235 protein-coding genes, 2 tRNA genes and 3 pseudogenes (1 of these 240 cut by a window edge) are annotated in these 230,686 nt (G+C 32.5%); 141 read left to right on the top strand and 99 right to left on the bottom strand.

Annotated features, from left to right (window positions below):
- Positions 1 to 571, bottom strand: the 5' portion of a protein-coding gene (locus WFZ85_RS03335; RefSeq protein WP_342694865.1) for a hypothetical protein. The gene continues 167 nt to the left of window position 1, outside the view; only the first 571 of its 738 coding nucleotides appear in the window; its start codon is at positions 569 to 571; its stop codon lies off the left edge, out of view.
- A 265-nt stretch (positions 572 to 836) separates the two neighbouring features.
- Between WFZ85_RS03335 and WFZ85_RS03330 the strand changes: the two genes are divergently transcribed.
- The 4 genes from WFZ85_RS03330 to WFZ85_RS03315 all read left to right on the top strand — a co-directional run bounded on the left by WFZ85_RS03330 (position 837) and on the right by WFZ85_RS03315 (position 5,034).
- Positions 837 to 1,715, top strand: a complete 879-nt coding sequence (locus WFZ85_RS03330; protein ID WP_342694864.1) for a LytR/AlgR family response regulator transcription factor — start codon at positions 837 to 839, stop codon at positions 1,713 to 1,715.
- A 248-nt stretch (positions 1,716 to 1,963) separates the two neighbouring features.
- Positions 1,964 to 2,236 carry a hypothetical protein gene (locus tag WFZ85_RS03325; RefSeq protein ID WP_342694863.1) on the top strand — a complete coding sequence of 91 codons (273 nt, stop codon included), beginning with the start codon at positions 1,964 to 1,966 and terminating at the stop codon, positions 2,234 to 2,236.
- An 87-nt stretch (positions 2,237 to 2,323) separates the two neighbouring features.
- Positions 2,324 to 4,372, top strand: a complete 2,049-nt coding sequence (locus WFZ85_RS03320) for a tetratricopeptide repeat-containing sensor histidine kinase (RefSeq protein ID WP_342694862.1) — start codon at positions 2,324 to 2,326, stop codon at positions 4,370 to 4,372.
- 8 nt (positions 4,373 to 4,380) lie between these two features.
- Positions 4,381 to 5,034 carry a response regulator gene (locus tag WFZ85_RS03315; protein WP_342694861.1) on the top strand — a complete coding sequence of 218 codons (654 nt, stop codon included), beginning with the start codon at positions 4,381 to 4,383 and terminating at the stop codon, positions 5,032 to 5,034.
- A gap of 283 nt (positions 5,035 to 5,317) precedes the next feature.
- On the opposite strand, the gene thiL is transcribed toward WFZ85_RS03315, so the two are convergent.
- Entirely contained in the window at positions 5,318 to 6,364 is a 1,047-nt protein-coding gene (thiL, locus tag WFZ85_RS03310) for a thiamine-phosphate kinase (protein WP_342694860.1), read from the bottom strand.
- A 225-nt stretch (positions 6,365 to 6,589) separates the two neighbouring features.
- On the opposite strand from thiL, the gene WFZ85_RS03305 reads away from it, so the two are divergent.
- From WFZ85_RS03305 to WFZ85_RS03295, 3 genes are read left to right on the top strand one after another with little or no spacing between them, the layout of a single operon-like run.
- Complete coding sequence (locus WFZ85_RS03305) at positions 6,590 to 7,465, top strand: ABC transporter ATP-binding protein (protein ID WP_342694859.1); 876 nt, start codon at positions 6,590 to 6,592, stop codon at positions 7,463 to 7,465.
- 1 nt (position 7,466) lies between these two features.
- Complete coding sequence (locus tag WFZ85_RS03300) at positions 7,467 to 11,114, top strand: ABC transporter permease/M1 family aminopeptidase (RefSeq protein ID WP_342694858.1); 3,648 nt, start codon at positions 7,467 to 7,469, stop codon at positions 11,112 to 11,114.
- Positions 11,115 to 11,168: 54 nt separating this feature from the next.
- Complete coding sequence (locus WFZ85_RS03295) at positions 11,169 to 12,098, top strand: 1-phosphofructokinase family hexose kinase (RefSeq protein ID WP_342694857.1); 930 nt, start codon at positions 11,169 to 11,171, stop codon at positions 12,096 to 12,098.
- A gap of 15 nt (positions 12,099 to 12,113) precedes the next feature.
- Here the strand turns inward: WFZ85_RS03295 and WFZ85_RS03290 are convergent, their stop codons facing one another.
- The 3 genes from WFZ85_RS03290 to lepA form a co-directional block, all read right to left on the bottom strand.
- Positions 12,114 to 12,419: a type II toxin-antitoxin system RelE/ParE family toxin gene (locus WFZ85_RS03290; RefSeq protein WP_342694856.1), complete on the bottom strand. Its 306-nt coding sequence runs from the start codon at positions 12,417 to 12,419 to the stop codon at positions 12,114 to 12,116.
- 2 nt (positions 12,420 to 12,421) lie between these two features.
- Positions 12,422 to 12,643 carry a hypothetical protein gene (locus tag WFZ85_RS03285; RefSeq protein ID WP_342694855.1) on the bottom strand — a complete coding sequence of 74 codons (222 nt, stop codon included), beginning with the start codon at positions 12,641 to 12,643 and terminating at the stop codon, positions 12,422 to 12,424.
- Positions 12,644 to 12,740: 97 nt separating this feature from the next.
- Positions 12,741 to 14,537 carry a translation elongation factor 4 gene (gene lepA, locus WFZ85_RS03280; RefSeq protein WP_342694854.1) on the bottom strand — a complete coding sequence of 599 codons (1,797 nt, stop codon included), beginning with the start codon at positions 14,535 to 14,537 and terminating at the stop codon, positions 12,741 to 12,743.
- A gap of 219 nt (positions 14,538 to 14,756) precedes the next feature.
- On the opposite strand from lepA, the gene WFZ85_RS03275 reads away from it, so the two are divergent.
- The gene (locus WFZ85_RS03275; RefSeq protein WP_342694853.1) at positions 14,757 to 15,395 is read left to right on the top strand and encodes a pyridoxamine 5'-phosphate oxidase family protein; all 639 of its coding nucleotides are present in this window, start codon (positions 14,757 to 14,759) and stop codon (positions 15,393 to 15,395) included.
- 96 nt (positions 15,396 to 15,491) lie between these two features.
- On the opposite strand, the gene WFZ85_RS03270 is transcribed toward WFZ85_RS03275, so the two are convergent.
- The 3 genes from WFZ85_RS03270 to WFZ85_RS03260 all read right to left on the bottom strand — a co-directional run bounded on the left by WFZ85_RS03270 (position 15,492) and on the right by WFZ85_RS03260 (position 17,898).
- A complete protein-coding gene (locus WFZ85_RS03270) occupies positions 15,492 to 16,157 on the bottom strand; it encodes a GIN domain-containing protein (RefSeq protein WP_342694852.1) in 666 nt (221 codons plus the stop codon).
- A 59-nt stretch (positions 16,158 to 16,216) separates the two neighbouring features.
- Positions 16,217 to 16,573, bottom strand: coding sequence for a hypothetical protein (locus WFZ85_RS03265; protein ID WP_342694851.1), 357 nt, complete (start codon positions 16,571 to 16,573; stop codon positions 16,217 to 16,219).
- Positions 16,574 to 16,692: 119 nt separating this feature from the next.
- The gene (locus tag WFZ85_RS03260) at positions 16,693 to 17,898 is read right to left on the bottom strand and encodes a helix-turn-helix domain-containing protein (RefSeq protein WP_342694850.1); all 1,206 of its coding nucleotides are present in this window, start codon (positions 17,896 to 17,898) and stop codon (positions 16,693 to 16,695) included.
- Positions 17,899 to 18,004: 106 nt separating this feature from the next.
- Here WFZ85_RS03260 and dusB point away from each other — a divergent pair, with 106 nt between their 5' ends.
- Positions 18,005 to 18,997, top strand: a complete 993-nt coding sequence (dusB, locus tag WFZ85_RS03255; protein WP_342694849.1) for a tRNA dihydrouridine synthase DusB — start codon at positions 18,005 to 18,007, stop codon at positions 18,995 to 18,997.
- On the opposite strand, the gene WFZ85_RS03250 is transcribed toward dusB, so the two are convergent.
- Complete coding sequence (locus WFZ85_RS03250; protein WP_342694848.1) at positions 18,994 to 20,196, bottom strand: ABC transporter permease; 1,203 nt, start codon at positions 20,194 to 20,196, stop codon at positions 18,994 to 18,996. The genes dusB and WFZ85_RS03250 overlap by 4 nt on opposite strands.
- A gap of 1 nt (position 20,197) precedes the next feature.
- Entirely contained in the window at positions 20,198 to 20,590 is a 393-nt protein-coding gene (gene rbfA, locus WFZ85_RS03245; protein ID WP_342694847.1) for a 30S ribosome-binding factor RbfA, read from the bottom strand.
- Positions 20,591 to 20,650: 60 nt separating this feature from the next.
- Here rbfA and mce point away from each other — a divergent pair, with 60 nt between their 5' ends.
- Both mce and WFZ85_RS03235 read left to right on the top strand, forming a co-directional pair.
- The gene (mce, locus tag WFZ85_RS03240; RefSeq protein WP_342694846.1) at positions 20,651 to 21,052 is read left to right on the top strand and encodes a methylmalonyl-CoA epimerase; all 402 of its coding nucleotides are present in this window, start codon (positions 20,651 to 20,653) and stop codon (positions 21,050 to 21,052) included.
- 50 nt (positions 21,053 to 21,102) lie between these two features.
- Positions 21,103 to 21,176 (top strand) — tRNA-Ile (locus WFZ85_RS03235).
- A gap of 100 nt (positions 21,177 to 21,276) precedes the next feature.
- Here the strand turns inward: WFZ85_RS03235 and WFZ85_RS03230 are convergent.
- The gene (locus tag WFZ85_RS03230) at positions 21,277 to 21,471 is read right to left on the bottom strand and encodes a hypothetical protein (RefSeq protein WP_342694845.1); all 195 of its coding nucleotides are present in this window, start codon (positions 21,469 to 21,471) and stop codon (positions 21,277 to 21,279) included.
- Positions 21,472 to 21,571: 100 nt separating this feature from the next.
- Positions 21,572 to 22,162 carry a riboflavin synthase gene (locus WFZ85_RS03225; protein ID WP_342694844.1) on the bottom strand — a complete coding sequence of 197 codons (591 nt, stop codon included), beginning with the start codon at positions 22,160 to 22,162 and terminating at the stop codon, positions 21,572 to 21,574.
- 60 nt (positions 22,163 to 22,222) lie between these two features.
- On the opposite strand from WFZ85_RS03225, the gene pdxA reads away from it, so the two are divergent.
- The 6 genes from pdxA (at position 22,223) to accC (ending at position 27,196) form a co-directional block, all read left to right on the top strand.
- A complete protein-coding gene (pdxA, locus tag WFZ85_RS03220) occupies positions 22,223 to 23,269 on the top strand; it encodes a 4-hydroxythreonine-4-phosphate dehydrogenase PdxA (RefSeq protein ID WP_342694843.1) in 1,047 nt (348 codons plus the stop codon).
- A gap of 84 nt (positions 23,270 to 23,353) precedes the next feature.
- Positions 23,354 to 23,890, top strand: a complete 537-nt coding sequence (locus WFZ85_RS03215) for a YceD family protein (RefSeq protein ID WP_342694842.1) — start codon at positions 23,354 to 23,356, stop codon at positions 23,888 to 23,890.
- Between the two features lie 9 nt (positions 23,891 to 23,899).
- Positions 23,900 to 24,094, top strand: coding sequence for a 50S ribosomal protein L32 (gene rpmF / locus WFZ85_RS03210; RefSeq protein ID WP_342694841.1), 195 nt, complete (start codon positions 23,900 to 23,902; stop codon positions 24,092 to 24,094).
- Positions 24,095 to 24,251: 157 nt separating this feature from the next.
- Complete coding sequence (locus tag WFZ85_RS03205; protein ID WP_342694840.1) at positions 24,252 to 25,250, top strand: beta-ketoacyl-ACP synthase III; 999 nt, start codon at positions 24,252 to 24,254, stop codon at positions 25,248 to 25,250.
- A gap of 23 nt (positions 25,251 to 25,273) precedes the next feature.
- On the top strand, positions 25,274 to 25,750 hold the full coding sequence (gene accB / locus WFZ85_RS03200; protein WP_342694839.1) for an acetyl-CoA carboxylase biotin carboxyl carrier protein: 477 nt from the start codon (positions 25,274 to 25,276) through the stop codon (positions 25,748 to 25,750).
- Between the two features lie 99 nt (positions 25,751 to 25,849).
- A complete protein-coding gene (accC, locus tag WFZ85_RS03195) occupies positions 25,850 to 27,196 on the top strand; it encodes an acetyl-CoA carboxylase biotin carboxylase subunit (RefSeq protein ID WP_342694838.1) in 1,347 nt (448 codons plus the stop codon).
- A gap of 172 nt (positions 27,197 to 27,368) precedes the next feature.
- On the opposite strand, the gene WFZ85_RS03190 is transcribed toward accC, so the two are convergent.
- Genes WFZ85_RS03190 through WFZ85_RS03180 form a run of 3 tightly spaced genes read right to left on the bottom strand, consistent with a single transcriptional unit; the run spans position 27,369 to position 32,072 of the window.
- Positions 27,369 to 27,815 (bottom strand): lipocalin family protein, encoded by a 447-nt coding sequence (locus tag WFZ85_RS03190; protein WP_342694837.1) that lies wholly within the window; start codon positions 27,813 to 27,815, stop codon positions 27,369 to 27,371.
- A 1-nt stretch (position 27,816) separates the two neighbouring features.
- Entirely contained in the window at positions 27,817 to 29,187 is a 1,371-nt protein-coding gene (locus WFZ85_RS03185) for a DUF5689 domain-containing protein (RefSeq protein ID WP_342694836.1), read from the bottom strand.
- Between the two features lie 17 nt (positions 29,188 to 29,204).
- Positions 29,205 to 32,072: a TonB-dependent receptor gene (locus tag WFZ85_RS03180; RefSeq protein ID WP_342694835.1), complete on the bottom strand. Its 2,868-nt coding sequence runs from the start codon at positions 32,070 to 32,072 to the stop codon at positions 29,205 to 29,207.
- 136 nt (positions 32,073 to 32,208) lie between these two features.
- On the opposite strand from WFZ85_RS03180, the gene WFZ85_RS03175 reads away from it, so the two are divergent.
- The 4 genes from WFZ85_RS03175 to amaB all read left to right on the top strand — a co-directional run bounded on the left by WFZ85_RS03175 (position 32,209) and on the right by amaB (position 36,571).
- On the top strand, positions 32,209 to 33,318 hold the full coding sequence (locus WFZ85_RS03175; protein WP_342694834.1) for an endonuclease/exonuclease/phosphatase family protein: 1,110 nt from the start codon (positions 32,209 to 32,211) through the stop codon (positions 33,316 to 33,318).
- 53 nt (positions 33,319 to 33,371) lie between these two features.
- Complete coding sequence (locus WFZ85_RS03170) at positions 33,372 to 33,908, top strand: 3-hydroxyanthranilate 3,4-dioxygenase (protein WP_342694833.1); 537 nt, start codon at positions 33,372 to 33,374, stop codon at positions 33,906 to 33,908.
- 187 nt (positions 33,909 to 34,095) lie between these two features.
- Positions 34,096 to 34,860, top strand: a complete 765-nt coding sequence (locus tag WFZ85_RS03165; RefSeq protein WP_342694832.1) for a prohibitin family protein — start codon at positions 34,096 to 34,098, stop codon at positions 34,858 to 34,860.
- Between the two features lie 157 nt (positions 34,861 to 35,017).
- The gene (gene amaB / locus WFZ85_RS03160; RefSeq protein ID WP_342694831.1) at positions 35,018 to 36,571 is read left to right on the top strand and encodes an L-piperidine-6-carboxylate dehydrogenase; all 1,554 of its coding nucleotides are present in this window, start codon (positions 35,018 to 35,020) and stop codon (positions 36,569 to 36,571) included.
- Positions 36,572 to 36,707: 136 nt separating this feature from the next.
- On the opposite strand, the pseudogene WFZ85_RS03155 reads toward amaB, so the two are convergent.
- Positions 36,708 to 36,824 (bottom strand): annotated as a pseudogene (locus tag WFZ85_RS03155) (PhnA domain-containing protein); the annotation flags it as partial.
- A gap of 237 nt (positions 36,825 to 37,061) precedes the next feature.
- Here WFZ85_RS03155 and WFZ85_RS03150 point away from each other — a divergent pair.
- Entirely contained in the window at positions 37,062 to 38,174 is a 1,113-nt protein-coding gene (locus WFZ85_RS03150; protein WP_342694830.1) for an ATP-binding protein, read from the top strand.
- Positions 38,175 to 38,208: 34 nt separating this feature from the next.
- On the opposite strand, the gene WFZ85_RS03145 is transcribed toward WFZ85_RS03150, so the two are convergent.
- The 3 genes from WFZ85_RS03145 to WFZ85_RS03135 are packed head-to-tail and all read right to left on the bottom strand — an operon-like array spanning position 38,209 to position 40,071.
- Entirely contained in the window at positions 38,209 to 38,790 is a 582-nt protein-coding gene (locus WFZ85_RS03145) for a PhnA domain-containing protein (protein WP_342694829.1), read from the bottom strand.
- Position 38,791: 1 nt separating this feature from the next.
- Positions 38,792 to 39,286: a DUF6646 family protein gene (locus WFZ85_RS03140; RefSeq protein ID WP_342694828.1), complete on the bottom strand. Its 495-nt coding sequence runs from the start codon at positions 39,284 to 39,286 to the stop codon at positions 38,792 to 38,794.
- Positions 39,287 to 39,333: 47 nt separating this feature from the next.
- Positions 39,334 to 40,071, bottom strand: coding sequence for a metallophosphoesterase family protein (locus WFZ85_RS03135; protein WP_342694827.1), 738 nt, complete (start codon positions 40,069 to 40,071; stop codon positions 39,334 to 39,336).
- Between the two features lie 208 nt (positions 40,072 to 40,279).
- Between WFZ85_RS03135 and WFZ85_RS03130 the strand changes: the two genes are divergently transcribed.
- The 10 genes from WFZ85_RS03130 (at position 40,280) to WFZ85_RS03085 (ending at position 49,205) form a co-directional block, all read left to right on the top strand.
- Positions 40,280 to 40,462, top strand: coding sequence for a hypothetical protein (locus WFZ85_RS03130; RefSeq protein WP_342694826.1), 183 nt, complete (start codon positions 40,280 to 40,282; stop codon positions 40,460 to 40,462).
- A gap of 85 nt (positions 40,463 to 40,547) precedes the next feature.
- A complete protein-coding gene (locus WFZ85_RS03125) occupies positions 40,548 to 42,524 on the top strand; it encodes a tetratricopeptide repeat-containing sensor histidine kinase (RefSeq protein ID WP_342694825.1) in 1,977 nt (658 codons plus the stop codon).
- Positions 42,525 to 42,558: 34 nt separating this feature from the next.
- Positions 42,559 to 43,221 carry a response regulator transcription factor gene (locus tag WFZ85_RS03120; protein WP_342694824.1) on the top strand — a complete coding sequence of 221 codons (663 nt, stop codon included), beginning with the start codon at positions 42,559 to 42,561 and terminating at the stop codon, positions 43,219 to 43,221.
- A 170-nt stretch (positions 43,222 to 43,391) separates the two neighbouring features.
- Entirely contained in the window at positions 43,392 to 43,976 is a 585-nt protein-coding gene (locus WFZ85_RS03115) for a hypothetical protein (protein WP_342694823.1), read from the top strand.
- 38 nt (positions 43,977 to 44,014) lie between these two features.
- Positions 44,015 to 44,758: a hypothetical protein gene (locus WFZ85_RS03110; protein WP_342694822.1), complete on the top strand. Its 744-nt coding sequence runs from the start codon at positions 44,015 to 44,017 to the stop codon at positions 44,756 to 44,758.
- A gap of 204 nt (positions 44,759 to 44,962) precedes the next feature.
- The gene (locus tag WFZ85_RS03105) at positions 44,963 to 46,141 is read left to right on the top strand and encodes a carboxypeptidase-like regulatory domain-containing protein (protein ID WP_342694821.1); all 1,179 of its coding nucleotides are present in this window, start codon (positions 44,963 to 44,965) and stop codon (positions 46,139 to 46,141) included.
- 330 nt (positions 46,142 to 46,471) lie between these two features.
- The gene (locus WFZ85_RS03100) at positions 46,472 to 47,077 is read left to right on the top strand and encodes a hypothetical protein (protein WP_342694820.1); all 606 of its coding nucleotides are present in this window, start codon (positions 46,472 to 46,474) and stop codon (positions 47,075 to 47,077) included.
- 275 nt (positions 47,078 to 47,352) lie between these two features.
- Positions 47,353 to 47,571: a hypothetical protein gene (locus WFZ85_RS03095; RefSeq protein ID WP_342694819.1), complete on the top strand. Its 219-nt coding sequence runs from the start codon at positions 47,353 to 47,355 to the stop codon at positions 47,569 to 47,571.
- 25 nt (positions 47,572 to 47,596) lie between these two features.
- Entirely contained in the window at positions 47,597 to 48,049 is a 453-nt protein-coding gene (locus WFZ85_RS03090; RefSeq protein ID WP_342694818.1) for a hypothetical protein, read from the top strand.
- Between the two features lie 22 nt (positions 48,050 to 48,071).
- The gene (locus WFZ85_RS03085; protein WP_342694817.1) at positions 48,072 to 49,205 is read left to right on the top strand and encodes a hypothetical protein; all 1,134 of its coding nucleotides are present in this window, start codon (positions 48,072 to 48,074) and stop codon (positions 49,203 to 49,205) included.
- 129 nt (positions 49,206 to 49,334) lie between these two features.
- On the opposite strand, the pseudogene WFZ85_RS03080 reads toward WFZ85_RS03085, so the two are convergent.
- From WFZ85_RS03080 to WFZ85_RS03070, 3 genes and pseudogenes are all read right to left on the bottom strand, one after another.
- Positions 49,335 to 49,457: pseudogene (locus WFZ85_RS03080) on the bottom strand (metallophosphoesterase); the annotation flags it as partial.
- Positions 49,450 to 50,601, bottom strand: a complete 1,152-nt coding sequence (locus WFZ85_RS03075) for an ATP-binding protein (RefSeq protein ID WP_342694816.1) — start codon at positions 50,599 to 50,601, stop codon at positions 49,450 to 49,452. The gene WFZ85_RS03075 and the pseudogene WFZ85_RS03080, both read right to left, overlap by 8 nt.
- Positions 50,602 to 50,676: 75 nt before the next feature.
- Complete coding sequence (locus WFZ85_RS03070; protein WP_342694815.1) at positions 50,677 to 51,543, bottom strand: aldo/keto reductase; 867 nt, start codon at positions 51,541 to 51,543, stop codon at positions 50,677 to 50,679.
- Between the two features lie 238 nt (positions 51,544 to 51,781).
- Here WFZ85_RS03070 and WFZ85_RS03065 point away from each other — a divergent pair, with 238 nt between their 5' ends.
- From WFZ85_RS03065 to WFZ85_RS03010, 12 genes and pseudogenes are all read left to right on the top strand, one after another.
- The gene (locus WFZ85_RS03065; protein ID WP_342694814.1) at positions 51,782 to 52,786 is read left to right on the top strand and encodes an AAA family ATPase; all 1,005 of its coding nucleotides are present in this window, start codon (positions 51,782 to 51,784) and stop codon (positions 52,784 to 52,786) included.
- A gap of 99 nt (positions 52,787 to 52,885) precedes the next feature.
- A complete protein-coding gene (locus tag WFZ85_RS03060) occupies positions 52,886 to 53,752 on the top strand; it encodes a DUF58 domain-containing protein (RefSeq protein WP_342694813.1) in 867 nt (288 codons plus the stop codon).
- A gap of 114 nt (positions 53,753 to 53,866) precedes the next feature.
- Positions 53,867 to 55,495, top strand: coding sequence for a hypothetical protein (locus tag WFZ85_RS03055; RefSeq protein ID WP_342694812.1), 1,629 nt, complete (start codon positions 53,867 to 53,869; stop codon positions 55,493 to 55,495).
- Positions 55,495 to 56,499: a vWA domain-containing protein gene (locus WFZ85_RS03050; RefSeq protein ID WP_342694811.1), complete on the top strand. Its 1,005-nt coding sequence runs from the start codon at positions 55,495 to 55,497 to the stop codon at positions 56,497 to 56,499. Before WFZ85_RS03055 ends, WFZ85_RS03050 begins: the two co-directional genes overlap by 1 nt.
- Before the next feature lie 93 nt (positions 56,500 to 56,592).
- Entirely contained in the window at positions 56,593 to 57,633 is a 1,041-nt protein-coding gene (locus WFZ85_RS03045) for a VWA domain-containing protein (RefSeq protein ID WP_342694810.1), read from the top strand.
- A 15-nt stretch (positions 57,634 to 57,648) separates the two neighbouring features.
- Complete coding sequence (locus WFZ85_RS03040; protein ID WP_342694809.1) at positions 57,649 to 58,413, top strand: tetratricopeptide repeat protein; 765 nt, start codon at positions 57,649 to 57,651, stop codon at positions 58,411 to 58,413.
- A 32-nt stretch (positions 58,414 to 58,445) separates the two neighbouring features.
- A complete protein-coding gene (locus tag WFZ85_RS03035) occupies positions 58,446 to 60,212 on the top strand; it encodes a BatD family protein (RefSeq protein WP_342694808.1) in 1,767 nt (588 codons plus the stop codon).
- 197 nt (positions 60,213 to 60,409) lie between these two features.
- Positions 60,410 to 60,791, top strand: a pseudogene (locus tag WFZ85_RS03030) (GxxExxY protein).
- 50 nt (positions 60,792 to 60,841) lie between these two features.
- A complete protein-coding gene (locus WFZ85_RS03025) occupies positions 60,842 to 61,588 on the top strand; it encodes a tetratricopeptide repeat protein (protein WP_342694807.1) in 747 nt (248 codons plus the stop codon).
- Between the two features lie 110 nt (positions 61,589 to 61,698).
- Entirely contained in the window at positions 61,699 to 62,055 is a 357-nt protein-coding gene (locus WFZ85_RS03020) for a hypothetical protein (RefSeq protein WP_342694806.1), read from the top strand.
- Between the two features lie 66 nt (positions 62,056 to 62,121).
- Positions 62,122 to 63,141, top strand: coding sequence for a phenylalanine--tRNA ligase subunit alpha (pheS, locus tag WFZ85_RS03015; protein WP_342694805.1), 1,020 nt, complete (start codon positions 62,122 to 62,124; stop codon positions 63,139 to 63,141).
- A gap of 88 nt (positions 63,142 to 63,229) precedes the next feature.
- Entirely contained in the window at positions 63,230 to 63,637 is a 408-nt protein-coding gene (locus WFZ85_RS03010; RefSeq protein WP_342694804.1) for a hypothetical protein, read from the top strand.
- Between the two features lie 15 nt (positions 63,638 to 63,652).
- Here the strand turns inward: WFZ85_RS03010 and WFZ85_RS03005 are convergent, their stop codons facing one another.
- Complete coding sequence (locus WFZ85_RS03005) at positions 63,653 to 63,877, bottom strand: hypothetical protein (protein WP_342694803.1); 225 nt, start codon at positions 63,875 to 63,877, stop codon at positions 63,653 to 63,655.
- 1 nt (position 63,878) lies between these two features.
- A complete protein-coding gene (locus WFZ85_RS03000) occupies positions 63,879 to 64,874 on the bottom strand; it encodes an NAD(P)H-dependent glycerol-3-phosphate dehydrogenase (protein ID WP_342694802.1) in 996 nt (331 codons plus the stop codon).
- Positions 64,875 to 64,889: 15 nt separating this feature from the next.
- Between WFZ85_RS03000 and WFZ85_RS02995 the strand changes: the two genes are divergently transcribed.
- A complete protein-coding gene (locus WFZ85_RS02995; RefSeq protein WP_342694801.1) occupies positions 64,890 to 65,012 on the top strand; it encodes a hypothetical protein in 123 nt (40 codons plus the stop codon).
- Between the two features lie 156 nt (positions 65,013 to 65,168).
- Here WFZ85_RS02995 and WFZ85_RS02990 read toward each other — a convergent pair whose 3' ends face one another.
- The 8 genes from WFZ85_RS02990 to WFZ85_RS02955 form a co-directional block, all read right to left on the bottom strand.
- A complete protein-coding gene (locus WFZ85_RS02990; protein WP_342694800.1) occupies positions 65,169 to 66,335 on the bottom strand; it encodes an iron-containing alcohol dehydrogenase in 1,167 nt (388 codons plus the stop codon).
- Positions 66,336 to 66,403: 68 nt separating this feature from the next.
- Positions 66,404 to 67,066 carry a hypothetical protein gene (locus tag WFZ85_RS02985; protein WP_342694799.1) on the bottom strand — a complete coding sequence of 221 codons (663 nt, stop codon included), beginning with the start codon at positions 67,064 to 67,066 and terminating at the stop codon, positions 66,404 to 66,406.
- Between the two features lie 5 nt (positions 67,067 to 67,071).
- Positions 67,072 to 67,653, bottom strand: coding sequence for a nicotinate (nicotinamide) nucleotide adenylyltransferase (gene nadD / locus WFZ85_RS02980; protein WP_342694798.1), 582 nt, complete (start codon positions 67,651 to 67,653; stop codon positions 67,072 to 67,074).
- A gap of 96 nt (positions 67,654 to 67,749) precedes the next feature.
- Complete coding sequence (gene gmk / locus WFZ85_RS02975) at positions 67,750 to 68,322, bottom strand: guanylate kinase (protein ID WP_342694797.1); 573 nt, start codon at positions 68,320 to 68,322, stop codon at positions 67,750 to 67,752.
- Between the two features lie 89 nt (positions 68,323 to 68,411).
- Positions 68,412 to 69,272 carry a YicC/YloC family endoribonuclease gene (locus tag WFZ85_RS02970; protein ID WP_133532406.1) on the bottom strand — a complete coding sequence of 287 codons (861 nt, stop codon included), beginning with the start codon at positions 69,270 to 69,272 and terminating at the stop codon, positions 68,412 to 68,414.
- Between the two features lie 104 nt (positions 69,273 to 69,376).
- The gene (locus tag WFZ85_RS02965) at positions 69,377 to 69,751 is read right to left on the bottom strand and encodes a four helix bundle protein (RefSeq protein WP_342694796.1); all 375 of its coding nucleotides are present in this window, start codon (positions 69,749 to 69,751) and stop codon (positions 69,377 to 69,379) included.
- A 59-nt stretch (positions 69,752 to 69,810) separates the two neighbouring features.
- The gene (locus WFZ85_RS02960; RefSeq protein WP_342694795.1) at positions 69,811 to 70,698 is read right to left on the bottom strand and encodes a DMT family transporter; all 888 of its coding nucleotides are present in this window, start codon (positions 70,696 to 70,698) and stop codon (positions 69,811 to 69,813) included.
- Entirely contained in the window at positions 70,698 to 71,051 is a 354-nt protein-coding gene (locus WFZ85_RS02955; protein WP_342694794.1) for an arsenate reductase family protein, read from the bottom strand. Before WFZ85_RS02955 ends, WFZ85_RS02960 begins: the two co-directional genes overlap by 1 nt.
- A gap of 160 nt (positions 71,052 to 71,211) precedes the next feature.
- Here WFZ85_RS02955 and WFZ85_RS02950 point away from each other — a divergent pair, with 160 nt between their 5' ends.
- Both WFZ85_RS02950 and WFZ85_RS02945 read left to right on the top strand, forming a co-directional pair.
- Positions 71,212 to 72,354, top strand: a complete 1,143-nt coding sequence (locus WFZ85_RS02950) for a cystathionine gamma-synthase (protein ID WP_342694793.1) — start codon at positions 71,212 to 71,214, stop codon at positions 72,352 to 72,354.
- Positions 72,355 to 72,511: 157 nt separating this feature from the next.
- Positions 72,512 to 72,751, top strand: a complete 240-nt coding sequence (locus WFZ85_RS02945; RefSeq protein ID WP_342694792.1) for a hypothetical protein — start codon at positions 72,512 to 72,514, stop codon at positions 72,749 to 72,751.
- Between the two features lie 110 nt (positions 72,752 to 72,861).
- On the opposite strand, the gene WFZ85_RS02940 is transcribed toward WFZ85_RS02945, so the two are convergent.
- The 6 genes from WFZ85_RS02940 to WFZ85_RS02915 form a co-directional block, all read right to left on the bottom strand.
- Positions 72,862 to 73,755 (bottom strand): DUF3078 domain-containing protein, encoded by an 894-nt coding sequence (locus WFZ85_RS02940; protein WP_342694791.1) that lies wholly within the window; start codon positions 73,753 to 73,755, stop codon positions 72,862 to 72,864.
- Between the two features lie 87 nt (positions 73,756 to 73,842).
- Positions 73,843 to 74,349: a DUF2480 family protein gene (locus WFZ85_RS02935; RefSeq protein ID WP_342694790.1), complete on the bottom strand. Its 507-nt coding sequence runs from the start codon at positions 74,347 to 74,349 to the stop codon at positions 73,843 to 73,845.
- 69 nt (positions 74,350 to 74,418) lie between these two features.
- On the bottom strand, positions 74,419 to 74,742 hold the full coding sequence (locus tag WFZ85_RS02930; RefSeq protein WP_342694789.1) for an SUF system Fe-S cluster assembly protein: 324 nt from the start codon (positions 74,740 to 74,742) through the stop codon (positions 74,419 to 74,421).
- A gap of 44 nt (positions 74,743 to 74,786) precedes the next feature.
- Positions 74,787 to 75,206: a SufE family protein gene (locus tag WFZ85_RS02925; protein ID WP_342694788.1), complete on the bottom strand. Its 420-nt coding sequence runs from the start codon at positions 75,204 to 75,206 to the stop codon at positions 74,787 to 74,789.
- A 54-nt stretch (positions 75,207 to 75,260) separates the two neighbouring features.
- Positions 75,261 to 75,695, bottom strand: a complete 435-nt coding sequence (locus tag WFZ85_RS02920; protein ID WP_342694787.1) for a hypothetical protein — start codon at positions 75,693 to 75,695, stop codon at positions 75,261 to 75,263.
- Between the two features lie 10 nt (positions 75,696 to 75,705).
- Positions 75,706 to 76,920, bottom strand: coding sequence for an aminotransferase class V-fold PLP-dependent enzyme (locus tag WFZ85_RS02915; RefSeq protein ID WP_342694786.1), 1,215 nt, complete (start codon positions 76,918 to 76,920; stop codon positions 75,706 to 75,708).
- Positions 76,921 to 77,196: 276 nt separating this feature from the next.
- Here WFZ85_RS02915 and WFZ85_RS02910 point away from each other — a divergent pair, with 276 nt between their 5' ends.
- A complete protein-coding gene (locus tag WFZ85_RS02910) occupies positions 77,197 to 78,543 on the top strand; it encodes a serine hydrolase domain-containing protein (protein ID WP_342694785.1) in 1,347 nt (448 codons plus the stop codon).
- Here the strand turns inward: WFZ85_RS02910 and WFZ85_RS02905 are convergent, their stop codons facing one another.
- The 8 genes from WFZ85_RS02905 to WFZ85_RS02870 form a co-directional block, all read right to left on the bottom strand.
- Positions 78,544 to 79,704: a hypothetical protein gene (locus WFZ85_RS02905; protein WP_342694784.1), complete on the bottom strand. Its 1,161-nt coding sequence runs from the start codon at positions 79,702 to 79,704 to the stop codon at positions 78,544 to 78,546.
- Complete coding sequence (locus WFZ85_RS02900; RefSeq protein ID WP_342694783.1) at positions 79,701 to 80,678, bottom strand: DUF2157 domain-containing protein; 978 nt, start codon at positions 80,676 to 80,678, stop codon at positions 79,701 to 79,703. The genes WFZ85_RS02905 and WFZ85_RS02900 overlap by 4 nt, the downstream gene beginning before the upstream one ends.
- Before the next feature lie 96 nt (positions 80,679 to 80,774).
- Positions 80,775 to 82,091, bottom strand: a complete 1,317-nt coding sequence (gene sufD, locus WFZ85_RS02895) for a Fe-S cluster assembly protein SufD (protein WP_342694782.1) — start codon at positions 82,089 to 82,091, stop codon at positions 80,775 to 80,777.
- Between the two features lie 68 nt (positions 82,092 to 82,159).
- Positions 82,160 to 82,909: a Fe-S cluster assembly ATPase SufC gene (gene sufC / locus WFZ85_RS02890; RefSeq protein WP_342694781.1), complete on the bottom strand. Its 750-nt coding sequence runs from the start codon at positions 82,907 to 82,909 to the stop codon at positions 82,160 to 82,162.
- A gap of 13 nt (positions 82,910 to 82,922) precedes the next feature.
- Positions 82,923 to 83,195, bottom strand: a complete 273-nt coding sequence (locus WFZ85_RS02885) for a Txe/YoeB family addiction module toxin (protein WP_342694780.1) — start codon at positions 83,193 to 83,195, stop codon at positions 82,923 to 82,925.
- Positions 83,186 to 83,392: a DUF2683 family protein gene (locus WFZ85_RS02880; RefSeq protein WP_342694779.1), complete on the bottom strand. Its 207-nt coding sequence runs from the start codon at positions 83,390 to 83,392 to the stop codon at positions 83,186 to 83,188. The genes WFZ85_RS02885 and WFZ85_RS02880 overlap by 10 nt, the downstream gene beginning before the upstream one ends.
- Before the next feature lie 14 nt (positions 83,393 to 83,406).
- Positions 83,407 to 84,855, bottom strand: coding sequence for a Fe-S cluster assembly protein SufB (sufB, locus tag WFZ85_RS02875; RefSeq protein WP_342694778.1), 1,449 nt, complete (start codon positions 84,853 to 84,855; stop codon positions 83,407 to 83,409).
- Positions 84,856 to 84,861: 6 nt separating this feature from the next.
- Complete coding sequence (locus tag WFZ85_RS02870) at positions 84,862 to 85,191, bottom strand: HesB/IscA family protein (RefSeq protein ID WP_342694777.1); 330 nt, start codon at positions 85,189 to 85,191, stop codon at positions 84,862 to 84,864.
- A 174-nt stretch (positions 85,192 to 85,365) separates the two neighbouring features.
- On the opposite strand from WFZ85_RS02870, the gene WFZ85_RS02865 reads away from it, so the two are divergent.
- Both WFZ85_RS02865 and WFZ85_RS02860 read left to right on the top strand, forming a co-directional pair.
- Positions 85,366 to 86,226, top strand: coding sequence for an MBL fold metallo-hydrolase (locus WFZ85_RS02865; RefSeq protein WP_342694776.1), 861 nt, complete (start codon positions 85,366 to 85,368; stop codon positions 86,224 to 86,226).
- Between the two features lie 62 nt (positions 86,227 to 86,288).
- A complete protein-coding gene (locus WFZ85_RS02860) occupies positions 86,289 to 87,872 on the top strand; it encodes a S8 family peptidase (protein ID WP_342694775.1) in 1,584 nt (527 codons plus the stop codon).
- A 175-nt stretch (positions 87,873 to 88,047) separates the two neighbouring features.
- Here the strand turns inward: WFZ85_RS02860 and WFZ85_RS02855 are convergent, their stop codons facing one another.
- The 3 genes from WFZ85_RS02855 to WFZ85_RS02845 form a co-directional block, all read right to left on the bottom strand.
- Positions 88,048 to 88,497: a hypothetical protein gene (locus tag WFZ85_RS02855; protein WP_187656045.1), complete on the bottom strand. Its 450-nt coding sequence runs from the start codon at positions 88,495 to 88,497 to the stop codon at positions 88,048 to 88,050.
- A complete protein-coding gene (locus WFZ85_RS02850; protein WP_342694774.1) occupies positions 88,497 to 89,492 on the bottom strand; it encodes a hypothetical protein in 996 nt (331 codons plus the stop codon). The genes WFZ85_RS02855 and WFZ85_RS02850 overlap by 1 nt, the downstream gene beginning before the upstream one ends.
- A gap of 102 nt (positions 89,493 to 89,594) precedes the next feature.
- Positions 89,595 to 89,825, bottom strand: a complete 231-nt coding sequence (locus tag WFZ85_RS02845; RefSeq protein WP_342694773.1) for a hypothetical protein — start codon at positions 89,823 to 89,825, stop codon at positions 89,595 to 89,597.
- A gap of 107 nt (positions 89,826 to 89,932) precedes the next feature.
- Between WFZ85_RS02845 and WFZ85_RS02840 the strand changes: the two genes are divergently transcribed.
- The 7 genes from WFZ85_RS02840 to WFZ85_RS02810 all read left to right on the top strand — a co-directional run bounded on the left by WFZ85_RS02840 (position 89,933) and on the right by WFZ85_RS02810 (position 96,594).
- Entirely contained in the window at positions 89,933 to 90,280 is a 348-nt protein-coding gene (locus tag WFZ85_RS02840; protein WP_342694772.1) for a helix-turn-helix domain-containing protein, read from the top strand.
- A gap of 4 nt (positions 90,281 to 90,284) precedes the next feature.
- Positions 90,285 to 92,147, top strand: a complete 1,863-nt coding sequence (locus WFZ85_RS02835) for a M1 family metallopeptidase (protein WP_342694771.1) — start codon at positions 90,285 to 90,287, stop codon at positions 92,145 to 92,147.
- Between the two features lie 69 nt (positions 92,148 to 92,216).
- Positions 92,217 to 92,627, top strand: coding sequence for a hypothetical protein (locus tag WFZ85_RS02830; RefSeq protein ID WP_342694770.1), 411 nt, complete (start codon positions 92,217 to 92,219; stop codon positions 92,625 to 92,627).
- Positions 92,628 to 92,629: 2 nt separating this feature from the next.
- Entirely contained in the window at positions 92,630 to 93,025 is a 396-nt protein-coding gene (gene rnpA, locus WFZ85_RS02825) for a ribonuclease P protein component (RefSeq protein WP_342694769.1), read from the top strand.
- A gap of 58 nt (positions 93,026 to 93,083) precedes the next feature.
- Entirely contained in the window at positions 93,084 to 94,721 is a 1,638-nt protein-coding gene (locus WFZ85_RS02820) for a S41 family peptidase (protein WP_342694768.1), read from the top strand.
- A 1-nt stretch (position 94,722) separates the two neighbouring features.
- Positions 94,723 to 95,535: an OmpA family protein gene (locus WFZ85_RS02815; RefSeq protein ID WP_342694767.1), complete on the top strand. Its 813-nt coding sequence runs from the start codon at positions 94,723 to 94,725 to the stop codon at positions 95,533 to 95,535.
- A 120-nt stretch (positions 95,536 to 95,655) separates the two neighbouring features.
- A complete protein-coding gene (locus WFZ85_RS02810; protein WP_342694766.1) occupies positions 95,656 to 96,594 on the top strand; it encodes an endo alpha-1,4 polygalactosaminidase in 939 nt (312 codons plus the stop codon).
- 123 nt (positions 96,595 to 96,717) lie between these two features.
- Here WFZ85_RS02810 and WFZ85_RS02805 read toward each other — a convergent pair whose 3' ends face one another.
- From WFZ85_RS02805 to WFZ85_RS02790, 4 genes are all read right to left on the bottom strand, one after another.
- Entirely contained in the window at positions 96,718 to 97,164 is a 447-nt protein-coding gene (locus tag WFZ85_RS02805) for a GNAT family N-acetyltransferase (RefSeq protein ID WP_342694765.1), read from the bottom strand.
- Between the two features lie 5 nt (positions 97,165 to 97,169).
- Positions 97,170 to 98,144, bottom strand: coding sequence for a DUF4837 family protein (locus WFZ85_RS02800; RefSeq protein ID WP_342694764.1), 975 nt, complete (start codon positions 98,142 to 98,144; stop codon positions 97,170 to 97,172).
- Positions 98,145 to 98,182: 38 nt separating this feature from the next.
- A complete protein-coding gene (locus WFZ85_RS02795; RefSeq protein WP_342694763.1) occupies positions 98,183 to 100,420 on the bottom strand; it encodes a LysM peptidoglycan-binding domain-containing protein in 2,238 nt (745 codons plus the stop codon).
- A 117-nt stretch (positions 100,421 to 100,537) separates the two neighbouring features.
- Entirely contained in the window at positions 100,538 to 101,725 is a 1,188-nt protein-coding gene (locus tag WFZ85_RS02790) for a phosphoglycerate kinase (protein ID WP_342694762.1), read from the bottom strand.
- A 216-nt stretch (positions 101,726 to 101,941) separates the two neighbouring features.
- Between WFZ85_RS02790 and WFZ85_RS02785 the strand changes: the two genes are divergently transcribed.
- Both WFZ85_RS02785 and WFZ85_RS02780 read left to right on the top strand, forming a co-directional pair.
- Entirely contained in the window at positions 101,942 to 103,090 is a 1,149-nt protein-coding gene (locus tag WFZ85_RS02785) for a DNA polymerase III subunit (protein ID WP_342694761.1), read from the top strand.
- Positions 103,091 to 103,094: 4 nt separating this feature from the next.
- Positions 103,095 to 103,481 carry a DoxX family protein gene (locus WFZ85_RS02780; protein WP_342694760.1) on the top strand — a complete coding sequence of 129 codons (387 nt, stop codon included), beginning with the start codon at positions 103,095 to 103,097 and terminating at the stop codon, positions 103,479 to 103,481.
- Here WFZ85_RS02780 and WFZ85_RS02775 read toward each other — a convergent pair whose 3' ends face one another.
- From WFZ85_RS02775 to WFZ85_RS02750, 6 genes are all read right to left on the bottom strand, one after another.
- Positions 103,482 to 105,749 (bottom strand): helix-turn-helix domain-containing protein, encoded by a 2,268-nt coding sequence (locus tag WFZ85_RS02775; protein ID WP_342694759.1) that lies wholly within the window; start codon positions 105,747 to 105,749, stop codon positions 103,482 to 103,484.
- A 115-nt stretch (positions 105,750 to 105,864) separates the two neighbouring features.
- A complete protein-coding gene (locus WFZ85_RS02770) occupies positions 105,865 to 106,443 on the bottom strand; it encodes an OmpH/Skp family outer membrane protein (RefSeq protein ID WP_342694875.1) in 579 nt (192 codons plus the stop codon).
- A 238-nt stretch (positions 106,444 to 106,681) separates the two neighbouring features.
- On the bottom strand, positions 106,682 to 107,527 hold the full coding sequence (locus WFZ85_RS02765; RefSeq protein WP_342694758.1) for a class I SAM-dependent methyltransferase: 846 nt from the start codon (positions 107,525 to 107,527) through the stop codon (positions 106,682 to 106,684).
- A 116-nt stretch (positions 107,528 to 107,643) separates the two neighbouring features.
- On the bottom strand, positions 107,644 to 109,515 hold the full coding sequence (gene mnmG, locus WFZ85_RS02760) for a tRNA uridine-5-carboxymethylaminomethyl(34) synthesis enzyme MnmG (RefSeq protein ID WP_342694757.1): 1,872 nt from the start codon (positions 109,513 to 109,515) through the stop codon (positions 107,644 to 107,646).
- Position 109,516: 1 nt separating this feature from the next.
- The gene (ybeY, locus tag WFZ85_RS02755) at positions 109,517 to 109,939 is read right to left on the bottom strand and encodes an rRNA maturation RNase YbeY (protein ID WP_342694756.1); all 423 of its coding nucleotides are present in this window, start codon (positions 109,937 to 109,939) and stop codon (positions 109,517 to 109,519) included.
- Positions 109,932 to 113,336 carry a hypothetical protein gene (locus WFZ85_RS02750; protein ID WP_342694755.1) on the bottom strand — a complete coding sequence of 1,135 codons (3,405 nt, stop codon included), beginning with the start codon at positions 113,334 to 113,336 and terminating at the stop codon, positions 109,932 to 109,934. Before WFZ85_RS02750 ends, ybeY begins: the two co-directional genes overlap by 8 nt.
- Before the next feature lie 132 nt (positions 113,337 to 113,468).
- Between WFZ85_RS02750 and WFZ85_RS02745 the strand changes: the two genes are divergently transcribed.
- Genes WFZ85_RS02745 through gltX form a run of 3 tightly spaced genes read left to right on the top strand, consistent with a single transcriptional unit; the run spans position 113,469 to position 116,883 of the window.
- On the top strand, positions 113,469 to 114,500 hold the full coding sequence (locus WFZ85_RS02745) for an alkane 1-monooxygenase (RefSeq protein WP_342694754.1): 1,032 nt from the start codon (positions 113,469 to 113,471) through the stop codon (positions 114,498 to 114,500).
- A gap of 49 nt (positions 114,501 to 114,549) precedes the next feature.
- Positions 114,550 to 115,305, top strand: coding sequence for a hypothetical protein (locus WFZ85_RS02740; RefSeq protein WP_342694753.1), 756 nt, complete (start codon positions 114,550 to 114,552; stop codon positions 115,303 to 115,305).
- Between the two features lie 48 nt (positions 115,306 to 115,353).
- Positions 115,354 to 116,883 carry a glutamate--tRNA ligase gene (gltX, locus tag WFZ85_RS02735; protein WP_342694752.1) on the top strand — a complete coding sequence of 510 codons (1,530 nt, stop codon included), beginning with the start codon at positions 115,354 to 115,356 and terminating at the stop codon, positions 116,881 to 116,883.
- Between the two features lie 26 nt (positions 116,884 to 116,909).
- Here gltX and WFZ85_RS02730 read toward each other — a convergent pair whose 3' ends face one another.
- A complete protein-coding gene (locus WFZ85_RS02730; RefSeq protein ID WP_342694751.1) occupies positions 116,910 to 117,554 on the bottom strand; it encodes a PorT family protein in 645 nt (214 codons plus the stop codon).
- Positions 117,555 to 117,632: 78 nt separating this feature from the next.
- Here WFZ85_RS02730 and WFZ85_RS02725 point away from each other — a divergent pair, with 78 nt between their 5' ends.
- Positions 117,633 to 118,619, top strand: coding sequence for an SPFH domain-containing protein (locus WFZ85_RS02725; protein WP_413789726.1), 987 nt, complete (start codon positions 117,633 to 117,635; stop codon positions 118,617 to 118,619).
- Positions 118,620 to 118,647: 28 nt separating this feature from the next.
- On the opposite strand, the gene WFZ85_RS02720 is transcribed toward WFZ85_RS02725, so the two are convergent.
- The 4 genes from WFZ85_RS02720 to WFZ85_RS02705 all read right to left on the bottom strand — a co-directional run bounded on the left by WFZ85_RS02720 (position 118,648) and on the right by WFZ85_RS02705 (position 121,537).
- The gene (locus tag WFZ85_RS02720) at positions 118,648 to 118,902 is read right to left on the bottom strand and encodes a DUF6327 family protein (RefSeq protein WP_342694749.1); all 255 of its coding nucleotides are present in this window, start codon (positions 118,900 to 118,902) and stop codon (positions 118,648 to 118,650) included.
- Positions 118,903 to 118,904: 2 nt separating this feature from the next.
- A complete protein-coding gene (locus WFZ85_RS02715) occupies positions 118,905 to 119,255 on the bottom strand; it encodes a competence protein (RefSeq protein ID WP_342694748.1) in 351 nt (116 codons plus the stop codon).
- Positions 119,255 to 119,584, bottom strand: a complete 330-nt coding sequence (locus WFZ85_RS02710) for a YtxH domain-containing protein (protein ID WP_342694747.1) — start codon at positions 119,582 to 119,584, stop codon at positions 119,255 to 119,257. The genes WFZ85_RS02715 and WFZ85_RS02710 overlap by 1 nt, the downstream gene beginning before the upstream one ends.
- A gap of 267 nt (positions 119,585 to 119,851) precedes the next feature.
- Positions 119,852 to 121,537, bottom strand: coding sequence for a glutamine--tRNA ligase/YqeY domain fusion protein (locus tag WFZ85_RS02705; RefSeq protein ID WP_342694746.1), 1,686 nt, complete (start codon positions 121,535 to 121,537; stop codon positions 119,852 to 119,854).
- A 126-nt stretch (positions 121,538 to 121,663) separates the two neighbouring features.
- Here WFZ85_RS02705 and folB point away from each other — a divergent pair, with 126 nt between their 5' ends.
- Positions 121,664 to 122,023 (top strand): dihydroneopterin aldolase, encoded by a 360-nt coding sequence (gene folB, locus WFZ85_RS02700; RefSeq protein ID WP_342694745.1) that lies wholly within the window; start codon positions 121,664 to 121,666, stop codon positions 122,021 to 122,023.
- Positions 122,024 to 122,119: 96 nt separating this feature from the next.
- Positions 122,120 to 122,190 (top strand) — tRNA-Cys (locus WFZ85_RS02695).
- A gap of 176 nt (positions 122,191 to 122,366) precedes the next feature.
- Here the strand turns inward: WFZ85_RS02695 and WFZ85_RS02690 are convergent.
- Genes WFZ85_RS02690 through rnr form a run of 3 tightly spaced genes read right to left on the bottom strand, consistent with a single transcriptional unit; the run spans position 122,367 to position 126,013 of the window.
- Positions 122,367 to 123,053, bottom strand: coding sequence for a LysE family translocator (locus WFZ85_RS02690; RefSeq protein ID WP_342694744.1), 687 nt, complete (start codon positions 123,051 to 123,053; stop codon positions 122,367 to 122,369).
- 59 nt (positions 123,054 to 123,112) lie between these two features.
- The gene (locus tag WFZ85_RS02685; protein ID WP_342694743.1) at positions 123,113 to 123,778 is read right to left on the bottom strand and encodes a head GIN domain-containing protein; all 666 of its coding nucleotides are present in this window, start codon (positions 123,776 to 123,778) and stop codon (positions 123,113 to 123,115) included.
- Between the two features lie 54 nt (positions 123,779 to 123,832).
- On the bottom strand, positions 123,833 to 126,013 hold the full coding sequence (rnr, locus tag WFZ85_RS02680; RefSeq protein ID WP_342694742.1) for a ribonuclease R: 2,181 nt from the start codon (positions 126,011 to 126,013) through the stop codon (positions 123,833 to 123,835).
- 733 nt (positions 126,014 to 126,746) lie between these two features.
- Here rnr and rpiB point away from each other — a divergent pair.
- The 6 genes from rpiB to WFZ85_RS02650 all read left to right on the top strand — a co-directional run bounded on the left by rpiB (position 126,747) and on the right by WFZ85_RS02650 (position 131,532).
- Positions 126,747 to 127,175 (top strand): ribose 5-phosphate isomerase B, encoded by a 429-nt coding sequence (gene rpiB / locus WFZ85_RS02675; RefSeq protein ID WP_342694741.1) that lies wholly within the window; start codon positions 126,747 to 126,749, stop codon positions 127,173 to 127,175.
- 13 nt (positions 127,176 to 127,188) lie between these two features.
- Positions 127,189 to 127,515, top strand: coding sequence for a hypothetical protein (locus WFZ85_RS02670; protein WP_342694740.1), 327 nt, complete (start codon positions 127,189 to 127,191; stop codon positions 127,513 to 127,515).
- A 2-nt stretch (positions 127,516 to 127,517) separates the two neighbouring features.
- Positions 127,518 to 128,420, top strand: a complete 903-nt coding sequence (locus WFZ85_RS02665) for a cation diffusion facilitator family transporter (protein WP_342694739.1) — start codon at positions 127,518 to 127,520, stop codon at positions 128,418 to 128,420.
- Positions 128,421 to 128,435: 15 nt separating this feature from the next.
- Complete coding sequence (locus WFZ85_RS02660) at positions 128,436 to 130,577, top strand: Tex family protein (RefSeq protein ID WP_342694738.1); 2,142 nt, start codon at positions 128,436 to 128,438, stop codon at positions 130,575 to 130,577.
- Between the two features lie 86 nt (positions 130,578 to 130,663).
- Positions 130,664 to 130,969 (top strand): DUF6922 domain-containing protein, encoded by a 306-nt coding sequence (locus WFZ85_RS02655; RefSeq protein ID WP_342694737.1) that lies wholly within the window; start codon positions 130,664 to 130,666, stop codon positions 130,967 to 130,969.
- A gap of 8 nt (positions 130,970 to 130,977) precedes the next feature.
- The gene (locus WFZ85_RS02650) at positions 130,978 to 131,532 is read left to right on the top strand and encodes a nucleotidyl transferase AbiEii/AbiGii toxin family protein (RefSeq protein ID WP_342694736.1); all 555 of its coding nucleotides are present in this window, start codon (positions 130,978 to 130,980) and stop codon (positions 131,530 to 131,532) included.
- Between the two features lie 71 nt (positions 131,533 to 131,603).
- Here WFZ85_RS02650 and tatA read toward each other — a convergent pair whose 3' ends face one another.
- A complete protein-coding gene (gene tatA, locus WFZ85_RS02645; RefSeq protein ID WP_342694735.1) occupies positions 131,604 to 131,801 on the bottom strand; it encodes a twin-arginine translocase TatA/TatE family subunit in 198 nt (65 codons plus the stop codon).
- 200 nt (positions 131,802 to 132,001) lie between these two features.
- Between tatA and WFZ85_RS02640 the strand changes: the two genes are divergently transcribed.
- From WFZ85_RS02640 to rffA, 12 genes are all read left to right on the top strand, one after another.
- On the top strand, positions 132,002 to 132,811 hold the full coding sequence (locus tag WFZ85_RS02640; RefSeq protein WP_342694734.1) for a M23 family metallopeptidase: 810 nt from the start codon (positions 132,002 to 132,004) through the stop codon (positions 132,809 to 132,811).
- Position 132,812: 1 nt separating this feature from the next.
- Positions 132,813 to 133,178 carry an SdpI family protein gene (locus tag WFZ85_RS02635; protein WP_342694733.1) on the top strand — a complete coding sequence of 122 codons (366 nt, stop codon included), beginning with the start codon at positions 132,813 to 132,815 and terminating at the stop codon, positions 133,176 to 133,178.
- 4 nt (positions 133,179 to 133,182) lie between these two features.
- A complete protein-coding gene (locus WFZ85_RS02630) occupies positions 133,183 to 134,682 on the top strand; it encodes a GH3 auxin-responsive promoter family protein (RefSeq protein ID WP_342694732.1) in 1,500 nt (499 codons plus the stop codon).
- A 7-nt stretch (positions 134,683 to 134,689) separates the two neighbouring features.
- Positions 134,690 to 135,547 (top strand): carboxypeptidase-like regulatory domain-containing protein, encoded by an 858-nt coding sequence (locus WFZ85_RS02625; protein ID WP_342694731.1) that lies wholly within the window; start codon positions 134,690 to 134,692, stop codon positions 135,545 to 135,547.
- A gap of 41 nt (positions 135,548 to 135,588) precedes the next feature.
- Entirely contained in the window at positions 135,589 to 137,280 is a 1,692-nt protein-coding gene (locus WFZ85_RS02620; RefSeq protein ID WP_342694730.1) for a DUF6909 family protein, read from the top strand.
- A gap of 6 nt (positions 137,281 to 137,286) precedes the next feature.
- Positions 137,287 to 138,276: a hypothetical protein gene (locus WFZ85_RS02615; RefSeq protein WP_342694729.1), complete on the top strand. Its 990-nt coding sequence runs from the start codon at positions 137,287 to 137,289 to the stop codon at positions 138,274 to 138,276.
- A 3-nt stretch (positions 138,277 to 138,279) separates the two neighbouring features.
- Complete coding sequence (gene rfbA / locus WFZ85_RS02610; RefSeq protein ID WP_342694728.1) at positions 138,280 to 139,137, top strand: glucose-1-phosphate thymidylyltransferase RfbA; 858 nt, start codon at positions 138,280 to 138,282, stop codon at positions 139,135 to 139,137.
- 175 nt (positions 139,138 to 139,312) lie between these two features.
- A complete protein-coding gene (rfbC, locus tag WFZ85_RS02605) occupies positions 139,313 to 139,864 on the top strand; it encodes a dTDP-4-dehydrorhamnose 3,5-epimerase (RefSeq protein ID WP_342694727.1) in 552 nt (183 codons plus the stop codon).
- Positions 139,858 to 140,715, top strand: coding sequence for a dTDP-4-dehydrorhamnose reductase (gene rfbD, locus WFZ85_RS02600; RefSeq protein ID WP_342694726.1), 858 nt, complete (start codon positions 139,858 to 139,860; stop codon positions 140,713 to 140,715). Before rfbC ends, rfbD begins: the two co-directional genes overlap by 7 nt.
- Positions 140,708 to 141,634: a glycosyltransferase family 2 protein gene (locus WFZ85_RS02595; RefSeq protein ID WP_342694725.1), complete on the top strand. Its 927-nt coding sequence runs from the start codon at positions 140,708 to 140,710 to the stop codon at positions 141,632 to 141,634. Before rfbD ends, WFZ85_RS02595 begins: the two co-directional genes overlap by 8 nt.
- Positions 141,631 to 142,320, top strand: a complete 690-nt coding sequence (locus tag WFZ85_RS02590; RefSeq protein WP_342694724.1) for a GNAT family N-acetyltransferase — start codon at positions 141,631 to 141,633, stop codon at positions 142,318 to 142,320. The genes WFZ85_RS02595 and WFZ85_RS02590 overlap by 4 nt, the downstream gene beginning before the upstream one ends.
- Positions 142,307 to 143,434, top strand: a complete 1,128-nt coding sequence (gene rffA, locus WFZ85_RS02585) for a dTDP-4-amino-4,6-dideoxygalactose transaminase (protein WP_342694723.1) — start codon at positions 142,307 to 142,309, stop codon at positions 143,432 to 143,434. The genes WFZ85_RS02590 and rffA overlap by 14 nt, the downstream gene beginning before the upstream one ends.
- Before the next feature lie 295 nt (positions 143,435 to 143,729).
- Here rffA and WFZ85_RS02580 read toward each other — a convergent pair whose 3' ends face one another.
- Positions 143,730 to 145,223, bottom strand: coding sequence for a glucosyltransferase domain-containing protein (locus tag WFZ85_RS02580; protein ID WP_342694722.1), 1,494 nt, complete (start codon positions 145,221 to 145,223; stop codon positions 143,730 to 143,732).
- 111 nt (positions 145,224 to 145,334) lie between these two features.
- Between WFZ85_RS02580 and WFZ85_RS02575 the strand changes: the two genes are divergently transcribed.
- The 5 genes from WFZ85_RS02575 (at position 145,335) to WFZ85_RS02555 (ending at position 150,603) form a co-directional block, all read left to right on the top strand.
- A complete protein-coding gene (locus WFZ85_RS02575; protein WP_342694721.1) occupies positions 145,335 to 145,886 on the top strand; it encodes a hypothetical protein in 552 nt (183 codons plus the stop codon).
- Positions 145,887 to 145,990: 104 nt separating this feature from the next.
- Positions 145,991 to 147,271, top strand: coding sequence for an oligosaccharide flippase family protein (locus WFZ85_RS02570; RefSeq protein WP_342694720.1), 1,281 nt, complete (start codon positions 145,991 to 145,993; stop codon positions 147,269 to 147,271).
- 20 nt (positions 147,272 to 147,291) lie between these two features.
- A complete protein-coding gene (locus WFZ85_RS02565; RefSeq protein WP_342694719.1) occupies positions 147,292 to 148,203 on the top strand; it encodes a hypothetical protein in 912 nt (303 codons plus the stop codon).
- Between the two features lie 680 nt (positions 148,204 to 148,883).
- Positions 148,884 to 149,495, top strand: a complete 612-nt coding sequence (locus WFZ85_RS02560) for a hypothetical protein (protein ID WP_342694718.1) — start codon at positions 148,884 to 148,886, stop codon at positions 149,493 to 149,495.
- On the top strand, positions 149,485 to 150,603 hold the full coding sequence (locus WFZ85_RS02555; protein WP_342694717.1) for a glycosyltransferase family 4 protein: 1,119 nt from the start codon (positions 149,485 to 149,487) through the stop codon (positions 150,601 to 150,603). Before WFZ85_RS02560 ends, WFZ85_RS02555 begins: the two co-directional genes overlap by 11 nt.
- Here WFZ85_RS02555 and WFZ85_RS02550 read toward each other — a convergent pair.
- A complete protein-coding gene (locus tag WFZ85_RS02550) occupies positions 150,590 to 151,366 on the bottom strand; it encodes a 2OG-Fe(II) oxygenase (RefSeq protein WP_342694716.1) in 777 nt (258 codons plus the stop codon). The two genes, WFZ85_RS02555 and WFZ85_RS02550, sit on opposite strands and share 14 nt — an antisense overlap.
- Before the next feature lie 190 nt (positions 151,367 to 151,556).
- Between WFZ85_RS02550 and WFZ85_RS02545 the strand changes: the two genes are divergently transcribed.
- From WFZ85_RS02545 to WFZ85_RS02530, 4 genes are read left to right on the top strand one after another with little or no spacing between them, the layout of a single operon-like run.
- Positions 151,557 to 152,672 carry a DUF1972 domain-containing protein gene (locus WFZ85_RS02545; protein WP_342694715.1) on the top strand — a complete coding sequence of 372 codons (1,116 nt, stop codon included), beginning with the start codon at positions 151,557 to 151,559 and terminating at the stop codon, positions 152,670 to 152,672.
- Positions 152,605 to 153,969 (top strand): O-antigen ligase family protein, encoded by a 1,365-nt coding sequence (locus WFZ85_RS02540; protein WP_342694714.1) that lies wholly within the window; start codon positions 152,605 to 152,607, stop codon positions 153,967 to 153,969. Before WFZ85_RS02545 ends, WFZ85_RS02540 begins: the two co-directional genes overlap by 68 nt.
- 8 nt (positions 153,970 to 153,977) lie before the next feature.
- Complete coding sequence (locus WFZ85_RS02535) at positions 153,978 to 154,961, top strand: UDP-glucuronic acid decarboxylase family protein (protein ID WP_342694713.1); 984 nt, start codon at positions 153,978 to 153,980, stop codon at positions 154,959 to 154,961.
- Between the two features lie 6 nt (positions 154,962 to 154,967).
- A complete protein-coding gene (locus tag WFZ85_RS02530) occupies positions 154,968 to 156,335 on the top strand; it encodes an undecaprenyl-phosphate glucose phosphotransferase (RefSeq protein ID WP_342694712.1) in 1,368 nt (455 codons plus the stop codon).
- On the opposite strand, the gene WFZ85_RS02525 is transcribed toward WFZ85_RS02530, so the two are convergent.
- From WFZ85_RS02525 to WFZ85_RS02515, 3 genes are all read right to left on the bottom strand, one after another.
- On the bottom strand, positions 156,332 to 157,516 hold the full coding sequence (locus tag WFZ85_RS02525) for a glycosyltransferase family 4 protein (RefSeq protein ID WP_342694711.1): 1,185 nt from the start codon (positions 157,514 to 157,516) through the stop codon (positions 156,332 to 156,334). The genes WFZ85_RS02530 and WFZ85_RS02525 overlap by 4 nt on opposite strands.
- A gap of 100 nt (positions 157,517 to 157,616) precedes the next feature.
- Positions 157,617 to 158,702, bottom strand: a complete 1,086-nt coding sequence (wecB, locus tag WFZ85_RS02520; RefSeq protein WP_342694710.1) for a non-hydrolyzing UDP-N-acetylglucosamine 2-epimerase — start codon at positions 158,700 to 158,702, stop codon at positions 157,617 to 157,619.
- A gap of 1 nt (position 158,703) precedes the next feature.
- Positions 158,704 to 160,020, bottom strand: coding sequence for a phenylacetate--CoA ligase family protein (locus WFZ85_RS02515; RefSeq protein WP_342694709.1), 1,317 nt, complete (start codon positions 160,018 to 160,020; stop codon positions 158,704 to 158,706).
- A 110-nt stretch (positions 160,021 to 160,130) separates the two neighbouring features.
- Between WFZ85_RS02515 and purD the strand changes: the two genes are divergently transcribed.
- Entirely contained in the window at positions 160,131 to 161,402 is a 1,272-nt protein-coding gene (purD, locus tag WFZ85_RS02510; protein WP_342694708.1) for a phosphoribosylamine--glycine ligase, read from the top strand.
- 32 nt (positions 161,403 to 161,434) lie between these two features.
- Here purD and WFZ85_RS02505 read toward each other — a convergent pair whose 3' ends face one another.
- On the bottom strand, positions 161,435 to 161,665 hold the full coding sequence (locus tag WFZ85_RS02505; RefSeq protein ID WP_342694707.1) for a DUF6341 family protein: 231 nt from the start codon (positions 161,663 to 161,665) through the stop codon (positions 161,435 to 161,437).
- Positions 161,666 to 161,710: 45 nt separating this feature from the next.
- On the opposite strand from WFZ85_RS02505, the gene WFZ85_RS02500 reads away from it, so the two are divergent.
- Entirely contained in the window at positions 161,711 to 162,640 is a 930-nt protein-coding gene (locus WFZ85_RS02500; protein ID WP_342694706.1) for a DUF6427 family protein, read from the top strand.
- On the opposite strand, the gene upp is transcribed toward WFZ85_RS02500, so the two are convergent.
- Positions 162,635 to 163,288 (bottom strand): uracil phosphoribosyltransferase, encoded by a 654-nt coding sequence (gene upp / locus WFZ85_RS02495; RefSeq protein WP_133532314.1) that lies wholly within the window; start codon positions 163,286 to 163,288, stop codon positions 162,635 to 162,637. The two genes, WFZ85_RS02500 and upp, sit on opposite strands and share 6 nt — an antisense overlap.
- A 67-nt stretch (positions 163,289 to 163,355) precedes the next feature.
- Between upp and WFZ85_RS02490 the strand changes: the two genes are divergently transcribed.
- From WFZ85_RS02490 to WFZ85_RS02480, 3 genes are all read left to right on the top strand, one after another.
- Entirely contained in the window at positions 163,356 to 163,961 is a 606-nt protein-coding gene (locus tag WFZ85_RS02490; RefSeq protein ID WP_342694705.1) for a DUF4254 domain-containing protein, read from the top strand.
- A 151-nt stretch (positions 163,962 to 164,112) separates the two neighbouring features.
- Positions 164,113 to 164,820, top strand: coding sequence for an NYN domain-containing protein (locus tag WFZ85_RS02485; RefSeq protein ID WP_204158783.1), 708 nt, complete (start codon positions 164,113 to 164,115; stop codon positions 164,818 to 164,820).
- 52 nt (positions 164,821 to 164,872) lie between these two features.
- The gene (locus WFZ85_RS02480) at positions 164,873 to 165,886 is read left to right on the top strand and encodes a glycosyltransferase family 9 protein (protein ID WP_342694874.1); all 1,014 of its coding nucleotides are present in this window, start codon (positions 164,873 to 164,875) and stop codon (positions 165,884 to 165,886) included.
- Positions 165,887 to 165,930: 44 nt separating this feature from the next.
- Here the strand turns inward: WFZ85_RS02480 and WFZ85_RS02475 are convergent, their stop codons facing one another.
- The 3 genes from WFZ85_RS02475 to WFZ85_RS02465 form a co-directional block, all read right to left on the bottom strand.
- Positions 165,931 to 166,416: a hypothetical protein gene (locus tag WFZ85_RS02475; RefSeq protein WP_342694704.1), complete on the bottom strand. Its 486-nt coding sequence runs from the start codon at positions 166,414 to 166,416 to the stop codon at positions 165,931 to 165,933.
- Positions 166,417 to 166,463: 47 nt separating this feature from the next.
- A complete protein-coding gene (locus WFZ85_RS02470; RefSeq protein WP_342694703.1) occupies positions 166,464 to 166,772 on the bottom strand; it encodes a hypothetical protein in 309 nt (102 codons plus the stop codon).
- Between the two features lie 68 nt (positions 166,773 to 166,840).
- On the bottom strand, positions 166,841 to 167,890 hold the full coding sequence (locus WFZ85_RS02465) for a ferredoxin--NADP reductase (protein ID WP_342694702.1): 1,050 nt from the start codon (positions 167,888 to 167,890) through the stop codon (positions 166,841 to 166,843).
- A 165-nt stretch (positions 167,891 to 168,055) separates the two neighbouring features.
- Between WFZ85_RS02465 and WFZ85_RS02460 the strand changes: the two genes are divergently transcribed.
- The 24 genes from WFZ85_RS02460 to WFZ85_RS02345 all read left to right on the top strand — a co-directional run bounded on the left by WFZ85_RS02460 (position 168,056) and on the right by WFZ85_RS02345 (position 190,083).
- A complete protein-coding gene (locus WFZ85_RS02460) occupies positions 168,056 to 168,391 on the top strand; it encodes a PadR family transcriptional regulator (protein WP_342694701.1) in 336 nt (111 codons plus the stop codon).
- Position 168,392: 1 nt separating this feature from the next.
- Positions 168,393 to 169,067: a hypothetical protein gene (locus tag WFZ85_RS02455; protein ID WP_342694700.1), complete on the top strand. Its 675-nt coding sequence runs from the start codon at positions 168,393 to 168,395 to the stop codon at positions 169,065 to 169,067.
- 52 nt (positions 169,068 to 169,119) lie between these two features.
- A complete protein-coding gene (locus tag WFZ85_RS02450; RefSeq protein WP_342694699.1) occupies positions 169,120 to 169,776 on the top strand; it encodes a hypothetical protein in 657 nt (218 codons plus the stop codon).
- Positions 169,773 to 170,393 carry a hypothetical protein gene (locus tag WFZ85_RS02445; RefSeq protein WP_342694698.1) on the top strand — a complete coding sequence of 207 codons (621 nt, stop codon included), beginning with the start codon at positions 169,773 to 169,775 and terminating at the stop codon, positions 170,391 to 170,393. Before WFZ85_RS02450 ends, WFZ85_RS02445 begins: the two co-directional genes overlap by 4 nt.
- A 3-nt stretch (positions 170,394 to 170,396) precedes the next feature.
- Positions 170,397 to 171,089, top strand: a complete 693-nt coding sequence (locus WFZ85_RS02440; protein WP_342694697.1) for a hypothetical protein — start codon at positions 170,397 to 170,399, stop codon at positions 171,087 to 171,089.
- A gap of 53 nt (positions 171,090 to 171,142) precedes the next feature.
- A complete protein-coding gene (locus WFZ85_RS02435; protein ID WP_342694696.1) occupies positions 171,143 to 172,609 on the top strand; it encodes a DUF5687 family protein in 1,467 nt (488 codons plus the stop codon).
- Positions 172,610 to 172,700: 91 nt separating this feature from the next.
- Positions 172,701 to 173,399 (top strand): ABC transporter ATP-binding protein, encoded by a 699-nt coding sequence (locus WFZ85_RS02430; protein WP_342694695.1) that lies wholly within the window; start codon positions 172,701 to 172,703, stop codon positions 173,397 to 173,399.
- A 144-nt stretch (positions 173,400 to 173,543) separates the two neighbouring features.
- Complete coding sequence (porW, locus tag WFZ85_RS02425; RefSeq protein WP_342694694.1) at positions 173,544 to 176,369, top strand: type IX secretion system periplasmic lipoprotein PorW/SprE; 2,826 nt, start codon at positions 173,544 to 173,546, stop codon at positions 176,367 to 176,369.
- Between the two features lie 3 nt (positions 176,370 to 176,372).
- Positions 176,373 to 176,777, top strand: coding sequence for a bactofilin family protein (locus tag WFZ85_RS02420; protein WP_342694693.1), 405 nt, complete (start codon positions 176,373 to 176,375; stop codon positions 176,775 to 176,777).
- Positions 176,746 to 176,979, top strand: a complete 234-nt coding sequence (locus tag WFZ85_RS02415) for an AtpZ/AtpI family protein (protein ID WP_342694873.1) — start codon at positions 176,746 to 176,748, stop codon at positions 176,977 to 176,979. Before WFZ85_RS02420 ends, WFZ85_RS02415 begins: the two co-directional genes overlap by 32 nt.
- A gap of 517 nt (positions 176,980 to 177,496) precedes the next feature.
- Complete coding sequence (gene atpB / locus WFZ85_RS02410; protein WP_342694692.1) at positions 177,497 to 178,648, top strand: F0F1 ATP synthase subunit A; 1,152 nt, start codon at positions 177,497 to 177,499, stop codon at positions 178,646 to 178,648.
- Positions 178,649 to 178,683: 35 nt separating this feature from the next.
- The gene (gene atpE / locus WFZ85_RS02405) at positions 178,684 to 178,875 is read left to right on the top strand and encodes an ATP synthase F0 subunit C (RefSeq protein WP_171221220.1); all 192 of its coding nucleotides are present in this window, start codon (positions 178,684 to 178,686) and stop codon (positions 178,873 to 178,875) included.
- 83 nt (positions 178,876 to 178,958) lie between these two features.
- The gene (locus WFZ85_RS02400; protein ID WP_342694691.1) at positions 178,959 to 179,459 is read left to right on the top strand and encodes a F0F1 ATP synthase subunit B; all 501 of its coding nucleotides are present in this window, start codon (positions 178,959 to 178,961) and stop codon (positions 179,457 to 179,459) included.
- Complete coding sequence (gene atpH / locus WFZ85_RS02395) at positions 179,459 to 179,992, top strand: ATP synthase F1 subunit delta (RefSeq protein WP_342694872.1); 534 nt, start codon at positions 179,459 to 179,461, stop codon at positions 179,990 to 179,992. Before WFZ85_RS02400 ends, atpH begins: the two co-directional genes overlap by 1 nt.
- Before the next feature lie 10 nt (positions 179,993 to 180,002).
- Positions 180,003 to 180,512: a hypothetical protein gene (locus WFZ85_RS02390; protein ID WP_342694690.1), complete on the top strand. Its 510-nt coding sequence runs from the start codon at positions 180,003 to 180,005 to the stop codon at positions 180,510 to 180,512.
- A gap of 14 nt (positions 180,513 to 180,526) precedes the next feature.
- On the top strand, positions 180,527 to 182,104 hold the full coding sequence (atpA, locus tag WFZ85_RS02385) for a F0F1 ATP synthase subunit alpha (protein WP_342694689.1): 1,578 nt from the start codon (positions 180,527 to 180,529) through the stop codon (positions 182,102 to 182,104).
- Between the two features lie 92 nt (positions 182,105 to 182,196).
- Complete coding sequence (gene atpG / locus WFZ85_RS02380) at positions 182,197 to 183,057, top strand: ATP synthase F1 subunit gamma (RefSeq protein ID WP_342694688.1); 861 nt, start codon at positions 182,197 to 182,199, stop codon at positions 183,055 to 183,057.
- 78 nt (positions 183,058 to 183,135) lie between these two features.
- Positions 183,136 to 183,573 carry a GNAT family N-acetyltransferase gene (locus tag WFZ85_RS02375; protein WP_342694687.1) on the top strand — a complete coding sequence of 146 codons (438 nt, stop codon included), beginning with the start codon at positions 183,136 to 183,138 and terminating at the stop codon, positions 183,571 to 183,573.
- Between the two features lie 41 nt (positions 183,574 to 183,614).
- Positions 183,615 to 185,078: a lipopolysaccharide biosynthesis protein gene (locus tag WFZ85_RS02370; RefSeq protein WP_342694686.1), complete on the top strand. Its 1,464-nt coding sequence runs from the start codon at positions 183,615 to 183,617 to the stop codon at positions 185,076 to 185,078.
- Between the two features lie 46 nt (positions 185,079 to 185,124).
- Positions 185,125 to 185,559 (top strand): dUTP diphosphatase, encoded by a 435-nt coding sequence (gene dut, locus WFZ85_RS02365; RefSeq protein ID WP_342694685.1) that lies wholly within the window; start codon positions 185,125 to 185,127, stop codon positions 185,557 to 185,559.
- 71 nt (positions 185,560 to 185,630) lie between these two features.
- Entirely contained in the window at positions 185,631 to 186,641 is a 1,011-nt protein-coding gene (locus tag WFZ85_RS02360; RefSeq protein ID WP_342694684.1) for a sugar phosphate nucleotidyltransferase, read from the top strand.
- 27 nt (positions 186,642 to 186,668) lie between these two features.
- The gene (locus WFZ85_RS02355; RefSeq protein ID WP_342694683.1) at positions 186,669 to 188,018 is read left to right on the top strand and encodes a tetratricopeptide repeat protein; all 1,350 of its coding nucleotides are present in this window, start codon (positions 186,669 to 186,671) and stop codon (positions 188,016 to 188,018) included.
- Positions 188,018 to 188,818: a lipoprotein insertase outer membrane protein LolB1 gene (locus WFZ85_RS02350; RefSeq protein ID WP_342694682.1), complete on the top strand. Its 801-nt coding sequence runs from the start codon at positions 188,018 to 188,020 to the stop codon at positions 188,816 to 188,818. The genes WFZ85_RS02355 and WFZ85_RS02350 overlap by 1 nt, the downstream gene beginning before the upstream one ends.
- Positions 188,819 to 188,826: 8 nt before the next feature.
- A complete protein-coding gene (locus WFZ85_RS02345) occupies positions 188,827 to 190,083 on the top strand; it encodes a murein hydrolase activator EnvC family protein (protein WP_342694681.1) in 1,257 nt (418 codons plus the stop codon).
- Positions 190,084 to 190,107: 24 nt separating this feature from the next.
- On the opposite strand, the gene WFZ85_RS02340 is transcribed toward WFZ85_RS02345, so the two are convergent.
- Complete coding sequence (locus WFZ85_RS02340) at positions 190,108 to 190,617, bottom strand: acyl-CoA thioesterase (protein ID WP_342694680.1); 510 nt, start codon at positions 190,615 to 190,617, stop codon at positions 190,108 to 190,110.
- Positions 190,618 to 190,678: 61 nt separating this feature from the next.
- Positions 190,679 to 191,620 (bottom strand): HU domain-containing protein, encoded by a 942-nt coding sequence (locus WFZ85_RS02335; protein WP_342694679.1) that lies wholly within the window; start codon positions 191,618 to 191,620, stop codon positions 190,679 to 190,681.
- A 102-nt stretch (positions 191,621 to 191,722) separates the two neighbouring features.
- On the opposite strand from WFZ85_RS02335, the gene dprA reads away from it, so the two are divergent.
- Positions 191,723 to 192,832 (top strand): DNA-processing protein DprA, encoded by a 1,110-nt coding sequence (gene dprA, locus WFZ85_RS02330; protein WP_342694678.1) that lies wholly within the window; start codon positions 191,723 to 191,725, stop codon positions 192,830 to 192,832.
- Between the two features lie 93 nt (positions 192,833 to 192,925).
- Here dprA and trpS read toward each other — a convergent pair whose 3' ends face one another.
- On the bottom strand, positions 192,926 to 193,903 hold the full coding sequence (gene trpS, locus WFZ85_RS02325) for a tryptophan--tRNA ligase (RefSeq protein ID WP_342694677.1): 978 nt from the start codon (positions 193,901 to 193,903) through the stop codon (positions 192,926 to 192,928).
- A gap of 58 nt (positions 193,904 to 193,961) precedes the next feature.
- Positions 193,962 to 194,339 (bottom strand): GxxExxY protein, encoded by a 378-nt coding sequence (locus tag WFZ85_RS02320; RefSeq protein ID WP_342694676.1) that lies wholly within the window; start codon positions 194,337 to 194,339, stop codon positions 193,962 to 193,964.
- A 103-nt stretch (positions 194,340 to 194,442) separates the two neighbouring features.
- On the opposite strand from WFZ85_RS02320, the gene WFZ85_RS02315 reads away from it, so the two are divergent.
- Positions 194,443 to 195,177, top strand: coding sequence for a lysophospholipid acyltransferase family protein (locus tag WFZ85_RS02315; protein WP_342694675.1), 735 nt, complete (start codon positions 194,443 to 194,445; stop codon positions 195,175 to 195,177).
- Positions 195,178 to 195,276: 99 nt separating this feature from the next.
- Here the strand turns inward: WFZ85_RS02315 and WFZ85_RS02310 are convergent, their stop codons facing one another.
- From WFZ85_RS02310 to recA, 4 genes are all read right to left on the bottom strand, one after another.
- The gene (locus WFZ85_RS02310) at positions 195,277 to 196,905 is read right to left on the bottom strand and encodes a hypothetical protein (RefSeq protein WP_342694674.1); all 1,629 of its coding nucleotides are present in this window, start codon (positions 196,903 to 196,905) and stop codon (positions 195,277 to 195,279) included.
- Positions 196,902 to 197,453: an RNA polymerase sigma factor gene (locus WFZ85_RS02305; protein WP_342694673.1), complete on the bottom strand. Its 552-nt coding sequence runs from the start codon at positions 197,451 to 197,453 to the stop codon at positions 196,902 to 196,904. The genes WFZ85_RS02310 and WFZ85_RS02305 overlap by 4 nt, the downstream gene beginning before the upstream one ends.
- Before the next feature lie 19 nt (positions 197,454 to 197,472).
- Positions 197,473 to 197,883 (bottom strand): hypothetical protein, encoded by a 411-nt coding sequence (locus tag WFZ85_RS02300; protein ID WP_342694672.1) that lies wholly within the window; start codon positions 197,881 to 197,883, stop codon positions 197,473 to 197,475.
- A gap of 104 nt (positions 197,884 to 197,987) precedes the next feature.
- Positions 197,988 to 198,992, bottom strand: coding sequence for a recombinase RecA (gene recA / locus WFZ85_RS02295; protein ID WP_342694671.1), 1,005 nt, complete (start codon positions 198,990 to 198,992; stop codon positions 197,988 to 197,990).
- 123 nt (positions 198,993 to 199,115) lie between these two features.
- Here recA and WFZ85_RS02290 point away from each other — a divergent pair, with 123 nt between their 5' ends.
- The 3 genes from WFZ85_RS02290 to WFZ85_RS02280 all read left to right on the top strand — a co-directional run bounded on the left by WFZ85_RS02290 (position 199,116) and on the right by WFZ85_RS02280 (position 201,612).
- Positions 199,116 to 199,853, top strand: a complete 738-nt coding sequence (locus tag WFZ85_RS02290) for a lysophospholipid acyltransferase family protein (RefSeq protein WP_342694670.1) — start codon at positions 199,116 to 199,118, stop codon at positions 199,851 to 199,853.
- 43 nt (positions 199,854 to 199,896) lie between these two features.
- A complete protein-coding gene (locus tag WFZ85_RS02285; RefSeq protein ID WP_342694669.1) occupies positions 199,897 to 200,886 on the top strand; it encodes an acyl-ACP desaturase in 990 nt (329 codons plus the stop codon).
- 69 nt (positions 200,887 to 200,955) lie between these two features.
- Positions 200,956 to 201,612: an HD domain-containing protein gene (locus WFZ85_RS02280; protein ID WP_342694668.1), complete on the top strand. Its 657-nt coding sequence runs from the start codon at positions 200,956 to 200,958 to the stop codon at positions 201,610 to 201,612.
- 115 nt (positions 201,613 to 201,727) lie between these two features.
- On the opposite strand, the gene WFZ85_RS02275 is transcribed toward WFZ85_RS02280, so the two are convergent.
- The 6 genes from WFZ85_RS02275 to WFZ85_RS02250 form a co-directional block, all read right to left on the bottom strand.
- Positions 201,728 to 202,846, bottom strand: a complete 1,119-nt coding sequence (locus tag WFZ85_RS02275; RefSeq protein WP_342694667.1) for an ATP-binding protein — start codon at positions 202,844 to 202,846, stop codon at positions 201,728 to 201,730.
- Between the two features lie 150 nt (positions 202,847 to 202,996).
- The gene (locus WFZ85_RS02270; protein WP_342694666.1) at positions 202,997 to 203,779 is read right to left on the bottom strand and encodes an enoyl-CoA hydratase/isomerase family protein; all 783 of its coding nucleotides are present in this window, start codon (positions 203,777 to 203,779) and stop codon (positions 202,997 to 202,999) included.
- 5 nt (positions 203,780 to 203,784) lie between these two features.
- Positions 203,785 to 205,251 (bottom strand): sensor histidine kinase, encoded by a 1,467-nt coding sequence (locus tag WFZ85_RS02265; RefSeq protein WP_342694665.1) that lies wholly within the window; start codon positions 205,249 to 205,251, stop codon positions 203,785 to 203,787.
- Positions 205,252 to 205,326: 75 nt separating this feature from the next.
- Positions 205,327 to 205,881, bottom strand: a complete 555-nt coding sequence (locus tag WFZ85_RS02260) for a CopD family protein (RefSeq protein WP_342694664.1) — start codon at positions 205,879 to 205,881, stop codon at positions 205,327 to 205,329.
- A 79-nt stretch (positions 205,882 to 205,960) separates the two neighbouring features.
- Positions 205,961 to 206,977: a ferrochelatase gene (gene hemH / locus WFZ85_RS02255; RefSeq protein WP_342694663.1), complete on the bottom strand. Its 1,017-nt coding sequence runs from the start codon at positions 206,975 to 206,977 to the stop codon at positions 205,961 to 205,963.
- A gap of 32 nt (positions 206,978 to 207,009) precedes the next feature.
- On the bottom strand, positions 207,010 to 207,882 hold the full coding sequence (locus WFZ85_RS02250; protein ID WP_342694662.1) for a helix-turn-helix transcriptional regulator: 873 nt from the start codon (positions 207,880 to 207,882) through the stop codon (positions 207,010 to 207,012).
- Positions 207,883 to 208,111: 229 nt separating this feature from the next.
- Here WFZ85_RS02250 and hemA point away from each other — a divergent pair, with 229 nt between their 5' ends.
- From hemA to WFZ85_RS02190, 12 genes are all read left to right on the top strand, one after another.
- A complete protein-coding gene (gene hemA / locus WFZ85_RS02245; RefSeq protein WP_342694661.1) occupies positions 208,112 to 209,368 on the top strand; it encodes a glutamyl-tRNA reductase in 1,257 nt (418 codons plus the stop codon).
- 1 nt (position 209,369) lies between these two features.
- A complete protein-coding gene (gene hemC / locus WFZ85_RS02240) occupies positions 209,370 to 210,293 on the top strand; it encodes a hydroxymethylbilane synthase (protein WP_342694660.1) in 924 nt (307 codons plus the stop codon).
- 34 nt (positions 210,294 to 210,327) lie between these two features.
- Entirely contained in the window at positions 210,328 to 210,993 is a 666-nt protein-coding gene (locus WFZ85_RS02235; RefSeq protein WP_342694659.1) for a uroporphyrinogen-III synthase, read from the top strand.
- An 11-nt stretch (positions 210,994 to 211,004) separates the two neighbouring features.
- Complete coding sequence (locus WFZ85_RS02230) at positions 211,005 to 212,363, top strand: alpha/beta hydrolase-fold protein (RefSeq protein ID WP_342694658.1); 1,359 nt, start codon at positions 211,005 to 211,007, stop codon at positions 212,361 to 212,363.
- Between the two features lie 2 nt (positions 212,364 to 212,365).
- Positions 212,366 to 213,391, top strand: coding sequence for a uroporphyrinogen decarboxylase (gene hemE, locus WFZ85_RS02225; protein WP_342694657.1), 1,026 nt, complete (start codon positions 212,366 to 212,368; stop codon positions 213,389 to 213,391).
- Between the two features lie 150 nt (positions 213,392 to 213,541).
- Entirely contained in the window at positions 213,542 to 214,093 is a 552-nt protein-coding gene (locus WFZ85_RS02220) for a hypothetical protein (protein WP_342694656.1), read from the top strand.
- A gap of 47 nt (positions 214,094 to 214,140) precedes the next feature.
- Positions 214,141 to 214,425, top strand: coding sequence for a hypothetical protein (locus WFZ85_RS02215; protein ID WP_342694655.1), 285 nt, complete (start codon positions 214,141 to 214,143; stop codon positions 214,423 to 214,425).
- 15 nt (positions 214,426 to 214,440) lie between these two features.
- Complete coding sequence (hemF, locus tag WFZ85_RS02210; RefSeq protein WP_342694654.1) at positions 214,441 to 215,355, top strand: oxygen-dependent coproporphyrinogen oxidase; 915 nt, start codon at positions 214,441 to 214,443, stop codon at positions 215,353 to 215,355.
- A 57-nt stretch (positions 215,356 to 215,412) separates the two neighbouring features.
- Positions 215,413 to 216,411 (top strand): porphobilinogen synthase, encoded by a 999-nt coding sequence (gene hemB / locus WFZ85_RS02205; protein WP_342694653.1) that lies wholly within the window; start codon positions 215,413 to 215,415, stop codon positions 216,409 to 216,411.
- 124 nt (positions 216,412 to 216,535) lie between these two features.
- Positions 216,536 to 216,910, top strand: a complete 375-nt coding sequence (locus tag WFZ85_RS02200) for a c-type cytochrome (RefSeq protein ID WP_342694652.1) — start codon at positions 216,536 to 216,538, stop codon at positions 216,908 to 216,910.
- Between the two features lie 56 nt (positions 216,911 to 216,966).
- Entirely contained in the window at positions 216,967 to 217,437 is a 471-nt protein-coding gene (locus WFZ85_RS02195; RefSeq protein WP_342694651.1) for a methylated-DNA--[protein]-cysteine S-methyltransferase, read from the top strand.
- A 65-nt stretch (positions 217,438 to 217,502) separates the two neighbouring features.
- Entirely contained in the window at positions 217,503 to 218,216 is a 714-nt protein-coding gene (locus WFZ85_RS02190; RefSeq protein WP_342694871.1) for a 3'-5' exonuclease, read from the top strand.
- A gap of 26 nt (positions 218,217 to 218,242) precedes the next feature.
- On the opposite strand, the gene WFZ85_RS02185 is transcribed toward WFZ85_RS02190, so the two are convergent.
- On the bottom strand, positions 218,243 to 221,185 hold the full coding sequence (locus tag WFZ85_RS02185) for a S8 family serine peptidase (RefSeq protein ID WP_342694650.1): 2,943 nt from the start codon (positions 221,183 to 221,185) through the stop codon (positions 218,243 to 218,245).
- A 229-nt stretch (positions 221,186 to 221,414) separates the two neighbouring features.
- On the opposite strand from WFZ85_RS02185, the gene WFZ85_RS02180 reads away from it, so the two are divergent.
- Genes WFZ85_RS02180 through WFZ85_RS02170 form a run of 3 tightly spaced genes read left to right on the top strand, consistent with a single transcriptional unit; the run spans position 221,415 to position 223,447 of the window.
- Positions 221,415 to 222,854: a nucleoside recognition domain-containing protein gene (locus WFZ85_RS02180; RefSeq protein ID WP_342694649.1), complete on the top strand. Its 1,440-nt coding sequence runs from the start codon at positions 221,415 to 221,417 to the stop codon at positions 222,852 to 222,854.
- 12 nt (positions 222,855 to 222,866) lie between these two features.
- Positions 222,867 to 223,037, top strand: a complete 171-nt coding sequence (locus WFZ85_RS02175; protein WP_342694648.1) for a hypothetical protein — start codon at positions 222,867 to 222,869, stop codon at positions 223,035 to 223,037.
- A 20-nt stretch (positions 223,038 to 223,057) separates the two neighbouring features.
- On the top strand, positions 223,058 to 223,447 hold the full coding sequence (locus tag WFZ85_RS02170; protein WP_342694647.1) for a hypothetical protein: 390 nt from the start codon (positions 223,058 to 223,060) through the stop codon (positions 223,445 to 223,447).
- Here the strand turns inward: WFZ85_RS02170 and WFZ85_RS02165 are convergent.
- The 6 genes from WFZ85_RS02165 to trhO all read right to left on the bottom strand — a co-directional run bounded on the left by WFZ85_RS02165 (position 223,437) and on the right by trhO (position 230,415).
- Positions 223,437 to 224,096 (bottom strand): CoA transferase subunit B, encoded by a 660-nt coding sequence (locus WFZ85_RS02165; protein WP_342694646.1) that lies wholly within the window; start codon positions 224,094 to 224,096, stop codon positions 223,437 to 223,439. The two genes, WFZ85_RS02170 and WFZ85_RS02165, sit on opposite strands and share 11 nt — an antisense overlap.
- Positions 224,097 to 224,098: 2 nt before the next feature.
- The gene (locus tag WFZ85_RS02160) at positions 224,099 to 224,800 is read right to left on the bottom strand and encodes a CoA transferase subunit A (protein ID WP_342694645.1); all 702 of its coding nucleotides are present in this window, start codon (positions 224,798 to 224,800) and stop codon (positions 224,099 to 224,101) included.
- A 92-nt stretch (positions 224,801 to 224,892) separates the two neighbouring features.
- On the bottom strand, positions 224,893 to 227,205 hold the full coding sequence (locus WFZ85_RS02155) for a penicillin-binding protein 1A (protein ID WP_342694644.1): 2,313 nt from the start codon (positions 227,203 to 227,205) through the stop codon (positions 224,893 to 224,895).
- Positions 227,206 to 227,210: 5 nt separating this feature from the next.
- Entirely contained in the window at positions 227,211 to 227,696 is a 486-nt protein-coding gene (locus WFZ85_RS02150; RefSeq protein WP_342694643.1) for a gliding motility lipoprotein GldH, read from the bottom strand.
- The gene (locus tag WFZ85_RS02145) at positions 227,680 to 228,909 is read right to left on the bottom strand and encodes a PSP1 domain-containing protein (protein WP_342694642.1); all 1,230 of its coding nucleotides are present in this window, start codon (positions 228,907 to 228,909) and stop codon (positions 227,680 to 227,682) included. Before WFZ85_RS02145 ends, WFZ85_RS02150 begins: the two co-directional genes overlap by 17 nt.
- Positions 228,910 to 229,044: 135 nt before the next feature.
- On the bottom strand, positions 229,045 to 230,415 hold the full coding sequence (gene trhO / locus WFZ85_RS02140; RefSeq protein ID WP_342694641.1) for an oxygen-dependent tRNA uridine(34) hydroxylase TrhO: 1,371 nt from the start codon (positions 230,413 to 230,415) through the stop codon (positions 229,045 to 229,047).
- Between the last annotated feature and the right edge of the window lie 271 nt (positions 230,416 to 230,686).

Genomic DNA, 230,686 nt, shown 5'->3' with positions numbered 1-230,686 from the left:
AGTTTTTTCTCTCATAGCCCGAGCTAAAATTGTCTTCATAAACATAATCGTCTACACTATTTAACATTCCAAAGGCTTCGCCAAAAAATCCGGCAGCAGGTTTCTCCCCAAAATAATAGCGGTAATAAGCAGTTGCCGTATAATTAATATCAAAAACATAATCATCAACAGGCACAGTAAGTGCAAATCCGACCGCCGACTCCTCATTTAAAATGCGTTCATAGGTAACTGCAATACTTCCTAAAATCAAAGCCAATACATTTCCTTTAATTTCATTTTTTTTAAAAGAAACTGTTCGTTCAACAACAGCTTGCGACTGTGTTACTGGTTTTTGTGGTTCGTTAAAAACATCTTTAGTTCCGTTCTCATAACGAATGAGTAAGACCTCTGATTTTAAAATGGTAAAAGTAGGTCCATTCGGATTATCAAATTTCTTATACTTAATTTCTGTTGTGGTAACTTCAAGAACTTTAGACGAAATATCTTCGCCATTCTTTTTAGTGAGAACGTCTTGAGCAAAACCTAAAACTGAACAAAGCAATAAGTAGAGAACAATAATAAATTTTTTCATAAAAGGTAATTTTTTCAAATATAAAATAAAATACAACACGTTTAAAAAATCAGATTTATTTAACATATCTATCGGTTGACAGAATTTTTTGTAAGTGTATACTTAGATTAAAAAGCACATATTAACAGTATCCTCATTTCTGTCAACATTTTTAAAAAAATACTACCATACCTTTTATTTTCGTGCGAACGAAAAACACATCAGTTTCCCCAAACTACCTGTGATTTAATCTTGTGATGCTTTCCCAAATTCAAGGAAAAGCTACATGAGCCAATCGTATATTATTATAGATGACAATCAAGACGATGTCGCGAAAACGCAAGCCATTGCAGAGCGATTTCGTAATTTGTCTTTTCTGTCTTATGCCAATAATTATGACGATGGTGTAAACCTTATTTTGGAGCACCAACCGCAACTTGTTTTTCTTGAAATTGATCCCGCTGACAAAAACAGTAATTTGTCGTTAAGTTTAATAAATGAGTTGTACCGTTACTTACCTGTAGTTCCAAAAATCATCATTACTACTAACACAAAAGAATTAGCATATGATGCACTGAAATATGAAGTAATCGATTATTTACTAAAACCAATTAATGTAAATGATTTTAGAAAAGCGATTTTAAAATTTGACAGAGCAATAAAATCCAATTTACCACATTCAGAAGTTAAAAATCCTGTGGCTACTTTTGAAGTGTTAGACGAAACAGTAGTGGAAGAGTTAGAAACAGAAAACGAAATAGAAATAAAAACTAACACAACTGCTGAAAAAGCAATTGTAGTTCAGAAAGAACAATCGCTCATCATTTGTGTGAAATCCTATGGTGATTATCGTTACATCGACTCAAACGATATTCTTTATTTTGAAGCCGATAATAACTCCACTGATATTCATTTGAACAATGGCGAAATGATTACTGCTTTTAAAACCCTGAAACATTTTGAAACGGTTTTACCGCAGCTACAATTTTTGCGCATTCATAACAGTTACATTATTAACGTAAATCAAGTTTCGAGAATTCATACTGGAAACACTGTTTGCTACATCAAAAATTCTACTACCAAACTTCCATTCTCAAAATCCTATAAAGAGAATGTAGATTTGATTATAAATCGCATTGCTGGAGGAAACTATTTGGAGATTTAAAACTTTAGTCATCCACAAAAATTGCCAATTATCAACAAAAACGGCAAAAACCCAAAAACCATCCACCACGATTTGGCTATCATTCACTATCAAACGACAGCATTCTACCATAAACCCCTGAAATCATGGGGATTTACAGAGACATCCTTTTTAGTTTTACATCGTGAAAATATCACAAGCCTTAAATCAAGTTTTGGGTATGCGCAATAAATTAAAAACAAAATCATACTAATAAAAAGTCTCAAATTATGAAAAAATTAGCAACAACATTCGGATTAGTAGCTTTAATGCTAGTGGTTACATCGTTTACAACTCCAACTGATACAGGTGGAAGAATACCAAAAGGTTTTGGTATAGCTTCTGAAACTGGTGGAAGAATTCCTAAAGGTTTTGGAATAGCATCTGAAACTGGCGGAAGAATTCCCAAAGGTTTTGGTGTAGCTTCTGAAACTGGTGGAAGAATTCCTAAGGGTTTTGGATTTAATCTTGAGAGAGGTTACATGATGCCAGCAGTAAATTAATTACTTACTCTTTCAATATATTTAAAGCTATCATACTTTGGTAGCTTTTTTTTATTGTTTATATTTACCTTTTTTAAAAATCATCCGTTGAAAAAAGGTTTAATTTTAATTTCTACTTTACTTTTCTTAAGTTGTAATGAGAAGAATGGCAATGACGAACAACCGATTAATAGTAATGATAGTTTAAACTATTACAGCAAAATATTATCTGATGACAAAAAAAGTTATCAAGAAAAAGTAATTGCCTCAAAAAAAGCGGTTGAACTATCTAAAACCAAAAAAAACAGTCAAGCAAAAAGAGAGGCTCTTGTTAATGTAATAACCTTTCAAGTAATAAACCAAGACTATTATAGATTTGACTTTACATATAAAACATTACTTCAAGATGCGATCACTGCAAATGACTCTATAAATATTGCGAATGCTTATCGCTACAGAGCAAGCTATTTAAAGAACAATACCGTTTATGATAGCGCTTTTTATTATTATGGTGAATCAGAGAAAATTTATGAAATTTTTTCTGATGAACTTAATTTAGGAAACACTCTATTAAATAAAAGTGTTGTTCAATTTTATTCAAATGACTTTTTAAGAGCTGATGTAACTGGAGTAAGAGCTTACAATATTCTTAAAAATCTTGATGACAACTACAAAATCTACTTAATTTTAACCGTTCTTGGAAATATAAATAATGAACTCAGTGAATATGACAAAGCACTAGAATATCATAAAGAAGCTTTAAAAATCATCGAAAAATATGATATTGATAATAGCCAACATCCAAAAGCTACAGTCATAAATAATATTGGTCATACCTATAAACTCCAAAAAAACTATAAACAAGCAGTCGTTTATTTTAACTTAGCATTGCAAAATAAAAAACTGCTAACAGACACTCCCGATTTATATGTTTTACTTTTAGATAATCTTGCCTATTGTAAATTTAAAATTAAAGATTACGCTGGTTTACCAGGAATGTTTCAAGAGTCGTTAAAAATAAGTGATAGTCTACAGTTATATTCTAATTCAGTTTATACTTTAAATCATCTTTCAGAATTTTATGCTGAGAAAAATGATTTAGAAAATGCTAGAAAGAGTTCAGAAAGAGCCATAAAACTAGCTCAAATCACAAAATTACCGGTTGATATTTTAAGTGCGCTGAAACAAAGTTCCTTAGTTTTTCCATCGGATGAAGCTAGAAAATATTCTCAAGATTACATCCGAATTAATGACAGTTTACAACAAAAAGAACGAAAATCGCAAGAAAAATTCGCTCGAATTCAGTTAGAAACTGACGAAATTATTCAAGAAAAAGAAGGTTTAGTAGAGAAAAACAGAACATTACTTTATGTTTTTGTAGTTTCCTTCATTCTTGTAGCCTTATTATTTATCGTTAGAGCACAAAGAGCTAGAACTCGAGAATTATTATACAAACAGGCACAACAGAAAGCCAACGAAGATATTTTTAATTTGATGATGTCACAACAATCTATTATTGACGAAAGCAGAAATAAAGAGAAAAAACGATTAGCACAAGATTTACACGACGGCGTATTGGGCAGAATGTTCGGTTTGCGTTTAAATTTGGACAGTTTAAACAATAATAACGACGAGGAAACCGTCAAACGCAGATTTGAATTATTAAACGAACTCAAAACCATAGAACAAGACATTCGCGAAATTTCACATGATTTAAACAGAGAAAAACAAGTTTTAATTAATAACTTTGTTTCCATCGTTCATAATTTATTAGAAGAACAACAATCTTCTTATCAGGCCAATTTGAAATATACTATTGACAACAGCGTCAATTGGGACAAAGTCAATAATACTGTAAAAATCAATATGTATCGCATATTGCAGGAAGGCTTACAAAATATTAATAAATATGCAAATGCAAAAAACATAAGCATAGAAATAAAAGGCGATAGTGAAAATTTGTATTTAAAAATTAAAGACGACGGAATTGGTTTTGATGTTAATAGAAAAAGTAAAGGAATTGGCATGCAAAATATGATTTCAAGAACACACGACTGTCAAGGTATTATCGATATCAGTTCAAAAAAAGACACTGGAACTTTAATTGCTATAACTATTCCATTAGTAAATAAACAAATAATTGTAGAAGAAGCATGAAAAACCCAATGAATATTTTAATTGTAGATGACCATCCTTTTATTATTGAAGCTTACAAAAACGCCATTAATAAATACAGTCAACAAGGACAACAGTTTACAGTAACCCAAGCTGGCAATTGTAAAGCGGGTTATGAGTACATAGTTGAGGCAACTGAACCTTTTGATATTGCATTTTTTGACATCAGTATGCCAGAATATGCCGAGAAAGGAATTTATTCTGGAGAAGATTTAGCGATGCTTATGAAAACCGAAATGCCAGATTGTAAAATTATCCTTTTAACAATGCACACGGAGTTATTGAAAATAAACAATATCATTAAAAACATCAATCCAAGTGGTTTAATTATCAAAAACGATTTGACTTTTGACGAATTGCTATTCGCTTTTGATAAAATAATTAAAAATGAAAGTTATTACAGTCAAACCGTCATAAAATTGGTTGGCCAAGCACAATACAATAACATCGAATTAGACGTTTTTGATAAACAAATCTTATTTCATTTGTCAAAAGGCGTAAAAACAAAAGATTTACCACAATATATTCCGCTATCGCTTAGTGCCATTGAAAAACGAAAGTTGAATATTAGAGAAATTCTTGAAGTAAAAGGCGGAAGTGATATCGATTTAATTCGTGAAGCGAAGCATAAAGGTGTCATTTAACGATTATACGGGAAACCGTAATGAAATATGCGGGAAACCGTAATTGAATACTGGAAATCAACAACTAATTTAGCTAAATGATTACAGGGTCAGTTTTGTAAATATATTTTAATAAAGTAACCAAATTATTTACAAGACAAAATTTAGGGGAAAAAGAAGCCGTCTCAAAATTTGAGACGGCTTCTGGTTTTTTTGTAAAACAAAATTCTCGAAAATTAGTTATCAAAAATGAAGTTTGCACGTTTGGAGATCGAAATAATTGACACAAAGCATGTTGAGTTTACTACTCTTCCAAAGCATTCCATCCTCGAGCTTTTAGTGGAATTTTAGTATTGGCTCTTGTGATTAAGTGAATACCTTCGCTTTCTTGTACCATGTGTCCAATAACGGTAAAATTGGGGTTTGCTTTTATTTTATCAAAATCTTCTAAAGCTATTGTAAAAAGTAATTCATAATCTTCGCCACCATTGATAGCTACTGTGGTAGAATCGATATTAAATTCTTCGCAAACGTTGATAAACTGCGGGTCAACCGGAATTTTTTCTTCATACAAATTGCAACCCACTTTTGATTGTTTACAAATATGAATAATTTCAGACGATAATCCATCCGAAATATCAATCATAGCGGTTGGTTTTACATCTAGTTTTGACAATAATTCTTTAATATCGTGTCGCGCTTCTGGACGTAATTGTCTTTCTATCAAATAAGTATACGCATCCAAATCGGGTTGATTGTTTGGATTTACTTGAAATACTTGCTTTTCGCGTTCTAAAACCTGCAAACCCATATAAGCCGAACCTAAATCGCCTGACACTACCAATAAATCACCTGTTTTGGCACCGTTTCTATAAATAATTTCTTTTTCATTTGCTTCCCCAATAGCGGCAATCGAAATAATTAATCCTTTTTGAGACGAAGTAGTATCACCACCAATAACATCTACATTATAGAATTTTGCAGCCAAAGCAATTCCGTCAAATAATTCTTCCAATGCTTCTAGCGGAAAACGATTAGAAACTGCCACTGAAACCGTAATTTGAGTTGCTCTAGCATTCATCGCGCAAATATCAGAGATATTAACGACAACAGCTTTGTAACCCAAATGACGCAACGGCATATATGCCAAATCAAAATGTACACCTTCAATCAACAAATCAGTAGAAACGACTGCTTTTTTGGTACCAAAATCTAAAACAGCAGCATCGTCACCAATACTTTTGAATGTTGAGGCGTTTTTTACATCGAAATTTTTCGTTAAATGTTCAATCAAACCAAATTCTCCCAATTGTGACAGTGACGTTCGTTGTGGTGTTTTATCTTCTAGCATACTATTTATTATTGAAAGTCGCAAAGTTACTATTTTAACAACTAAGTCAATTACTGAAATGCGATGTTCCTTGTTTTAATTTTTTTTAGAAAACAAATTGAAGAATGACCTAATTATAAATTTATCTAAAACGGTGGTATTATTTATTTTTAAATAAATATATTTGAAAATCATGTAACATTTTAGTGAAAAAGTAACCTATTGTAAAATAAAAAAATCCATTTTATGAAACTTCAAATAAGTAACCTTAGCAAAACCTATCCAAATGGCGTAAAAGCATTAGATAATTTAAATCTTGAAATTGGTACTGGAATGTTTGGACTTCTTGGTCCAAATGGTGCTGGAAAATCATCTTTAATGCGAACCATTGCTACACTTCAAAAACCAGATAATGGCAGCATAACTTTTGGTGATATCAACGTATTAGAAGACCAGATAGGATTGCGAAAAGTACTAGGTTATTTGCCTCAAGAATTTGGGGTATATCCAAGTATGTCAGCTGAACGATTGTTGGACTATTTTGCGCAGTTAAAAGGTATTTCTTCTTCAAACGATAGAAAAGCTATTGTAAAACAAGTGCTTGAAGTAACTAATCTTTGGGATGTTCGCAAAAAAAGTGTTAGCGGTTATTCTGGCGGAATGAAACAACGTTTCGGAATTGCACAATTGCTTTTAAACAATCCAAAACTGATTATTGTAGACGAACCAACAGCAGGTTTAGATCCAGCTGAAAGACACCGTTTTTTAAATGTCTTACGAGAAATTGGAACCAATCATACCGTAATTTTTTCAACACACATTGTAGATGATATTAAAGAATTGTGTAAAGAAGTAGCGATTCTTAACGGTGGAAAAATATTAATTCAAAACACGCCAAAAGCTGCTACCGAAACTTTAGAAGGACAAATTTGGACTAAAACTATTACAAGAGAAACACTAGAGCAGTGTGAAAAAGAATTCAATGTAATTTCCTCTAACTACAACCAAGACAATACCTTAAATATTAGAGTTCACAGTGTTGAAAAACCAGATGAAAGTTTTTCAAAAAGCACGCCTCAACTAGAAGACGTTTATTTTGTAGCACTTAAAAACGACCAATAATATGTTTGGAACTATATTTACTTTCGAAATAAAAAGATGGTTTAAAAACCCTGCTTTTTATATCTATTCTGGGATTTTCTTCTTGCTATCGCTATTTATAATGGCAAGTAGTTTGGGTGTTTTTGATAGTTTTAAAACTACAACGAGTTCTAATGCCATTTCAAATTCGCCAATCGCTTTAAACGGAATTCTAAATGGATTATCTGTGTTTATTTATTTTTTGCTTCCATCGGTAATTGGAGCATCAGTGTATCGAGATTTTAAATACAATATGCATTCGATACTATTTTCCTATCCTTTTTCTAAAAGAGATTATCTGTTAGGGAAATTTTTTAGTTCGTTTTTAGTGGTAGTTATAATTACGCTATTTGTTGGTTTAGGTGCATTCCTAGCCTGTTTTTTACCCTTTGTAAACGAAGATTTACTTGGTCCACACCGCTTTATGGCTTATGCGCAAAGCTATCTGCTGTTTATAATTCCAAATTTATTTTTCTATGGTGTAATTATTTTTTCTGTAGTTACTATTACACGTAACGTATCGGTAGGCTTTATTACTGTCATTGTTTTGTTATTTGTTCAAAGTATTGTGGATAATTTAACTCAAGAAGCAGATAACAAATATTTGGTTGCGCTTTTTGATCCATTTGGTGCCGATGCTTTGGGTTATTATACCAAATACTGGACAATGTATGAGAAAAATAATTATTTACTTCCTTTTGAAGGTGTTATCATTTACAATCGTTTGTTGTGGTTTGGCGTTTCGATTCTGATTTTAGGACTGATGTATCGCTCATTTTCCTTTTCACAAACGGCTTTAACGCTTGGGAAAAGTAAAAGTAACGAACGAGTTGTAAAAAATAATTTTGGTGGCATTGTTAAAATCAACTTACCCAAAGTAGCTTTTGATTTTTCATTTATACAAAACTTAAAAACAACCTGGAGTTTATCTAACTTAGATTTCAAATTCATTGTTAAAAACTGGATTTTCATCAGTATATTGATTGTTGGATTGCTGTTTATTTTAATTTCGGCTACAACTGTAGGAAGCATATTTGGTACTGAAACTTATCCCGTTACTTGGCAAATGTTATTAATTCCGGGAAGCACTTTTGGACTTTTTATCAATTTAGTAACCTTCCTTTTTGCTGGAATACTAATTCATCGTGGTACTACAACTAGAATGAATCATTTGATAGACGTAACACCTACTCCAAACTGGGTTTTATTGGGTTCTAAATTTATAGCTCTTATCAAAATGCAAATCGTTTTGTTATTTGTAATTATGATAGCTGGAATTTTATACCAAACCTATTCTGGTTTTTATGATTTTGAACTAGGTCATTATCTGAAAGAACTTTTTGGACTAAAACTTATCCATTATTTAGTTTGGGCACTTTTGGCAGTATTTATCCAAACACTTTTCAAAAATTATCTTTTGGGCTTTTTTGTGCTACTTCTACTTTCAATTGGGTTAGCATTCCTTCCTGCCATTGGTGTAGAACAAGACATTTTCATTTTTAATAGTGATCCAGGATTTGAATACTCTGATATGAATGGCTACGGACATGGATTAGCCAACTATTTTATGTACAAAATATATTGGTTTTCTCTCGGAATTGTGCTGTTTTGTTTGGCACTTTTATTCTACACACGTGGCATTGGGCAATCAGCAAAAGCACGTTTTAGCGAAGCCAAACGAAGATTAAATCCAAAAATTGGAATTCCTGCACTTCTAGGTTTAATTAGTTTTTTTGCTATTGGAAGTACTATTTATTATCAAGACAATATTGTAAACGACTCTAAATCGGGAAATGAAATTGAAAAAGAAATGGTAGAATGGGAAAAGAAGTATAAAAAATACGAAAATAAACCACAACCTCGAATAACGGCAATAAAAGTCGATGTGGATTTGTATCCAGAAGAACGAAATTTTGTTGCTAAAGGAACTTATACATTAAAAAACAAAACAAAAGCTACTATAAACGACATTTATATTAATCATAGTGGTGAAACGGAAGTTAGTTTTAATGTAACTACAAAAACCATTTCAAAAGATACGCTGTACAACTTTGATATTTATCGACTAGAAAAACCACTTCAAGCTGGCGATTCTATTCAAATGAAATTCATAAAAAAGAATAAACCCAATACCCTTTTTGCCGATAATTCGCCTGTGATTTATAACGGAACCTTTATTAATAATTCGATGTTTCCAAGTATTGGCTACTCAGACCAAGGCGAAATAATCGATAATGAAGTAAGAAAAAAATACGGTTTAAAACCCAAAGAAGGCATGGCAATGGCAACCGATTCTATTGCTAGAAGAAACACTTACATAAGTAATGATGCTGATTGGGTAACATTTGAAACCACAGTAAGTACAGCTGGCGATCAAACGGCAATTGCGCCAGGTTATTTAACCAAAAAATGGACAAAAGATGGGCGGAATTATTTCCATTACAAAATGGATAGACCAATGCTTAACTTCTATGCCTTTAATTCGGGTAAATATGAAGTTAAAAAAGAGAAATGGAACAATGTAAACATAGAAATTTATTACCACAAAGGACATGATTATAATGTAGACAGAATGATTTCGGCTATAAAAAAATCCTTAGATTATTATACCGAAAACTTTAGTCCATACCAACATAAACAAGTTCGTATAATCGAATTTCCAAGAACTGGTGGTGGATTTGCACAATCGTTTGCAAATACCATTCCGTTCTCTGAAGCTATTGGGTTTATAGCCGCTGTAGACGATGAAAATCAAGATGCGGTAGATTTTCCATTCTCGGTAACGTCGCATGAAGTAGCGCACCAATGGTGGGCACATCAAGTGATTGGTGCCAATGTACAAGGTGCAACATTGATGTCTGAAAGTTTATCGGAATATAGTTCCTTAAAAGTATTAGAACATACCTATGGGAAACAACAAATGCGTAAATTTCTGAAAGACGCTTTGGATAGTTATTTACAAGGAAGAACTTCTGAACAACGCAAAGAACAGCCTTTAATGTTTAACGAAAATCAACAATACATTCATTATAACAAAGGTTCGCTGGTATTATACGCTTTAAGCGATTTTATTGGCGAAAAAACGATGAATAATGCTTTAAAAAGTTACATCAACAAAGTAGCGTTTCAAGAAGCACCTTATACCAATTCTATTGAGTTTGTCAATGAATTGAAAGCTGCAACTCCTGATAGTTTGCAGTATGTAATCAACGATATGTTTGAAACCATCACACTTTATGATAATCGAGTGGAAAAAGCTACTTCAAAAAAATTACCAAATGGAAAATATGAAGTAAAAATCAATTTTGAAGTGGCAAAATATAAAGCCAACGACAAAGGAAAACGTATTTTTAAAGATGCGAAAGGCAAAACGTTAACCTACAAGAAAAAAGGCGACAAATATGCCGTTGAATCATATCCTTTGAATGATTATGTAGAAATAGGCGTTTTTGGGGAACAAACGATAAAAAACAAAAAAACGGATAAAGAATTGTATCTGAAAAAAGTAAAAATCAATAAAATAGATAATTCGATAACAGTTATTGTTAAAGAAAAACCAACCGAAGTAGGTGTTGATCCTTATAATAAATTGATTGACACACAATCAGATGATAACAGAATAAAAATTTAAACATAAATTAGGTGAGACGAAAGTTTCACCTTTTTTAATAAAAAACCATATAAAATGAAACCTAATTCCATTATTACTTTAACTATCAATCCTTCGCTAGATAAAAGCACGCATTTCAATTCATTAATTGCCGAGCAAAAAATACGCTGCGAAAAACCAAGATATGATGCTGGTGGTGGCGGAATTAATGTTTCAAAAGCCATTGCAAAATTGGGCGGAAGTTCAACTTGTGTTTTTACTTCGGGTGGTTCATCAGGAGAAATGCTGGAAGAATTAATTACTAAAGAAGGACTAGAAAGCACTGTTATTAAAACCAAAAATTGGACACGAGAAAACTTCATCGCTTTTGAAAACGCTACAAAATCGCAGTATCGATTTGGATTTCCTGGGAATGAAATTTCAGATGATGAAAAGGATAAAATAATCGAAGTAGTATCAAAAGTAAAAGCAGATTATTTAGTTATTAGTGGCAGTTTAAACGAAGGTTTGCCAACAGATTTCTATCAAAAAATTGCTGAAACTGCCAAAGCTTCTGGAATAAAAGTAGTTGTGGATACCTCTGGAGAGTCCTTACGAAAAGTGTTAGAAACCGGAGTATATTTGATTAAACCAAATATCGGCGAACTGGCAAAACTCATAGGTGTTGACCACTTAGAATTACCCGAAGTTGAAAAAGCCGCAAAACAACTCATTTCCAATAAAAGCGCCGAAATTGTAGTGGTTTCTCTTGGACCAGAAGGCGCAATTTTAGTAACTAAAGACGAAACACATTTAGTAAAAGCACCAAAAGTGGAAAAGAAAAGTACTGTTGGCGCTGGTGATAGTATGGTTGGCGGCATGGTTTGGGCTTTATCGCAAAATAAATCTTTAAAAGAAGTGATTCAAATCGGTGTTTGTTGCGGTACAGCTGCCACGATGAACGAAGGAACGCAACTTTTTAAAGTGGAAGATGTGAAGAGATTGTTTGAGGGAATGAAAGGATAAATTCCATCATGTCTTTTATTTATTATTTCTATTCCAAATCTCAGGATTTCTAGAAGTATGAAAAATTGCAAAAATATTTACCGTTTTTAATTCTTCATTAATTTTATAATGTATCAAAAAAGGAAATTTGTCAACTTTCTTGCAGCGAATTTCTTTGTATTTTATAGAGAAGATATAGGGATCTTTTTTCAGAGCATTAATTTGCTTCTTTACCTGATTGGTATAACGTTTTCCCAATCCTTTCTGTTGAAGCTCATACCAATCTTGTGCTTGTTGAATATCCGCAAAAGCATCAACGTCAATTTTTAATTTATAACTCAAGATTATAAATTTTTAGAAACTTTATTCCAATCCAAAAGTCTGTTAGTGTCTGCTTCTGCTTTAGCAACACGACTTAAAACTATCTTTTGATGCTCAATTGGAATTTCGATTTCATCATTCCATATTGCGTCGTTGATTTTCAATCTATCTTTTGGAGATAATTGTTTTACTGCTTCAACCAACTGATTTACATTCAAGTTGATATTTAGTTTTATTGCATCCATAGTAACAAATTTAGTGAAATTATTTCTAATCAAAAAACCCAACAACTTTCGTCATTGGGTTCAGTCTTACTACTTAATACTTTTGTCTTAATACTCCTTAATCATTCAACTTCAAAACAGCCATAAATGCTTCTTGAGGAATTTCTACATTTCCTACTTGACGCATGCGTTTTTTACCTTTTTTCTGTTTTTCAAGTAACTTACGTTTACGAGAAATATCGCCACCATAACATTTTGCAGTAACGTCTTTACGTAACGCTTTTATGGTTTCGCGAGCAATAATTTTGGCACCAATTGCCGCTTGAATAGGAATATCAAACTGCTGTCTTGGTATTAATTCACGTAGTTTTTCGGTCATTTTTTTACCAATATTATACGCATTATCTTCGTGAATTAAGGCTGAAAGTGCATCAACCGTTTGTCCATTTAATAAAACATCTAGTTTCACTAATTTTGAAGTTCGCATTCCAATAGGTGAATAATCAAATGAGGCATATCCTTTAGAGACGGTTTTCAATCTGTCATAAAAATCGAATACTATTTCAGCTAAAGGCATATCAAAATTCAATTCTACTCTTTCGGTTGTTAAATAAGTTTGGTTGGTAATTTGACCCCGTTTTTCGATACACAAACTCATTACGTTACCCACAAAATCGGCTTTGGTAATAATAGTCGCTTTTATAAATGGTTCTTCTACTCTGTCTAAACGGGAAGGTTCTGGCAAATCAGAAGGATTGTTTACAACAAAAGCTTTTTCAGGTTCTTTTTTGGTATAAGCCAGATACGAAACGTTCGGAACAGTTGTGATTACGGTCATATCAAACTCGCGTTCCAAGCGTTCTTGGATAATTTCCATGTGCAACATTCCTAAAAAACCACATCGAAAACCAAAACCTAAAGCAGCCGAACTTTCAGCCACAAAAACTAGAGAAGCATCATTCAATTGTAGTTTTTCCATCGAAGCACGCAAATCTTCATAATCTTCAGTATCAACAGGATAAATTCCGGCGAAAACCATTGGTTTTACATCTTCAAATCCTGTAATCATATTGGTTGTTGGTGTTTTAGCATCAGTAATAGTATCACCAACTTTTACTTCTTTCGCTTCTTTAATTCCAGAAATTAAATACCCAACATCGCCAGCAGAAATCACATTCTTCGGAACTTGATTTAGTTTTAACGTTCCTACTTCATCAGCAAAATATTCATTACCTGTTGCCATGAATTTAATTTTTTGCCCTTTACGGATTTCGCCATTTTTCACTCTAAAAATTACTTCAATGCCACGAAACGGATTGTAATGAGAATCAAATATTAAGGCTTGTAATGGTTCATCAATAACGCCTTTTGGAGCCGGAATTTTTTCTATAATGGCTGCTAAAATATTCTCTACACCAAAACCTGTTTTCCCCGAAGCATGAATAATATCTTCTAATTTGCAACCTAATAAATCGATAATATCATCACTAACTTCTTCGGGATTAGCACTTGGTAAATCTACTTTATTTAGAACGGGAATAATTTCTAGGTCGTTTTCTAAAGCTAAATATAAATTGGAAATCGTTTGTGCTTGGATACTTTGTGCAGCATCTACAATCAAAAGCGCACCTTCGCAAGCTGCAATTGAACGAGAAACTTCATAAGAGAAGTCAACGTGTCCAGGAGTATCAATCAAATTCAGAATATAATTTTCACCTTTGTATTTATATTCCATTTGAATGGCGTGACTTTTTATTGTAATCCCACGTTCACGTTCCAAGTCCATGTTGTCAAGCAATTGTGCTTTTTCTTCACGAGCGGTAACGGTTTGTGTTGCGCCAAGAAGTCTATCGGCAAGCGTACTTTTTCCGTGGTCAATATGTGCAATAATGCAAAAATTTCTAATGTGCTTCATCTTCTATATCTGTCAATTTTATTAATGCCATCGCATTTAATCTGCAAATATAAACCAAAACTTCCAATTGCAATTTGTTCTTAACTATTGTTCAGGTTCAAAGACTCAATTAATGTTCTAAATTTGGATATTATTCTAAAAGTTATTTAAAATCGTAATGACATCATACTTTGCGATTTTTTTCTATTTAAAAATGTCAATTGAAAAACTTGAACACACATGAGTGATACATTGGAACAATCAATTATAATAAATGAAGGGTACTATACTTTACTTCAGGTCGAACAATTGGCATGGAAAAAACTTGTGAATGGTTCTGTGAAGAAAAAAAACGGTTTTCGCACCATGTGTGTGGGAACAATTGGCGAAGATGGAAGTACTTCGCAACGCATTGTTGTTAACAGAAAAGTAGATGAAGAAAACAAAACCATCTTTTTTCACACGGATAATCGTTCGCGCAAAATGGACGATTTGCAAAAAGATAATCGAATTTCATTATTGTTTTATGATGCGCGACAAAGGATACAAATTGTTGTAAAAGCAAGAGCTATTTTACACACTGATGATGGGTTAGCTAGGGATAGATGGAAATCAACAAGTCCTCAAGCTAGATTGGGTTACATGACTATTGAAGCACCAAATACTAAGTCAACAATGCCAACTTTAGGATATGACAAAAAGTTTTCTGAAATAAAACCAACTGATGATGAAAGTAATGCTTTTCAAAAAAACTTCACCGTCATTGCCTGTAATGTCTATGAATTAGAATTTTTGTATTTAGATTATAGTGGCAACCGCAAAGCAAATTTCTATTACAAAGACAATGTTTTAACAGATTGTTTTTGGGCAGTACCATAAATTGACTTATTTTATGCAATTACTGGATTTAACTCATTGTATTATTAAAAGTCACTCTGCTTTTAAATTTATAACAGTTTAACGATGATTAAAACACTAGTCGACGATTAAATTTCCATTTCCTTTTTTGGTAGATTTTGCGCTAAATTGTGCTTTTCCAATGTTTTGGATGTCACCATTTCCAACCAGGTTTCCTTCTAAATTTTCAGAAACGTTCACCAGTACATTTCCATTTCCTATATTTTTTATTTTAGCATTTTTTGCGATTAATTTTTTGGCGTTTATATCACCATTTCCCACTTTTTCAATATCGAGTTGGTCTATTGTGCCTTGGCAAATGATACTTCCATTGCCACTAGTTTCTGCTCTAAAATACCTTCCAATAATTCCTTTTACATTAATATCACTATTGCCAAAATTTTTTAAAACAGAAATTTCAGGCATAGTAATTTTAATTTGATAAGTATCTCTTTCGTCATATAATTCTTTTCCGGTTTTTGCTTTTACTTTTAAAGACAATTCTGTCTCTTTTTCATCGTAAACAAATTGTATGTTTTTTTCGTTGGTTTCTTTCATAGTAATTTCTACTTTGAAAGAAGTTCCTATTTCAACTTGAATATCATCATTTAACCCTTCAAAAGATAGCTTATCGAAGGTTTTATAATCATAGGTTTTAGTTACCGTTTTTCCTGTGCCTTTAAGTTGTGCGTTTGCAAAAATTGAAGTTAATGTAAATACAATTGCGATAATTAATTTTGTCATAATTTTTGAATTTTGAAGTTGAATTTTGAAGTTGATTTTGATTGATGATTGAAACTCGTTTAATTTTTATATCCCATTGATAATCCGGTATCGCCAGTAACATACAAATCGACTGACACGCTTTCATTTGATTTGTTTTCAATAACTATAGCTGTATTTCTTTCTGCTTTTACCATTACAGTTTCATTTGGGCTAACAGTAATCGGCGAATGTGTTCCGCCAGCAATTGGAGCCATAATTATTTTTAAATCGTGATTGGAAACGTTTTTAAGTTTTACTTTAAAAGTTCCGTGTTCATTGTTTCCTAAAACAAAACTTTCGTTTGGTTTAATAGTTGTGTTTGAAGTTAGCGAACCAAAAACACCACAAGAAGTAACAAGTAATAAAATAGCAAATAATGTAATAGCTGTTTTCATAATTAGAATTTTAATGATTAATAACAGGGCAAAATTGCGCCATAAATCATCGGCAATCGCTTCAAATTATAATTTGAGACTAACTGATTAATAGTTGGGAAATACTATTAATATTGAAGTTATAATGTTTCTATAAATTCTTTAGGTGTTTTTCCAGTATTTTTTTTGAACGCACGGTTAAAAGTGGCTTTGGAATTAAATCCACAGTCATAAGCAATTCCTAATAAAGTAGATTTTTTATGTTCGCCAATAGCAAAACTATTTTTTACTGCGTCAATTCGGTAGTTATTGATAAAGTCGTTAAAGTTTAAACCAAATCCTTGATTAATGGTTTTGGAAATTACTGACGCATTGGTTTCAAGTTTTTTTGCTAAATCAGAAAGTGTTAATTCAGGATTTTGATAGAGTTTTTCTTCTTGAATTAAGGTTTCAATTTTAGATTTCCAGTGCTGAATTTCTGGCGCATTTACTTCTTCAAATGTTTCGTGCTCAATATCAATTACAGTTTCGACTTCTTCAGCATTATTTGAATTTAATAAAAGAATTGGATTCTTATCAAAAAGAGAAATTTTAAATGGTATAGAAGAATTAATTGGATTGGAATATCCTGTAATGGCAATGTAATACATAACAATTGAAAAGAGCATAAAAAACCACCAACTTCCTTGATAGGTTTTTATTTTTGGAAAAAAATAGCCAATAATATCAAATGCTATCGGCAAAAGCAGCATCACTAAAAAGGCAATCAAATAGTTTTTTATCCATTTAAACAAAACAGAATCAGCATAACTTACTACTTGAAACATTAGTTTTTTATAAACATTATAATAGCGAATACTCAGTATAAAATAGATTATCATTGAAATCAAACCCAATTTTTGATACCATTCGTCAAAATCTTTATCCATTCCGTTGGCATAGAAATAACAATCGCCTAAAATGAACTTATCATAAATCCATATTGCAATAATGTAGAGTAAATAAAAAAATCCAGGAAGTAAATGAAGCGTGTATTTTTTAGAAAATTTGAACGATGGATTTAATAAACTTTGAGTGTAAAAATAAATTATCGGACCTATAAAAAATAAATGCTGAAAAGGCATGTAAAACATAAAATCTCTGTAGGGTTGATTGTCATACCAACCTGCAAAACCTAGCATCCAAGGCGCAATAAACAAACTACATAAAAAGATGAAAAGGCTTAACCAATAGTTGGATTTATTCTCAGTTCGTATGGCTTTTAATACGAGTAAAGCACTGTAAATTATTCCTTGTGTAAAAGAAATAAGTAAAAGCGAACTGTACGCACCAAATTGAAAAAGCATGAAGAAGTTTTTTGTAAAAATAAGGATTAATTGTATTGTGTTTGTTACTTCGATATAATTTCAAAACTAAATTTTCTTACCTATCTTTGCCAAAATATAAATAGCAATGCCCAAAATAGGCAACATCATTTTACCCGATTTTCCGCTTTTACTTGCGCCAATGGAAGACGTGAGCGATCCGCCGTTTCGCAGATTGTGTAAATTGCATGGTGCCGATTTGATGTACTCCGAATTTATTTCTTCAGAAGGTTTGATTCGTGATGCAGTAAAAAGTAAAATGAAATTAGACATTTTTGACTACGAACGTCCAGTTGGTATCCAAATTTTTGGTGGCGATGAAGAAGCAATGGAAATGTCGTCACGAATTGTAGACGCTGTTCAACCCGATTTGGTAGACATCAACTTTGGTTGTCCTGTAAAAAAAGTAGTATGCAAAGGCGCAGGCGCAGGTGTTTTGAAAGATGTAGATTTGATGGTGCGTTTGACCAAAGCGGTAATTAAAGGAACCAATCTTCCGGTAACGGTAAAAACACGTTTGGGTTGGGATGAAAATTCTATTAATATTGATGAAGTTGCTGAGCGATTGCAAGATATAGGCGTTGCAGCATTAACTGTTCATGCTAGAACGCGAGCGCAAATGTATAAAGGTCATTCCGATTGGACACATATTGCGAGAGTGAAAAACAATCCTAGAATTACCATGCCAATTTTTGGAAACGGCGATATCGATTCTCCTGAAAAAGCATTGGAATATAAAAATAAATTTGGCCTTGACGGAATGATGATTGGCCGTGCTGCCATTGGATATCCGTGGATTTTTAACGAAATCAAACATTATTTTCAAACAGGAGAACATCTTGCTCAACCTACAATGCACGACAGAGTAGAAGCGGCAAGAAATCATCTCACTTGGTCAATGGATTGGAAAGGCGAACGTGTTGGGATTGTAGAAATGCGTCGTCATTATACCAATTATTTTAAAGGAATTTCAAACTTTAAAGAACATCGGCTAAAATTGGTAACACTTGAAACGGCTGAAACTTTGTTCCAAGCTTTAAATGAAATTGAGGAAGTATATTCTAACTACCAGTTTGCTTAGTCAATCAATTTTTTAGTCACTCTAGAACTGGCAATCCAACTTGCTAATACTCCCAAAATTACTATTGTTATAAAAACAATAAATACATTTCGAAAACTAAAAACTACAGGATAGGGTAAAGTATCAGTAATCATTATTAAGTTAAATTGTTGCTGTAGCAAAACAATAATAGTTCCAAAAACTAAACCAATAATTCCACCAATAATACTTAACAAACTTCCTTGCAGTAAAAATATATTTCTTAAATCTGTGATTTCTGAACCTAAATTAAAGAGTGTTTTTAAATTACTTTTTTTATCCAAAATCATCATTATCAAAGCGCCAATTAAATTAAAAAGTGCAATAATTATTACTAAAGTAAAAATTAAATATACGGCTATATTTTCGGTATTTAGCATTTTGTAAAGTGTAGCATTTAACTGTGCACGATTTTTTACTTCAACCTTATAGTTAAAAATCTTATTCAGATTTTGGGTTATTATTGTTTCATCAACATTGGGTTTTAACTTAATTTCAATAGCAGATACTTGATTTGGATTTAGTTCCAACAATTGTTGCGCCAAGCTTAGGTCACAAAAAACATATTTACTATCTAAATCCTCGCTAACAGCGTAAATTCCTACTGGAATTAAAATTGTTTTATTAAAAGCTTCCTCTTCGCTTTCAATAACACCTTTTCCTTTTCTGGGAACATATACTTCAAAGGGATTGTTGAAATCAAAAAGTCCTAAAGACAATTTTTGTGAAATTCCATAACCTATAACAACTTGATATGTATTGGGCGTTAACCACTTGCCATTGAAAATGTTTTTTTGGGAAATTAAATTTGTTTTAGTGTAATTAGCATCAACACCTTTTAAATAAGTTACCTGTTCTTTTCCGTCAAAAAAGAAAAGCACACGTTCTTCTACAACTTTGCTATACGATACAATTCCTTCTACTCGCTTTAACAAGTCTTCTTGTGCAAGTGTAACTTGAAATGATTTTCCTGTTTTTGGATTAATTTTTAAATCGGGATCAAAATCATTGGAAAAAGACAAACTAAAATCACGTAAACCACTAAAAACAGAAAGCACTACAAACAATGCCATAGCACCAACAATAACTCCCACGGAAGCAATGCCAGTTATTATATTAATAGCATTATTTTTACTTTTGCTAAAAAGGTAACGTTTGGCTATGTATAGAGAAAAGTTCAAATTAGAATTTCTTGCGTTTTTCTAGAAGTTCACGATTTTCGATTGGGTTTTCTTTTCCTGCCAATGCATTGTCAATCTTTTCTATATAATCCAATGAGTCATCAATATAAAAAGCGAGATTAGGCACTTTTCGCAATTGTAATCTTACACGTTGCGACAAATCATGTTTTATCAAAGGCGCATTGGTTTTTATCGCTTCCAATAAATCTTTGGCTTTGTCTTGTGGAAAAACACTAAGGTAAACTTTCGCAATAGACAAATCAGTAGTGACACTTACTTTTGAAACCGAAATAACTAAGTTGGTGATGCCATTTTTACGTATTTCACCTTGCAAAATATCTACCAAATCTTTTTGCAATACACTGCCGATTTTCTTTTGTCTATTTGTTTCCATAGTGCAAAAATACAATTTTATATTTTTCTTATCTTTGTTATTGTTAAAACAAAAAATAAAATGCGAAAAATTGAACATATTGGAATAGCGGTAAATAGTCTAGAAACATCCAATTTACTTTTTGAAAAGCTATTCGGAAATCCACCCTATAAACAAGAAGAAGTATCGAGCGAAGGAGTGAAAACCTCTTTTTTCATGAATGGTGCAAACAAAATTGAACTACTTGAAGCCACAAATCCTGAAAGTCCTATTGCTAAATTTATAGAAAAAAAAGGTGAAGGTATTCACCACATTGCATTTGATGTAGAAGATATTTTTTCAGAAATTGAAAGATTAAAAAATGAAGGGTTTTTAGTTTTAAACGAAATACCAAAAAAAGGAGCCGACAATAAGCTGGTCGCATTTTTACATCCCAAAGGCACAAACGGTGTTTTGATTGAACTTTGTCAAGAAATCCAATAAAAATAGTTGCAATGCAAAAAAAATAATAGTAATATTGCAACCTCAAAACTGGTCCTATAGCTCAGTTGGTTAGAGCACCTGACTCATAATCAGGTGGTCCTTGGTTCGAGCCCAAGTGGGACCACAAAAAAAGACCTCGAAAATGAGGTCTTTTTTTTGGTTGATTACGATTCAGATGTTTTTTAATTTAACATTTTGTTAAGTTTATCGATTATCTAAAATTTTTATTTTGGAGATTGGATTTTTTTTTTACTTTTACGCTCTATGAAATTTGTCCCAAATAGGATTTTAATTATTCTCGTTGCGTTACTTGTGCCTTTAACAACTGTTATTGCAGCACCTGAACCGCCACCGCCTTCGACGCCGCCACCGCCACCAGGTTTGCCTTTAGACGGTAGTCTATTAGTTTTGGCAGGCATTGCATTGCTTTATAGTTTTTACAAGATTTACATAACTAATGCGAAAAAGTCATCCTTTTAATCTGGATACTTTTTCGTAGTTCTTTATAAGTTTTAGATTTTATTGTCGGAGAGCATGTAGTTTTGCGATGTATTTTCCTATAACATCGAACTCCAAGTTTACTTTTGTCCCGATTTTAAAAGTTTTAAAGTTTGTATGCTCATATGTATACGGAATAATGGCCACGCTAAATTCTTTTTCTTTTGAATTTACAACAGTTAGACTAACACCATTTATCGTAATTGATCCTTTTTCAATTGTTACATTATCAAATTTATTATCATACTCAAAAGTAAAATACCAACTTCCATTTACTTCTTCAATAAATTTACAGATACCAACTTGATCCACATGTCCTTGCACAATGTGTCCATCAAGTCTATCTCCGAGCTTCATGGCGCGTTCTAAATTGATTAGGTCTCCTGTTGTCCAGTCGCCAATATTTGTTTTTTCAATTGTCTCTTTTATCGCAGTAACTGTGTATTCTTCATCACTTATTGCAACAACTGTCAGACAAACACCGTTGTGCGCCAAACTTTGATCAATTTTTAATTCTTTGGTAACATCAGATAAAATTGTGAGATGAACATTATCTTTTTCTTTTTCAATACCTTTTATAGTTCCTAGAGTTTCAATTATTCCTGTAAACATTGTGATTTTATTTTACTAAATTTGCACTTCAAAATTAGCAATAAATAACTTGTCATTCTAATGAAAAAAGCAGAAAATATAATCGTTGGAATATCCATTGGAGATTTAAACGGTATTGGAAGCGAAGTGGTGCTAAAGACATTTGAAGATTCGAGAATGCTTGAATTATGCACGCCTGTTATTTTTGCGAATGTAAAAGTAATATCATTCATAAAAAAAACACTAGAATTGTCTGCTGCTCTTCATGGTATTGATAATTTAGAGCAATTAGTTCTCGGTAAAATCAACGTTTTAAACGTTTGGCGTGAAAGTATTGATTTAAATTTTGGTACAAATGATGATATTGTTGGAAAATATGCCATTAAGTCATTTGTAGCAGCAACGAAAGCCTTAAAAGATAATCAAGTAGATGTTTTAGTTACAGCTCCCATAAACAAGTATAATATACAATCGGAGGAATTCAAATTTCCTGGGCATACTGATTATTTAAACAAGGAATTAGAAGGCAATGCTTTAATGCTAATGATTCATAATAATTTAAGGATAGGTTTATTAACAGATCATATACCTGTTAACGATGTAGCAAAAAATTTGAATGAAAAATTAATAGTTCAGAAAATAGAAACCATCAAGTCTACATTAACCAAGGATTTTGGCATCAATAAACCAAAGATTGCAGTACTTGCGCTAAATCCTCATGCTGGCGATAATGGTGTAATAGGTAAAGAAGATGATGAAATTCTAAAGCCAGTCATAAAAAAACTATTTGACAAAGGAAATTTGGTTTTTGGACCTTTTGCTGCTGACGGATTTTTTGGAAACAGTCAACATGAAAAATATGATGCTATATTAGCTACATACCACGACCAAGGGTTAATTCCATTCAAAACACTATCTTTTGGAAATGGTGTCAACTATACTGCTGGCCTAAATAAGATTAGAACTTCTCCTGACCATGGAACAGCATATGAAATTGCTGGAAAAGGAATTGCCGACTTTAATTCCTTCAAAGAAGCAGTTTATACAGCTATTGATATTTATAATTCTCGAAATCAGTTCGAAGAAATAAGCAAAAATCCATTAAAGACAAAAGAAAAACAGTTATAAAAAAAAAATGTTTATAAGGTTATTGAAATTGTAATATTTTTATATCTTTGCACTCCCGAAAAGGCGGCACAAATTGTTGTTTAGATGAAAATTACGAATGAATATTTAATTCCATTCATAGGATTAAAATTAGGAAAACATCAATTTGGTTTTAAAATAAGCAAGAAGTTCTTTGACGAATTTAATTTTGACGAATTTGAAAATTGTAATTTAGCAGTTGATGTTGTTTTAGACAAAAAAAGTAACATGCTAGAAATCAATTTCAAACATAAAGGAACCGTCAATGTACCCTGTGATTTAACAGGCGAATTATTTGACTTACCAATTAAAGGAAAAATAAAATTAGTGGTTCAATTTGGTGAGCAATATAATAGTGATAATGATGAATTACTAGTGTTACCTCATGGAGAACATCAAATTGATTTATCCCAATACATTTATGAAATGATTGTATTGTCTGTTCCTCATAAAAGAGTTCACCCAGGTGTTAAAGATGGCACCTTAAAAACAGAAGCGCTAAACAAACTAAAAGAGCTACAAGTTAAAGAAATTAACAAAGAAAATAAACAAGAAATTGACCCGCGTTGGGACAAATTAAAAAATCTATTAACGGATAAATAATATAACAAAATGGCACATCCTAAGAGAAAAATCTCCAAAACTAGAAGAGATAAGAGAAGAACACATTATAAAGCTACTGTTGCAACTATCGCAACTTGTCCAGTAACTGGAGAAGCACATTTATATCACAGAGCTTACTGGCACGAAGGTAAGATGTACTATAGAGGACAAGTTGTTATTGATAAATCAGTAGCTGTTGCTTAATTAAAGTTTTATTTAAAACAAACTCTCACTATGTGGGAGTTTTTTTGTTTTCTTAAATTTCAACAAATAAGTACTATTGTAGACTTTAGTTTGAAAATTTTTTGTAATTTCCACCACTTTTTAGTGGCGTATATTGAAGGAAAAAAATGCGATTTTTATGAATAAAATAACTGCTGCAGTTACTGCAGTTGGAGCTTATGTTCCAGAATTTGTGCTATCAAATCAAGTTCTTGAGTCAATGGTTGACACCAACGACGAATGGATTACCACTCGCACAGGGATAAAGGAAAGGAGAATCCTGAAAGAAAAATATAAAGGCACTTCTTTTATGGCAATAAAAGCTGCAAAAGATTTGATTTCTAAATCTAAAATTGATCCTAAAGAGATAGATTTAGTCATTATGACAACCACAACACCTGATATGCCAGTTGCCGCAACTGGAGTTTATGTGGCTACTCAAATTGGTGCTATCAACGCATTTGCTTACGATTTGCAAGCGGCATGTTCAAGTTTTCTTTATGGAATGTCAAATGCTGCTGCATATATAGAATCGGGTAGATACAAAAAAGTACTATTAATAGGTGCTGATAAAATGTCATCTATCATTGATTATACTGATAGAGCTACTTGTATCATTTTTGGAGATGGTGCTGGTGCCGTTTTATTTGAACCAAATCATGAAGGTCTTGGGCTACAGGATGAATATTTAAAAAGTGATGGTATTGGCAGAGAATATTTGAAAATAGATGCAGGAGGTTCTATACTTCCTTCATCTGCTGAAACAGTAGCAAACAGACAGCACTACGTTTTTCAAGATGGTAAAACAGTTTTCAAATATGCCGTTTCGGGAATGGCAGATGTAAGTGAAAAAATCATGGAGCGTAACAATTTAACCAAAGACAATGTTAACTGGTTAATTGCTCACCAAGCTAATAAAAGAATTATTGACGCAACTGCTAACAGAATGGGATTAGATGAAGAAAAAGTATTGGTCAATATTCAAAAATATGGTAATACTACTTCCGCGACCTTACCGCTGCTTCTCAATGATTTTGAAGACAAATTTAAAAAAGGAGATAACTTAATTTTTGCAGCATTTGGAGGAGGATTCACTTGGGGTTCTATCTATTTAAAATGGGCCTATAACAAACAATAAACTAACACTAAAACTAACTAATTATGGATTTAAAAGAAATTCAAAACCTAATCAAATTTGTATCCAATTCTGGAGTTGCTGAAGTAAAGTTAGAAACCGGAGATATAAAAATTACAATACGAACTACGTTAGAAGGTAATTCATCTGATATTACTTACGTTCAAGCACCAATGCAACAAGCTATTGCTGCGCCAGTTGCTGCAATTCCTGCTGCTCCGGTTGCCGCTGTACCAGTTGTTGCCACAGATGATAATTCAAAATACGTTACTATAAAATCTCCAATGATTGGCACCTTTTACCGTAAACCTTCGCCAGACAAGCCTGTTTTTGTAGAAGTTGGAAGTACAATTGCAAAAGGCGATGTGTTATGCGTTGTAGAAGCAATGAAGCTATTCAACGAAATTGAAGCTGAAATCACTGGTAAGATTGTAAAAATTCTTGTTGATGACATGTCACCTGTTGAATTTGACCAACCATTATTCTTAGTTGATCCATCTTAAAAAGTTAGAAGTTGGAAGTTGGAAGTTGGAAATTATTTTCGAACAACTAATTTTTAATTGATTCAGTATCAAATTGTCTAATTATCTAATTTTAAAAAGATGTTTAAAAAAATATTAATTGCCAATAGAGGTGAAATTGCGCTTCGTGTAATTAGAACTTGTCGCGAAATGGGTATTAAGACCGTTGCAGTATATTCTACTGCAGATGCAGAAAGTTTGCACGTAAAGTTTGCTGACGAAGCCGTTTGTATAGGTCCACCACCAAGTAACTTGTCTTACTTGAAAATGTCAAATATTATTGCAGCTGCAGAAATTACAAATGCAGATGCTATCCATCCCGGCTATGGATTTCTTTCTGAAAATGCAAAGTTTTCTAAAATCTGTCAAGAACACGGTATCAAATTTATTGGTGCTTCACCTGAAATGATTGACAGAATGGGTGATAAAGCCTCGGCAAAAGCTACAATGAAAGCCGCAGGAGTTCCTTGCGTTCCTGGTTCTGATGGGCTTTTGGAATCATATGAACAAGCCTTAGAGTTATCTAAAGGAATGGGGTTTCCAGTAATGCTTAAAGCAACTGCCGGCGGTGGTGGAAAAGGAATGCGAGCCGTTTGGAAAGAAGAAGATTTACTCAAGGCGTGGGAAAGCGCTAGACAAGAGTCCGCTGCTGCATTTGGGAATGATGGCATGTATTTAGAAAAACTTATTGAAGAACCGAGACATATCGAAATTCAAGTAGTGGGTGATTCATATGGCAAAGCTTGTCACTTGTCTGAAAGAGATTGTTCAGTACAACGACGTCATCAAAAGTTAACCGAGGAAACGCCTTCACCGTTCATGACGGATGATTTGCGAAATAAAATGGGCGAAGCTGCAGTGAAAGCTGCGGAATTTATAAAATATGAAGGCGCAGGAACAGTAGAATTTTTAGTAGATAAGCACCGAAATTTCTATTTCATGGAAATGAATACACGAATTCAAGTGGAACATCCCATCACAGAACAAGTTATTGATTATGATTTGATCCGCGAGCAGATATTAGTTGCAGCAGGTGTGCCCATTTCAGGTAAAAACTACTTACCACAATTACACGCTATTGAATGTCGTATTAATGCGGAAGATCCTTATAATGATTTCAGACCTTCACCAGGAAAGATTACGACGCTTCATGCGCCTGGAGGACACGGTGTGAGACTAGACACACATGTTTATGCTGGTTATACGATTCCGCCAAACTATGACTCGATGATTGCAAAATTGATTACAACGGCGCAAACAAGGGAAGAAGCTATAAATAAAATGAAACGTGCGCTGGATGAATTTGTGATTGAAGGAATAAAAACTACCATTCCTTTCCACAGACAGTTGATGGATGAACCAGACTATGTAGCAGGAAATTATACGACGAAGTTTATGGAGAGTTTTAAAATGAATGATCCAGAGTAAATGCAAACCTCACTATTTAGTGAGGTTTTTTTTGATTATAACCCATTTCTGCACCGATTGTTTTTATTTTAATAAGCAATTCCACGGTGTACTCCACATTACTTATAAATACAAAAAATAAGAAAGCGCTACACAAGTGTAGCGCTTTACTATAAAATATTGTGAATTTAGACTACACTTTTGTGCATTTTAAATACACGATTTGATTTACATCGTTAGTGTAAGCTAAAATTACTTCTGTAAAAGTTAGTGATACTACTGTTAATGTCTGTTGCACTTGTTGTGGTGCGCCACCAGAGCCTTGAATAGTGTAGTTCAGGGTAACATTAGTTGATAAACGGCTGTAGGTTCCATTGATAGCATTGCTCACACAAGTTCCTTCTGTGTTGTAATCATTGTTTTGAAAAGTAAAGTCGGCATTAAAAATATAATTGTCTTTACAATCTGTGTTATTTACATAGGGTTGATAAACAATAACCCCTTGTGGACTTCTTGCGCCAGTTTCATTGATTTCCCACTTACCAACAAGATAGTTTTGTTGTACAAAATTATCTTCATCTTCTCCACAAGAAACAAAAGCCATTGGTAGAAGAAATAGTATTGCTAAAATTCTTTTCATATTATTGTGCAATTACTTCAATGTTATCTATTTGATAGGTGGACGAAATTGTGTTTGTTCCTCCTACATATCTGAAGGATATATATGCATTTCCAGAATAAGACGATAAATCTATACTACCTGAGCTAGTAAAGTTTGCTGGAAAACTACTAGATTGTGGTGCAAAGACAGCATTTAGCTGTGTCCAAGTTGCTGCATTTACTGCAGCCACTGTTCCAGATCCGTCATAATTTGTTGAAATCCATACAGTTACAGCTTCGCCATTTGCAAAACCAATCTTTGAACCAAATCTTAAAAACTCTCCCGTTGTTGCGTCTAGGTTGATTGCTGGTGTAATTAATCTAGTATCTACATTATTCTCAGCTGGTGTTAACCCAAAAGGAGAAAATTGTGCGTATCTATTATTGCTAAAAATTCTTGCTTCCCATCTTTCGGCACCACCATTCATAGAAACATTTGACCATCCAGCTAATGAAATAAACTGATTGTTTCCTGTGCTACTAACACCTTCAAAATTTTCGGAAAAAAGCGGAACAGCTCGCGGTCCGTCAAGCTTAATATCATCCTCTGTTCTTGCCACAAACTGATAAGTAGTTCCAAATTTTGTTAAAACTCCTCTTACTTTACCTCTTCCTGGTGCTACTGGCTTGGCAGCATAATTTGCAAAACTACTCGTTCTGAATACTATAGTATTTCCCTCGGCATCGGTCAACAAATGATTTGTTGCACCACCAACATCGTTAGTTGCATCGTAATAAGTAGTTGTTATGGCTTGATTAGTAAACTGAACATTATCAAGTTCAATAAGCGTATTGATATTTGCATCGTTTAATGCTTGCGGAATAGTTAACGTTCTTTTTAATTGATCTTCTGGTACAATTAAACATGATTTATTCAACGCTGCTCTGGCTGCAACTACCGACAATCTTCCTACTGATGGTACATTTGAGGTACTTACAAAAATACCACCAAATCTTCTACTACCATTACTGAAATCGGTATATAAATCTTTCATTTTGATTAATACCTTTCTTCCTGGCTCAAAAGTGATAAAAGTTGACAAAACATCAATAGGCACACTAAATGCTGATGGTTGTGGTTGTGCAGTTGTTGGCAATGTTTGAAATGAGATAGTCTTAAAAAAGTTTCCTCCTCTATCCGAAGAAACCACATAAGCTTCAATCACGTCGTCTTGTTGATACTGAGTAACTGAAGATCCAGCAACGATATCTGCTACTTCTTTATTTTTTTGTAAAGTTGTTTCGATACAGTTAACTTGAGGTGTTTCATAGTCGTCGTCATTAACGCAACTTGATGTAAAACTTGCAATAAAAGTAAAAGCAAGGATTGATTTAAAAAATGTTGTTTTCATATTGTAATTTTATTTTTTTAAAAGTTAACATAAAAGTTGAAAAAATAGGTTCTCCCGAAACCATAAAAATAACGTGGTGCAAAAGCTGGTGTTCCACTAGAAACATCTTGATTTAACTCTCTAAAATTAGCATTTCGAGCTTGTTCAAAACCTCCAGTTTTATATTGTACATCAAAGATATTGTTTAAAGTTGCAAATAATCCGAGTGTTACTGGATTTTTTCCTGAAACTCTCCACGATTTACCACCTGTTAAATTAATAAGAGTGTAAGGATTGAATTTTTCTTGTCTTAACAATTGATCCACTCTTTCTTGTGTTGCCTCAGGAAACTGTCCACCGTTCAAATCGAAAGGATTTCTTAAAAAACTATTTGTTCTTAAAACAGAAGATACGTCTAAATAAGTATCAGCTAAATAGTTGACATTGGCACCAACCCACCAAAATTTTGGATCGCGGTATTCTAATCCTACTGCATAGGCTTGGTTAGGAATACCAGGTTGTCTATAATTTTTAAGCTTAGATTCTCCAAGATTCACTAAAGGTGAAAGCCCTCTTGCCGCACGAGCATCATCATTTAGAACTACGTTTGGATTGCTATTATAGGTATATTGTCCATAAGACGCAGCAGCAGTTGCCTTAATTGTGGATGTTATTTGATATTCTAAACCTACTTCTACACCCATATTGAGTTTATCTAACCCTGTTACTATTTCGGCCACAAAAGCGTCACCACCATCACCTTCAAATTCTTCTAATGCGCCTTCTGCAAAGAAAAATGAAGTTTCGGTAGCATCTTGTATGTTGGCAAAAAATCCTGTAAACCTTGCTTTAAATGTTGGCGTTTTTATAATATAGCTCAAATCAAGGTTAGAAACAGTTTCACTCTTTAAATCTCTAATAGGCAGGTTACTTAATCTTGCATTGAAAAAAACATTTCGCATGGAAGGTGCTTTTGACATGTACAAGCTATTAAACGTTAAAAATTGTTGACCCGAAATTTTATAAGTTAAACCACCTTTAAAACCAAAATTGTCAAATTCAATCACATCACTTTTCCCAAATGAAGATGCCGCATAAATTCCATTTCTAAACAACCCTTCTCTTTGATATGTTTTTCTACTGTAGGATTGCGCCAAGTAGAAGTCAATTTTTCTGTAAGTAAACTTGAACTGCGTAAATGCATCAATATGATCTGCAAATAAATTATAGTTATATCCAAATTTGTCACCAACACCAACTTCTCTATTAGGATTGTTTAGATCAGGCTGTTGCGCTGTACCTTCTTGAAAAGGGTCAATATCCAAAAAAGAAGAACCGCCAAGCAAGTCGGTTAACATTTGAAAATTACGGGATTTCAAACGGCTGTAACTAGCACCGGCATTCATCACAATATTATCAGACAATTGCGAACTTAATATTGTATTGGCTACAAAAAGGTTGTCATCTGTTCTGTCTTCGTAAAGAACATAAGCACTTCTTCCTGCTTCGCGACCTATTTCAATACCATTTTCATCAACGATTGGCACTGTGTTAGCTCTATATAATGCGTCCCAATCAATTTGTCTTTGTGTAAAGAAAGGAGCATCCATGGCGCCGATCAAGTTTGGCGTAGGTACACCTCCCAAACCTCCTGGCTGAAAAACTTCACTTGGAACCGTTGTAGGATCAGAATTATATAGTGAGGTGAAAAAACTTGGTAAGTTTTGATAATATGTTGGATCTGGGTTAGCCGCATTTACGAAATCTAATCTTGAGTTTCCAATTTTACCAAATTGATACATCACATTTGAGGTCAATTGTGTTTTATCATTTATTTTCCAATAATGTGTTAACATGTTTATTGGCTCATCTACTTCTCTATCGCGAGAGTTTCGCTTTTCGCCATTTTGCCAACCCCAAAAGGAGTTATAACGATTGCCGGCAATACTATTGATTTCATCTGTATTTGAAGAGTTTCTTCCTCTTCTGTTTTGAGCATAAATAGAGGTGAAGTTCAAACTATGGTTGTCGTTAAACTTTTTCTCCACACTGGCAAAAACTGAATTAGCAGAATAATCTGTTCCTTCAAAATAAGCTTCTTGTGCCCATCGTCTAGAAGCAGAAATCACAAAAGCCCAGCCATCTTTACTCATTCCTGATGCGTGAGTTGCCATAGCTCTCCAGTTATAATTAGTATTGGTGCCTGCGTATGAAAGACGTGTTCCTTTTCTGTAAATTGAAGCTCTTGTGTTTATTTCTTGTGTTCCTAGAATACTACCAAAAGTGTAATCTGACGGTGCAGAACCCATAGTAAATTCTTGGTTACGTGTAGCGTCATTTAAACCACCCCAATTTCCCCATTGTGGTCTGTTGTCCAATAATTTGTTCATCGAAACACCATTAATCATGGTATTTGAATATTCATTATCCAAACCTCTAATTCTAAAACGAGCTTGTCCCCAGTTGAATGCAGCTGTTTGCTGATAAGTATCACGTGATGCTTGTAATAAACCGGCTGTATTTTCTGAGCCACTATTATCATCTCCTAAATCATTTTCGAGTATAGTAATAAGGTTGATTTGCTGTTCAAAGGTTACATCTTCTTCTAAAACTACAATTCCTAAATCGAGAATTTTACCGTCTTCAACATCAACTACCAAGAGCTGATCTTTAAAACCAGTACTTTTAATCAAAAGTGTTTGACTTCCGGCGGTAAGTTCATTAAAAGTAAACACTCCAGCAGCATTAGTGAGTGTTGTAAACGTGGTGTTTTGGATAGATGCAACTACATTTTGTAAAGGTTTTTGCGTTTTTGAGTCTATTACCTTTCCGGAGAAACCCGTTGATTGGGCAAAAACAAAAACAACTTGCAATACAAAATAGGCACTAAAAACAAGTTTTTTCATAAATAAAATATTGTTAAATTCTGTTAGCTAAGTCTTAATAAAAACTTAAAGCGGACAAATGTACATATTTTAATAATATTATTTACTTTTGGCTCGAAGTTTGTAAAAAACTTGACATTTAATTAATATACGTTTTATGAAAATAAAAAACCTAATTGCCCTTTTCTTTGTATTATTCGCAATTTCTGTATCAAATGCGCAAGGAAAAAAGTATATTGTGCATACAGTTGCCTTCTACAATTTTGAAAACTTGTTTGATACTATAGATGGTCCAAACAATGATGAAGAATGGCTGCCAAATGGTGCGCAAAACTGGACTTTTGAAAAATATAAGAAAAAACTACATAACTTAGCTAGAGTGCTTTCTGAAATTGGTACAGGAGAAAATCCTAACAATTCGCCTACACTTATTGGTGGTTGTGAAATTGAAAATCGTGGTGTTTTAGAAGATTTAGTAAAAGAACCTGCTTTAATCAATAGAGACTATGGCATTGTTCATTTCGAATCTCCTGACAAAAGAGGAATTGATGTTGCTCTATTATACCAAAAAAAACATTTTAAACCTACAAGTTTTAAAAGTATTCCTTTATTAATTTACAGAAATCAAATAAACCAAAAAGCAAAAGAAAAGAATGAAGTAGATGATGCTTCCGACGATAAATCCGAAATTGATAAAAATCTTGACAGAGTTTACACCCGCGACCAACTACTAGTAACTGGTTTTCTTGACGGCGAAGAAATTAATATAATTGTTAATCACTGGCCTTCACGTTCAGGTGGTGAAAAGAAAAGCTCTCCTTTTAGAGAAGCAGCAGGAAGATTGAACAGACAAATTATGGATTCAATTTTTAAAGTTAATCCTAATGCAAAGATTATTACCATGGGCGATTTAAATGATGGAAGTTACAACAAAAGTGTCAAAGAAGGCATTGGTGCTAAGAGGAAAAAAGAAGAAGTAAAGCAATTTGGTATTTATAATCCATTCGAGGAAATGTTTTACAAAGGAAATGCAACATTATTTTACCGCGATGCTGGAGATATTTTTGATCAAATAATGGTTTCAGAAGCATTAGTAAAAAACGATTATGCCTCATTCCAATATTGGAAAGCCGGAATATATAATAAACCATATATGATTACAACTGTTGGACAATATAAAGGATATCCTTTAAGGCATAGTATGAATGAAATTGGATTTAGTGATCACTTTCCTGTTTATATTTACCTGCTCAAACAAGTTAATTAAGAAAATAAGGTTAGTGATTACTAACCTTTTTTATTTTTATAATTATGATAAAAATGGCAACCACAAAACCTTTTAATCTTACCAGTTGGGTAAATGAAAATCGTCATTTATTAAAGCCGCCTGTGGGCAACAAAAATTTATACGTTAACTCTGGTGATTATATAGTTATGATTGTTGCTGGTCCAAATGCACGTAAAGACTACCATTACAACGAAACCGAAGAGTTATTCTATCAACTAGAAGGTGAAATTACGGTTTTCATTCAGGAAGATGGCGAAAAAAAAGCCATGAAACTCTCTGCTGGCGACATGTTCTTATTACCTGCAAAAGTGCCGCACTCGCCTTCTCGAACTGAAAATTCTATCGGGCTAGTTGTAGAACGTAAAAGAGAAGGAAAAAATATTCCTGATGGGTTACTTTGGTATTGCGACAATTGTAATCATAAACTACATGAGGTTTATTTTGAACTGCACAATATTGAAAAAGACTTTTTAAAGCACTTCCATCATTTTTATAATTCTATCGACTTAAGAACCTGTTCGAATTGTGGAACCATTATGGAAGCAGATGCAAGATTTACTGAAAAATAATTTTCAGTCTGATCACTATACAAAAAGTATCGGCTTCTACTAAAACCTAATCCCTTTATTACTAGAAAAAGTTAGTTAGGTCAAATCAATTCTGTTTAAAATATTAATAAAATTTTATGTTTTTTATAACTTTTATCTAAGTTTTATTTAGAAAATGAGTTCTTAAATTTGTTAAAAAAGGAAAAACATGAAAACAAAAATTATTTTAATTGCTTTTAGCGCTCTGCTTTTGCAAAGCTGCTCTGTTGTTCGCCCAGGTGAAGTGGGAGTGAAACAAAGATTAGGAAAACTTTCTGATGAAATTACAGATCAAGGTCCGGTTTTATTTAACCCTTTTACAAGCAAAATTGTGAAGGCGTCTATCCAAACCACCGATTTAGAATTGAATCTGAGTTTACCGAGTAAAGAAGGTATGAGTGTTATCTCTCAAGTATCCATTTTATACCGTCTCGAAAAAGACAAAGTTCCTTCTATTATTAGAACTTATGGATTAACATACGAAAACATAATTTCAAATGTTTTTCGTTCCGCAGCAGCTGATGTAAGCTCTAATTTTTTTGCGAAAGATATGCACTCGGGAATGAGAGCTAACATTGAGTCTGAAATAAAAATAAAAATGGGTGAAGTTCTCTCCAAACAGGGAATTGTAATTGAGTCTGTTTTAATGAAAAGCATTCAATTGCCAGCTGGTTTAGCAAATTCGGTAGAAAGAAAATTACAAGCCGAACAAGATGCTATGAGAATGGAGTTTGTACTACAACAAGAAAAACTAGAAGCCGAAAGAAAAATTATTGAAGCTAAAGGTACTAGAGATTCTCAAAAAATAATTTCAGAAGGATTAAATTCCGATATTATTAAACTTCGTTCTATTGAAGCTTTTATGGAATTGTCAAAATCTGCCAATAGCAAAGTTATTATCACTGATGGTAAAACTCCCATGTTGATAGATTAAAAATTTTTAAAAACTGAAGCTCTTTGAAGCAGTTTTATGTTAACAGCATAAAGCTGCTTTTTTTATTTACATAAAATTGCCAACGATTTAAGAAATGTGATAAATAAATTCTATCTATTTTTGCTTTAAACTTCAATACAATTAAATTTATATAACAATGGCATCAATTGCACAACAATTCGGCATGACCGAGGCCTTAACTCAACTCGGTATAAAAACCATCAACGAAGGTACATCAACAGGACAAAATAACTTTTCAAATGGAGCCATTCTAGAAAGTTATTCACCAGTTGACGGACAATTAATCGGAAAAGTAAAAGCATCAACCCCAGCTGATTATGAGAAAGTAATGCAATCCGCAACCGATGCTTTTAAAACATTCCGATTGATGCCAGCACCACAACGCGGTGAAATTGTGCGTCAGTTTGGACAAAAATTGCGTGAGAAAAAAAAACCTCTTGGAAAACTAGTTTCTTATGAAATGGGTAAATCATTGCAAGAAGGTTATGGCGAAGTTCAGGAAATGATTGATATCTGCGATTTTGCCGTTGGCCTTTCGCGCCAATTACACGGATTAACCATGCATTCAGAACGTCCTGGACACCGAATGTACGAACAGTATCATCCGCTTGGAATTGTTGGAATTATCTCGGCCTTCAATTTCCCCGTGGCAGTTTGGGCTTGGAACACTGCTTTAGCATGGATTTGTGGCGATGTCTGTGTTTGGAAACCATCCGAAAAAACACCTTTATGCGGCATCGCTTGTCAAAACATTATTGCCGAAGTTTTAAAAGAAAACAACCTTCCCGAAGGGATTTCTTGTTTAATCAATGGTGATTATAAAATTGGAGAATTATTAACTTCAGACAAAAGAGTTCCTTTAATTTCGGCAACTGGTTCTACTAGAATGGGTAAAATTGTGGCACAAACAGTGGCTGCTCGTTTAGGAAAATCATTATTAGAATTAGGCGGAAACAACGCTATCATTGTAACCCCAGATGCCGATATTAAAATGACAGTTATAGGAGCTGTTTTTGGCGCTGTTGGAACAGCAGGACAACGTTGTACTTCAACTCGTAGATTAATTATCCACGAAAGTATTTATGATAAAGTAAAAGATGCTATCGTTTCGGCATACGGACAATTAAAAATCGGAAATCCTTTAGATGAAAAAAATCACGTTGGACCGCTTATCGATACGCATGCTGTTGAGATGTACAAAAAAGCTTTGGAAAAAGTAGTTGCCGAAGGCGGAAAAATACTAGTTGAAGGTGGCGTGCTGAAGGGTGAAGGTTACGAAAGTGGTTGTTACGTAAAACCAGCAATAGCTGAAGCAGACAATTCATTTGAAATTGTGCAACACGAAACGTTTGCACCTGTTTTATATTTATTAAAATATTTAGGTGATGTTCACGATGCTATTGCTGTTCAAAATGGTGTTGCTCAAGGTTTATCATCAGCAATTATGACTAACAATTTGCGTGAAGCAGAAGCCTTTTTATCTGTTGCTGGTTCAGATTGTGGCATTGCCAATGTAAATATTGGAACTTCTGGAGCAGAAATTGGCGGTGCTTTTGGTGGAGAAAAAGAAACTGGCGGCGGAAGAGAATCGGGTTCAGATGCTTGGAAAATCTATATGAGAAGACAGACAAATACTATCAATTATACTACAAGTTTGCCATTGGCACAAGGAATTAAATTTGACCTATAGATTTTGGCTTTGCACGATATAATTCATACAAGTTTCATATAAGAAAAAAGGCGTTCAGAAATTTTGAACGCCTTTTTTAACTTTTTAAATCTTCTAATTTCTTTTATGCCTTATATGGTTCAAATGTTGTTCAACCTTACTTTGTCTTCTTCACATACTGCGTCAAAATAACAATATGTTGTCCTTCAACTCTGCCTTCTATTTGTTCCGCATTATCCCAAACCAATTTGATGTTATGAACAACGGTGCCTCTCAATAAACCGCTGTAGTATAAACACCCCGACAACGCCAACAAAAAACAACGCTAAGCCCAGCCACCAATAATTTCGTTGGTGCAATTCAATAGTTTCATTATTACAATCTTCCAAAAATCTGAAAAAAAACTTTTCGTCAAGTAGTGAAACATATAAATAATATAATTTTTTAGGGTTATAACCTCAAAATAATATAATTTTTTAGGGTTGTAAATAAGTTTTAGTATATTTGCACCATGATAATTAGAGACATTTCTAAAAACATTGTAGCCGATTGGGATTATAAAAAAGCAATTGTGCTATTAGGTCCAAGGCAAGTGGGCAAAACCACATTAATTGAAAAATTAATGACCAATAAAAAAGTCTTGTTTTTAAATGGAGATGATCCACAAACACGCCTTACGTTTGCCAATGCTAATTTTAATTTTCTGAAAGAAACGGTATCCGATTTTGAAGTTATTGTAATAGATCAAGCACAACGCATACAAAATATTGGTGTAACAGTTAAAATGCTTATCGATGCCAAACTTAACAAACAATTTATACTCACAGGCTCTTCTTCTTTAGATCTAGGCAATGAAATTAACGAGCCGCTAACGGGCAGAAAATGGGAGCATCGATTATTCCCTTTAAGCTGGAACGAAATTAAAAACCACTTTTCTTTTGCAAAATCGTTTGAAAGACTAGAAGAATTTTTAATTTATGGTATGTATCCAGAAGTAGTTACGGAACAAAAAAAACAAAAAATTCTGCTACAATTGGCAGGTAGCTATTTATATAAAGACATTTTAGAATTAGTCAATATCAAAAAACCAGACTTGTTGATGAAACTGCTTAATGCACTTGCACTTCAACTAGGCAGCGAAGTATCTTATAACGAGTTATCAAAAATACTTGGGGTAGATAGAATGACCGTGGTAAATTATATTGATTTACTAGAAAAAGCATTTGTAATATTCAGACTAAATCCCTACAACACCAACCAACGCAACGAAATCACCTCAAAACCAAAAATCTATTTTTATGATAATGGAATAAGAAATGCTATTATTGGACAATTCAGTCCATTACAAAACAGACAAGATGTGGGTGCTTTATTTGAAAATTTCTTTATTAGTGAGAGAATTAAAAAATTATCCTACGAAGGATTTTACGGAAAAACACACTACTGGAGAAATACCCAACAAGCAGAAATTGACTTCTTAGAAATAATAGAAAATGACATAACGGCTTACGAAATAAAATACAACCCAAACAAAAAGGTTATTTTCACAAAATCGTTTACCGAAAAATACCATCCCAAAAACACCATTGTAGTAAATAAAGATAATTTTTGGGAATATTTGTAGCGTTTAATTTGTGATAATTTGAGCAATCTGTGTTTTACTTCGTCTTCTTCACATACTGCGTCAAAATAACAATATGTTGTCCTTCAACTCTTCCTTCTATTTGTTCCGCGTTATCCCAAACCAATTTGATGTTGTGAACTGCCGCTCCACGTTTTGCGGTAAAATTGGCTCCTTTGACATCCAAATCTTTAATTAAAACTACCGAATCGCCATCTTTTAGAATGTTGCCGTTTCCATCTTTATGAACTATTTTACCATCTTCGTCTTCGCCTTCCCCAGTAGCACCTGCCCAAACTAAGGTTTCTTCGTCAAGATACATCATGTCCAACAAATCTTGTGGCCAACCTTCTGCACGTAATCGGTTAAGCATTCGCCAAGCTACAACTTGTACAGGTTTATTTTCATTCCACATACTATCACTAAGACATCTCCAATGATTTGGGTCTGTTGGTGTCGTATTTTCTATTTGGCTTTTACAAGTCGAACAAACCAAAACAGAATTGTCTACCGATATGGATTCTTCTTTTGTTAGATGTATTCTTAAATCTTCAGTAGAGCCACACAATTCACATATAGAACCGCTTCTTTCGTTTAGTTTTTGGTCAATGACACTCACCTTAAAGGTTAAATGAAGCGCCTATTTGAAACACAAATTGATTGTTATATTCGTCAAATCCTTGAATATTTCTGTCGTATCTTGCTATTGGAATTCCTGCTTCAGTATATAAACCAAATCCTTCTGAAAAGAAATACCTAAAGCCCAAATGTGCTCCAAAATTTCTTAACCCCAAATTCAATCCTGGATAAATATCCATGGCTTTGTCCAATTTAAAAACACTACCCAAGTTGGCGTTAAAACGAACTTTCGCGTCTGCTCTGTCACTAAAATCAGCACTCGTTCCATTAGGCTCTTTTACCGAAAGCAAATAGGATGCTACAAAACCGTATGACATGTTTTCCCCCAAACCAAAATCGGCAGAAAAATTAATTCCTGTTCCGCCATCTTGCATATTCAACCCTACTTGTGCTTTGATATCGCCTTTCCCTTTATAAGCTTGAGCATTAACGCAACTTACCATAATGATTGCTACTAACGTGATTGTTTTTTTCATTTTTTATTTAAATTTTAATTTGTTATTAGCAAAAGTAAGTAATATTTTTAATTTCTCCCTTTTTCATTAAAATACAACACGTTTAAAGGTTCGCTTTGCCAAAATTCTTTGGTATCAACGTCCAGTATTGTTAATGGTCCATTAAAAGCTGCACCCGTGTCGATATTCCAAATACATGCTTTTTGTATTGGAATAGTTTGTTCTATTTTGGTAACTGGAGTATGGCCAATGTAAATTTCATTATATAATTTCAATCGTTTAGGGTACAAAAAACTATCTTTAGAAATAGCAGCATCTAATGCCAATGCAGTTTCCCAAAGCGTTCTGTCCCAATAAAAGAGTTTTGGAAAATATTCATATTCAATACCGTTCATGTTGGTAAATCCTGCGTGAATAAATAATCGGTTTTGCTCATCTAGGTAATAATCTTGTAACGATTGTAGAAATTCGATATGTCGTTTCTTTTTTGTTTCGGAAACAGTATCATAAGCAAGAACAGTTGCTTCGCCACCATGTTTAAACCACATACTTTCATCAATGTTTTCATTATTAGAAGACAACCAATCGAAAAGTAGCTCATCGTGATTGCCGCGAATAAAAATACAGTTTTGTTTTTTACTTAAATCGATTAGAAAATCGATTACTTCAGGCGATTGACTCCATCCATCTACATAATCCCCAAGAAAAATCAATGTATCATCTGTTGTTACTTTGGCTCTATCCATGATTTGATGTAAAGCGCGTAATCCGCCGTGAATGTCGCCAATGACTAATGTTCTATTCATTATTTACTATAAAAGAGAGTGTAAAAGTAGTTGAAATTTTAACAAAATATACACTTTTAACGTAAAGTCAATCCCTTTTATAGAGATAGTTTTACATCGTAGTATTACAAGTACAAGGAATTCCTAAATTTTTTATTAAAAACCGTAAAACATTGATAGCCAATGTTATTACACAGAAAACTATTGTCTTATTTAATACTTAAAAAACATGAAAAAATTAGTTTACACCATCGCAATTATTACTTTATTCGTTACATTTACATCATGTACCGCGGATGAAATAGAAAACCCAAAACAAAAAACAACAATGCAATCCCAATTGGATGGCTCAACACAAAAAGCTGGCGATATTAATCCGCCACTACAACCACTACCAAATCCAAAATCATAGATTATCTTATTTAAGTTCTCAAGTTGTGTAGCTTAGCACCTCTTGAGAACTTAAATTATTTTGTAAATTTGAAAAAAATATTTTCTTGAAAAAAATCATTTACATAATTATTATAGTCTTTTTTATTTGCTGTCATAAAAATAAAAGTGATGAATCTAAAAGTAAAGGGAATGATTCGATAACTGACAATTTAGACCCTGCTTTTATTGAATTAAAATCTAAACAATACGATACTGTAGTTCGAAAAGAACTTAAAGAACTTGCCGTTAAATTTGTTTATAATAAAAAAAATTATTTTGAAATATATAAATATATAGATGAAAAGTCAACGATAGTCAACGATCCGTTTGGTAGGATTGAAGCAAATACGAATTTAGGAATTTATTATTTCAATAAGTTTCAAAACGATAGTGCTTTTTACCACTTTTCAACGGCGGAAAAAATTTCTAGAAGTCAAAAAGGCAATCCTTTTATGGGCACTATTCTCCAAAGTAAAGCCGATTTACTTTGGTGTCAAAAGAATTTTACCGAAGCAGAAAGTATGGCAATTAAAGCACTAAAAATTGCAAAACAAAGAAAAAATAATGATTTAATATTTAGCTGTTACATAACTATTGCTAATTCATTAGTGGGATTGAATAAAAATGAAGAAGCATTAAAGTATTACAACAAAGCTTTAGAGGCGGTTGAGCGTGTTGATTCTACAGTAAATAAATTAGTATGGAAAGCATCCATCTACAATTATATCGCTCTCATTTACCAGAAAGAAAATAATTTTAAAGAAGCAATAAAATACTCCTATCAAGGATTGAGTTTTGACAATTTTAAACAAACTCAACCTTCAATGTATTGCTATTTAACCAATATCATTGCCTACTCCAAATTCAAACTTGGCGAAAAATCGGCCGTAAACCAATTCAATGAGACATTAAAAATTGGGGATAGCATTCAAAGTATTCCCATTCAAATTACAGCCAAAACGTATTTAGGCGAATTTTATTTAGCTCAAAAGGATACGTTAAAAGCAAACACTTATTTGAAAGACGCACAGTTGCTTTCTCATAAAAACAATATTTTTGAAGATGAGTTGAAGATTTTGCAACTTTTAGCACTTGCTAATCCTCAAAACGAGTCTTTCTATTCTAATAGATACATTGAACTTAATGATAGTTTACAAAATATTGAACGCGCCACTCGAGATAAATATGCGCGTATCGAATTTGAAACCGATGAAATTAGTCAGCAAAAAAATGTAATAGAAATACAAAATGACAAACTAACGCAACGTATTTGGGTTATTTCGGGATTTGCGTTTTTAATTTTATTAGTCGTTGTTTTATGGTTTTTGAATAAATCGCAAAAAAACAAAACTAGAGAGTTGCTTTTTAAACAAGAACAACAAAAAGCCAACGAAGAAATTTACCAATTGATGTTGAACCAACAACAAAAAATTGAAGAAGGCAAGCAAATTGAAAAACGAAGAATCTCTCAAGAATTACACGATGGTGTAATGGGGAGATTGTCGAGCATCCGATTGAATTTATTTGTACTTAACAAAAAAACAGATCAAGAAACAATTAATAAATGTCTCGAATATATTAAAGACATCCAAGCAATTGAAAAAGAAATTAGAACCATTGCCCACGATTTGAATAAAAATTTATTTTCAGACAGTTCCAATTTTAATAGTATTGTTGAAAATCTTTTTGCCACTATTCAAAACCATACTCAAATCAATTTTATACTAAATAACGACGAGCGAATCGATTGGGAAACAGTAAATAACAACGCTAAAATAAATAGCTATAGAATAATTCAAGAAGCACTTCAAAATATTGATAAATATGCCAAAGCTCAAACGGTGACCATTACCATGTCTAAAAAAGAAGACGCAATTTCAATTGAAATTAAAGACGACGGCATTGGTTTTAAAATGAAAATTGCGAAAAACGGTATCGGATTAAAAAATATGCAAAAAAGAATGGAAGACATTGGTGGTACTTTTGAAATCGAATCCTATCCTAAAAAAGGGACAAAAATAAATTTGTCTATTCCGATTTAGTTTTATACTTTCACACAAAGTTAAAATTAACGGTATGCTGTACAAAATTTTAATGGTTGATGATCATCCTTCTCAAATTGATGGCTACAAAGCAATTTTACAGTACAACAATAAAGACATAGAAATTGAAACAACTACCTGTTTTAATTGCGAAGAAGCTTACCACATAATAACTAATACCTCCAACCCAGTTCGTTTTGATTTGGTATTTCTCGACCGGAGTTTACCGCCTTACTTAGACAAAAAGATAAAATCGGGCGAAGACTTAGCGCTTTTATCTCGCAAACATTGGCCAGAAACCAAAATAATAATGCTTACGTCTCATGCCGAAGCTTTTATACTATATGACATTGTGCACAAAGTACGACCAAACGGACTTTTAATTAAAAGCGATTTTGATGGCGATGGCTTATTGGAAGCTTTTGATGCTGTTGTAGAAGGAAATACCTATTATACCGAAACAGTTAGAGAGAGTATTAAAGAGCGTTTACTTTCACAAGGACTTTTAGACAGTGTTGATCGTCAAATAATAACCCTAATCTCAGAAGGGTTTCAAATTAAAACCATTGCCGAAACCATGAATTTGTCTCAAGACACTATTAAGAAGCGCAAAAGCAAAATAAAAGACGTACTAGGCATAGACAAAGGCAATGATGAAGATATTCTTAAAGAATGTCGGCATCTTAGATTGATATAAATTTTCAAGATTAAAATTTTAACTTTTTTTACACTTTTAGTGTACTACCGCCTTTTGAGGTTGTAGTAGTTTTGACATAACAAATTACTCGAGAATTTTTTGTTACAAAAAACAATTATTAAAAAGGTCTGAAAGGGTTTCAGATTTAAAAAACTTTAAAATTATATAATATGAAAAAATTAGTATTTGGCTTAATTGCCACAGTTATGTTAGGGTTCGTTGGAAATTCGCAGGAATTTACACCTGAAAGTGTCAAAAACGATTTGCAAATCGGTACGATGTCGTTTTATTCCTCAATAAAAGGTTTTTATAAAGCAGGAATGACAGAAAAAGAGTTTTTACTTGCTCTATCTAATGGTAACGGTTTTAAAAATCAAACTGAAGAAGCTAAAAATATTTTAAAACTATCTTATGAATTGTTAACTAATAAAGCTCCCGACCAAAGAGTAAAAGAAGTGTTAATTAAACCATTTGCAATTTTTACAAAAGAAGGTTTACAATTAATGTATGACGGAAAAACCGAGAATTTAAACGCAGCTTCAACGATAATGTTTGGTATAGAGGATGATTCGATTAATACAAAATTATCAACTAAAACAAAAGGACCTAACGGCGAAGTGGTTTTTGATAATGTTGAGGGATGTCGCTGGTACCAAATAGGTTGTCATATTAGATGGTTGTTTGGAACTGAGGAAGGAAGAAAAACTCTTAAATCGATAATAGATGTTTTAACGTTCGTAGTTACTTTATTCTAATTTGCGCGGAGCAACCATTTTAAACACTATTTTTAATCATGAAAACATCAAACCTACTTTTACTACTACTATTTGTTTTTTCCTCTTGTTCTTTAAGCAGTGTAGTTAATAAATCCCTTGAAAAGAAGAAAATTTATAGTGATGACATTAATTTTGAAGTTACCTTGATAAAAGATGATAAGGAAGTCAAAATAATTCCTTTGCGTCATTTAGGTACACCACAATTTTATGATAATTTAAAAGTTGCTCTTGCTAAATATCAAAATCTAGGTTACGTTGTTTTTTATGAAAGGATAAAATCAAATAATGCTACTGAAAATGATAGGCGCAAATACAGGAAAATTTTACCTATAAAAATCAACTTATCTGATACAAAACAAGTTGATTACAAAGAAATACTGTTAGAGAAGATCAGAAAAGTTAATCCTAAATTTGAATTTACTAAAAATGTTGTACCACAACCTACGTACGATTTTTTAATAACCGATTTGAATAACTCAAAAAATGTTGATGTAACTATAAACGAGTTTGTCGGCGAATATGAAAGATTATATGGCACCATTGTTTTAGACTCTTGTGATTATATTACTGATTGGAGGGAAACTACTTGTAACGGAAAAAGAGCTAAAAATATTGATAAAGTAACGCTCGATTTTAGGAACAATAATGTAGTAAATACTGTTTTAAGTGCTAATAATAATAAAATTTTAATCCTCTATGGCGAAAATCATATAAATGGCATAAAAAAACAATTGCAAAAAGAAGGTTTTACGCTCAACTAATTCTAATAAAAAACGGCAATCTCAAGTGACTTGTCGTTTTTTTCTATTAAAATACATTATTCTCCAATAAAAAAAGAGTTAAACTTATTTTATTCAAAAGCATTGAAAAGAAATACATTTGAATACATTCCTGTTGATTTCTTTCAATCATTTACTGTTTTTAAAAAGGTTTACGAAAAAAGATTTTATTAAAACATAAAAAACATGAAAAAATCAATCTTTATTATTTTATTACTTTATCCACTATTCTTTTTTTCTCAAACTAGAATAATCACAGGAGTTGTAAAAGACATAGTTACATCAATACCTATTGAAGGAGTTTCAGTTGGTATTAAAAACACTAATGGCGGGACCATTACTAACGAAGAAGGTAAATTTAGAATGACGCTGAACATAATAAATAATGTGCTGACTTTTAATCATTTAAATTATAATCAGTATGCTTACACTATTCTGGCAACAGATGATAACCTTGAAATTCTTTTAGAACCAAAATCGTATACACTTCAAGAAGTTGTAATCAGAAACCAACCGATTAATGAAACGGTAATGGAAGCACTTAAAAATTCTAAAAAGCAGCTTGAAAAATCGGTGTTATTAAGCACCTATTATCGAGAATTTATCAAGGTGGATGATGTTTACACTAATTTTTCGGATGGTTTATTGGATTACAACATCAAACGAAAAAGCGGCGCTTCAGACTTGTATGTTAATCAAAGTAGAGCTTATGATTTGAAAGATTCAACATCGGCTCAACGCCAAAAAATGAATGAAGCTATCTATTTTTATGATGTTAGAGATGCCATATCGGATGCGTACAACTTAAAAAAATTAAAATTCATCTTGCAAAGCAAAAACTACGACTATGAAATCGAAACAAAAAACGATGACAAAGGAAATACAATTGAAGTGGTGACAGTTATACCCAAAAAAGAAGTAAAATTAGGCTTGAATTGTGGAACAGTAGTATATGATGTAAAAACCAAATTAATTTTAGAAATTGACCTGAAAAAGTCACCCGAACACAAACAATACATTGATGAAATAAACGCTGGTTTATTTAGGTTTAAAATCAATGAAGAATGTAGGAAAGCCAGTTTTAAAATTGATGGGGATAATTACATTTTGGTTTACAATCAAAATAAATTAAACGTTTATTTCAAAATGAATGATAGAATAGACAACACTTATGAATTTCTTAGCGATCTTGTGACTACTGATTATAAAGAAGGAGAATTCGATTTCGACCGAAGTAAAAGACATAAAGAAAGAAGTTTGTTTTCTTCGGGGAATAATTTTAAAGAAGAATATTGGAAAACAAAAAATATAATACTATTAAATGAAGAAGAAGAAAAAATCATAAATACTTTAAATGGCAAGTAAACTTTTTATAGACCCTTTATAAATTCTAGATATCATTGCCTTTTATTTTTTTAATTTAAAAATTAACACATGAAAACAACAATTTTAATATTGCTATTGCTTTTTGGGATTTATTCTTTGCTATACTTGCCGGATAAAAATCATATACTCTATATCCTTCTTTTTATTCCTTATGTGGGGTTTATCATAAACGAATTTAGAAAAATGAAAAAAAAGTAATATCATATTAAAAAAAATTAGCCGTCTCACAACTTGAGTCGGTTTTTTTTCTTTTTTGCAAAAAGCAATACTATTCTGTATAATTACATCTATTTTTAAAAATAAAGTAACATGAAAAACCTATTTCATATTGCGATAGCATTACTATTGCTAACAAGCTGCAAATCTGTATTAAAAAAATCGTATGCGGTTAAAAATCCAAAGCTGGAAGATCAAGTTTCAATAAAGATGTTCTTACATAAGAAAAAAATAGACACCTCAAATGTTTATGTTTTTAATAATTTAATGGCGTATGCCGGGGCATCTAATCTGAAGTTGTTATCCATTCCAGATGCTGTTTTTTTTAATAAAGAAGGTTTTTTTGTGAGTTATAAAAAATCCGCTACAGACTGTAACGCAAAAATCGATGGATTCATTTCCGATTTAAGTTCGTTTTCTCAATTACCAAAAGACGAAACTAAAAAAATGGATGATTTAGTTGCTTTAATTAATAATAACAACAATACGATTCCAACCAAAGCAGATATAAATGTGTTTATTACTTGGGCAGTTTTTGCAGGAAAATTAAATGATGAGAAAGCATTTGAATGGGTAAAACTACTTAATGATGCTAAAAAGAAAGGAATAAATGTAAATTATTATCTTTTAAATTGTGACTTTCAAAAAAGCTGGAACCTTTCTAAAGAAGAAAAAGAAGGAATCGGAATAAGAGAATAATCAAGACCCTTTATAAAATACAAGACAACATTGAGTTGTCTTTTTTTATGTTCAAATAATCCAAAATTTTTAATCACAGTTTATTCATAAAAGATACACTTTAACATTTTTTACACTTTTAGTGTAAAAGCAAAGCTTTCTTTACCTCTAATTTTACAACATCAAAGCGATACAAATATGTACTTTCCTAAAAGAAAAGAAAATGAAAAAGTTAGCCACTATTCGTGATTATTGTTTTTATTATGCAAACCAATACACACACAAAAAGAACAGGTTTGTTAAAAACTCAAATTAGTAAAGAGTATACTGGAAAAGAAATAGCCAACGCTCAACTGCTTTTCGCTTCTATAAAAAAATCAAAACCCAAGCCCGACGGAATGGAAGTTTTGAATGGTTCAGCAGCTGGGACTTATAAATTTGCTGAAACCTCAAAAACAAAAGGATGCAAAAGGCAACAATTGGATTGCATTATTAAAATGACTCTTTTAGAGTAAAAAGTAATATTCAAAATTTAAAAACATGATAAAGCTAATAATCACAGCCACCACATTGCTTTTAACAATGGTAATGTCAGCACAATCTAAAACTAAAACCTTTAGTGAAGATATTCGCGGAATGAGTTGTAAGGGCGGTCTTGGAAGATGCGTTACCGAAACAATAACAGATAATAAAACAAACAATATGAAAAACTTTAATGTCATAAAACTTTCTCCCTATAGTATGATTCTCGAAATAGATTTGAATAATCTAAGTGTTGAAAATCAGAAGTTGTTTTTTGGTAAAGAATACGCCAAAATTGGGCCAAACGAAGAATTGGTTTTTTTACAAGATCAAGATTTTATTTTTGACATCAATACAATACTCTATTTAGAACTTGATCCAGGATATCGTCTGTTAAAAAGAGGAAGTTATCCTTTAGAAATTACAAAAGATAAAGTACATGTTACTCTTGCTTTATCGCCCTACAGATAGATTATTTTAAAAAAATTAACTCATGAAAAAAGCAAAATATACCTTGGTTTTACTACTTCTGTTTGTAAAAGCAACTGCTTTTTCAATTGTAGACAATGACAATCCGAATGTTTTAATAACCGAATTGTTAAATGAAATTAAAGCAATAAATCATAAATACGAATTGTTATTGGATGACAAACAATACCAATTAAAACAAGTAAATGAGGCATTATTTCTAGCCATTAGTACCGAACAAAAAGTGGATTTATTAGTCGAAAAAGACCGAATTAAAAATGAAATTTTCGAGTTAAAAGCAGAAAGTTCAGGAGAAATTTCTAAAATTCGTTATTTAAAAGGGTTGCAAATTATCAAAATTCTTTATGAAAAAGTTTTGAGTTTGGATCATCATTTTGCTTCGGTAAGAACCTTAAATGAAATCAATAAAATATCGAATCCGAATCAATATCCCGAATATGAAAAATTGAAAGATTTGGTATCGTCTAAAAAAGACAAAAAAAACGGATATGATTTAACATCTGTTCTAGGAACCAACACTATTGTTTCTGTTGTGCAAACCTTTACCAACATGCTTGGTTCTTCAATGTCTAGAGACGAAAAAGAAAAAGAATTAGCAAATGTAGATTGTATTCTCGATTTTACGCTTCGCATGCAAAACGATTTGAATACCATCTATTTTGAAACGGCTTTTCTTCAAAAAAGCAACGACAAAATCAAACTCGATATCGAACTTTTATTTAAAGATTATACTAAACCTATTAATTATGTTGCCACTTTAGAAAACTGTCGCACCAGCGATGATTGGGAAACGGTAACGCAAAAAATGGAAGAGTATTTAGCAACAATGAAAAAAGCAACAGGAACAGCACAATATAAAATGCAAGTCAACCTTGAGTTTCCAATTGATCGTTTGTTACAGTTTATCACTCAATACAACAACTTTATTGATCAAGGAGGTAAATTTTACGAAAAATTTAAAATTATTCTGAATAGCTATGAAAACGAAAAACAATGCGAAACCAAATTGCCTTTAGAATATAAAAAATTAAAAGCCGACATTGATGTAGCCATCGATAAATTCAACATTGCCTACAAGCCAGTAGAAATCAACGGCACAAAAATGAAGGAAATATTATACGGATTAAATGAATTTTGATCGATGATTTCAAAACGAAATAGTTAGTTAAAAATTGGGTTGATTTTTATCTTTAAAAAACGACAAGTTTATGACTGTCGTTTTTTTTATGTAAAATGACAAAAAAATCAGTTCCTATATTTACAAATGTCCATCAACATAATCTCCAAGGAAAATCAAAGTGTCATCAGAGGTTACTTTGGCCCTTTCCATGATTTGATGTAACGCTCTTAATCCGCCGTGAATGTCGCCAATTACTAGTTTTCTATGCATTGTTTTTGTTGTATTTCATTTTTCTTAAAATTCGCATCGCTTCTTTAAAGCTAAGGTAAATTGTTGGGTTTTTTTGGGTTTTCAAAAATGGTTTTGCTTCAATTAATTTTTGCTTGGCATCGTCAAAACCATTGAGATAACAAATCATTAAAGTGGAAGATAAATTCTCTAAATCTTTTTCTTCTCTTTCTGAAATTGGATATCCTTTTTCTATTTTTTTGAGTAATGCAATATTGGAATTATAAATATGATGCAACATTTTTTTGTTAAATGCTGGAGGTTCAAAAAGCATTTGGGTTTCCATTTTATAATACCCGTTATCAAAAAAATGTATCGTTACTTTTTCTAATGGATAATAACTTGTTTTATCATTCAACCCTAAAGGAACAAATTCGGTGATAGTAAAAGAATTTTCGTCAAACGAAATTGTAACAACATCTTGAGCAGAATAAAATAGTTTTATCTGCTCGTTTACTAATTCGATATCTACTCTTGAAAAATAAGTGGTTTCTCTCACTTTTTTAGAAATTCCTGCCCAACAAATGACAAACAATTCCTTAAAAACCTTATAATTTGAAGACATATCTCCGTGTCTTTCGACCATAAAATTCATTACACCATCAAGCGTATGGGCAATACTATTTCTAGAATTGTTTTCGATGCTAATAATTGTTTCAATATTTTGTTTGGTATATGGAATTTTTTCTTCTGTTGGAATAGAATTGCTTCCTCGACGAATAAAAACCGTATTGGCTAAAATAGTATGTATATTTTTCTTAAAAAACGAGACTTTGTGCTTCGGTTTTATAGTAACCAATCCTATTACTTTATCTTTTGGCAAGTTTGGAAAAGGCACATTTTCGTATTGAATTTTAGGTGGATTTTCTAGATAAGCATTCACCAAATTTTGTATTCGGCTATCGTCAAAAAAATCATCGCCCGTAATTTCGTTTTTTTCATCTTCTACACCTACAACGATATATGAGTTATTTGATGGATTAGAGTTAGACAGCGCGCAAATATGTTTTAAAAACTTAGCTTTCCCTTCTTTAGCATGTAAATTCAACTGCCGCTTTTTATCATAAAAAGTGTTCTCATCGTTGTGAGCTAGTAAATTCTTGATAAGAAGACGTTTGTTTATCACTTTTTTTTAGTTTGCAGTCTCAGTCTCAGTTTACAGCACAAAACTGCGACTGTAAACTGCGACTGTAAACTAAATTTACGGCACTTTATTTCCCATACTTTCAGTCCAAATAGCAAACCAATCTACTTGTTCCAAATTTAATTCTACTGCTTTCATCAAAGCTTGAATTCGGGCAATATTTACAGTTCCAGCTACAGGAATTACTTTTGACGGATGTTTTAAAATCCAAGCCAATAAAATAGTATCAGAACCTAAATGGTATTTTTCAACCAACTGAACTAGTAGTTTTTTCAATCGTCGTGTTTGTTCAATGTCTTCTCTAAAAACGGTTCCCAATGGATTCCATGACATGGGACGAATATCATGCGTTTGCATATAGTCCAAACTCCCATCCAACATAGCTTCAAAATGTGTTGCCGAAAACTGCACTTGATTATAACTAATCTCCGTTTTTTGACGAATCAATTCGGTTTGGGATGCTGTAAAATTCGATACTCCAAAATCAATAATTTTACCTTCTTTTTTTAGCTTTTCAACTGCTTCAGCAATTTCATCTGCGACCATCAAAGGACTTGGGCGATGTAAAAGCAACACATCTAAAAAATCGGTTTGCAAGTTTTTTAGAGAGTTTTCCACAGACCAAATGATGTAGTCTTTGGAATAATCATAATGTTTAATGGTGTTATTTCGTGAACCTGCGCTTTGAATACCACATTTTGAAACCAACTGGATTTTGTCTCTTGCTATTTTACTTTGGGTAAATGCTTTTCCAAAATCGGCTTCGGTGGTATAATTCCCATAAATATCAGCATGATCAAATGTGGTTATTTTATTTTCAACACACACATTGATAATGTGCGCCATTTCATAAGTATTCAATTTTTTGTCCCAAATTCCCCAGTTCATCGTTCCGGCAATTATAGGTGAAAGTTTTGTTTGCATGTGTTTGTTTTTTTTAATTAATAAGATTGCTGCTTTTTGAAAGCAATTTATCATCGTCTTGAAAAAAGAGTGAAAAAGATTTCGGTCTTAAAAATATGAAAAGAAAATCATAAATCATCCTTAATATTGGGATGTTTTACAAAGTTTTAACGGATTATTAACATCTGATAAGGGATTAAATTTTCAATTTTGAAATGTTAAAATTTTGAACTTAATTGAACATCATAAAAATAAAATTATGGAAGATAATAGTACTACAATTGACATAAGAGCTATCAATGAAAAAATTGAAAGAGAAAGTGCTTTCATTGATTTATTGACTATGGAAATGAACAAAGTTATTGTGGGTCAAAAACACATGGTAGAACGCTTACTAATAGGTTTATTGGGTCAAGGCCACATTCTTCTAGAAGGAGTTCCAGGTTTGGCAAAAACCTTAGCCATTAACACCTTGTCTAAAGCAGTTCACGGAAGTTTTAGTCGTATTCAATTCACGCCCGATTTATTGCCTGCTGATGTTATTGGAACCATGATTTATAACATTAAAGCCAACGAGTTTTCCATAAAAAAAGGACCAATCTTTGCTAATTTCGTGCTTGCTGATGAGATAAATCGTGCACCAGCTAAAGTACAATCAGCGCTGCTCGAAGCCATGCAGGAAAAACAAGTAACCATTGGCGATACTACTTTCAAATTAGACAAGCCTTTTTTAGTTCTTGCAACCCAAAACCCGATTGAGCAAGAAGGAACCTATCCTTTACCCGAAGCGCAAGTGGATCGTTTTATGCTAAAAACGGTTATCGACTACCCAAAAATTGATGAAGAACGTATGGTTATTCGTCAAAATCTGAAAGGCTCATACGAAAAAGTAAACCAAGTGGTTTCTGTAGACCAAATTTTACGAGCTCAAGAAGCCGTTCGCGAAGTGTATATGGATGAAAAAATTGAAAAATATATCTTAGATATTATTTTCGCTACTCGTTTCCCAGAAAAATACAAATTAGAAAGTCTAAAGCCACTGATTGGTTTTGGTGCTTCTCCACGTGGAAGTATCAATTTAGCAACTGCTGCAAAATGCTATGCTTTTATCAAACGTCGTGGTTATGTAATTCCTGAAGATGTTCGCGCTGTAGTTCATGATGTTTTGCGTCACAGAATTGGAATTACTTACGAAGCCGAAGCCGAAAATATTACTTCTGTGGACATCATTAACAAAATCGTGAATGAAATTGAAGTACCTTAATTCAAAGTTGGCAGTGGTCAGTTTTAAGTGGTCAGTTATTTATTTTTCATAGAAAATTTTACTGAACACTAATTTCTGAACACTGAACACTATCTAAAAATGGAAACAAAAGACCTTCTCAAAAAAGTCCGAAAAATAGAAATCAAAACCCGAAGATTGAGCGATCATATCTTTTCGGGCGAATATCATACTTCCTTTAAAGGACGTGGAATGACTTTTTCTGAAGTGCGTCAATACCAATATGGTGACGATATTCGTGCGATTGACTGGAATGTCACGGCAAGATATAACGAAGCTCACGTAAAAGTTTTTGAAGAAGAACGCGAATTGACCATGATGTTGATGGTAGATATTTCGGGTTCAGAAAGTTTTGGAACAAAAAATCAGTTGAAAAGCGAAATTGTTACTGAAATAGCCGCAACTATGGCTTTTTCGGCAACACAAAACAATGATAAAATAGGTTTGATATTATTTTCGGACCAAATTGAATTATACATTCCACCCAAAAAAGGAAAATCTCATGTGTTGCGAATCATTCGTGAACTAATCGAATTTCAACCGAAAAGTAACAAAACCGATTTGTCGCAAGCTTTGAAATTTTTATCGGGAACACAAAAAAAGAAAGCTATCGTATTTGTGATTTCAGATTTCATGGTTAATGATGATTATGAGAAAACCTTGAAAATAGCTTCCAAAAAACATGATGTTACTGGAATTCGGGTGTTTGACATTCGCGAAGAAAAAATACCAAACATTGGAATGGTAGAAATGGAAGATGCAGAAACAGGAGAAATTTTAGTGGTGGACACGAGTTCAAAAAAAGCACGAATGAATTATGAAAAACACTATCAAGAAAAAGTAAATTATTTTAAGGACATTTTTTCAAAATGTGGCTCAGGAACTGTTAACACGCGTGTTGACGAAAGTTATGTGACAAAATTGTTAAGTTATTTTAAATCGAGATAAAATTTACCGCAAAGTTCGCAAAGAGATACGCAAAGCACGCCAGTTTTGTTTTTCAAAAATATAATCTTTGCGAACCTTGCGAAAGCCTTGCGAACTTCGCGGTTAAGAAAACAAATGAAAATTAAATTATACATATTATTTCTTCTATTACCAACCTCACTTTTTGCCCAAAAAGTCACGACTTCTATAGACTCTACCAAAAAGAAAATTGGGGCTGAGTTCAAACTGACTTTGAAAACCGATGTTGATACATTTTCCAAAGTAAAATTTCCTAATGCGAAGTTTTTTGGCTCTTTGGAAGTAATCCAATCCTATAAAATAGACACCGTTAGAAATGGCGCTCGTTATGAACTGATAAAAAAATATGGATTAACTCAATTTGATAGCGGAAAATATACCATTCCAAGAATTCCAGTTTTAATAAACGGAAAACCTTCCTTTTCTGATAGCATAAAAGTGGAAGTCAATGATGTAAAAGTCGATACGCTTAAACAGAAAATGTATGACATCAAAGACATTGCCGTTGTTGACAGTCCGATAGGAAATTGGTGGATATATCTTTTGATTTTAATTGCTATTGGCGTTATTGGCTATTACGCTTACAAGTTCATCAAGCACAGACAAAGTCAACCCACAGTTGAAGAAATTGTTTTCAAAACACCAATTGAAAAAGCAACAACATTATTACAACAACTAGAAAGTAAAGAACTTTGGCAGAAAGGCGAAATCAAAAGTTATTATTCGGAATTGACGGATATTGCTAGAAATTATATTGAAGAAGAAATCAACATTCCAGCAATGGAAAGTACGACTTCGGAACTAATTGAAGGATTGCGAAAAGCTGCCAAACAAAAGAAACTAAAACTATCTAACGAAACGGTCGATAACCTAGAAAAAGTTTTAAAACAAGCCGATTTAGTAAAATTTGCTAAAGTAAAGCCGCTTGATTATGAAATTGAAGAAGATAAAAAACGTATCTCTAATTCTATAGTAACCATTCACAAATCAATTCCTGAAGTTGTTGAAGAAAACGATGAATTACAACTTTGGAACGAACAGCAAAAAGAATTGGCACGTTTACAAAAACTTAAAAAACAAAAACGCGTTAGAATAATTTCAACCGTTGGAATTGTTCTTGGAATGTTGCTGCTTTTTGTTTTGGGACTAATTTATTTCAAAGGTTTTGATTATGTCAAAGATAATTTCATTGGTCATCCAACTAAAGATTTAGTAGAAGGCGAATGGGTTTTTAGCGAATATGGAAATCCTGGTATAAAAATAGAAACGCCCAAAGTTTTAAAAAGAATGGATGCTTCTAAATCGCTACCAAAAGATGCCGCTGCTTTAATCAAAGACATGCAACTTTTTGAATATGGAAGTATTTTAGAAAATTTTAATATCGCGGTTTCAACACTTAGCTATAAACAAGAAGTACAATTAGACCTCGACAAAGCAGCCGAAGCCTTTCTAAAATCCTTGGAAAGTCAAGGCGCACAAAATATAATTGTGAAAACCGAAAATTTTGACACACAACAAGGTATCAAAGGTAAAAAAGCCTATGGCACAATGACTGCGCTTGATAAAATAAAAGGAAAATCAACAAAAATGTATTATGAATTATTGCTTTTTGGTCAAAATAATGGTTTGCAACAAATCCTAATTGTACATCAAGAAGGAGATAAATATGGACAACAAATTGGGGAAAGAATCTTGAATTCGGTTGAATTAAAAATGGCACAATAATGTTTAAAGAAGTCACTTTTTTAAATCCTGAATTTTTCTGGTTGTTTTTATTACTTCCAGCAGCAGTTGCGTGGCTATATTTTAAACGAAAACAACAAACTGCTACATTAAAAATGAGTTCGATTAAAGGTTTTCAAACACAAAAATCTTTAGTCGCTAAATTAAAACCTTATCTTTTTGTGTTGCGATTATTGGCTTTAAGCTCTTTAATAATCGCAATGGCAAGACCAAGAAAAGTGGACATTAGTAGCCAAACAAAATCAACCAAAGGAATTGATATTGTTATGGCAATGGACGTTTCAGGAAGTATGTTGGCCAAAGATTTAAAACCCAACCGAATGGAAGCGCTTAAAAAAGTAGCAGCCACTTTTGTTGAAGGAAGACCAAACGATAGAATTGGAATTGTAGTTTATGCTGCAGAAGCGTATACAAAAACTCCCGTAACTAGCGATAAAGCAGTTGTTTTAAATGCTATTCAAAGTATAAAATATGACAATGTAATTCAAGATGGAACTGGAATTGGGATGGGTTTGGCAACGGCAGTAAATCGATTGAAAGACAGTAAAGCAAAGAGTAAAATTATTATTCTTTTAACTGATGGCGAAAATAACGCTGGTTTTATTGAACCTGAAACCGCTTCGCAAATTGCCAGCGAATATGGAATAAAAGTATACACCATTTGTATTGGAACAAATGGAAATGCGCTTTTCCCCTATGCTTACGCACCAAACGGCGGATTTTTATTCAAAATGATGCCTGTTGAAATAGATGAAGATTTAATGAACGCTATTGCTAAAACAACTGGAGGCAAATATTATAGAGCAATAAACAATAAAAAATTAGAAGAAATTTACAACGAAATCAATAAGCTAGAAACCACTGAAATTGAAGAATTAAAATTCTATGATTATCAAGAAAAATTTAGGCCTTTTGTTTGGTTTGCTTTTGGTTTAGTATTAATAGAAATTGGTTTAAGAAACACCGTTTATAGAAGTTTTATTTAATAAATTAAACATAAAAAACACTAGGAAGGCACAATGGTCACGATGTTCAGTTACTAAAATAATCTTTGTGCACTTAGTGGTTAAGAAAAAATTATGTACGAGTTAGAAGAAAAAGGGTATTTATATTTCTTGATTGTCATTCCAATATTGGCAATGCTTTTCTTGTATGTATACTATTGGAAAGTAAAAAAACAAAAGGAATTTGGTAATTTAGATTTGCTAAAAAAATTAAGTCCAGAGAAATCGGTTTTTAAACAAGTTTTAAAATTCGTGTTAGTACTTTTAGGGTTAACGTTTATCATCATTGGACTAGTTAATCCAAAAATGGGAACCAAATTAGAAACTGTAAAAAGACAAGGAATAGATATAATTTTTGCGCTTGACGTTTCAAAAAGTATGTTGGCAGAAGATGTTGCACCAAGTAGATTGGAAAAAAGCAAACAATTAGTTTCTCAAATTATCAATCAATTAGGCAGTGATAGAATCGGAATTATTGCCTATTCTGGAAGTGCATTTCCTGTTTTACCCATAACAACAGATTATGGTGTGGCAAAAATGTTTTTACAAAGCATGAATCCAGGAATGATTTCAGCACAAGGAACATCAATTGACCAAGCGATAACTTTAGCCACAACGTTTGTTGACAAAAAAGACAAAACAAATAAGTTATTAGTCATCATTTCAGATGGTGAAGACCATACAGATGAGTACCAAGAAGCTTTAGAAGAAGCCAAAAAGCTCGGTTTAAAAATCCTAACCATCGGTGTTGGAACAGAAAAAGGCGGACCAATTCCGTTAAAAAGAAATGGTATAGTAGAGTCATTTCAAAGAGATCAAAACAACGAAGTGGTAATCACCAAGAGAAATGAAGAAGTATTAAAAACAGTTGCCAAAAGTGCCAATGGCGGTTATGTAGATGGTAATTCAACAAAAACCGTTTTGGATTATGTGAAAAATGCACTGGATAATATTCAAAAAACAGAGTTTGAAAGCACCCAAATGGCCGATTTTAAGTCGCAATTTCAATGGTTTTTGGGCTTTGGCTTTTTCCTATTATTTTTAGATATTTTCCTTTTAGAAAGAAAAACAAAATGGGTGAAGAAAATGAACCTATTTAATGAAAAAGACAATTAGACAATAGACTGATAGATGATAGACAGAAACAAATATTTGATGTTAATTTTTCTTTTCTTATGCTCATTCTTAGTGAAAGCACAAGAAAAGGAGAAAGATAAAAATTTGCCAAAAGGAAACGTTTCTTTTGAAGAAAAAAAATACAATGATGCCGAAGCTGAATATCGAATTTCAGAATCGAAAAATCCAAAAAAATCGATTGCTTCCTATAATTTAGGCAATGCTATTTATAGACAAAATCAAACGAATGAAGCCAAATATCATTATGCAAAAGCATTAAAAACGGCCAAAAAAAGAGAAGAAAAGCACAATGCCTTTCACAACATTGGGAACACGTTTATGAAAGACAAAGATTATTCTAACGCAGTGGAAGCTTATAAAAATGCCTTGCGAAATAATCCTGAAGACGAACAAACACGATACAATTATGCTTTGGCAAAAAAAATGTTGAAAGAAAATCCGCCAAAGAAAAATGACGATAAAGGCAAAGACAAGAAAAATCAAAAAGAAGACCAAAAAAAGAAAGACGATAAAGACAAAGGAAAAGACAAGGACAAAGACAAAGAACAAAAAGATAAAGACAATAAAGAAGGTAAAAACGATAAAAAAGATAACAAAGACCAAAATCAAGGAAAGCCACAACCTCAACCTGGTGGCGTTTCAAAAGAAAGAGTACAAAATTTACTTGATGCTGTGAACAACGAAGAGAAAAAAGTTCAGGATAAAGTAAATAAACAAAAGATTCAGGCCAATCCTAAAAAAGCAGAAAAAGATTGGTAATTTTTTAGAATAAACAATTTGAAAATGAAGTTATGAAAAAAGTAATTGTTTTACTGCTGCTATTATTTGAAACCACACTTATGGCTCAAGTTCAATTTGAAGCCAAAGTGAGCAAAAATACTTTGGGGTTAAATGAAAGACTTCGAATAGAATTTACCATGAATGCTGATGGCGATAACTTTATCCCGCCAAATTTTGAACAAAGTGGTTTTAAAGTGGTTGGCGGACCAAGTCAATCGGTGAGTCAATCTTGGATAAACGGAAAAAGTTCGTTCAATAAATCCTATATCTACATTTTACTGCCAACCCAAAAAGGCACTTTAACCATCAAACAAGCTGCTATTGAAATTAATGGACAGATTTATAAAACTATGCCCGTTAAAATAAATGTAACTAATGCTATAGAATTGCCAAAAGATCCAAATGAAATGCCTGCCATTTCTGCCGATGATAACATTTATTTGGTAGCTGATATATCGAAATCAAATCCATATCTTAACGAACCAATCACGGTAGTTTATAAATTGTATTTTAGTTATAACATTGGTATTTCTAATTGGCGTGAACTAAACAAACCAAAATACAATGATTTTTGGAGCCAAAATATTGACATAAAACAACTCGTAGCGCAAGAAGGCATGTTCAAAGGTGAACGTTACCGTTATGTAGTTTTGCGAAAAACCGTTTTATATCCACAAAAATCAGGTAAACTAGAAATCGAACCGCTTTCCTTGGATATTGACTGTCAAGTTCCAACAAACAGAAGAAATTTTTGGGGACAAGCTGTGATGACTGAAGACAACAAACGGGTATCAGCTGGAAGCAAAGTTATTACTGTTAAACCGTTACCGGAATCTGGTAAACCTGAAGATTTTTCGGGTGCTGTAGGCCGTTTTGATTTTAAAGTAATTCCGTCAAAAACAGTTTTGAAAAATGGTGAATCACTAGATTTAAATGTAAGTGTAACAGGAACAGGAAACCTAAAATTATTCACCTTACCAAAACCAGTTTTACCTGCGGCTTTGGAGATGTATGATCCAGTTCATGATGAAAATGTGTCAACACCTTTAACTGGAATGACTGGAAAAATATCGGATAAATACACTATAATTCCGCAGTATAAAGGCAATTATCAAATAAAACCATTGCGATTTACCTATTTTGATTTAAGCTCAAATAGTTATAAAACCATAACTTCTCAACCCATAACAATCAACGTTATGGATGGTCCAAGCGTAGCAAGTTCAGAAAAAGCAACGTCTAACGCTGTTTCGAAAAATAAAGTTGAGGTTACTAAAACATTTGCTTATAACAAGCAGAAAACAACTTTACAACCTATAGAAAAAGAGGATTTCATTGGTTCAGGATTGTTCTATTCACTGGTATTTTTACCGTTTTTAGCCATCCCATTTTTAATAATTGGGAAACGTCGTAAAGAAGCGTCTGACAATGACGTTTTTGGAAACAAAATCAAAAAGTCAAATGCTTTAGCCAAAAAATATTTATCAGAAGCCAAAAAACATTTGGGCAACAAAGAACCTTTTTACATTGCGCTGGAAAAAGCAATGCATAATTTCTTGAAAGCCAAAATACATATTGAAACCTCAGAAATGAGTAAAGAAAAAATATCCGAAATATTACAAGCTAGAAATGCACAATTAGATACTATTTCTGAATTTATAACACTTACAGAAAACTGTGAGTTTGCCCGATATGCGCCATCATCTGAAACGGCAATTCAGCAGGATTTTGACAAAGCTGTTGCTATAATTTCAGCGTTAGAAAAGCAAATAAAATAATATTTTTAACCACTAAGAGCACAAGGAAAGCACGATGTTCACAAAGAAATGTTTTTAAATAGTGGAAAAACAAATAAAATAATTTCTGAGCACAAAGAAGGCACAAAGTTCACTAAGCTCTATCTGAAAATAGTGCTCCTTGTGCCTTCTTTGTGAACTTCGTGGTTAAAAAACAAATGTGATTTTAAATAAAAAATATGATTACTGAAGAACATATATCAAAAATCGTATTTGAATCAGCGCTAAAAGTTCATAAAGTTCTAGGTCCAGGATTGCTTGAAAGTGCTTATGAAGAATGTTTGTTTTATGAATTAAAAAACAAAACTTAAAATTGAAAAGCAAAAATCACTTCCATTAATTTATGAAGACGTTAATTTAGAAGTGGGTTATAGAATTGATATTATCATTGAAGATAAATTTATTGTAGAAGTAAAATCGGTTGAAGCATTAAATGATGTTCATTTGGCTCAATTGCTTACTTACTTGAAACTGTCTGATTGTAAATTGGGCTTATTGATTAATTTTAATGTTAAACTTTTAAAAAACGGTGTTCGAAGAGTTATCAATGGTGCACTTTAAAATCTTTGTGTTCCTTGTGCCGTCTTTGTGAACTTCGTGGTTAAATAAAAATGAAAAAAATACTCCTATTATTATTATTCGTTTCCCAAGTATTTTGGGCACAAACCGCTTTTGAACAAGGCAATCAACAGTATCAAAAAGAAAATTATCAAGCTGCCATTTCCAGTTTTGAAAGTATCATAAACTCAGGAAAACAATCGGCTGAAGTATATTTTAATTTAGGAAATTGCTATTACAAATTACATAAAGTAGCACCAGCCATTTACAATTATGAAAAAGCATTATTGCTTAGTCCAAACGATTCTGAAATAAAAACAAACCTTGATTTTGCCCGTAAAATGGCAATTGATGATATCAAAGTCATTCCAAAAGTAGGTTTCGACAAACTCCTAGCCGATTTTACCTCAAAATATTATTATGATACTTGGGCTTGGATAGCGGTGGTTTTTGCCTTCTTGTTTTTAGCTTTTTTTGCGGGGTATTATTTTTCACAAAGAACAGTTATGAAACGTATTTTCTTTTTTGGAATGTTCCTATGGTTATTTGGAGTTTTCCTAAGTTCTGCTTCTGGATTTTATGAAAAAAATAGAATCGAAACTGAAAGACCTGCCATCGTTTTTGCCGAAACTGCGCCAGTAAAAAGCGAACCAAAAAATTCTGCATCAGATGCTTTTGTTTTACATGAAGGCACAAAAGTTTACATCTTAGAAAGCATTGCTAACTGGAAGAAAATAGAACTCACCGATGAAACCACGGGTTGGATTGAAGAAAATGCGATAAAGGAAATAAAGAATTAGTGTTCGGTGGTCAGTATCATTATCTTTGCAATCATAACTTAGAATTTAGAATTTGAAATTTAGGCAAAAAGTCTATTCTCTATCATCTATTTTCTTTTCTCTATTTTAAAATGTCAAGAGACGAACAATTAAAAAACCGCTGGAACAAAGTCGTTGAAATCCTTTCCAATCAGTTTGCTGAAGGCGAAATATTGGATTTAGATGCAATTATATACCTAATTGGAGTTCAAGAACTCGGGAAAGTACACCAAACTTTCAAAAAAGACGAAAAGCTCAACCTAATGCATATTGCTATATGCCGTTTACTCGAGCCTTATGGTTACTACGAATTTGAATTTTTCGATAAAGATGGTTGGCCTCATTACAAAGTAAAAGAAGAATTACCACCGCTAAAAGCAGGTGAACAATCGGTTTTAATGAAAGAAGCGATTGTGAATTATTTTTTGGAAAGGGAAGTTATTAACTAAAAACTTCCAACTTCTAACTTCTAACTTCCAACTTTTCCCTAAATTTGCACCTTTACAAAAATGACCATGATAGACAAGATTAATGAATATATTGGCGAGGCAAAAGCATTCGAAACAGATAATAAAGAGTCGCTCGAGCAATTCCGAATTAAATTTTTAGGTAGTAAAGGCTTACTCAAAGATTTATTTGCCGAATTTAAAAATGTGCCTAATGACCAGAAAAAGGAATTTGGTCAAGTCATAAATACACTAAAGAACACTTGTGAAGAAAAGGTAAAATCCATTCAAGAAGCGCTAGAAAGTAAAGTGGAAAGTGTTGGGATTTATGGCGATTTAACACGTCCTTCTGAACCTATTGCTATTGGTTCTCGTCATCCAATTTCTATTGTAAAAAATCAAATTATCGATATTTTTTCTACCATTGGCTTTAATGTTTCCGAAGGTCCAGAAATCGAAGACGATTGGCATAATTTCACTGCCTTAAACTTGCCCGAATATCATCCAGCAAGAGATATGCAGGATACTTTTTTCATCCAAACCAATCCTGATGTTTTACTCAGAACACACACCTCATCTGTTCAGGTTCGTTATATGGAAAACAATAAACCACCAATTCGTACGATTTCTCCGGGAAGAGTTTTTCGTAATGAAGCGGTATCATCGCGTTCACATTGTATTTTCCATCAAGTGGAAGGATTGTATATTGACAAAGATGTTTCGTTTGCCGATTTAAAACAAACACTTTTATATTTCACCAAAGAAATGTTCGGAAAATCAAAAATTCGTTTGCGTCCAAGTTACTTTCCTTTCACAGAACCAAGTGCCGAAGTTGATATTTATTGGGGTTTAAAAACCGAAACCGATTACAGAATCACTAAAGGAACAGGTTGGCTGGAAATAATGGGTTGTGGAATGGTTGATCCAAATGTTTTGAAAAACTGCGGCATTAATCCTGACGAATACAACGGATTTGCTTTCGGAATGGGAATAGAACGTATTGCAATGTTATTGTACCAAATTGGTGACATCAGAATGTTCTATGAAAATGATGTTCGTTTCTTGGAACAGTTTAAAGCGAGTATATAAATAAAGTTTAAAGGGATAAGGGAAAAGACAAAAGTTTCTTATCCCTTATTACTTGTCCCTTATTACTTATCCCTATTTCCTTAAAAAAATGAAAAAAGACATCGAAATCCCAAAAGTTGAAAACGTTTTCCTTGCTGCCGTTCAAGAATGGAGCGATGATTTTATGGAAAAAGTTTGGTACGTGTATCTGGTTAACGATTCTGACTATGATATTGAGAATGTAATGGTCGTTTCAAACGCATTTGGAACAATTGATGGTGAAATGAAAAAAACCTCGCTATTGCGCCATGCTTTTGTTAAAGTTCCCGCTGTTTCAGTAGTAAAAATAGAATTATTAGAAAAAGAAGTTTTACGATTGAACAACGAATTTATGGTGACTTACTTCATTGAAAATACACTATATGATAAAAAATTCATCTTCAGAGCGCAAACCATCACACCCGATTATGTAGAAGAAGTGCCGATTTTATTTGTTGATGGTATTATCGTAAGGTAAATTACTAAAGAGTGATTATTGTTGATCGATTTTCTCCCTTTTTACTTTTGCTTTCCAATTAACATATCCTAAAACAAAAATGCCTATAAGTAGATAAACTATTGCACGAAAATAAAAATTGGTACTTGAAATTTGTTCTAAAAAAGGTTTTTCTTTCAGTTCAAATAAGGTCATGAAAATAATCATGAAAATTCCCCAAAATCCACCCATTTTCAATTGATAGTTCCATCTTTCACTCATTTTAATCTAATTTATCGGTTAGTTTTTTAAACACTGTTTTTGCATCTTTCCCTTCATACAAAATAGCATAAACTGCATCAATAATTGGAGTTTTTGCACCGTATTCTTGGTTTAGTTTGTACGCGCTTTTTACAGCATAATAACCTTCGGCAACCATTGACATTTCCATCATTGCGCTTTTTACAGTATATCCTTTTCCAATCATGTTGCCAAACATTCTGTTTCTAGAAAACACTGAATAACCTGTTACTAATAAATCGCCTAAATAAGCTGAATTATTGATATTCCGTTTCATCTTATGCACTTTACGAATAAACTTTTTCATTTCGCGAATGGCATTACTCATAATTACCGACTGGAAATTATCGCCATAACCCAAACCGTGCGCAATTCCGGCAGCAATAGCATAAATATTTTTCAGCATTGCGGCATATTCGGTGCCAATAATATCATCTGAAATCTTTGTTTTAATAAAATGACATTCTAAATTTTTGGCTAGTATTTTTGCTTTACTAGCATCAGCACAAGCAATGGTCAAATAAGATAAACGTTCAAGCGCTACTTCTTCGGCATGACATGGACCTGTAATTACGCCAATATTTTCGTAGGGAATGTTGAAATTTTTATGAAAATGCTCGCCTACAATTAAGAACGTTTCAGGAACAATTCCTTTAATTGCCGAAAAGATAATTTTGTCTTGAAGAGAAACTGTTAGTTTTTCTAATTCAGTGCTTAAAAAAGCGGATGGAATTGCAAAAATAAGATAATCAGCGTAGGCAACAGCTTCATTAATATCATTTGTAAGTTTTAGCTTTTTTATATCAAACTCTACAGAACTTAGGTAATTAGGGTTATGTCGCTCTATTTTTAGATGTTCTATAGCTGATTGACTTCGCATGTACCAAGCGATTTCAGGAAGATTTACGCACAACATTTTGGCAATAGCAGTTGCCCAACTTCCGCCACCAATAACAGCAAACTTTGGTTTTGTATTCATTACTATATCGTTTGAATGACCAAAAATACTGATTTTTTATGGCTTGGGCAAACCTTCGCTGCCTTGTTTAGCCCTGATTATCCCGAAGCTTCGGGAGGAATGCATTGCGCAGAGAAAATCTATTTTTTATTATCTTAGAAAAGCGACACCCGACGCTTCGGGAGAAGCTCTTTTTAGGATTTAGAAAAAAAAGATTTTTGCAAGCAATCTTGAAATGGAAAGCAGGATCAGCTTCAAAATAAAAAGCACTCCGAATTACTTCCGAACGCTTTAACTATTTTTTATCGTAAAAACTTAATAACTCATTTCTACGATTTCCCTCACTTTTTCTATAGTTACGTTTTGTTTTTCTCCTAATGCTTTCCAACCTCTTTCTTCAAAACGATTTACGATAAAATCGGCTGTTTTTTCGATGTTTTCAGCGTTTTCGGAGATTTTGGTTTTCATTCCCATGGTGTGGAAAAATTCAACGGTTTTTTCAATTGCTTTCTCGGCTTTTTCTTCGATAGAATTTCCGGTGATGTTCCAAACTCTTTCGCCGTATTGTGCCAATTTATCTTTTTTGGTTTCAAACATGACTTTGTACAAATTTGGACCAATGATTGCCAAAGTTCTAGCGTGATCAATTTCATATAAAGCGGTCAATTCGTGACCAATCATGTGCGTTGCCCAATCGGACGGAACACCTTTTTGGATTAATCCGTTTAATGCCATCGTTGCGCTCCAAACAAAGTTGGAAGCTAATTTATAATCACTTGGATTTTCAACAACACTTGGTCCAACTTCGATTAGCGTTTTTAAAATGCTTTCAGCAAAACGGTCTTGCAAAAGTGCATCGTGAGGAAACGTTAAATATTGTTCCATTACGTGAGTGAAAGCATCAACAACACCATTTTGTAACTGACGTTTTGGCAACGAAGTAATTACGGTTGGATCTACAATTGAGAATTTAGGAAACAAAGCGCTTCCGCCAAGCGTGAGTTTTTCTTGAGTTGCTTCTATCGTTACCACAGCACCGGAATTCATCTCGGAACCTGTTGCTGGCAAGGTTAAAACGGTTCCAAAAGGAATTACTTTTGAAACATCGGTAAATAGAATTCTCTTTTTAAGAATATCGGCTGCATCGCCTTCAAAATTGACAGCTGCGGAAATAAATTTTACGCCATCAATAACGCTTCCACCACCAACGGCTAAAATAAAATCGATTTTTTGTTCGCGAATAATTTGAACGGCTTTCATCAAAGTTTCAAATCGAGGATTGGGTTCGATGCCACCAAACTCAGTAATATCATAGCCTTTTAAAGCTGATGTTATGGCTTCGTGAACGCCATTTTTAAAAATACTTCCTCCACCATAAGCCAATAGAACTTTCGCTTCTTTTGGAACTAATGTAGCTAGTTTTTCTGTTTGTCCTTTGCCAAAAATATAATTGACTGGATTGTATAATTCGAAATTGTTCATTGTAAAAATTTTAGAGAACAAATTTACGAAACGATTGAAGGAACAAGTGGTAAAGGAATGTTAAGTTATTATTCGATATCTGAAAGAACTAATCTTTTATCTAGCAAAAGTTTTTCCGTAAATCTTTTAAATGTTGGTGTATCTCTAAACTCATCATCAAAAAACTTTAAATAACATCTTTGAAAAGGAATTTTTTCTTCACAAATAATATTGAGTAAAATCCATTTCAATTCATAAAGATGTGTTTCAGAATTTATTTGAAAATTAATAGCGACTTTCTCTGTTTCAAAATCAAAGCTTAAATTGTTTTTTACACCTAAAAAATAATATGGACCAGATTTTGAGTAGTTTGTCTTTTGTCCATAATAATCAATCATATTTATCTTAAAATTTAAAATTTTTGAAGCTTCGTATAAATTATCATTGATAGTAATTCCATTTCTGTCAATGATTAATTTGCCTTTTAATTCTCCATTTAGATTTTCAAATTCTTTAAAACGAAGAAAAATACTAGAAATAAAAGTAATTCCAAAAACAGTTCCAAATATTTGATTTACAAATGTATGTTCGTTTACATAATATTTTATTTTACTTGAATTCCATATCTCATCAATTAGAAAAATAAAACAGTAAACAAGAATACTTACCAATGAACCCCAACTTAACTTTTCAGAGAGAGTTAAATTTAAAAAAGGTTTCTTTTTTGGGATGAAAATTTCTCCTTGAAACATAATTTCTATTTCTTATAAAAATTATTATTATCAACATATTCCCAAACTTTATAAGGCAACATCGGCATTACATTTTTTTTGTTTTTGATGCTTTCGCGGATAAAAGTTGACGAAAGTTCAATCACTGGCGCACCAACACGATGGATTTTATTATGATTGACAAATTGCTCATCTATTTCACCCGAATTCAATCTGGGATAAACATAAATATTGTGATGTTCTAAAATATACTCGTAGTTTTTCCATTTGTGCAGCGAATTTAAGTTGTCTTCGCCCATAATTAATGAAAACTCATGCTTTGGATATTTTTCAAGCAAATGGGCTAATGTATTTACGGTAAAATTAGGCTGCGGTAATTTGAACTCAATATCAGAAGCTTTAATTTTAGGGAAATCTTCGGTTGCTAATTGAACCATATATAAACGTTGATAATCGTCCAGCAAGGTGTTCTTCTGCTTATGCGGATTATGTGGCGTTACAACCATCCAAATTTGATCCAAATCTGAATGTTCCGCCATGTGATTGGCAATGATTAAATGCCCAACGTGAATGGGGTTGAAGGTTCCGAAATAGAGACCGATTTTCATTTTTTTGTTTCACAGAGTTTCACGAAGTTTTTCGCAAAGTTTCACGAAGTTTTTGTGCTAATTTGTGCCTACTTTGAGTGACTTTGTGCTATAATTTTAATTTGTTACAAAACTTTTCACCAACTTATACGCTTCAGCTTTTGCCACTTCCAAATCATAATTTTTAATGATTTTGTCAAATTGTGGCGCGGTTGCCAATTCAACATGTGCTTTTGCAATTCGCATATTGATTTTATCATCGCTTTCGGTGGAACGTTCTTTTAAACGGCGTTTTAGTTCATCAACACTTGGCGGTTTAACAAAAACGGCTAATGTTTCTTGCGGAAATTTTGACTTTATACGCAATCCGCCAGCTACATCAATGTCGAAAATTACGTTTTTGCCTTTTGCCCAAATGCGTTCGACTTCACTTTTTAATGTTCCATAAAAATTATCGCGATAAACTTCTTCCCATTCGATAAAATCTTCGGCTTTGATGTGTTTTTTGAACTGCTCAATCGACATAAAGTAATAATCTTTTCCGTTAACTTCTTGTCCGCGTGGTTCGCGAGTTGCGGCCGAAATTGAAAACTCTAAATTCAAATCGTCTTGTTGCAATAAATGCCTTACTATGGTTGTTTTTCCCGAACCTGATGGCGCTGAAAAGACTAATAATTTTCCTTTTTGCATTGTGTTGTGTTTATTTCCTGCGAGGTTTCAAAAACCTCGTAGGTTTATTTAGTTGATACCTACAAGGTTTCGAAAACCTTGCAGGATTTTTATAAAACATTCAAAACCTGTTCCTTTATCTTCTCCAACTCATCCTTCATCATCACTACCAATTTTTGCATTTCAGAATGGTTGGATTTTGAACCCATCGTGTTGATTTCTCTTCCCATTTCTTGAGTGATGAAACCTAGTTTTCTTCCGTTGGCTTCAGTTCCTGCAAGGGTTTCTATGAAATAATTTAAGTGATTTTCTAAGCGAACTTTCTCTTCTGTAATATCATATTTTTCGAGGTAAAAAATCAATTCTTGTTCAAAACGATTTTCATCTACGTTTTCTTTTAATTCATCCAAAGCGGTTCGTAATCTCGTTTTAACGGTTTCAACACGTTCCGCATCATACGCTACTGCATTGTTCATCAACGTCATGATATTGGCAATTCTGTGTAAAAATTCTTTTTCTAGCGAAACACCTTCATCAATTCGAAATTGAATGATATTTTGCAACGCTTCATCAATCACGGTTTGAATTTGTTTCCATTCGTTTTCATCAATTTCGTCGCGTTCGGTTTTTAATGCATCTGGCATACGAACTGCCATTTTCATTAATTCCGTTTCATCAGCATTTGGAATAACTGCTTTCATTTGATTGATGTAACCTTTTACAATTGGAACATTGATTTTTGACGATGTTTCTTCACCTGTAACCTCAACATATAGTGAAAAATCCACTTTTCCGCGCTCTAATTTTTGCGAAAGCTGATTGCGTAAACCCAATTCCATTTCTCGAAAAACTGAGGGCATTCGCGTATTTAAATCTAAACCTTTACTGTTTAGCGATTTTATTTCTACTGTAATTTTTTTGGTTGGTAATTGCAAAGTTGCCTTTCCAAAACCGGTCATTGATTGTATCATTCTTGTATTTTATTGACTTCAAATATATGAAAAAGTGTTCAGTGTTCAGTCACAGTTTTCAGTCGCAGTTTTCAGTTTCGAAGCTTCGGGACAGTTTTCAGTTTTTACTTTTCTAAATTGCAACCAAATTTATCTGGATTGTTAATCATATAATTGATAAATTTTCCAACTTCTACCGCTTTTTCATTTAAATCTCTATGAATTTCACTACTAACATATTCACATTCTAAAGCAAAATCAAGCCAAGTACTTGTTTCTGAATTTTCACCGTCACAATCGGTTAATTTACTTATGAAATGATTTACATACCTTCTTTTTCTATAAGCTTCAGCCATATTTGAACATACACTTCTTGAAGAACGTCTTATTTGGTCAGTTAATGAATAGGTTTCTTCTTTTGGGAATGACTTCGAAACTTTAAAAACATCCATTGCTAAAGAAAATGCTTTTCTGTATGCTAATAACTCTTTATAATCCATATATCTTTATTAATATTCAATACTAAGACTGCTCACTGCGACTGAAAACTGAAAACTGCTTACTGACTACTTTTTTTCTGCGTTACCAAATAGACTCCAGTAAAGATTAAAACTGCCGAAATAATTTTCACCCAAGTAACATCATCTTTTCCTAAACTTACGGCAAAAATAGTGGCAAAAAGCGGTTGCAAATAAATAAAAACCGCAACGGTTGTTGGTTTTAATTCGCGCATGGAAACTAAGTTAAGCAAATAAGTCAAAAACGTGGAAAAGACTACGACAAAACCTATTTTCCAAATAATATCGGTTGGAAGATTTACATAATCAACCGCTTGAAATTCGCTCCAACCAAAAGGCAAAACCATCAAAAATCCGAAAGTATAAATCCATTTTACAAAGGCAAAAGCATTGTATTTATCCATTAGTTTTTTAACGATTATCAGATAAAAACCATAGGAAACCGCATTGATAAAAACCAAAATATTTCCCAAAGTTGCATTACTAGCATTGATTACTGATTTTCCATAAAGAATTAGAAAAACGGTTCCGATTAATCCTAAAATCAAACCAAAAATCTTTCGGTTTTGCATTCGTTCTTTCATCAATAGTGCCGAAAGAACAAGCACAATCATTGGCGTTGTTACCATTAAAACCGCACCCATAATTGGCGAAGTGTAACTTAATCCTTTGAAAAAAGTAAGCATGTTTAAAGCAACACCAAAAAACGCCGCAGCAATAATTCGGGGAAAATCTTGTTTTTCGATTTTTTCAGTGGAAAAAAATGGCGTAATAAGCCAAAACAAAAGCATTGAACCACCAACTCGCATTAAAATAAATCCAAAAGGGTCAACATATTTTGGCATTACATCTTTAGCAATTGTAAACGTAACGCCATAAATTATAGAAACTAAAGTCGCAGCAAGTAATGCCCAATTTCTTTTAGACATTAACTCAAAATTTTAATCACTTCTAGAACATTTTTTTGACTATTTCCAATATAAATTTTATCATCAATAATAAAAACTGGTCGGCTTAAAAACGTGTAATGTTCTAAAAGATACTTTTTGAAATCAGCTTCGGTTAGATTTTTATTTTTTAAATCCATCGATTTATAAAGCTGTGCTTTTTTGCTAAATAATGCTTCGTAACTTGCTGATAGTTGGTACATTTCATCCAATTCTTGCTCATTTATTGGATTTTGACGAATGTCGTGAAACGTTAATCGGTCTGAATTTGGAAGTGATTTTATAATTTTTCTACACGTGTCACATGATGCGAGATAGTATATTTTATTGGTCATAAATTTCTTTTTGCAAAAGTAAGATTTTGAATTCATTTCATAGATTTAAACCATTAAGATATTTAAGAAAATTAAGTTTTGCTTTTTTCTTAATGAACTTAATTTTCTTAATGGTTCAAAAAACAAAAAACTCGCTATTTTTGTAAAAAAAATTAATTCAATGAAATTCAATACCAAAGTCATACATGGAAATCAACACCATGAAGAAGTAACTGGTGCAGTAATGCCACCCGTTTTTCAAACCTCAACTTATGCACAAGTTTCACCAGGAAAACCTGTTGGCGATTATGAATATTCTCGTGCCGCAAATCCAACACGTCAAGCGCTAGAAGATGCTTTGGCTTCGATAGAAAATGGTGCACGAGGTTTAGCTTTTGCCTCTGGATTAGCCGCAACTGATTGTTTATTGCGACTATTTAAAGCTGGTGATGAAATCATCGCTATGGACGATTTATATGGCGGAACGTATCGTTTGTTCACTCGTTTGTATAAAGATAGTGGTATTACATTTCACTTCGTAGACATGACCGATTTAGAAAAATTACAGTCATTGATAAATGAAAACACCAAATTGGTTTGGGTTGAAACACCAACAAATCCGTTGATGAAATTGGCAGACATTGCCGAAATCGCGAAAATCACTAAAAAACACAACATCCTTTTTGCGGTTGATAATACATTTGCCACGCCTTATTTGCAAAAACCTTTGGATTTAGGTGCTGACATCGTAATGCATTCGGCTACGAAATACCTTGGCGGACATTCAGATGTTATTGCTGGTGCTTTGGTTATCAAAGATAAAACCTTAGGTGACGAATTACATTTCAAACAATTTGCCACAGGCGGAACACTTGGTCCAATGGATAGTTTCTTGGTTTTACGTGGTATCAAAACCCTGCATTTACGTGTGCAAAGACATTGTGAAAACGGAGAAAAAGTAGCCAACTTTTTAGCCAATCATCCAGAGGTTGACAAAGTTTTCTATCCAGGATTGCCTGATCATCCTTTTCATGAAATTGCCAAAAAACAAATGAGCGGTTTTGGTGGAATGGTTTCTTTCACTTTCAAATCAGGTAAAAAAGAAGATGCCATTTCATTTTTAGAAAAAGTAAAAGTATTCACTTTAGCTGAATCGCTTGGTGGTGTGGAAAGTTTAGCTAATCATCCAGCTTTAATGACACATGCTTCCATTCCTGAAGACAAACGATTGGAAGTTGGTATAACTGATGATTTAGTTCGTTTAAGCGTTGGTGTAGAAGATATTGATGATTTATTAGCTGATTTAGAACAAGCGTTTAGATAATAATTGACTTATAAACAAGAATATTATTTCTTTTTTTATAGTTAAATACTTATTTTTTATCATAAAAAGTGTATTTCATCGATAATTTTAGTTGTTTTGGCGATTTTTTAAAAACATTTTATAAGTTTGATATGTTTAATTTTAAAATCATCCCCAAATGAAAACAATTACTACCAAAGATGCTTTCAAATTATTGCTTTTTCTTTTAATCCTTTTTAGTGCCAAAGCCATTGCTTTTACAAAACTACCTAATGAAGAAAGTTCAAGAGGTTCTGGTTCAAGATTTAGCACTGTAAGTAAACCTAAAACTATTTCACAAAAATCCGTGAAAAGTTATGCTACTTCATATAAAGGAAAAGCATTACAATCGCATGGCAACAAACGTTTTAAGAAGTAGTTTAACCTTTTAAAGTTCTAGCGTTCAATTTTAATTTTTTTTCAGATTAGTACAGATGAAAAGAGCCGTTTCTTAGTTAAGAAACGGCTCTTTTTTAATTGATGGTTAGTTTAAAACCCATAGTTAAATCCTAAACCAAACAATTGTCTTGTTTGAAAACCTCTGAAGGCATTATCATCATAAATAGTGTGCAATGTAATATTGGAAGTCAACCACTTGTTAATTTTCATTGCGACATTAATTTGATAATCTAAATCCACGTTTTGTGGATCTTCGAGATAGTTTGAATATAGATTTAAAATATTTTCAACTGTTACATTTGTGACAATACTAAATTTATAATATCCCGAAATTGCTGCTCCAAGTTCGTATCTCAGGTTATCGCCTGGGTCAACCCCAAAAGCACCTGCATCTGCAAGAACTTGATCCATAACTATAATAAAACGAGATGTTGCAGGAGCAAAATTCACTTTACAATTGTCACTTTTTTTCCATAACATACCTGGACCAATTTGTATAAAAGCAGGACTAAAAAAGCTAGTAGTTTTAGGTAACGACCAATTAGCTGGATTATTGCCGAGATTAGTAGTTAATTGCGACTTAAAATTGAAAAAACCAGAGTAATACCAATTTCCTTTGGCTTTTCTACCATACAAGGATATAAACTCAATTCTATCATCTGACTTTAAAAGATCAGCACCTTGAATTTTTGTAATACCATAACCCATTAAAAGTTTATTATCCCAAGCCGTGTTTTCACTTTTATAATTCATGTCATAGTTTAAACTGGCGTTAATTGACAAATTACTTTGACCACCAGCTAGCCAGTTATCAAAACTTGATTGATTAAAAAGCGTCGTAAAAAGTCCTTTTTTTACCCAACCTGAAGTTCTCGTAGTGTCTTCAACAGCTTTGGTAACTTTTTCAATATCTTTAATTTCTTGTTTTGTTTGAGCAAATGTTAATGAAGAAACCAAAGTTAGTACTAGTAAAATTTTTTTCATTGTTAATTATTTAATTTTCGGGTGCAAAGGTACAAATCCATTTAAATTTTGCAAACGAATAAAAAAATATAACTTTCTAGTAACTAATTATTTAGATTTTTTGAATAATGGAACAGCAGAACAAGCTTCGCCATACATGACACTTTTTGCTACTTTTTGAAGTTCTTGAATTGCCATGATATAAGCACTTTCTGGTACAGGTTTTTTTGAACAACCCTTTAAAATTACTGGTTTATCTTGGTATTTTGAGTAGTCAATTTTAGATAAGATTTCTTGGTAAAGTGCGGTTTCTAATTCAATTTTTGTTCCTAGCACTACTTTCTTTGCAAAAGGCGAAGCGTATGTCGCAATTAAAATACTTGCCCAAGCAGGCAAAATAGCGTCAGTGGAACAATGGATAGCAACTAATTGATTATGATATTGTGACCAATCGTGATTTTTCAATGCTTCTCTAAAGTCTTTTTCTTTTAATAAAAAACCTTCATAAAGCCATTGTGAAATGTCAATTTGTGTCCGAATTCCGTTTAGATAATAGTCTTCTAAATCGAAAACTTCGAGTGACGAGTTGGCTACTTTATTGATGATTTCGTCCATTTTTTTAGTTTTCAGTCGCAGTTTCCAGTCGCAGTTATCTGAATACTGTGACTGGAAACTGAATACTAATTAAAGCATTCCCAATTCTAACTTTGCTTCTTCACTCATTAAATCTTTGCTCCAAGGCGGATCGAAAGTAATTTCTACTTCACAGGATTTAACGGTGTCTATTTTTTGGATTTTTTCTTCTACTTCGCGCGGTAACGTTTCTGCAACAGGACAATTTGGCGAAGTTAATGTCATCAATACTTTTACCTCATTGTCTTCATTAATCATCACATCGTAGATTAATCCTAATTCGTATATATCTACAGGAATTTCTGGGTCGTAAATTCCTTTTAAGGTTTTCACTACATTTTCTCCTAAGTTTATTTCATCTTTAAATTCTTCCATATGTCAATGCGAGTTATGCAGTAATCTCGTCTATTTTTTAATTATTAATTCTTTGCGCTAAACGCCAAAGCATACATTTTTATTTGTTTAATCATAGAAACTAAACCGTTAGCTCGTGTTGGAGACAAATGTTCTTTTAGTCCAATTTTATCGATAAAATCGGTATTCGCATCAAGAATATCGGCTGCTTTTTGATTGGAAAAAGTTCTAATTAAAATTGCGATAATTCCTTTGGTCAAAATCGCATCGCTGTCGGCAGTAAAAACTATTTTATCATCATTTTGCTCGCCATGAACCCAAACTTTAGACTGACAACCTTTGATAATATTGTCTTCAGTTTTATATTTTTCATCAATTAAAGGAAGTGATTTTCCCAATTCGATGATGTATTCGTAGCGTTGCATCCAATCATCAAACATTGAAAACTCCTCTACAATTTCGTCTTGTATTTCTTTTATTTTCATTCTTTATCTGAACTTGTTTCAGTTTCTTTTATTGTCATTTATGCTGAAAATATTTCATTCTTCTTTGGAAAATGAAACGATTTTATTCACCAATTTTTCTATTTCTGCAGGTGGAAACTCGTGGTCAAAATCCGTGGTTTCGTAGTTTTTATCTTTATGACGAATTTTTAAATTGGCAATTGCTGCGCCATCATAAAATCGTTTTTGTGTTGGGTCTTTTAATTGTGGAATGCTCTCTAGGTCTACTTTTTGAAAATAATCTACTAGTTCTTTCCAATCTTTATCGGAAATCTTAACTTCTTTTGGAATTTCTTTTTGGTTTCTATCAGTCGAAATGGTCGCTTTTTGATTTGCTACTATAATTCTTTGATAAAATCCTCGAGTAGTCGCTGTGTACTGAAGTGTAGTGTTGGTTATATCATTTTGTGCCTGATTACTACAACTTTTTCCTAAAAAAATTGATAGTAAAATCATCCCTATTGCTTTCATTTTTTTGGTTTTAAGACAACATCAGCTGTGCTTTTTTTAAAGCTTCAACAAAGATATCAATTTCTTCTTTAGTGTTATAAAAAGCAAAACTAGCTCTTATAGTTCCCGGAATTTGGTAAAAATCCATAATGGGTTGCGCACAATGATGTCCAGTTCGTACTGCTATTCCTAACTTGTCAACAATTGTACCAATGTCATACGGATGAATTCCTTCTATATTAAATGAAATTACTGATGTTTTTTCTTTTGCCGTTCCAAAGATTTTCAGACCTTCAATTTCAAGGAGTTTTTTTGTTCCGTATTCTAATAATTCGTGTTCGTAGGCCTGAATGTTTTCAAAACCAATTTCATTCAAGTAATCAATTGCAGTTCCAAGCACAATTCCTCCAGCGATATTGGGTGTTCCAGCTTCAAATTTATGTGGCAAATCGGCATAAGTAGTTTTTTCAAAAGAAACTGTTGCAATCATTTCGCCGCCACCTTGATATGGTGGTAATTTTCGGAGCCATTCTTCTTTTCCGTATAAAATACCAACACCTGTTGGTCCGCAAATTTTATGACCTGAAAACACATAGAAATCGCAATCCATGTCTTGAACATCGGGTTTTAAATGAGGAACAGCTTGCGCGCCATCGATTAAAACTGCCGCGCCAACTTCATGTGCTTTATCAATAATATATTTTATAGGATTTAAAGTTCCTAACGCGTTTGAAATATGATTAACTGTAACGATTTTAGTTTTCTCTGAAAGTAATTTATCAAATTCTGAAATAATCAATTCACCTTCAACATTCATTGGAATTACTACCAATTTTGCACCTGTTTTTTCGCATAACATTTGCCAAGGCACAATATTACTATGATGTTCTAATGCCGAAACCAAGACCTCATCACCAACTTTTAAAATCGAAGCAAATCCGTTGGCCACAGCATTTATTCCATGTGTTGTTCCCGAAGTAAAAATGACTTCATAGGGAAATTTTGCATTAATGTGGTGTTGTAATTTACCACGAGAAACTTCATAAGCATCAGTTGCTAACTGGCTTAACGTGTGAACACCACGATGAATATTGGCATTAATTTCTTGGTAATATTTTGATATGGCATCAATAACGACTTGTGGTTTTTGCGAAGTGGCGCCGTTATCAAAGTAGACAAGTGGTTTTCCGTTCACTTTTTGTGAAAGAATAGGAAAATCGGCTCTTATTTTTTGTATATCTAACATCTTATTTATAAAAATTCTAAATACAAAAGTACACATTTAGAAATGGTTTTCTATCAAACGTTTGTTAATAATTATTGAATGTTCATCAAACAATAGCTTTTGTTTTAACCACCCAGAAACATATAATATACATGTAAATAGATTAGCTAGAAAACTCAGTTTTAAACATAGATATAGACTTTAATAAAATGGACTGCCTACTAATTCAAAAATGAAAACTATGTTTCTATGTGGTTAAAAAAATAATTTCATAATTTGCATCAAAATCTATTTACAATGAAAAAATTCTTTAAAATATTCGGGGTTTTGCTGGTGTTGGCTTTAGTTTATCTTCGAATAGAAATTTATCCGCAATTGGACTTAATCTCGGGTTTCTCAGCCAAAAGTGTTGCTTCGGGACATTTTTTAGACAATCGTTCGCTGGAAACCATTCAACAAGAAGATAATGACATTGATAAAATAGACTGGGCAACCAACGAAATTAATGATACAAAACGATTTGTTACTTCAAAAGTTTACGGATTTAAAGAACGAAAAGCCATTTATCGTGAAGGTTTAGGTGCGACTCTAATTACTGATGATTTTGATGTTACAAAACCGTATTTGGTTCCGAAAAGAAGCAAAATCAATACTAATTTACCTTTTCCGTATGGAAATTTGGAACCAAAAGACACCGTTTTTTCCAATGTTGATTATGATAAATTGCAAAAAGTAGTTGAAAAAGCTTTTGATAAAAATGGAGAAAAAAACAAACGAACTCGTTCGGTTATTGTGATTTATAAAGACAAAATTATTGCCGAAAAATATGTCGATGGTTTTGATAAAAATTCCAAAATTTTGGGTTGGTCGATGACGAAAAGTTTGACAGCAACTTACTTCGGAATTTTGCAAAAACAAGGTAAATTCGATATCATGAAGCCAGCTCCAATTGATGAATGGGCAACCGATGAACGTTCTAAAATAACCATAAACGATTTGCTTCACATGAACTCAGGATTAGAATGGGAAGAGAATTATTCTAAAATATGTGATGCTACCAAAATGTTGTTTATTGAGGAAGATATGACGCAATCGCAAATCAATAAACCACTAATTGGAAAACCCAATAACACCTGGAATTACTCTTCAGGAACAACTAATTTATTGAGTGGAATTTTGCGAAACCAGTTCAAAACGCATCAAGAATATTTGAATTTTTGGTACAGCAGTTTGTTTGATAAAATTGGGATGAACTCTGCTCTAGTTGAAGTTGATATGGCTGGAAATTTTGTGGGTTCGTCTTACGGTTGGGCAACGACGCGTGATTGGGCAAAATTTGGCTTATTGTATTTACACAAAGGCAATTGGAACGGCGAACAAATTTTTGACGAAAATTGGGCGAACTACGTAGCCACACCAACCAATACTTCCAACGGACAATATGGCGCGCAATTTTGGTTAAACGCTGGCGGAAGATTTCCAAATGCTCCAAAAGACATGTATTACGCAAGTGGTTATCAAGGACAAATGGTGGCGATTTTCCCAAGTCATGATTTAGTCATTGTTAGAATGGGTTTAAAAGAAGACCCTGAATTTGATTTTAATGGGTTTTTGAGTGGCGTTGTTGGGAGTTTGAAGAAGTAACTAAAAACTTTCCCCAGAACCGCCACCACTAAATCCACCGCCACCAAAAGGCATTTTACTTTCCGACTCCATTGAGTTCAAATCCACTTGAGAATTTACAGCTAGCGCTTCCAGGTTTGTGAGCAAATCGCTATTTGAGTTACGCGCTGGTTTAAAAGTAATACCTGTTTCTTTGTCTTTAAGTATTCTAATTCCGAAATAGGCAATAGCAAAAAGTAATGTTCCGCCCAACATCAATGCCACTTCAATAGGTAGTATTTGATGATAATAACGAATGGTGAAAACCGAAAAACCTGTGGTAAAAAAACCAAGTAACAGCATTAACTTGTCTTTACTGTAGAGCGAATAAACGATGTAAAACACGGGAATTACAAAAGTAAAACCATAAAACAAGAAAGCAAAAGGAATGTCTTCTCCGTTGGCGATGGTCAATCCAAGTAAACTTTCAGAAAGTTCACGAACTACTAAGTAGTTCACCGAAAAATAACCCAACAACAAACTCACCGCTTGTAATATCAAAATTGAATTTTCATAATATTTCAACTTTATTGATTGACTTATTCTAAGATAAACGAGGTAAAAAATAATAGAAAGTAATAAAAGAACAAAAGGTAAAAACAGAGTGTCAACCACCTTGTTTTCTATTACTAAATAACAAATCGTACTGATTAAACCTATCAAACTTAACAGTGCTGACAAAGTGTGTAGGTAACGAATGCAAGCTACAAATCCTATAAAAGTCATAGTAATTAAAGCGGCTAACGGACTTTCAAGCGAAATGCCAATTGCCCCACAAAAAAATCCTTGAAATCCCAGAATGAAAGCGTCATCAACACCAAAACCGTAGTGGAATTGTTCTCTTGCCAAAAACTCACTCGCCACGATACCTATAATGGTATAAAGCAGCATAATTACGCCAATATAAGAATCAATTAAATTGATCGTAAATAAAGAAAAAACACCAATTATTGAAGAATACAAAAAACTTCCCAAAAGGAAAAAACCTATCCGAATTAACAAGTTCGAATTACTTTTCAATTTCGGTAATTGCCCTTTTATCTCTTTCAATTGATTGTCAGAAATAAATCCATGAGTGTTGAGCCGTTTTGCCTGAGCCAATAAAAAAGTATTTTCAAGCATTTCTTTGTTATATACAATCATGCCTTTTGTTTATTAAAATGTTGTATTACTTTTATAAATCCGAATATGGAACCTATAAAATATAATGGTGTTAAAATTGTGATTACTGGCCAAATCTCTGAAAAATCAATATTGTCAAACAATTTAAACAATAAAATATTAAAACCGATGTAGCCATAAAGGACAGTAAAAACAAACAGAAATGTTGAACCTATTTCATGGCTTTTTTTATAAAAAAAATAGAGCAAAACTGCCAGTAAAAAAACAAAAATATACCAATGCGACTCTAATAATCCTGCAATTCCACAAACACCAATTAACTGCAAGGCAAAGGCTAAAAAGACTAATTGAAAATGTTTTTTTAACGCAATTTTATTCGAATATAATTCACAAAGAATTAATAATCCACCAAGCGCAATTCCAGAGAAAGTAAGAGACGGATTGCTATAGATTTCGCTTTCTAATAACGATTTTGGTGTACTGGTAATTCCTATAAATGTTGCTAAACCAGTAATGCCAATGGAAAGTGCGCTTTTATTATCAAAATAATAGGCACAAACAAAACCAACAAAGCTGCACACTAAACTAGACAATCCGTATCCAAAAATGGAATATTGGTATTGTAAATATCCAATAAAAATACAACTCAAGATGGTACATAAAAGCACAATATAATCATAAACCGGATTGTCAAATAACACCTCATCTTTATGAAATCCTTTGGCTTTTTTAAAACAAAAATAAAATCCGATACCAATTAACAAAAAAAGCAATCCGAGTACAGCGGAATGACCAATGCTGTCAATGTTTTTATATATCAGAGTTCCAATTCCTGAGGTGAAAAGTAAAATACCTAAATACAATAAAAAACGAAGTTCGTAGTGTAGTGAAAATAAACCTCTCGATCCATAGGCTTTTATCGCTTCAAATTGCTCGTCGCTGATGAGTCTTTTTGCATATAGCTTTTGGGTAAATTCGTTACATTCTTTTGCCATGAAGTTCTAGGATTACAATCAAATATAGTTAAATATTTGCAACGTAGGCAAAATGTTTGTAAAAGCAAAAAAGGTTGCATTTCGACAACCTTTTTTTTATAAATCAAATCCTAAATTCACACCCAATTTCTGCGCGATAATCTTCGTAATTCGTTGTTTTAACTCTGGTATTTTTATGCTTTCGATTACTTCATTTGAAAACGCATACATCAACAATGCTTTAGCTTCTTTCTTTGGAATACCGCGTTGTTGCATGTAAAACATGGCGCTTTCGTCTAATTGACCAATCGTGCAGCCGTGTGAACATTTTACATCGTCGGCAAAAATTTCTAATTGTGGTTTGGCGTTGATTGTTGCTTTATCACCAATTAAAATGTTGTTGTTTTGCTGAAAAGCATCGGTTTTTTGCGCTTCTTTTTCTACAAATATTTTTCCGTTGAAAACTCCTGTTGAGCTACCGGCCAAAATGGTTTTATAGTTTTGATGGCTTTCGCAGTTTGGCGTTGCGTGATTTACAAGTGTATAATGATCAACATGTTGCTTTTCGCCAATAATGGTAATTCCTTTTAAAGTACTGTCAATTCTTTCGCCAAAATGATAGAAATTCAAGTTATTTCTAGTGATGTTTCCTCCAAATGAAAACGTGTGAACCGAAACTCTACTTTCTTGTTTTTGAGAAATATAGGTGTTATCAATTAAGTTGGCCGATAGCAAATCATTTTGAATTTTATAATAATCTACAATAGCGCGCTTTTGTGCAAAAATCTCCGTAACTGCATTCGTCAACACCGGATTTTCATTTAGCGATTGATGTCTTTCAATAATTTGAACATGCGCATTTTCGCCTACAATTACCAAATTTCGAGGTTGTACCATCAAGGCATTTTCTTTTCCAGTCGAGAAATAAATGATTTCAATTGGTTTTTCAACCACTTTACTTTTTGGAACATTGATATATGCACCTTCGTTTGCAAAAGCAGTATTTAAAGTGGTTAAACTCTCGTCTTTACTTGCAATTTTGTTGAAATACTCGTCTATAGCCAATTTATATTTTGGTTTAGTCAATGCCGATGACATTAAGCAAACATCCAATCCATCATGAGTTGTTGATGATAAAAACGATGTGAATTTCCCATCTACAAAAATCACTTTGTAGGTGTCAATTTCGTGAAGAAAGTATTTTTTTACCTCGGCAAATTCAATAGCATTTTCGTGTTTTGGAAAAACGGTAAAGTCATTTTTTAAGATGGTGTTCAACGAAGTATATTTCCATGCTTCCTCTTTTTTGGTTGGGAAACCTTTATTCTCAAAGTTTTTTATAGCCGAAGTTCTAATGTCGTGCAATTGTGCTGTAACATCAACTTTTTCTTCAAATGCCATGAAAGACGAGACTAATTTTTCTTTTAAATCCATTTTTTCAGTATTCAGTCACAGTATTCAGTCGCAGTTTCTGATAACTGTGACTGAGACTGTAAACTCCTCTAGTTTAATTCACTTTTTATCCAATCGTATCCTTTTTCTTCCAACTCGTAAGCCAATTCTTTTCCGCCTGATTTTACGATTTTTCCGTCCATTAAAACGTGAACGAAATCTGGAATAATATAATCTAACAAACGTTGGTAGTGCGTAATTACAAGAACAGCATTGTTTTCATTTTTCAATTTGTTAACGCCATTAGCCACGATGCGAAGTGCGTCAATATCTAAACCTGAATCGGTTTCGTCGAGAATTGCGATTTTTGGTTCTAACATTGCCATTTGGAAGATTTCGTTACGTTTCTTTTCTCCACCCGAAAAACCTTCGTTTAACGAACGTGATAAAAACTTTCTATCCATTTCTAGTAATTCTGATTTTTCACGAATTAACTTCAACATTTCGTTGGCAGGCATTTCTTCTTGTCCGTGAGCTTTTCGCTTTTCGTTAATCGCAGTTTTGATAAAATTTGTAACTGAAACTCCTGGAATTTCTACTGGATATTGAAACGACAAGAAAACACCTTTGTGTGCTCTTTCTTCTGGAGCCAACTCTGCTAAATCTTCACCGTTTAATTCAACATTACCTTCGGTTACTTCGTAATTTTCATTTCCAGCAATTACTGCTGAAAGTGTACTTTTACCAGAACCATTTGGTCCCATAATCGCGTGAACTTCGCCTGATTTAATCTCAAGATTAATTCCTTTTAATATTTCTTTATCTTCTACCGAAGCGTGTAAGTTGTTTATCTTTAACATTTTATTTTTCTGTTTATTCGTAATGTCCTTTTAGTGACAAAATATCTAATATTTCAATTGTGTTTTCTTCGGTAACTTGATAAATAATCCTGTGCTCTTGATTAATTCTTCTTGACCATTTTCCAGAAAGTTGATGTTTCAAAGGTTCAGGTTTTCCAATACCTTCAAATGGATGTAATTGAATATCTTCAATTAAGGAATAAATTTTATTTAAAATTCCTTTGTTACCTGATTTTATCCAAAAATCTAAATCGGTTTTCGCTTTGTCTGAAAATTCTATTTGCATAACTCTTTCAATTCCTCCATTGTCATGCGAGTTCCTCGACCTTCTTTAATGCTTTTTTCAGCTTCCAAAATTTCTTTTACAAATTCAGGATTATATGGTTTCTCTTCTTTTTCAACAATTTCAAAACCAAGTGATTTTGCCAATGATTTTAATACTGGAAAATCTTTTTTCTTTACGTTTTTCAAAATTAAATCCATAACTAATTATTTAATTAACCCACTGAACCTTCTAACGAAATTTCTAATAATTTCTGAGCTTCAACAGCAAATTCCATTGGTAATTTATTCAACACTTCTTTACTGAAACCATTTACGATTAACGCAATAGCTTTCTCGGTTGGAATTCCTCGTTGATTGCAATAGAAAACTTGGTCTTCGCCGATTTTTGAAGTCGTGGCTTCGTGTTCTATTTTGGCAGATGAATTTTTGCTTTCGATATAAGGAAATGTGTGCGCGCCACAATTATTTCCCATCAACAACGAATCACATTGCGAGAAGTTTCTAGCATTGTCTGCATTTGCACTAATTCTAACTAAACCCCTATAACTATTTTGTGATTTTCCTGCCGAAATTCCCTTCGAAATAATAGTCGATTTAGTATTTTTTCCTAAATGAACCATTTTAGTTCCGGTATCCGCTTGTTGGAAATTATTGGTCACGGCAATCGAATAAAATTCGCCTATTGAATTATCTCCTTTTAAAACTACTGATGGATATTTCCATGTTATGGCCGAACCTGTTTCTACTTGCGTCCATGAGATTTTTGCGTTTTTCTCGCAAATTCCTCTTTTGGTAACGAAGTTAAAAACACCACCTTTTCCTTCTTTATTTCCGGGATACCAGTTTTGAACCGTTGAATATTTTATTTCGGCATTGTCTAAAGCAATTAATTCTACAACTGCCGCGTGCAATTGATTTTCGTCACGACTTGGCGCTGTACAACCTTCGAGATAAGAAACATAACTGCCTTCATCAGCAATTAAAAGTGTTCTTTCAAATTGACCTGTACCTGCTTGATTAATACGGAAATACGTTGATAATTCCATAGGACAATGAACGCCTTTTGGAATGTAACAGAAACTTCCATCAGAGAAAACTGCCGAGTTTAAAGCCGCATAAAAATTGTCTTTTTGAGGGATAACCGTTCCTAAATATTTCTGAACTAAATCTGGATATTCGCGAATGGCTTCGGAAATACTCATGAAAATAATGCCTTTCTCCGCCAACGTTTTCTTGAAAGTAGTTGCCACTGAAACTGAGTCGACTACAATATCCATTGCCACATTATTCAATTTCTTTTGCTCGTCGATAGAAATTCCTAATTTCTTGTACATTTCTAAAAGCTCTGGATCCACATCGTCAAGAGTTTTGTTTGGATCGGCCTTTTTTGGTGCTGAATAATACGAAATAGCTTGAAAATCGGGTTTTTCATAATTTACGTTTGCCCATTCTGGCTCAATCATTTCTTGCCATGCACGAAAAGCTTCAATACGCCAATCGGTCATCCACTGCGGCTCGTCTTTCTTTTTAGAAATGGCACGAACAATGTCTTCGTTTAGTCCAATAGGAAACGTTTCCGAGTCTAATTCAGTATAGAATCCGTATTCGTATTCTTTATTTTCTAATTCGATTTTTAAGTCGTCTTCAGTATATTTTGCCATATTTTTTTATAAAGAAAATGATTCCCCACATCCACAAGTTCGTTGCGCATTTGGATTATTAAACACAAATCCTTTTCCATTCAATCCGCCAGAAAATTCTAAAATTGTTCCCGCTAAATACAAAAATGATTTTTTTTCAACTGCTATTTTTACATTATTATCTTCAAAAACTTTATCGTTTTCCCCAATTTGTTTGTCAAACTTTAGTTCATAAGACAAACCCGAGCAACCGCCACTTTTTACACCAACACGAACATAATCGGTTGCTGCGTTAAAACCGTCTTCTTCCATCATGGACACGATTTTTTTACTAGCTGATTCAGAAACTTGTATCATAAATGTAATTTTGATTTTGTCTAAATAAAAGGCAAAGTTACTACAAATATCTGTTTTTTTGAAATTACTAACATTTTTATAACATATACTTACATAGAAATTGTCTATAAACTTGCTAGCAATCAAGCAGTAATTTCATAATTTGCATTCGATTTTAATTTTTAAGATAAAAACATGAAAATATACCCTATTGAAGCTGGAAATTTTAAACTCGATGGCGGCGCTATGTTTGGTGTTGTGCCAAAAACCATTTGGAACCGAACAAATCCAGCAGATGAGAATAATTTAATTGATATTGCGGCTCGATGCATGCTGATAGAAGACGGAAACCGATTAATTTTAATTGATACTGGAATGGGAAACAAACAATCAGACAAATTCTTCAGTTATTATTCACTTTGGGGAAATCACTCGTTAGATAAATCGTTGGCAAAATATGGTTTTCACCGTGATGATGTAACTGATGTTTTCATGTCGCATTTGCATTTTGACCATTGTGGCGGAAGTGTAAATTGGAACGCTGACAAAACAGGTTATGAAGTAGCTTTTAAAAATGCGAAATTTTGGACCAACGACAATCACTGGGAATGGGCGACAAAACCCAACAATCGTGAAAAAGCATCTTTTCTTTCTGAAAATATTTTACCAATGCAAGAAAGCGGTCAATTGAATTTTATCAAAAGACCAACAAGTGATTTTGGGTTTTCCGAAGAAATGAATTTTGGCATTTTTTATGTTGATGGTCATACCGAAAAAATGATGATTCCGCATATCAAATACCAAGATAAAACCATCGTTTTTTGTGCTGATTTAATTCCGACAGCTGGACATTTGCCCTTACCTTATGTTATGGGTTATGACACACGACCACTTTTAACTATGCCCGAAAAATCTAAATTTTTAACCTCAGCCGCCGAAAACAATTATTTTCTTTGGCTAGAACACGATGCTCATAATCCAATTATTACTGTTGAAATGACCGAAAAAGGAGTTCGACTAAAAGAACGATTTGAAATCAATGATGTATTAATGTAATGTTAATGCCTTCTGTTATTTTATAAAAGAATTTACTTTTACTTTTTAAATTCTAGTTAAACATGAAGACAACGTTGAAATTTTTACTTTTTTTATTGCCATTATTGGGTTTTGGCCAAGAAACCCAAACACGCTTTACAAAAAAATCACCGCTTACAGAACAAGAACTAAAACGCTGGAGTCATCTAGATTTAGAAAAAGACACTATTCCGGGAATGAGCGTTGATAAAGCGTATGAAGAACTTTTAAAAAATAAAAAAGGAAATAAAATTATTGTTGCGGTAATCGACTCGGGAGTTGATATTGATCATCCTGATTTAAAAGGTGCTATTTGGACCAATCCAAAAGAAATTCCGAATAATAAAAAAGACGATGATAAAAACGGTTATGTAGATGACGTTCATGGTTGGAATTTTCTAGGTGACTCCTATAACGAAACACTAGAAATGACCCGAATTTTGAAAAAAGGCGATGACGGTTCGGAAGTGTACAAAAAAGCATTGGCAGAACACACAAAAGAATACAACAAAATGATGAGTTATAAAGAATCTATCGATTTTTTATACAATGCAGATAAAACTATTAGAGAACATTTAAAAAAAGACGATTATACTATTGAGGAATTAAAAGAAGTTGCTTCTGTCAAATATGCACTTTATCAAAGTAAAACTGTGATGCTAGCTTTTGCTGCCGATGCAGGAAAAAATTTTAGAGAAGAATTAATTTCGTCTAAAAACCAAGTGTATGATAAACTTAATTACAACCTTAACAAAGATTTTGACGGAAGAAAAATAGTAGGCGATAATCCAGACGTTTTAGACAATAAAAAATATGGAAACAACAAAGTTTACGGATTAAACAAAGCCGAAACAGAACACGGAACGCATGTTGCAGGAATTATTGCTCAAAAAAGAAACAATGGTATTGGCGGCGATGGCGTTACAGAAAACGTTCAAATTATGGCAATTCGTGCTGTGCCCAATGGTGATGAATATGACAAAGACATTTCGCTAGCCATTAGATATGCTGTGGATAACGGTGCCAAAATAATAAACGGAAGTTTTGGGAAAGACTTTTCACCTCACGCTGAATGGGTTTGGGATGCAATAAAGTATGCCGAAAGTAAAGACGTTTTATTTGTTCATGCTGCAGGAAATGATGGAAAAGACATTGATTTAGAAGAAAATTTTCCATCAGACACTAAAGATAAAAACACGGAAATCGTTACTAACTTTTTACAAATAGGTGCGTTGAACTATTCGTATGGCGAAAAAATAATTGCTGATTTCTCTAATTATGGTTCAAAAAACGTAGACATTTATGCTCCTGGTGTAAAAATTTATGCTACACTTCCAAACAACAAATTCAAACATCTTGACGGAACATCGATGGCATCACCAAATGCCGCTGGAGTTGCCGCATTAATTCGTTCGTATTATCCCAACTTAAAAGCTTCACAAGTAAAAGAAATCATCATGCAATCAGGAACACCAATAGATATGATAGTGAAAGTTGGAGAAAATGGTGAAAGCCGAAAATTTTCGCAAGCATCCGTTTCTGGAAAAATTGTCAATGCATATAATGCGCTAAAAATGGCAGAACAAATTTCAAGTCAATCAACTATCAAACCTAAAATCAAATCCTAGTTATTGTAATGAAAAACAAAGTAACTTTAACTTTTCTTTTTGGAACTATACTTTGTTTTAGTCAATCAAAAAGTTATTGGCAACAAAAAGTGGATTATAAAATGGAGGTTTAAAAACAAATAAAAAACTATTAAATATAAAAATGGAACAAAAATTATGAAGTTTTAAAATTTAACTAATTGATTTTTTTAAATATACCATTACTATAGCTATAACTTACTAATGTTGGAAATTCTTCCGTAAATCCTAAACCAAAATCTCTATAGAATGTGTTATTAAAATCTATTAAAAAGCTAACATTGTACATGGATAAGTTTTTATTGTAAAATTTTTTAAAATCAAAATTTTTTAATCCAACGGATATAATTATAAACTGATAATTTGAATATTTCTTATCCCTGATTATACTTTGAAACTTAACAGTACAACTTTCACAATCTGGTATAATATATAAAATTAGTTTATTATTTTTACTGTCAAACACTTCTTGCAGTTTGAGCTCAGTATGATTTAAATCATAAAATTTAAATTCATTAATGTCTCTTCCATTATAATTAAACCTGAATGTTTGTACAATTATAAAAGAAATGATAACTATTACAATTCCTATTATATATTTTTTCATTATTTAAATTTTTTATTTATCCAATCGTATTTTTTAAAAGTTAAGCCATTTTGATTAATAGTTTGCTCATTGTAGAGTGAACATTCTAGTTTTGCGCCAATATGATTTCCTTTTGTTTGTATCCCATTTAAAACTCTACTAGAACTCTCCAGAAAATAACTATTATCTATCTTTTTAAATTTGAATTTAAAAGTATCATCCTTAATTTTATATTCGTATTTTTCTTTCTTATCAAATGAATTAGTCCACCACGTGTTATTTTGACTTTTTGCAAGAGACATATTTAACTCAATTATCCCAAAATCATTTTTATCTATAATAAAATAACCATTATAAAGTAGCTTTGAATTCCTTTTTTTGGGGAAAAAATTCAATACAAAAAAGTCTTCTGATTCTTGTAGTTCGTAGTTATATAATTTAATATCAAATATTGGTGTTATTTCTTGACTCCCCAAACTACAGTATACACCAGCGAAAATTGGTATTTCAAAATTATTGCTTTTTAACTCAAAGCCTTCTTGGAAATTATCATTTATTGTTTTTATAAATCCTTTATAAATCACTTTATTTTCATCATTAATCTCCAATCCTTCATTTAGAAAAATGATATTATTAAACAAAAAAATAGTTGTTGAGTCGAATTTAAAACTTATGTTTGATTGATAGTAATTTAAATGCTTAGGGTTTTGTTTTAATCTTGATGATTTTATTTTATTTAAAATTGAAGAAACGGATTCTCGTGAAGCTTTTATGATTACATCATCTAAAATAATATATGTGATTGGTTTTAATTTTATTAACCATTTCATATTTTCCAATTCATTCAAATTTAATTCTATATCATCATAATTTTCTTTTACAATTTTTAATGTTTTGAAATTTTTGTTAATTTCAATTTGTCCAACATCATTTGTCGAACCAATAAAATCATTCTCACTATAAACTAGTGCATTAATAATTTTAGAACTATCTTGATTTGAAACTATAGTCAACATTTTGGATTGTGAGAAAACAAAAGTTGAAATAAATAAAAAAATATATTTACACATAATTGATAAAAAAAGGGGTTGAATAGTCAACCCCATTAAAATAATAATCTACCAAGCCCAATCCCAATTTCCGTCAGAAGTACAATCTGTTTTATAAAAATTTCCAGTTGCATTTCCAAACGGATCATACTCAAAGTGAGTGATTGAACCAGACCAAACCTCAACTAAACCAAAAAAATTAAGACGTTTTTGACATGTACTCACCGTCCTCCATGAATTGGCAAATGTAGGTGAAATCGTTAACAAAGTTAAAGCAGCAATCATAATTGATTTTTTCATAATTTTATATTTAAAGATTAATTTTATCAAAGATATTTAATTTCGAGACTATCAATAATTCATTTTATAAGTAACTTTATTTATATTTGTATTAAAATATTTAAAAAATGAATAAAATAGGTGATAAAATTAGAAGACTAAGAGACCAAAAGGGTTTCTCTCAAGAAAGTTTAGCTTTTGAACTTGGTTTAACTCAACCAAGTTACGCAAGATTAGAAAAACATGATGAACGTATTAGTATTATTCGATTAATTCAAATTGCAAAGATATTAAATACAACTGTTTCGGAATTAATTGATGAAAAGACTCAAAAAATTAGCAATCAAAATAATAATGAAATTGCAAATTCATATAATGTTGATACAATAAATACTATTATTAATGCAGATAAAGACCATATTTCTACATTGAAAGAAGAAATACAATTTTTAAAAAATTTATTAGAAAAAAAATAATAAAATGAGATTTTACTTTACCCTTTGTTTAGTTATAGCAACTCTTATTTGTAACGCACAATCAAAAAACTATTGGCAGCAAAAAGCCGATTACAAAATGGAAGTTATTGTTGATGCAAACAAGTATCAGTATAAAGGAAAGCAAACTTTGAGGTATAGTAATAATTCCAACGATACTTTAACCAAAGTGTTTTTTCATTTATTTAACAACGCTTTTCAACCAGGAAGTGAAATGGATATTAGGTTGCAAAACGTGGTTGATCCCGATGGAAGAATGGTTACTAAAAGTAAAACCGCTGACGGAAAAGAAATTAAAGAAAGTAGAATTGCCAGGTTAAAACCCGATGAAATTGGTTTTTTAAAAGTGAATAATTTTAAACAAGACGGAAAAATCGCCGCTACAAAAGAGCTCGGAACAATTCTTGAAGTAACGCTTGCAAAACCCATTTTACCAGGTAAAAAGACAACTTTTACTCTCGATTTTGAAGGTCAAGTTCCGGTTCAAATTCGTCGCTCAGGAAGAAATAATAAAGAAGGTGTTGAATTTTCGATGACTCAGTGGTATCCAAAAATTTGTGAATTTGATTTTGAGGGTTGGAACACTTCGCCTTACTTGGCAAGAGAATTTCACGGCGTTTGGGGAAATTATGATGTAAAAATAACAATTGACAAAAACTATATTCTAGGTGGAACAGGCTATTTAAAAAACAATAATGAAATTGGTTTTGGTTATGAAGATGAAGGTAAAAAAGTGAAAAAACAGTCTGGTACCTCAACTTTAACCTGGCATTTTGTGGCGCCAAATGTGCACGATTTTGCGTGGGCTGCCGATAAAGAATATATTCATGATAAATTGGTTCGTCCAGATGGTGTTACCTTGCATTTTTTATACAAGAACAATCCGAAAATTTTTGATGTTTGGAAACAAGCACAACCTTTAACCTCAAAAATAATGGATTACTATAATGCCAATATTGGTTCATATCCTTACAAACAATATTCTGTTATTCAAGGTGGCGATGGCGGAATGGAATATGCCATGTGTACACTAGTATTAGGCGAAGGAAAATTAGACGGTTTTGTGGGATTGATTGCCCATGAACTGGGTCATTCTTGGTTTCAACACGTTCTAGCAACTAATGAAAGTAAACACGGATGGATGGATGAAGGGTTTACTTCGTTTATTGAAGATTTAGTGATGAATGAATTGTCAGCGAGTAAACTTGAAAATCCATTTACAGGTTCTTATAAAGGCTACATAAATTTAGTAAATTCAGGAAAAGAATTACCTCTATCGACACATGCTGATCGTTTTGACGAAAACAGAAGTTATAGCATTTCTTCCTACAGCAAAGGCGAATTATTTCTTACCCAATTAATTTATTTGATTGGTAAAGAAAATACAATGAAAACGCTTAAGCGTTTTTATACTGAATTTAAATTCAAACACCCTACACCAAACGATATCAAACGAACAGCCGAACGGGTTTCTGGCGCACAATTAGATTGGTATTTAACCGATTGGACACAAACCACAAATACTATTGATTATGGCATAAAATCATTTGAAAACAACAAAATAACATTAGAAAGAATAGGTCGAATGCCTATGCCAATGGATATTTTAGTAGAATATACTGACGGTTCTAAAGCCAGTTTTTATATCCCGTTAAAAATGATGCATTTCCAAAAAGAAAACCAAAATCCAGCTGTAAAAAGAACTGTTTTAAAAGAATGGTCTTGGGCTGAACCCAGCTATACTTTTGAAATTCCAAATCAGTTAGCAGTTAAAAAAATCACCATCGACCCAAGTGGCTTACTGGCTGATGTGAAACCCGAGAATAATGTGTTTACCACCAGCAAGTAAAAGTGCCAAGTTTTTTTCAGCTTATTTTTGGAATAGAATTTGTAGTTTTACAACAATAATTTTCTTGTTATGAGCTATATTAAAATACTAGTATTTCTATTTGTTGTTAGTTTAAGTGCTTCAAAAAGTTATGCGCAACCTATTCGTTTTCAAGCAAGCAGTGTAAGTTTTACCGACAAAAAAGAAAACGGCAAGTGGAATGAATGGTCTGATTTTGTTGATGCTAACGTGTTGATTACGCTCGATGCCAAAAAAGATTTAATTACTATCAATTCCTCCGAAATCCAATCTTTTAAAATAAAAGCCTATGGCGAAATCGAAGACACAGAAGAGTTAAACATTGTTCCGTTCGAATGTATAGACAACAAATTCTCAAAGTGTAAGATTTTGATTATTACCAAGAAAAAAGAAAATAATAGAGTGCAATTATATGTTACTTACAACGAAGTAAAATTTGTATACAACATATACGCAAAATAGCAATGGATTTCACCTATCCAAAATCGGAGAAATTAAAAAGCAAAAAAATCATTGATTTATTGTTTTCAGAAGGCAAATCAGTGGGAAAATATCCCTTGCGATTGGTGTATGTACAACACGATTTCGAAGAAAATGTTCCAGTAAAAATGGGTGTTTCGGTCTCCAAAAAATATTTTAAAAAAGCCGTTGACCGCAATTATTTAAAACGTGTTTTAAGAGAATGTTACAGATTGAATAAGTCATTGTTGACAGAACATTTGGAAAAAAAATATTGTGTTATGTTTTTCTATCAAACGAACGAAAAACTATCCTATCAGGAAATTGAAGAAAAAACAAAATTGCTTTTCGAAAAATTTATAAAAACAATCCACCAAGAAAACAATTCAAACCTAGAGTAATTCAATACATTGTTGCGTAAAAGTTACTAAATTCGTTATCTTGATTAAATAATAAATTATGTTGTCAAAAATTAAAAAAAGATATTTAATTCCTGCTATTCTAAGTGTATTTTTATTTGTGGGCGTTAGTTTTAAAGATGATTTCTTTGAGATTTCTAAACAAATAGAAATCTTCACCACGTTATTTAAAACCATCAATCAAAACTATGTTGATGAAACCAATCCGGCAGAATTGATGGATAAAGCCATAAAAAGCATGCTGGCCGATTTAGATCCGTATACCAATTATTTCAACGAACAAGATGTTATCAAATTCAAAATCAACAACACTGGTGAATATACTGGAATTGGTGCTGTCATCACGCGAAAAGAAGACAAACTCATTATCAAAGAACCTTATAAAGGATTTCCTGCTGACAAAGCCGGACTAAAAGCGGGTGACGAAATCACACAAATTGGTGATGTTTTGCTAGCTGATTTTAAAGATGATGCATCGCAATTATTAAAAGGTGCAAAAAATACCAAAATCGAATTAAAATATTTGCGTCAAGGTAAACCCATGTCAACCCAATTAATTCTAGATGAAGTAGAAGTAAAAGCGGTTCCTTTTTTTGGAAAAATTGATGATAAAACGGGTTATATTGTCTTATCTCAATTCACTCAAAAAGCCTCTTCACAAACCAAAGAAGCTCTTGAAAAACTAAAAGCAGATGGTGCTACACAAATCGTTTTAGACTTGCGCGGCAATCCTGGTGGATTATTGAATGAGGCAGTAAATATTTGCAATTTTTTTGTGCCAAAAGGGGAAATTATTGTTACTACAAAATCTAAAAACGACAAGTACAACAATATCTATAAAACTACTCGTGAACCCATTGATACCGAAATTCCGTTAGTCATTATCGTTGACGGAAAAAGTGCTTCTGCTTCTGAAATTGTTTCTGGAGCATTGCAAGATTTAGATCGTGCGGTGATTTTAGGCAGCAGAAGTTTTGGAAAAGGATTAGTGCAACGACCGATAGACATGACCTATGGAACGCAAGTAAAAGTAACAATTTCTAGATATTACACACCTTCAGGAAGATGTATCCAAGCCTTGAATTACAACAAAAAAGACAAAAACGGAAAAGCAACAAAAACCGAAGAAAAAAATTATAATTCGTTTAAAACCAGAAAAGGAAGACCGGTTTATGATGGTGGTGGCGTGTTGCCCGACATTGAAATGGAAGAAACCAAACTCAGCTTGATAGCGGAAGCGCTGCAAAAAAATGACGGTATTTTTAATTATGTAACCTATTATTATTACAAAAACCCTACGCTTGGCGATAAAATTCCAACTATAACCGATGCAGATTTTGCTGATTTCAAAGCATTCTTAAAACGCGAAAAGACCGATATTAATACAGAAACAGAAGTGGCGCTGAAAAACCTTTTAGAAAAAGCAAAAAAAGAAAATGTTGATTCCACAATAAAAACAGAATACGAACAACTTTTAATAGCAATTCAACGAAGCGAGTCGACAATGATGGATAAAAATCAAAAGGAAATCAAGAATTTGCTTTTGGACGAAATCATCAAACGTTACCAATATAAAGAAGGATTATATCAATATTACGTAAAAAATAATTTGGAAATCAAAAAAGCAATAGGAGTTTTAAACAACGCAGCCGAATACAATAAGATTTTAAAACGTTAAAATGAAACTACTCAAATATTTGCCGCTACTTTTTATTGGGTTTTTACAAGCACAAGAAGAAGTCGTGCATTCGGTTTACTTTGAATTTGATAAATATTCTTTGAACGAAAAACAAGGCAACGAAGTCGTTGATTTTATCAAAAAAACCGACTCCACAAGGATAGAGTCCATTCAAATTTTTGGCTATACAGATGATGTGGGAAAAGAGGCCTACAACTTCAAACTTTCTACCAATAGAGCCACAACCATTCAAAACAAAATTATGGCCAGCGGAATAAAAAGTAAAATCATTGTAACTATAGAAGGAAAAGGTAGAATTCTGATAGACGATGATATTGTAGAAAACCTTCCCGAAAAACGTTCAAAAAATAGACGTGTTGATGTGGTAATCAACTTAAGACCATTGCCCAAAATTATAATTCCTGGCTTTTACAACACCATTCAAAAAAATCATATTGTAGGCGATCACATTTATCTCGATAATGTTTTATTTGAAAGAGGAAGTAGTAAGTTGACTTTTAAATCCAAAACTGAGTTGGATAAAATTGCCAAACTCTTGATGAAATACAAAAATTATACTTTTGAAATTCAAGGACATGTTTGTTGCACGCCACCATACCAGAAAGAAGCAATTGACAAAGAGACCAAAAAAAGACAACTCTCCACCAACAGAGCAGAGTCGGTTTACAAATATTTGTTGTTTAAAAAAATACCCAAAACCCGCATGACTTTTAAAGGTTATGGCAACACGGTTCCGCTAGGAAAAGGCGCAGAATATGACCGAAGAGTGGAAATTGTAATTTCAAAGGTGTAGTTTTCTATTTAGATAATTTTTATTTTGATATTAACCAATCGTAAAACATTGGTGGCAGAATAGATTTGCTGCATTTTTATAATGTAAAACACTTAACAAAATTGTAAAAGACAACACAAAATGACAAAAACAATTTTACTAATCTTATTATTGACGGTGCTATTTTCTTGTTCAAAAGTAAAAACATCAGACAAAGCTTCAGAAAAAATGCAGGAGTTTGTAATTAATATTTCTCAATATGCCAAAGAATATGACTCTGATTTTATAATTATTCCCCAAAATGGTTTTGAACTGGCTTTTAACAATACCAACCCAGATGAAGGTCTAAATACTTCATACATGAGCGCAATAGACGGAATTGGTGGTGAAGAGCTTTTTTATAATGGTACATACTCTTTAGACAATTATAGACTCGCAATGCTTCAAAAACTGAAAGCAACAGAAAAGATAATGATTTCTGAATTTGTTTCGGATAACAGTAAGATAAGTGATGCATTCTCAAAAAATTATAAAGAAGGTTTTATTTCATTTGTTAGGAAAAGTGATAATTATCATTACAAACAAATTCCTGACAGTATTCCAAAAGAAAACACTTCAAATATTACCAATCTTTCCTTGGCCCAAAATTATTTGTACTTAATAAACAGCGATAATTTCTCTTCAAAACAAGAAATAATTAATGCAATTGCAGCCACAAATTTTGATGTAATATTCATTGACCTTTTTTTTAACGAAACAGCATTCACAACGCCTGAAATCAATCAATTAAAAACAAAATCAAATGGAGGAAAACGACTAGTTATATCTTACATGAATATTGGTTCAGCTGAAAATTTTCGATATTACTGGAAAAAAAACTGGAGACTTAATTATCCATTATGGTTAAAGAAAAAATATGACGGATATGATGATGAATACTGGGTTAAATATTGGAAAAAAGACTGGCAAGATATCATTTATGGTAATGACAACTCTTATATGAAAAAAATCATAAACGCAGGCTTTGACGGAGTGTATTTGGACAATGTAGAAGCATACTACTTTTTATATCATAAATAATAAAAGCATTTGCTTGAAAAAGTTTAAAATCGTGTGGCAAAAAATATTGATTTAATTTGATAACTTCAAACTAACCGTAACAAATTAACTATGTTCTTTGTAGTAAAAGTCAAATTTTAATTCTTATTCTTTTTTCATCTCAATATGAGGAATATCATCTTCAAGGTACATTTCGCTAGTTTGCACAAATCCATGACTTTCATAAAATTTTTTTAAATACAATTGTGCCGAAATGGTAATTTTTTCTGCATCAAAATGAGTTCGTAATCCCGCAATTGCTTCTCTCATCAACACATGTCCGAGCTTTTTATCTCTATAACTTTCTTTTACAATAACTCTACCGATGGAAGCTTGCTGAAAATAATCATTGGTCTTAAAAAGTCTCGCATAGGCAACTGTAATTCCGTTTTCAACTCCTAGTAAGTGTAATGCCTTGCTGTCCTTACCGTCAATATCTTGATAAACGCAGTTTTGCTCCACCACAAAGACTTCGCTTCGCAATTGCAGCAAATCATAAAGCTCTTGTAAAGAAAGTGCCTCAAATCGCCTAATTTTCCATTCTATATTCATAGCACTTATCCTTTATTAAATTGAATTGATTTGATGATCGACTCCAATTCAAACATTAAATCTCTTTTTTCTATAGATGGAGCATAACAAAAACCTTCGAGAACCAAAATTCTATTATTTTCTTTATCAAAAATAGCATAGTTAACAAATGGTCCCGACATGAAATCGTTTTTCATTTGCCAAGTGCCTTTTGTTTCAAATGCTTTTTTCCCAGCGAGAGTTGTTTCAAAAAAATAGGGCGAATACGCTTCTTCCGTCACCATTTGTGTTCCTCTATCCGAACCATGGATATAACGTTTTCCTATCGAATCTCTTGTTGCTAAAATATCATTCACTTCGTTGTTCTTGCGAATACTCTTCCATGGAATTTGATAAATAATCAAACTTGTGTTTCCACTGGTAATTTCACTTTTTAGCCAAATGAAATTTCGTCTGCGCATGACATATTCATATTTAGACGGAATTAAAATACTAATATTGAATTTTTTTTGAATTTTTTTGGTATCCAATAGTGAGTCGTTGAACACTTTTTGGTTTTGAACTATTTCTGAAGCTCGCATTTTTTGGACAATACTGGCGCTGTTTTTTTCTAAAACTTGTAAAATTTCTACTGTTGTTCTCCCCGAAATCAAAAAGACATTTTGCGGTGTTGAGAATTCGTTGATCTTTATTTCAAATTTATTTTCATTACTTTTTTTAACTACAATGATGTTTCTAATATCAGTAGAAAATCCTTCAAAAAGCTTTACCGGATATTGATTAATAGTAAACAATGGTTCTTCTTGTGGCAGTCCTAAAACAGGTGAAGCAAACTTATTTCTAATGCTATCACCCACTTCTCCTTTCCACAGTTGATCATCAATAATCACTGCAATGGTATTGATAGCTGCGTTTGAAGCTTCGGGTAACTTGCCTTTTTTTGAGGTACAAGAACTCAGTAAACTGATAGCAAAAAAGCACAAAAAAAGGGTTTTATTCATAGCAGCAATAAAACCCAAATTTATAGAAGATTTTCGGATTAACCGCTAATTTTTAATTTCATTCCCGGTTTTAAACTTTCGTTTTTAATGCCATTCCATTTCTTAATATCTGAAATAGTTACACCAGGATATTTTTTTGAAATACTATACAAAGAGTCGCCTTTTTTAACATAATATAATTTTACTTCGTCTCTTTGGTTAGACGCTAAATTTTCTTTCTTGCCCGATTTAATTTCGTTTGCAGCAACTTCTGATTTAGAAACAATTATCGTTGTTCCAAGTTTTACATTATTATCTTCTAATGCATTCCACTCTTTAAGCTCGGCAACAGAAACATTGTGTTTTTTTGCAATACTACCAAGATAATCTCCTTTTTTAACTTTATATTCAACTATTTTGGTTTCTGTTGGCTCTTCTTTGTTTTCGTTTTCAGTGTTGTTAGCCAAAGTCAATTTTGAACCTTGTTGCACATTAAAGTCATTTAGATTATTCCATTTTTTAAGGTCTTCTAAACTAACATTGAATTTTTTAGCAATAGTAAAAAGATTATCACCTTTTTGAACTTCATAAAAATCAGTAGAATTTTGATTTTCTTCGGCATTCGTATCATTGGAAGCTACTGCAGTTTGAATTTTTGCATCGTTATTTATTTTATCTGCTTTTACTTCTTTTCTAACCGTTGTAACAACTCTTTCGTTTTTAACGATTTTCAATTTTGCGCCAAGTGCAATATTGCTTCCCTTTAATTTGTTCCATTTTTTAAGTTCCGCAACACTAACATCGTATTTGCTAGCTACTTCGCCAAGATTGTCGCCACTTTTCACTTTGTGATATTTTACCACATCTTTATAAGTAACAACTTTTTCCTCTTTATAAATTTTTTGTGTATTGGCTAAAGCTGTTGTTGTTTCTTTAACGGCAGTTGTATCAACTTTAGTTCGGATTTTATCATTTGAAGCAATTGACTCTTCTGAAGTGTAAATTTTTAAATTCCGTCCTAATGGCGCTTTGTTACTTCGCAAATGGTTCCATTTTTTTAAATCATACATCGATATGCCATATCGACTAGATATTTTACTCAAACTTTCGCCTCGTCGCACTTTGTGATATTTAACGCTTGATGAATCGTTAGAAACTAGCGCGGTTTTTGAAGAATAAGTACTAGAATATGGTTTCTCTCTCAAACTGTCCTCATAATTGGCGTAGGCATAAATTTTTTCTTCGTTAGAAGTGAACAAAGCAATTTTATTCAATGGCAATTTCAGAAAATAATTATTCCCTGTAATTTGTGGAATAACTTCTCTTTTGTACGAAGGATTTAAAAACTGTAGTTCCGCGACAGAAATGTCTAATAAATCAGAAATTTGTTTAAATGTCAAAGCTCTTTTTACTAAAACAGTATCGGTTGCAAAATGGTTGGCAACAGCTTTATTAGGGACAATTCCGTGCTCTTTGTGGTATTCAAAAATATACATTGTGGCCAAAAAAGCAGGAAGATATCCTTGGGTTTCTTTGTGCAAATAAGGTCTGATATTCCAGTAGTTTTGTTTTCCTCCTGATCGACGAATGGCTTTGGCTACATTTCCTGGACCAGTATTGTAAGATGCTAATACCAAATCCCAATCACCAAAAATACTATACATGTTTTTCATGTATTGTGTGGCCGCTTTACTAGCTTTTAGAGGATCACTTCTTTCGTCAACATATGTATCAACTTTTAAATCATATTGTTTTCCTGTTTGATACATAAATTGCCACAAACCTGTTGCGCCAACTCTAGAAACAGCTCTAGGATTTAATGCTGACTCTACAACGGCTAAATATTTTATTTCTAACGGAATGTTTTGTGCTGCTAGGGCTTCTTCAAAAATAGGAAAGTAAAACTGTGAAATTCCCATCAATCGTTCAAAACCTTTTTTTCTATTTTTTAAAAATGATTTAATCACATTTTCTAACCCAACATTATATTCAATATTAAAAGGAGACTTCTCGTCTAATCTTTTTAATCTTTCCTTTAAAAGTTCAGTTGGTAATTCGTAATCTACTTTTTCATTAACATTGATATTCTTTATGTCAAGAGTAAGTTCGTTGAATAAATCTAAACTTGCTAATTCTTTCATCCACATGCTGTCGATGCAAGTAGCAATATTATCATGAACAAAAGTTCCTTTGATAGAGTCAAGAACTTCTTTTTTAGTTTGCGGTTTTTTAAACGGTGTAATACTTAGGTCATCCTGAGCAAATAGTGCTGTTGATGCAATAAGTAATGCTAGCATTGTTACTTTTTTTATTATCATAACTTTATTTTGTAAAGTATTTTATTTTCAAATTTTAATGTTTTACTACTGAATTAGTAGTAACGTAAATAATGGTATTTTATTACATTGCAGTCTTTAATCCAAAATTGCTGCGATTCCTGGCAATACTCTTCCTTCAAGCATTTCTAACATTGCGCCACCACCAGTGGAAACATAACTCATCTTTTCTTCTAGCCCAAATTGTTTTACTGCTGCTACGGAATCGCCACCACCAACGAGAGAAAACGCTCCGTTTGCTGTAGATTCTGCGATATAATTTCCTAATTCTATTGTTCCGTTTGCAAACGACTCCATTTCAAAAACACCCAATGGACCATTCCACAAGATTGTTTTTGATTTCATGATTACCTCTTTAAAATTAGCTAACGATTTTGGACCGGCGTCTAAACCTTGCCATCCATCAGGAATTTCTCGAACATCTACAATTTGAGTTTCGGCATCGTTTGAAAAAGCATTTGCCGCTACTACATCAACTGGAATATGAATATGTACGTTTTTTTCTTTGGCAAAATGCAAAATTTGCAAAGCCAATTCTTGTTTATCGTCTTCACAAATTGAGTCTCCAATTTTTCCACCCAATGCTTTTACAAATGTAAACGTCATTCCTCCACCAATAATCATGTGGTCCACTTTGTCCAAAATATTTTCGATAACCGTAATTTTAGAAGATACTTTTGAACCACCAAGAACCGCAGTTACAGGTTTCACTGAATTTTTTAAAACTCTATTTAAACTTTCAATTTCTTTAGCCAAAAGCAATCCAAAACATTTATGATTTGGGAAAAATTTCGCAATAATTGTTGTAGAGGCATGCGCTCTATGCGCTGTTCCAAAAGCGTCGTTTACATAAATATCGCCAAGTGATGCTAGTTCTTTTGCAAAAGTATCGTCACCCGCTTCTTCTTCGGCATAAAAACGAAGATTTTCTAATAATAAAACTTCGCCTGATTTTAAATTATTAGCTGCGTTTGTGGCAATTTCTCCTCTACAATCTGAGGCAAATTGAACAGTTGTTCCTAAAACTTCGGAAACGGTTTTCAGAATATGTTTTAAAGAATATTTATCTTCTTTTCCTTTTGGTCTTCCTAGGTGTGACATCAAGATTACACTTCCGCCATCAGCAAGAATTTTATCAATTGTTGGCTTTGCCGCTTCAATTCGGTTGGCATCAGTAACGTTGAAGTCTTCGTCTAAAGGAACGTTAAAATCAACTCGAATAATGGCTTTTTTAGCTTTAAAATTAAAATCTTGAATGGTTTTCATGTGTGGCAAAAAATTTTCGAAATATTGCAAATATAGTAATTTTTAATTTTATCGGTCTTTTTTGTGCTTTTGTCGATGTTTTTTAAGAAAAATTTATGATGTAATACTTTTGAAATCAATTCATTGCTTTTTTGAGTTTGTATTTAAACTGTTGCTGTACATTAACCAAAATTGATTTTTTAATTTAAAAACTGGATTTTAACTTATATTTGCTTTATGCAGTTTTCAGACATACTTGGCCAAGAATATATTAAAAATCACCTGATAAAAAATGTGTCATCAGGAAGAATTCCACATGCGCAATTGTTTATTGGTCCAGAAGGAAGTGGCACACTGCCGATGGCTATTGCCTATGCACAATTTGTGCTGTGCAAAAATCAAGATTCAGAAAATAGTAGCGGCAATGAAAGTTGTAATTTAAAATTTAAGTCGTTGATACATCCTGATTTGCATTTTGTGTACCCCAATGTGACGAATGATGACATAAAGACCAAACCAAAAAGTGCTGATTTTATAGTAGATTGGCGTGAGTTTGTTTTGAAAAATCCCTACGGAAGCTTGTTTGATTGGCACAAACACCTTGGAGTTCAAAACAAACAGGGCATGATACGAGTTGACGACGCTGATGATATTTTAAAAACGCTGTCGCTAAAATCATATGAAGGTGGTTATAAAATTATGATTATTTGGATGGTTGATAAAATGAATATTGATGCCTCTAACAAATTACTAAAACTTTTAGAAGAACCACCAGAGAAAACCTTATTTATCTTAATTTCTGAAGACGAAGAAGACATTATTCAAACCATTCGTTCTCGTTGTCAGGTATTGCATTTTAGTGCGTTACCCGAAGCTGTAATTGCAAAAAATTTAAAGGAAAAATACTTTTTAGACTCTGCTTCGGCATCAAAAGTAGCACATCAAGCACAAGGAAATTATAATAAAGCGCTTCAAATTTTAAACAACGATAACGAAGATTTTCCGTTTGAAAATTGGTTTGTAGATTGGGTTCGCACTGCTTTTAGAGCGAAAGGAAATGCATCGGCTATTCAGGATTTAATCTCTTGGAGTGAAGAAATTGCAGCTTTGGGTCGCGAAGGTCAAAAACAATTTTTGCAGTATTGTATTGTGATGTTCCGACAAGCGTTAATGCATAGTTATGAAACTAAAAATTTGGTGTATATGGAACCAAAAGTTCCAGGATTTACTTTTGATAAATTTGCGCCCTTTGTTACCGGAAATAACATCCACGATATTTTCCGTGAACTTTCTGATGCTATTTATCATATTGAACGCAACGGAAATGCCAAAATTATTTTAACCGATTTATCTATAAAACTAACCCGTTTAATCCATAAAAATTAATAGTATGACTAATGCAACTTCCATTCTTGTTTTACTTTTTTTAGCAGTGACCTTCATTCAATCTGCCTATGATAAAATTTTTGGCTGGCAAGGCAATATTGACTGGCTTAAAGGTCATTTTGCTAATACTTCATTATTAAAGAATAACGTTCCTCTTGCTTTGGGAATTATTTTAATATTGGAATTAATCACAGGTGTTTTAACGCTTGTGGGTTGTGTTGAGTTGTTTATAAACGGTGGCAAAACGTTTGGTTTTTATGGTGCCGTTTTTTCGAGCATTACGCTAATTTTTTTGTTGCTGGGACAACGCTTAGCCAAAGATTATGATGGCGCACGAACGATTGCTATTTATTTTGTGCCTTCGATTTTGGCAGTTTGGTGGTTGAGTTAATTATAAACTTGCTTTAAACATTCGTAGTTCGTCATACGAAAATTGGTCGCCCACTTTTTCTTTTAAAAGATTTAAAGAGTCTTCCTTATAATTTTTGAAAAGTTCTGAAAGTTCTTCGATTTTATCTTGAGGTAAAACATCGTTTATGGCAACGGCTTTATCCTGAATAAGTTTGGTAAAATGTCCCATAATTGTTCCCACAGTAAGTTTTCTTATCAATGCAATTTCTTCGATTGAATTTTTATCAATCCACAGTTCATAAGTGATTTGTGTAGTTGGTTTTTTAGTTTCTTTCTCGGTTTTCTTTTTCTTGGGTTTATAATAAATTAAACTCTCCTTTTCTTCGATTAAACTAAGGTTATTGTTTTTAAAATCTTCATGAATTCTACTCGTGAGTTGGCGTTTATAATTTTTAATTTCGGGTGAATTGATAGTTTCTTTGTTAATTTTTTTTGCTTCAACAATCGTTTCAATTAACTTTTTGGCTTTCATTAATCGCAAAACAGCATTCGTTTGGACTTCTTCTAAAACTTGCAATTCTTCGTAAAATTGTTTCACTTGCTTAATGCGTTGTACTTCTTCAATTTTATACAAGATTTGGTAAACCAAAGCATCTAATTTTTCGAAAAAATAACCGTATGCAGCTTGAATTCTTTCGTTGATAAACTTAAAATCAACATTTTCTTCTCGGAACAATTTGTCTAATTGTAACATGAATTTTGCCGAAGGATCGAGCAAGGCTTCACACAATTCAAACTGCTGTGTCGCCCAATCGCTATGTTTTGATTTAGCCGAAATATCACTATCTAAATAACTGTATTTATGGTTTCGCCATTCTTGTGCCAAAGCAATCCAATTAAAGGTTTCTTTAAAATAGTTATGAAGGAAATTCTTGGTTTCGGTTTGTAGTGCTTTTTGTAACACTTCAGTCGATGCTTTATTGGTTGCATAATCCATCACTTCGTCATCATTTGAAATGCCATTCAGTTGCAATGGTGACAGTAAAATCAATCCATCTAACGATCGCAATCGCGAAAGCGCCACATAGGCTTGTCCTGGAACAAAAACCTGCGATACATCTAGTGCCGCTTTATCAAAAGTTAATCCCTGACTTTTATGAACCGTTATTGCCCACGCCAATTTTATAGGATAATGTACAAAAGTTCCTAGAACTTCTTCTTCAATCTCTTTGGTCATTCCGTTTACCGAATACCGAATGTTTTGCCATTCATAGCGCTCAACTTCAATAGTTTTATTTTCTTCGGGAAAATGAACCAAAATTTCTTCGCTTGTAAGCGATTTGATAAAACCCATTTTGCCATTGAAATAGTTTTTTTCAAAAGACAAATCGTTTTTAATAAACATGATTTGTGCGCCTACTTTGAGCTCTAAAACTTCTTCCAACGGAAAAATTTTATCTGGAAAATCACCAATGATTTGGGCCTTGTAAGTGGTTACATTTCCTTCTAAATCTTTCAAAGACTGTGTGTTAATAACGTCTGCTTTGTTGTTGTGTGTGGTTAACGTGATATATCCTTTATTGGCTTTTAAATCAAAATTAGGTTGAACATATTGGTTTAAAAAAGAAATATTATCAGTTGTTATTTTGTTGTTTCTAAGGTTATTAAGCAAATCAATAAAAGTTTCGTCTGATTGTCTGAATATTTTAGATAATTCAATATATAACGGTGGATTTTGTTGTATTACGTGCGAATGGAAAAAGAATTTTCCTCTGTAATATTTCCGCAAAGTTTGCCATTCATCATCGCGAATAACGGGCGGTAATTGCAATAAATCTCCAATAAATAGCACTTGTACGCCACCAAAAGGATTTCTTTTTTTGCGAACACTTTGAAGCATAAAATCAATGGCATCCATCAAATCAGCGCGCAGCATACTCACTTCGTCTATTATGAGTAATTCCATGTTTTGAATCACTGCTTTTTTAACACCACTCATTCGAAAATGGCGACGCAAAGTGTCTTTAGAATCAAACTTTACAGTTTCCGAAAAATGGGTATCTACATTACTGTCGGGAATAAATCCGCCAAAAGGCAACTGAAACATGGAATGAATGGTAACACCGCCAGCATTTAATGCCGCGATTCCTGTTGGTGCCACCACAACTGTGTTCTTGTGTGTAGATTTTATTATCTCTTTTAGAAGAGTTGTTTTTCCAGTTCCTGCTTTTCCTGTTAGGAAAATAGAACGATTGGTTTGGTTAATGAATTGTAAAACGTAATTAGCTTGGGCTGATAAATTTTCCATGGCGTATATATTTGAAACACAAATATAAAAGATTGTTAATCAATCTCGAAATTTTAAAGTATAAAAAAACGCTATCAAATTTGATAGCGTTATAGTGACAATATTTTACTGGAAATTATTTTTTCTTTTCTTCTTTTTTGGTTTCCGTGTTTTCTTCTTTTTTACCTGCTGCTTTGTATTTATCGTTAATAATTTTCAAAACATCTTTTGTTAAATCATAACTGTCTTTGGCATACAAAACAGATTGTGCATCACCTGTACCATAAATGTAATCATAGCCCTTTTCTTTGCCATAATCTTTAATAATTTTCTTGTAGGATTTCACTAAAGAGTCCATTTCAACGCCACTTTCTTCTTGTAGCTGTCTTAACATTCCCTGTTGCGCATAATTTAATTGTTGTTCTCTTTGCTGCAACTCTGCACCTTTTTGTTGTGCCCAAGCTTGTCCAAATTTCATCGCATTATCTTTAAAACTAGCCGCTTCTGCTTTAAAACGCGCTACCTCAACTTCTAACTGATTTCCCATCACTTTAGATTTGTCTTTGTATTTGGCTTCAATATCTTTAGCTTCGGTAGATTCCTCCATTAATTTTGAAGTGTCGATATAAGCTGTTTTAAATTCTTTGGCTTCTGTAGCTTTGTTACATGAAATAACTGAAATTGCCAAGGCAAAAAGGAAAACTGATTTTTTGATCATGATGTAGTAAATTTAATTTCGGGTTCAAAAGTATTAAAATAAAATCCAATTCGCTAAAAGTTGGATTTTAATGTTTTTTAAAATTATAATTTATTCTTATTGTTTAAGGATTGTTAATATTTTTTAACTATTGTTTTTGGCTTTAAATAAAGCGTTTATGTAGCGTTTCTTTCTTTAAGCAAGCAAACATTTGTGTCTGCTTCGTTCCTTTTGTATAATCGCTTTAAAATGATTTTTAGTCGTTTTTTATAATGTAAATGTGCGAAGAATATTCTTTTGATTGTTTTCCATTGATATTTGATTGCAAGCCAACAAAAAAAGCTTTCAAATAATTCATACTTCCTGTTTTGTATTTTTCTGATAACAGACTTACATAAAAACTATCAAATTTCATTGGCAACACTTCTACCAATCTCATGTCTTTTTCTGCAAATAGCTTTTCGATTGTTGTTTTAGAAAAATGCCAAATGTGTCTCGGCACATCATAAGCTGCCCAAAATTTACCGTAATATTTTGCGTCAAAGGATTTAAAGTTTGGCACCGCAATAATTATTGTTCCTGATGGTTTTATTAATCTTTTTAACTCATTAATATACTCGTCTAAATTTGGAACATGTTCTAAAACATGCCACATGGTGATTACATCAATAGAATTGTTTTCTAACGCTGCCAAATCATCGATAAAGGAAACACCTTTATTAATGGCGATTTGCTTTGCTTTTACACTAGGTTCGATTCCTATTGTTTCCCAACCATCATTTTTTGCCGACACTAAAAAGTCTCCTGTTCCTGCACCAATGTCTAAAATTCTCCCTTTTTGCGAGTGTGCGTTAACAAGTTTTACTTTGTTTTTGAGAGCAATGCCTTTAATAAAATGATATGCTTTTTCAAACAACGAACGTTTTCCATCGGTGTGCGAAATGTAATCGTCGCTTTCATAATAGCTAGGTAATTTATCCACACTTGGTTTTGGAAATGTGATTAAAACATCATATTCAGGATTGTGATGCAATTCGAAAATTTCCTTCGAAACGGAATAATCTCTAACCTTCTGAAAAAAAATATTATTTTGAAAACTCATAAAACTCTTTGTTTATAATGCTTAACAAGGTTGGTTTCACGTGGAACAGTAAAAGTAGCCAGTCGTCAGTAAACGGTGGTCAGCTGGGAACTGTTAACTATAACATGAATACTGATTTATCTTCCCATATAAATTAATAAAACCGAAATGTCTGCTGGCGAAACACCGCTAATTCTAGACGCTTGTGAAATAGTAACAGGACGGATTTTGCTTAATTTTTGCTTCGCTTCGGTTGACATGGATTTAATCTTATTGTAATCGAAATTTTCAGGGATTTTAAAATCTTCCAAACGGATTAACTTTTCGGCATTATTTCGTTCTTTTTCGATATAACCCGAATATTTTACTTGTATTTCGGCCTGTTCAATTATTTCCTTATCTAAATCATGATCTTGAATATACTGCTGTACTTTTTCGAATTTTAAGATATCGTCTAGTTCAATCTGCGGACGAGAGAATACTTTAAACATTTTGTCCGATTGAACCATTGGAGCACTTTCTTTATCGACTAAAATTGGATTTGCTTCATCTGTGCTAACACTTGTATCCTTAAAGAAGTTGACCATTTTTTCACTTTCATTGAACTTGTGTTCCATTCGCTTTAAACGCTTTTCTGAAGCTAATCCAATTTTGTATGACTTAGGCGTTAATCTAAAATCCGCGTTGTCTTGACGTAAAAGTGTTCTATATTCTGCACGCGACGTAAACATTCTATATGGTTCTTCAGTGCCTTTTGTGATTAAATCGTCTATCAGCACACCTATATAAGCCTCATCGCGACGCAAAATCATTGGCTCTTGCTCTTTCACTTTCAATGCTGCATTAATTCCCGCCATCATTCCTTGTGAGGCTGCTTCTTCATAACCTGTTGTTCCGTTGATTTGTCCTGCAAAATATAAACCTTCCACTAATTTCGTTTCCAAGGTGTGTTTTAACTGTGTTGGAGGAAAATAATCATATTCAATTGCGTATCCAGGACGGAAAAATTTCACTTTTTCAAAACCTTCCACAGAACGTAGCGCTTTAAACTGAATATCTTCTGGCAAAGAAGTGGAAAATCCGTTGACATAAACCTCAACAGTATTCCAACCCTCGGGTTCAACAAAAAGTTGGTGACGTTCTTTATCTGCAAATCGATTAATTTTATCTTCAATTGACGGACAATAACGCGGACCAATACTTTTAATTCGACCATTGAACATTGGAGAACGATCAAAACCTTCCCGAAGAATATCGTGCACTTCTGGAGAAGTATACGTCATATGACACAATTTTTGATGAGATAAAGGTTTGGTTTCATCTGAATACGAAAATTTATCTGGGAAAACATCTCCCGGTTCTTCTCGCATTTTGGAATAATCCAAAGAACGACCATCTACTCGTGGCGGCGTTCCGGTTTTCATTCTTCCAGCTTCAAAACCAACTTTTACTAAATCATCTGTTATTCCATAAGCGGCACTTTCGCCTGCTCTCCCACCGCCAAACTGTTTGTCACCAATATGAATTAAACCATTAAGAAAAGTGCCATTGGTAAGCACCACCGTCTTCGCTTTGATTTCAATTCCTAGCGATGTTACAATACCTTCAATCTTGTTGTTTTTAATTAAAAGTCCTTTTGCCATTTCTTGATAAAAGTCAAGATTTGTGGTTCTCTCTAACATCAGGCGCCATTCTTCTGAAAAACGCATTCTATCACTTTGCACCCTTGGAGACCACATGGCCGGACCTTTTGACTTATTAAGCATTTTGAATTGCACCGCTGTTTTGTCAGAAATAATTCCTGAATAACCACCAAGCGCATCTATTTCTCGCACAATTTGTCCTTTAGCAATTCCTCCCATCGCAGGATTGCAGGACATCTGCGCAATATTCTGTAAACTCATTGTAACTAATAGCGTCGAACAACCCATGTTGGCCGATGCCGCAGCTGCTTCACAGCCCGCATGACCGGCTCCAACTACAATCACATCATATTTATCTAAAAACATATTAAATTTGTTTCACGTGGAACATTGCCATTTTCTCTTCCTCTTTCTGACGCATAACCAACTCGTCTTCCCTAGATTTATCTTTATAGCCACAATAGTGTAGCACTCCATGAACCATTACTCTTCTCAGTTCCTCTTCAAAACCGACCTTAAAATCCGAAGCGTTTTCAGCTACTCTTTCAACAGAAATAAAAATATCTCCATGTAACTCTTTTCCTATAGAATAATCAAAGCTTATAATATCTGTAAGCGTATCGTGCTCTAGGTACTGTTGGTTAATCTGTACTAAATAATCATCATCGCAAAATATATAATTGATCTCTCCTTCTTTCCTGCTTTCAGAAATGATCACTTTAGTAAGCCAATCAAAATAATCACACTCGTTAGCAATAGAGAACTCGGTTTCGTAATTAAAACTAATCATTGGACTTGAAATATTCTTGCACTTTTTGGTTAAAACTCGGGCGCAAAGGTAAGCTTTGTCTATTTAAGATCTCAATACTTTTTAAATATTGCTGCAACCTCGTTGGTAACGTATCTGCTTGGTTATTATAATCTTTCTTATTAGTTTCCGATTGACGTTTTTTATCTTCGCCTTGCTGTTGCACTGCTTTCTCTAATTTCAATAATTCATATCTCACATTCAAAATCTTTTGCAACACCTCATTATTAAAACCTTTATTCAGCAATTGCTTTTCAATTTGCTTCATTTGATCTACAGTATTTTGACCACTACCACCAATTCCTTGCTTCTTTAGCTCTTTTTCTAAAGCTTCTCTTAGTTGCTGCTGCTCTTTATAAATTTCCATAATGGCTTTTGCATCACCTTCGCCGTCTTCACCGCTTTCACCGTCCTTATTGCCCTGAGCATTTCCGCTTCCACCACCTTGACCACCTTTACCATTCTTGCCGCTTTTTCCACCACCATCTTTTCCATCCTTTCCTTCTTTCTTTCCTTCTGTTCCGCCTTCCGAATCGCCGTCTTTACCTTCGCTTCCTTCACCAGGTTTATCTCCTTTTTTCATTCCCTTTTTTACCTTCTCGCCTAAACCTTCCTGCTTTTTTATAATATCTGGAAGTTGCATTCCTGCACCTTCACCTTTTCCGGGTTTTGGCTTTCCTTGTCCTGCACCCGACATTTGCATTTGCATACCGTTCATAATGTCGCTGAGCATATCGGCTAATTTATTAGAAGCTGAAATCGCGTACTGTTGATTTGAGTTTCCTCTCGGAATATTAGCTTCAGCTAGATTCTCTAGCGCTTTATCTACATTGTATTGCACATTACCAATTTCTTTGGTAATGTCTTCTGCAATTTTTGGATTTCGCAATGATAAAGCAAACAGACTATCATCAACATGCTTGAACTGTTGCTTTAAATTTTGCTGAATTTTTAAATTTTTATTAAAAGAAGGCGCACCACGACTTAGGCTTTTAAACTGTTTCATCACATCTTCTTGAGAAAAAGAATACGCCAAAAGATTGTCTAATATTTGACGAAGCATCGCAACATCTTCATCCATTTGTTCCATTTCGCTCGAAGCCATTTGCTCTTGCATTTGCTGACTCATTTGCTTCATTTTTTTGGCTGCGCTCTTTTGTTTTGGCTTAGCTTTATCCTTTTGTTGTTTTTGCAACTGATCTTTAGCGTTGTTTAAATCTTCGTCAATACTTTTTTCTTTCTCCTCTGTTTTAGGTAAATCAATCGGCGCTTTTAATTCCTTGTTTTCTTTATCTAATTCCTTCAACTCTTCCTGTACTTTGTTAAAAGCATCGTTAATTTCTTCCTGCTTTTCGGCATTATTTCCTTCCGTTTTATCAGCTAATTTATCTTGCTTTTCTGCTAACTTATCGAGCTTATCGGCTATTTGTTCTGCTTTTTTCTCAACGTAATATTTCTTCGTTAACTCCACTAATTGTTCCAAACTTTTGGTCTGATTTTTAGCGTTTTGTTTGAACTTTTCCATTTTTTCAAAAAACTCTTCTTTACTGATTTTCTCGTTGAGCTTTTTGAGCTCATCCAAAAGTTTCTGGTTTTTTTCCAGTTCCTTTTGCGACTTCTCTAGTCTTTCTTGCAACGCTTCCTTCTTCTCGTCCTTCTTTTCTGTTTGGAACTTATCCAGATTTTCCTTCATCTTTTCTGAAAACTCTTTCGTTAAAGCATCTTGCTGCTTTTGCCGTTCTAGAAAATTATCAATCTTTTGCTGTTCTTTATATTCCAAACTCTCTTTTTCTTTGCCCATTTTTTGCAATTTATCCATTTCGGATAACTGCTTGTCTTGTGCTTTCAGTGATTTAGCTAACGAATTAATATTTTCATTTTGTTGCTGGAGTATTTGGTCTTCCTTTTCTTCTTGGGTTTCAATTCTATTGCTAAAAACCGAAGATTTGCTACTTTTAAAATTATGGATAGCATCATTATCAAAGATCTCGAAATAGTACTCGTAGGAAACGCCTTCTTCTACAGGAAGGTTGCTAGGAAACGAAAACACAAACTGGTCGTAAATATCCTTTTTAACCGCGATAGTTGCTTTTTTAGCAGTATTTGGCGTGTCTTTCGGATAATAAACGATTTGCAGTTTTGACAAACCATAGTCGTCCGCCACTTGCCCGAGCACAAAATTCTTATTCACTTTTAAACTATCAGGTGCATTGTTGACGGTGATTGTTGGAAATTGATCCTTTATCACCGAAATTTGATAATTTAACTTTTCATAATTCTGAATTTTATCGTTTGATGTTAAAATATGATAATCAATATTTTGAAGAATACTTTTGCTCAATAAAAAAACATTATCTTTTTTGGCGAAAGCAAAATGATTGTTCTCATTCACCCATTCCACTTTTTGTGTCGCCAAGGTATTCATGCGCCAAGTTACTTTCGTTCCTTCGGGAATGATAGCATTTCCTGTTCCTTTTATTATTTCGGCTTTTTTATTTAAATAACCCGGAAAATTTAACACCATTTCAAAATCGGCGATAGAAGGAACTGTAACCACTTTCAATTCATAATCACGCGAAGAAACGTCATTGGCTTCGACATGAAACTGTAAATCTTCACTAGGTTTTGGGATAATAAATTCAAATTCTCCAGCCTTGTTGCTTTCCATAAAATAACTTTCATTGCCAATAAAAATCATCGCGTTTTCTGGAACAACGTTACCAATAGTTTTCACCTTTAGCAGAAAATCTTTGTTTTGTTCGGTTTGCAACACTTTGTTTACAACCACAAATTCAAATGGCGCTGGAGGCAAAAATTGTTGTTTAAAATTGACTACTCGATTGAAACTTTGAGATAAAATTTCGGTTTTTCCTGTGAGTAAAAAGAAGAAAAAAAACAAAAGAGGAATAATAGCGAGTGGTAAATATTTTTTATTTTTATTTAAATTAATAGCGTTTCCAAAAGGAATGGGTTGTAATGTATTTGCTTTCTGTTCAATTGAAGCCAATAATAACTCTGATTTGTTTTGGTCTTTTGAAAGCTGTAAAAAATTAGTCAGCTTATCGCCTACTTCGTTAAAATGGTTTCCAATAATTGCAGAAGCTTGGTTGTAGTCAATTCCTTTTTGAAGTTTAAATAGCTTAAATATTGGAAACAAAATAAACCGAAACAACAAAAAGAGTTCAACAACAACGAATAGTATAAAAAGTATTGTTCTTCCTGCTGGTTTAAGCCATAAAAAATATTCGACAAAAAGAGTAAAAATGAAATACAATAACCCTATTCCAACGAAAAAAATTGTGCCACGCAACAATTCGTTGGTATAGAATTTTCTAATAAAATCTTCTAATTTTTGATAAATAATATTTGAATTCTCCAATTTTACTACGTTCTTTTTAAAACTGATAAATGTACAATTTAAATTAAACATAGAAGCGTTAAAAAAATGTCAAAGAAAAAGCTTGTAAATTGAAATTTTCTTTTCTAATTTTAAACTCAAAACCAACTGAAAATGAAATATTTATTGGCTTACTCAATTCCATTATTTGCCTTTTTAGGAATTTATTATGGAAATTTTTGGAGTTTTGGTGGTGTTGCATTTGCCTTTGGAGTTGTTCCGTTATTAGAACTTTTTTTGCCAACCGATGAAAAAAACTATACTGATAAAGATATTGCTAATCGACTAAAAAACCGTTTTTTCGACCTGCTTTTGTACATCAATGTTTTCATTGTTTACGGAATGCTTTTTTTTGTTTTGCATAAAGTTGCAACACAGCCTATTTCACTTCCTGAAATCATTGGCACCATTTTAAGTTTAGGAGTTGTTTTAGGTTCAAACGGAATTAATGTAGCACACGAATTAGGACATCGAGAAAAGTTGTTCGAGAGAATTCTTGGAAAATTACTTTTAATTCCCTCACATTATACTCATTTTTTTATTGAGCACAATCATGGTCATCATTTGCATGTTTCTACTCCAGAAGATCCATCTACGGCAAAATACAATCAGAGTCTATATGCTTTTTGGATACAAACCGTTTTTGGAACCTATATTAAAGCTTGGCAAATACAAAAAAAACTGAACCAAGTAGAAAATCGCTCGTTATTTTCTCTTAAAAATGACATGTTTTGGTTTACGATAATTCAAATAAGTTACTTAACGTTGATTTATTTATTGTTTGGAAAAACTGGTTTAATCGTAGCGCTGTTTTCTGGAATTGTTGGTTTTTTATTATTAGAAACTATCAACTACATTGAACATTATGGTTTGAAAAGAAACCAACTTCCATCAGGCAGATACGAACGTGTAACCGAAAAACATTCGTGGAACTCCAATCATGTTTTAGGTAGAATTATGTTGTATGAATTAACGCGACACAGCGATCATCATTTCAAATCGCAAAAGAAATATCAAATATTAGAATATCATGATGTTTCTCCTCAAATGCCTTTTGGCTATCCAACCTCTATGGTTTTGTCTTTTTTTCCACCGCTCTGGTTTGCTGTGATGAATAAAAGAATTCCTTTGGAAATGACGTCTTAATTGTATCTTTGTAGCGCATATTTTAAATTAATTCATAATACAATAACAAATGATTAGGGCAAATTTTTTTATTTTACTTTTTTTTGCATCTTCATTATTTGCTCAGAATAATACTGAAAAACTTATTCACCTTTCCGAAATAAAACTTTGTGAACTCACTTTATCAGATTTAAAAAAGAAAGATGAAAATCTAAAAGAAGTTGAAGTTATTGAAATGGATTTATGTTCTGATGGTTTTGTTCAAGATGGTAGATTTGAGAATAGAAAAGGATATGTTTCCTCGTTTTATCCTAATGTAATCTTTCAAAAAGACTCTTATGGAGACTACATTAGCAAAATAAGATTAACTAAAGAGTTTAAAGGATATCTTCCTGACGAAACATATATTAATCTCAATGAATTAACGGCTAAAATTGTAATTGAAAAATATTCAAAATTAGATACATGGAGTTCTAGAGGATGCTCAGAATATTGGAGTTTAAATGACGACAAAATTTATTTTTATGTTGCTATTGATAAAAGTAAAGAGCCAAGATATCCGATTGATAAAGCTTATTATATTACAAAAAAAATTGAAGGTGTAGATATTGTTTCTAACTGTTACAATTATTATAAAGAGAAACAAGATTCCCCTTTATATGTTATTGACGGAATAGAAGTGAATAAAGCGGAAGTAGAAAAATACAATCCTGAAGATATTGAAACTGTTACGGTTTTGAAAGAAAGCGCCGTTGAGAAATATGGCGAAAAAGGGAAAAATGGAGTTATAATAATTGTTACAAAAGCAAGTATTAATAAAAAATAACTCTTTATATATATCATACAATAACCTCAAAAAAATTACTTTATAAAAATGTCAAAACCTGTTAGAGTTCGTTTTGCTCCAAGTCCAACTGGACCATTGCATATTGGTGGCGTTAGAACCGCTTTATTCAATTATTTATTTGCAAAAAAACACAACGGTACTTTCTATCTGAGAATTGAAGATACCGATCAAAATCGTTTTGTTCCTGGTGCGGAAGAATATATCATGGAAGCATTAGAATGGCTTGGAATTGCTCCAAGTGAAACTATTGGAAAAAACGAAAAATTTGGACCTTATCGTCAAAGCGAAAGAAAAGATTTGTACAAACAATATGCTGATCAATTAATTGCTTCGGGCAATGCATACTATGCATTTGACACAGCGGAAAGCCTAGATTTTCATAGAAAACAACACGAAGAACAAGGGAAAACATTTATTTACAACTGGCATAACCGTGAAAAATTAGATACTTCATTGGTAATTTCAAAGGAAGAAACCGAAAAAAGAATTGCTAATGGCGATGCTTATGTCATCCGATTTAAAACGCCTGTCAATGAAATTTTAGAATTAAAAGACATCATTCGTGGTGATATAAAATTTGACACCAATTTGCTAGATGATAAAGTTTTGTTTAAATCTGACGGAATGCCAACCTATCATTTAGCCAATATTGTTGACGATCATTTAATGGAAACGTCGCATGTAATTCGTGGGGAAGAATGGTTGCCAAGTTTACCATTACATTATTTATTGTACAGAAGTTTTGGTTGGGAAGCGCCAGAATTTGCTCATTTACCATTGATTTTAAAACCTATTGGCAACGGAAAATTGTCGAAGCGTGATGGTGACAAAATGGGATTTCCTGTTTTTCCGTTAGAATGGAGAGATGCTTCTAGCATGACAATTTCGGATGGTTACAGAGAAAAAGGCTTTTTCCCGGAAGCTGTAGTTAACTTTTTAGCACTATTAGGATGGAATGATGGAACTGATCAAGAGCTTTTTTCATTGGAAGAATTAGCTGCAAAATTTGATTTAAACAGAGTTCATAAAGCGGGAGCAAAATTTGATCCAGAAAAAAACAAATGGTTTAATCATCAGTATTTACAAAAGCAAAGTAATGAGAGTTTGGTAAACGCTTTTAAAAAAGAATTAGAAAAAAATAGCACTTCGACTGCGCTCAGTGTGACAGACGAAAAGTTGATAAAAATTGTTTCCTTGATAAAAGAACGCGCCAATTTTGTTTCTGAGTTTTGGGATTTGGCTGATTATTTCTTTGTAGCACCAACATCGTATGACGAAAAAGCAGCAAAAAATTGGAAAGAGGAAACGCCAGGATTAATGCAACAATTAATTTCTGTACTTACAACTATTGAAGATTTTACTTCTGTAAACATTGAAACCATTATCAAAGACTGGATGACGCAAAATGAAATTGGAATGGGAAAAGTAATGCAGCCGTTTCGATTGAGTTTGGTTGGTGCTTTAAAAGGACCACATCTTTTTGATATTGTGGAATTGATTGGAAAAGAAGAAACCGTTAAGCGATTGGAAAAGGCAATTGCTTCGTTACAAAAGTAAAAAAGCCTTGAATTTCGGGGCTTTTTTTATAAGTTAAAAATAATTTGCCCGTTGATTGTACCAAGGTTTCCTTTAAACTGGTCACCATTATTTAAAACTCGCAACGCTTCATCGCTGTTGAGCTTGTTTAAAATATTTGTAAATCCATATTCGTAAAAAATAAGTGCGCGCACTGTTCTACTTCCTGCAGAAACACCTAGATAAAAATTTCCGCTAACAGGTGAAATATCTACTATTTGGTCTGCTCGTAATGTAGTTCCTTCTAAAATTTTATTTTCATCAGATGCGCTAATTTGTAACTTTCCGTTTATTTGAAGCACAGGTCCAAAATCTATAGAAACATGGTCTTCCACAACATTATAACTAAACAATAATCGCACTTGAACGCCTTGAAGGTTGTATTTTATTTTTTGGTCAAAAGTAGATTCCAACGAAAAATTATTAGAAAAAAACTGCATGCCATAAATCATACTCCAATTGTTGTAATAGTTGCCGCGAACGGAAAGTCCGCCAGCAAAACCCATTTCGGGGGAAGCATTGAAATTATCTGTAAACAAAGTAGTTTGTGAAATTCCAACAGAAATACCAATTCTATTTCCATCTCTATTCCCATATTGAGAATATACTAACGACGAAATTAAAACCAAAAGAAGCGTAAGTAATTTGTTCATGAAATGCTTTTCTAAAATTTGTAACAAACATACATATATTTCGTATAAACAATGTACTAACAATTTAATTTAAAAATGATGGATGTTTTTTTGATTGTGTTTTCGGTCTTAGCCCTATTTGTTTTGTTCTCGTCCTTCTTTACCGTGAAGCAGCAAACCGCTGTGGTTATTGAACGTTTTGGAAAATTTATCAGTATTCGAAACTCAGGTTTACAACTTAAAATTCCTATTATCGATAGAATTGCAGGAAGAGTAAATCTAAGAATTCAACAACTTGATGTGTTAATTGAAACCAAAACTAAAGATAACGTGTTTATCAAAATGAAAGTTTCGGTTCAATTTAAAGTAATTCAAGACAAGGTTTATGAAGCTTTTTATAAATTAGAATATCCACATGATCAAATCACAGCTTACGTTTTTGACGTAGTTCGTGCTGAAGTTCCAAAGTTAATTTTGGACGATGTTTTCGTTAGAAAAGATGATATTGCTATTGCTGTGAAAAGAGAGCTGAACGAAGCCATGACTACTTATGGCTATGACATTATCAATACATTGGTAACAGATATTGATCCAGATATTCAAGTTAAAAACGCTATGAATAGAATTAACGCTGCTGACAGAGAAAAAACAGCTGCTGAGTTCGAGTCTGAAGCACAACGAATTAGAATTGTAGCCAAAGCAAAAGCCGAAGCCGAAAGCAAAAAACTACAAGGTCAAGGTATTGCAGATCAGAGACGTGAAATTGCTCGCGGTTTAGTAGAAAGTGTGGAAGTGTTGAATTCAGTTGGTATTAATTCGCAAGAAGCATCGGCGTTGATTGTAGTTACACAACATTATGACACGTTGCAAGCTATTGGTGCTGATACAAACTCTAACTTGATTTTGTTGCCAAATTCACCACAAGCCGGAAGTGATATGTTAAATAATATGGTTGCCAGTTTTACTGCAAGTAACCAAATTGGTGAAACAATGAAAACACAACCTAAACGTGTTAAAACGAAAAATGATACTACTTCAACCGACTATAATCCTTCGGATACTTCAAATCCTGAGAGCGAAGTTTAAAATCGTAACAATATGAAAAAAAAGAGGCTTAATCGCCTCTTTTTCTATTTAAGTACCAATTGATAAGAATTGGGATTGCTGTTTTTAAAATGGTTCCATAAATTCCTGAACTAAAATTAGAAACTACTTCTAAAATTTTATTGATTTTCTTAAAAGGAAGAATACTTTCCTTTGTTTTGTCGATTGATAATAAAATCTTTTGGTAGTGAATTTCTCTCTCTACTTTGAGGATTTGTAACTCGAGCTCAATTTCTGCGTAGGATGAATATTTTTTCTTTTCCATGATTAGTCGTTAAAAAATATTTCTGAGAATTTTTCTAAAATTGGTCCTTCTACTATTTTGTCTTTCACTAAAAATAACAGTAGAGCCAAAACCATATAAATTCCTGCCACACATAAAAATCCTAATGGATAACTGTTGAAGATATCGCCCAATAAAAACGCTCCGGAAATGGAAATAAAAAGTAAAACTATCGTCAAACAAAATGCAATCAAGAAGAACTTAACCATCAATGTGGTTGATTTCATAGCTACTTTAAAACCCCAAAGTTTATAGTAAGCCAAACTGGTTTCTATATACGCTTTTGTGTTTTCTTGCACAGAATCGACGTTTTCTTTTAATTCTTCAAATGCCATTACTTATGAAGTTTAGCGTTTTGTTTTTTTAGCTCCGCTAATTTTTCTTCTAAAAAAACGATAGCTTCTTCGGTTTTATAGCTTGTATCAGAAAGTAAAGTGTCAATAGAGTCTTTTAATTCCTCTTTAGTACTTGTAAACTTTTGCTTCGCATCTGTCTCTAAAGTATTCCACTTGTTTTTTGCTTGATCTTTTAAATCATCAAAACCGTCTTTAATTTTTTCTCTGGTTTTTGAACCTTTATCGGGAGCGAATAAAATTCCTAAGCCAGCGCCAATTGCTGCTCCTGCAAGAAGTGCTAAAATGCTATTACTATTTAAATTTGACATGATTTCTAAAATTTAATAGTTTAAAGTTACGAAAAATATAGATTTATTGTTCAAAAACCATTAACTTATTTCAAAGCAATTTTAAAGACGATCGTTGGGTTGAATATAAACTGCTTCAAAATATTTAAAAAGAGGAATAAAAGCGATTTATGAAGGCCGTTTTTAATAGTTTTATTGAATTGTTTTTAGACACACTATAATTATTTCCAATAATAGAAAAAGCCACTAAAATGTGGCTTTATATTTAAAATATCTATTCTTTAAGACTTATTCTTTGCTTTCCACTTTTGCCCAAGTATCGCGCAAACCAACCGTTTTATTAAAAACTAATTTTTCTGCTGACGAATCTTTATCAACACAAAAATATCCTAAACGCTGAAATTGAAACTGGTCAAGATTTTTTGCCGATTGCAAACTTGGTTCAACATAACCTGTAATTACTTCCAGTGAATTGGGATTGATGAATTCTTTAAAGTCGATTTCTTTATTTCCGTCTGGACTTTCATGAGAAAATAATCGGTCATAAATACGAACTTCGGCAGGAATAGCATGCGCAGTAGAAACCCAATGAATGGTTCCTTTTACTTTTCGTTGACTGGCTTCGGTTCCGCTTCCGCTGCGAGATTCGATGTCGTAGGTACAATGAATTTCGGTAATAATTCCGTTTTTATCTTTGATAACACTTTCACCTTTAATGATGTACGCATTTTTTAAACGCACTTCTGTTCCTAACGTTAAACGGAAAAATTTCTTGTTTGCTTCTTCCTGAAAATCTTCTCTTTCGATATATAATTCTCTTGAAAAAGGCACTTTTCTAAATCCTAAACTTTCATCTTCTTGACTGTTTTCTGCATCGAGAATTTCTTCTTTTCCTTCGGGATAATTAGTAATAACCAACTTCACTGGGTTTAAAACTGCCATCACTCTTGGTGCTGTTTTGTTTAAAACTTCACGAACACAAAATTCTAAAAGCGATACATCAATCAGATTTGTCCTTTTCGCTATTCCAATAGTATTTGCAAAATTCCTGATGGCCATTGGCGGATAACCACGACGTCGCATCCCAGAGATTGTACTCATTCTTGGATCATCCCAACCAGTAACATGCTTTTCTTCAACTAATTGCAATAATTTTCGTTTGGAAACTACAGTATGCGACAAATTTCTTCGAGCAAATTCTCTTTGCTTTGGACGAATTTTTGTATTATCATAAATTTGATCTAGGAACCAATCATACAATTCTCTATGAGGTAAAAATTCTAGTGTACAAAACGAATGCGAAATTTGCTCTAAATAATCACTTTCGCCATGTGCCCAATCATACATTGGATAAATACACCAGTCATTTCCCGTTCTGTGATGATGAGAATGTAAAATGCGATACATAATTGGGTCGCGCATCAACATATTGTTGTGAGACATATCAATTTTAGCACGAAGAATATGCGTTCCATTTGGAAATTCGCCATTTTTCATCCGTTCAAAAAGGTCTAAATTTTCTTCAACTGAACGATTTCTATAAGGTGAGTTGGTTCCAACTTGTGTAGGTGTTCCTTTTTGTTTAGCCATTTCTTCAGATGATTGGCTGTCAACATAGGCTTTTCCTTTTTTGATAAATTCAACTGCCCAATCATATAATTGCTGGAAATAATCGGAAGCATAACATTCATTATCCCATTGAAAACCAAGCCATTCAATATCTCTTTTGATAGCATCAACATATTCCTGTTCTTCCTTAGCAGGATTGGTATCGTCAAAACGTAAATTAACTGGTGCTTGATAATCAATTCCTAAACCAAAATTTAAACAAATAGCACTTGCATGACCAACATGAAGATATCCATTTGGTTCGGGTGGAAAACGAAAACGAAGTTTATCTTTCGACAAACCGTTTTTTAAATCTTCCTCTATAATTTGTTCGATGAAATTGAGCGACTTCTCTTCTGTAGACATGGTAATTTTCTATCTTTCTGCAAAGATAGAAAATGTTTAAAGTTTAAAGTTTAAAGTTGTTTAAAAAAGCCCGAAAACGTCTTAACTTTGAACTTGAAACTAAAATAACTTGAAACTAAAATCAATATGGGAACAATTAAACTACAAAATATTAGAACCTATTCATTTCATGGCTGTTTAGTTGAAGAGTCAAAAATTGGGTCAGACTATCGAGTTGACTTAGAAATAAAAACCGATTTACGAAAATCTATGGCTTCAGATGAACTTGTAGATACTGTAGATTATGTTTTGCTCAATAAGATAGTAGTGGAAGAAATGGCTATTCGTTCAAAGTTATTGGAACACGTTGGTCACAGAATTGTAAGTAGGATATTTAAGGAAATAGCATCTGTGTCTAGAATTGTTTTGGCTGTTTCTAAACTTAATCCACCTATTGGCGGCGATGTTGAAGCTGTAACTATTGAATTGGAAGAATATAGGAATTAAGTACGGTTTACGAAGTTGGAATTACGAAGTGGTTATAAAACTTTTTAAACTTTAAACTTTAAACTTTAAACTTTTTATTATATTTGCCGTCCATCTGGCATCGTGGCCGAGTGGCTAGGCACCGGTCTGCAAAACCGTATACTCCGGTTCGAATCCGGACGATGCCTCTTAATTAAGCTCTCTTTTAGAGGGCTTTTTTTATGGAGCAAATTTTTAGAAAAAATTAATTAAATATAATGCAAAACCGACTATTCTGGTTCTCCCGAAGCGTCGGGACGGACGATGCCACAAAAACTTTCAAGGAAACTTGGAGGTTTTTTTTTATAGAAAATTTTTAGAAAAATTACTTTTCACTTTCCAACTTTTCAATTGCAGAATTTACAATTTTTTGTTCTTTAGGAAACCAAGCTTGAGATAGTAATACAATACCGCATATAATCAAAATTATGCTGATAATTTTTTTTACTACTAGAATGTTTTTTGGATTTAATTTTTTTCGTAACTGTTTGGCTGCTAAAATTTTAAATATGTCTGTAAGAAAATAAGTAACTATTAAAGTGCCGAAAAAAGTCAACATCCTTGACGTTTTTAATTCAAGCTGTGGACCAACAGTTATTAAAATTGCTAACCAAAAACCAAGTACTCCAATATTGATAAAATTTAGAAAAAAACCCTTGATGAATAAAGAAATATAATTGGTTTTTTCTAAAACTTTGGGGTCAATTTCATCTATACTTTTTTTAGACTCCTTTTTATTTTGTATGAAGGAAATAATGCCATAAGTGAGCATTACAAATCCGCCAAAAATATATAATGCTGGATCGTTTTTTATACTTTGAATCAGTCGATAGCTACTAAAAAAAGCAATCGCAATAAAAACAATATCGGCTAAAACAACACCTAAATCAAAAATAATCGCAGCTCTAAATCCTTTAACTACACTAGTTTCTAATAACACAAAAAAAACAGGTCCTATCATGAAACTTAGAAAAAATCCAAGTGGAATTGCTGATAAAATATCGTTAATCATTATTTTTTACAAATTTGTATCGCAAGTTAAAATTTAAAAATTAAAATTTGAAATAATTTCTATTTAGCTAATTCAATCGTTCCTCCAGCAATTGTTTTCTGGTTCACTTGTTTTGGCTTTCCATAGATGGTAATTTCGCCACCTGCTCGAACTTTTGCATCAACAAAATCGGTTGCAAAAATAGCGGCTTCACCACCAGCGTTTAATGAAATTACAGTTTGCTTTGTTTTTAATTTTTCAGCTTCATACATACCGCCAGAATTCACTATAATATCTTGATTTTCTGCCATTCCTTCTAGTTCAATTTTTGAACCATTGGCAACTCTAGCGCTTAATTTTTGAACATCGAGTTTCAGTTTCACTTCTGAACCTTCTTTTACTTTTATGTCAAAGGCTATAGTTTTAATGATATCGCCACAGGCAATTCTTGAACCTTCATTGGCTTCAACTGCTTCTAAATTATTGAAATAAACAGTAACTGATATGTTATCTCCTTTGAGCAATTTAGTTAACGGCATTCTAATTTTTAATTCACCGTTTTTATTTACTAATTCTACTTCATTTGCCTCTTTTCCATCAATTAAAATTTTATTTTCGTTGCTTTTAACTAAAAAAACATCAATTTGGTCAAAAGAAGTAACCTTATTAAAATCACCAACCTCTTTTTTTACTTGTCCAAATGCTATGGAACTGAATACTAATAAACTATAAACAAATTTTTTCATGAGTTTTAAATTTTATAAAGCACTTCGACTGCGCTCAATGTGACAAAAATATACCTATTCATTTCTTCTAATAAAGTGAAAATCCAATTGTTTTTTAACCAAATCTGCAGTTTTTACTTTTACATAAACTTCATCTCCAAGTTGTAGTAAACCTTTTGAAACTTGTCCAACTAATGCGTATTGCTTTTCATCAAATACATAATAATCTTCTTTTATTTCACGAATGCGAACCATTCCTTCGCATTTATTTTCGATGATTTCTACATAAATTCCCCATTCGGTTACACCTGAAATTACACCTAAAAATTCCTGATCTTTGTGATCTTGCATGTATTTTACTTGCATGTATTTTACAGAATCTCGTTCGGCTTGAGCAGCTAAACCTTCCATATTACTGGAATGTTCACATTTTTCTTCAAAGATTTCAGCATCAGCAGATTTTCCTCCATCTAAATAAAACTGCAATAATCGATGCACCATTACATCAGGATATCTTCGAATTGGCGATGTAAAATGACTATAATAATCAAAAGCTAATCCGTAATGACCAATATTTTCAGTTGAATATTTTGCTTTACTCATACTTCGAATGGTTAATGTATCGACTAAATTTTGTTCTTTTTTACCATTCACTTCATTCAATAAATTGTTCAACGATTTTGAAATATCTTGTTTGGATTTCATATTGATGGAATAACCAAATTTCGAAATAACTGTTTGCAAGTTTATCAATTTATCTTCATTTGGTTCATCGTGAATTCTATACACAAAAGTTTTCTTTTGTTTTCCAATGAATTCGGCCACTTTTCGATTGGCTAAAAGCATAAATTCTTCAATTAAATGATTAGCATCTTTCGAAACTTTGAAGAAGACACCAACAGGTTCAGCTGCTTCATTTAAATTGAATTTTACTTCTACTTTGTCAAACGAAATTGCTCCAGCTGCCATTCTTTTTCTACGCAAAATAACAGCTAAATCTTGCATTTGAAGTGTAGCTGCAACAATATCGGATGAAACTTTATATTCTTTTCCTGTTAACGAAATTTCGGCTGGAATAACATCAGATTTAGTCTCAATAATTTGCTGTGCTTCTTCATAAGTAAAACGTTGATCAGAAAAAATAATAGTTCGTCCAAACCATTGATTAACCACTTCAGCTTTTGGTGTTAATTCAAAAATAGCCGAAAACGTATACTTTTCTTCGTGTGGTCGAAGCGAACAAGCATAATTTGATAAAACTTCGGGTAACATTGGAACAACTCTATCTACTAAATACACCGAAGTTGCTCTGTTATAAGCTTCATCATCTAAAATAGTTCCTTCTTTTAAATAGTGGGAAACATCAGCAATATGAACTCCAATTTCATAGTTTCCGTTTTCTAGAACTTGAAACGATAGTGCGTCGTCAAAATCTTTAGCATCTTTAGGATCTATAGTAAACGTGAGTACTTTCCGCATGTCTCTTCGTTTATGGATTTCGTCTTGAGTTATCGAAGTATCGAGTTTATTAGCGTAAGTTTCTACTTCTATTGGAAAATCATAAGGCAAACCATATTCAGCAAGAATGGCGTGAATTTCGGTATTGTGTTCGCCAGGTTTTCCTAAAACTTTAATTACCGAACCAAAAGGTGAATCGGCTTTTACTGGCCAATCTTCTAATTTTACTAATACTACATCACCATGCTCAGCATCGGCTAATTTATTTTTTGGAATAAAAATGTCGGTGTACATTTTGGCATTGGCTGTAGTTACAAATCCAAAATTCTTTTGAATATCAATCACTCCAACAAATTCTGTTTTATGTCTTTCAAGAATTTCTATAACTTCTGCTTCTGGTTTTCTAGAACTTCTCCGATTGTAAACATAAGCTTTAACTTTATCTTTATCTAAAGCATGATTTAAATTAATAAAAGGAATATAAACATCGTCTTCTAAATCTTCACAAACAAAATAACCCGATTTTCTAGAAGTCATATCAACATAACCTTCATAATATTGCTGACTGGAAGCTTTTACCAAATATTTTCCTGGTTCTGACTCAATAATTAGTTTTTGAGCAGCAAGAATTTTTAAATCTTTTATAATTTCGTTTCTACTCTTTGTATCATCCAATTCAAGAATAGCAGCTATTTGTTTGTAATTAAAAGGTTTATTAGCGTTTTTAGATAATATTTTAAATATTTTTTCAGAAAAGGTTTTTTCGTTTTTTCCGAACTTCTTTGGTTTTCTACTCATTTTACGTTTCAATTAATGCTGAAAATTACAAAATAGTAATTAGTTAACAGTAATTAGTGAATAGTTTTATTTAAAATATAACATTTTGAAAAACTTAAAAAATTAGAGTTTTCAACAATCATTAGAATCATAAGAAAAAAGATTTAATTAATTTTTAATTTATGATGGTTATTATAGCGTGTTAATAGCTACAATAACTTTTTACTAAAATTTATTTAAAAAAAGTTATATAGATTTATACATAGAAATTAACAATTATTTCACATTCTAAAGTTCTAAAAATGAGTAAATATTTAGATTTTATTAACAGTTGTTAGTATTGTAAAGAGTGTTTCTTTATTTAATAAGTTTTATTTTCATAATTGTTAGAAACTAACTTTTTTATATTGATAAATTTATTTAAAAAAAATCAAAACTAATCTTGATTTTTTAGTTTCAATTTTTGATTAGAAAAATTTCTTTTACTTCCATAAAAAACTTCTAATAATCTATCTGAAGTTGTTAACACTTAATGTTAATTTAAGGTTAACTGATTATCAAGGAATTGCAAAACACTATAAACATTGTAAAAATTTAACAAAATATATAAATAAAAAGCACTGATTTTAAAATAGTTGATTAATTTGTTTATATTAGTAAAATTAAATAATTTATCTATCAAGTAGTTAACGTAAAATAAAAATACAAACAATACTTTCTGTAAATTTGTAATTTTAAACGCATAAAATAAATTATGAAAATCTCCATTGGAAACGATCACGCCGGACCAGATTATAAAAAAGCAATAGTAGCTTTTTTGGAGCAGAATGGGCATAAAATTATAAATCATGGTACAGACACTTTTGATAGTGTTGATTATCCTGATTTTGGTCATCTTGTAGCAAAGGATGTTGAAACAGGGAAAGTTGATTTTGGAATTGTAATTTGTGGTTCAGGAAACGGAATTAATATGACTGTAAATAAGCATCAAGGTATTCGAGCAGCATTATGTTGGACAAAAGAAATTGCCACTTTAGCACGTCAACATAACAATGCAAATATCATCAGTATTCCTGCGCGATTTACATCAATACAACAAACTATAGAAATGGTAGATATTTTTCTAAATACTAATTTTGAAGGAGGAAGACATGAGAGTAGAGTGAAAAAAATAACATGTTAATACAAAATAAATAATGCTTCAAAATATAAAATCAGTTAGCGATTATAATAATCTAGGAAGAAAAATTGCTTTACTCACTTTCTTACTTGGTGGTTTTATATTAGCATCTTATTATCTAACCGCATACAGTGGTATGATATATATAAGTATTTTTTTTATGATTACCTTTTTTGTTTTGAACACTTCGCTCTCCATAATTTTGATTACACTTTTTTTTAAAAACAAAGCAGAACGAAACGCTATTTTACTCACTCTTTTTTTAATGTTTCTCAATGTACCTATTGGCTTTCTTTTTTTACAAATAGGTTTTGAAGTGTATGGCATTATAATAAATAATTAATAATGAGTGAAGTACATATCCACAAACATGAAGTAAAAAGCAAAAACTTATTTTTTTCGATACTACTTAATGTTATAATCACTATTGCTCAAGTAGTTGGCGGAATTATCTCAGGAAGTTTAGCTTTAATTTCTGATGCGTTACACAATTTTTCAGATGTTCTCTCTTTAGTTTTTAGCTTAATTGCTCATAAACTTTCTCGAAAAAAAGCTTCTATCGATTATACTTTTGGTTACAAACGAGCCGAATTAATTGCTGCTTTTGTTAATGCTTCTACACTAGTTATTGTTGCATTATTTTTAATTTATGGAGCTATTGGACGTTTTTTAAATCCACATCCAATTCAGTCTGGTTTAGTAATTTGGCTAGCTTTATTAGGAATTATTGTCAATGGTTTGTCCGTGATTTTATTACAAAAAGACGCGCAGCATAATATCAATATGAAATCGGCTTATTTGCATTTACTAACCGATATGATGGCATCAGTTGCTGTTTTAATTGGTGGATTGTTAATGAAATTTTACGGTTGGTTTTGGGTAGACAGCGTTATGACAATTGCTATTGCGATATATTTAATTGTTGTAGGTGTTAAATTATTAATCACTTCCACAAAAATGTTAATGCTTTTTACTCCAGAGCACATCGATATCAAAGAAATAGTGCGCGAAGTACATAAAATTCCGGGAGTGAATAAGTTACACCATATTCATGTTTGGCATCTTAATGATGAAGAATTACATCTCGAAGCTCATCTCGATTGTTCGGCGGACATAAAAATGAGTGAATTCAACACTTTACTGCATGAAGTTGAACAAATACTTTTCCAAAAATTCCATATCAATCATATTAATATTCAACCCGAATTTAGAAAAGAAGACCCAAAAGATTTTATCGTTCAGGATTAAACTTTGCTAATCAAAATGATCCAAACACAATTTATAAAAAACTTAGTGGCAACAGCCGATAAAAACATTGAAGCTACTTTAAAACTGCTTTCAGAAGATTGCACCATTCCCTTTATTTCCCGTTATCGAAAAGACCAAACCGGAAATCTTGATGAAGTTCAAGTGGAAACTATTGCTAAACTTTCAAAGCAATATGACGAAATTATAAAACGAAAAGAAAGTGTTTTAAAATCCATCGAAGAACAAGGTCAACTATCGGCTGAACTAAAATCTAAAATCGAAAAAAGCTTTGATTTGCACGAAATCGAAGATTTGTATTTGCCCTATAAAAAGAAGAAAAAAACCCGCGCCGATGTTGCTCGAGAAAATGGATTGGAACCTTTGGCAAATTTAATTTTGGCGCAAACAAATGATGACGTAGACTTTTTAGCCACACAATTCATTAATAAAAACGTCATTAATGAAGACGAGGCGTTGCAAGGCGCACGAGATATAGTTGCAGAAAATATTAATGAAAATATTGTCGTTCGTCAAAGTTTACGACGGTTATTTAACAGAAAAGCTATTATTGAAACAAAGGTTGTAAAAAAGAAAGCCGACGAGGAAGAAGCGCAAAAATATAAACAATATTTCGACTGGACAGAACCTATTTCAAAAGCGCCTTCACATCGATTATTAGCAATGCTTCGTGCCGAAAATGAAGGTTTTATCAAAATAAAAATTGATGTCGATAGTGACGAAGCCTACGATTTAATTGACGAATTGATTATTAAAAATGGAAATAGTCCCTCTTTTTCACACGTTCAACTAGCTATAGAAGACAGTTATAAACGGTTATTATATCCAGCCATTTCCAACGAAACTTTACAAGAAGCAAAAGCAAAAGCCGACAAAACCGCAATAGACGTTTTTACAAATAATTTAGGACAATTATTACTTGCGCCACCATTAGGCGAAAAGCGAATTCTGGCAATCGATCCAGGTTATCGAAGCGGTTGTAAAATAGTTTGTCTCGACGAAAAAGGCGATTTGTTATACAACGAAACCATTTACCCACATCAGCCACAATCCCGAATTAACTCGGGAGAAACCACGATGGCGATGAAAAAGATAAAATCGATGGTTAATGCTTACAACATTGAAGCTATTTCTATTGGAAACGGTACCGCTTCTCGCGAAACGGAATTTTTTATCAAAAAAATTGCTTTTGATAAGCCAGTTCAGGTTTTTGTAGTTTCCGAAGCTGGAGCATCAGTGTATTCAGCAAGTAAAATTGCCCGCGATGAATTTCCAAATTTTGACGTTACGGTTCGTGGTTCGGTTTCTATTGGACGACGACTTTCTGATCCGTTGGCCGAATTAGTAAAAATCGATCCAAAATCCATAGGAGTTGGTCAATATCAGCATGATGTAGACCAAACTAAACTGAAAGAAGAACTAGACAATACTGTTATTCGTTGTGTGAATTCTGTTGGAATAAATATCAATACAGCCAGTAAATCATTGTTGAGTTACGTTTCTGGAATCGGTGAAAAAATGGCTGAAAATATCGTCGCTTATCGTCAAGAAAACGGTCCGTTTGAAGATAGAAAACAACTGAAAAAAGTACCAAGATTAGGTGAAAAAGCCTATCAACAAGCCGCAGCTTTCATACGAATAAAAGACGGAAAAAATCCATTAGACAATTCGGCCGTTCATCCCGAAGCATACGGAATTGTAGAAAAAATGGCAAAAGATTTAAGATTAAAAACCAACGAATTAATTGCCAACAAAGAAAAAATTGCTTCAATTAAACCCGAAAATTATATCACTAACGATATTGGAATTTTAGGAATAAAAGATATTCTAAAAGAACTCGAAAAACCAGGATTAGACCCAAGAAAAGCCGCTAAAATTTTCGAATTTGATGCTAACGTAAAAACAATTAAAGACCTTCGTTCCGGCATGATTTTACCAGGAATTGTCAATAACATTACTGCTTTTGGTTGCTTTGTCGATATCGGAATTAAAGAAAGTGGATTGGTTCACATTTCACAACTTAAAGCCGGTTTTGTTTCCGATGTGAACGAAGTGGTGAAATTACACCAACATGTTCAAGTAAAAGTGATTGAAGTCGACGAAGATAGAAAGCGAATTCAATTGACGATGGTTATTTGATAAATCACAAATAAAAAGTTCCAAACTCTGATAACTAAGAATTGGAATTTTTTTACTGGAATTTAATAATTGTTATCTTTGTTATTATGAACTCAGAAATTACTATAAACGACTTTTCACAACATCTTTTTTGGGATGTAGATTTGAATGGATTTGATTTAGAAAAGCATAAATCTCATTTGATACAAAAAGTTTTAGAGTATGGTTTCATTAAAGATTGGGAATTGTTAAAAAAACTTTATGGATTAGAGACTATTAAAGAAGTTTCTTTAAACCTAAGAAGTCTTGATGCGGTCACACTTTCTTACCTATCCGCTATTTTTAAAATCGACAAAACAGAATTTAGATGCTACAAACACAGACAGTTGTTCCCGAACTTATGGAACTCTTAAAAAAAATTATGTCTGAAAAAACTTTTTCAAATTTTAATTTGGCTGGAGGAACATCGTTAGCATTACAAATGGGTCATCGAAATTCGGTTGATATTGATTTGTTTGGTAATTCAGAAATTAATTCAGAATTATTTGTTGAAAAACTTTTTGAATTTGGAGAAGTAAAAGTTGCCCAGAGCACAAAAAACATTCTGATTACAAAGATTAATGATATTAAAGTAGATTTTGTGAACTACAAATATCCGCTACTATCAGAATATTTGTTTATAGAAAATATTAGAATGCTTTCTATCAAAGATATTGCAGCGATGAAACTAAATGCCATAGCAGGTAGAGGAAGTAAAAAAGATTTCATCGACTTGTATTTTTTGTTGAATGAATTTTCGTTAAAAGAAATTTTATCATTTTATGAAAAAAAATTCAACGATGGTTCTGTTTTTATGGTTCAAAAAAGTTTATCCTATTTTGAAGATGCAAATGCCCAACAACAACCCATTATGTTCAAAGATTTCAACTGGGAAACTTGCAAACAAAAAATTGTAGAAGAACTAGTGAAATTGTAAAAAAAATTCCAAATTCCAATCGTATACAATTGAAATTTGGAAATTTTTATATTTGGATTTAAAAAGGATGGTTATTCCTTCTTTTCTTCTTCTTTTTTAGCTGCTGGCGCATCATCTTTTGCAGCATTTTTAAATTCTTTAACACCACTACCTAAACCTCTCATCAATTCCGGAATTTTTCTACCACCAAAAAGCAATAAAACAACTGCCAATATCAAAAGTATCTGTGGCATTCCTATTTCGCCTAAAAATATCATTAAAAAATTCATCTTTACTGTAGTTAAATTGATTATTGTGCAAATGTAGAAAATAAATTAGTAACAGCGCGAGATTTGACGTTAAAGAACGTTAAAGTTAATAAAATCTAAAGCAGATATAATTTTCTATATTTGTAGGATAATCAAATTTTATGTCGGAGAAACGGCTTAAACGCAAAATATTAAAGAAAAAATTATTCACAAAAAACCGCTTGGTTATTTTAAACGAAGATACTTTTGAAGAAGTATTTTCTTTACGATTAACATTGATGAATGTTTTTGTGGTGGCAACTGTGGGCGCATTATTGATAATTTTTGTCACGACATACATTATTGCTTTTACGCCGCTACGCGAATATATTCCGGGTTATGCATCTACTAAATTAAAAAAAGACGCCACAGAATTAGCCTTGAAGTCAGACTCTTTGGCCAATGCTTTACAAAAAAACGAAGCCTATATTGCATCTATCAAGAAGGTATTAACAGGCGATTTGGAATACGCTAAATTCAATAAAGATTCCATCACCTCTTCTGAATTAGTGACTATTTCGGAAGAAGATTTACAACCGTCAAAAGCCGATCTTAAATTGCGTGAAGAAGTAGCAAGAGAAGATAAATTCAATCTGTTTGAAAAAGCAAGACCAAAATCGGGCATCGTACTTTTCCCACCAATAAAAGGAATGGTGACCGAAAAATTCAACCCAAAAATCAAACATTACGCGATAGATGTTGCTGTAGCCAAAAACACGGCTATAAAATCAATTTTAAGTGGCACAGTTATTTTTGCCGATTGGACACCAACCACAGGAAATGTAGTCATCATAAGACACAATAACGGATTTATTTCAGTATACAAACACGCAGCATCGGTAACGGTTGCTCAAGGCGATAAAGTAAAAACAGGCGAAGTCATTGCGCTTGCAGGTTCATCAGGTCAAGAGTCTACAGGAATTCATTTGCATTTCGAATTATGGAAAGACGGTTACCCAATTGATCCAAGCATTTTTATAAATTTTGAATAATATGGAAGCAATTTTAGACTACATAACCGAAAACTTATTTTTCATGCCTTTTTTAATAGGAATTATTTTTGTTATTACAGCTCTAATTTCGCTACGATTTCCACCAAAAAAAATTAATCATTTTTATGGTTATCGAACAGCAAATTCTATGAAAAACCAAGAAGTTTGGAATTTCTCTCAAAAATTTTCTTCCATTAAAATGATGCAAAGCGGACTATTTTTGTTTGCTATTTCATTTTTAGGATTGCTATTCCATCTCAATGAAACAGCACAACTAATCGTTGGAATTACATTATCATTTCTGGTTTGCATTTTCTTATTTTTTACAACAGAAAAAGCTATCAAAAAGAATTTCCCAAATCTTTAAAATTATGTCGATAAAGTCATTTGCAGCCAAAATTTTTGCCAAACATATTCATAAAAAAACCCAAGCTTGGGCAAATAATCCTGTGGAAACCCAGCGCAAGGTTTTCCAAGAATTAATCCATCAAGCTAAAGATACCATTTTTGGAAAAGATCATCATTTTTCTGAAATCAAAACGGTTGAAGATTTTGCAAGGCAAGTTCCAATAAGAGATTATGAAGCACTGCGACCTTATGTTGACAGAATGGTTCAAGGCGAAGAAAATATCCTATGGAAAGGAAAACCAATTTATTTTGCAAAAACTTCAGGAACAACTTCAGGTGCAAAATATATTCCGTTGACTAAAGAGTCGATGCCTTTTCATATTCAAGCGGCGCGAAATGCTATTTTGAGTTATATTCACGAAACAAGTAAAGCCGATTTTGTTGACGGTAAAATGATTTTCTTGCAAGGAAGTCCAATTTTGGAAGATAAAAACGGTATCAAATTAGGAAGATTGTCAGGAATTGTGGCACATTTTGTTCCAAAATATTTGCAAAAAAACCGCATGCCAAGCTGGGAAACCAACTGTATTGAAGATTGGGAAACCAAAGTCGATGCTGTTGTTGAAGAAACTTTCAATGAAAACATGACCGTAATTTCTGGAATTCCATCATGGGTTCAGATGTATTTTGAAAAACTGGAGCAAAAAGGAAAAAAACCAGTTGGAGAAATTTTTAGAAACTTCAATCTCTTTATTTATGGCGGTGTAAATTTTGAACCTTATCGTGCTAAATTTGAAAATTTAATAGGAAGAAAAGTAGACTCCATTGAACTTTTTCCTGCTTCTGAAGGATTTTTTGCGTACCAAGATTTACAATCGGAAAAAGGCATGTTGTTGCTTTTAAATTCAGGAATTTTTTATGAATTTGTTAAATCAGATGAGTTTTTTACTGAAAAACCTAGACGATATACAATTGCTGAGGTTGAATTGAACGTGAATTATGTTTTGATTATTTCCACAAATGCAGGATTATGGGCATACAATATTGGCGATACAGTACAGTTCACCAGTTTGAAGCCTTATAGAGTAATTGTTTCGGGTCGAATTAAGCATTTTATTTCGGCGTTTGGCGAACACGTCATCGGCAAAGAAGTAGAACACGCTTTGAAAGAAGCCATGGAAAATTCTAATATCCGAGTAAATGAATTTACAGTTGCGCCACAAATCAATCCAAGCCAAGGATTACCATATCACGAATGGTTTATCGAGTTTGATCCCGACGCTTCGGGACATCCTGAAAATATGGACGAGTTTGCTCTGAAAATTGATAATGCTATGCGAAAACAAAACGTTTATTATGATGATTTAATAGTTGGAAAAGTACTGCGAACGCTCGTCATTACCAAAGTCAAAAAAAATGGTTTTCAAGACTATATGAAATCAATCGGAAAATTAGGTGGACAAAATAAAATTCCGCGATTGAGTAATGATAGGAAAATAGTGGATTTGCTAAAAAGAGAATAGAGGAAAGATGAAAGACAAAAGAGTTTTTTGGCTGATGTTATTGATTACTTCAACTATTTCTTCACAAACCAAAGGCATTGTTGTAGACGAATATGACAAACCCATTCCGTATGTGAATATTTGGGTAGAGAACGAAAATATTGGGACAACATCAGAGGAAAACGGGACTTTTACTATTGATACCGAAGATAAGAACAAAAATTTATTCTTCTCAATTATTGGTTTTGAAAAGAAAACGGTGAAAGTGGCTCAGGCAACAAAAGTGGTTTTGCAATCGATTACAAATGAGCTGGACGAAGTGTTGATTTTTAACAAAAAAGAGACTAAGGAAATCCAAATAGGAATAGTAGAAAACACCATTTTTCAAGCATTTGATAACGGACCAAAAAATGATATTAAATTTTTTCCCTACAACCCAAAATACAGCAAAACCAAACATATAAAACAAGTAAAAATTTCTACCGACAGCAAAATAGAAACCGCTACTCTTAAACTTCATTTTTTTTCAGTAGATGAAAAGGGTTTTCCAGGCGCTGAATTATTAAAAAAAGACTTGATTGTCAACATTAAAAAAGGAGGAAAAAGCACTAAGATAAATGTTTCCGATTTTAATCTAACCATGCCAAAAAATGGAATATTTGTAGGTTTTGAAAAACTGATGATTGAAAATAACAAACTAGAACGCACAAGTGTAGATCAAAACACCAATAAAACCACGGTTCAAAAATTGTATTACCCATTTATTCTCTATAATTATGTTCAAAACCCAGAAGGATTTACTTTTTTAAGCGGAAAATGGATACGAAATAATGACGATAAAACAGGCAGATACGAACCTGCAATAACACTAATACTATCTAACTAAACATAAAAATCCTATCTTTGCTGGTTAGAAAATAAAATTTAATGAAGGAAATTAAAAACATTTCGCGCTCACGAGCGCAAGAATCGTCGGCAGCTATCGAACGATTGTACATTACGATGAGACATTTATTTAACAGAGGTTTTTATAAACCCATGGGTGTTTCAGGAGAAACTTTAAGAGAAGCATTATTAGAACTTAGACCCGAAATTTATGGCAGCATTGCCGAAGAAAAAGTAGAGCTCAACGGTTTACTTTATGTTATAGAAAGACTTCCTGTGGGCATTGAAGAATGTCGATTCATCAATTTAACTTCAGACGAAGGCTATTCAAAGTCTCATTTTCAAGCGATTGTTCCACCAAAAAGAAGACGAAATTGTTACCGCATCGACAACGAACAAATGAACGTGGAAATCACACGAGGACGTTCTGATATTTACGATATTTTAACCCATTTGACATTTATTTTTATAGAGTCACATAAAATAAAAAATAGAGTTTTAATCGACGAAATTGATTTAGAAGTAACGCGCGATTGGCAAAAATTGGAGCAAACTATTTTACAAAATAAGAAGCTAACTCAAATTGAAAAAGAGATTGCTATTTCTCATGTTGCCAATATTTTAGGTAGAAGTTTTTCGGAAGTATTAGAAATTTATCCTTCATTTGGAACTTCAGAGAAGCCCGATCGATTTTTGCATATAGTTTATTGGCTTGGCAAATTAGCCATAGAAGAAATTGTTGAAAACAACAAAAGAACCATTACATTTAGTCCTATTTTAAGAGAACGACTAGGACATCACATTCATGGCGAAATTTGGGCAACTACCATCAAGCAAGTTTTAAAAGAAAACAATTTATTAGAAAGACCTATTCATATTATCAGTGCCAATATGCACAGTGTGATGAATTCTATTTTTGCTACAACAGTTTTGCAATCAAAATACAAGGATAAAACTGATTTCTTTATATATGAAGAATTGAGTAAATCGGGTGCTGATCCTGTTAGAAACAAAGTAGAGGAATTTGCGTTAAAACACGGAATGATTTCTATTCCAGACCAATCGGGAACTAATATTGATGTTCAAATTTTTGATACAGCAAAAATTGATTGGGCAAAATCTAGTTTTCCAAATGCAAAAATCGGGAAAGAAAGTCCTGTTTTGATTGTTATGGATTATGCCTTTGGTGAACAAGCCTTTGAAACCATTGATGAATTATTAAAACCTTACAAAGAAGGAAAAAACAGAACTTTTTTAAAGGTAGAATCAGTTTCGATAATGGGAAAAGCCGGAATTTTAGAAGGTGGAAAGGGCGACATCATGATACCGTCAGCACACATCAACGAAGGAACAGCAGACAATTATCCATTTGAGAATGAACTAACAGCGAAAATGTTTGAAGGAAATGAAATTCCTGTTTTCTCAGGACCAATGATTACTGTTCTTGGAACATCACTTCAAAATAAAGATTTATTGAAATTTTTCCACGAGTCAACTTGGGGCGTAATTGGTCTTGAAATGGAAGGCGCTTATTATCAAAAAGCCATACAATCGGCATCAAAAATTAGAAAAAGTATCAACCCCAACGTGAAAGTGCGCTATGCCTATTATGCTTCGGATAATCCTTTGGAAACCGGAAGTACTTTAGCTTCAGGAGGTTTAGGAACAACAGGAGTAAAACCAACCTATTTGATTACCATCAAAATATTAGAACAAATTTTTAACATAAAATAAATTCTCATGAGTGCAACACCTCAAAACAACCAAGACAATCAGGAGATAGATTTGTCTCAGATTTCTAAAAAAATTGGTGATTTTTTTGAAAATATCTCTACATCTGTTTTCAAAGTGTTTCTATTCTTTAAAAGAAACATTTTGTGGGTTGGCATATTATTCGTTTTAGGCGCAGCGTTAGGTTTTTATATGGATAAAACCACTAAGTTGTATGATAATCAAATTATTGTTGCTCCAAACTTTGGTTCAGCAGATTATTTGTATGCTAAAGTTGATTTAATCAACTCAAAAATAGAAAATAGCGATACTGTGTTTCTTAGAGATGTTGTTGGTATTAAAAAGACTCTTAATTTGAAAAAAATAAGTATCCAGCCTATTATTGATGTATACAAATTTGTAGAAAATAGAGAAAAAGACAACAACTTTGAATTACTGAAATTAATGGCTGAAGACGGCGATATAAAAAAAATTATTAATGATGAAACAACCAGTAAAAACTATCCGTTTCATGAAATTTCTTTTGTAACATTGAACGAAACAACCAATCAAGAGACAGTTGAACCAATTTTAAAATTTCTAAACGACTCGAAATACTATTCTGTTATTCAAAAGCAATACATAGAAAACATTAAAATTAAAATGGTTGAAAACGACTCTATTATTTCGCAGATTAATGCAATTTTAAACACCTTTTCAAATACAACCAATAGTTCGCAGAAGAGTGATAAATTAGTTTATTACAATGAAAATTCACAGTTAGCGGATGTATTAAAAACTAAAAATGATTTGGTTTATGAACAAGGTTCTCGTCGTTTGGATTTAATCAATTTAGATAAAATAATAAAAGACGACAGTATTACTTTAAACATAAGAAATACAAAATCGGTAAAAGGAAAAATGAAATTGGTATTACCAGTATTTTTTATAGCTCTTTTTGTACTAGCTGGATTTTTAAAGTCCTATTACAGAAGACAAATGGCTAAATTAAACAGTTAATTTATGAAAGGAATAATTTTAGCCGGAGGTTCAGGCACAAGATTGCATCCATTGACATTAGCAGTAAGTAAGCAATTGATGCCTATTTATGACAAACCAATGATTTACTATCCATTGTCAACTTTAATGTGGTCGGGAATTCGAGAAATATTGATTATTTCCACGCCACATGACTTACCTCTTTTTCAACAATTATTGGGTGATGGTTCACGGTTGGGTTGTCGATTTGAGTATGCTGTTCAAGAACATCCAAACGGTTTAGCAGAAGCTTTTATCATTGGTAAAGAATTTATTGGAAACGATAAAGTAGCGCTGGTTTTGGGCGATAATATTTTTTACGGAACTGGATTAGCTGAGCTATTACAAAGTAATAATAACCCCGATGGTGGAATCATTTATGCTTATCATGTTCATGATCCAGAACGTTATGGTGTGGTTGATTTTGATACTAATGGCAAAGTATTATCAATCGAAGAAAAGCCAATCGAACCAAAATCAAATTTTGCCGTTCCAGGAATTTATTTTTATGACAATGATGTCGTAGAAATAGCAAGCAATATTAAACCAAGTCATCGAGGAGAAATTGAAATTACCGATGTTAATAAAGAATATCTAACAAGAGGTAAACTTAAAGTAAGTATTCTTGATAGAGGAACAGCATGGTTTGATACAGGAACTTTTAACTCATTAATGCAAGCCAGTCAGTTTGTACAAGTCATAGAAGAACGCCAAGGATTAAAGATAGGTTCTATTGAAGAAGCAGCATTTAAAATGGGTTATATCGATGCAGAACAACTTAAAAAAATAGCAGAACCATTGCTTAAGAGTGGTTACGGAAAACACTTATTAAGTTTAGTTTAGCCAAATGAATTATCCATATAAGGCATTTAAGAACATATAAGTAAAAGTACAGGAAAACATACAAAACCGATAAAAACTTAAATTACCTTACTTGTCTTAGATGGTAAATTAAAAAATTTAGGTTTCTATTTTGAAGTTGAAATTGATTTTTGAATTGCTATTGAATTAAAAAACTATGAACTTTATCCCAACAAAATTAGAAGGTTGTTTCGTTATTGAACCTAAAGTTATTCAAGATGAACGAGGCTATTTTATGGAAAGTTTCAACGAAAAGACGTTTCAAAACGGAATTGGTCAAAATGTTCATTTTGTTCAAGACAATCAATCCTTTTCCTCAAAAGGTGTTTTGCGCGGATTACATTATCAAACAGGTGAACATGCTCAAGCCAAATTAGTTCGCGTTTTAAAAGGTGAGGTTTTGGATGTTGCTGTTGATATTAGACCCAATTCCCCAACATTTGGGCAATATGAAGCTGTATTTTTATCATCGGAAAATCAGAAACAATTTTTTGTACCTAGAGGATTTGCACACGGGTTTTTAGTTTTGAGCGAAACGGCTACGTTTTTTTACAAATGTGATAATTTTTACAACAAAGAGTCAGAAGGCGGAATTAGCTATGACGACAAAACCGTGAATATTGATTGGAAATTTCCTTTGGAAGATTTAATCATTTCCGAAAAAGATAAAGTACAACCTACAATAGAAAATGCCAAGAAAGCATGGTAGTTTTAGTCACTGGAGCTAACGGACAATTAGGACAAAGTTTGCAATATGTTGCAACAAAATATCCTGAACTTCAGTTTGTTTTTTGCTCGTCTTCAGAATTAGACATTACTAATTTAGAAAAAATAGCATCCGTTTTTTCTAAAATTCAGCCCAACTTTTGTATCAATGCCGCAGCGTATACAGCGGTTGATAAAGCCGAAAGTGAACCCGAAAAAGCGTATTTGATTAATGCAACAGGCGCCAAAAATGTAGCAGAAGTTTGCAAAGAATACAACACGATTTTACTTCATGTTTCTACTGATTTTGTATTTGACGGCAACAAGCAAACGCCTTACAATGAAGAAGATTTACCCAATCCAACAGGAATTTACGGCAAGACCAAGTTAGAAGGTGAAATCGAAATTCAAAAAATATGGGCAAATCATTTTATTGTTAGAACATCGTGGGTTTATTCACAATTTGGTAATAATTTTATGAAAACTATGTTGCGTTTAGCTTCTGAAAGAGATATTATTTCTGTGGTAAACGACCAAATTGGTACACCAACAAATGCAGTAGACTTAGCAGAAGGGTTAATAAAGATAATAACTGAACACTTAAAACTGAACACTGAACACTTTTATGGAATCTACAATTTCAGTCATGAAGGACAATGTTCATGGTATGATTTTGCCAAAAAAATATTTGAAATTAATAATATAAATATAAATTTACTTCCAATACCAACAAGTAGTTTTCCAACACCAGCAAAACGACCGAGTTTTAGTGTTTTGGATAAGAGTAAAATAAAAAAAGTTTTTGGAATAGAAATTAACAATTGGGAAGAAAGTTTAAGAAATCAAAGTGAATAATAGTCCTAAAATATCAATCGTAAGTCCGGTTTATAGAGCCGAAAAAATTGTTGAGAGTTTGGTAACCGAAATCCAAAATACAATGCAAAAGATGAATTTGTCTTATGAAATTGTGTTGGTTGATGACAGAAGTCCTGACAATTCTTGGCAAGAAATGAAATCACTTTCAGCACGATTTGATACTGTTAAATCCATTCGATTGAGTAAAAACTTTGGTCAACATCCAGCAATTATGGCAGGTTTGGCAAATACTTCGGGCGAATGGATTATTGTTATGGATTGTGATTTACAAGATCAACCTAAAGAAATTATAAAATTATATCAAAAAGCTCAAGAAGGTTTTGAAATTGTTCTAGCGAGAAGAGTAAAACGGTCGGATACTTTTTTTAAAAAATTATCATCAAAAATTTTCTCAAAAGTGTATAGTTTTTTTACCGAAACAAAGTATGATAATGAAATTGCTAATTTTGGAATTTATCATAGAAAAGTGGTTAATTCAATCTTAGAAATTTCCGATTATATTAAGTTTTTTCCATTGTTTGTCAACTTTGTTGGGTTTAAATCCACATCAATAACTGTTGAACACGCTTTTCGAGATGAAGGAAAGTCAAGTTATAGTTTTTCTAAATTGGTTAGTTTAGCATTTAATACCATTATTTCATTTTCAAACAAGCCATTGAAACTTTTTGTAAAATTTGGAATGATTATATCTTTTCTATCATTTTGCGTTGGAATATATTACATATACCAAGCGTTACACCATGAAATTGCAGTTTTAGGATTTACATCTTTAATTGTGTCTATTTGGTTTTTATCTGGAATAATAATAACAACTATTGGAGTTACTGGAATTTACATTGGAAAAATTTTCGACCAATCAAAAAATCGTCCTGTTTTTATAATTGATGAAATAGTATGATAGAAGAAAAGAAATGGGATTCAGATTTTTTTAATCTAAAAATTGGTGAAGTAAATTTATCTGATGGTGAAGATTATTCAAATTTTACTGATTATGATTTGTTGTATGTTGTTTCAGATGAAGATTTTGATTTAAAATTAGATGGTTTTAAAAATTCGTTTTCTGAACAAAAAGTAAAGTTTCACAAAAATTTGAGCGAAATTTTTCAAACCAATGAAAACGTTTTTTCACATTCAGAAATAGAATATAACATTCAAAATATCTATCAACTAGCTTTTGAAAGTGGAAAACACAGTCGATTTTTACTCGATAAAAACTTTGGAACAGAAAAATTCAAAGAATTGTATCGTCTTTGGATAGATAATTCCATTTCAAAAACTTTTGCAGACGATGTTCTTTTGTATAAAAATAACGAAGAAGTTGTGGGTTTATTAACTTATAAAATTACTGATGACAAAGCTACTGTAGGGTTAATTGCAGTTTCTAACGAACAGCAAGGAAAAGGGATTGGTGGAATTTTATTAAAGCATTTAGAAACAGTTTTATATCAAAAAAAGATAACCAGTTTAATAATACCAACACAATTTGAAAATAAACAAGCTTGTAATTTTTATCATAAGCAAGGATATTCTATTTGTGATAACACCTTTATAAAACATTATTGGAAAATTAATGATACCATTTAATAAACCTTACCTAACGGGTAATGAAACAAAATATATTGAAGAAGCTGTTGCTTCTGGAAAAATTTCAGGAAATGGTATTTTTACTCAAAAGTGCCAGACATTCTTTGAAGATAAGTATAATTTCAAAAAAGCACTACTTACAACTTCTTGTACTGATGCATTGGAGATGTGTGCTTTACTGGCTGATATAAAACCAGGAGACGAAGTAATTGTTCCTAGTTATACATTTGTTTCTTCTGCACTTGCATTCATAAGACAAAATGCACACATTGTTTTTGCGGATTCTTATCCTAATAATCCAAATATTGACGCAGATAAAATTGAAAGTTTAATTACCCCCAAAACTAAAGCAATTGTAGTTGTACATTATGCAGGAATTGCATGTGATATGGAGAAAATTATGAGGATTGCAGAAAAAAACAATCTGATAGTAATAGAAGATGCAGCACAAGCAATTGACAGTTATTGTATTTTTGAGGATGGAACAAGAAAAGCATTAGGAAGTATAGGGCATTTGGGAGCTTTTTCTTTTCATGAAACTAAAAATATAATTTCTGGAGAAGGAGGAATGCTCACAGTAAACGACGATCGTTTTATTGAAAGAGCAGAAATTATTTGGGAAAAAGGAACTAATAGAGCTTTATTTTTTCGAGGCGAAATTAATAAATATGGTTGGGTAGATACTGGTTCTTCATTTTTACCAAGTGAAATAATTTCAGCTTTTCTTTGGGCTCAATTAGAAAATATTGAAAAAATACAGCAAAAAAGATTAGAAATATGGAATGGATATTATGAAGGATTAAAAAACAACCCTAGTATAAAATTACCTACAATTCCTAAGTATGCTACCAACAACGCACACATGTTTTATATCGTCTGCAAAAATTTGGATAGCAGAACAAACCTTATCAGTAAACTCAAAGAAAATAATATTTTAGCTGTTTTTCATTATCTATCATTACATAAAAGTGAGTTTTATGCCAAGAAACATGATGGTAGAAACCTCTTAAATTCTGATAAATTTGAAGATTGTCTTTTGAGACTTCCTTTGTTTTATGAACAAACGGAAGAACAACAGAAAAAAATAATTAACATAATTAATTCATTTTCATGAAAGAGATAAATTCTCAAGTTTTTAAAGATCAATATCAAATTAAAAACGGAAAATATATTTTTATTCTTGTTTACTAAGAAGTAGCAACTAACTTTGTCGGAACTTCAGTAATATAAGTGTTATTTTTTCTTTTAAAATAAAACTAATTTTTAGATTGTTGCATATATTTTTTTGGTTTTTACACTTTTCAATTTTTTACAACATTATAAGTAATAACTTAGTTTAGGGCATTAATATTTTATCCGAAAGAATAACCAAATAGTTAAATTGAAATTAAAAAAGAGTTAAAATTATTTTATTCAAAGTAAAGTGGTGATCCTTTTTCTCCACCTAACTTAACAATAACAGCTTCATTAATCATTTTAATAGATTCAGGATTTGGCCATATTGGCATTTTAGATATGGATTCTTTTGCTAAATCAAATTTTTCTTTAGTAATCATATTATATTCGGCAACATCAGCTTCTTTGAAAAAGTTAATTATTCTATAATTACTACCATTATCCCAACTGTATATAGAGCCACCAAAAATTTCGGAATTTTTTAATCTAAATTTTTGATGATAATCATAATGGAAACTACCATAAAAGTAGATTTGTTTTTCTGTAGATGAAAAGTTTGGGTACTTATTTTGTATAATGTAATCAATTTTTTCAGCAATTTTTTTATCGTGTTTGTAAATTTTATTAGCAGAATAAAAAAGATGAGATACAAAGTAGAAATGCGTAATTAATATTAGGGTTATTCCAACTTTGGTAATATTAAATAAATTCAATTTAAAATAATTTAATGTAAATACAATTATAAATGCAAAAACAATATTTGATGTTAAATATAATCGCGGTGGATGGTATCCATTAGTGATTATTGATGACATTAAAAAAGGCATTATTAAAATCACTAAAAGAGTTAGAAATCGTATAGCAGTATTTTCTTTCTTTATAAAAAACGTAACAAACAAAGAGATACTAGCTAATGTTGCTATAATAAAAGTAAATGAACCATAGTAAAAGTTACCAACAAGATTTTTTAACCAAATGGAACAAAAATTTAAGAATTGATTATCAGCTGATCCTCCACTGACAAAAGAGTCTATATATCCACCTTGTTGAATAGGGCAAATAATTTTTACTGATAAATAATAAAGAATACCAGAAATTATTATTATCAAAAATAACAAAAGACCTTTTTTTATTTCAAAATTCAAGTTAAAATTTTCTTCAAAGATTTTTTGAAAAAATAAGATTAAATATAATACTACTGGTATTAGTATAAATGCTTGATATAATGATAAGTTAAACATCAATATTACACCAATTAATGAAAAAAGCATTATTCGTTTAAAAAATGATTTTTCTTCTATGGTTTTTAGAAATAGTTCAACACAAATTGTAGACAATAACACACCTAATCCTGCAATAACTGACATCATTCCAAAAACTACTTGATAGGATATTTGAGGAAAAGTTATAAACAAGGCGCAAAAAAAATAAGCAGCATAGTTATTAAATTTAAATAAATTACTAATTTTTATTGCAGAAACACTATACAAAAAAAGGCTAAGTATAAGTGAAAAATATTGAAAATGACCACCTAAAAGATGATACAATATTAAATTATGTCCCCATCGACCCAAGTCTAATCCATAGTTTGGTAAAATAGGAATTTCATTATCTACTGTTAATGTAAAATTTGTTAGTGCAAAACCATAAGTTATAATTGCTAAAAGAAACGAAAAAACAAATAATTTATAAGGATTTTCACCAGTTAAAATAGTTGGACTAGACATGTGAGTTTTATTAAAAAAAGAAACAAAGTTAATTTAATTTGTAAATGATTGGGATAATCATTTCTTTTGCGCAAGATATAAATTAAGTTGTAACAAATTAACTAGGATAAAATGAAATTTAAAAATTTATTTTTATTGCTTTTCTTAACATTAACTGCAATAAGTTGTAAAGAAGAAGGAAAAGACAAAGAGGGTTCAGCCCAAGGTCAAGAGGAAATTGCACCAGCTTCAAATGCTTTTAAAGTAACACTAAACATGGTTACAAAAAAAAATGATGATTTTTGTTTATTGTATACTGAAGATGGGTCATTAAATTTTGAAAAAGGAGTTTGGAAAGTAATTAAAGGTTCAGAAAGTGACCAATTAGTTGAATTTTATCTTCCTAATGATGAATTTCCAACTCAGTTGAGGTTAGATTTAGGAAGAAATCCAGAGCAGGATGATATATTGATAAAATCAATCAAATTTGAATATCTAGGCAACACAAGAGAATTAAAAGGAGCTGAAATTGGTGTATTTTTTAGAGCGGATGCTAATAAATGCACTTTTGATCCAGTTACAGGTTTAGTTAAAGCTTTAGTAAAAGACGGTAAAAAGGAAACACCTTCTTTATATCCACACGAGTCAGTATTTGCAGCTGAATTACCTAAATTAGCTAAATAATTTCGATTACTATACTTCTTAAAAGCCATAGATAAATAGAAATCTATGGCTTTTAGTTTTTTATGTTTATTTTTGAAAAACAAAAATAGGTTCATCAAACAATAATGTTAAAAGAAAAAATAGTTAGCAAACTTAAAAGTCGAAAAGTCAAAAATTTTATAATCTATGGCTTTGGTCAAATTGTTAATCTTTTGACACCATTGTTGATTACTCCATATTTAATTTTTAAATGCGGTATTGAAAATTTAGGAGCAATTGCAATGGGACAAGCTTTAGCTTTTATATTGATTGTTATAGTTGATTATAGCTCATACATTACAGGTGTTAAAGAAATATCAATCAATAGGGAACAACCAAAGACTTTAGAGAAGTTGTTTAAAACTATTTATGCTGTTAAGTTCTTATTGCTCTTATCTGTTTGCGCTTTAACATGTATTATTGTTTATTTTATTCCATATTTTGATAGAAACAGCATGGTTTTTTATTATAGCTTATCAATTGTAATTGGTCAGTTTATTAATCCAACATGGTTTTTTCAAGGTGTTGAGAATTTTCTTGGGATATCAATTATTAATGTATTAGCCAAAATCATTAATGTATTTGGGGTTGTTTTTTTTATTACTTCAGCGGAAGATTTTATTTATGCCAATTTATGGGCTGGAATAGGAGCAATTTTAGCCAACTTAATTGGAGTTTTTTGGATAATGAGGCGATATAAAATCGAATTAAATAATATTTGTTTAACAGAAGTAAAAAGAATTCTTAAGGATGATTTTTCATTTTGTATTTCACAACTTTTCTTTGCCATTAGAAATTACTCCCCAGTTATTATAATTGGTTTTTTCTCAGGAGAATATTTGGCAGGACAATTTAAAATTATTGAACAGATTATCACACTTTTAAGGACATACCTTCAACTTTTTTTCAAATTTTCATATAGTTATGTTTGTTTTGAAATTGACAAAAATTTAAGAAAAGGAATTCTTTTGTGGAAAAAGTTAAACGGAACAAACGGGTTATTTTTTATTTTAATACTTGTTTTGTTTTATGTTTTTTCAGATTTTATTTTATTGTTTTTTAAAGTAGACAATCACTTATTATCGGAATTTAAAATTTATCTACATTTGGCTTTGATTATTCCTATTTTTATTGGAGTAACACTTCCTTTAGAACAACTTCTTTTTAGCTTAAACAAGAATAAACAATATATTAAAATAACCGTATTATCAACAATTTTTAATTTTATTGGACTTTCACTAATTGTCAACTACTTAGGTTTAAAAGAAGTTATAATTTTTCTTATAATTACAGAAGTGACTATTGCATTTATTTATTTATTAATATTAAAACCTTATTTTCGCCAACAAGCTCTTGTAAACGAATAATTTATTAAAAAGCGAGAAAAATGATTAATCATCTTAAGTTACTATATAAAAAAATTCATCAAAAGTTAAATTATGATGTCAATAAATCTCTTTTAATTAACGGGAAGATACTATCCAATATTAACAATCAAAAACAATATATTAAATCATTGGATGAGGTTGAATTTCAGGTTTTTTCTCAAAGAGGAGAAGATGGTATTATTCAATATATAATTAATAAGATTGAAATTCCGAACAAAATTTTTATAGAGTTTGGAGTGGAAACATATACAGAGTCTAATACAAGATTTTTACTCTTCAATAATAATTGGTCGGGTTTGGTTATTGATGGGTCGAGTAAAAATATAAATTTTATAAAAAAAGATTTCATTTATTGGAAATATGATTTAGTGGCAATTAATAGTTTTATAACAAAAGAAAATATTAATAATTTGATTTCTAGTTACACCGATGTAAAAGACATAGGTCTTTTAAGTGTTGATATTGATGGTAATGATTATTGGGTTTGGGAAAGTATACATTGTATTAATCCTAGAGTAGTTGTGTGTGAATATAATTCAGCATTTGGACCACATAAGAAAGTTACTGTTCCTTATAAAATAGATTTTGTTAGAAGTAAAGAGCATTTTTCAGAATTATATTTTGGTGCATCATTAGCCGCTTTCTGTCATTTAGCTGAAAAAAAAGGATATGACTTTATAGGAACTTCAAGTGCAGGAGTTAATGCTTACTTTGTTAGAAAAGATTTGTCTGAACCTTTCTTGAAATATAGTGCTTCTGAAGGATTTAACAAGTCTGCAAACAGAGACTCAAAAGGGGAAAAAGGGGAATTACTCTTTTTAAGACATCACGAAAGACTAAAAATGATCAACGAAATGAATGTCTTTGATGTTGAAACAAATAAAAATTACAAAATAAAAGATATTTTATAATTTAAAATTCGCAGTTTAAACAAGTAATACTTCTTCACATGATTATCTCAAAAATTAAGACATATCCAGTTTTACTTTATCTAAGTTTGCTTGTCTTGCTCTTAAAAAATTATGAGATTACTTTTTTAGTATGGTCATTCGTTGCTTTTATAACATTGCAAAAGAGTTATTCTGTAAAAGTATTTAATTTATTCTTAATTCTTTTTCTAATAATAATTATTGCTTTCTTCAGTTCATTTAATTACAATCATAAACTATACAATAGCATTAGAGACCTTACTTATTTATTAAAACCAATAATAGGTATCCTGATAGGTTATAATATCTGTAAAACAATTGGGCCAAAAATGCTACGTCTAGTCATTTATACAGGTGTTGTACTTGCAATAGTCCATATATTTACTTTGATAATTTGTTTTCTATTTTTTTCAATTAGTAATATTCATGAATTAAGACATTATGGAGGATATTTTGACGATTATGAAGTATGTGTTTTAATGATTTTACTATTTAGCTCCAAATTCAGTTTGAATTTAACTAAGAAAAAGATACTTGTATTTAGTTTGATAATCTCGATATCACTTTTACTTTATCTAGCTAGGACAAATATTATTCAATTTATAATAATGTTTTTAGCTCTAAAAGGATATTTTAGAATTACCCCAAGAAGTTTAAAAGTTATGATAACGACTATTGTTTTAACAATTGGTTGTTATTCAGCAATATACTATTCTTATCCAAATAGAAAAGGAAAGGGTATTGAAGCCTTCTTTTATAAAATAAAAATTGCTCCAATCGAGGCTTTTAAAACTAAAATCAATCAGGATGATTGGAAAGAATTTAACGATAATTATCGTTCTTTTGAAAATATTATAACAATTAGACAAGTTACTAGCAATGGATGGTTTACAACCCTTTTTGGAAAAGGTCTTGGCTCAACAGTTGATATAGGAAGAGAAATGTGGACAAATGATGGAGAGTTAATAAGGTATGTTCCAGCATTACATAACGCTTATATGACTATGTTTTTAAAGTCAGGTTTGGCGGGTGTCTTTTTAACCATATTGTTTATCATTATTTTAACAAGAAATCTTAAATCAGAAACTGAAGAAATTAGATATATAAACTATTTAATTATTGGAACCGGGATTTTCCTCATATTGTCTAATTGGGTTTTTATGGGATTATATCTAAAATTAGACAACAAATCAATATTTTTAGGTTTCCTATTGTGTTATAGAGAATTGCTTTTAAAAGAACATAGATTATCAATAAAAAATAATGTTAAATAATACCAAAACAAAGATATTTGTTGACTGTCATGTGTTTGATGGAAATTTTCAAGGCACAAGAACTTACATTCAAGGATTATATCTAGAATTAATTAAAGATTCTACAAAAGATTTTTATTTAGCGGCTTACGATATAAAGAATCTAAAGCAAATATTCGGAGAACAGGACAATTTGAAATATGTTAAGTATTATTTTAAAAATCCTTTTATTCGCTTATTGTTTGAAATACCAAGGTTAATATTTAAAAATAAAATAGATTTTGCACATTTTCAGTACAGAGTTCCACCATTAAAACTTTGCAAGTATATTGTAACTACTCATGATGTTTTGTTTGAAGATTTCCCAGAAGATTTCCCGAGATTAAATAGATTTCAAAGTTTTTTAACATATAAGTTTAGCGCTAAAATTTCAGATATTATTTTTACAGTATCCGAATATTCTAAAATTCAAATAGAAAAACATTTAAAAGTAAAAAATGTTGTTGTCATGCCAAATGGAATTGACGATATTTTTTTTGAGGAATATGACAAAGAGAAGACAGTTTTAGATGTAAAAAAAGAACATGGAATTTCAAATTATATACTCTACGTAAGTAGATGGGAACCAAGAAAAAACCATCATTTATTGCTTAAGTCTTTTGTCAATCAAAAAATTTATGAAAATTATCATCTAGTTTTTATTGGCGACAACACTTTTAAAAATAAGGATTTTGATACTTTATTCAATTCACTTGAAGAAAAAATAAAACAAAAAATTATTTGCTTCAAAAGAGTTGAATTTGAAAAAATGATATTATTACTTCGAGGTTCTAATGTAAGTGTTTATCCATCAAGAGCTGAAGGTTTTGGAATTCCGCCACTTGAGTCTGTGGCAGCCAAAATACCTACTATTTGTTCAAATCAAACCGCAATGGGCGATTTCGATTTTTTTGACAATTACTTTTTCAACCCAACAAATCAAAAAGATTTAGACGAAAAGTTAAATTATGTAATTGAAAATAAAGACGAAAATCTATTGCAAAAAAGAGAAATAATTAAGCAAAAATACAACTGGAAAATTGCAGCAAAAATTTTTAACTCTCAAATAGAAAAGTTTACTGATTCTTAGCCGTTGCACTTCCAAAAAACTTATTCTTTGTTTTCACTAAAAAGTTATAGTTTTTCGCAAATAACTTTTTCATCGCCGAAGCATCATCTTTTGGAAACCAATCAGTAGTTCTTGGTGTTTCAATAAAACGTTCATGAATTTGATATGCATAAGTTGCAATAGATGTTCTAAATCGACCATCGGGAAAATTAGTCATATCATATCCATGAAGTGAATATGGCGCACACTGTTGAATGATTAATCGATTAAAAGGAACTGCTAATTCAGCTTCTTCGTTAGTTCTTAGATCTTTGATTTTTAAGTGACCTTTATATTCAGGTTTCCAATCTTTGTTTAAGTACAACAATAAATTTAGTTCACGATACCAATTTTTATTTATCGGATGATAATTAAAATCAAGATGCATGTCTAAGAAGCTATTTTTCTTTCCTTGATGTAAACCACCTCCAAAATTTTTTGGATCAACAAAAGTTTTTTTGGCAGTAATATAGACTAATATATTGTTAAATCTTTCAGATGACAAATCATTATAAAGTTCTAAAAACTCTGGGCAAATTTCTTTATAATTTGATTTTTCAAATTTGTTATTAGCAAAAGCATAATCTCGGCTTTTATTATTCAATTCAGGAACGGCTTCGTATGCTTTATTTAGTTTCTCCAAATCACAAAAATCATCTATTAAAAGATGAGGAAAAGGCTGTGCTGTTAAATATTGAATACGTAATGAATCTAAATTTTTTTCAAGTCGTTCAAAATTAATCATAAAACAAAGTTTATTTTTTAGAACTACAAAAATAGAAATTAAACTCAATATAAAACATGATTAAAATCATTTAAGCTTATTGCAGTAGTTGTAATAACTATTTTATGGTTTATTTATAACATTTTATATTTATGATCTTCAAATAGTGTTATAATTAGTTATTTTTGCGACTTAAATTATAAGCGTCTCGATGAAAATAGCCATTTTAGGAACTCGTGGTGTGCCCAATTACTACGGTGGTTTTGAACAGTTTGCTGAATTTTTTTCGGTGTATCTTGCCCAGAAAGGGAATGAAGTTTATTGCTACAATTCTCATGATCATCCCTATCAAGAAAAAGATTTTTACGGCGTAAATATCATCCATCAATACGATCCAGAATATAAACTGGGAACATTTGGTCAGTTTATTTACGATTATAATTGCATCATGGATTCTCGTGAAAGAGATTTCGATATCATTTTACAATTAGGTTACACAAGTAATTCCATTTGGCACTTTCTTTTACCCAAAAAATCAATCATCATTACCAACATGGATGGTTTAGAATGGAAAAGAACTAAATATTCTAACCCAGTGCAGCAATTCTTGAAATTTGCCGAAAGGTTAGCCGCAAATAGTAGTGATTTTTTGATTTCGGATTCATTAGGCATTCAAAAATTCTTAAAAGAGAAATACAAAAAAAACTCCACTTATATTGCCTATGGCGCATATCCTTTTTCAAATCCAGATGAAAATGTACTGCAAGAATATAAGGTCGAGAAAGAAAAGTATAACATGATAATGGCTCGCTTTGAACCCGAAAATAATTTGGATTTGGTTCTAGAAGGTGTCGCGATGAATGAAGATAAAACGCCAATTTTAGTTATTGGAAAGCACCAAACAAAGTATGGTGAATACCTAAAAAACAAGTTTAAAGACCATTCCAATATCCGTTTTATGGGTGGAATCTATAATTTGGAGCACTTGAATAATCTTCGTTATTTTTCAAATTTATATTTCCACGGTCATTCTGTTGGCGGTACCAATCCGTCATTATTAGAAGCCATGGCATCAAGAGCTTTAGTAATCGCTCATAATAATGATTTCAACAAGGGAATATTAAAAGAAAACAGCTATTATTTTTCAACTCCAAACGAAGTAAAAAATATTCTGAATACAATCAAAAAAAATGATAACTTGCAATTAGTTCAAAACAATTTTGACGCTATTATCAATGAATTTAATTGGGAAAAAATAAATGGGGAATATTTACAACTCTTTGAAGAATGTATGGCAAAATCTACTAAAAGAAAACAAAAACCATAGTTCTTTTATTCCTTTACTTCTGGTCTTATTAACTATTCCGTTATCATTTGCCGTTAACAATATTGCGCTCGCCATTTTTTTATTAGTCGCTATTTTTACTTTTAAAAAGGAAAACTTCTCAGTAAATCTGCCTGTAATTTTACCAATTTTATTGTATATTATAATGATTTTTTCGCTTGCTTGGTCTATTGATAAAGCGAGTACAGCATCGGCTTTATCAAAAGAAATCCCTCTGTTACTTATTCCATTGGCATTTTTATTCATTCAGGATTTTTCGTCAGTACAAAAGCAAAAAATAATTGCTTATTATAGTTATGCGGTTACTTTTTTAGTTTTCTATTTTTTAACAAGAGCGATAATTCGGTATTTTATACTTAATGATATAAGAGTTTTCTTTTATCACGGCGATGATTTTATTGACTATGGATTGGTTCCCAAATTGTTAAATGCTATTCACGTATCCATTTTTGTGGCGGTAGCTTTTTTTCATTTTTTAACAAAACAAACTAAAACTAAAATAGATACTTTTCTATCGCTGATTCTATTTGGGTTTTTACTACTGTTATCATCAAAAAATATCGTTTTGGCGGTTGTTCTTTTGGTTTTAATTTATACTTTCTTTTTCGCTAAATCAGCACACAAACTGCGACTTCGAAATTTAATCTTGTTCGGACTTTTGTTAATTGTACTTTTTTCAGTCGGGAGAATAAAACAGCGGTTTGAGGTTGAATTTCAAACCAATACTGATAAAAGTTTAAGTGCCAATGTGGTGGAAGGCATTCCAAACGGAGTTCATTATGTCAGCATTAACGAAGCGTGGACAAGTCCCAAGTTCACACCTAACGACTATTTTAACGGAACCGCTTTTAGAGTTTACCAATTCAGAATTTTTATAGAATTAGTTAAAGAGAACGCTATCTTTTTTACTGGTTTTGGCCTCAATGCTTCTTATCCTAAAATTAAAGAGAAAGCTGATTTTTACAATCTTTATGAAGGAGAAAAAGGAAAAGAAGGATATCAAAATAAAAATTTTCACAATCAGTATATTCAGGTTTTTGCTGAGTTAGGTTTTTTTGGATTCATCCTTTTGGTAATAATTCTCATTTTTAATCTTAGAAACGCATATAAATCAAAAGATTTTGTTCATTTTGCTTTCGCATTTCTGATGATAAGTTTATTTTTGACAGAATCATTTCTTTGGAGACAAAGAGGAGTGGTTTTTTTCACCGTGTTGTATTGTCTTTTTAATTCATTCCCGAAGCAGTGGGATTTAAAAAATAACTCCAAAGTAGCATAAAAATTTATATGAAAAGAATATTAATTACTGGCGCAGCAGGTTTTTTAGGGTCACATCTTTGTGATAGGTTTTTAGCCGAAGGATATTTTGTCATCGGAATGGACAACTTAATTACAGGTGATTTAAAAAACATCGAACATTTATTCAAAGAAAAAAACTTTGAGTTTTATCATCATGATGTAACTAAGTTTGTGCATGTTCCAGGAAAATTAGACTATATTCTACATTTTGCATCACCAGCTAGTCCAATTGATTATTTGAAAATTCCGATACAAACCTTAAAAGTAGGATCGCTCGGAACGCATAATCTTTTAGGCTTAGCAAGAGTAAAGAAAGCTAGAATTCTTATTGCATCAACATCAGAAGTATATGGCGATCCATTAATTCATCCACAGACCGAAGAATATTATGGAAACGTAAACACCATTGGTCCAAGAGGTGTTTATGACGAAGCCAAGCGTTTTCAAGAATCAATAACAATGGCTTACCACACTTTTCATGGTGTAGAAACTAGAATAGTTAGAATTTTTAATACCTACGGACCAAGAATGCGACTCAATGATGGTCGAGTAATTCCCGCTTTTATTGGTCAAGCATTGCGTGGCGAAGATTTAACCATTTTTGGTGATGGAAGTCAAACGCGTTCGTTTTGTTATGTTACCGATCAAGTAGAAGGAATTTTTAGACTACTACATTCTGATTATGTTTATCCCGTAAATATTGGTAATCCAGACGAAATCACCATCAAAGATTTTGCAGATGAAATTATTAAATTAACAGGAACAAGCCAAAAAGTGGTGTATCATCCGTTACCAATTAATGACCCAATGCAACGTCAACCAGACACTACAAAAGCAAGAGAAATACTAGGTTGGGAAGCTAAAGTTAAAAGAGATGAAGGTATGAAATTAACGTATGATTATTTCAAATCATTGTCTTCTGACGAACTTTTAAAAGAAGAGCATAAAGATTTTAAAGGATATATCCACTAGAGTTTTATGGTTGCACACCAAACAGGCAGATATTCAAAGTACATTAGACCCATAAATATCATTTTTGATCTAATTGTAATAACCGCATTAAGTTTGTATTTCTTTCGAGAATTGAAACTTAACATGTTTTATTATTTGACATATCAAACCGTTACTTGGCTTTTTATTGCTGTTATTGTTAAGTATTACGAAGTTTTTAGGTTTACGACTCCTGTTGAAATTATTACTAAACTGGTAAAACAATTTAGTATTTTTTTGCTAATCGTTATTGCATTTTTTCCTTTCGCAAAAACCGCTATTTTCAGCGGAAAAGCAACAGCTATTTATTTGACGCTTAGTTTTTTTATTATCGTTGGGTTTAAATATTTTCTCTTTTTTTATCTTAAAAAATACAGAATTGCAACAGGTTCCAATTTTAGAAATGCGGTAATAATAGGATATACACCAGAGGCAATTAGGTTGAAAGATGTCTTTGAAAATCGAAAAGACTACGGTTATCGTTTCTTCGGCTTTTTTTCTGATAAAAAGCAGAACAGTGAAATTTTAGGAAAAATCGATGATATTGAAAATTATACGATTGCAAACAAGATCGACGAAATTTATTGCTCTTTAAACGAAATTTCAAATGAAAAATTAAAAGAACTAGTAGAGTTTGCAGATGAAAATAAGAAAGCAATAAAATTTATTCCCGATACCAAAGAAATTTTTTCAAAAAATTTAAAGGTTGATTACTACGAATTATTTCCCGTTTTATCCCTTCAAAAAACACAATTACACAACCCCGTAATTAAAGGAATTAAAAGAGCATTTGATATTGTTTTTTCATTGCTTGTAATTGTTTTTCTGCTATCGTGGCTCATTCCATTACTTACAATTTTGATTAAACTTGAATCAAAAGGACCAGTTTTCTTTAAACAAGGAAGACCTGGATTAGATGAAAAAGAATTTTATTGCTACAAGTTTCGCTCAATGCAAATCAATGGTTTTACTGAAAGAGAAGCCTCAAAAAATGATCCAAGGGTTACAAAAATAGGTCGACTAATGCGCAAAACAAGCATTGACGAATTACCACAATTTTTCAACGTTTTACTTGGTGATATGTCGGTTGTTGGTCCGCGACCTCACTTGTGGTCTCAAAACAAAGCTTATTCTAGTAAAATCAAAAAATATATGGTTCGTCATTACGTCAAGCCCGGAATAACAGGTTTGGCTCAGGTAAAAGGTTTTAGAGGCGAAATAGAAACAGAAGAAGATATGGTAAATCGTATTAAACTCGATGTTTTTTACATCGAAAACTGGTCGATGATTATGGATTTTAAAATTATTCTACAAACCGTAATTAATATTTTTAAAGGAGAAGAAAAGGCCTATTAAAAAGCATCCTTTTCAATTAGCTCTTTTATCTGTCTATTAAGATTGAATTTTTCAACAGAAGTGGAGAAAACAGTTTTTTTCAATTGATCAAAATCCGTTTTTTTTAGTTTTGAAATTTCAACAAGTTTTTCGTTCAAATCGTCGTAATTGCTCACTTTAGCAACCCAACCTAAATTGTTTTCTGCAACAATATTTTCACCTTCGCCACCACCAAAATATAATACAGGAAACCCGAGCGAGCCATATTCAAAAATTTTAGACGGAACAGAACCATAAATTCGAGCTTTTAAAGGAACTATAGCAACATCAAACGACTTTAACTTTTCATGCAACTCTTTTCTATCTAGCATGCCGTGAAAGAATATGTTCTTTTCAAATCGCTTAGAAATAAAAGTTTCAATTTGATTTTTCTCTGAACCATCACCAAAGATGTGAAATTCAATAGAAAGTCGATCTAATTTGATTTTTTCGCACAATTCCAAAACGCCTTGAGCAATTCCTAAAAGACCAGCATAAAAAATTTTAATATTTTGATTTTCAGTGGTTTTTATTTCCATCAATGCAGTTTCATGTTCTGGAAAATTTCGATACAAAAAACATTTTTTATCTGGAAAAACAGAATGAATATGCGTTATAATTTCTTCCGATTGACCTAAAATTAATGTGGCTTTTTTGTAAATAAATCGTTCAAAAAACAATGATATTTTATGTGAAAATGAGTTTTCTCTTAACGCTTTAAGCTCAATAGCAGCTAAAGGCCATAGATCTGACACATTTAAAATTATTTTTTTTTTCTTTAACGATAACACAAAAACAGAGAGAAAAGAAAGTAATAATGGCGGAGATTGAACTATTACTTTTTGAGGCGTTTTTTTGAAAATCAAATACAAAAATAAGCTTGTTGAAAAAGACAAAACCGAAAGTATTCTCACAATCAAATTTTTGCTCACACTTGGATAAATCCACAGCCGTTTTACAGTGATATTATCACGATTTTCAGTCACCGAAAATTTCCCTTTATATTCTGGAAACAATTCGCCCTTAGGATAATTTCCTAGTGGACAGAGAACAGAAACTTGATAATCATTTTGAAACAATTTCAAAGCTAATTGTTCAATTCTATTAGCTGCTGCGCCTTTTTCTGGCGGATAATAATTGGATATGATTAGAATTTCTTTCATTTTTACCACTAAGGCACAACGGAAGCACTAAGCTCACAAAGTAAATTTTAAAAGTTAAAGTAAAATAGTGTTCATTGTGTATTCTTTGTGAACTTCGTGGTTAAACTTTTAACAAAGCATCTATAATTCGCTCTGATGCTTTTCCGTCCCAAAGTTCAGGAATTCCCCTTTTTGACATACCATTTTCTAGAAAGGTTGTAAACGCTAAAGTCAAATTTTCTATGGAAATTCCAACCAAATTATTAGTTCCAATCTCTATGGTTTCTGGTCTTTCGGTGGTAGTTCGCATCGTGAAACATGGAATTCCTAAAACCGTAGTTTCTTCAGAAATTCCCCCAGAGTCAGTAATCACAGCAAAACTATTTTTAATTAAAAACATAAAGTTCAAATAGCCTTGTGGTTCGACAAATAGAATATTTTTTAGGTTTAAATTTGTCTCGCCTAAAATGGCTTTCGTTCGTGGATGAATAGGAAAAATAATTTTTTTATCACCAACCATCTTATCGATTCCTTCTAGTAATTCTTGTAACGATTTTTCTTCATCAACATTAGACGGACGATGTAAGGTTAAAACAATGTAATTACCCGTTTCTAGCCCAAATTCATCCCAAAAAATGGGTGCCGTAATCCGATTTAAATTTTGAAACAAAGTATCAATCATTACATTGCCGACAAAATGAATTTTCGAACCATCGAAACCTAATTTCAATAAATTTTCTGATGCTGAGGTTGAGGTTGTAAAAAAATAATCAGTTATGCTATCGGTTACAATTCTATTAATTTCTTCTGGCATTGTCATATCGCCAGAGCGAATTCCTGCTTCAACATGAGTAACTTTTATATTTAATTTTTTTGCTACAATCGCACACGCCATTGTTGAATTTACATCGCCAACCACCAATACTAAGTCACAAGGATTTTCTAGTAATTCTTGTTCAAATGCAATCATTATTGCAGCGGTTTGTTGCGCCTGTGTTCCACTTTTTACTTCAAGATTTGAGTTTGGATGAGGAATATTTAATTCTTCAAAAAAGGTATCACTTAAATTTTTATCATAATGTTGTCCTGTATGAACTAGTCTAAAAGAAATTGTCTTACCTTCACTTTGGTTCTTTTCAATAGCTTTGATTATAGGTGCAATTTTTATAAAATTTGGTCTTGCACCAGCGACTATGGTAATTTTCATTTTAGTTTTTTATTAGTGATACAAACTGTTTCAATTTTCCACTTTTAGAACGGGTTAATTTTTCTTTTCGTATGAAATTAAAATGTAAACCATTTTCTAAATATGTAGAAATAGCTTTTCCGATAGTTTTAATTTGATTGTTATCAAGTTCCTTTTGACTTACATATTCGATGTCAAAAGTATCAATTTTTGTTTGTTTTACCACAAATTCTTTTACATTTCCATCATCCTCAATAATACTTTTGGTAACGTAGTAAAAAGTTAATCCTGGTGATTTTTTTCCGCTTGGAAGAATCGCAATATCATTTGTTCTTCCAATTAGTTTTTTTAGAATAGGTTTTTTAAATGTACTTTTTTCATCAAGAATTCCAATATCACCAATATCATATCTTATAAAAGGATGTGCTTTGTTGTACAAAGATGTAATTACTATTCGTCCTTCTTTTCCTAAGGGAAGTACATTGTTATTTTCATCTAAAATTTCTACAAATAAGGTTTCTGAATTTATTTGCCATTCATCATTATTGTTTTGAAAAGCTATTAAGTCTAGTTCGGAAGCACCGTATTCATTTACAACTGGTACACCAAATTGTTTTTCCATCAAAGTTTTATCTTCTTCAAATAACATTTCAGAAGTAACAACACAACATTTCAACGTTGGACAAACCGATGTTAATACAATGTTTTTCTTTTGAAGAAATTTAGCAAATAAAACGATAGAAGAAGTATAACCGTTAATGTAATCGAACTTTTTATTCTGAAATTTCAGCAACACTTTTTCAAGAATTTCATCGGATAAATCAAAAATAGTGAATCGATAACTGTTTTTCAAAACATCTTTTAATCGTTCTTTCTTGTTTCCAATAAAATCTAAAGGAATTCCATAAAATCTTGCTTGTTTAGACGAATTAAAATCAATTCCAAACCATCCAAATCGATTGATGATATTTGCCCAAGTCAAGGCATGACAAAATTTATCTTTCGCAAAAATAAACGGATCGCCACTGGAACCCGAAGTTTTATTGACGTAAACATTTTTTAAAGTAAAGCCTTTAGAAAGTCTTTCAGATAAAGGTTTCTGAAATTCTTTTTTTGTCATTATCGGAAGTTCACTCCAATTTTGAATCTCCAATTTTCCAACAATTTCTTGATACGATTTATTGTTTTTTAGATGATATTCAACAATTTCTTTTCGTTTTAAATTAATATAATTTTCATATTCAGCATCAGAAATGGCTTGAATTTTTTCAAATTCAGCAATTGCTTCCTTCACAGGAAAACCATTTAATTTGAGCGATAAATTGAAAAGTTGAAACACAAAAATTCTATTTTGTTCAAAAATACAAAAACAAAAACTTTTCTACTGATTAGCTTTAAATTCTTTTGAAAACAAACTATTTTTGCAACACAACATAACAGCACAACACAATGACAATTTTACTACTTGGTTCTGGAGGAAGAGAACATGCTCTTGCATGGAAAATGTTACAATCTAACAAATGTTCTAAACTTTTTGTAGCTCCAGGAAATGCTGGAACATCGCAAATTGCAACAAACGTTTCTTTAAATATTTTAGATTTTGATGCCATAAAAACATTTGCTTTAACAGAAAAAGTGGATATGGTTGTTGTTGGTCCAGAAGATCCATTGGTTCATGGAATTTTTGATTTTTTCAAAAACGATTCACAACTAAATCATATTCCAGTAATTGGACCATCAAAAGTTGGCGCACAATTAGAAGGAAGTAAAGAATTTGCTAAAGAATTTTTAGTAAAATACAATATTCCGACTGCTGCTTACGACAGTTTTACAAAAGAAACGGTAGAAGAAGGATGTCATTTTCTAGAAACATTACAACCACCATACGTTTTAAAAGCAGATGGTTTGGCTGCTGGAAAAGGTGTTTTGATTATTCAAGATTTAGAAGAAGCTAAGTCTGAATTAAGAAACATGTTGGTTCATGAAAAATTTGGAACAGCAAGCGCAAAAGTGGTTATCGAAGAATTTCTTGACGGAATAGAACTTAGTTGTTTTGTTTTAACCGATGGTAAAAACTATAAAATTTTGCCAACTGCTAAAGATTATAAACGAATCGGTGAAGGTGATACGGGTTTAAATACAGGCGGAATGGGAGCAGTTTCTCCAGTTCCTTTTGCCGATGAAGTTTTGTTGGATAAAATAGAAACTCGAATTGTAAAACCAACAATTGCTGGTTTGAAAAGCGACGGCATTGAATATAAGGGTTTCGTTTTCATTGGATTAATTAATGTAAAAGGTGAACCCATAGTAATTGAATACAATGTAAGAATGGGCGATCCTGAAACGGAAGTAGTGATGCCGAGAATAAAATCAGATTTAGTTGAACTTTTCTTGGCGGTTGCTAATGAAAAACTCAATGAAGTAGCCTTGGAAATTGATGAAAGAAGTGCCACCACCATAATGCTTGTTTCCGGTGGTTATCCTGAAGAGTATGAAAAAGAAAAAGTAATTTCGGGAATTGAGAACGTTAAAGATTCAATTGTTTTTCACGCTGGCACAAAAATGAAAAACAATCAAATTGTGAGTAATGGTGGAAGAGTTTTGGCTGTAACTTCATATGGAAGCAATTTTAAAGAAGCCATAAAAAAATCTTACCAAAATATAGACAAACTACATTTTGATAAGATGTATTTTAGAAAAGACATTGGTAAAGATTTGTAAAATATTACTTGTCTTTTAGAGAAAACCAGTTTTTATTTTAAAAACGAATGCGCTGTTGTATCTTGGTTCTCTTCGTTATTGTCTTGGTGTTTTTGTAATTCCTTACACCAGTAAACAATGTAATACGAACAAATAATCATTAATGTCCAGCTCACGAGGTTTGCCAACCACCAGTTGCTCAATTCTAAACTACGCAGTAAGTCAAGTGGCACAAACAAAAAGTCAACAAATAAGGTTTGAATTCCTTCAAAAAATGCTTTCATTTTATAAAATGTTATATTTACACCACAAATGTATAAAATATCATTATGATTACAACGTTTTTTAGAAAATCTACACTTATAAATTATGCATTTTCGGTATTATTGCTGATTTTCTTTTTTACTTTTTCTCAATTTAATGCATCAACTAGTGTTTTAAATAGTAATACTATTTATGAAAAAGCATTGACTATTATAGTGTTACTAAGTTCACTTTTCTTGGTTAACTTTATTGTAAAAAAGAATGGGTTGACCAAAAACAGTAGTTATGCAATTTTGTTTTTCCTGCTTTATTTAGCTTTATTTCCTTCTATTTTTGGTAATTTGAAGCTGTTGTTAGCTAATTTTTTTGTCATTCTTGCCATCCGAAGAATGATTTCGTTACAAACTTTAAAATCTCCCAAAGAAAAAATATTCGATGCTTCGTTGTGGATTTTTATAGCAAGTTTGTTCCATTTTTGGTGTATTCTTTTCCTTTTTGTGATTTATGTTTCTATAATTTTTCACGTTTCACGAGATTACAGAAATTGGTTGTTGCCCTTCATAGCCTTTATTACTACGGCTATTATTTTCATTTTTTCAGCATTACTTTTTGATACATCATGGATTGATTATATTATCAAGCAAAGTCAAATTAATTTTCAAATTGATTCTTTTACTACTAATTTTCAGAATTTGGCTTTATCATTTTATGCGATTATTGCAGTGTATTTTCTTTTTTCAATGGTTTTCTCGCTCACGAACAGACCATTAATTCTTCAAGCATCGTATAAAAAAATGATTTTTGGATTTTTGATTGGCCTTGTTATTTTTTTGATATCGCCAGAAAAAAATAATGCCATATTACTGTTTACTTTTTTTCCGTTGGCAGTAATGGGAACAAATAATATTGAATACGCTCCGAGTAAAATGTATCAAGAAATTGTATTGTTTACAGTTCTATTGGGATGTTTACTTGCTTTTTTTGGTCAGTTATAATTTGCTGCCATAAGCTAAATCGCCAGCATCGCCAAGACCAGGAATAATATAGTTTTTCTCGTTTAATTTTTCATCCAAAGCAGCAACCCAAAGATGACAGTTTTTCGGAAGATTTTCTTCTAAATAAGCAATTCCTTCTGGCGCAGCAATAACTACAGCAATGTGAATTTCTTTCGGTTTTTGTTCCAAATGTAATTTGTGCAAAACAGCAACTATCGATTGTCCTGTTGCTAACATTGGATCAATTAGAATTAAATTTTTTCCTTCAAACGATGGTGCAGCTTGATATTCGACCAAAATTTCAAATTTATCATCGTTGTCGTAATGATGACGATAAGCAGAAACAAATCCGTTTTCGGCATCGTCAAAAAAGTTCATAAAACCAGTATGCAAAGCCAATCCAGCACGAAGAATAGAACACAGGACTACAGGTTCGGCAACAGTTGTAGTATGTTTTATGCCAAGCGGCGTTTGCACGTCAATTGCTTTATAATCCAAAGTTTTACTTAATTCATAAGCCATAATTTCGCCAATACGTTCAATGTTTTTCCTGAAACGCATGCTGTCTTTTTGGATAGAAACATCACGAATTTGTGCCAAAAAATGATTAAGAATACTGTTTTGCTCCGAAATATAATGAATGTGCATAAAGCTGAAAAATTTGTATGTTTGGGTAAAAGTATAAAAACTATATTTGCAATAAAATTTTACTACTATGTTTTCACAATTTGCCTTCCCAATTTTTGAACAAAGCATCAAAGACTATCATATTATTGATGATGTATATCAACCAACACTAAATCCTTACGAAAAAGGAAGTATTGAGTATCTTTTATATGCAAAGAATTGGGTCGACACTGTTCAATGGCATTATGAAGACATCATTCGTGATCCACAAATTGATCCGGTTGCGGCTTTGGATTTAAAACGAAAAATTGATGCGTCCAACCAAGTTCGTACGGATATGGTAGAATATATTGACAGTTATTTTCTTCAAAAATATACTTCGGTTCAAGTAAAACCAAATGCAAAAATCAATACCGAAAGTCCAGCTTGGGCAATTGATAGATTATCGATTTTAGCGTTGAAAATTTACCATATGAATGAAGAAGCAACCCGAGTTGATGCTACGCCTGAACACAGAGCAAAATGTCAGGAAAAATTAAACGTTTTGTTAGATCAAAAAAGCGATATGTTTACCTCAATCAATGATTTATTAACCGATATTGAAAACGGCGATAAGTTCATGAAAGTGTACAAGCAAATGAAAATGTACAACGATGATGATTTGAATCCTGTTTTATATCAGAATAAGAAATAATGGTATAAAATTTGTATTTACGAATAAAATGTACTATTTTTGTAGTACATATAACGTCCAATGAGCGGATTTGTCAGCTTTAGATTGTTCCAGTCTAAAGTAATTATAGCGACAAATACTGACTTTGGACATTTTTTTTATCTATATTTTTATGAAAACAGCAATTTTAATTGATGGAGGCTTTTTTATTAGAAGGTATAAATATATCAAAGGTTTTGAAAGTTCAGATACTCCTGAAATAATGGCAAAAAACATAGTTTCGTATTGTTTTAAACATATTCAAAGAATTAATAATTACCGTCAAAAGTACAATCTTCCGCCTACGGAACTTTACAGAATATTTTATTATGATGCAGAACCTTTTGATGGAGATTCTAAAAATCCCATATCAGGTAAATCAATGAGTTTTAAAAATACCGATTTATATAAATTTAGACACTCTCTTTTTACAGAATTAAAGAAGCAGAGAAAAATTGCATTAAGATTAGGGTTTTTAAAAAATAGCTCGAGAGAATGGCAAATAAAGTCAAGGCATACTAAATCATTACTTGACGGAACTATAAGCATTTCTGATTTAAAATTCGATGATGTAGAATTTCCCTTAAATCAAAAAGGAGTTGACATGAAAGTTGGTTTAGATATAGCAACATTATCTTTTAAAGAACAGGTAAATCAGATTATTTTAATAGCTGGCGATAGTGATTTTGTCCCAGTAGCTAAATTTGCCAGAAGAGAAGGAGTTGATTTTATTTTAGATCCGATGTTAAATCCTGTTGATCCTAATTTATTGGAACATATTGATGGTTTGATGACAATAAAGAATATGACAAAAAAGGATATTGTTCCTAAAGAAATATAATTTTGTTTTGTCAAAACCAATCCAACATATCGCCGTTATTCGTCTCTCAGCAATGGGCGATGTTGCTATGACGGTTCCAGTTATTCGAGCAATGGTTGCACAATCCCGAAGTCTCGGGACAACTGTAAAAATCACAATCGTTTCTCGACCGTTTTTCAAACCTTTTTTTGACGGAATTCCCAATGTAGATTTTTTTGCGGTTGATGTAAAAGAACGACACAAAGGTTTCTTCGGATTGTTGAAATTATACTCCGATTTAAAAAAAATAAATATTGATGCTGTTGCCGATTTGCATAATGTGTTGCGTTCCCAAATCATTCGAACTTTATTTTTATTGTCAGGAATAAAAGTTGCCGCAACCGACAAAGGCAGAGCTGAAAAAAAAGCACTAACTCGTGCCGAAAATAAAGTTTTTCAACCCTTAAAAACGATGGTTGAAAGACATGTTGAAACGTTTAAAAAACTAGGTTTTTCTGTTGATTTATCTTTGCCAAATTTCCCTGAAAAAGCATTTTTATCTGAAGAAATTTTAAGAATTTCAGGTAAAAAAGACAATTTTAAATGGATTGGAATTGCGCCATTTGCTCAATATGAAAGTAAAGTCTATCCGTTGGATTTAATGCAAAATGTAGTTGATAATTTAGCATTGAAAAGCAACACTAAAATCTTCCTTTTTGGTGGAGGAAAAGAAGAAACCGAAAAACTAAATACTTTGGCAAAACAAAGAGAAAATATCGTTGTTGTTGCCGGAAAACTAAAATTTAATCAAGAATTACAGCTTATTTCTAATCTTGATATAATGCTTTCTATGGATAGTGGAAACGCTCATATTGCCGCAATGTTAGGTATAAAAGTCATCACACTTTGGGGCGCAACACATCCTTTTGCTGGATTTGCACCATTCAATCAACCGCTGGAAAATTGCCTAACTTCTGATAGAGAAAAATATCCACTATTGCCAACTTCGGTTTATGGAAATAAAAAAGTGGAAGGTTATGAAGATGTAATGCGAAGTATTTCAGTGGAAAGTATTGTGAAAAAAATTAATTTAGTTTTAAACCATTAAGAAATTAAGTTTCATTAAGATTTACCTTAACTTTCCTTAATTTCTTAATGGTTTAATTTTTCTTCAGTAATGATTTCGTTAATTATTTTTAAATAGTTTAATTCGAAGTTTACATTTTTAAAATCTTCTATTTCACCATTAAATTTGATTTCATTAATTTCATTAAATATTTTATATTTAAAATTTATTGAAGTTCCATCTAAAACAAATTTTGTTTTAGTATTAATTTCTTTTAATTCATTTTCTGCTTCAACGACAATGCTATCTCCAATGAAGTGATTTTCTTTTTTTATTCTGATTAAATTTTTCTTCCCATTTTTTATTTTCACAAGATTCCAATTTCCCTCATAATCATTGTAAATTAGATTTGAAATAGTTGCTTTTCCATAATCAAGAATTATAACATTCCCAAAAGAGTTTAGTATTTCAGTAGTCAATTTATGTTTCTTTTTTTCAGTTATTTTAATAGCATGATTAATCCCACAAGAGGAAAATAAGATGCAAATAAATATCAAAATAAACTTTTTCAAATGGATTTAAAATTTGTGTTAATTCGTGAAATTTGTGTCTTTTTCAATCACAAGTAAATCTTATTTATTCTGCAAATCTCTAAAATATAACTTTTTAGATTAGAAATTGTAGCTTGATAATTCGGTGCTTCATAGCCAAATCGTTCGTGTTCTAGTTGCTCTTTTTGGATTGCATTGCAACCTTTTATGACTTCCTTAATCATGTCAAGCATAATGAGTTCTTTGCTTTTTTCTTTTTCAAATTTTAAGTCAACTAACTCATCTTCCAATCGTTCGCAATAATCCAAAAGCTCCTGAACTTCGGGTTCATCCAAAAGATCAGGAGCTTTTTTAAATATCTCTAGTTTGTTTTTCAAAGTTTAATTCTATAAAATTCAACACAATCTACATAACTGAACACTAAAATCTGAACACTGCCAACTGGCTACACATCATCAAAATCCACATAAATTTCTGCCGATGTTGGATGTGCTTGACAGGTTAAAATCAAACCTTCGGCAACTTCGCCATCAGTTAAAATGGAGTTCTTTTTCATTTCGGCTGAACCGTTTGTAATTCGTGCTAAACACGAACTGCAAATGCCACCTTGACAAGAATAAGGTGCGTCGATGCCTTGTTTTAAAGCAGCTTCGAGAACCGTTTGCTTTTGCGACATTTCGAAAGTAGTTTCTTCATCGTCAACCATAATGGTGATTTTGGTGTGACCAGATTGATTGCCAACGCTTGTATTTTCAGCAGTTGAAGTGGAAAACAATTCAAACTTAATATCTTTTTCGGCTACATTGTGTTCTTTTAAAACGGTTGAAACCAAATTAATCATTTCTTCTGGTCCGCATAAATAGAATTTATCAAACTCTTTTTCTTTGTGTTTGTTATTCAGAATGAAATTCACAGCCGATTTATCAATTCTTCCAAAAAGATCGCCACCATTTGACTTGCTGTAAACAAAATGTACAAACAAACGTCCAACATATTTCAGTTGTAAGTCGTGAAGTTCTTGTTGAAAAATGGTTTCTTCTGGCGATTTATTTCCATAAACCAAAATAAAAGTACTGTTTGGCTCGCTTTCTAGTACCGATTTTAAGATGGACATTACTGGTGTAATTCCGCTTCCGGCAACGAAACCTGCATAATTTTTTTGTTTATCAGCATTAGGTTCAAATGTAAATTTTCCTTCTGGTTGACCAACTTCAATAATATCTCCAACTTTTAAATTGTCATTGGCAAATTTTGAAAAATGACCGTTTTGAACTGATTTAATGGCAATGCGAAGTTCGCCGCTATTTGGAGAAGAACAAATAGAATAAGCGCGACGAATTTCTTGTCCGTCAAGCGTTAATTTTAAATTAACGTATTGACCAGCAATAAATTGATAAGTTGATTTTAATTCGGATGGAATGTAGAATGTAATTGAAATTGCGTTGGCAGTTTCCCTTTTTAAATCTTTTATGGTTAGTTTATAATAAGTTGACATGAATAATAATTTTTACAAAGGTAATAATATCAAGTTCAATGGCAACTTCAAAAATCAACTTCAATATCAAAAAACGATGGCAATTTCAAATCAAAAATTAATACATAGAAGTCTTAGGTATATAAAAAACTTATGTATATTTGTTCCAATTTAAATCGATTTAGCATGAAGAATTCACAGTTATATAAAGGAAGTTTGACTACGATAGTAATGAAACTATTGGAAGAAAACGGCAGAATGTATGGTTATGAAATTACCCAAAAAGTAAAAGAAATAACCAAAGGCGAATTGAAAATCACAGAAGGTGCATTGTATCCAGCGTTGCATAAACTGGAAGCCGAAGGCGTTCTTGAAGTAGAAATTGAAAACGTGGACAATCGACTGCGTAAATATTATAAGCTTACCGAAAAAGGAACTTCGGAAACCGTAAATCGATTGGCAGAACTGGAAGAATTTATTAAAAATATGCAAAGTATTGTAAATCCTAAATTAAGTTTTTAGCATGAAGTTGAATAATAAACAAAAAGCAGTAATAGAAGACTACCTTGACACTTTTGGAATAAAATATTACGAGCTAAAACAGGAGTTTCTAGATCACATGATTTGTAGTGTGGAATCTATTATTACTGAAAAACAAATAGGTTTAAACGAAGCAATTCGTATCGCTAAGAATGATTTTGAACCACTAGGTTTTAGAGGTATTATAGGGGAACGACAAAATGAATTGAAAAAATACTATCGAAAAGTGTATTTTAATTCTATCAAAGGGTTTTTCAAATTTCCACAAATTTTACTATCACTTTTTTTATTTATTTCTTTTTATTGCATTTTAAATCTTTATTCTAATGCTTTAAAAGCAGCAATTATTTTAAACTTAATGGGTGTTTTCTTGATAATTATTGAAAGTGTAAAATTGTTTAAATTAAGAAAGAAAGAAAATCAAATAGTTTTAAGGACAGATAAGTTTTTAAGTTACAATATAAGTATTGTTATGATGTTACCTCAATCATTATTGAATTTTATAAACGGATTTAAAGAATCGCTAGATATGGAGAACATAATTGTAAAAATTATCCTTGCAATAGTTTTAGTTTATAGTTTTTTGTCGGTTATAGTTTTTAAAAAATTGGCAAAAAAAGAAATTCAAGAAGTAAGGAAATTATATTATGCAGAATAAGAAACATAATTTGAAACAAATAGAAAAGCAATATCAAATAACCTAATTTGTTATGAAATTAACCACCCAGCAAATCGCAAAAATTGACGAAACTTTAGTTTACTGCGGCATTATATATGATGATATCAAACTAGAACTTATAGATCATATAGCTTCTGAAGTTGAAGTTGAAATGCAAACGAACCAAACTACCTTTTCTGAAGCATTTAATAATGTTTTTGATCGATGGAAAATAGATTTTAAACGCACTAGAGCTTTTTTCTCACTAAACACTTTTTATCCCAAAATAGCCCGAAATAAATTTAGCAATCAAGTAAAACTTGAGTTGATTTCAATAATTGCGATTTCATCATTGCTATTCATTAGTTTTCAACTATTGCCAAACTCCGCATCAAGATTAAATTTTGTTTTTTGGATAAAAAAAATGTTTTTTTATTCCTATTTTGTTGCAGTTATACTAATGCTAGCTTTAAAATTTTTAAATAAAAAAACAACTATTTCTTCTACTTATAAACACATGTTTGATGCTCGTTTTCCTGCAATCATTGTTTGGTTAAGTATAGCTTTAAATGATATTTTGCCAAATGATATAACAAATCAAAATTTATTTGTATTAACGATAGGTTTATTTTTTATGTATTTGTTTTCAACTATTTATTTAGGATTTAAACATTTTCAATTTCAAAGAAAATTTTTAATACGACTATGAAACTCACTAAAGAAAACATGCAATTTATAGATACTTATCTTGAAAATTCTGATGTTGTTTATGTTGACATTCGGTTGGAAATGGTTGACCATATTGCTACTGGTGTTGAAGAAAAAATGAGATCAGAACAGATTGATTTTTATGATGCTTTTAAAGATTATATGGTTGTTCACAAAAAATCTATCTTGAAAAATAATAAAAGCAGGTATAGTTATTCTTGGGAATCTATCAAGCAGTTTTTGTTGTTTTTAGTAAAGCCTTATATGCTGTTTTTGAACGTTGCTTTGTTTTTCTTTTTTAAAAAGATAGATGTCAACCGCTATTTTAATGAAGATTTTACAGTTAACAATATGTTTTCAGGACTTATCATTGTTCTATTCCTTTTTCAAATTGTGTATTTGGAGTTCATTCTAAAGAAGCGTTTTTACATTGCTGAAAGAAACATAGTCGTTTTGGTCACACTCTATTATTTGCAAGTCTTTCTTTTGCCAGTTTATTGTAATAATGATGTTTCCATTTATACAATAACCATTTTCTCTTTTTTGTTTTTGGGTTACATTATTTTTTTAGCCAAAGAAATTATAAAGTTCAATAGTTACATGTTAAATTATATCTGAATTATGAAACTATCCGCCGAACAAATAGAACGATTATACCAATTCACGCGCCAACATTTTGTGGAATATTACGATTTGCAAACGGAATTAGTCGATCACTTAGCCATTGCAATTGAAGCAGAATGGCAAGAAAACTCAAAAATTTCATTTGAAGACGCGTTGCAAAAAGAATTCAAAAAGTTTGGTGTTTTCGGTTTTATGGAAGTAGTTGAGCAACGACAAGCCGCATTGAATAAAAAATACAATAAATTGGTTTTAAACGAATTAAAAACTTTTTTTAGTATTCCCAAAATCATTGTTACTTTTTTAGCTTTTGGTATTGTATTTTATGCATCCAATTATTTACAACAAGGAGTCTTTATAATACAATTATTTTTTCTTGTATTGTGTGTGTTGTTTTTTGTTGGGTTAACAACCCTCGCTAATAGAAATAAAAAGAATTCAAAAGCAACAGGGAAAAAGTGGTTGTTAAAAGAAATTATTTTTGGTTACAGTTCATTAACGGGTTTAATTTATATACCCATACAGTTTGCCATTCGCATGGATGGTGAAAATTTTAATAGTTGGTATTTATCAGTATTTAGTTTTCTATTGGTTATATTGGGTTTGTTAGAATATATAGTTTTGATTCTAATTCCGTACAGAGCAGAAGATTATCTAAAAGAAACCTATCCAGAATATGAATTTGCAAAATAACATGTAACATTTTTCTATTTTTAGAAACTAATTCATCAAACAAAAAATATACTATGTTCAAACATTTTATCATGCTAGAGTGGAAATCATTTATTCGCTCAGCTTCTTTTGGGTCAAATCTTGCTCTCAAAATCGTCATGGGTTTAGGCGCATTATATTTAACAGCTTGTTTTGCAATATTAGGGACAGCAGTTTTCTTTGTTTTAAAAGACGAAGGATACGAACCATTAGAAACAATCAATAAGTATATGATTTATTATCTAGCGGTAGATTTACTCTTTCGATATTTTTTACAAAAAATGCCAGTAATGAACATCAGACCGTTGCTAACATTGAATATTAAAAAAGGAACCATTGTCCATTTTTCATTATTCAAAACGGCATTATCTTTTTTCAATTGGACACATGCTTTTTTCTTTCTTCCGTTTACTATTGTTTTATTGATCAAAGGATATGGTTATCAAGCTATTCTATGGCATATAGCCATGTTTTCGTTGATTTATTTGAACAACTTTATCAATATACTTATTAATAACAAAGATGCCATTTTTTATACTGTTTTGGCTGTTTTAGTTGGTTTAGGATTAACTCAATATTACAATCTTTTCGATATTACAATCTATACATTACCTTTTTTTCAAGGTATATATAAAACACTTTATTTGTTTCTTCTTCCTGTAATAGCATTAATTGGCACATATTATTTTTCGTTTCAATTTTTTAAAAATAATTTAAATATTGATGAAGGATTGGCCAATAAAAGCAAAATAGCTAAAACCGAAAATTATACTTGGTTAGAACAATTTGGAATTTTAGGAACGTTCTTGAAAAACGACATCCGATTATTGAGAAGAAACAAACGCTCAAAAACAACTTTAATCATGAGTGTGATGTTTATTTTCTACGGATTATTGTTTTTTACTAGTTCGATAGAAGCTTATGATAATCCGGCGATGAAAGTCTTTGCAGGAATTTTTGTTTCGGGCGGATTTTTATTCACATTTGGACAATTTATTCCGAGTTGGGATAGTGCTTATTATCAATTATTAATGAGCCAAAACATTCCTTACAAAGAATACATCAAATCAAAATGGTGGTTGATGGTTATTGGAACAGTAATTTCAACACTTTTGGCATCATTCTATATCTATTTTGGAGTTCATACGTATTTAATAGTTGTTGTTGCTGCTATTTTCAATATCGGAGTAAATTCACATTTGGTAATGCTTGGTGGCGCATTTGTGAAAACACCAATCGATTTAACTACGAGCAAACAAGCTTTTGGAGACAAACAAGCTTTTAACGTAAAAACAATGCTAATTGCTATTCCAAAAATGGCTTTACCAATGGTTTTATATGCAGCAGGTTATTATCTTTTTTCACCAAATATTGGGTTACTTTTTGTAGCATTAGCTGGAGTTATTGGGTTTTTATTTAGAGATTATGTATTTTCAAAAATCGAAAAAATCTACAAATCCGAAAAATATGCAACCATCGCCGCATACAAACAAAAAAATTAGTATTCAGTCCCGAAGCGTCGGGACAGTTTTTAGTATTCAGTTATTGAAACTTAAAAACTTATAAACCATAAACTTTTAAACTATTTTCAAAATGATACAAGTACATAATCTTTCAAAAACATATAATAACGGAGTTAAAGTATTAAACGTTGAATCGTTAGAAATTCCAAAAGGACAAAGCTTTGGATTAGTAGGAAATAACGGTGCAGGAAAAACCACTTTTTTCAGTTTACTATTGGATTTAATTCAACCAAGTACAGGACATATTATCAATAACAATGTTCAGGTAAACACCAGCGAAGCATGGAAACCTTTCACCGCAGCTTTTATTGATGAAAGTTTCTTGATAGGTTATTTAACAGCCGAAGAATATTTTTATTTCATTGGTGAATTGCGCGGACAAAACAAAGCCGATGTTGACACTTTATTAGCAAAACATGAAGAATTTTTCAACGGCGAAATTTTAAAAAGTAAAAAATACCTTCGAGATTTATCCAAAGGAAACATGAAAAAAGTTGGAATTATAGCAGCTTTAATTGGAAATCCAGAAGTGGTAATTCTTGACGAACCATTTGCAAATTTGGATCCAACAACCGTAAATCGTTTGAAAAAAATCATCAAAGAATTAGCTGACGATACCAATACAACTGTTCTAGTTTCTAGTCATGATTTGGTTCACACTGTTGAGGTTTGCAACCGAATTGTAGCTCTAAACAAAGGCGAAATTGTAAAAGACATTCAAACATCGCCAGAAACCTTGAAAGAATTAGAAGCATTTTTTGCGGTATAAATTTAATACTATAAAAAAAAAGAGTAGCTATATGGTTTTAAAAAACATACAGCTATTTTTTTTGCCATGTCAAAAAGAAACGTATTTTTACCCGTTAGTTATACTATTTATGACTTTTTTACGTTATTTTAAAAACGTTTTGATTTGAAAACCAATACTCTTAAATATGTTTTTTTTACTGGATTATTTGTTTTTTTGATAGCATGTTCTACCAAAAAGAATACTTTTATATCCAGAAATTCTCATGCACTTAGCACAAAAGACAACGTTTTATACAACGGTAAGCTTGCTTTAGATAAAGGAATTGCTGAGGTCAAACTTGAAAATATTGATAATTTTTGGGAACGACTTCCAGTAGAAAGGATGCAATTAAAAGACAATGCAATGATGCCTGGCGATGCAAAAAACGCCAACTTTGAAAGAGCTGAAACCAAGGCAATAAAAGCCATCCAAAAACATTCGATGTATATTGAAGGTTCTGAAAAAAACCCACAAATGGATGAAGCGCATTTGCTTTTGGGAAAAGCCAGATATTATGACCAACGATTTATTCCCGCACTCGAAGCTTTCAACTATGTTTTATATAAATATCCTAGTAGCGATAAAATTTATGAAGTAAAAATTTGGCGAGAAAAAACCAATATGCGTCTGGAAAACGATGCTATTGCCGTAAACAACCTTACAAAATTATTAAAAGAAATTAAATTCAAAGATCAAATTTTTGCCGATGCCAATGCAACTTTGGCGCAAGCCTATTTAAATCTAGAAGAAAAAGACAGTGCTGTGTCGAAACTAAAAATAGCGCTCGATTTCACGAAACTAAACGAAGAAAAATCGAGATATCGTTTTATTTTAGGACAACTTTTTGAAGAGTTAGGACAAAAAGATAGTGCTTTTGCAATGTATCAGTCAGTGATTGACATGAAACGAAAAGCAGGAAGACAATATGTTATTCAAGCTCATGCAAAACAGGCCAAGCAATACAATTATGAAAAAGGCGACACGCTTACTTTTTTAAACAAATTTAATGCGCTAATCGAAGACAGAGAAAATCGCCCATATCTTGATGTTTTACATCATCAAATGGCCTTGTTTTATGAAAAAAATAATAACCAATTAAAAGCAAAGAAGCACTACAACATTTCTTTAAAAAAGAAAAGCCAGGATAGTTACTTAGCTGCTTCTAATCATAGAAACCTTGCTGATCTTTATTTTATTGACTCTAAATTCAGTACCGCAGGCAAATATTATGATAGTACTTTAGTGTTTTTAAAACCTAGAACACGCGAGTATAATTTGATTAAAAAGAAAAGAGAAAACCTTGCCGATGTTATAAAATATGAAGGCATTGCTCAAGTAAATGACAGTATTATATCGTTATACAACATGTCAGACGAAGCTAGAACAGCCTATTTTGACAAGTATATTGCAGATTTAAAAATTAAAGAAAAGGAACTTTTGCTAATTGCCGAGAAGGAAGCGATTATGAAAGAAAATCAGCAAAAGGGGGAAGTAAATAATGATCCAACAACTAGTTCGAGTAAAGGTAAAATAAACTCAAGTTTACCGCCAGCTAGTAAACCATCTGCCAATAATGGAGGAGATTTTTATTTCTATAACCCAGCAACGGTGGCTTACGGCAAAAAAGAATTTGCGAAAATATGGGGAAAAAGAAAGTTACAAGATAATTGGCGAGTTTCATCAATGTCTACTAAAATTAGTAAAGATAATGCTACTGATGATGAAGATAAAACAAGCGATAAAGAGTCCAAAAAACCCGCAGTTGTTGACGAACGTTTTACCTCTGATTTTTATATTAAAAAAATTCCTACTTCACAAACGCTTATTGATAGTTTAAGTAAAGAGCGAAACTTTGCTTATTATCAACTTGGCGTTATTTATAAAGAAAAATTTAAAGAATATGTTTTGGCATCTAAAAAGCTAGAACAACTCTTGGCTTATAACCCTGAGGAAAGGTTGGTTTTGCCATCAATGTATAACCTTTATAAAATTTATGAAATAATAAATAAAGGCAAAGCAGATGCTATGAAAACCCGAATTATTTCGGAATATCCCGATTCCCGCTATGCTCAAATTTTAAATAATCCCGATAGTCAAATAGCGCTTTCAAGCGACTCTCCCAAAGTTGTTTATGAAAACATTTATAAGAAATACCAAGATGGAGAATTCAAAACTGTATTAACAGCAACAGAGCAAGCAATTGATAGATTTGCCGGTGATGAAGTCGTGCCAAAGTTTGAATTGCTAAAAGCAAACATTGTCGCCAAATTGAATGGTCTTGATGAATATGCAAAAGCCTTAAACTTTGTTTCGTTGAACTATCCAAATAGCGAGGAAGGAAAAAAAGCAGAGAAACAGTTGAGTGTTGATATTCCAAAGTTATCGGCATTGCAATTGTCTAATAACGAGTCTAAAAACTGGAAAATTTTATACGGCACCAAAGATTTTGAAGATAAAAACACTAAAATTTTACGTGAAAAAATCAAAAAATTTGTGGCTGATAGAGGTTTAAGCAAATTATCGGTTTCGTTAGATATTTACACCATGACTGACAATTTTGTGGTAATTCACGGCATTAGTTCACAAGATTTAGCCGAAGGAATAGTTTCGATATTAAAAGATTATAAAGATTATATTATCAAAGAAAAAGCAATCGTGATTTCGGCAGAAAACTACGCGATTGTTCAAATCAAAAAGAATATAGATGAGTTTTTAGCAGGCAATCTTGCCGATAATCCACCGCCACCAAACTGGGATGGCACTATTGAAAAGGAATCTGTTGCTCAGCAAGATAAACCAGTTCAAAACCAAGAGCAAGTTCCAATAAGTAATTCAAAAAAACAGGATAGTAATCAACCTAAAAATCCACAAAAAGGAATGGAGCAAAACGACAATCAATTTGGTTTGCCACCATCACCTCAAATGGAAAAACCAGGAAAAAAAGGATAAACTATGTTTGAAAAAAGCCCAAAATCCTATACCGATTTATTAGGTAAAACCAATAGAATTGTAGAAGGAACATCTATTAAAGGCGATATTGTTTCACCAGCAGACTTTAGATTAGATGGTCATTTGATAGGAAATTTTCAGTCAAAAGGTAAAATAGTAATTGGTCCAGCAGGTAGTGTTACCGGAGATATTATTTGTAAAAACGCCGATATAGAAGGTAGTTTTAATGGAAAAATACAAGTACAAGAAATGCTGAACATAAAATCGAAAGCACACATTCAAGGAGAAGTGATTTGCGGTAAGCTTTCTGTTGAACCAGGAGCAGAATTTAGTGCAACCTGTGTCATGAAACCTCATGTTAAAAACTTGGTCAGTGATGGACAATCAACAGAGGAAAAAACAGCGTAACAAATGGTTGGCACTCATAAATATCCCTGTTCAAATGGGCGTTATTGTTTTTTTGTTTGCTTATTTTGGACGTTTTCTTGACGAAAAATTTAACAATCCACATCGACTATTTGTCAAAATTCTAACTATTTTAGGCGTGGCATTAGCTTTTTATAATATCAGCCGTCAGCTAAAAGAAATCAATAAATCAGATAATCAATAGCATGAATAAAAAAAAATTCAAACCTCTTTTCACTCTTTTTTTACTTGGAATCATTGGTTTTTCAATTCATAAATTGGTATTTCATTTTTTTGTAAGCCAAGTTTATGAGGCAGCTTTTGTTTACTCCATACCTTTGCTATATTTGTTTTTCTTTTTCTTTTCGGCATTATTAATTTTAATTCTCTACAAAGTAAAACAGACCAGTATAAACTCGGTTGGTTACACCTTTTTGTTGCTGACTACTTTTAAAATGGCTCTATCTTACCTTTTTTTACGACCAATTTTAAGTTTAAATCTGCCTAAAACGCCCACAGAAAAAATAAGTTTTTTTATTATTTTTATTTACTTTTTGACAATAGAAACTCTTGTAACCATCAGAATTTTAAATAATAAGCAATAAAAGACCATTAAATCCGCATTTCTATCAAAAAAATTAAAACATATACTTTTTAGTATTAATTAATATTGTACTTTTGCACCAAATTTGAAAATAGTTAATTTAAGTTAATTCTCAGATATGGTGCTTTCTAAAAAACCACTCCATTTATTTATAGTAACTTTAGTTGCAATTCTACCATTTTTAAGCTCAGCTAATTCAACATCTGACAGCGTAAATGTTACTTCAGAAACTAATTCTGTTGCAGGAAAACTTACTGAAAATGCGGTACCAAAAGATATTAAAACAGAGATTAAAGAATTCATCGATCACCACCTAAAGGATTCTTATGACTTCACTATTTTTGGATATAAAAATGAAGCTGGAGAGCAAGAACATGTTGCAATTCCGTTGCCTATTATACTTTGGGATGGTGGCTTAAAAGTTTTTTCCTCTTCTAAATTTCATCACGGAGAAGAAGTAGCTGAATTTGATGGTAGTTTCTATAAAGTGTATCATTCAAAAATTTATAAAGTTGACAGCAAAGAAGGTCAAATTTCCGTTGACGAACACGATCATGCTACCAATGTAAAGCCACTTGACTTTTCTATAACTAAAAACGTGGTTATGATTTTCGTGGTATCGATATTGATGTTTTTATTATTTAGAAGCTTGGCAAAATCATACGCTAAAAATGCTGGTATTTCCTCTGGAATTGGACGTTTATTCGAACCAATTGTACTATATATTAGAGATGAAATTGCTATTCCTAATATTGGAGAGAAGCATTATAAAAAGTACATGAGTTATCTACTAACTATATTTTTCTTCGTCTGGTTCCTAAATATTTTTGGATTAACGCCTCTTGGCATTAACGTTACCGGAAACATAGCAGTTACTGCTTGTTTAGCGTTACTTACTTTTCTTATTACAACGTTTACCGCAAATAAAAACTATTGGGGACATATTTTTTGGATGCCAGGTGTGCCTGTGCCAATGAAAATTATTTTAGCACCAATTGAATTGTTAGGGATTTTCATAAAGCCATTTGCTTTGATGATTCGTCTCTATGCAAACATTGTGGCTGGACACATTGTATTGATGAGTTTGATAGGGTTAATGTTTGTTTTTAAAAATTGGTTAGGAAGTAGTTTATCTTTTTTGCTATCTTTTGCTATTTCCATTATAGAAATATTAGTTGCCTTGTTACAAGCTTATATTTTCACTATGCTTTCTGCGCTTTATTTTGGTTCGGCTGTAGAAGAGCATCATCACGAGGAAGCACATCATTAATTATTTGAATGTTTAATTAAATATATATATACATTATGGAAATTCCTAAAATTATTGGAGCTGGATTAGTAGTAATCGGAGCTGGTATTGGTATCGGAAGAATTGGTGGTTCTGCAATGGACGCTATTGCTCGTCAACCAGAAGCTACTGGTAAAATCCAAACAGCTATGCTTATTGCTGCCGCTCTTATTGAAGGTATTGGATTTGCTGCTTTATTCGCAGTATAATTCTAAAATTAAAGTATAAGCTATAACGGTTGGTTGTAGCTTATGCTTATATTTAAATTAAAAGACTATAATTAAATTATAATATGGATAAGTTAATAAATGATTTTTCGTTAGGATTGTTTTTCTGGCAATTTTTGATTTTCGTAGGATTGATTTTCCTTTTGAAAAAATTCGCTTGGAAACCTATTCTCGATGCAGTTAATGAAAGAGAAGAAGGTATTAAAAATGCATTACTATCAGCAGAAAATGCAAAGAAAGAAATGCAAAATTTGAAAGCAGACAATGAAAAATTGTTAGCCGAAGCAAGATTAGAACGTGATGCTATGATGAAAGAAGCCCGTGAAATCAAAGATAAAATGATTAACGATGCAAAAACCGAAGCGCAAACTGCTGGTCAAAAAATGATTGAACAAGCAAAAGCTTCCATCGAAAGCGAGAAAAATGCAGCTTTGGCAGAATTGAAAGCGCAAGTTTCTACTTTATCATTAGATATTGCTGAAAAATTATTAAAAGACGAATTATCTAATAAAGAGGCTCAAACTAAATTGGTTGAGAAAATGTTAGGTGATGTAAAATTAAATTAATCGTTATGTCAAGAGCTGCGATTAGATATGCAAAAGCAATTTTAGAAATTGCTATTTCAAATGGAAATGCCAACAAAGTTAACGACGATATGAAATCGATTGTTGACTCCGTTCATGGAAGTGGTGAACTTAGTGATTTTTTATCAAACCCAATCATTTCTTCAGAAGTTAAAATAAATGCCCTGTCTGAAGTATTCGCTTCGGTTCAATCGGAAACAAAATCGCTCTTTAGATTATTACATGAAAATAAGAGATTTGAAATTTTAGCACCGATAGCAACTCAATTCAACACTTTATTTGATGAAATGAATGGTGTAGAAGTAGCCAAAGTAACTACAGCTTTCCCAATTACAGCCGATTTAGAAAGTAAAATACTAGCTAAAATCGCTACAATTTCAGATAAAAAAATAACTATTGAAAATAGTGTAGATCCAAAAATAATTGGAGGATTTATTTTAAGAATAGGCGATAAACAGTACAACGCTTCTGTTGCTAATAGACTACAAGAGTTGAAAAGAGAATTCAGTAACTAAATATATGATGATGAAAGGAATTTTAACCGCTTTATTATTTTTACTTACCTGGAGTAACTTTGCGCAGGATATTAAATTGAAAAAAGGCGAAATCCTTGTTGATGATAAGGTGTGGTTAAATTATGAAGGTTGTGGCGGATTTAGTGCTAACTGTAGTTTGTTAATGACTTCTAGTAAAGAAGAAATTATTTATATGAACTTTGTTAAAGTTCCTGGAGTTGAACCTATCACAAATTACAACAAAACAGGCGATTTAACATATATCGAAATAAAATTTTTAGGAGTTAATCGTTCAATAGAATTAGATAACGTTACTTTTAAAAAAGCTATTGGCATTATTTATAATACAAAGTGTATTAATGATGATGGTAGTTTCGATGAAGATAAAGTGCAGAGATTAATTGAAAAATACGGAACTCCTTTTTCTGATCGATTAAATAAAACTACAAACAATACGAACACAATTATAATTAAAGAGGAACCAAAACGTTCCGGAGTAAACATAAATATTGGAAGATAAATAATACACTTATTATGGCGGAAATTAAAGCTGCTGAGATTTCAGCAATATTAAAAAAACAAGTAGAAGGATTTCAATCTGGTGCTACATTAGAAGAAGTAGGAACAGTACTTCAAGTAGGTGATGGTATCGCACTTGTTTATGGTTTGTCAAATGCACAATACGGTGAGTTAGTACAATTCGAAAACGGATTAGAAGCTATCGTTTTGAATTTAGAAGAAGATAATGTTGGTGTGGTACTTTTAGGTCCATCTACAGGAATTAGAGAAGGTTCAACAGTTAAAAGAACTCAGCGTATTGCCTCTTTAAACGTAGGTGAGCAAATCGTTGGACGTGTTGTTGATACTCTAGGAAATCCTATTGATGGTAAAGGACCAATTGGCGGTGAATTATTTGAAATGCCTCTAGAAAGAAAAGCTCCTGGAGTAATTTTCCGTCAACCAGTAACTGAACCATTACAAACAGGTATTAAATCAATCGATGCGATGATTCCTGTGGGACGTGGACAGCGTGAGTTAGTAATTGGTGACCGTCAGACAGGTAAAACTACCGTGTGTATCGATACTATTTTGAACCAAAAAGAATTCTACGACGCCGGAAAACCAGTATTTTGTATCTATGTTGCAATTGGACAAAAAGCATCCACTGTAGCAAACATTGCTAAAACTTTAGAAGAAAAAGGAGCTATGGCTTATACAACAATAGTGGCTGCTAATGCTTCAGATCCTGCTCCAATGCAAGTTTATGCTCCATTCGCTGGTGCTGCAATTGGTGAGTATTTCAGAGACTCAGGTCGTCCCGCTTTGATTATCTACGACGATTTATCAAAACAAGCAGTAGCTTACCGTGAGGTTTCTTTATTATTAAGAAGACCACCAGGACGTGAAGCTTATCCTGGAGACGTTTTCTATCTTCACTCAAGATTATTAGAAAGAGCAGCAAAAGTAATTGCTGATGATGATATTGCAAAAAACATGAACGATTTACCAGACTCGTTAAAGCCAATCGTAAAAGGTGGTGGTTCATTGACCGCGTTACCAATTATCGAAACACAAGCTGGTGACGTTTCTGCCTATATTCCAACTAACGTAATTTCGATTACCGATGGACAAATTTTCTTGGATGTAGATTTATTCAACTCTGGAGTTCGTCCAGCAATCAACGTGGGTATTTCGGTATCTCGTGTTGGAGGTAACGCACAGATTAAATCAATGAAAAAAGTAGCTGGAACTTTAAAATTAGACCAAGCACAATTCCGCGAATTGGAAGCGTTTGCAAAATTTGGTTCTGATTTGGATGCCGTTACTTTAAACGTAATTGAAAAAGGAAAAAGAAACGTTGAAATTTTGAAACAAGCCGTTAACGATCCTTATACTGTAGAAGATCAAGTGGCGATTATCTATGTAGGTTCTAAAAACTTATTGAGAAACGTTCCAGTAAATAAAATCAAAGAATTCGAAAAAGATTATATCGAATACTTGAACAATAAACACAGAGACACTTTGGACGCTTTAAAAGCAGGTAAATTAGATGATAATATTACTGATGTTTTGGTTAAAGCAGCCAAAGAGATAGGAGCGAAATATAATTAATAAAGTATTAAGTATCAAGTATTAAGACGAAAGACTTGAAACAACAAGAAGTAATCTTAATACTTGATACTTAAATCTTAATACTATAACAAATGGCAAACTTAAAGGAAATCCGTAATAGAATTACTTCCGTTCAGTCAACGATGCAAATTACATCGGCGATGAAAATGGTTTCTGCAGCAAAGTTGAAAAAAGCACAGGATGCTATCACAGCAATGCGACCTTATGCCGAAAAATTAACGGAATTATTACAAAGTGTAAGCGCTACTCTAGATGGCGAAGCTGGTGGTCAATATACTTCACAACGTCCAATAAACAAAGTATTAATTGTTGCTATCACTTCTAATCGTGGTTTATGTGGTGCTTTTAATACTAATGTAATTAAGCAAGCCAAAATTGTTGCTGATAGTTATGCAGGAAAACAAGTTGACATTTTTGCTATTGGTAAAAAAGGAAACGATGTTTTAAGAAAAACAAACACAGTTATTGACAACAAAAGTGAGGTTTTTGATCAATTAACTTTTGATAATGTAGCTGCGATTTCTGATTTATTAACAGAAAAATTTATTGCGGGTGACTATGACAAAATCGAAATTGTATACAATCAGTTCAAGAATGCAGCTACACAAATAGTTCAGACAGAACAGTTTTTACCTCTAGCACCAATTGCTTCTGATACTGCTGTTTCAACAGGAGATTATATTTTTGAACCCGAAAAAGAAGAAATTGTATTAACCTTAATTCCAAAATCGTTAAAAACACAATTGTACAAAGCCATCAGAGACTCCTTTGCATCAGAACATGGTGCTCGAATGACTGCTATGCACAAAGCAACTGACAACGCAACCGAATTGAGAAACCAACTAAAATTAACTTACAACAAAGCACGTCAAGCGGCGATTACTAACGAAATCCTCGAGATTGTTGGTGGAGCAGAAGCGTTGAAAGGATAAAATTAGTTTTTATAAATATTATTTAAGAGCCAACAATCGTTGGCTCTTTTTTTATACTTTTAAAATAAAAATTTTCAAATGCAAATTAAAGAACTCGCCACAGTAGAACAAATCCTGGAGGAATTTGAAACCATTCAATTTCTTTATCCAAATATGACTGTAGAAAAGTATAAGTCTTTTCTTGAAGACATGATTCCAAAGAGTTATAAGCAAGTAGCTGTTTTTGAAAACGATAAATGTGTAGGTTTGACCGGTTTTTGGTTTGGCACAAAATTATGGACAGGAAAATATATCGAAATCGATAATTTTATTGTGCATCCCGATTATCGTAAAAAAGGAATCGGAAAGCTAATATCTAGCTATATCGACCAAAAAGCAACCGAATTAAACTGCACCTGTATTGTTTTGGATGCTTTTACTGGCAATTTTCCGGCGCACAAGTTTTATTACAATCTAGGTTACGTGCCAAGAGGTTTTCATTTTATTAAAACTATTGACGAAAATGGATTTTCTTAATCTAATAAAAACCTATTTTTGTTTCATTAACAAAATGCACTTTGAGTTTATATAAAAATCTTTTCAAACAAACCCTTATTTACGGTTTAGCAACGGTTTTGCCGCGCATGATTAGTTTTCTCTTGGTCATGGTGCATACCGATAAATTGGCGAGAGCCGATTATGGAGAAACAACCATATTGTTATCCTATATGGTGTTTTTTAACGTCATTCTTTCCTATGGCATGGAAACCGCTTTTTTTAGATTTTATAATTCAGAACAAAACAAGAAAAAGGTTATTCAAACTGCCACAATTTCTGTTTTTTGGACTTCTTTAGGATTTTTATTTTTGTCACTTTTTTTTCGAAATACAATTTCTAATTGGATTACCATCGATGTAAAATATATAATCTATTCCATTTGGATTTTAGTGCTAGATGCTTTGGTTATCATCCCGTTTTCAAAACTTAGAGCAGAACAAAGACCAATGATGTATGCGTTTATTAAAATTGGAAACGTAATTATCAACATGATTTTAAACCTTTTTTTCTTGCTCTATTTACCCAAAATGGCGGTAAACAATCCCGATAGTTTTATAGCGACACTTTATTTCGAAAACTTTCAAATAGGGTACATTTTTATAGCCAATCTAATAGCGAGTTTAGCCACTTTTGTGGTGCTTTCACCTAATTATTTTAAGCTAAAATGGAAAGTCGATATACAACTTTGGAAAAAAATGATGCTGTATGGTTTTCCCATTCTAATAGCCGGAATTGCATTTGCAATCAACGAACACTTAGATAAAATAATTCTTGAATTTTTACTGCCTAAAAACACCGGAAAATCAGAAGTTGGCGCTTATGCTGCTTGTTACAAATTAGGATTATTCATGGTTTTATTTGCCACTGCTTTTAGATTGGGAATTGAACCTTTTTTCTTTAGTCACGCCAAACACGAAAACGCAAAACAAACCTATGCGGCCATAACTAAATTTTTTGTCATTTTTGGTTCTTTAATTCTTTTAACCGTTATCGTTTTTGCCGATGTGTTAAAATTAATTATGATTAAAGACGAGTCTTATTGGGAAGCAATGAAAGTCGTTCCGCTAATTATTTTAGCCAATTTCTTCCTCGGCATTTACAACAATCTTTCGGTTTGGTACAAATTGACCGACAAGACAAAAATTGGTGCCTATATTTCAATAATCGGTGCCATTTTGACTTTAGTGTTAAACTTTTTACTTATTCCAAGATACAGCTATATGGGTTCGGCTATCGGAACCATTGCTGCTTATGGTAGCATGATGACCATTTCTTATGTTTTAGGTAATAAATATTATCCAATACCTTATGACATGAAAAAAATTGGCGGATATCTTGGAATTTCCATAGTATTTTCCCTTGTTTCTTTTTATTTTTTCAGAGAAAATTATTTGGTGGGAATACCTTTAATACTGATATTTACTTATTTCATTTATTATAACGAAAAAGAAACAATAAGTAGCATTATCAAAAGAAAAAAATAAAATAATTACCTTTGAGTCTTCGCGATTCTTTGGCAAAAACATCATTATGCAAATAAAAATCATCAATAAATCACAACACCAATTGCCCAATTATGAAACCATTGCTTCGGCAGGAATGGATTTAAGAGCTAATTTATCCGAACCCATAACGTTAAAATCATTAGAAAGAACCATCGTAAAAACAGGGCTTTTTATTGAATTGCCGATTGGTTATGAAGCACAAGTTAGACCAAGAAGTGGATTAGCTGCCAAAAAGGGAATAACGGTTGTCAATTCTCCAGGAACAGTTGATGCCGATTATCGGGGAGAAATCGGTGTGATTTTAGTAAATTTATCCCATGAAGATTTTGTGATTGAAAATGGCGAACGAATTGCACAATTAATCATTGCAAAACATGAACGCGCCGAATGGATTTCAGTTGAAGAATTGTCTGAAACCTCAAGAGGCGAAGGTGGTTTTGGAAGTACAGGAGTGAAATAGTAATCAGTGTTCAGTAATTAGTAGGCAGTTTCAGTCTTAATACTTAATACTCAAATCTTAATACAATTTTTATGAAAATAATAGTACCAATGGCTGGTCGTGGTTCACGCCTTCGCCCACACACTTTAACAATACCAAAACCATTAATTCCAGTTGCAGGAAAACCAATAGTTCACCGTTTAGTAGAAGATATTGCGGGTGTTTTAAATCAAGATATTGAAGAAATAGCTTTTATTATCCATGAAAGTTTTGGCAAAAAAGTAGAAGAAGAACTCATCGCTATAGCTCAAAAATTAGGAGCAAAAGGAACTATCTACTATCAAAACGAAGCTTTAGGTACAGGACATGCCATTATGTGTGCTAAAGATTCTTTGACAGGACCAGCGGTTATTGCATATGCAGATACGCTAATTCGTGCCGATTTTGATTTAGATACCACTGCCGATAGTGTGATTTGGGTAAAACAAGTAGAGCAACCCGAAGCGTTTGGGGTAATCAACTTGAACGACAACAACGAAATCATTGAATTGGTAGAGAAACCAAAGGAATTTGTATCTGACCTTGCCGTGATTGGCATTTATTATTTCAAAGATGTTGCGGTTTTAAAGAATGAATTACAATATGTGTTAGACAACAACATTATTCACGGTGGCGAATACCAAATTAACGATGGAATAAAGCAAATGATGGCAAAAGGCATGAAATTTGTTCCCGGTAAAGTAGACGAATGGATGGACTGTGGCAATAAAGATGTTACGGTAGAAACCAATAGCAGAATGTTAGGATTTTTACACAATGATGGAGAACATTTGGTTGATTATGATGTAAAATTAGAAAATGCTACTATCATTCCTCCGTGTTATATTGGTAAAAACGTAGTGCTAATCGATGCTAAGGTTGGTCCAAATGTGTCTTTGGGCGATGGTTGTCATGTTCAAAACACTACCATTAAAAACAGTTTGGTACAAACACACGCTCATATAAAAAATGCCAATTTAGACAATGCTATGATAGGAAATCATGCGGCGTTTGATGGCAACTTTACTAGTATCAGTATTGGTGATTACTCTGTTTTAGAATAAACGATACTGAAATAAATTAAGGATATAATGATGAAATTTAAAATGTATGGATTATTGTTAGGACTAATTTTAGTGCCGAGCACACTTTTGTCTCAAACCGAACCAGAAGACGTGGCAACCATCGATAATAAATTTCAAAATTATTTTTACGAGTCTTTAAAACAAAAGAGCATTGAAAACTACGACAAAGCAATCGAGGCAATGCAACAATGCAAAGAATTAGAACCTAACAATGCGGTAGTCTATTTTGAATTAGCGAAAAATTATTTGTCATTAAAAAAATATAAAGAAGCCTACGACAATTTTGAAAAAGTAACCCAAATGGACGCCCAAAATCGTTGGGCTTGGGTAGGAATGTATGACGTTTGTTATGCAACTCAGGATTATGAACAAGCGATTACGATTGTAGAAAAGCTTGTCGAATTTAAAGAAGATTACAAAGAAGACTTGGTTTCATTGTACATGAATACGCAACAATTTGACAAAGCATTGGTGTTAATTAATGAACTGAACGAAAAAGTAGGGAAATCTGAAAAGCGGGAATTATACAAATCAGATATTTTAAAAGATGCAAAATACCAATCGGCAGAAAGGAATAACTTATTAGAACAGATCAAGAAAAACCCAAAAGAAGAGTCAAACTACGTCGACTTAATTTACATGTATTCGCGCAGTAATCAAGAAGACAAAGCCATGGAAATTGCTAAGAAATTGGAAACCGCAATTCCTAACTCTGATTGGGCAAAAGTAAGTTTGTTTAAATCCTATTTGAATAACAACGATGGCGAAAATGCTGTGAAAGCAATGAATATTGTGCTGCCAAGTAAAAAGATCGACTCCAAGATTAAACATCGAATGCTCAATGAATTTTTAATTTTTATCAAAAACAATCCAAAATATGAACCCGATTTAGACCAGGCCATTTCTTATTTTGACAACGATAAAGAGGTAAAAGTAGCAAAAGAAATAGGCAAATTTTATTACGTAAAGTCCAATTGGGACAAAGCCATTAAGTACTTTGAAATGCACCTAAAAAGCACCAATGAGGACATCGAAACACAACTTTTATTGCTTCAAGCGTTAACCGAAAAAAAACAATATGATGTAGCAGCAAAAAGAGCGGTTGAATGGACAGAATTATTCCCAACACAACCTGAGTTTTACTATTATGCAGGTTTAGCCAATAATCAGTTAACAAATTACAAATTGGCTACAACAGTTTTGGAAACTGGCTTGGATTTTGTTATTGACAACATAGATTTAGAAATAAATTTCAATATTCAATTGGGAGAGGCATACAACGGTTTAGGCGATATGAAGAAGAAAGAAAATTTTTTTACTAAAGCCAATGAACTTATAAAGAGCAAAAGAAAATAATGAAAAAGTGGAGTTACTTATTGGTGGTTTTTTTTATTGTGTCATGCAAATCAAAAGCGATTCTTGCCCACTCCAATGCGTTGGCAAATAGGAATACTATAGAAAAGTCCACAAATTCTGAAAACATTATTCAAAATCATTACAATAATAAATACGAATTTTCTACGTTATACATCAGGTCTAGCGCAAAGTATAGAGACGAAAAGCAATCGCAAAACGTATCCGCAGAAATCAAAATCAAGAAGAACGAAAAAATTCTAGTGAGTATTCGATTTTTAGGAATTACGATGGCAAAAGCATTAATTACGCCAAATCAAGTGAAATATTATGAAAAAATAAACGGCACTTACTTTGAAGGCGATTACCAATCATTAAGTCAATGGCTTGGCACCGATTTAGATTTTACTAAAATTCAGAACATGTTACTCGCTCAACCTATAGATGATTTAACCAAAGGCAAGTATGCCACTAGCTTAATCGATAAATTATATAAATTAAACAACGAAGAAGACAATACAGAGAAATCGTTTTTCTTTGAAACAGAAAAATACTTACTACAAAAACAAGAAGTAATTCAAAGTGAAAAGCAGCGAATGTTTCAGGTAAATTATTCAAATTTTCAGGATTTCACGACAGCATTTTTACCTTCAAACCTGCTAATAAATGCCATTCAAAAGAAAGGTAAAACAGAAATTTCAATTGATTATAATGCGGTTACATTTAACGAAGAACTTTCTTTTCCTTACAGTGTTCCTAATGGATATGACAGAATTTTTATAGATCAAACAAGCCAAAATTAACGACCATCATGCCAAAAAGCTTCTTCATTTTATTCTTATTTTTTGCAACATCTCCGTTGTGGTCTCAACCCGTTACCCAAGAACAATTGGAAGAACGAAAAGTTAAAATTCAGCTTGAAATAAAAGAAAAAGAAGAACTACTGAAATCAGTAAAAAGCAAAGAGAAATCGATTGTATCGCAGTTAATGATACAAAAAGAGAAAATTGGATTGAAAGAAAAACTAATCAAAACTACCGAGAAACAAACCAAACTATTGAGTAATGACATTTATACCAATCAATTAAAAATTAATCAACTCAATCGCGAATTAGAGCAACTGAGAAAAGATTATGCCGAAATGATTTTGAAATCCTATAAAAGTCGTTCAGAGCAGAGCCGTGCGATGTTTTTATTATCATCTCAAAACTTTTTGCAAGCCTATAAAAGGGCGCAGTATATGAAACAATATGCGAGTTATAGAAAAATGCAAGGCGAAGAAATCAAAGGAAAAACAAACGAACTTATCGTGTATAACACTAAAATTGGTGCACAAAAAAGCGAAAAAGAAAAACTAATTGTTGAGAACGAAAAAGAAAAGCAAGAACTAGAAAAAGAAAAGCAAGAACAAGAAAAAATTGCCAATCAAATCAAAAAAGACAGAGTAAAAATTTCAGCTGAAATCAAGAAGAAACAGCAAGAAACTAAGAAAATAGATGCACAAATCCAGAAATTGATACGCCAAGCTATTGCCTCTGCCAATAAAAAAACAGCTGCTGCTAATGCAAAAGCAAATCCAAAAGCTACAGCTTCTGAAAAGAAAGCCATTGAAACATCCACAAAAATTGTTTTAACACCAGAAGGAAAATTAGTCTCAGATAATTTTAAAGCCAACAAAGGACGATTACCTTGGCCAGTTGAAAAAGGCGCAGTAACGCTTGCATATGGCGATCAACCACATCCTGTTTTTAAATCTTTAGTCGTGCACAACAGCGGTATTGAAATAACAACGGACAATGGCTCCAATGCAAGAGCAGTATTTTCGGGAGAAGTGACACAAGTGCAATTTATAACGCCGTTAAAGAAAGCTGTAATTGTAAAACACGGCGACTTTTTTACCATTTATCAAAACTTAAGCTCTGTGAATGTAGAAGTAGGTGAGAAAGTTTCGGCGAAACAAAGTTTAGGAAAAATAAGAACCGATGGTGATGGAAAAACAACGCTAAAGTTTATGGTTTCTCAAAACACTACTTATTTCAATCCTTCTTCATGGTTATCAGGAAGATAGAGCACTTGTTGTTTTTAAATATTATCACACAAACAACGCTTTCAATTCAGTAGCATCATGCGGATTCATTTTTCCAGCAAGTACTAAACTCAATTGTTTTCTGCGCAAAGCAGCGTCATATCTCGCTTTTTCTAGTTCGGTTTCGGGAACAAGTTGAGGAACAGGAACAGGATTTCCCGTTTCATCTACAGCTACAAAAGTATAAATAGCTTCATTGGCTTTTGTTCTAATGCCAGACTCTCTATCTTCTAACCAAACATCAATATAAATTTCCATAGAAGTAGTAAAAGCGCGCGAAACTTTGGCTTCCACCGTCACCACACTTCCAAGAGGAATGGATTTGTTAAACGCCACATGATTGACAGATGCAGTAACCGTGATTCGGCGCGAATGTCTTCTAGCAGCAATACTCGCGGCTCTGTCCATTCTAGCCAATAATTCACCTCCAAAAAGATTATTCAAAGGATTGGTTTCGCTTGGTAAAACTAAATCGGTTAAAACGGTTAAGGATTCTGAAGGATGTTTTGGGTTCATAGCAAGATTTTTGACAAAGGTAATTACAGAAAACAAAAAATCCCGATTTCTCGGGAATATTTTATTCTTGTATCAATAGCCAAGCGTCTTTGTTGTCTAATTTTTGAATGTCCTTCATGGTTTCTCGAGCTTCGCCGTATGATGCGTAACTTCCGTATAAAACAGGATGTAAACCGTGTTTGTTGACAGGCAATCTTTTCGCTTTAAATCCAAGCTTTAATAACGAATTATATGCATTTTCGGCATTAGTTTCTAGTCGAAATGCTCCTGCAACAACATGATAAGGTTTTTTCTCGCTTGGCAAAGTTAAGGTAACACTAGGTAAAGGATTTTCGATGAAAAACGTCGCTTCTTGAATTTTTTGATCTATTTTTTTCTGAACATTAGACTGCACAATCAGCGTTTCTTGTTCAATCTTATTTAAATAATCATTATATAATTTGTAGCCCAAAACGCCTGTCAATCCTAAAGAAAGTGCGATGACAGCGGCATATTTTAACCCTTTATAATTTTTTCTTCGTTCGGGTGTGAAAGCTATTGGTGCTTTTTCCTCAAGGGCTTCAATTTCTTCTTTATACACTTCACGTTTTACAGATGGCGAAACAAAAGAAGATAATCCAAAAGATTCCTTCAAATAATTGATTTGGTCAGCAGGAACAAAAACTAAATTTTTTTCAGCATTGAGTGAGAATTCACCAATGTTTTTAACTGAAAAATAACCAAGTTCTTGAATTTTTGTTTTCCAATGTGACACTTCGTTTTGGATAGCATTTACTGCAATTTCGTATGCAATTTTTTCCGCTTGCGCCAAATGATTAGCCAATAATCCGTCGTTATTTTTAATAAACGGATTGAAAGAAATCATTTTTTTTGGCGGATAAAACGAATGTGAACTTTCATCTAAGTGTGCCGATTGGAATTCGGTTAAAAAAGCACCAAAACCGGGAACGGTAACACACTGATAACGGTATAACAATTGGGAGATGTATTGTTCAATCTTCATATGGACAAATTTAGATAATCAACGGACGAATCAAAAAATTATTCACAATTTTTATTAACAATTCGATTAAAAATGCAGTATTTTGTGCTGTAAATTTGACGTATGAATTCAACCGAGTTATTGCATATTTTGGCCTTATTGAAAGTGGAAGGCGTTGGTGATGTCGTGGCCAAGAAACTAATAAATCACTGTGGTTCAGCTGAAAATATTTTTCAAGCTAAAACAAGCCAGTTGAAAGCAATTGATGGAGTAGGCGATGTATTGATTAAAAATTTAAAGGACAAATCAGTTTATGAAAAAGCAGAACAAGAGCTACGAGTTATTCAAACCGAAAACTATAATGTTCTGTATTACCAAAATGACAATTATCCTGATAAATTGAAACATTGTATTGATGGACCAATTTTACTTTTTTCGGCAGGAAATATCAATTTCGAAAACCGAAGAATAATCAGTATTGTTGGGACTAGACAAATCACATCATATGGTACTGAATTTTGTAAAAAACTACTCGAAGACTTAGCCGTTTTCAATCCTATAATCGTGAGCGGTTTTGCGTATGGTGTTGATATTGTGGCACATCAAGCGGCAATGGATAATAATTTGCAAACAATAGGCGTTTTAGCGCATGGTTTAAACCAAATTTATCCGAAAACGCATAAAAAGTATGTGGCCAAGATGGAACAAAATGGAGGATTTTTAACCGAATTTTGGAGCAATTCCAATCCCGACAAAGAAAATTTTGTTCGCAGAAATCGTATTGTCGCCGGAATGAGTGAAGCGACTATTGTGATTGAAAGTGCAGAAAAAGGAGGTTCTTTGATCACTGCTAATTTAGCCAATGATTATAATCGCGATGTGTTTGCTGTGCCAGGAAGAACATCTGATAAATTTAGTCAGGGTTGTAATGATTTAATCAAGACACAACGGGCAAATTTGATGACCTCAGCGGCCGATTTGGTGTATTGTTTGAATTGGGAGATTGCTTCGCCTACTCGCAATGACAAAGCGGTTCAAAAACAACTCTTTGTTTCCTTGGATAATGACGAACAAAAAATTTACGATTACCTCCAAAAAAACGGAAAGCAACTATTGGATGTAATTGCTCTCGATTGTGATTTCCCAATTTATAGAATTTCATCAATCCTATTGAATATGGAATTAAAAGGAGTTATTCGACCTTTGCCAGGAAAATTATTTGAAGCGGTTTAGTTAGTTTAACCATCTAAGGCATATTAGAACATTTAAGAAGAAAGTTTACAGTAACAGCTTCTATGACCTTATGTTTATTATATGGTAAGTTTTTTACTCAAACCCCAATTTTTCACGCACTCTTTGTAAAACACCATCAGCTATAGTTCCAGCTTTTTTTGCTCCTTCTTTGAGTAAAGCATCCACTTCGGGTAAATTGTTCATGTAGTAATTATATTTTTCCCTTTCCCTTTTAAATTTTTCAAGGAGTAATTCGAACAAAGCTTGCTTGGCATGACCATAACCAAAATCTTTGTTGGCATTAGCATATTTAGTTTTCATGTCTGCAATTTGCTCCGCATTGGCAACCAATTTATAGATTGCAAATATTTTGCAAGTGTTAGGATTTTTGGGTTCTTCCAGTGGTGTACTATCGGTTTCGATGCTCATGATTTGCTTACGCAACGCCTTGTCTTCAAGGAAAATATTGATAATATTCCCGCGAGATTTACTCATTTTAAAACCATCAGTTCCTGGAACGTACATGGTTTCTTCTTGTATTTTTCCTTCGGGAAGTACAAAAGTTTCACCCATTTGATGATTAAAACGTGACGCAACATCACGCGTGATTTCGATGTGTTGCATTTGGTCTTTGCCCACAGGAACAAAATTAGCATCATACAACAAAATATCAGCTGCCATCAACATAGGATAAGAAAACAAACCGGCATTTACATCTTCTAATCTATCGGCTTTGTCTTTAAAAGAATGAGCCAACGTTAATCGTTGAAATGGGAAAAAGCAACTTAAATACCACGACAATTCAGCTGTTTGAGGCACATCACTTTGGCGGTAAAAAATCACTTTATTAACATCTAATCCACAAGCTAACCAAACGGCTGCTGTGCTATAAGTGTTTTGACGAAGTTCGTTTCCGTTTTTTATTTGTGTAATCGAATGCAAATCTGCAATAAATAGAAATGACTCGTTATTAGGATTTTCAGATAGTTTAATGGCAGGTATGATTGCACCTAACAGATTTCCTAAATGTGGTGTTCCTGTACTTTGAATTCCAGTTAGTATTTTTGACATTTTCAAAATTTTTCTAACCGCAAAGTTCGCAAAGTTTTTCGCAAAGTTTGCAAAGTTTTTATAAGTTATTTACAATTCTTCGCACACCATTTTTTAGCAAAACTTCATTAAAATTTATTAGCAAACCAAGTTTGTAATTGCCAAGTTTTAAATAAGTTAATGTTTGAGCTAAGTGAATTTCATTCAAAGATTCAACACTTTTAAGTTCAATAACTAACTTGTTTTCAACTAATAAATCAATTCGATATCCACAATCAAGTTTGACTTCTTCAAAAATTAATGGCATTGGTTTTTCTTTTTCTACTTTTAAACCGTGCTTATTCAACATATAAAATAAAGATTCTTTGTAGGCGTTTTCAAGTAAACCTGGACCTAAAATTTTATGAACATCTATCGCAGGACCAATAACTATTTTTGATATTTCATTTTCTGTCATAAACTCTTTTTTGCTTTGCGGAAACTTTGCTAACTCTGCGGTTTTAAATTCAAAGTTAAACCTTTGTATTAAAAATTACATACCTTTCATTACATTTGGCATTATGCGAGCATTAAAAATTATTTTTTGGACACTATATCGAATTTGGTTTTACATTTTAATGGCAATCCCAATAATCGTCATGTTTCCTTTTCTTTTTATTTCTATTCTTTCTGAAAAATGGTATCCTTATTTTTTTGTGATGGCTCGAATATGGGCAAAATTTATTTTGTTTGGTATGGGTTTTAGAACTAAAGTTAATTTTGAACAGGAACCAGAAGAAGGCAAAAGCTATATGTTTGTTGCTAATCATACTTCGATGGCTGATATCATGCTAATACTCTCTGTGGTAAAGAATCCTTTTGTATTTGTAGGCAAATCAGAATTAGCCAGAATTCCATTATTTGGATTTTTCTATAAACGAACTTGTATTCTTGTGGACAGAAGTAGTTCTAAAAGTAGAATGGCTGTTTTTGAACGAGCTCAAAACAGATTACAACAAGGATTGAGTATTTGTATTTTTCCTGAAGGTGGCGTTCCTGATGAAAGTATTTTGCTAGATACATTTAAAGATGGTGCATTTCGATTGGCTATTGAACATGAAATTCCCATTGTACCTATGACTTTTTATGACAACAAAGAACTTTTGTCCTATACTTTTTTTAGCGGAAGACCAGGTTTAATGCGTGTAAAAGTGCATCGTTTTTTTGAAACTAAAAATCAAAATCAAGAATATAAGAAAACTTTAAAGGAAGCAGTCCGAAATGTAATTTTAAATGAATTACAAAACGATATATAGTAAAAAAGAGTTCCTACCAAAATTGCTGGATTAGAACTCTTTTCTGTTATTACTCGGAAGCAATAACACCATCTAACTAATTTTAAAATTTTTTACGCTTTAGAATCTATAACTAACGCCACTATAAACACCAAAGATATACGGTCTAAAATCTCCCGCATTAGAACTAAAAGTATTCAACTGATATTTCAAAGTTGGCTCTATATTGAATTCAAAAGATTTCAAAAAACTGTATTTCATGCCAACGCCAATATTAGTACTAAAATGAATATTATTCAAATTATTGGCTTTACCTAGAAGCATCGAATTATTATCTGAAACTACAGTAATGGCATTTTCTTGAAGCAACAATGTACTAAAACCACCAATTACTTTGAGCCCAAATTTTTTATTAACCAGCATATAAGTCATTTCCAAAGGCATTTCTAAATAACCAATTTCTTGATTGAGATAACCTGTGTTTTGTTGTGAAAGAGCACTTTCAAAAGGTAACATTGCGTTTTCTGATGCTGAATTAACAGAATTATTATTTGAAATCGCACTATGTATTTCCATCATTGCACTTGAACGAGTTGGCGTTACACCCTTTAGTCCTCGAGATTCTATACTTGCAAAGAACATAATATCATTGGTGTTGTAACTCATATTGACTTTGTTTAATCCTGTTCTAACCGATAATTTTGAAGTAGCACTATAACTAACTCCAAGACCAAAGCCAACGCTGGTATTATAAGTTTTGGAATTGTTATCAAGTACGGGGTCAATGGCCGAACCATTTGAAATTGAACCCAAGAAAATAGGGGCAACATTTGAAGTAAGTTGCCACCTATTTACTTTAGCTTCCTGCTTTGTTTTGCTTTCTTTTTCATTTAGCAATTCTTCCAACGCATTGGTAACAACGCTGTTTTTTATAACAGAATCGTTAGTTTTTTTCTCAACTTCAGTAGTAGCGGCCATTGAGTTATTATTTTTTAAATCCTCAAGATTTATAGTTTTTGAATTGTTTGCAACGTCTTCTGATGGAACAATTTGCTTTGCCTTTTCGTCTAGATTACTAACTGATTTTGTGTCTTTTTTTGAAGACATCCCGTTTTTATTTTCATTGTTTATTGCAATTTCATTTTCAGATTTGTAAAGGATATTTTCATCTAGCAACGATTTGGTATTCTTTCCATTTGATTTATTTTTAGAGGTATTTTGATTTTCAAATTTTCTTTCAACAATTACTTTTTTTGATTTGTTTGAAATAGAATTTATTTCATTTCTATTTTCAATGTTGTCCTTTTTCTCTTTTGAATTAGTAACTACAGCATCAGTTGACGAACTAGTATTCGGGTTATCTTCTCTAAGCTTTTCTCCAGAGTCATTTCTTTCTTTTGAATATGTAACTACGTCATCCGATGATGAAATAGTAGTTGGGTTGTTTTCTCGAAGATTTTCACCAGGCATAGGGTTAGTTTTTGGTGACTTTTGCTGATTTGAATTTATGTCGGTTACAGTTGGATTTTCGGTAGAATTAGGTGCAATAAAAAAAGATTTGGAAACAAAAAATCCAATTAAAAATAAAGCAGCAACACCAGATAGTTTCCACCAAAAAGGGATAATCCTTCTTCGTTTTTTTTCTTCGAGTTTCTTTTCAATATTTACCCAGACTTCTTCAGCAGGATTTACTTCAAAATCTTTGAATTTTTCTTGAAAAATGCGTTCTATGTTTTTTCTTTCGTTCATTTTGCAGAAGGAAGTGTTTTGAATTCTATATTTTTAAATTGTTCAATTTTTTCTCTTAAAATCATCTTGGCTCTAGCCAAATTGGATTTTGATGTCCCAAGGTTTATGGTTAGCATTTCTGCAATTTCTTGATGAGAATAGCCATCAAGCACATATAGATTAAAAACTAAACGGTATTGATTTGGTAATTCTTGAATAATTTTTAGTAAATATTCTAAAGAAATATCTTCGTTATCTATTTCAATTTCATTGTCATCGGGAACATCTTCTTTTACAAGACTTAAAAAAGTCTCCTGTCTATATTGTTGCAAAACATGGTTAATCATTACTCTTTTTAACCAACCATCAAAAGAACCTTTGAATGAAAACTGATCAATTTTATCGAAAATAATTAAAAACCCATCTTGCAAATTGTCTTGTGCCTCAGTATAGTTGCGTGAATATTTTAAGCATACAGAAAACAGTTTTGGCGAATACAATCGATACAGCTGTTCTTGAGCTTTTCTATCATTCTTCTGACAATCATTAATGAGTTGTTTTATATCCAATTTTCAAAAAAGATTGTAATTAATTTACAGGCACTTCATATTCCAGAAAAATATCATTTCCTTGATCATCTTTTCCTTGCCAGAATTTGAAAAGATACGAACCATTACTAGTAACTTCAAAATTAAAAGTATATTCATCGGCAGCAGCATCAGCATTCAAGTCTTGGCAATTATCTCTTTGTTCAACAGCACTTCCAACAGCAATTGTCCTTATGTTTAAATGTTTATCATAATACAAACCATTAAAATAATGGCAAGTTGTGGGTCTGTTATAACGAACCGTAATAGGATATATTTCTCCCAAAGTAAATTCGGCTGGGATATCAACACTTTCTATAGGCAATACCTCATATAAATAATTTGGACCGGAGTCCACAGAACATGAGTTGAATAAAAAAAACAGAGCTAAAAGGGTAATTGTTTTTTTCATAATTTAAATATGATTTTGTAGCTTAGATACAATTTATTTTAAAAGGTTGCGTTCAGGTAATAAAAAAACGTCTAATTATTTTATTAACGAGACGGTTATTGGTTTTAGGCATTATTTTCTTTGATGAGATCTTTTATTTTTTGTTCCAATTCGTCTGCCAATTCGGGATTGTCTTTTATTAAAACTTTCACGGCATCTCTTCCTTGACCTAGCTTGGTATCGCCATAACTGAACCAAGAGCCCGCTTTTTTAATCACTTCAAATTCTACTGCTAGGTCTAGAATTTCTCCTGTTTTAGAAACGCCTTCACCATACATAATATCGAATTCAGCAGTTTTAAAAGGTGGTGCTACTTTGTTTTTTACCACTTTTACTTTCGTTCTATTTCCTATTACGTTTTCACCATCTTTTATTTGAGAAGAACGACGGATATCTAATCTTACAGAAGCATAGAATTTTAAAGCATTTCCTCCTGTTGTAGTTTCTGGATTGCCAAACATAACTCCAATTTTTTCTCTCAATTGGTTGATAAAGAAAACGGTACAATGTGTTTTGCTAATGGTTCCCGTTAATTTTCTGAGTGCTTGCGACATTAAACGAGCGTGAAGTCCCATTTTAGAATCACCCATTTCACCTTCAATTTCGCTCTTAGGTGTTAATGCAGCAACAGAGTCGATAACAACAATATCAATTGCTCCAGAACGAATAAGGTTTTCGGCAATTTCTAAAGCTTGTTCACCGTTATCGGGTTGCGAAATGATTAAGTTTTCAATGTCTACGTCCAATTTTTGAGCATAATTTCTATCAAAAGCATGCTCGGCATCAATAAAAGCAGCAATACCTCCTGCTTTTTGAGCTTCAGCAATAGCATGTAAAGTTAAAGTAGTTTTACCAGAAGACTCTGGACCATATATTTCAATTACTCTTCCTTTTGGATATCCATTTACACCCAAAGCTAAATCCAATCCTAGCGAACCCGAAGGAATTACTTCTACTTCTTCCACCGCTTTATCTCCCATTTTCATTACGGTTCCTTTTCCGTAAGCTTTGTCTAATTTATCAAGTGTTAATTGCAGTGCTTTTAATTTTGCTTCTTTTTCTGAACTCATTTTTTTTAAATTTAGTGGCATAAAAATAAAGCTTTTTTTGATGTGTTTTTCATCAAAATTTAAGAATTATAAACAATATATAACAAAAATTTATTTTCTACTTTTACACTCTATTTTCAATTCATGGAAAAAATTATTTCTTATCCTGTTTCCGTAGTTTATTACTTGTGTTTTGGATTGTGTTTGGTAATTTTTCACCCAATTCAGTGGATTTGTTTAAACATTTTTGGATATCAGGCTCATAAAAAAAGTGTTGATTACCTTAATTTTTGTTTAATCAAATGCATAAATCTATTAGGAACTTGGTTCCAATTTAGAAATATTAATAAAATTCCAAAAGGTGTTCCAGTTATTTTTGTATCCAATCATCAAAGTATGTACGACATTATTGGGATGATTTGGTATTTAAGACGATTCCATGCCAAATTTGTCAGTAAAAAAGAGTTAGGCAGCGGAATTCCTAGCGTATCATATAATCTTCGTCATGGTGGTTCTGTTTTGATTGATAGAAAAGATCCAAAACAAGCTATCCCAACGATTAAAGGATTGTCTGAATATATTGAAAAACACAAACGTTCTGCAGTAATTTTTCCAGAAGGAACAAGAAGTAAAGACGGAACGCCGAAAGAATTTGCGCAAAGTGGCTTAAAAATATTATGTAAATATGCACCTTCTGCTTATGTTGTGCCAATAACTATAAATAATTCATGGAAAATGGTTAAATTTGGTGCGTTTCCAATGGGTTTAGGAAATAGACTGGAGTTTATTATTCATGAACCAATAGCTGTTGCTGCGTTTCCTTTTGAGGAGTTAATACAAAAAACAGAAAAAGCCGTTGTAAACGCCATCAAAAATCAATAATCATTCGTGGTCCATTTTACAATAAACCTCAATTCAATTAATAATGTCTATTAAAAACATGCGTCTAGAAGTTATGCAATTTCTAGAAGATAAAGTTGACAGTTTTGTCGAACAATACTTAATTCCAGTAGAAAAAATTTGGCAGCCATCAGATTTTTTACCTAATTCTGAAAGTGAAACTTTTTTTGAAGAGGTAAAAGAACTTCGTGAAATTGCAAAAGATTTACCCTATGATTTTTGGGTTACTTTAGTTGGTGATACTATCACTGAGGAAGCGTTACCAACCTATGAGTCGTGGCTCATGGATGTGGAAGGCGTTGACAATGTAGAAAGAAATGGTTGGTCAAAATGGGTTAGACAATGGACTGGAGAAGAAAATCGTCACGGGGATTTACTTAATAAATATTTATACCTATCAGGAAGAGTAAACATGCGCGAAGTAGAAATTACTACGCAACATTTAATCAACGATGGTTTCGACATTGGAACAGGTCGTGATCCTTATAAAAACTTTGTCTATACTAGTTTTCAAGAATTGGCTACTTATGTTTCACATAATAGAGTTGCTCAATTAGCAAAAAAGTATGGCGATAATAAATTGTCAAAAATGTGTAAAATGATTGCTGGCGATGAGATGCGTCATCATCATGCGTATTCGGAATTTGTTTCTCAAATTTTTAAAGTTGACCCAAGCGAAATGCTTTTATCATTTAATTATATGATGAAACAAAAAATTGTAATGCCAGCCCAATTTTTGAGAGAGTCTGGAGAGAAGATAAGTTCAGCATTTTTAAATTTTTCTGACTCAGCGCAACGAATAGGAGTTTATACGGCATCAGATTATGTTGATATCATGCAAAAGCTTATTGCTAAATGGGAAATAGACAAGCTTACAGGCTTAACAGATGATGCTGAAAAAGCTAGAGATTATTTAATGAAATTACCAGCTCGTATGGCAAAAGTTTCAGAACGATTGATAGTGCCTGCCGAGTCTACATTATTCAAATGGGTCGAACCTGCATTGGTAAGATAATAGAAAAAAGGGAATAGAACATAGACTTAAATCCTTTCTGAAAAGAAAGGATTTTTTAAATTCACACCAATGTCACTAATTGATAAAACCATTTCTTTCGTAAGGGAAAAACTCGAAAATGCTGAAGGCGGACACGATTGGTTTCACATTGAACGGGTTTATAGAAATTCCATTTTAATTGCTCAAACAGAAGAATGTAATCTTACAATTGTAAAATTAGCGGCTTTACTTCATGATATTGCTGACAGTAAATTTCATCCCGACGCTTCGGGAGGAGACGAAACCATTGGACCAAAAACAGCTCGCGTTTTTTTAGAAAATGAAAATATTGATGAAGAAACCATTCAACATGTGGTAAACATCATTGAAAATATTTCGTTTAAGGGTGGAAATTTCGAAAAAAGTTTTCACTCTAAGGAATTAGAAATTGTTCAAGATGCAGATAGATTAGATGCTATAGGTGCTATTGGAATTGCGAGATGTTTTAATTATGGCGGATTTAAGAACAGAGTGCTTTATAATCCTGATATTGCTCCAAAGCTAAACATGACAAAAGAAGAGTACAAGAAAAGTGAAGCGCCAACGCTCAATCATTTTTATGAAAAACTACTTTTATTAAAAGATAAAATGAATACTGAAACTGGAAAGAAAATTGCTTTAGAGCGACATAAATTTATGGAAAATTTTCTCTCTCAATTTTATGCTGAATGGGAAGGAGAGAAGTAATCAGTCGCAGCGTTCAATTTTTAGTCCCAGATTTCAGCTTTTTACATGATGTTTCCACCTAGTTTGTCATTCCGTAGGAATCTCATTAGAATTTATAGAAAGTTTCAGTTTACAGTTACAGTAGAAATTCCCAAAAATTTTCTTTATGAATTACGTTTGTTGATTTTGGATGGTACTTTTCTGTAAACGATTTTGTGAATTTTACTTTTACATTTGGGTTGTATTTTATTTCAAAAGCGTCAATTTCATTGTTTTTAATTTCTAAAAAATCTATTTCGGCTTGTTGCGTATTTCTCCAAAAGAAGGTGTCTTTATATTGGTTTTCATAGGATAATTTCTTTTTTCTTTCACTTACAATAAAATTTTCCCACAAAGCACCAATATCATCACGAAGTTCTATTGGATTGAAGTTTTTTATCATTCTGTTGCGCAAACCATTGTCCCAAAAATAGATTTTTCTGCCTTTTCTAATTTCGTTGTCTTGGTTGTTACTAAAAGCATTCAAACTAAAAATTATAAAGTTTTTTTCGAGAATATCAATATATTTTTCAACAGTTAATCTGTTAATTCCTAAGTCGTCTCCTAAAGAAGCGTAGTTAATTTCACTTCCAATTCTATGCGCCAACATTTGAACCAAACGTTGTAAAGTGGATGATTTTTTTATTCCTTCCAAGTTCAAAATGTCTTTGAATAAAAAACCATCAACCAAATCATTTAGGATTTTTTCTTCTTTTCCTAAATTAGTAACTACTTCGGGATAATAACCAAAAACTAATCGATGTGGAACCAATCTAGTTTCTTCAATAAAATTGGTGTGATTGACCATTTCTTTATAGCTTAAAGGGAAAAGTTGCAACTCTTCCTTTCTGCCAACCATACTTTCTTTGGTTTTATCAGCAAGTTCAAAAGCACTACTTCCCGACGCAATAATCTGAATTTCAGGATTATTATCTACCATTCGTTTGATCAATAATCCAATATTATTAATCATTTGTGCTTCATCGATTACAAGAATTTTGTTTTCGCCAACAATGGATTTTAATCTATCACTTGTGATGTTTTCTAATAAAAGTTGGGTGTCTGGTTCATCGCCATTGAGCCACAAATAGGAATTACTTTGACACGTATTTTTTATCAAAGACGTTTTTCCAACTTGCCTTGCGCCAAAAACAAGTATTGCTTTTCCTTTGAATAAATAGGAGTCTATTTCCTTTTTTTGGGTTCTTACTATCATTTTACATCAATTTTATGATGCAAATATATAACAAAATGTTATTATGATATTAAAAAGGTATAATAATATGATATTACAATATCAAAAAAGTATAATAATATGATATTTAAAAATATTTTGTACCGAACACTAGTTACTGAACACTAATTTTTATTTCCCTTTAAAACTAGCTTTTCTTTTTTCTAAAAAAGCAGTTGTCCCTTCTTTAAAATCTTCAGTACCGAAGCATTTTCCAAAGTTTTTAATTTCAGTTTTATAACCATCAATACTGTCTTTGAAATTGGCGTTTATTGCTTTTATTGCAAATCCAATAGCTACTGGAGAATTACGCATAATTTTAGAGGCGATCGCTTTTGTAAAGTCAATTAATTCGGCTTGTGGAACAACGTGGTTTACTAATCCATAGGTCTTTGCGGTTTCGGCATCAATCATTCCTGCGGTCATCACTAATTCCATAGCGCGACCTTTTCCAACTAGTTGAGGTAAACGTTGCGTTCCACCATAACCAGGAATAACACCGAGTGAAACTTCAGGCAAACCCATTTTCGCGTTATCGGAAGCAATTCTGAAATGACAAGCCATTGCCAATTCTAATCCGCCACCAAGCGCAAAACCATTTACGGCTGCGATGACTGGCGTTTTTAAATTTTCTACAAAATCAAACAATAATTCTTGTCCTTGTGCGGCTAATTGTGCGCCTTCTTCGACTGAAAAATTAGCAAATTCTGAAATATCAGCTCCAGCAACAAATGCTTTTTCGCCTTCGCCAGTAATGATTATTACACGAATATTGTCGTCTTTTTCAAGGTTTTCAAATGCATCGTGTAGCTCTTTTATAGTTGCAACATTTAATGCGTTTAATTTTGATGGACGATTAATTGTAATTTGTCCAATTCCGTTTTCGGTGGTAATTAATATGTTTTCGAAGTTCATGATTGTTATTTTTTTGGTAAAGAAACGGTAAAAGTTGTTCCTTTTCCTGGTTCAGTTTCAAATGTAATCGTTCCTTTATAATTTTCGATAATATTTTTTATAATTCCTAAACCTAATCCCATGCCACTGTTTTTGGTAGTGAATTTTGGTTCAAAAATTTTCTCTCTATTGATTGCTTCAATTCCAATTCCGTTATCTGTAACTGTAATTTCTACCATCGTTTCTTTTTCTTTAACCGAAACCAAAACTACTTTTAAATCTTGTTCTTCGGGAATAGATTGACTAGCGTTTTTAACCAAATTGGTAATAATTCTAATGAGTTGTGTTCTATCTAAAACGGCAACAATTTCCTCTTTTTGACTTTTAAATTGGATAAAATCTTCGTTGAAAATATCCAAAGAAAATTCTACAACTTCAACAACATTTAATGTCTCATTTTGCTGTGCTGGCATCGAAGCAAAATTCGAAAATGCTGATGCTACCGAAGTCATGGTGTCAATTTGCTGTATCAACGTTTTGGAATAATCGTCTAATTTTTGTTTCAAATTGGGATCATTACCGTCAAATTTCCGTTGAAAACTTTGTACCGTCAAACGCATTGGTGTTAAGGGATTTTTAATTTCATGTGCTACTTGTTTTGCCATTTCGCGCCACGCTTGCTCTCGTTCACTTTGTGCTAGCATTGTCGCACTTTCTTCAAGTTTATCTACCATTTGATTGTAAGCACTAATCAACGAATTTATTTCCCGACTATTGGCTTCGATGACAATCTTTTCGTTTTTTTGGTTCAAACTTGTTTCATTGATTTTATCTGAAATGGTTTTCAACGATTTGGTAATATAACTAGAAAGGAAATAGGCCAAAGCAAAGGCAATAATCAGCATAAAAGAATAGACTTGGCTTAATCGCAAAAGAAATTGTCGTAGTTCCGTTTCATAAAAGCCGTCATCTTCTGCGTATGGAATATTTAAAATGCCAAGTGGTTTGAACTTATCGTCTTTAATTAAACTGTAGGAAGAGCGGTTCTTAACACCATCAATATTTTTTATGTCGACGTACCTTTTTTCTACTGATGATTGAACTAGCTTTAAAATGTAATTTGGAATTGGTGGCGCCACTTTATCGACAGAAAATTTGGCTTTTGAAGATTTCAATAATTTCCCTTCGAGTGAATAAATGTTGATTTCCACATTATGAATATCGGCTAATTCATGAATTTTATCTTTAAAGATGAGTTTTAGATTATCAGGCGTTAACGGATAAGTTGTGGTAGAAAGTACATAGTTGCTGTGTTCTTTTATGGCAAATTCTTTTCTATCTAATCGTTCTTGATGGTAATCTTTGGCTTCGTTTTTAAATTGAATAATCGAAATAGAAGCCATCAAAATTGAAGCAATTAATATCAATATAATCATCGATAGGAAAATCCTAATTCGAAGTGAAAGCATTGACATTTTGAAGTTTCTTAGCATTATAATTTATTTAACCACGAAGTTCAATAAGCAATCACAAAGTTCACTATTTTTCTTTGTGTTCTTGGTGCCTTCTTAGTCTTCTTTGTGGTTATTTTTTTCACGAATTCTTTTATAAAACTTGAACCCTAACATAATTAAAACCGAAAATAAAAAAATCCCGATGACTCCATAAATCCAATTGAAAGCATTTTTTAAAATTACTAAAAAAACCACAGCAAAGAGGATAATTGTCGCACCTTCATTCCATAAACGCATATAGTTTGACGAGTAGTTGAATTTATCGTTTTGCAATTGGCTGTATATTTGATGGCATTTGAAATGATATAAAAACAACGCCAAAACAAAACCTAATTTAACATGCATCCACGGCATTTGCAACCATGCTGGCATAATTATCAATAACCAAACAGCAAATACTGTTGCTAATACGGCGCTTGGCCAAGTAATGATATACCACAATCGATAGGTCATTATTTTGTACTGGTTTAATAAAATTTCTCTCTCTGGTGATGGTTTATCGTTAGCTTCAATTTGATAGACAAACAAGCGAACAATATAAAATAATCCGGCAAACCAGGTGATAACAAAGATTAAATGAAGCGATTTTATGTAATTGTAGAGTTCCATTTTTCAGTTCTCAGTTTTCAGTTCTCAGTTTTCAGTTTTCCGTCGCATCTGTTTACTGTGAATGAGACTGTAAACTAAATTAGTTATTTTTAAAATCCTTCACCCAATTCGCAACCACACCACACCATTCGTCTTCATCATTCAAACACGGAATGGCTATAAATTCTTCGCCACCATGGTGTAAAAACTCTTCATTAGCTTCCATGGCAATTTCCTCTAAAGTTTCTAAACAATCAGCAACAAATGCTGGCGTTACAACAGCTAATTTTTTAATTCCTTTATTTGGCATTTTGTTGATTTCAACATCAGTATAAGGTGTTAACCATTTATCGCCAGCCAAGCGTGATTGAAATGTTTGGCTGTATTTTCCCTCGGGAATTCCTAGGGCTTCTACCACTTGCTTGGTTGTTTCATAACATTGATGACTGTAGCAAAATTCATGTGCAGGCGATGGTGTGCTGCAACAGGTTCTGTCCATTTTGCAATGTGACTTGGTAATGTCTGTTTTTCGGATATGACGTTTTGGAATGCCGTGATAGGAAAATAATAAATGGTCGTAGTCAAATCCTTCCAAATGTTTTTTGATGGAATTGGCTAGCGCTTTGATGTAATCAGTTTTATTGTAAAAAGCAGGCACAACAGTAAACTTCATTTCGGTGAAATACTTTTGGCGTAATTCTTCAGCAAGCGCAACAATAGTTGTTGTAGATGCCATGGCATGTTGCGGATAAAGTGGTAAAAGCATTACCTCAGTTACGCCTTTGTCTTTTAACTCTTGCAACCCTTTTTGGATAGTCATCGTTCCGTAACGCATTGCTAAAGCAACAGGAATATCTACCAATTTTTGCACTTTTTTATGCATTTTTTTGGAAATGACAATCAGCGGCGAACCTTCATCGGTCCAGATTCTGCTATAGGCTTCGGCAGATTTTTTTGGTCGCGTTTGTAAAATAATACCACGAACTAACAAAGCACGTAATAAAAACGGAACGTCAATTACGTATTTATCCATTAAAAATTCATCTAAATACGGTTTAACATCTTTAGCTGTTGGACTTTCGGGTGACCCGAGATTTACTAATAATACTCCTTTCATTGTTGCAATTTTTTGTAATTTTCTTTTTCGATTTAACTGTTTTGGCTCATCGCCATCAAATATTTTTTTGGTGTTGTGGCAAATTTCTTTTTGAAAGCCGCAATAAAATGACTTCCTGTACTGTAGCCAATTTTTAATCCCACTTCATTTACATTGTATGAACCCGAGTCCAATAATTGTCGGGCGTAATCCATTTTGTAGTCAAATAAAAAACCATAAACTGTATCACCATAAATTTGTTTGAAACCCATTTTTAGTTTTTTCAAAGTCAATCCCACTTGATTGGCTAAAGCTTCTAAACTTGGTGGTTCAGCCATATTGGCAATAATAATTTCCTTTGCTTTTTTGATTTTTAACACATTTTCTTCGTCTAATAAAAACGGACATTGCTCTGCATTTGGGTCTTCATTTCTATTAAAAAATAAACTCAACAGTTCATATCCTTTGCCCTTGTAATATAAATTTTTAATTGAAGGATTTAAGTTGTAATGAAACATTTGGTTCAAAACAATTGCCATGGATGGACTGATATTACTTTCGTTATAATATTTTTTGTCTTTGTTTTCTTTGCTCAAAAACGGAATATGTTCTGCATCGGAAGTAAATAATCCATGAAATTTTTTAATAGAAACTAAAATTGTAATCAACCATGATTTTGGTGCAATTTCAACATGTAGTGGTAGTTCTTTTTCTGGATTGTAAAATAAAAGACATTTTTCTTCATTTAAATCCAAGGTATAGTTTCCATTGTTAAAAATGAATTTTGCACTTCCTTTTAAACCAAAGTGAAATTGGATTAACCCCATAGTTACAGGACTTTGGAAAGTTGAGATTTCCTCCGAATCATTTTGCAAACGAATTAGGGTAAAATCATTATCAATCGTAATTATTTCTTTTGAACCCATAGCGATATTTTTTTAAAAACGTAAAACTAAAAAACAAGCACCTTTATTTAGAATTAATCTACATAAGAACCAATAATCCACCTGAATTTAGTGCAAAATTAAAAGAAATAACGATACAAATGCGGTTGCCTTAAAAAATATCTCACAGCGACACAAAAAGTTCTTTTAGCGTTGTTTTTGTAATAACCTTAGCAATAACTTTGTCAATTCTTTGGGGAAAGTGCTAAATATGGAAAACGGAAACATTACGAAGCATACTACTTTTTATGCTGTTGGTTTAAGTTATAAAAAAGCCGACGCCGATATTAGAGGTAAGTTTAGCTTAGATGATCATTCAAAAACAACTGTTCTTGAGCAAGCTAAAAGTGAAGGCATAGAGTCGCTCATAGTTACTTCTACTTGCAATCGTACTGAAATTTATGGTTTTGCGCAACATCCTTTTCAATTAATCAAGCTACTTTGTGATAATAGCAACGGTACTGTAGAGGAATTTCAAAAGGTAGCTTACATCTATAAAAATCAAGAAGCGGTTTCCTATATGTTTCGGGTTGGAACAGGCTTAGACAGTCAAATCTTAGGTGATTTTGAAATTATTAGTCAAATTAAATCGGCTTTCGCCGAAAGTAAATCGCATAATTTAGTAAACGCATTTTTAGAACGATTAGTAAATGCGGTAATTCAAGCTAGTAAAAAAATTAAAAATGAAACCGAAATTTCCTCAGGCGCAACATCCGTTTCTTTTGCCTCGGTTCGTTATATTTTTGACAACGTAGAAGATATTGCCAATAAAAACATTTTGCTTTTCGGAACAGGAAAAATTGGACGAAATACTTGTGAAAATTTAGTAAAGCATACTAAACACGAGCAAATCACTTTAATCAATCGTACAAAAGACAAAGCCGAAAAATTGGCCAGAAAATTGGATGTTGTTGTCAAAGATTACGCCGATTTACAACTCGAAATTCGAAAAGCTGATGTATTAGTAGTAGCAACAGGAGCACAAAATCCCACAGTAGATAAAGCAATTTTGAATCTTAATAAACCATTACTGATTTTGGATTTATCTATTCCAAAAAATGTCAACGAAAATGTTAAAAATATCGAAGGCGTAACCTTAGTTCACATGGATCATTTATCACAAATGACCGACGAAACTTTAGAAAATCGCAAGAAACATATTCCAGCCGCAGAAGCCATTATCGAGGAAATAAAAGACGAATTTATAGCTTGGACTAAACAAAGAAAATTTGCCCCAACTATTCATGCGCTAAAACAAAAACTAAATACCATCAAAGAAAGCGAACTCAACGTGCAACGTAAAAAATTATCTAATTTTGACGAAGAACAAGCCGAGTTAATCAGCGCCAGAATTATACAGAAAATAACCAATCATTTTGCCAATCATTTGAAAGATGACAACACCACAGTTGATGAAAGCATAGAATGGATTGAGAAAGTTTTTCAGTTAGAAACCTCTTCTAAATAAAATGGCCAAAACAATCAGAATAGGAACTCGCGATAGCGAACTCGCACTTTGGCAAGCTAAAACAGTTGAAAAAAAACTAAACGATTTAGGATATAAAACCGAAATTATTGCTGTAAAATCGCAAGGCGATATTATTCTTGACAAGCCACTTTACGAACTTGGCATCACCGGAATTTTTACCAAAACCCTTGACATTGCCATGATTAATGGTCAAGTGGATATTGCAGTACATTCTATGAAAGATGTGCCAACCGCATTGCCACAAGGAATTATCCAAGCAGCAGTTTTAGAAAGAGCCAATGTTTTGGATATTTTAGTTCACAAAGGGAATACTGATTTTCTAGAAAAAGAAGCTACAGTTGCAACAGGAAGTTTACGGCGTCAAGCGCAATGGTGGAATAAATACCCTAATCATACTGTGGTTGATTTACGTGGAAACGTGAACACCAGAATGCAAAAACTAAACGATAACCACTGGAATGGAGCCGTTTTTGCCGCAGCAGGATTGGAAAGAATTAATTTAAAACCCGAAAATTTTATCAGTTTAGATTGGATGATTCCAGCGCCAGCACAAGGTGCAATGGTAGTTTTGGCAATGGGAAATGATAATTATACTATAGATGCTGTTGCTCAATTAAATGATATAGAAACCGAAATTTGCACCTCTATCGAAAGACAATTTTTAAAAACTCTAGAAGGCGGATGTACAGCACCAATTGGAGCTTTAGCAAAATATAATGAAAATGACGACACCATAAATTTAAAAGGTGTTTTACTATCAATTGACGGCAAACAAAAGTTAGAAATTGAAAAAACAGTTGACATTTCTGAATGGAAAAAAATTGGGTTCAATTGTGCGCAAGAAATTTTAAACAATGGCGGAATAGCATTGATGGCAGAAATTAAAAAGGTATTAAAAAAATAAATTTTTATAATTTTTAACCTGTGTTCCAAAATCAATGACGAAACAAATCAACATAGTATCAACCAAAAAGCTTTTACCCAATCAAAAGCAACTTTTACTTGATAGAGATTTTGTTGTAATTGAGGAAGATTTTATCGCAACTAAAATCAAAAATTTTGAGTTATCAAAAATCAATGATAATTTAATTTTTACTAGTCAAAATGCCGTTCAAAGTGTTTTACAAAATCCAAACTGTAGCGAATTAAAAAGCAAAAATGTTTTTTGCATTGGATTAAAAACCAAGAAGCTTTTGGCAGAAAACGGATTTAACGTCATAGCTTACACAGGTTATGCAGCAGATTTGGCAGAGATTATTTCGTTGATTTACAACAAAGAAAGCTACACTTTTTTCAGTGGAAATTTACGCCGTGATATATTGCCAAATACATTAAAAGAAAACGGAATAGCATTCAACGAAATCGAAGTTTATGAAACCAGCATCACTTCTAAAAAAGTTACTAGTAAGGTAGATGGAATATTGTTTTTCAGTCCATCAGCAGTTGAAAGTTATTTGAAATTAAACACAATAAAAAATGAATTTTGTTTCTGTATCGGTGATACTACCGCCGAAACATTAGAAAAAAATAATATAAATAATATCATTATTGCAGAAAAGCCATCGGTTGAAAACGTCCTCGAAGCCGTAATTTATTATTTTTAAAAAAATTAAAAATGAAGAAAAGTATTTATTTATTATTCTTATTTGGAAGCATCGCTTATTCGCAAGTGACTTTGAGAGTTACACAAATTCCAAATAATACGCCACAAAACGCAACAATTTGTATGCCTTCTAGTTTAAACAATTGGGATGCTGCAGGCAGTGCATTGCAAAATTTAGGAAACGGACAATATCAAATAGAAATACCTGAAGCAATTGGAACGGTGAGTTATAAATTTACTCGTGGAAGTTGGGCAAACGTTGAAGGAAATGCAAACGGAGGATTTTTACCTAATAGAAGTTTCACGTTCACAGGAAACCCTCAAACAATTAATCTAACAATACAAAGTTGGGAAGATATAGGCGCATCTACAAGTACTGCTGCAAGCAATGTATCTATCCTAAGCACTTCTTTTTTCATGCCACAGCTCAATAGATCGCGCAAAATATGGTTGTATCTTCCACCAGATTATTATACTTCCACTAAAACATATCCAGTAATTTACATGCAAGACGGTCAAAACATTTTTGATAATGCCACGTCATTTTCGGGTGAATGGCAAGTAGATGAAACGTTGAATACATTATTTCAACAAGGAAATTATGGTGCTATTGTAGTTGGAATTGATAATGGCGGTACAGAAAGGTTAAACGAATATTCTCCTTGGAACAATCCTGCTTATGGCGGAGGACAAGGCGACTTATATAGCCAGTTCATTGCTGAAACGTTAAAACCTTACATTGATTCTAACTATAGAACAAAACCGCAACCTCAATTTAATGCTTTGATGGGAAGTTCAATGGGAGCATTGATATCGTCATACATTGGTGCAAAATATCCAAATCTTTTTCAAAAAATTGGAAATTTTAGCGCGGCATATTGGTTTGCAAAACCGCAGTTGTTAAATTTTATTGCTACTAATACACAAAACTACTCCAATTCTAGAATGTATTTTGTTGCAGGTTCAAACGAGTCTGCTACTATGGTAACAAATAACAATGAGGTCAAAGATGCTTTTCAAAACAAACAGTTAGCTACAGCAAACACATTAACTAAATACGATAGTTATGGAACTCATACAGAAAGTTATTGGCGAGGCGAATTTGGAGCAGCTTATCTATGGCTTTTTCAAAACGAAACTTTAGCGAACACTTCTTTTCAAAATGACAACGTAATCATTTATAAAACCTTATCAAATCAACTTTTTGTGGAAGGATTAACTACTAGTCAAGAAGTTTTTATCTATTCGATTGATGGCAAAATGGTCGATAAAATTACATTAAATAATGGCTACAATACGTTGAACAATGAATTGCAAAAAGGCATTTATTTCATTAAAAATGCTTCTTTAATTAAAAAAATACTATTATAAAAATGATAAAAAACGATCTATTCCTTCGCGCCTTAAATAACGAAACCGTAGAACGTCCACCAGTTTGGATGATGCGTCAAGCCGGAAGATATTTACCAGAATTCAGAGCATTGCGAGACAAATACGATTTTTTCACTCGTTGCGAAACACCGGAGTTGGCTGCCGAAATTACAGTTCAACCTATCCGAATTGTAAAACCAGATGCTGCTATTTTATTTTCAGATATTTTAGTAGTTCCTCGTGCTATGGGAATTCATGTGGAGTTAAAAGACAATTTGGGACCAATAATTCCAAATCCAATTCGAACCATGGAACAAGTAAACCAAGTTTTTGTTCCAGATGTAAACGAAACGTTGGGCTATGTTTTTGACGCTATTAAATTAACCAAAGAAATGTTGAACGATGAAGTGCCGTTGATTGGTTTTGCAGGTTCGCCTTGGACAATTTTCTGTTACGCAGTAGAAGGAAAAGGTTCCAAAAGTTTTGATACAGCCAAAGGATTTTGTTTCTCCAATCCAGTGGCAGCACATACATTATTACAAAAAATCACAGATACCACGATTTTATATCTAAAGGAAAAAGTAAAAGCAGGTGTCAATGCCGTTCAAATTTTTGATTCTTGGGGCGGAATGCTTTCGCCAGTTGATTATCAAGAATTTTCATGGCAGTACATTAACCAAATAGTAGAAGCATTAGCTGAAGATACCAAAGTGATTGTTTTTGGAAAAGGATGTTGGTTTGCCTTAAATGATATGGCAAAATCCAAAGCATCAGCACTTGGAGTAGATTGGACATGTTCAGCCAGAAATGCTCGTTATTTAACAGGTGGAAAAATCACACTGCAAGGAAATTTCGATCCAAGCCGATTACTTTCGCCAATTCCAACCATCAAAAAAATGGTACACGAAATGATAGACGAATTCGGAAAAGACAACTATATCGTAAACCTTGGCCACGGAATTTTACCAAATATTCCTGTTGATCATGCAAAGGCTTTTATTGAAGCTGTGAAGGAGTATCAAAAGTAAGTTTAGTTATCCTGCAAGGTTTTCAAAACCTTGTAGGTATAAGTAAAACACCAATTAAAAAATGAAATTAGAGTCACTAGAAAAAAACTTTTTTGATAATCCTGCAAGGTTTTCAAAACCTTGTAGGTATAAGTAAAACACTAAGTAAAAATGAAATTAGAGTCACTAGAAAAAAATCATTACTACCATATTTTCAACAGAGGAATAAATGGTTGTACTATTTTTAACAGTAACGAAAACAAAGCCTTTTTCTTAAAACAATTGGATAAATATACAAACGATAAAGTTTCATTTTTTGCCTATTGTTTGATGGACAATCATTTTCATTTTGTTGTAAGAATTGACGAAGATGAAAAACAAGTAACACAACTATTTTCAAATTTTTTTAACTCTTATGTTAAAGCTTTTAACAAACAAAACAATAGAACAGGAAGTCTTTTTGAGAAACATTTTAAAAGAATTCGATTAAAGAATGAGGAATATTTGAGAAGCTTAATAGTATATGTTCATTTAAACCCAACGCATCATTTAGGCTTGGATTTTGAAGAATACAAATTTTCCTCCTATCAAGCTATACTATCAAGTAAAGAAAGTAAGATTAAAAAAAACGAAGTAATGCAGTTGTTTGATGACAAAGAAAATTTTATTTTTTATCATAAACAAAGAAAAGACAAGTTAACCGAAGAGTACACTTTTGAATAAAACAGTAATACCTACAAGGTTTTAAAAACCTTGCAGGAAACATCAATATGAAAAATAAATTCCTTTCCTATATCCAAAACCATTCTGCGGAAAATCAATTCTTTCCTGCGGAAATTAATTTTTGGTCGAAGGAATCTAATTTTCAATCGGCGGAAAGTAATTTTGAACTAACGGAAAATAAATTCAAACCGACGGAAACTCAATTTTGGTTCACGGAAACCAATTTCTACCCGACGGAAAATAACTTCGTATCGGCGGAAATTAATTTATTGCCTGCGGAAGAACATTTTTATTCGGCGGAAACTAATTTCGCATCGGCGGAAACCCTATAAACACTGACATTTGAAATGAAAGACAAATTCCTAAAATACATCCAAAACCTCCAAAACCAAATCACTTCCAAACTAGAAGAAGTCGATGGCGTTGCCAAATTCCGTGAAGACAATTGGGAACGTCCAGAAGGCGGTGGCGGAAGAACGCGAGTTATCGAAAACGGAAATGTTTTTGAAAAAGGCGGCGTAAACATCTCAGCAGTTCACGGAAAATTACCCGATTCTATGCAAAAGTTATTCAACGTTGGTGAAGCTGATTTTTTTGCCTGCGGATTGAGTTTGGTAATTCATCCTAAAAGTCCGATGGTGCCAACGGTTCATGCCAATTGGAGATATTTTGAAATGTACGATGATAACGGAAACGTAATCAATTCTTGGTTTGGTGGCGGACAAGATTTAACACCATATTATTTATTTGAAGAAGACGGAAAGCATTTTCATCAAACGTGTAAAACCGCTTGCGATAAACACTCCCGACGCTTCGGGACAGAGTTTTATCCAAAATATAAAAAACAATGCGATACCTATTTTTGGAACGCTCACAGAAATGAAGCTCGTGGACTTGGCGGATTATTCTTCGATTATTGCAAAGAAACGGAAGAAATGTCAATGGAAGATTGGTACAATTTCGTCACCGAAGTCGGCAACAGTTTTCTAGAAGCCTATGTTCCAATTGTAGAAAAAAGAAAAAATTTAGAATACACAGCCGCACAACGTATGTGGCAAGAAATCCGTCGTGGTCGTTACGTAGAATTCAATTTAGTGCACGACAAAGGAACTTTATTCGGACTAAAAACCAACGGACGAATTGAAAGCATATTAATGTCTTTGCCACCACATGTACAATGGGTTTACGACCATCATCCAGAAGTTGGTAGCGAAGAAGAAAAATTAATTAAAGTATTAGAAAATCCAATTGAATGGGTTTAAGCGCAAAGTTAAAACAACTTTAAACCTTAGACTTTTAAACAATTTAAACAAAATAGTATGTTTCCATTACAAAGAAATCGTCGTTTAAGAGTAAACGAATCCATAAGAAGTTTAGTTCGCGAAACTACATTAAGTCCAAGCGATTTTATGTTTCCAATGTTCATCGCAGAAGGCGAAAATTACAAAGTTGAAATCCCATCAATGCCTGGAATTTTCCGTCGTTCAATAGATTTAACTGTCGAAGAAGTTAAAGAACTTTTCACTTTAGGAATTCGCGCTGTAAACATTTATGTAAAAGTCGATGAAAGCCTAAAAGACAACACCGGAAAAGAAGCTTGGAATCCCAACGGATTGATGCAACGCGCCATCAAAGCAATAAAAACCGCTTGCCCAGAAATGATTGTAATGCCAGATGTTGCTCTTGATCCATATTCCATTTACGGCCACGACGGAATTATTGAAAACGGCGATATCGCCAACGATGCAACCAATGAAGCTTTAGTAAAAATGGCTGTTTCTCACGCACAAGCTGGTGCCGATTTTGTAGCACCAAGCGACATGATGGACGGAAGAGTTTTGCGTTTGCGTCAAGGTCTAGACGCTGCGGGATTTCCAAATGTTGGAATTATGAGCTATTCTGCTAAATACGCTTCGGCATTTTACGGACCATTTCGCGATGCTTTAGATAGCGCGCCAAGAGAAGCCGACGTTGTCGTTCCAAAAGATAAAAAAACCTACCAAATGGATTACGCCAACCGCATCGAAGCTATAAAAGAAGCGTTAATGGATGTAGAAGAAGGCGCCGATATGGTCATGGTAAAACCAGGAATTGCTTATCTTGACATCGTTCGCGAAGTCAAAAACGCTGTGAATGTTCCCGTTACCGTTTTCCATGTTTCGGGCGAATATGCCATGATAAAAGCCGCTTCCGAAAGAGGTTGGCTCGACCATGACAAAATCATGATGGAACAATTAATGTGCATCAAACGCGCTGGAGCAAGCCTAATATCGACTTATTTTGCCAAAGAAGCCGCCATTTTGTTAAACAAAAAATAGGAGCGAATCGTTCGGGATTTATCAGTAATCCATTTTCCTGCTGCCTTTCCAAAGCTCGCCAAAAAAGGCGAGGCTTTTCCCTTGCATCAGGGCTAAAAAGTAAAAGAATTGAATTTTTATAAACATGAAAAAATACCTACTAATCGCTTTAATTACAACATTGGTGTCGTGTAAAAAAGAAACAGAAACCAATTTAGACCAGCCAAAACACGATGAAACTTCGGTTACAGTTTCGGGCGAAGAATTATTTTCAGGCAAAGGAACTTGTACAGCTTGTCATTTACCCGACCAAAAAGTAATTGGTCCAAGCATTACCGAAATTGCCAAAATTTATAAAGAAAAAAACGCCAGCATTGTTTCTTTCCTAAAAGAAGAAGCCGAACCCATCGTTGATCCAAGCCAATATGAAGTAATGAAAGCTAACTTCGCCATCACCAAGCAAATGAGTGATGAAGAACTAAAAGCATTGGAAGAGTATATGTTAAGTTTTGCAAAATAAATCTTTGCGAACCTTGCGCCTTCTTCGTGTACTTTGTGGTAAAAAAATTTTATAGGATGAAAACCTGCTTTATCAATTTACCACTTGGAATTACCAAAATCGTCGGCGATGAAAACGGCATTGCAGAAATAGCCATTTTATCAGAAGGTAACCTTTCCAAAACAATTCCACTAGAATTACAAGAAGCAGTGGCACAACTAAGCGACTATTTTGATGGAAAACGTCAAGACTTCAACTTAAAATTAAACCCAAAAGGAACCGATTTTCAGCAAAAGGTTTGGCAAGAATTACTCCAAATTCCTTTTGGTAAAACCATTTCATATCTCGATTTATCCAAAAAACTCGGTGATGTAAAAGCCATACGTGCTGTTGCTTCTGCTAATGGCAAAAATCCACTTTGGATTGTTGTTCCGTGTCATCGCGTAATTGGAACTGATGGTTCGCTTACAGGATATGCTGGAGGTTTGTGGCGCAAAAAATGGTTGCTAGAACACGAAAAGCCATCAATCCAACAATCATTATTTTAAAAATTTTCTTTCATAATTCAAATAGATTTCCTAATTTTCACTCATTAGTTTTAAAATTAATAGCCATGATTGAAAAAATAAATCTCAACAATATTCTTTTTCTAGACATAGAAACTGTTCCACAAGAGGAAAATTTTAATAGTTTAGATAATGAATTAAAAGAACTTTGGGAACAAAAAACCCAATATCAGCGAAGAGAAGATTTCACTCCTGAAGAGTTTTATGATCGAGCCGGAATTTGGGCTGAATTTGGAAAAATCATCTGTATTTCTGCGGGTTATTTTGTCAATAAAAGTGATATTCGAAACTTTAGGGTAACTTCCTTTTTTGGCGATGAAAAAAAGATTTTAAAGGACTTCTCTAATTTGTTGGATAATTATTTTAATCTAGCACAGCATGTTTTGTGTGGTCATAATGCCAAAGAATTTGATATTCCGTTCATCGCCCGAAGAATGATTATTAATCAAATTGCTATCCCACAAAAACTGAATTTATTTGGAAAAAAGCCATGGGAAATCCCGCATTTGGACACACTAGAGTTATGGAAATTTGGTGATTATAAGCACTTCACTTCTTTAAAATTGCTTACAAAAATTTTAGATATTCCATCCTCAAAAGGTGATATCGATGGCAGTCAAGTTGCTACTGTTTATTATGTTGAAAAAGATATAGACCGCATCGTAACCTATTGTGAAAAAGATGTTATTGCGGTGGCGCAAATATTCTTGAGATTACGACGAGAAGACTTATTAGTTGAAGATGAAATCATCCACGTATAAAAAAAGAGGTCAACTGACCTCTTTTTTTAGTTTCTTTTTAAAACAATTTTCTTAGTAATAGAACCTTGATTGTTTCCTATGTTGACCAAATATATTCCGTCTTGTAAATCTTGAATTTCGAAACTGGTATCTACCTGGTTTGTTTCTTTAGATAAAATTTGTCTTCCTTGAATATCAAATAATCTAATAGTTGCTGTTTCAGATAAAGATGGGATCGTTACGTTAACAATACCTTTACTTGGGTTTGGATAAACACTACTTTTTAAGATGGGGTTTGTCACCACATTTAAAGCTTGTTCAACCCTACACAAATTAATACTAAAATTGTCAATTGTTCCACCATCTTCATTAAAAGGGTCAACAACTCTAAGTGTCCACACACCATCAGCAGGCAAAGAATTTAATGAACTTAATGCTTCAAGTGGCGCAATATTTCCGGAGATAGCTGGTATTCCTGAACACAGTGGTGCGTCACCACTGTCATCTAGAATACAGTTAATATTTCTATTGTTATCACAAGGATTTTCGAATAATTTGATAACTGGACTTCCAATGGAAGCAGGTCCGACCAAAGAAACTATTAAATCACCAATCCATGTGTGAGTAATTCCTAAATTCACATTCATATCGCCGATAGTAAATCCGCCGGAAATTGTTAATGGTACCGAAGCTTCTGAATTCGGAACTACTTCAATAACATTATCAGAATAATCAGTGGCAGTAAAGGTTAAATTACAAACTAAAGTTCCAGTCTCAAAGGAGTAAACTGTCGCGTTGCTAGGAATAGCTGTTCCACAATTATTTTCGGGAATTACTCGCCAGTAATATCTTGTCGCTTGTGATAATCCGTCGATGTCAAATTGTAATTCGTTTATTTGATTATCGACTAAAAGAGGCGAAAAATTTGGAGATAAAGATACTTGAACTCTATAGCTTAATGCATTAGGTTGGTTCGTCCATCTTAGTCTTGTGCTAGTTGATAAACCAGATAAACCATCGGCAGGAGATTGAAGAGCAACAGGCTGAAAGTTGCCGTTAAAAATTCGTAAGGATTTAAATCTCGTTTCTGTTTCTGTCGAACTTGTTCCTCTTATTCCAACAAAATATTCATTAGGAACTACATTTCCTAAATTCGATATAGTCATGGTAACTGTACCGTTAGAATTTCTTGATGAAGGGGAAAATGTGGCAGTAGCTCCTGTTGGCAAATCTACAGCGCTAAAAGTTGTAGTCCCGCTACCTGTTTGCACATAATTGAAAGTATATACAGCGTCCTGATTTGAACAAACTGTTAAATTATCTGAAGTGGAGTTAATGGAAAAAGAAGAGCTTAAACCGGTCACAACTAAGGAGTATTTTTGACTACCTGTAACCAAACTACCTTTGTGTTTTATGGTGATAGTATATGGACCAGCAGCAGGATTGTCTATTTTCACTTGTTCTACATTATCAGCATTATTGTCTCCATTCCTAACAGCAGGACTAGTTGGATCTGTTGTTAGTCTCCATGGATTAAATATGCTTGTGCCTCTTGTAATTCTAATATCTAGATCGTTTACCAATACTCGTCGCGGATTATTTGGTATTGTTATATCAGTAGTTATCTCTCCTGGTAAATCAGTCCATGTTATTGACGCAATTAATGGCGCTGTACCACTCGCATTTACAGTCATAGTATACGTTTGGTTATTATCTAAATTTTCTTCTGATACCCAAGAAGACAAACCATTATTACTGATAGTTTCAGCAGCAAACTTTGTGTTTAATAAACCCCAACCAAAAACAGGATCAGGTCCAATTTGTCCCGCATCATCTGCGGTGTGACATGCTAATCCTTTAAGCGTAGCAGCGCGCATAAAGTTATTAGTCAAATTTTTATAGTGTTGTTGTAAGAGTAGCAAGCTACCAGCGACGTTAGGAGCAGACATTGATGTGCCAGTTGCTTGACCAGTTGCGGTATTAGATGCATTACTTGTTGAAGTTAAATTTGTACCATTACCAGTAATATCTGGTTTTATTCTAAAATCATCTGTTGGACCTTGACTGCTGGAGTCGTTTATAGTTATTGTTCCAGTAACTACTCCATTAGTACCAACAGTAACATCAAGACAGTTGGCAACAGTTAAATTATTTTTTGCTCCTTTTTCCCCTGTAAGTTTATCAAAACCAAAACCTATTGGATCTGTATTGTTTTCGTTTGTTCCTTCATTACCAGCTGACATTACTGCAAGGAAATAAGGTGCATTATATGCCGCTTCATCCCATTCAAAAGACTCATTAAAGTAACCGCCAATATACCATGATGGTAATGTTACGCCCTGACCATTAGTTACAGGGACTCCATAAGAATGATTTGAAACTAGCATTCCTAATTGTGCTTCGGCATAAATCTCGCCTAAATCATTTGTCCAATTAAATGTTCTTGCATTGGCTTCTGGCGCCATTCCTTTCACCGTAGCCGGATTCGCGCTTGCAACCATCGTTCCTGTAACGTGCGTTGCATGGAATATTGATGCGCTGCCAGGGTCATCAACAACCTGAACTCTTCCACCAAAAGCATTGTGGGTTGTTCGTACATTTCCGCCATCCCAAACTCTAGCAGTCATGCCTTGGCCATTTAAGTTCAAGCCAAGTGAACCACCGCTATTCAGATGGTTTACCCTTGTAGCTCGTGCAGCGGCAACATTATCAGTTGTGTAATAAATAGGAATACCTTGTGGAGATATTCTCATTAACTCAGAAATAACGCCATCAGGAGTTTCAACACGAATAGGCCAGTTTTTTTGTAATGCTACAGCGATTGCTTTTTGCTTATCTGCTAATGATTTATTTTTAAAGTAAATCTCTTTTTCTTTAAGTTTAGCTAAATCATAGTTAGCGGTAATCTTTTTCACATCATCTTGGTTTTGCGCAGAAATCCCAAAACTTAAAAATGAAAATGCAAAAAGAAATAGTACATTTTTTTTCATTATGGTTTCAAATAGTTGGTTATAATTTTCAATAATTCACAAATATATAAATACTGTAATAATGTTGACATTTTATTAACAGTTTATTGCTTTATTTTATAATTTGTTTAGCCTATAAAAGACTTTGATGTGATTTTTCAATTGTTATTTTAATTTTATACGGCAGATAGTTAAAAAAAATTGTTTTTATCAAACTTTGATAAATAGTATATTTACCAAAAAACAAATTATGGTTTTAAGTAGATTTTGGCTTGTTATTTTCATTTCATCAATTGGTTTTGTTCTTTTTAGCTTGTTTTCAGGAAATAGCTATACCATAGATAATATCTTGAATGGCAAGAAAGACGATGCAATACTTATTTCAGAAAAGTATCTTCATGAAATTCCAAAATTTATCCAAGACAGTATCGCAAATAGTGATGAGCAAACTTTTATAATTAATCGCACTACTGCAAATCCTGATACAACTTATGTGTATAAAAATAAAACGGTAAAAATATATAGTGGTGTTCAAAAATCAGATGGCTTATTGCCAACCTGCAAAAACACATTGCTAGACTTGATTTTACCACTTATCGCTTATTTGGCTTTTTTCTGTGGCTTAATGGAACTTTTAATCATTTCTGGAGCGTCAGATAAATTAGCAAAAGTATTGAGTCCAGTTTTTGTAAAAGTGTTTCCAAGTATTCCCAAAAATCACCCTTCAATTTCCTATATGACTTTAAACTTTTCAGCAAATTTCTTAGGATTGGATTCGGCGGCTACTCCATTTGGATTAAAGGCAATGCAGAGTTTACAAGAAATAAATCCCGATAAAGACAAAGCAAGTGATGCGCAAATAATGTTTATGTGTCTGCATGCTTCTGGACTTACTTTAATAGCCACTTCAATCATTGGTTATCGAGCCGCTGCAGGTGCTGAAAATCCAGCAGATGTTATGTTGCCGTGTATTATTACCTCATTTATTGGTACAATTGCCGCTTTTTTGATAGTTGGATTGAAACAAAAAATTAATTTCAAAAGCGCCTCTTTAGTTGTTGGATTGATGGTTTTAATTGCTGCAATTATTGGACTGTTGATGTACGTCAACCATTTAGATTTAATAGGCAAAAACTATTTTACCACGAATCTTTCAGCCTTGATATTAGTAGGGATTATTATTTTTACTTTGATTTTTTCATTTTTTAAAGAGAAAAAATTTGGAGAAGCAAATACTACAGTTTACGAAGCCTTTGTGGCTGGCGCCAATAATGGAGTAAAAACTGGAGTCACTATTTTTCCATACGTTCTAGGAATGTTAGTGGCAATTTCCTTGTTTCGTAATAGTGGTTTATTTGAAATTATTAGTAATTGGATTGCTTTTGCTTTCTCAAATATGGGAGTAAGTAAAGAAATCACCGATGCTTTGCCAGTTGCATTACTTAGACCTTTTAGCTCTGCAGGATCACGCGGGTTTTTGATTGATTCGATGAATACTTTTGGCGCCGATTCTATGACAGGAAGATTAAGTAGTATTTTTCAATGTAGCGCCGAAAGCACTTTTTATGTGATTGCTGTTTACTTTGGGTCAGTTAATATAAAAAATACCCGATACGCTTTGGGAACGATGCTACTCGTGGATGTGATTTGCGTGATTACAGCGATTTTTGTGGCAAGATGGTTTTTTTAATTAAAAGTTATAGTGAGACAATTTTTAAAATTAATCAATCACTTTGTTGGTAATAGTATGATGTGGATTTATCATGGAGGTAAAAAATCCATTGATGAGGTTGCAGAAAAAGATAATTCAACATTAGGCTTTATAATTATACTAATTTTACTCCTAGTGACTTTGGGTTTTGAAAATAATTAATAAGATAAGGAATAATTCTAATGTCGTTCACCGAAACCTTTACCGATTTTTATAACCATGTTAAAACTAGTTTAGCTGACGGGACTTTTGCCAAATTAACCCTAGCGAAAACTATTGGAAATACTGATTTGATGAATATTTATGTTCGTCCTATAGTGGAAGAAGGCATTTTAAAATTGGAACTTAAATATAAATTTCAACAAGAAGAACAAGTTGAAATCCATACTATTGATAACGCTAGAGATGTTTTGGTGAATTATATAAATAATCCGTTTTTGTCTGCAATTTTATTTACAGCACAATTCGATTTAATATATAAACTGAATAAAAAACGAGCTGTAAACATTACGGAACAAGTAAATACTTTTGAAAATGCTTCGGAAATTTTGCTAGAATATCTTAATCAATAACCATCTCCGGAATTTCTCCTTCAATAATTAAATCCGCTTCGGTGGAAGCAATGATATGTTCAACTGAAACTCCTGGTGCGCGCTCTATTAGTTTAAATCCTTTTGGAGTGATTTCAAGTACAGCTAATTCGGTCACTACTTTTTTAACACATCCAACACCTGTTAACGGTAAGCTACATTTTTTTAAAATCTTGCTCTCGCCAGCTTTGTTCACATGCATCATGGCTACGATAATATTTTCTGCCGAAGCTACTAAATCCATCGCGCCGCCCATTCCTTTTACCATTTTTCCTGGAATTTTCCAATTGGCAATATCGCCGTTTTCGGAAACTTCCATCGCGCCAAGAATAGTTAAATCTACTTTCTGACTTCTAATCATACCAAAACTAAATGCCGAATCGAAAAAACTGGCTCCAGGTAAAGTAGTTATAGTTTGTTTTCCTGCGTTGATAATATCGGCATCTTCTTCACCTTCAAAAGGGAATGGTCCCATTCCGAGGACTCCATTTTCACTTTGAAATTCAACTGAAATATCGTTACGAACATAGTTGGCCACTAAGGTTGGAATTCCTATTCCAAGATTAACATAATAACCATCTTTTACTTCTTTGGCTATTCGTTTTGCAATGTCATTTTTATCTAAAGCCATGATTATTCTCTTTTTCTGGTAGTTCGTTGCTCAATTCTTTTCTCAAATTTCTCTCCTTTAAATATGCGTTGCACCATGATGCCTGGAATGTGAATTTCATTTGGATCTAGTGAACCAACAGGTAATAGTTCTTCTACTTCGGCAATGGTGATTTTTCCAGCGCCAGCCATACAAGCGTTAAAATTTCGAGCTGTTCCTTTGAAAATAAGGTTTCCTGCTTCGTCACCTTTCCATGCTTTTACAATAGAAAAATCAGCTTTGTAGGCCAATTCCATGATGTGCATTTTGCCGTTGAATTCACGAGATTCTTTCCCTTCGGCCACTTCGGTTCCAAAACCTGCAGGCGTAAAGAAAGCTGGAATTCCAGCTTGTGCAGCGCGACATTTTTCGGCCAATGTTCCTTGAGGTGTTAATTCTACATCCAATTCGCTCGAAAGCATTTGACGTTCGAATTCAGCATTTTCTCCTACGTAGGATGAAATCATTTTTTTGATTTGTCTTTTTTGGAGCAATAAGCCCAATCCAAAATCATCAACACCAGCATTATTTGAAATACAGGTTAGACCTGTTGTTCCTTTTTTCACCAATTCGGCAATACTATTTTCGGGAATTCCACAAAGTCCAAATCCACCTAGCATGATAGTCATGTTGTCTTCTATGCCTTGTAATGCTTCTTGAACGGAATTTAATTTTTTGTTTATCATATTCTTTTTTTTAGCCCTGATGGTAGCGACATCCTTTTGTCTCGTTTTTTAGAGACAAAAGATATAGCGTACAGCAGGAATCAGCTCCAAATTTATAATCCAAATTCTTCTGTATTTTGTTCTTCTTCAATAGGAACTGCGGTTGAGTCTGCTATGGTATCTCGTTTTCGCTCGTAGCAATCTACTTTTATAGATAGATTATCTGGTCTTTGGAATGGGTCTTTAGAAACCTGTAAATCTGGATCTTCATAACATTTTTTCATCATATAACCCCAGATTGGAAGTGCTGCGGTTGCGCCTTGACCATAAGTTATACCTTTGAAACGTGCTGAACGATCTTCGCAGCCTACCCAAACGCCAGTTACAAGATTTGGAACCATTCCGATAAACCATCCATCAGATTGATTTTGAGAAGTTCCGGTTTTCCCCGCAATAGGATTTGTAAACATGTAAGGATAACCCGTCCAACGGTTGTCGCCACTTCCACCACCTTGAGTTCGTAATCTAACACCTGAACCAGATTCGGTTACACCTTCTAATAATTTAATTACTGCATAAGCAATATCTTTGTTCAACACATCGTGCGATTCTGGAACAGGTTCATAGAGCACAACACCGTTTTTATCTTCAATTCTGCTGATAAATTGTGGTTTGATATACACACCTTGATTGGCAAATGTACTATAGGCAGCAACCATATCTTCAACAGTAATATCAACAGCACCTAATGCTATCGAAGGTTGAATAGGAATTTCAGAATTTACGCCGAGTTTTTCGGTCATCGTAACAACAGCTTCCGGACCAGTTTTGTCAATTAATTTTGCCGAAACCGTATTGATTGAAAGTGCCAAAGCACGTTTTAAAGTAACCATTCCTCTATATTGTCTATCAGAGTTTTTAGGTTCCCAATCTTCTGTTACATTATGTTTTCCTTTATGTATCATGAACGGACTGTCAATAATAGTGTCACAAGGCGACATTCCTAGTTGTTCGATAGCTGTGGCGTAAACAAAAGGTTTGAAAGTCGAACCAACTTGACGCGCGCCTTGACCAACGTGATCATATTGAAAATATTTGTAGTCAATTCCTCCAACCCAAGCTTTGATGTGTCCTGTTTGTGGTTCCATTGACATTAATCCGGCTTGCAGGAAATGTTTATAATATCTGATAGAGTCTAAAGGTGTCATTAAAGTATCGATTTCACCTTTCCATGAAAAAATTTTCATTTTGGTTTTTACGCCAAAAGAAGCTATTATTTCTTCATCTGATTTTTCTAAATCTTTTAGAACTCTCCATCGCTCTGAATTTTTCATTGCTTTGTCGATAATAGTTTTTGTCTCGGCATCAGTGATATTGACAAACGGTGCGTTCTTGTTGGTTTTTTGTTCATTGAAAAACTCTTGTTGTAAATTTTTCATGTGAGCTTGAACTGCTTCTTCTGCATGCTCTTGAATTTTAGAGTCTATGGTTGTGTAAATTTTCAATCCATCGCTATAAATATCGTAATCGCTACCATCAGATTTTTTATTTTCTTTAGCCCAATTTTTCATGTATTCTCGAAGATATTCTCTGAAATAAGTAGCCGTCCCTTCTTTGTGGCTTTCGGGACGAAAGTTCAAAATTATTGGTTTTTGTTCTAGAGTATCTTTTGCCTGTTCGCTAAGCGCACCGTTTCTCACCATTTGACCTAAAACGGTATTGCGTCGTAATCGAACTTTTTCAAGTCGTCTTAAAGGGTTGTATAGCGAAGGATTTTTTAACATTCCTACAAACATGGCGGCTTCATCAATAGTTAAATCTCTTGGTTCTTTTCCAAAATAAACTTTAGCTGCAGAACGTATTCCGACAGCCGTATTGACGAAATCGGCTTTGTTGAGGTACATAGAAATGATTTCGTTTTTAGTATATTGTCTTTCAAGTTTGATAGCAATGATCCATTCCTTTACTTTTTGAATAATACGAAAAGGTTTAAAACTTGACCCTTCACCATGAAATAATAATTTAGCTAATTGTTGGGTTAACGTACTTGCACCACCATCTGACCCGAGTTTTAACGCCGCGCCCAAAGTTCTTCGGGCATCAATTCCTGAATGCTCGTAAAAGCGCTCATCTTCTGTAGCTACTAATGCTTTTACAATACTTGGTGGTAAATCTTCAAATTTTATTGGGGTTCTGTTTTCGTTGTAGAATTTACCTATAGTAACGCCATCAGAAGAAATAACTTCAGTAGCCAAATTTGACTCTGGATTTTCTAAATCTTCAAAGGAAGGCATGCTACCGAAAAATCCCCATGAAGCTAAGGTGAAAAATAAAATCATGACACCAAATCCATACAAAAATAACTTCCAAAATTTCTTTTTGTAATAAGAGATGTCTTTGATGGTGGTATTGTTTTTTTGTGCCATACTATTTATTCTACAGATTCTATTCTAAAACCTACATCTGAAACACCATCTAGTGATGAAACGCCAGCTATTTTTCCTGTTTGTCGCACTGCGTGTTTGATGTGAATTTTATATATTCCTTTTTGAGTGAAGCTTACTTTATCTTTATAAAATAGTTTACTTTCCTTAATGTCTGTAAAACCTTCTCCAAGAAGTGTGCCGTCAGGATTGGTCATTTGGTATTCTAGCGTATCAACTTTTATTTTTTTATTGGGTTGTTCCAACGAAACGATTAAGAACAAATTGTTAAAGGGATAGTCATCATTATTTCTAATATTGACATATAAATTATAGGTTTTTTTCGCCTCTAATTTTGGTAACTCAAAAGAAATAATACTGTCTTTATGCCACGAATTTCCAACAGATTTATACTCGTCAAATACTCTTTCTTTATCACAAGAAATGACCAATAAACACAGACAAATAATAATGAAACTATTTTTTATCTTCATTTTTTTTAAAAATTATAGGTCTTTTATCTTTAGGCTTTTGATTTTGTATTTTATTTGGCTCTGTGTTTTGATTTTGAACTTTCGCTTTGTTTTTATTTCTGTTTTTACTTTTACTTTTTCTAGGTTGATCAAAACGAGTTAAACTTTCTTGACCCATTGCATTATTGAAATCTTTTTCAGGTTGTGCAGCAATTTCAAGGGCGAAATCTTCTAGTGAACTTACTTTTATCCCTTGTTTATTTTGCGTAATAATTTCACGAACTTGTTCTATTTTCAAAACGTGCCAATTGGCAAAATTATCGAAATAGGCAAACCACATTAGTCCTTTAAAAATATCTTGCTTTTGACAAACGGCATCACCTTTTTCTGTTTTTAATTTGGTTTCAAAATCGGGAAAACCTTTTAACGCATCAAGGTAAGTGTCTAATTCGTAGTTTAAACAACACTTTAATTTTCCGCATTGACCGGCAAGTTTTTGAGGATTAAGCGATAATTGTTGGTATCGTGCAGCAGAAGTGTTAACACTTCTAAAATCAGTTAACCATGTTGAACAGCATAATTCTCTTCCACACGAACCAATTCCACCAAGGCGCGAGGCTTCTTGACGGAAACCAACTTGTTTCATCTCAATTCTAGTATTGAATTCACGTGCGTAATCTTTTATCAATAGTCGAAAATCAACCCTATCGTTTGCCGTGTAATAAAATGTAACTTTTGAACCGTCACCTTGAAACTCAATATCGGAAATTTTCATTTCAAGTTTGTGTGCAATCGCCAACTCACGTGCTTTCACCTTCATTTTTTCTTCCTTGTCGCGAGACTCGCTCCAAATGTCAATGTCTCTTTGCGAAGCTTTTCGGTATATTTTTGGAATTTCGTTGCTAGTGTGATTGACTCCCTTTTTCTTCATTTGAATTTTTACCAATTCGCCTGTAAGAGTAACAATTCCAACATCATGACCAGGAGAAGCTTCTGTAGCAACAATGTCTCCGATACTTAAAGTAAGCTTCTCGGTATTGCGATAAAATTCTTTTCTGCCGTTTTTAAAACGCACTTCAACACAGTCAAAAGGAGTTTCGCCATTGGGTAAACTCATGTTGGCTAACCAGTCGAAAACCGTTAATTTGTTGCAGCTATCGGTGCCGCAAGTCCCATTATTTTTGCAACCTTTTGGCGCACTACCATCAGATGTTGAACAACTTTGACAAGCCATAATTATATATAAGGTGTTGCTTATTGCAACTTATAATTCATAAAACGATTAATTGGTAAAGATAGTATTTTTAAAAAATAAATTCCAATTAAATAAAATTCAAATTCCAATATTCAAATTCCAAATTCCAAGATGTTATTCTAAAATTTTGTATACTTTATCGGATAATCGAATTCTAAAAGGCACTTTTAAAGTAACTTTATCGCCACCTTTTGCTGTTGAACTGTCGTTACCATTAACTAGCATTTTCTCTAAAATTAATTCCTGATTTCCAGTTGTTGGTCCAGAAATTAAAATTGTATCGCCTGTCTTTAATTCGTTATTTTCAATTACAAAAAGTCCAACTTGCGCTTTTACATAATAATGTTGTACTTTACCAAGAAGCACTTTTTTGTCGCGACGCTTCAAGGTAATCTTTTGACGAATATCATTGGAATTCTGCACTTTTGCTAAAGCGATATCCGAAAGTTCACCTGAGAGCTTAAATTTCAAATTTTCTGATTTTCCTTTGCGGAACACTTTATTTCCAACTTGTTTTCCGCGACGTAACTTTACTTGATCGGCCAAAGGTAAATGCGTAGTTTCTAGACATTCGGTTGAACAACAATTTTCCATAGTTGCTTTGCATTCGTCACATTGAATGAAGAGTAAATGACAACCATCGTTCAAACAATTGGTGTGATTGTCGCAAGGTTTTCCACATTGATGACATTGTGAAACGATATCGTCTGTAATTCTTTCGCCTAATCGATGGTCGAAAACGAAGTTCTTTCCTATGAATTTACTTTCGATGTTTTCTTCCTTAATTTGCTTGGCATAATTGATGATTCCGCCTTCTAATTGGAATACATTTTTAAAACCTTGGTGTTTAAAATACGCGGAAGCTTTTTCACAACGAATTCCTCCTGTGCAATACATCACGAGATTTTTATCTTCTTTAAAATCTTTTAATTGCTCGTTTATAATTGGTAAACTTTCACGAAAAGTCTCCACATCAGGGGTAATGGCACCTTTAAAATGACCAATTTCACTTTCGTAATGATTTCTAAAATCGACTACAATCGTGTTTGGATCTTCTAAAATTTCGTTGAATTCTTTTGCTTTTAAATGCACGCCAATGTTGGTTACATCAAAAGTTTCATCGTTCAAACCGTCGGCTACAATTTTGTCTCGAACTTTTACGGTCAATTTCAAAAAAGAATGGTCGTCATGTTCAACGGCTACATTTAATCGAATGCCTCGCATGAAGTCATAAACTTCTAAAGTTTCGCGAAAAGCTTCCATGTTTTCGGCAGGAATACTCATTTGAGCATTAATTCCTTCTTTGGCTACATACGTTCGACCAAGAGCATCGAGTTTATTCCATTGGATAAATAAATCATCGCGAAATTTTTTGGGATCTTCAATTTTGGCATACGCATAGAAAGATAATGTAAGACGTTGTTTTCCGGCTTCATCAATTAATTGGGCTCTTTCTTCTGCGCTTAAGGTGTTATACAGTTGCATGCTATAAACGTTTTTAGCGTCGCACTTTAGTGCGTTGTTACAGAAATATGTTTTGAATTCTAAATGGAAGAATTTGTAGGCAAATGTATCACTATAAAATAATTAAAAAAAGTAGGGTAAAAAAAATGTTAATTGTTTAATTAGAACCCGTTGGGTGTAATTATTTGAAGTAAAATAAATTGATTAGATATTGGTCAAGATACTGAAATGCAGTATCTTGAAGTCGTAAAACAAACAATATCTATGTCAAATATAGTAAAAAAATATTTAA

This window comes from Flavobacterium aureirubrum (genome assembly GCF_038739835.1).
In the GTDB taxonomy this organism is placed as follows: domain Bacteria; phylum Bacteroidota; class Bacteroidia; order Flavobacteriales; family Flavobacteriaceae; genus Flavobacterium; species Flavobacterium aureirubrum.
This window is presented reverse-complemented; position numbering and strand designations above follow the sequence as displayed.

What these genes read in the sequence shown, in the direction of transcription:
- WFZ85_RS03330 (WP_342694864.1), top strand. Translation starts at nt 837, where the DNA reads ATGAGCCAATCGTATATTATTATAGATGACAATCAAGACGATGTCGCG.
- WFZ85_RS03325 (WP_342694863.1), top strand. Translation starts at nt 1,964, where the DNA reads ATGAAAAAATTAGCAACAACATTCGGATTAGTAGCTTTAATGCTAGTG.
- WFZ85_RS03315 (WP_342694861.1), top strand. Translation starts at nt 4,381, where the DNA reads ATGAATATTTTAATTGTAGATGACCATCCTTTTATTATTGAAGCTTAC.
- thiL (WP_342694860.1), bottom strand. Translation starts at nt 6,364, where the DNA reads ATGCTAGAAGATAAAACACCACAACGAACGTCACTGTCACAATTGGGA.
- WFZ85_RS03305 (WP_342694859.1), top strand. Translation starts at nt 6,590, where the DNA reads ATGAAACTTCAAATAAGTAACCTTAGCAAAACCTATCCAAATGGCGTA.
- WFZ85_RS03300 (WP_342694858.1), top strand. Translation starts at nt 7,467, where the DNA reads ATGTTTGGAACTATATTTACTTTCGAAATAAAAAGATGGTTTAAAAAC.
- WFZ85_RS03295 (WP_342694857.1), top strand. Translation starts at nt 11,169, where the DNA reads ATGAAACCTAATTCCATTATTACTTTAACTATCAATCCTTCGCTAGAT.
- WFZ85_RS03285 (WP_342694855.1), bottom strand. Translation starts at nt 12,643, where the DNA reads ATGGATGCAATAAAACTAAATATCAACTTGAATGTAAATCAGTTGGTT.
- lepA (WP_342694854.1), bottom strand. Translation starts at nt 14,537, where the DNA reads ATGAAGCACATTAGAAATTTTTGCATTATTGCACATATTGACCACGGA.
- WFZ85_RS03275 (WP_342694853.1), top strand. Translation starts at nt 14,757, where the DNA reads ATGAGTGATACATTGGAACAATCAATTATAATAAATGAAGGGTACTAT.
- WFZ85_RS03270 (WP_342694852.1), bottom strand. Translation starts at nt 16,157, where the DNA reads ATGACAAAATTAATTATCGCAATTGTATTTACATTAACTTCAATTTTT.
- WFZ85_RS03265 (WP_342694851.1), bottom strand. Translation starts at nt 16,573, where the DNA reads ATGAAAACAGCTATTACATTATTTGCTATTTTATTACTTGTTACTTCT.
- WFZ85_RS03260 (WP_342694850.1), bottom strand. Translation starts at nt 17,898, where the DNA reads ATGCTTTTTCAATTTGGTGCGTACAGTTCGCTTTTACTTATTTCTTTT.
- dusB (WP_342694849.1), top strand. Translation starts at nt 18,005, where the DNA reads ATGCCCAAAATAGGCAACATCATTTTACCCGATTTTCCGCTTTTACTT.
- rbfA (WP_342694847.1), bottom strand. Translation starts at nt 20,590, where the DNA reads ATGGAAACAAATAGACAAAAGAAAATCGGCAGTGTATTGCAAAAAGAT.
- mce (WP_342694846.1), top strand. Translation starts at nt 20,651, where the DNA reads ATGCGAAAAATTGAACATATTGGAATAGCGGTAAATAGTCTAGAAACA.
- WFZ85_RS03230 (WP_342694845.1), bottom strand. Translation starts at nt 21,471, where the DNA reads ATGCCTGCCAAAACTAATAGACTACCGTCTAAAGGCAAACCTGGTGGC.
- WFZ85_RS03225 (WP_342694844.1), bottom strand. Translation starts at nt 22,162, where the DNA reads ATGTTTACAGGAATAATTGAAACTCTAGGAACTATAAAAGGTATTGAA.
- pdxA (WP_342694843.1), top strand. Translation starts at nt 22,223, where the DNA reads ATGAAAAAAGCAGAAAATATAATCGTTGGAATATCCATTGGAGATTTA.
- WFZ85_RS03215 (WP_342694842.1), top strand. Translation starts at nt 23,354, where the DNA reads ATGAAAATTACGAATGAATATTTAATTCCATTCATAGGATTAAAATTA.
- rpmF (WP_342694841.1), top strand. Translation starts at nt 23,900, where the DNA reads ATGGCACATCCTAAGAGAAAAATCTCCAAAACTAGAAGAGATAAGAGA.
- WFZ85_RS03205 (WP_342694840.1), top strand. Translation starts at nt 24,252, where the DNA reads ATGAATAAAATAACTGCTGCAGTTACTGCAGTTGGAGCTTATGTTCCA.
- accB (WP_342694839.1), top strand. Translation starts at nt 25,274, where the DNA reads ATGGATTTAAAAGAAATTCAAAACCTAATCAAATTTGTATCCAATTCT.
- accC (WP_342694838.1), top strand. Translation starts at nt 25,850, where the DNA reads ATGTTTAAAAAAATATTAATTGCCAATAGAGGTGAAATTGCGCTTCGT.
- WFZ85_RS03190 (WP_342694837.1), bottom strand. Translation starts at nt 27,815, where the DNA reads ATGAAAAGAATTTTAGCAATACTATTTCTTCTACCAATGGCTTTTGTT.
- WFZ85_RS03185 (WP_342694836.1), bottom strand. Translation starts at nt 29,187, where the DNA reads ATGAAAACAACATTTTTTAAATCAATCCTTGCTTTTACTTTTATTGCA.
- WFZ85_RS03180 (WP_342694835.1), bottom strand. Translation starts at nt 32,072, where the DNA reads ATGAAAAAACTTGTTTTTAGTGCCTATTTTGTATTGCAAGTTGTTTTT.
- WFZ85_RS03175 (WP_342694834.1), top strand. Translation starts at nt 32,209, where the DNA reads ATGAAAATAAAAAACCTAATTGCCCTTTTCTTTGTATTATTCGCAATT.
- WFZ85_RS03170 (WP_342694833.1), top strand. Translation starts at nt 33,372, where the DNA reads ATGGCAACCACAAAACCTTTTAATCTTACCAGTTGGGTAAATGAAAAT.
- WFZ85_RS03165 (WP_342694832.1), top strand. Translation starts at nt 34,096, where the DNA reads ATGAAAACAAAAATTATTTTAATTGCTTTTAGCGCTCTGCTTTTGCAA.
- amaB (WP_342694831.1), top strand. Translation starts at nt 35,018, where the DNA reads ATGGCATCAATTGCACAACAATTCGGCATGACCGAGGCCTTAACTCAA.
- WFZ85_RS03150 (WP_342694830.1), top strand. Translation starts at nt 37,062, where the DNA reads ATGATAATTAGAGACATTTCTAAAAACATTGTAGCCGATTGGGATTAT.
- WFZ85_RS03140 (WP_342694828.1), bottom strand. Translation starts at nt 39,286, where the DNA reads ATGAAAAAAACAATCACGTTAGTAGCAATCATTATGGTAAGTTGCGTT.
- WFZ85_RS03135 (WP_342694827.1), bottom strand. Translation starts at nt 40,071, where the DNA reads ATGAATAGAACATTAGTCATTGGCGACATTCACGGCGGATTACGCGCT.
- WFZ85_RS03130 (WP_342694826.1), top strand. Translation starts at nt 40,280, where the DNA reads ATGAAAAAATTAGTTTACACCATCGCAATTATTACTTTATTCGTTACA.
- WFZ85_RS03120 (WP_342694824.1), top strand. Translation starts at nt 42,559, where the DNA reads ATGCTGTACAAAATTTTAATGGTTGATGATCATCCTTCTCAAATTGAT.
- WFZ85_RS03115 (WP_342694823.1), top strand. Translation starts at nt 43,392, where the DNA reads ATGAAAAAATTAGTATTTGGCTTAATTGCCACAGTTATGTTAGGGTTC.
- WFZ85_RS03110 (WP_342694822.1), top strand. Translation starts at nt 44,015, where the DNA reads ATGAAAACATCAAACCTACTTTTACTACTACTATTTGTTTTTTCCTCT.
- WFZ85_RS03105 (WP_342694821.1), top strand. Translation starts at nt 44,963, where the DNA reads ATGAAAAAATCAATCTTTATTATTTTATTACTTTATCCACTATTCTTT.
- WFZ85_RS03100 (WP_342694820.1), top strand. Translation starts at nt 46,472, where the DNA reads ATGAAAAACCTATTTCATATTGCGATAGCATTACTATTGCTAACAAGC.
- WFZ85_RS03090 (WP_342694818.1), top strand. Translation starts at nt 47,597, where the DNA reads ATGATAAAGCTAATAATCACAGCCACCACATTGCTTTTAACAATGGTA.
- WFZ85_RS03085 (WP_342694817.1), top strand. Translation starts at nt 48,072, where the DNA reads ATGAAAAAAGCAAAATATACCTTGGTTTTACTACTTCTGTTTGTAAAA.
- WFZ85_RS03070 (WP_342694815.1), bottom strand. Translation starts at nt 51,543, where the DNA reads ATGCAAACAAAACTTTCACCTATAATTGCCGGAACGATGAACTGGGGA.
- WFZ85_RS03065 (WP_342694814.1), top strand. Translation starts at nt 51,782, where the DNA reads ATGGAAGATAATAGTACTACAATTGACATAAGAGCTATCAATGAAAAA.
- WFZ85_RS03060 (WP_342694813.1), top strand. Translation starts at nt 52,886, where the DNA reads ATGGAAACAAAAGACCTTCTCAAAAAAGTCCGAAAAATAGAAATCAAA.
- WFZ85_RS03055 (WP_342694812.1), top strand. Translation starts at nt 53,867, where the DNA reads ATGAAAATTAAATTATACATATTATTTCTTCTATTACCAACCTCACTT.
- WFZ85_RS03050 (WP_342694811.1), top strand. Translation starts at nt 55,495, where the DNA reads ATGTTTAAAGAAGTCACTTTTTTAAATCCTGAATTTTTCTGGTTGTTT.
- WFZ85_RS03045 (WP_342694810.1), top strand. Translation starts at nt 56,593, where the DNA reads ATGTACGAGTTAGAAGAAAAAGGGTATTTATATTTCTTGATTGTCATT.
- WFZ85_RS03040 (WP_342694809.1), top strand. Translation starts at nt 57,649, where the DNA reads ATGATAGACAGAAACAAATATTTGATGTTAATTTTTCTTTTCTTATGC.
- WFZ85_RS03035 (WP_342694808.1), top strand. Translation starts at nt 58,446, where the DNA reads ATGAAAAAAGTAATTGTTTTACTGCTGCTATTATTTGAAACCACACTT.
- WFZ85_RS03025 (WP_342694807.1), top strand. Translation starts at nt 60,842, where the DNA reads ATGAAAAAAATACTCCTATTATTATTATTCGTTTCCCAAGTATTTTGG.
- WFZ85_RS03020 (WP_342694806.1), top strand. Translation starts at nt 61,699, where the DNA reads ATGTCAAGAGACGAACAATTAAAAAACCGCTGGAACAAAGTCGTTGAA.
- pheS (WP_342694805.1), top strand. Translation starts at nt 62,122, where the DNA reads ATGATAGACAAGATTAATGAATATATTGGCGAGGCAAAAGCATTCGAA.
- WFZ85_RS03010 (WP_342694804.1), top strand. Translation starts at nt 63,230, where the DNA reads ATGAAAAAAGACATCGAAATCCCAAAAGTTGAAAACGTTTTCCTTGCT.
- WFZ85_RS03005 (WP_342694803.1), bottom strand. Translation starts at nt 63,877, where the DNA reads ATGAGTGAAAGATGGAACTATCAATTGAAAATGGGTGGATTTTGGGGA.
- WFZ85_RS03000 (WP_342694802.1), bottom strand. Translation starts at nt 64,874, where the DNA reads ATGAATACAAAACCAAAGTTTGCTGTTATTGGTGGCGGAAGTTGGGCA.
- WFZ85_RS02995 (WP_342694801.1), top strand. Translation starts at nt 64,890, where the DNA reads ATGACCAAAAATACTGATTTTTTATGGCTTGGGCAAACCTTCGCTGCC.
- WFZ85_RS02990 (WP_342694800.1), bottom strand. Translation starts at nt 66,335, where the DNA reads ATGAACAATTTCGAATTATACAATCCAGTCAATTATATTTTTGGCAAA.
- WFZ85_RS02985 (WP_342694799.1), bottom strand. Translation starts at nt 67,066, where the DNA reads ATGTTTCAAGGAGAAATTTTCATCCCAAAAAAGAAACCTTTTTTAAAT.
- nadD (WP_342694798.1), bottom strand. Translation starts at nt 67,653, where the DNA reads ATGAAAATCGGTCTCTATTTCGGAACCTTCAACCCCATTCACGTTGGG.
- gmk (WP_342694797.1), bottom strand. Translation starts at nt 68,322, where the DNA reads ATGCAAAAAGGAAAATTATTAGTCTTTTCAGCGCCATCAGGTTCGGGA.
- WFZ85_RS02970 (WP_133532406.1), bottom strand. Translation starts at nt 69,272, where the DNA reads ATGATACAATCAATGACCGGTTTTGGAAAGGCAACTTTGCAATTACCA.
- WFZ85_RS02965 (WP_342694796.1), bottom strand. Translation starts at nt 69,751, where the DNA reads ATGGATTATAAAGAGTTATTAGCATACAGAAAAGCATTTTCTTTAGCA.
- WFZ85_RS02960 (WP_342694795.1), bottom strand. Translation starts at nt 70,698, where the DNA reads ATGTCTAAAAGAAATTGGGCATTACTTGCTGCGACTTTAGTTTCTATA.
- WFZ85_RS02955 (WP_342694794.1), bottom strand. Translation starts at nt 71,051, where the DNA reads ATGACCAATAAAATATACTATCTCGCATCATGTGACACGTGTAGAAAA.
- WFZ85_RS02950 (WP_342694793.1), top strand. Translation starts at nt 71,212, where the DNA reads ATGAAATTCAATACCAAAGTCATACATGGAAATCAACACCATGAAGAA.
- WFZ85_RS02945 (WP_342694792.1), top strand. Translation starts at nt 72,512, where the DNA reads ATGAAAACAATTACTACCAAAGATGCTTTCAAATTATTGCTTTTTCTT.
- WFZ85_RS02940 (WP_342694791.1), bottom strand. Translation starts at nt 73,755, where the DNA reads ATGAAAAAAATTTTACTAGTACTAACTTTGGTTTCTTCATTAACATTT.
- WFZ85_RS02935 (WP_342694790.1), bottom strand. Translation starts at nt 74,349, where the DNA reads ATGGACGAAATCATCAATAAAGTAGCCAACTCGTCACTCGAAGTTTTC.
- WFZ85_RS02930 (WP_342694789.1), bottom strand. Translation starts at nt 74,742, where the DNA reads ATGGAAGAATTTAAAGATGAAATAAACTTAGGAGAAAATGTAGTGAAA.
- WFZ85_RS02925 (WP_342694788.1), bottom strand. Translation starts at nt 75,206, where the DNA reads ATGAAAATAAAAGAAATACAAGACGAAATTGTAGAGGAGTTTTCAATG.
- WFZ85_RS02920 (WP_342694787.1), bottom strand. Translation starts at nt 75,695, where the DNA reads ATGAAAGCAATAGGGATGATTTTACTATCAATTTTTTTAGGAAAAAGT.
- WFZ85_RS02915 (WP_342694786.1), bottom strand. Translation starts at nt 76,920, where the DNA reads ATGTTAGATATACAAAAAATAAGAGCCGATTTTCCTATTCTTTCACAA.
- WFZ85_RS02910 (WP_342694785.1), top strand. Translation starts at nt 77,197, where the DNA reads ATGAAAAAATTCTTTAAAATATTCGGGGTTTTGCTGGTGTTGGCTTTA.
- WFZ85_RS02905 (WP_342694784.1), bottom strand. Translation starts at nt 79,704, where the DNA reads ATGATTGTATATAACAAAGAAATGCTTGAAAATACTTTTTTATTGGCT.
- WFZ85_RS02900 (WP_342694783.1), bottom strand. Translation starts at nt 80,678, where the DNA reads ATGGCAAAAGAATGTAACGAATTTACCCAAAAGCTATATGCAAAAAGA.
- sufD (WP_342694782.1), bottom strand. Translation starts at nt 82,091, where the DNA reads ATGGATTTAAAAGAAAAATTAGTCTCGTCTTTCATGGCATTTGAAGAA.
- sufC (WP_342694781.1), bottom strand. Translation starts at nt 82,909, where the DNA reads ATGTTAAAGATAAACAACTTACACGCTTCGGTAGAAGATAAAGAAATA.
- WFZ85_RS02885 (WP_342694780.1), bottom strand. Translation starts at nt 83,195, where the DNA reads ATGCAAATAGAATTTTCAGACAAAGCGAAAACCGATTTAGATTTTTGG.
- WFZ85_RS02880 (WP_342694779.1), bottom strand. Translation starts at nt 83,392, where the DNA reads ATGGATTTAATTTTGAAAAACGTAAAGAAAAAAGATTTTCCAGTATTA.
- sufB (WP_342694778.1), bottom strand. Translation starts at nt 84,855, where the DNA reads ATGGCAAAATATACTGAAGACGACTTAAAAATCGAATTAGAAAATAAA.
- WFZ85_RS02870 (WP_342694777.1), bottom strand. Translation starts at nt 85,191, where the DNA reads ATGATACAAGTTTCTGAATCAGCTAGTAAAAAAATCGTGTCCATGATG.
- WFZ85_RS02865 (WP_342694776.1), top strand. Translation starts at nt 85,366, where the DNA reads ATGAAAATATACCCTATTGAAGCTGGAAATTTTAAACTCGATGGCGGC.
- WFZ85_RS02860 (WP_342694775.1), top strand. Translation starts at nt 86,289, where the DNA reads ATGAAGACAACGTTGAAATTTTTACTTTTTTTATTGCCATTATTGGGT.
- WFZ85_RS02855 (WP_187656045.1), bottom strand. Translation starts at nt 88,497, where the DNA reads ATGAAAAAATATATAATAGGAATTGTAATAGTTATCATTTCTTTTATA.
- WFZ85_RS02850 (WP_342694774.1), bottom strand. Translation starts at nt 89,492, where the DNA reads ATGTTGACTATAGTTTCAAATCAAGATAGTTCTAAAATTATTAATGCA.
- WFZ85_RS02845 (WP_342694773.1), bottom strand. Translation starts at nt 89,825, where the DNA reads ATGAAAAAATCAATTATGATTGCTGCTTTAACTTTGTTAACGATTTCA.
- WFZ85_RS02840 (WP_342694772.1), top strand. Translation starts at nt 89,933, where the DNA reads ATGAATAAAATAGGTGATAAAATTAGAAGACTAAGAGACCAAAAGGGT.
- WFZ85_RS02835 (WP_342694771.1), top strand. Translation starts at nt 90,285, where the DNA reads ATGAGATTTTACTTTACCCTTTGTTTAGTTATAGCAACTCTTATTTGT.
- WFZ85_RS02830 (WP_342694770.1), top strand. Translation starts at nt 92,217, where the DNA reads ATGAGCTATATTAAAATACTAGTATTTCTATTTGTTGTTAGTTTAAGT.
- rnpA (WP_342694769.1), top strand. Translation starts at nt 92,630, where the DNA reads ATGGATTTCACCTATCCAAAATCGGAGAAATTAAAAAGCAAAAAAATC.
- WFZ85_RS02820 (WP_342694768.1), top strand. Translation starts at nt 93,084, where the DNA reads ATGTTGTCAAAAATTAAAAAAAGATATTTAATTCCTGCTATTCTAAGT.
- WFZ85_RS02815 (WP_342694767.1), top strand. Translation starts at nt 94,723, where the DNA reads ATGAAACTACTCAAATATTTGCCGCTACTTTTTATTGGGTTTTTACAA.
- WFZ85_RS02810 (WP_342694766.1), top strand. Translation starts at nt 95,656, where the DNA reads ATGACAAAAACAATTTTACTAATCTTATTATTGACGGTGCTATTTTCT.
- WFZ85_RS02805 (WP_342694765.1), bottom strand. Translation starts at nt 97,164, where the DNA reads ATGAATATAGAATGGAAAATTAGGCGATTTGAGGCACTTTCTTTACAA.
- WFZ85_RS02800 (WP_342694764.1), bottom strand. Translation starts at nt 98,144, where the DNA reads ATGAATAAAACCCTTTTTTTGTGCTTTTTTGCTATCAGTTTACTGAGT.
- WFZ85_RS02795 (WP_342694763.1), bottom strand. Translation starts at nt 100,420, where the DNA reads ATGCTAGCATTACTTATTGCATCAACAGCACTATTTGCTCAGGATGAC.
- WFZ85_RS02790 (WP_342694762.1), bottom strand. Translation starts at nt 101,725, where the DNA reads ATGAAAACCATTCAAGATTTTAATTTTAAAGCTAAAAAAGCCATTATT.
- WFZ85_RS02785 (WP_342694761.1), top strand. Translation starts at nt 101,942, where the DNA reads ATGCAGTTTTCAGACATACTTGGCCAAGAATATATTAAAAATCACCTG.
- WFZ85_RS02780 (WP_342694760.1), top strand. Translation starts at nt 103,095, where the DNA reads ATGACTAATGCAACTTCCATTCTTGTTTTACTTTTTTTAGCAGTGACC.
- WFZ85_RS02775 (WP_342694759.1), bottom strand. Translation starts at nt 105,749, where the DNA reads ATGGAAAATTTATCAGCCCAAGCTAATTACGTTTTACAATTCATTAAC.
- WFZ85_RS02765 (WP_342694758.1), bottom strand. Translation starts at nt 107,527, where the DNA reads ATGAGTTTTCAAAATAATATTTTTTTTCAGAAGGTTAGAGATTATTCC.
- mnmG (WP_342694757.1), bottom strand. Translation starts at nt 109,515, where the DNA reads ATGTTTTTAGATAAATATGATGTGATTGTAGTTGGAGCCGGTCATGCG.
- ybeY (WP_342694756.1), bottom strand. Translation starts at nt 109,939, where the DNA reads ATGATTAGTTTTAATTACGAAACCGAGTTCTCTATTGCTAACGAGTGT.
- WFZ85_RS02745 (WP_342694754.1), top strand. Translation starts at nt 113,469, where the DNA reads ATGAAATATTTATTGGCTTACTCAATTCCATTATTTGCCTTTTTAGGA.
- WFZ85_RS02740 (WP_342694753.1), top strand. Translation starts at nt 114,550, where the DNA reads ATGATTAGGGCAAATTTTTTTATTTTACTTTTTTTTGCATCTTCATTA.
- gltX (WP_342694752.1), top strand. Translation starts at nt 115,354, where the DNA reads ATGTCAAAACCTGTTAGAGTTCGTTTTGCTCCAAGTCCAACTGGACCA.
- WFZ85_RS02730 (WP_342694751.1), bottom strand. Translation starts at nt 117,554, where the DNA reads ATGAACAAATTACTTACGCTTCTTTTGGTTTTAATTTCGTCGTTAGTA.
- WFZ85_RS02725 (WP_413789726.1), top strand. Translation starts at nt 117,633, where the DNA reads ATGGATGTTTTTTTGATTGTGTTTTCGGTCTTAGCCCTATTTGTTTTG.
- WFZ85_RS02720 (WP_342694749.1), bottom strand. Translation starts at nt 118,902, where the DNA reads ATGGAAAAGAAAAAATATTCATCCTACGCAGAAATTGAGCTCGAGTTA.
- WFZ85_RS02715 (WP_342694748.1), bottom strand. Translation starts at nt 119,255, where the DNA reads ATGGCATTTGAAGAATTAAAAGAAAACGTCGATTCTGTGCAAGAAAAC.
- WFZ85_RS02710 (WP_342694747.1), bottom strand. Translation starts at nt 119,584, where the DNA reads ATGTCAAATTTAAATAGTAATAGCATTTTAGCACTTCTTGCAGGAGCA.
- WFZ85_RS02705 (WP_342694746.1), bottom strand. Translation starts at nt 121,537, where the DNA reads ATGTCTACAGAAGAGAAGTCGCTCAATTTCATCGAACAAATTATAGAG.
- folB (WP_342694745.1), top strand. Translation starts at nt 121,664, where the DNA reads ATGGGAACAATTAAACTACAAAATATTAGAACCTATTCATTTCATGGC.
- WFZ85_RS02690 (WP_342694744.1), bottom strand. Translation starts at nt 123,053, where the DNA reads ATGATTAACGATATTTTATCAGCAATTCCACTTGGATTTTTTCTAAGT.
- WFZ85_RS02685 (WP_342694743.1), bottom strand. Translation starts at nt 123,778, where the DNA reads ATGAAAAAATTTGTTTATAGTTTATTAGTATTCAGTTCCATAGCATTT.
- rnr (WP_342694742.1), bottom strand. Translation starts at nt 126,013, where the DNA reads ATGAGTAGAAAACCAAAGAAGTTCGGAAAAAACGAAAAAACCTTTTCT.
- rpiB (WP_342694741.1), top strand. Translation starts at nt 126,747, where the DNA reads ATGAAAATCTCCATTGGAAACGATCACGCCGGACCAGATTATAAAAAA.
- WFZ85_RS02670 (WP_342694740.1), top strand. Translation starts at nt 127,189, where the DNA reads ATGCTTCAAAATATAAAATCAGTTAGCGATTATAATAATCTAGGAAGA.
- WFZ85_RS02665 (WP_342694739.1), top strand. Translation starts at nt 127,518, where the DNA reads ATGAGTGAAGTACATATCCACAAACATGAAGTAAAAAGCAAAAACTTA.
- WFZ85_RS02660 (WP_342694738.1), top strand. Translation starts at nt 128,436, where the DNA reads ATGATCCAAACACAATTTATAAAAAACTTAGTGGCAACAGCCGATAAA.
- WFZ85_RS02655 (WP_342694737.1), top strand. Translation starts at nt 130,664, where the DNA reads ATGAACTCAGAAATTACTATAAACGACTTTTCACAACATCTTTTTTGG.
- WFZ85_RS02650 (WP_342694736.1), top strand. Translation starts at nt 130,978, where the DNA reads ATGTCTGAAAAAACTTTTTCAAATTTTAATTTGGCTGGAGGAACATCG.
- tatA (WP_342694735.1), bottom strand. Translation starts at nt 131,801, where the DNA reads ATGAATTTTTTAATGATATTTTTAGGCGAAATAGGAATGCCACAGATA.
- WFZ85_RS02635 (WP_342694733.1), top strand. Translation starts at nt 132,813, where the DNA reads ATGGAAGCAATTTTAGACTACATAACCGAAAACTTATTTTTCATGCCT.
- WFZ85_RS02630 (WP_342694732.1), top strand. Translation starts at nt 133,183, where the DNA reads ATGTCGATAAAGTCATTTGCAGCCAAAATTTTTGCCAAACATATTCAT.
- WFZ85_RS02625 (WP_342694731.1), top strand. Translation starts at nt 134,690, where the DNA reads ATGAAAGACAAAAGAGTTTTTTGGCTGATGTTATTGATTACTTCAACT.
- WFZ85_RS02620 (WP_342694730.1), top strand. Translation starts at nt 135,589, where the DNA reads ATGAAGGAAATTAAAAACATTTCGCGCTCACGAGCGCAAGAATCGTCG.
- WFZ85_RS02615 (WP_342694729.1), top strand. Translation starts at nt 137,287, where the DNA reads ATGAGTGCAACACCTCAAAACAACCAAGACAATCAGGAGATAGATTTG.
- rfbA (WP_342694728.1), top strand. Translation starts at nt 138,280, where the DNA reads ATGAAAGGAATAATTTTAGCCGGAGGTTCAGGCACAAGATTGCATCCA.
- rfbC (WP_342694727.1), top strand. Translation starts at nt 139,313, where the DNA reads ATGAACTTTATCCCAACAAAATTAGAAGGTTGTTTCGTTATTGAACCT.
- rfbD (WP_342694726.1), top strand. Translation starts at nt 139,858, where the DNA reads ATGGTAGTTTTAGTCACTGGAGCTAACGGACAATTAGGACAAAGTTTG.
- WFZ85_RS02590 (WP_342694724.1), top strand. Translation starts at nt 141,631, where the DNA reads ATGATAGAAGAAAAGAAATGGGATTCAGATTTTTTTAATCTAAAAATT.
- rffA (WP_342694723.1), top strand. Translation starts at nt 142,307, where the DNA reads ATGATACCATTTAATAAACCTTACCTAACGGGTAATGAAACAAAATAT.
- WFZ85_RS02580 (WP_342694722.1), bottom strand. Translation starts at nt 145,223, where the DNA reads ATGTCTAGTCCAACTATTTTAACTGGTGAAAATCCTTATAAATTATTT.
- WFZ85_RS02575 (WP_342694721.1), top strand. Translation starts at nt 145,335, where the DNA reads ATGAAATTTAAAAATTTATTTTTATTGCTTTTCTTAACATTAACTGCA.
- WFZ85_RS02570 (WP_342694720.1), top strand. Translation starts at nt 145,991, where the DNA reads ATGTTAAAAGAAAAAATAGTTAGCAAACTTAAAAGTCGAAAAGTCAAA.
- WFZ85_RS02565 (WP_342694719.1), top strand. Translation starts at nt 147,292, where the DNA reads ATGATTAATCATCTTAAGTTACTATATAAAAAAATTCATCAAAAGTTA.
- WFZ85_RS02560 (WP_342694718.1), top strand. Translation starts at nt 148,884, where the DNA reads ATGATAACGACTATTGTTTTAACAATTGGTTGTTATTCAGCAATATAC.
- WFZ85_RS02555 (WP_342694717.1), top strand. Translation starts at nt 149,485, where the DNA reads ATGTTAAATAATACCAAAACAAAGATATTTGTTGACTGTCATGTGTTT.
- WFZ85_RS02550 (WP_342694716.1), bottom strand. Translation starts at nt 151,366, where the DNA reads ATGATTAATTTTGAACGACTTGAAAAAAATTTAGATTCATTACGTATT.
- WFZ85_RS02545 (WP_342694715.1), top strand. Translation starts at nt 151,557, where the DNA reads ATGAAAATAGCCATTTTAGGAACTCGTGGTGTGCCCAATTACTACGGT.
- WFZ85_RS02540 (WP_342694714.1), top strand. Translation starts at nt 152,605, where the DNA reads ATGGGGAATATTTACAACTCTTTGAAGAATGTATGGCAAAATCTACTA.
- WFZ85_RS02535 (WP_342694713.1), top strand. Translation starts at nt 153,978, where the DNA reads ATGAAAAGAATATTAATTACTGGCGCAGCAGGTTTTTTAGGGTCACAT.
- WFZ85_RS02530 (WP_342694712.1), top strand. Translation starts at nt 154,968, where the DNA reads ATGGTTGCACACCAAACAGGCAGATATTCAAAGTACATTAGACCCATA.
- WFZ85_RS02525 (WP_342694711.1), bottom strand. Translation starts at nt 157,516, where the DNA reads ATGAAAGAAATTCTAATCATATCCAATTATTATCCGCCAGAAAAAGGC.
- wecB (WP_342694710.1), bottom strand. Translation starts at nt 158,702, where the DNA reads ATGAAAATTACCATAGTCGCTGGTGCAAGACCAAATTTTATAAAAATT.
- purD (WP_342694708.1), top strand. Translation starts at nt 160,131, where the DNA reads ATGACAATTTTACTACTTGGTTCTGGAGGAAGAGAACATGCTCTTGCA.
- WFZ85_RS02505 (WP_342694707.1), bottom strand. Translation starts at nt 161,665, where the DNA reads ATGAAAGCATTTTTTGAAGGAATTCAAACCTTATTTGTTGACTTTTTG.
- WFZ85_RS02500 (WP_342694706.1), top strand. Translation starts at nt 161,711, where the DNA reads ATGATTACAACGTTTTTTAGAAAATCTACACTTATAAATTATGCATTT.
- upp (WP_133532314.1), bottom strand. Translation starts at nt 163,288, where the DNA reads ATGCACATTCATTATATTTCGGAGCAAAACAGTATTCTTAATCATTTT.
- WFZ85_RS02490 (WP_342694705.1), top strand. Translation starts at nt 163,356, where the DNA reads ATGTTTTCACAATTTGCCTTCCCAATTTTTGAACAAAGCATCAAAGAC.
- WFZ85_RS02485 (WP_204158783.1), top strand. Translation starts at nt 164,113, where the DNA reads ATGAAAACAGCAATTTTAATTGATGGAGGCTTTTTTATTAGAAGGTAT.
- WFZ85_RS02480 (WP_342694874.1), top strand. Translation starts at nt 164,873, where the DNA reads ATGGGCGATGTTGCTATGACGGTTCCAGTTATTCGAGCAATGGTTGCA.
- WFZ85_RS02465 (WP_342694702.1), bottom strand. Translation starts at nt 167,890, where the DNA reads ATGTCAACTTATTATAAACTAACCATAAAAGATTTAAAAAGGGAAACT.
- WFZ85_RS02460 (WP_342694701.1), top strand. Translation starts at nt 168,056, where the DNA reads ATGAAGAATTCACAGTTATATAAAGGAAGTTTGACTACGATAGTAATG.
- WFZ85_RS02455 (WP_342694700.1), top strand. Translation starts at nt 168,393, where the DNA reads ATGAAGTTGAATAATAAACAAAAAGCAGTAATAGAAGACTACCTTGAC.
- WFZ85_RS02450 (WP_342694699.1), top strand. Translation starts at nt 169,120, where the DNA reads ATGAAATTAACCACCCAGCAAATCGCAAAAATTGACGAAACTTTAGTT.
- WFZ85_RS02445 (WP_342694698.1), top strand. Translation starts at nt 169,773, where the DNA reads ATGAAACTCACTAAAGAAAACATGCAATTTATAGATACTTATCTTGAA.
- WFZ85_RS02440 (WP_342694697.1), top strand. Translation starts at nt 170,397, where the DNA reads ATGAAACTATCCGCCGAACAAATAGAACGATTATACCAATTCACGCGC.
- WFZ85_RS02435 (WP_342694696.1), top strand. Translation starts at nt 171,143, where the DNA reads ATGTTCAAACATTTTATCATGCTAGAGTGGAAATCATTTATTCGCTCA.
- WFZ85_RS02430 (WP_342694695.1), top strand. Translation starts at nt 172,701, where the DNA reads ATGATACAAGTACATAATCTTTCAAAAACATATAATAACGGAGTTAAA.
- WFZ85_RS02420 (WP_342694693.1), top strand. Translation starts at nt 176,373, where the DNA reads ATGTTTGAAAAAAGCCCAAAATCCTATACCGATTTATTAGGTAAAACC.
- WFZ85_RS02415 (WP_342694873.1), top strand. Translation starts at nt 176,746, where the DNA reads ATGGACAATCAACAGAGGAAAAAACAGCGTAACAAATGGTTGGCACTC.
- atpB (WP_342694692.1), top strand. Translation starts at nt 177,497, where the DNA reads ATGGTGCTTTCTAAAAAACCACTCCATTTATTTATAGTAACTTTAGTT.
- atpE (WP_171221220.1), top strand. Translation starts at nt 178,684, where the DNA reads ATGGAAATTCCTAAAATTATTGGAGCTGGATTAGTAGTAATCGGAGCT.
- WFZ85_RS02400 (WP_342694691.1), top strand. Translation starts at nt 178,959, where the DNA reads ATGGATAAGTTAATAAATGATTTTTCGTTAGGATTGTTTTTCTGGCAA.
- WFZ85_RS02390 (WP_342694690.1), top strand. Translation starts at nt 180,003, where the DNA reads ATGAAAGGAATTTTAACCGCTTTATTATTTTTACTTACCTGGAGTAAC.
- atpA (WP_342694689.1), top strand. Translation starts at nt 180,527, where the DNA reads ATGGCGGAAATTAAAGCTGCTGAGATTTCAGCAATATTAAAAAAACAA.
- atpG (WP_342694688.1), top strand. Translation starts at nt 182,197, where the DNA reads ATGGCAAACTTAAAGGAAATCCGTAATAGAATTACTTCCGTTCAGTCA.
- WFZ85_RS02375 (WP_342694687.1), top strand. Translation starts at nt 183,136, where the DNA reads ATGCAAATTAAAGAACTCGCCACAGTAGAACAAATCCTGGAGGAATTT.
- dut (WP_342694685.1), top strand. Translation starts at nt 185,125, where the DNA reads ATGCAAATAAAAATCATCAATAAATCACAACACCAATTGCCCAATTAT.
- WFZ85_RS02360 (WP_342694684.1), top strand. Translation starts at nt 185,631, where the DNA reads ATGAAAATAATAGTACCAATGGCTGGTCGTGGTTCACGCCTTCGCCCA.
- WFZ85_RS02355 (WP_342694683.1), top strand. Translation starts at nt 186,669, where the DNA reads ATGATGAAATTTAAAATGTATGGATTATTGTTAGGACTAATTTTAGTG.
- WFZ85_RS02350 (WP_342694682.1), top strand. Translation starts at nt 188,018, where the DNA reads ATGAAAAAGTGGAGTTACTTATTGGTGGTTTTTTTTATTGTGTCATGC.
- WFZ85_RS02345 (WP_342694681.1), top strand. Translation starts at nt 188,827, where the DNA reads ATGCCAAAAAGCTTCTTCATTTTATTCTTATTTTTTGCAACATCTCCG.
- WFZ85_RS02340 (WP_342694680.1), bottom strand. Translation starts at nt 190,617, where the DNA reads ATGAACCCAAAACATCCTTCAGAATCCTTAACCGTTTTAACCGATTTA.
- WFZ85_RS02335 (WP_342694679.1), bottom strand. Translation starts at nt 191,620, where the DNA reads ATGAAGATTGAACAATACATCTCCCAATTGTTATACCGTTATCAGTGT.
- dprA (WP_342694678.1), top strand. Translation starts at nt 191,723, where the DNA reads ATGAATTCAACCGAGTTATTGCATATTTTGGCCTTATTGAAAGTGGAA.
- trpS (WP_342694677.1), bottom strand. Translation starts at nt 193,903, where the DNA reads ATGTCAAAAATACTAACTGGAATTCAAAGTACAGGAACACCACATTTA.
- WFZ85_RS02320 (WP_342694676.1), bottom strand. Translation starts at nt 194,339, where the DNA reads ATGACAGAAAATGAAATATCAAAAATAGTTATTGGTCCTGCGATAGAT.
- WFZ85_RS02315 (WP_342694675.1), top strand. Translation starts at nt 194,443, where the DNA reads ATGCGAGCATTAAAAATTATTTTTTGGACACTATATCGAATTTGGTTT.
- WFZ85_RS02310 (WP_342694674.1), bottom strand. Translation starts at nt 196,905, where the DNA reads ATGAACGAAAGAAAAAACATAGAACGCATTTTTCAAGAAAAATTCAAA.
- WFZ85_RS02300 (WP_342694672.1), bottom strand. Translation starts at nt 197,883, where the DNA reads ATGAAAAAAACAATTACCCTTTTAGCTCTGTTTTTTTTATTCAACTCA.
- recA (WP_342694671.1), bottom strand. Translation starts at nt 198,992, where the DNA reads ATGAGTTCAGAAAAAGAAGCAAAATTAAAAGCACTGCAATTAACACTT.
- WFZ85_RS02290 (WP_342694670.1), top strand. Translation starts at nt 199,116, where the DNA reads ATGGAAAAAATTATTTCTTATCCTGTTTCCGTAGTTTATTACTTGTGT.
- WFZ85_RS02285 (WP_342694669.1), top strand. Translation starts at nt 199,897, where the DNA reads ATGTCTATTAAAAACATGCGTCTAGAAGTTATGCAATTTCTAGAAGAT.
- WFZ85_RS02280 (WP_342694668.1), top strand. Translation starts at nt 200,956, where the DNA reads ATGTCACTAATTGATAAAACCATTTCTTTCGTAAGGGAAAAACTCGAA.
- WFZ85_RS02275 (WP_342694667.1), bottom strand. Translation starts at nt 202,846, where the DNA reads ATGATAGTAAGAACCCAAAAAAAGGAAATAGACTCCTATTTATTCAAA.
- WFZ85_RS02270 (WP_342694666.1), bottom strand. Translation starts at nt 203,779, where the DNA reads ATGAACTTCGAAAACATATTAATTACCACCGAAAACGGAATTGGACAA.
- WFZ85_RS02265 (WP_342694665.1), bottom strand. Translation starts at nt 205,251, where the DNA reads ATGCTAAGAAACTTCAAAATGTCAATGCTTTCACTTCGAATTAGGATT.
- WFZ85_RS02260 (WP_342694664.1), bottom strand. Translation starts at nt 205,881, where the DNA reads ATGGAACTCTACAATTACATAAAATCGCTTCATTTAATCTTTGTTATC.
- hemH (WP_342694663.1), bottom strand. Translation starts at nt 206,977, where the DNA reads ATGAAAGGAGTATTATTAGTAAATCTCGGGTCACCCGAAAGTCCAACA.
- WFZ85_RS02250 (WP_342694662.1), bottom strand. Translation starts at nt 207,882, where the DNA reads ATGGGTTCAAAAGAAATAATTACGATTGATAATGATTTTACCCTAATT.
- hemA (WP_342694661.1), top strand. Translation starts at nt 208,112, where the DNA reads ATGGAAAACGGAAACATTACGAAGCATACTACTTTTTATGCTGTTGGT.
- hemC (WP_342694660.1), top strand. Translation starts at nt 209,370, where the DNA reads ATGGCCAAAACAATCAGAATAGGAACTCGCGATAGCGAACTCGCACTT.
- WFZ85_RS02235 (WP_342694659.1), top strand. Translation starts at nt 210,328, where the DNA reads ATGACGAAACAAATCAACATAGTATCAACCAAAAAGCTTTTACCCAAT.
- WFZ85_RS02230 (WP_342694658.1), top strand. Translation starts at nt 211,005, where the DNA reads ATGAAGAAAAGTATTTATTTATTATTCTTATTTGGAAGCATCGCTTAT.
- hemE (WP_342694657.1), top strand. Translation starts at nt 212,366, where the DNA reads ATGATAAAAAACGATCTATTCCTTCGCGCCTTAAATAACGAAACCGTA.
- WFZ85_RS02220 (WP_342694656.1), top strand. Translation starts at nt 213,542, where the DNA reads ATGAAATTAGAGTCACTAGAAAAAAATCATTACTACCATATTTTCAAC.
- WFZ85_RS02215 (WP_342694655.1), top strand. Translation starts at nt 214,141, where the DNA reads ATGAAAAATAAATTCCTTTCCTATATCCAAAACCATTCTGCGGAAAAT.
- hemF (WP_342694654.1), top strand. Translation starts at nt 214,441, where the DNA reads ATGAAAGACAAATTCCTAAAATACATCCAAAACCTCCAAAACCAAATC.
- hemB (WP_342694653.1), top strand. Translation starts at nt 215,413, where the DNA reads ATGTTTCCATTACAAAGAAATCGTCGTTTAAGAGTAAACGAATCCATA.
- WFZ85_RS02200 (WP_342694652.1), top strand. Translation starts at nt 216,536, where the DNA reads ATGAAAAAATACCTACTAATCGCTTTAATTACAACATTGGTGTCGTGT.
- WFZ85_RS02195 (WP_342694651.1), top strand. Translation starts at nt 216,967, where the DNA reads ATGAAAACCTGCTTTATCAATTTACCACTTGGAATTACCAAAATCGTC.
- WFZ85_RS02190 (WP_342694871.1), top strand. Translation starts at nt 217,503, where the DNA reads ATGATTGAAAAAATAAATCTCAACAATATTCTTTTTCTAGACATAGAA.
- WFZ85_RS02185 (WP_342694650.1), bottom strand. Translation starts at nt 221,185, where the DNA reads ATGAAAAAAAATGTACTATTTCTTTTTGCATTTTCATTTTTAAGTTTT.
- WFZ85_RS02180 (WP_342694649.1), top strand. Translation starts at nt 221,415, where the DNA reads ATGGTTTTAAGTAGATTTTGGCTTGTTATTTTCATTTCATCAATTGGT.
- WFZ85_RS02170 (WP_342694647.1), top strand. Translation starts at nt 223,058, where the DNA reads ATGTCGTTCACCGAAACCTTTACCGATTTTTATAACCATGTTAAAACT.
- WFZ85_RS02165 (WP_342694646.1), bottom strand. Translation starts at nt 224,096, where the DNA reads ATGGCTTTAGATAAAAATGACATTGCAAAACGAATAGCCAAAGAAGTA.
- WFZ85_RS02160 (WP_342694645.1), bottom strand. Translation starts at nt 224,800, where the DNA reads ATGATAAACAAAAAATTAAATTCCGTTCAAGAAGCATTACAAGGCATA.
- WFZ85_RS02155 (WP_342694644.1), bottom strand. Translation starts at nt 227,205, where the DNA reads ATGGCACAAAAAAACAATACCACCATCAAAGACATCTCTTATTACAAA.
- WFZ85_RS02150 (WP_342694643.1), bottom strand. Translation starts at nt 227,696, where the DNA reads ATGAAGATAAAAAATAGTTTCATTATTATTTGTCTGTGTTTATTGGTC.
- WFZ85_RS02145 (WP_342694642.1), bottom strand. Translation starts at nt 228,909, where the DNA reads ATGGCTTGTCAAAGTTGTTCAACATCTGATGGTAGTGCGCCAAAAGGT.
- trhO (WP_342694641.1), bottom strand. Translation starts at nt 230,415, where the DNA reads ATGCAACTGTATAACACCTTAAGCGCAGAAGAAAGAGCCCAATTAATT.